Origin of the sequence: Actinopolymorpha cephalotaxi, assembly GCF_013408535.1 — a bacterium.
GTDB lineage: Bacteria > Actinomycetota > Actinomycetes > Propionibacteriales > Actinopolymorphaceae > Actinopolymorpha > Actinopolymorpha cephalotaxi.
This window is the reverse complement of the sequence record NZ_JACBZA010000001.1, coordinates 6,640,531-6,858,585: the sequence shown is the minus strand read 5'-3', so window position 1 is coordinate 6,858,585 and position 218,055 is coordinate 6,640,531. Positions and strand designations below refer to the sequence as shown.

Annotated in this window: 205 protein-coding genes, 2 tRNA genes and 5 pseudogenes (1 of these 212 only partly in view); 90 read left to right on the top strand and 122 right to left on the bottom strand. The window is 71.3% G+C overall.

Translation table 11 applies throughout. The features are described from left to right. The 4 genes from FHR37_RS30765 to FHR37_RS30750 form a co-directional block, all read left to right on the top strand. Window positions 1-830, top strand: an 830-nt coding sequence (locus FHR37_RS30765; RefSeq protein WP_179771038.1) for a GNAT family N-acetyltransferase, incomplete at its 5' end; no start/stop codon positions are given. Beyond that, on the top strand, window positions 827-1,969 hold the full coding sequence (locus FHR37_RS30760) for a DNA glycosylase AlkZ-like family protein (protein ID WP_092880031.1): 1,143 nt from the start codon (window positions 827-829) through the stop codon (window positions 1,967-1,969). The genes FHR37_RS30765 and FHR37_RS30760, both read left to right, overlap by 4 nt. Window positions 1,970-1,979: 10 nt before the next feature. Further along, on the top strand, window positions 1,980-3,341 hold the full coding sequence (locus tag FHR37_RS30755) for a cytochrome ubiquinol oxidase subunit I (RefSeq protein WP_237768521.1): 1,362 nt from the start codon (window positions 1,980-1,982) through the stop codon (window positions 3,339-3,341). Window positions 3,342-3,350: 9 nt separating this feature from the next. Next, window positions 3,351-4,379, top strand: coding sequence for a cytochrome d ubiquinol oxidase subunit II (locus tag FHR37_RS30750; RefSeq protein ID WP_092880029.1), 1,029 nt, complete (start codon window positions 3,351-3,353; stop codon window positions 4,377-4,379). Here FHR37_RS30750 and FHR37_RS30745 read toward each other — a convergent pair. Then, window positions 4,364-4,855: a GNAT family N-acetyltransferase gene (locus FHR37_RS30745; protein ID WP_175542299.1), complete on the bottom strand. Its 492-nt coding sequence runs from the start codon at window positions 4,853-4,855 to the stop codon at window positions 4,364-4,366. The genes FHR37_RS30750 and FHR37_RS30745 overlap by 16 nt on opposite strands. An 80-nt stretch (window positions 4,856-4,935) precedes the next feature. On the opposite strand from FHR37_RS30745, the gene FHR37_RS30740 reads away from it, so the two are divergent. The 6 genes from FHR37_RS30740 (at window position 4,936) to FHR37_RS30715 (ending at window position 10,391) form a co-directional block, all read left to right on the top strand. Further along, a complete protein-coding gene (locus FHR37_RS30740; protein WP_092880023.1) occupies window positions 4,936-5,658 on the top strand; it encodes a class I SAM-dependent methyltransferase in 723 nt (240 codons plus the stop codon). 96 nt (window positions 5,659-5,754) lie between these two features. After that, window positions 5,755-6,894, top strand: coding sequence for a glycosyl hydrolase family 28-related protein (locus FHR37_RS30735; protein WP_092880020.1), 1,140 nt, complete (start codon window positions 5,755-5,757; stop codon window positions 6,892-6,894). Window positions 6,895-6,934: 40 nt separating this feature from the next. Further along, the gene (locus FHR37_RS30730) at window positions 6,935-7,633 is read left to right on the top strand and encodes a class I SAM-dependent methyltransferase (RefSeq protein WP_092880017.1); all 699 of its coding nucleotides are present in this window, start codon (window positions 6,935-6,937) and stop codon (window positions 7,631-7,633) included. Then, on the top strand, window positions 7,630-8,508 hold the full coding sequence (locus FHR37_RS30725) for a hypothetical protein (RefSeq protein WP_202817861.1): 879 nt from the start codon (window positions 7,630-7,632) through the stop codon (window positions 8,506-8,508). The genes FHR37_RS30730 and FHR37_RS30725 overlap by 4 nt, the downstream gene beginning before the upstream one ends. A gap of 78 nt (window positions 8,509-8,586) precedes the next feature. Next, window positions 8,587-9,114 carry a SigE family RNA polymerase sigma factor gene (locus tag FHR37_RS30720; RefSeq protein WP_092880014.1) on the top strand — a complete coding sequence of 176 codons (528 nt, stop codon included), beginning with the start codon at window positions 8,587-8,589 and terminating at the stop codon, window positions 9,112-9,114. Next, window positions 9,111-10,391 (top strand): hypothetical protein, encoded by a 1,281-nt coding sequence (locus tag FHR37_RS30715; RefSeq protein ID WP_092880011.1) that lies wholly within the window; start codon window positions 9,111-9,113, stop codon window positions 10,389-10,391. Before FHR37_RS30720 ends, FHR37_RS30715 begins: the two co-directional genes overlap by 4 nt. A gap of 19 nt (window positions 10,392-10,410) precedes the next feature. Here the strand turns inward: FHR37_RS30715 and FHR37_RS30710 are convergent, their stop codons facing one another. Next, on the bottom strand, window positions 10,411-10,938 hold the full coding sequence (locus FHR37_RS30710; RefSeq protein WP_139238770.1) for a GNAT family N-acetyltransferase: 528 nt from the start codon (window positions 10,936-10,938) through the stop codon (window positions 10,411-10,413). A gap of 384 nt (window positions 10,939-11,322) precedes the next feature. On the opposite strand from FHR37_RS30710, the gene FHR37_RS30705 reads away from it, so the two are divergent. Beyond that, a complete protein-coding gene (locus tag FHR37_RS30705) occupies window positions 11,323-12,363 on the top strand; it encodes a zinc-dependent alcohol dehydrogenase family protein (protein WP_092880005.1) in 1,041 nt (346 codons plus the stop codon). A 70-nt stretch (window positions 12,364-12,433) separates the two neighbouring features. On the opposite strand, the gene FHR37_RS30700 is transcribed toward FHR37_RS30705, so the two are convergent. Together FHR37_RS30700 and FHR37_RS30695 are read right to left on the bottom strand one after the other, a co-directional pair. Then, window positions 12,434-12,883: a hypothetical protein gene (locus FHR37_RS30700; RefSeq protein WP_092880002.1), complete on the bottom strand. Its 450-nt coding sequence runs from the start codon at window positions 12,881-12,883 to the stop codon at window positions 12,434-12,436. Next, on the bottom strand, window positions 12,880-13,704 hold the full coding sequence (locus tag FHR37_RS30695) for a hypothetical protein (protein ID WP_175542298.1): 825 nt from the start codon (window positions 13,702-13,704) through the stop codon (window positions 12,880-12,882). The genes FHR37_RS30700 and FHR37_RS30695 overlap by 4 nt, the downstream gene beginning before the upstream one ends. Window positions 13,705-14,107: 403 nt before the next feature. Here FHR37_RS30695 and FHR37_RS30690 point away from each other — a divergent pair, with 403 nt between their 5' ends. Together FHR37_RS30690 and FHR37_RS30685 are read left to right on the top strand one after the other, a co-directional pair. Beyond that, window positions 14,108-15,004, top strand: a complete 897-nt coding sequence (locus tag FHR37_RS30690; RefSeq protein WP_175542297.1) for a serine hydrolase domain-containing protein — start codon at window positions 14,108-14,110, stop codon at window positions 15,002-15,004. 4 nt (window positions 15,005-15,008) lie between these two features. Beyond that, on the top strand, window positions 15,009-15,779 hold the full coding sequence (locus FHR37_RS30685; protein ID WP_092879993.1) for a class I SAM-dependent methyltransferase: 771 nt from the start codon (window positions 15,009-15,011) through the stop codon (window positions 15,777-15,779). A 66-nt stretch (window positions 15,780-15,845) separates the two neighbouring features. On the opposite strand, the gene FHR37_RS30680 is transcribed toward FHR37_RS30685, so the two are convergent. Then, window positions 15,846-16,298 carry a PepSY domain-containing protein gene (locus FHR37_RS30680; RefSeq protein ID WP_139238767.1) on the bottom strand — a complete coding sequence of 151 codons (453 nt, stop codon included), beginning with the start codon at window positions 16,296-16,298 and terminating at the stop codon, window positions 15,846-15,848. 137 nt (window positions 16,299-16,435) lie between these two features. After that, complete coding sequence (locus FHR37_RS30675) at window positions 16,436-16,939, bottom strand: GNAT family N-acetyltransferase (protein ID WP_092879987.1); 504 nt, start codon at window positions 16,937-16,939, stop codon at window positions 16,436-16,438. Window positions 16,940-17,031: 92 nt separating this feature from the next. Between FHR37_RS30675 and FHR37_RS30670 the strand changes: the two genes are divergently transcribed. Further along, on the top strand, window positions 17,032-17,757 hold the full coding sequence (locus FHR37_RS30670) for a PIG-L deacetylase family protein (protein ID WP_092879984.1): 726 nt from the start codon (window positions 17,032-17,034) through the stop codon (window positions 17,755-17,757). Window positions 17,758-17,911: 154 nt separating this feature from the next. Continuing rightward, entirely contained in the window at window positions 17,912-19,153 is a 1,242-nt protein-coding gene (locus FHR37_RS30665; protein WP_237768520.1) for a hypothetical protein, read from the top strand. A 230-nt stretch (window positions 19,154-19,383) separates the two neighbouring features. Here the strand turns inward: FHR37_RS30665 and FHR37_RS30660 are convergent, their stop codons facing one another. From FHR37_RS30660 to FHR37_RS30645, 4 genes and pseudogenes are all read right to left on the bottom strand, one after another. Continuing rightward, window positions 19,384-19,614: a hypothetical protein gene (locus FHR37_RS30660; RefSeq protein ID WP_092879977.1), complete on the bottom strand. Its 231-nt coding sequence runs from the start codon at window positions 19,612-19,614 to the stop codon at window positions 19,384-19,386. 59 nt (window positions 19,615-19,673) lie between these two features. Continuing rightward, on the bottom strand, window positions 19,674-20,219 hold the full coding sequence (locus FHR37_RS30655; RefSeq protein ID WP_092879974.1) for a hypothetical protein: 546 nt from the start codon (window positions 20,217-20,219) through the stop codon (window positions 19,674-19,676). A 415-nt stretch (window positions 20,220-20,634) separates the two neighbouring features. Further along, window positions 20,635-21,849, bottom strand: coding sequence for an IS256 family transposase (locus FHR37_RS30650; protein WP_179771057.1), 1,215 nt, complete (start codon window positions 21,847-21,849; stop codon window positions 20,635-20,637). Continuing rightward, window positions 21,819-22,725 (bottom strand): annotated as a pseudogene (locus FHR37_RS30645) (IS5 family transposase). The gene FHR37_RS30650 and the pseudogene FHR37_RS30645 overlap by 31 nt, the downstream one beginning before the upstream one ends. A 702-nt stretch (window positions 22,726-23,427) precedes the next feature. On the opposite strand from FHR37_RS30645, the gene FHR37_RS30640 reads away from it, so the two are divergent. Then, window positions 23,428-23,895 carry a toll/interleukin-1 receptor domain-containing protein gene (locus tag FHR37_RS30640; protein ID WP_175542879.1) on the top strand — a complete coding sequence of 156 codons (468 nt, stop codon included), beginning with the start codon at window positions 23,428-23,430 and terminating at the stop codon, window positions 23,893-23,895. Here FHR37_RS30640 and FHR37_RS30635 read toward each other — a convergent pair. Continuing rightward, window positions 23,876-24,738 (bottom strand): annotated as a pseudogene (locus FHR37_RS30635) (IS5 family transposase). The gene FHR37_RS30640 and the pseudogene FHR37_RS30635 overlap by 20 nt on opposite strands. A gap of 169 nt (window positions 24,739-24,907) precedes the next feature. On the opposite strand from FHR37_RS30635, the gene FHR37_RS30630 reads away from it, so the two are divergent. Next, window positions 24,908-25,852 (top strand): hypothetical protein, encoded by a 945-nt coding sequence (locus tag FHR37_RS30630; protein WP_139239096.1) that lies wholly within the window; start codon window positions 24,908-24,910, stop codon window positions 25,850-25,852. 67 nt (window positions 25,853-25,919) lie between these two features. Continuing rightward, window positions 25,920-26,415 (top strand): annotated as a pseudogene (locus FHR37_RS30625) (transposase); the annotation flags it as partial. Between the two features lie 42 nt (window positions 26,416-26,457). Here the strand turns inward: FHR37_RS30625 and FHR37_RS30620 are convergent. Together FHR37_RS30620 and FHR37_RS33580 are read right to left on the bottom strand one after the other, a co-directional pair. Next, window positions 26,458-29,361 carry an NACHT domain-containing protein gene (locus FHR37_RS30620; RefSeq protein WP_175542678.1) on the bottom strand — a complete coding sequence of 968 codons (2,904 nt, stop codon included), beginning with the start codon at window positions 29,359-29,361 and terminating at the stop codon, window positions 26,458-26,460. Window positions 29,362-29,550: 189 nt separating this feature from the next. Beyond that, complete coding sequence (locus FHR37_RS33580) at window positions 29,551-30,093, bottom strand: aldehyde dehydrogenase family protein (protein WP_237768975.1); 543 nt, start codon at window positions 30,091-30,093, stop codon at window positions 29,551-29,553. A gap of 52 nt (window positions 30,094-30,145) precedes the next feature. Here FHR37_RS33580 and purH point away from each other — a divergent pair. After that, window positions 30,146-30,385: pseudogene (gene purH, locus FHR37_RS30610) on the top strand (bifunctional phosphoribosylaminoimidazolecarboxamide formyltransferase/IMP cyclohydrolase); the annotation flags it as partial. A gap of 198 nt (window positions 30,386-30,583) precedes the next feature. Next, entirely contained in the window at window positions 30,584-31,021 is a 438-nt protein-coding gene (locus FHR37_RS30605) for a hypothetical protein (RefSeq protein ID WP_092886281.1), read from the top strand. 43 nt (window positions 31,022-31,064) lie between these two features. On the opposite strand, the gene FHR37_RS30600 is transcribed toward FHR37_RS30605, so the two are convergent. Next, the gene (locus tag FHR37_RS30600; RefSeq protein WP_092886279.1) at window positions 31,065-31,451 is read right to left on the bottom strand and encodes a hypothetical protein; all 387 of its coding nucleotides are present in this window, start codon (window positions 31,449-31,451) and stop codon (window positions 31,065-31,067) included. Window positions 31,452-31,601: 150 nt separating this feature from the next. Between FHR37_RS30600 and FHR37_RS30595 the strand changes: the two genes are divergently transcribed. After that, window positions 31,602-32,498: a DUF4231 domain-containing protein gene (locus FHR37_RS30595; protein WP_092886277.1), complete on the top strand. Its 897-nt coding sequence runs from the start codon at window positions 31,602-31,604 to the stop codon at window positions 32,496-32,498. Window positions 32,499-32,551: 53 nt separating this feature from the next. On the opposite strand, the gene FHR37_RS30590 is transcribed toward FHR37_RS30595, so the two are convergent. From FHR37_RS30590 to FHR37_RS30575, 4 genes are all read right to left on the bottom strand, one after another. Then, window positions 32,552-34,924: a P-loop ATPase, Sll1717 family gene (locus tag FHR37_RS30590; protein WP_139239093.1), complete on the bottom strand. Its 2,373-nt coding sequence runs from the start codon at window positions 34,922-34,924 to the stop codon at window positions 32,552-32,554. A gap of 41 nt (window positions 34,925-34,965) precedes the next feature. Then, the gene (locus FHR37_RS30585; RefSeq protein ID WP_237768969.1) at window positions 34,966-36,234 is read right to left on the bottom strand and encodes a tyrosine-type recombinase/integrase; all 1,269 of its coding nucleotides are present in this window, start codon (window positions 36,232-36,234) and stop codon (window positions 34,966-34,968) included. A gap of 97 nt (window positions 36,235-36,331) precedes the next feature. Then, window positions 36,332-36,407: transfer RNA gene (locus tag FHR37_RS30580), tRNA-Thr, on the bottom strand. An 82-nt stretch (window positions 36,408-36,489) separates the two neighbouring features. Beyond that, entirely contained in the window at window positions 36,490-37,524 is a 1,035-nt protein-coding gene (locus FHR37_RS30575) for a LacI family DNA-binding transcriptional regulator (protein ID WP_092886270.1), read from the bottom strand. 390 nt (window positions 37,525-37,914) lie between these two features. Here FHR37_RS30575 and FHR37_RS30570 point away from each other — a divergent pair, with 390 nt between their 5' ends. Then, on the top strand, window positions 37,915-39,003 hold the full coding sequence (locus FHR37_RS30570) for an ABC transporter ATP-binding protein (protein ID WP_092886342.1): 1,089 nt from the start codon (window positions 37,915-37,917) through the stop codon (window positions 39,001-39,003). Between the two features lie 143 nt (window positions 39,004-39,146). Further along, window positions 39,147-40,457: a DUF4032 domain-containing protein gene (locus FHR37_RS30565; protein ID WP_237768968.1), complete on the top strand. Its 1,311-nt coding sequence runs from the start codon at window positions 39,147-39,149 to the stop codon at window positions 40,455-40,457. A 101-nt stretch (window positions 40,458-40,558) separates the two neighbouring features. On the opposite strand, the gene FHR37_RS30560 is transcribed toward FHR37_RS30565, so the two are convergent. The 11 genes from FHR37_RS30560 to FHR37_RS30510 form a co-directional block, all read right to left on the bottom strand. Next, a complete protein-coding gene (locus FHR37_RS30560) occupies window positions 40,559-41,362 on the bottom strand; it encodes a hypothetical protein (protein ID WP_092886268.1) in 804 nt (267 codons plus the stop codon). A gap of 87 nt (window positions 41,363-41,449) precedes the next feature. After that, a complete protein-coding gene (locus FHR37_RS30555; RefSeq protein ID WP_092886266.1) occupies window positions 41,450-42,181 on the bottom strand; it encodes a hypothetical protein in 732 nt (243 codons plus the stop codon). Between the two features lie 294 nt (window positions 42,182-42,475). Then, window positions 42,476-43,651 (bottom strand): acyl-CoA dehydrogenase family protein, encoded by a 1,176-nt coding sequence (locus FHR37_RS30550; protein WP_092886264.1) that lies wholly within the window; start codon window positions 43,649-43,651, stop codon window positions 42,476-42,478. 76 nt (window positions 43,652-43,727) lie between these two features. Beyond that, window positions 43,728-44,798: a sialidase family protein gene (locus tag FHR37_RS30545; protein WP_202818264.1), complete on the bottom strand. Its 1,071-nt coding sequence runs from the start codon at window positions 44,796-44,798 to the stop codon at window positions 43,728-43,730. Between the two features lie 7 nt (window positions 44,799-44,805). Beyond that, window positions 44,806-45,804, bottom strand: coding sequence for a 23S rRNA (guanosine(2251)-2'-O)-methyltransferase RlmB (gene rlmB, locus FHR37_RS30540; RefSeq protein WP_092886262.1), 999 nt, complete (start codon window positions 45,802-45,804; stop codon window positions 44,806-44,808). Window positions 45,805-45,837: 33 nt separating this feature from the next. Further along, window positions 45,838-47,271, bottom strand: coding sequence for a cysteine--tRNA ligase (cysS, locus tag FHR37_RS30535; RefSeq protein WP_092886260.1), 1,434 nt, complete (start codon window positions 47,269-47,271; stop codon window positions 45,838-45,840). A gap of 100 nt (window positions 47,272-47,371) precedes the next feature. Continuing rightward, complete coding sequence (locus FHR37_RS30530; RefSeq protein ID WP_092886258.1) at window positions 47,372-49,012, bottom strand: FAD-binding oxidoreductase; 1,641 nt, start codon at window positions 49,010-49,012, stop codon at window positions 47,372-47,374. A gap of 166 nt (window positions 49,013-49,178) precedes the next feature. Continuing rightward, entirely contained in the window at window positions 49,179-49,682 is a 504-nt protein-coding gene (gene ispF / locus FHR37_RS30525; protein WP_269086096.1) for a 2-C-methyl-D-erythritol 2,4-cyclodiphosphate synthase, read from the bottom strand. Next, window positions 49,672-50,397, bottom strand: coding sequence for a 2-C-methyl-D-erythritol 4-phosphate cytidylyltransferase (ispD, locus tag FHR37_RS30520; protein ID WP_092886256.1), 726 nt, complete (start codon window positions 50,395-50,397; stop codon window positions 49,672-49,674). Before ispD ends, ispF begins: the two co-directional genes overlap by 11 nt. Before the next feature lie 107 nt (window positions 50,398-50,504). Then, complete coding sequence (locus FHR37_RS30515; protein ID WP_092886254.1) at window positions 50,505-50,990, bottom strand: CarD family transcriptional regulator; 486 nt, start codon at window positions 50,988-50,990, stop codon at window positions 50,505-50,507. A gap of 145 nt (window positions 50,991-51,135) precedes the next feature. After that, window positions 51,136-51,921: a phytanoyl-CoA dioxygenase family protein gene (locus tag FHR37_RS30510; protein ID WP_092886336.1), complete on the bottom strand. Its 786-nt coding sequence runs from the start codon at window positions 51,919-51,921 to the stop codon at window positions 51,136-51,138. 138 nt (window positions 51,922-52,059) lie between these two features. Between FHR37_RS30510 and FHR37_RS30505 the strand changes: the two genes are divergently transcribed. Together FHR37_RS30505 and FHR37_RS30500 are read left to right on the top strand one after the other, a co-directional pair. Beyond that, entirely contained in the window at window positions 52,060-52,944 is an 885-nt protein-coding gene (locus FHR37_RS30505; protein WP_092886252.1) for a helix-turn-helix transcriptional regulator, read from the top strand. 88 nt (window positions 52,945-53,032) lie between these two features. Beyond that, on the top strand, window positions 53,033-53,560 hold the full coding sequence (locus FHR37_RS30500) for a hypothetical protein (protein WP_092886250.1): 528 nt from the start codon (window positions 53,033-53,035) through the stop codon (window positions 53,558-53,560). 4 nt (window positions 53,561-53,564) lie between these two features. Here the strand turns inward: FHR37_RS30500 and FHR37_RS30495 are convergent, their stop codons facing one another. Together FHR37_RS30495 and FHR37_RS30490 are read right to left on the bottom strand one after the other, a co-directional pair. Further along, window positions 53,565-54,248, bottom strand: coding sequence for a response regulator transcription factor (locus FHR37_RS30495; protein ID WP_092886248.1), 684 nt, complete (start codon window positions 54,246-54,248; stop codon window positions 53,565-53,567). Further along, window positions 54,245-55,570 (bottom strand): sensor histidine kinase, encoded by a 1,326-nt coding sequence (locus FHR37_RS30490; protein ID WP_092886246.1) that lies wholly within the window; start codon window positions 55,568-55,570, stop codon window positions 54,245-54,247. Before FHR37_RS30490 ends, FHR37_RS30495 begins: the two co-directional genes overlap by 4 nt. Window positions 55,571-55,704: 134 nt before the next feature. Here FHR37_RS30490 and phoU point away from each other — a divergent pair, with 134 nt between their 5' ends. Further along, window positions 55,705-56,358 (top strand): phosphate signaling complex protein PhoU, encoded by a 654-nt coding sequence (gene phoU / locus FHR37_RS30485; protein ID WP_092886244.1) that lies wholly within the window; start codon window positions 55,705-55,707, stop codon window positions 56,356-56,358. Between the two features lie 113 nt (window positions 56,359-56,471). On the opposite strand, the gene FHR37_RS30480 is transcribed toward phoU, so the two are convergent. Further along, complete coding sequence (locus FHR37_RS30480; RefSeq protein WP_092886242.1) at window positions 56,472-60,266, bottom strand: ABC transporter ATP-binding protein; 3,795 nt, start codon at window positions 60,264-60,266, stop codon at window positions 56,472-56,474. A gap of 696 nt (window positions 60,267-60,962) precedes the next feature. Here FHR37_RS30480 and FHR37_RS30475 point away from each other — a divergent pair. After that, window positions 60,963-61,151, top strand: a complete 189-nt coding sequence (locus tag FHR37_RS30475) for a hypothetical protein (RefSeq protein ID WP_139239092.1) — start codon at window positions 60,963-60,965, stop codon at window positions 61,149-61,151. Here FHR37_RS30475 and FHR37_RS30470 read toward each other — a convergent pair. Then, complete coding sequence (locus FHR37_RS30470; protein WP_092886240.1) at window positions 61,129-61,887, bottom strand: phosphoglyceromutase; 759 nt, start codon at window positions 61,885-61,887, stop codon at window positions 61,129-61,131. The genes FHR37_RS30475 and FHR37_RS30470 overlap by 23 nt on opposite strands. Window positions 61,888-61,949: 62 nt before the next feature. Here FHR37_RS30470 and FHR37_RS30465 point away from each other — a divergent pair, with 62 nt between their 5' ends. Next, complete coding sequence (locus tag FHR37_RS30465) at window positions 61,950-62,411, top strand: PaaI family thioesterase (RefSeq protein ID WP_092886238.1); 462 nt, start codon at window positions 61,950-61,952, stop codon at window positions 62,409-62,411. A gap of 20 nt (window positions 62,412-62,431) precedes the next feature. Here the strand turns inward: FHR37_RS30465 and FHR37_RS30460 are convergent, their stop codons facing one another. The 11 genes from FHR37_RS30460 to FHR37_RS30410 all read right to left on the bottom strand — a co-directional run bounded on the left by FHR37_RS30460 (window position 62,432) and on the right by FHR37_RS30410 (window position 70,960). Then, window positions 62,432-62,935 (bottom strand): type III secretion system chaperone family protein, encoded by a 504-nt coding sequence (locus tag FHR37_RS30460; RefSeq protein ID WP_092886236.1) that lies wholly within the window; start codon window positions 62,933-62,935, stop codon window positions 62,432-62,434. A 37-nt stretch (window positions 62,936-62,972) separates the two neighbouring features. Beyond that, on the bottom strand, window positions 62,973-64,250 hold the full coding sequence (mshA, locus tag FHR37_RS30455) for a D-inositol-3-phosphate glycosyltransferase (RefSeq protein ID WP_456237024.1): 1,278 nt from the start codon (window positions 64,248-64,250) through the stop codon (window positions 62,973-62,975). Between the two features lie 92 nt (window positions 64,251-64,342). Continuing rightward, window positions 64,343-64,888, bottom strand: coding sequence for an O-acetyl-ADP-ribose deacetylase (locus FHR37_RS30450; protein WP_092886232.1), 546 nt, complete (start codon window positions 64,886-64,888; stop codon window positions 64,343-64,345). Next, a complete protein-coding gene (locus tag FHR37_RS30445) occupies window positions 64,885-65,349 on the bottom strand; it encodes a DUF6069 family protein (RefSeq protein ID WP_092886230.1) in 465 nt (154 codons plus the stop codon). Before FHR37_RS30445 ends, FHR37_RS30450 begins: the two co-directional genes overlap by 4 nt. Window positions 65,350-65,499: 150 nt before the next feature. After that, window positions 65,500-66,255 carry an alanyl-tRNA editing protein gene (locus FHR37_RS30440; RefSeq protein WP_092886334.1) on the bottom strand — a complete coding sequence of 252 codons (756 nt, stop codon included), beginning with the start codon at window positions 66,253-66,255 and terminating at the stop codon, window positions 65,500-65,502. A 9-nt stretch (window positions 66,256-66,264) separates the two neighbouring features. After that, entirely contained in the window at window positions 66,265-67,101 is an 837-nt protein-coding gene (locus FHR37_RS30435) for an alpha/beta fold hydrolase (protein WP_175542677.1), read from the bottom strand. Beyond that, complete coding sequence (locus FHR37_RS33390; protein ID WP_202818263.1) at window positions 67,098-67,427, bottom strand: DUF2516 family protein; 330 nt, start codon at window positions 67,425-67,427, stop codon at window positions 67,098-67,100. The genes FHR37_RS30435 and FHR37_RS33390 overlap by 4 nt, the downstream gene beginning before the upstream one ends. Before the next feature lie 303 nt (window positions 67,428-67,730). Further along, on the bottom strand, window positions 67,731-68,492 hold the full coding sequence (locus tag FHR37_RS30425) for a hypothetical protein (protein WP_092886228.1): 762 nt from the start codon (window positions 68,490-68,492) through the stop codon (window positions 67,731-67,733). Between the two features lies 1 nt (window position 68,493). Next, on the bottom strand, window positions 68,494-68,922 hold the full coding sequence (locus FHR37_RS30420) for a helix-turn-helix domain-containing protein (RefSeq protein WP_092886226.1): 429 nt from the start codon (window positions 68,920-68,922) through the stop codon (window positions 68,494-68,496). Between the two features lie 168 nt (window positions 68,923-69,090). After that, the gene (locus FHR37_RS30415) at window positions 69,091-70,059 is read right to left on the bottom strand and encodes an asparaginase (RefSeq protein ID WP_092886223.1); all 969 of its coding nucleotides are present in this window, start codon (window positions 70,057-70,059) and stop codon (window positions 69,091-69,093) included. Between the two features lie 76 nt (window positions 70,060-70,135). Continuing rightward, window positions 70,136-70,960 carry a BKACE family enzyme gene (locus FHR37_RS30410; RefSeq protein ID WP_092886221.1) on the bottom strand — a complete coding sequence of 275 codons (825 nt, stop codon included), beginning with the start codon at window positions 70,958-70,960 and terminating at the stop codon, window positions 70,136-70,138. Between the two features lie 36 nt (window positions 70,961-70,996). On the opposite strand from FHR37_RS30410, the gene dtd reads away from it, so the two are divergent. Next, window positions 70,997-71,422 (top strand): D-aminoacyl-tRNA deacylase, encoded by a 426-nt coding sequence (gene dtd, locus FHR37_RS30405; RefSeq protein WP_092886219.1) that lies wholly within the window; start codon window positions 70,997-70,999, stop codon window positions 71,420-71,422. A 7-nt stretch (window positions 71,423-71,429) separates the two neighbouring features. Beyond that, window positions 71,430-72,743 (top strand): adenylyl-sulfate kinase, encoded by a 1,314-nt coding sequence (gene cysC / locus FHR37_RS30400; RefSeq protein ID WP_092886217.1) that lies wholly within the window; start codon window positions 71,430-71,432, stop codon window positions 72,741-72,743. On the opposite strand, the gene FHR37_RS30395 is transcribed toward cysC, so the two are convergent. Then, window positions 72,718-74,055 (bottom strand): Bcr/CflA family multidrug efflux MFS transporter, encoded by a 1,338-nt coding sequence (locus FHR37_RS30395; RefSeq protein WP_092886215.1) that lies wholly within the window; start codon window positions 74,053-74,055, stop codon window positions 72,718-72,720. The two genes, cysC and FHR37_RS30395, sit on opposite strands and share 26 nt — an antisense overlap. A gap of 79 nt (window positions 74,056-74,134) precedes the next feature. Next, window positions 74,135-75,475 carry a dipeptidase gene (locus FHR37_RS30390; protein ID WP_202818262.1) on the bottom strand — a complete coding sequence of 447 codons (1,341 nt, stop codon included), beginning with the start codon at window positions 75,473-75,475 and terminating at the stop codon, window positions 74,135-74,137. A gap of 134 nt (window positions 75,476-75,609) precedes the next feature. On the opposite strand from FHR37_RS30390, the gene FHR37_RS30385 reads away from it, so the two are divergent. After that, a complete protein-coding gene (locus FHR37_RS30385; protein WP_092886213.1) occupies window positions 75,610-76,521 on the top strand; it encodes a sulfite exporter TauE/SafE family protein in 912 nt (303 codons plus the stop codon). Window positions 76,522-76,644: 123 nt separating this feature from the next. Here the strand turns inward: FHR37_RS30385 and FHR37_RS30380 are convergent, their stop codons facing one another. The 7 genes from FHR37_RS30380 to lon all read right to left on the bottom strand — a co-directional run bounded on the left by FHR37_RS30380 (window position 76,645) and on the right by lon (window position 84,903). Next, entirely contained in the window at window positions 76,645-78,756 is a 2,112-nt protein-coding gene (locus tag FHR37_RS30380; protein ID WP_092886329.1) for a RecQ family ATP-dependent DNA helicase, read from the bottom strand. 513 nt (window positions 78,757-79,269) lie between these two features. Beyond that, window positions 79,270-79,674, bottom strand: coding sequence for a sterol carrier family protein (locus tag FHR37_RS30375; protein WP_092886211.1), 405 nt, complete (start codon window positions 79,672-79,674; stop codon window positions 79,270-79,272). A gap of 66 nt (window positions 79,675-79,740) precedes the next feature. Next, window positions 79,741-80,517 carry a phosphatase PAP2 family protein gene (locus tag FHR37_RS30370; RefSeq protein WP_237768967.1) on the bottom strand — a complete coding sequence of 259 codons (777 nt, stop codon included), beginning with the start codon at window positions 80,515-80,517 and terminating at the stop codon, window positions 79,741-79,743. A 354-nt stretch (window positions 80,518-80,871) separates the two neighbouring features. Continuing rightward, window positions 80,872-81,261 (bottom strand): VOC family protein, encoded by a 390-nt coding sequence (locus FHR37_RS30365; RefSeq protein WP_092886209.1) that lies wholly within the window; start codon window positions 81,259-81,261, stop codon window positions 80,872-80,874. Then, complete coding sequence (locus FHR37_RS30360; RefSeq protein ID WP_092886207.1) at window positions 81,261-81,785, bottom strand: SRPBCC domain-containing protein; 525 nt, start codon at window positions 81,783-81,785, stop codon at window positions 81,261-81,263. Before FHR37_RS30360 ends, FHR37_RS30365 begins: the two co-directional genes overlap by 1 nt. Beyond that, window positions 81,782-82,099 (bottom strand): ArsR/SmtB family transcription factor, encoded by a 318-nt coding sequence (locus tag FHR37_RS30355; protein WP_092886205.1) that lies wholly within the window; start codon window positions 82,097-82,099, stop codon window positions 81,782-81,784. Before FHR37_RS30355 ends, FHR37_RS30360 begins: the two co-directional genes overlap by 4 nt. A 407-nt stretch (window positions 82,100-82,506) precedes the next feature. Further along, window positions 82,507-84,903: an endopeptidase La gene (gene lon / locus FHR37_RS30350; RefSeq protein WP_092886203.1), complete on the bottom strand. Its 2,397-nt coding sequence runs from the start codon at window positions 84,901-84,903 to the stop codon at window positions 82,507-82,509. A gap of 488 nt (window positions 84,904-85,391) precedes the next feature. On the opposite strand from lon, the gene FHR37_RS30345 reads away from it, so the two are divergent. Together FHR37_RS30345 and FHR37_RS30340 are read left to right on the top strand one after the other, a co-directional pair. Then, window positions 85,392-85,814 carry a hypothetical protein gene (locus FHR37_RS30345; RefSeq protein WP_092886201.1) on the top strand — a complete coding sequence of 141 codons (423 nt, stop codon included), beginning with the start codon at window positions 85,392-85,394 and terminating at the stop codon, window positions 85,812-85,814. Between the two features lie 131 nt (window positions 85,815-85,945). Continuing rightward, on the top strand, window positions 85,946-86,338 hold the full coding sequence (locus tag FHR37_RS30340) for a hypothetical protein (protein WP_092886199.1): 393 nt from the start codon (window positions 85,946-85,948) through the stop codon (window positions 86,336-86,338). A 49-nt stretch (window positions 86,339-86,387) separates the two neighbouring features. On the opposite strand, the gene purL is transcribed toward FHR37_RS30340, so the two are convergent. Further along, window positions 86,388-88,679 (bottom strand): phosphoribosylformylglycinamidine synthase subunit PurL, encoded by a 2,292-nt coding sequence (gene purL, locus FHR37_RS30335; protein ID WP_092886197.1) that lies wholly within the window; start codon window positions 88,677-88,679, stop codon window positions 86,388-86,390. 288 nt (window positions 88,680-88,967) lie between these two features. On the opposite strand from purL, the gene FHR37_RS32215 reads away from it, so the two are divergent. Then, the gene (locus FHR37_RS32215; protein ID WP_092886195.1) at window positions 88,968-90,248 is read left to right on the top strand and encodes a sensor histidine kinase; all 1,281 of its coding nucleotides are present in this window, start codon (window positions 88,968-88,970) and stop codon (window positions 90,246-90,248) included. Further along, on the top strand, window positions 90,236-90,874 hold the full coding sequence (locus FHR37_RS30325) for a response regulator transcription factor (RefSeq protein ID WP_092886193.1): 639 nt from the start codon (window positions 90,236-90,238) through the stop codon (window positions 90,872-90,874). Before FHR37_RS32215 ends, FHR37_RS30325 begins: the two co-directional genes overlap by 13 nt. A 49-nt stretch (window positions 90,875-90,923) precedes the next feature. Here the strand turns inward: FHR37_RS30325 and purQ are convergent, their stop codons facing one another. Both purQ and purS read right to left on the bottom strand, forming a co-directional pair. After that, window positions 90,924-91,598 (bottom strand): phosphoribosylformylglycinamidine synthase subunit PurQ, encoded by a 675-nt coding sequence (purQ, locus tag FHR37_RS30320; RefSeq protein ID WP_092886191.1) that lies wholly within the window; start codon window positions 91,596-91,598, stop codon window positions 90,924-90,926. A gap of 1 nt (window position 91,599) precedes the next feature. After that, window positions 91,600-91,860, bottom strand: a complete 261-nt coding sequence (gene purS / locus FHR37_RS30315; protein ID WP_092886189.1) for a phosphoribosylformylglycinamidine synthase subunit PurS — start codon at window positions 91,858-91,860, stop codon at window positions 91,600-91,602. 231 nt (window positions 91,861-92,091) lie between these two features. On the opposite strand from purS, the gene FHR37_RS30310 reads away from it, so the two are divergent. After that, window positions 92,092-93,747 (top strand): hypothetical protein, encoded by a 1,656-nt coding sequence (locus tag FHR37_RS30310; protein ID WP_092886187.1) that lies wholly within the window; start codon window positions 92,092-92,094, stop codon window positions 93,745-93,747. 13 nt (window positions 93,748-93,760) lie between these two features. Here FHR37_RS30310 and FHR37_RS30305 read toward each other — a convergent pair whose 3' ends face one another. The 3 genes from FHR37_RS30305 to FHR37_RS30295 are packed head-to-tail and all read right to left on the bottom strand — an operon-like array spanning window position 93,761 to window position 96,856. Next, on the bottom strand, window positions 93,761-94,621 hold the full coding sequence (locus FHR37_RS30305) for a phosphoribosylaminoimidazolesuccinocarboxamide synthase (protein WP_092886185.1): 861 nt from the start codon (window positions 94,619-94,621) through the stop codon (window positions 93,761-93,763). A gap of 42 nt (window positions 94,622-94,663) precedes the next feature. Then, window positions 94,664-95,422, bottom strand: a complete 759-nt coding sequence (locus FHR37_RS30300) for a metallophosphoesterase family protein (protein ID WP_092886183.1) — start codon at window positions 95,420-95,422, stop codon at window positions 94,664-94,666. Window positions 95,423-95,425: 3 nt separating this feature from the next. Continuing rightward, complete coding sequence (locus FHR37_RS30295) at window positions 95,426-96,856, bottom strand: sulfatase family protein (RefSeq protein WP_237768966.1); 1,431 nt, start codon at window positions 96,854-96,856, stop codon at window positions 95,426-95,428. Between the two features lie 63 nt (window positions 96,857-96,919). Between FHR37_RS30295 and FHR37_RS30290 the strand changes: the two genes are divergently transcribed. Next, window positions 96,920-97,345 (top strand): VOC family protein, encoded by a 426-nt coding sequence (locus FHR37_RS30290; protein ID WP_092886179.1) that lies wholly within the window; start codon window positions 96,920-96,922, stop codon window positions 97,343-97,345. 105 nt (window positions 97,346-97,450) lie between these two features. Further along, the gene (locus FHR37_RS30285) at window positions 97,451-98,503 is read left to right on the top strand and encodes an FAD-dependent monooxygenase (RefSeq protein ID WP_092886177.1); all 1,053 of its coding nucleotides are present in this window, start codon (window positions 97,451-97,453) and stop codon (window positions 98,501-98,503) included. A gap of 283 nt (window positions 98,504-98,786) precedes the next feature. On the opposite strand, the gene FHR37_RS30280 is transcribed toward FHR37_RS30285, so the two are convergent. The 3 genes from FHR37_RS30280 to purB form a co-directional block, all read right to left on the bottom strand. Then, window positions 98,787-99,668, bottom strand: a complete 882-nt coding sequence (locus tag FHR37_RS30280; protein ID WP_092886175.1) for an NAD(P)-dependent oxidoreductase — start codon at window positions 99,666-99,668, stop codon at window positions 98,787-98,789. A 104-nt stretch (window positions 99,669-99,772) separates the two neighbouring features. Further along, window positions 99,773-100,438, bottom strand: a complete 666-nt coding sequence (locus tag FHR37_RS30275; protein ID WP_092886173.1) for a hypothetical protein — start codon at window positions 100,436-100,438, stop codon at window positions 99,773-99,775. A gap of 81 nt (window positions 100,439-100,519) precedes the next feature. Continuing rightward, window positions 100,520-101,959: an adenylosuccinate lyase gene (purB, locus tag FHR37_RS30270; protein ID WP_092886171.1), complete on the bottom strand. Its 1,440-nt coding sequence runs from the start codon at window positions 101,957-101,959 to the stop codon at window positions 100,520-100,522. 173 nt (window positions 101,960-102,132) lie between these two features. Between purB and FHR37_RS30265 the strand changes: the two genes are divergently transcribed. Together FHR37_RS30265 and FHR37_RS30260 are read left to right on the top strand one after the other, a co-directional pair. Further along, a complete protein-coding gene (locus FHR37_RS30265; protein WP_092886169.1) occupies window positions 102,133-102,924 on the top strand; it encodes an LLM class F420-dependent oxidoreductase in 792 nt (263 codons plus the stop codon). A 242-nt stretch (window positions 102,925-103,166) separates the two neighbouring features. After that, window positions 103,167-103,451 carry a DUF1540 domain-containing protein gene (locus FHR37_RS30260; RefSeq protein ID WP_092886167.1) on the top strand — a complete coding sequence of 95 codons (285 nt, stop codon included), beginning with the start codon at window positions 103,167-103,169 and terminating at the stop codon, window positions 103,449-103,451. A gap of 33 nt (window positions 103,452-103,484) precedes the next feature. Here FHR37_RS30260 and purD read toward each other — a convergent pair whose 3' ends face one another. The 3 genes from purD to FHR37_RS30245 are packed head-to-tail and all read right to left on the bottom strand — an operon-like array spanning window position 103,485 to window position 106,520. Continuing rightward, window positions 103,485-104,753, bottom strand: a complete 1,269-nt coding sequence (gene purD / locus FHR37_RS30255; RefSeq protein ID WP_092886165.1) for a phosphoribosylamine--glycine ligase — start codon at window positions 104,751-104,753, stop codon at window positions 103,485-103,487. Window positions 104,754-104,792: 39 nt separating this feature from the next. Further along, entirely contained in the window at window positions 104,793-105,197 is a 405-nt protein-coding gene (locus FHR37_RS30250) for a PIN domain-containing protein (RefSeq protein WP_092886163.1), read from the bottom strand. A 39-nt stretch (window positions 105,198-105,236) separates the two neighbouring features. Next, the gene (locus FHR37_RS30245; protein ID WP_092886325.1) at window positions 105,237-106,520 is read right to left on the bottom strand and encodes an adenylosuccinate synthase; all 1,284 of its coding nucleotides are present in this window, start codon (window positions 106,518-106,520) and stop codon (window positions 105,237-105,239) included. A 252-nt stretch (window positions 106,521-106,772) separates the two neighbouring features. Here FHR37_RS30245 and FHR37_RS30240 point away from each other — a divergent pair, with 252 nt between their 5' ends. Both FHR37_RS30240 and FHR37_RS30235 read left to right on the top strand, forming a co-directional pair. After that, window positions 106,773-107,777, top strand: a complete 1,005-nt coding sequence (locus FHR37_RS30240) for a diacylglycerol/lipid kinase family protein (protein ID WP_175542676.1) — start codon at window positions 106,773-106,775, stop codon at window positions 107,775-107,777. Between the two features lie 55 nt (window positions 107,778-107,832). After that, window positions 107,833-108,705 carry an aldo/keto reductase gene (locus FHR37_RS30235; protein ID WP_092886159.1) on the top strand — a complete coding sequence of 291 codons (873 nt, stop codon included), beginning with the start codon at window positions 107,833-107,835 and terminating at the stop codon, window positions 108,703-108,705. Between the two features lie 9 nt (window positions 108,706-108,714). Here FHR37_RS30235 and FHR37_RS30230 read toward each other — a convergent pair whose 3' ends face one another. The 3 genes from FHR37_RS30230 to FHR37_RS30220 all read right to left on the bottom strand — a co-directional run bounded on the left by FHR37_RS30230 (window position 108,715) and on the right by FHR37_RS30220 (window position 111,689). After that, complete coding sequence (locus FHR37_RS30230) at window positions 108,715-109,131, bottom strand: DUF3151 domain-containing protein (RefSeq protein ID WP_092886157.1); 417 nt, start codon at window positions 109,129-109,131, stop codon at window positions 108,715-108,717. Between the two features lie 638 nt (window positions 109,132-109,769). Continuing rightward, window positions 109,770-110,795: a class II fructose-bisphosphate aldolase gene (fbaA, locus tag FHR37_RS30225; protein ID WP_092886155.1), complete on the bottom strand. Its 1,026-nt coding sequence runs from the start codon at window positions 110,793-110,795 to the stop codon at window positions 109,770-109,772. A 126-nt stretch (window positions 110,796-110,921) separates the two neighbouring features. After that, window positions 110,922-111,689, bottom strand: coding sequence for a GntR family transcriptional regulator (locus FHR37_RS30220; RefSeq protein WP_092886323.1), 768 nt, complete (start codon window positions 111,687-111,689; stop codon window positions 110,922-110,924). 148 nt (window positions 111,690-111,837) lie between these two features. Between FHR37_RS30220 and FHR37_RS30215 the strand changes: the two genes are divergently transcribed. Together FHR37_RS30215 and FHR37_RS30210 are read left to right on the top strand one after the other, a co-directional pair. Then, complete coding sequence (locus FHR37_RS30215) at window positions 111,838-112,881, top strand: SIS domain-containing protein (protein WP_175542674.1); 1,044 nt, start codon at window positions 111,838-111,840, stop codon at window positions 112,879-112,881. Window positions 112,882-113,259: 378 nt separating this feature from the next. Then, window positions 113,260-114,108 carry an rRNA adenine N-6-methyltransferase family protein gene (locus tag FHR37_RS30210; RefSeq protein WP_092886153.1) on the top strand — a complete coding sequence of 283 codons (849 nt, stop codon included), beginning with the start codon at window positions 113,260-113,262 and terminating at the stop codon, window positions 114,106-114,108. 22 nt (window positions 114,109-114,130) lie between these two features. On the opposite strand, the gene FHR37_RS30205 is transcribed toward FHR37_RS30210, so the two are convergent. Then, entirely contained in the window at window positions 114,131-114,946 is an 816-nt protein-coding gene (locus FHR37_RS30205) for a GAF and ANTAR domain-containing protein (protein WP_092886151.1), read from the bottom strand. 587 nt (window positions 114,947-115,533) lie between these two features. Here FHR37_RS30205 and FHR37_RS30200 point away from each other — a divergent pair. Next, window positions 115,534-116,706: a hypothetical protein gene (locus FHR37_RS30200; protein WP_139239091.1), complete on the top strand. Its 1,173-nt coding sequence runs from the start codon at window positions 115,534-115,536 to the stop codon at window positions 116,704-116,706. Between the two features lie 151 nt (window positions 116,707-116,857). After that, on the top strand, window positions 116,858-117,598 hold the full coding sequence (locus FHR37_RS30195) for an HAD-IIA family hydrolase (RefSeq protein ID WP_175542683.1): 741 nt from the start codon (window positions 116,858-116,860) through the stop codon (window positions 117,596-117,598). Here FHR37_RS30195 and FHR37_RS30190 read toward each other — a convergent pair. Then, a complete protein-coding gene (locus FHR37_RS30190) occupies window positions 117,544-118,218 on the bottom strand; it encodes a TrmH family RNA methyltransferase (protein WP_202818269.1) in 675 nt (224 codons plus the stop codon). The two genes, FHR37_RS30195 and FHR37_RS30190, sit on opposite strands and share 55 nt — an antisense overlap. A 312-nt stretch (window positions 118,219-118,530) precedes the next feature. Here FHR37_RS30190 and FHR37_RS30185 point away from each other — a divergent pair, with 312 nt between their 5' ends. Continuing rightward, complete coding sequence (locus FHR37_RS30185) at window positions 118,531-119,250, top strand: DedA family protein (RefSeq protein WP_092886145.1); 720 nt, start codon at window positions 118,531-118,533, stop codon at window positions 119,248-119,250. Window positions 119,251-119,289: 39 nt separating this feature from the next. Here FHR37_RS30185 and FHR37_RS30180 read toward each other — a convergent pair whose 3' ends face one another. The 4 genes from FHR37_RS30180 to FHR37_RS30165 all read right to left on the bottom strand — a co-directional run bounded on the left by FHR37_RS30180 (window position 119,290) and on the right by FHR37_RS30165 (window position 121,862). Next, on the bottom strand, window positions 119,290-119,889 hold the full coding sequence (locus tag FHR37_RS30180) for a LemA family protein (protein WP_092886143.1): 600 nt from the start codon (window positions 119,887-119,889) through the stop codon (window positions 119,290-119,292). 10 nt (window positions 119,890-119,899) lie between these two features. After that, the gene (gene pyrE / locus FHR37_RS30175) at window positions 119,900-120,445 is read right to left on the bottom strand and encodes an orotate phosphoribosyltransferase (RefSeq protein ID WP_092886141.1); all 546 of its coding nucleotides are present in this window, start codon (window positions 120,443-120,445) and stop codon (window positions 119,900-119,902) included. 63 nt (window positions 120,446-120,508) lie between these two features. Then, a complete protein-coding gene (locus tag FHR37_RS30170; RefSeq protein ID WP_092886139.1) occupies window positions 120,509-121,282 on the bottom strand; it encodes an SDR family NAD(P)-dependent oxidoreductase in 774 nt (257 codons plus the stop codon). Window positions 121,283-121,292: 10 nt separating this feature from the next. Beyond that, the gene (locus tag FHR37_RS30165; protein ID WP_139239090.1) at window positions 121,293-121,862 is read right to left on the bottom strand and encodes a hypothetical protein; all 570 of its coding nucleotides are present in this window, start codon (window positions 121,860-121,862) and stop codon (window positions 121,293-121,295) included. Between the two features lie 205 nt (window positions 121,863-122,067). On the opposite strand from FHR37_RS30165, the gene FHR37_RS30160 reads away from it, so the two are divergent. After that, window positions 122,068-123,231 carry a pyridoxal phosphate-dependent aminotransferase gene (locus FHR37_RS30160; protein ID WP_092886317.1) on the top strand — a complete coding sequence of 388 codons (1,164 nt, stop codon included), beginning with the start codon at window positions 122,068-122,070 and terminating at the stop codon, window positions 123,229-123,231. A gap of 64 nt (window positions 123,232-123,295) precedes the next feature. Here the strand turns inward: FHR37_RS30160 and FHR37_RS30155 are convergent, their stop codons facing one another. Continuing rightward, window positions 123,296-124,288, bottom strand: coding sequence for a helix-turn-helix transcriptional regulator (locus tag FHR37_RS30155; protein WP_092886135.1), 993 nt, complete (start codon window positions 124,286-124,288; stop codon window positions 123,296-123,298). Between the two features lie 138 nt (window positions 124,289-124,426). On the opposite strand from FHR37_RS30155, the gene FHR37_RS30150 reads away from it, so the two are divergent. The 6 genes from FHR37_RS30150 to FHR37_RS30125 all read left to right on the top strand — a co-directional run bounded on the left by FHR37_RS30150 (window position 124,427) and on the right by FHR37_RS30125 (window position 129,435). Further along, on the top strand, window positions 124,427-124,945 hold the full coding sequence (locus FHR37_RS30150) for a DUF3224 domain-containing protein (protein ID WP_092886133.1): 519 nt from the start codon (window positions 124,427-124,429) through the stop codon (window positions 124,943-124,945). A gap of 78 nt (window positions 124,946-125,023) precedes the next feature. Next, window positions 125,024-125,749, top strand: coding sequence for a maleylpyruvate isomerase family mycothiol-dependent enzyme (locus FHR37_RS30145; protein ID WP_092886131.1), 726 nt, complete (start codon window positions 125,024-125,026; stop codon window positions 125,747-125,749). A 78-nt stretch (window positions 125,750-125,827) separates the two neighbouring features. Further along, window positions 125,828-126,955: a winged helix DNA-binding domain-containing protein gene (locus FHR37_RS30140; RefSeq protein WP_202818261.1), complete on the top strand. Its 1,128-nt coding sequence runs from the start codon at window positions 125,828-125,830 to the stop codon at window positions 126,953-126,955. A gap of 106 nt (window positions 126,956-127,061) precedes the next feature. Further along, window positions 127,062-128,216 (top strand): LLM class flavin-dependent oxidoreductase, encoded by a 1,155-nt coding sequence (locus FHR37_RS30135; protein WP_202818260.1) that lies wholly within the window; start codon window positions 127,062-127,064, stop codon window positions 128,214-128,216. Window positions 128,217-128,221: 5 nt separating this feature from the next. Beyond that, the gene (locus FHR37_RS30130; RefSeq protein WP_092886129.1) at window positions 128,222-128,989 is read left to right on the top strand and encodes an FMN reductase; all 768 of its coding nucleotides are present in this window, start codon (window positions 128,222-128,224) and stop codon (window positions 128,987-128,989) included. Next, entirely contained in the window at window positions 128,986-129,435 is a 450-nt protein-coding gene (locus FHR37_RS30125) for a tetratricopeptide repeat protein (protein WP_092886127.1), read from the top strand. The genes FHR37_RS30130 and FHR37_RS30125 overlap by 4 nt, the downstream gene beginning before the upstream one ends. Before the next feature lie 38 nt (window positions 129,436-129,473). Here FHR37_RS30125 and FHR37_RS30120 read toward each other — a convergent pair whose 3' ends face one another. The 10 genes from FHR37_RS30120 to FHR37_RS30075 all read right to left on the bottom strand — a co-directional run bounded on the left by FHR37_RS30120 (window position 129,474) and on the right by FHR37_RS30075 (window position 140,453). After that, window positions 129,474-129,989: a DinB family protein gene (locus FHR37_RS30120; RefSeq protein ID WP_237768965.1), complete on the bottom strand. Its 516-nt coding sequence runs from the start codon at window positions 129,987-129,989 to the stop codon at window positions 129,474-129,476. Window positions 129,990-130,121: 132 nt separating this feature from the next. After that, entirely contained in the window at window positions 130,122-130,373 is a 252-nt protein-coding gene (locus tag FHR37_RS30115) for a S1 RNA-binding domain-containing protein (protein ID WP_092886123.1), read from the bottom strand. A gap of 173 nt (window positions 130,374-130,546) precedes the next feature. Next, entirely contained in the window at window positions 130,547-131,581 is a 1,035-nt protein-coding gene (locus tag FHR37_RS30110; RefSeq protein ID WP_092886121.1) for a Gfo/Idh/MocA family protein, read from the bottom strand. Further along, window positions 131,578-132,648: a DegT/DnrJ/EryC1/StrS family aminotransferase gene (locus tag FHR37_RS30105; protein WP_092886313.1), complete on the bottom strand. Its 1,071-nt coding sequence runs from the start codon at window positions 132,646-132,648 to the stop codon at window positions 131,578-131,580. Before FHR37_RS30105 ends, FHR37_RS30110 begins: the two co-directional genes overlap by 4 nt. A 70-nt stretch (window positions 132,649-132,718) precedes the next feature. Then, the gene (locus FHR37_RS30100; RefSeq protein WP_092886119.1) at window positions 132,719-133,357 is read right to left on the bottom strand and encodes an acyltransferase; all 639 of its coding nucleotides are present in this window, start codon (window positions 133,355-133,357) and stop codon (window positions 132,719-132,721) included. 25 nt (window positions 133,358-133,382) lie between these two features. After that, window positions 133,383-134,624, bottom strand: a complete 1,242-nt coding sequence (locus FHR37_RS30095; protein WP_092886117.1) for a DegT/DnrJ/EryC1/StrS family aminotransferase — start codon at window positions 134,622-134,624, stop codon at window positions 133,383-133,385. A 304-nt stretch (window positions 134,625-134,928) separates the two neighbouring features. After that, entirely contained in the window at window positions 134,929-136,191 is a 1,263-nt protein-coding gene (locus FHR37_RS30090; protein WP_092886311.1) for a glycosyltransferase family 4 protein, read from the bottom strand. 8 nt (window positions 136,192-136,199) lie between these two features. Then, entirely contained in the window at window positions 136,200-137,792 is a 1,593-nt protein-coding gene (locus FHR37_RS30085; protein WP_139239089.1) for a hypothetical protein, read from the bottom strand. After that, window positions 137,785-139,104, bottom strand: coding sequence for a lipopolysaccharide biosynthesis protein (locus FHR37_RS30080; protein ID WP_092886113.1), 1,320 nt, complete (start codon window positions 139,102-139,104; stop codon window positions 137,785-137,787). Before FHR37_RS30080 ends, FHR37_RS30085 begins: the two co-directional genes overlap by 8 nt. Further along, window positions 139,101-140,453, bottom strand: coding sequence for a glycosyltransferase (locus tag FHR37_RS30075; protein ID WP_175542673.1), 1,353 nt, complete (start codon window positions 140,451-140,453; stop codon window positions 139,101-139,103). Before FHR37_RS30075 ends, FHR37_RS30080 begins: the two co-directional genes overlap by 4 nt. A 284-nt stretch (window positions 140,454-140,737) precedes the next feature. Here FHR37_RS30075 and FHR37_RS30070 point away from each other — a divergent pair, with 284 nt between their 5' ends. Next, window positions 140,738-142,171, top strand: a complete 1,434-nt coding sequence (locus FHR37_RS30070) for a polysaccharide biosynthesis tyrosine autokinase (RefSeq protein WP_092886109.1) — start codon at window positions 140,738-140,740, stop codon at window positions 142,169-142,171. Here FHR37_RS30070 and FHR37_RS30065 read toward each other — a convergent pair. Further along, complete coding sequence (locus FHR37_RS30065) at window positions 142,168-143,316, bottom strand: WD40/YVTN/BNR-like repeat-containing protein (protein WP_139239088.1); 1,149 nt, start codon at window positions 143,314-143,316, stop codon at window positions 142,168-142,170. The genes FHR37_RS30070 and FHR37_RS30065 overlap by 4 nt on opposite strands. Between FHR37_RS30065 and wecB the strand changes: the two genes are divergently transcribed. After that, window positions 143,303-144,457, top strand: a complete 1,155-nt coding sequence (gene wecB / locus FHR37_RS30060; protein ID WP_092886105.1) for a non-hydrolyzing UDP-N-acetylglucosamine 2-epimerase — start codon at window positions 143,303-143,305, stop codon at window positions 144,455-144,457. The two genes, FHR37_RS30065 and wecB, sit on opposite strands and share 14 nt — an antisense overlap. Window positions 144,458-144,460: 3 nt before the next feature. On the opposite strand, the gene wecC is transcribed toward wecB, so the two are convergent. The 5 genes from wecC to FHR37_RS30035 form a co-directional block, all read right to left on the bottom strand. Next, entirely contained in the window at window positions 144,461-145,729 is a 1,269-nt protein-coding gene (gene wecC, locus FHR37_RS30055) for a UDP-N-acetyl-D-mannosamine dehydrogenase (RefSeq protein ID WP_237768963.1), read from the bottom strand. Between the two features lie 123 nt (window positions 145,730-145,852). Next, window positions 145,853-146,827, bottom strand: a complete 975-nt coding sequence (gene ygfZ / locus FHR37_RS30050; protein WP_092886307.1) for a CAF17-like 4Fe-4S cluster assembly/insertion protein YgfZ — start codon at window positions 146,825-146,827, stop codon at window positions 145,853-145,855. Between the two features lie 162 nt (window positions 146,828-146,989). Beyond that, entirely contained in the window at window positions 146,990-147,460 is a 471-nt protein-coding gene (locus FHR37_RS30045) for a Fur family transcriptional regulator (RefSeq protein WP_092886103.1), read from the bottom strand. 61 nt (window positions 147,461-147,521) lie between these two features. Next, the gene (locus FHR37_RS30040) at window positions 147,522-148,088 is read right to left on the bottom strand and encodes an FABP family protein (protein ID WP_092886101.1); all 567 of its coding nucleotides are present in this window, start codon (window positions 148,086-148,088) and stop codon (window positions 147,522-147,524) included. 6 nt (window positions 148,089-148,094) lie between these two features. Further along, the gene (locus tag FHR37_RS30035; RefSeq protein WP_175542672.1) at window positions 148,095-148,232 is read right to left on the bottom strand and encodes a hypothetical protein; all 138 of its coding nucleotides are present in this window, start codon (window positions 148,230-148,232) and stop codon (window positions 148,095-148,097) included. Window positions 148,233-148,681: 449 nt separating this feature from the next. On the opposite strand from FHR37_RS30035, the gene FHR37_RS30030 reads away from it, so the two are divergent. Continuing rightward, window positions 148,682-149,818, top strand: a complete 1,137-nt coding sequence (locus tag FHR37_RS30030) for an LCP family protein (protein ID WP_175542671.1) — start codon at window positions 148,682-148,684, stop codon at window positions 149,816-149,818. A gap of 184 nt (window positions 149,819-150,002) precedes the next feature. Here FHR37_RS30030 and FHR37_RS30025 read toward each other — a convergent pair whose 3' ends face one another. Further along, window positions 150,003-151,529, bottom strand: a complete 1,527-nt coding sequence (locus FHR37_RS30025; protein WP_092886097.1) for a sugar transferase — start codon at window positions 151,527-151,529, stop codon at window positions 150,003-150,005. A gap of 189 nt (window positions 151,530-151,718) precedes the next feature. Here FHR37_RS30025 and FHR37_RS30020 point away from each other — a divergent pair, with 189 nt between their 5' ends. Then, a complete protein-coding gene (locus FHR37_RS30020) occupies window positions 151,719-152,678 on the top strand; it encodes a UDP-glucuronic acid decarboxylase family protein (RefSeq protein WP_092886095.1) in 960 nt (319 codons plus the stop codon). A gap of 132 nt (window positions 152,679-152,810) precedes the next feature. On the opposite strand, the gene FHR37_RS30015 is transcribed toward FHR37_RS30020, so the two are convergent. The 8 genes from FHR37_RS30015 to FHR37_RS29985 form a co-directional block, all read right to left on the bottom strand. After that, window positions 152,811-153,131 (bottom strand): DUF1416 domain-containing protein, encoded by a 321-nt coding sequence (locus FHR37_RS30015; protein ID WP_092886093.1) that lies wholly within the window; start codon window positions 153,129-153,131, stop codon window positions 152,811-152,813. Next, complete coding sequence (locus tag FHR37_RS30010) at window positions 153,128-153,979, bottom strand: sulfurtransferase (RefSeq protein WP_092886090.1); 852 nt, start codon at window positions 153,977-153,979, stop codon at window positions 153,128-153,130. Before FHR37_RS30010 ends, FHR37_RS30015 begins: the two co-directional genes overlap by 4 nt. Before the next feature lie 175 nt (window positions 153,980-154,154). Then, window positions 154,155-154,241: a putative leader peptide gene (locus FHR37_RS33575; RefSeq protein ID WP_354938856.1), complete on the bottom strand. Its 87-nt coding sequence runs from the start codon at window positions 154,239-154,241 to the stop codon at window positions 154,155-154,157. A 117-nt stretch (window positions 154,242-154,358) separates the two neighbouring features. Further along, window positions 154,359-155,765: a glycosyltransferase gene (locus FHR37_RS30005; RefSeq protein ID WP_175542670.1), complete on the bottom strand. Its 1,407-nt coding sequence runs from the start codon at window positions 155,763-155,765 to the stop codon at window positions 154,359-154,361. Between the two features lie 169 nt (window positions 155,766-155,934). After that, window positions 155,935-156,264 (bottom strand): thioredoxin family protein, encoded by a 330-nt coding sequence (locus FHR37_RS30000; protein WP_237768962.1) that lies wholly within the window; start codon window positions 156,262-156,264, stop codon window positions 155,935-155,937. A 26-nt stretch (window positions 156,265-156,290) separates the two neighbouring features. Beyond that, complete coding sequence (locus FHR37_RS29995) at window positions 156,291-157,100, bottom strand: zf-HC2 domain-containing protein (protein WP_092886086.1); 810 nt, start codon at window positions 157,098-157,100, stop codon at window positions 156,291-156,293. Then, entirely contained in the window at window positions 157,097-157,684 is a 588-nt protein-coding gene (locus tag FHR37_RS29990; RefSeq protein WP_275936399.1) for a sigma-70 family RNA polymerase sigma factor, read from the bottom strand. Before FHR37_RS29990 ends, FHR37_RS29995 begins: the two co-directional genes overlap by 4 nt. A 38-nt stretch (window positions 157,685-157,722) precedes the next feature. Further along, window positions 157,723-157,992, bottom strand: coding sequence for a MoaD/ThiS family protein (locus FHR37_RS29985; RefSeq protein ID WP_237768961.1), 270 nt, complete (start codon window positions 157,990-157,992; stop codon window positions 157,723-157,725). An 85-nt stretch (window positions 157,993-158,077) separates the two neighbouring features. On the opposite strand from FHR37_RS29985, the gene FHR37_RS29980 reads away from it, so the two are divergent. Next, window positions 158,078-158,842 carry a winged helix-turn-helix transcriptional regulator gene (locus tag FHR37_RS29980; protein ID WP_092886080.1) on the top strand — a complete coding sequence of 255 codons (765 nt, stop codon included), beginning with the start codon at window positions 158,078-158,080 and terminating at the stop codon, window positions 158,840-158,842. A gap of 79 nt (window positions 158,843-158,921) precedes the next feature. Here FHR37_RS29980 and FHR37_RS29975 read toward each other — a convergent pair whose 3' ends face one another. Further along, window positions 158,922-160,004 carry an LLM class flavin-dependent oxidoreductase gene (locus FHR37_RS29975; RefSeq protein WP_092886078.1) on the bottom strand — a complete coding sequence of 361 codons (1,083 nt, stop codon included), beginning with the start codon at window positions 160,002-160,004 and terminating at the stop codon, window positions 158,922-158,924. Between the two features lie 112 nt (window positions 160,005-160,116). Continuing rightward, window positions 160,117-162,006 carry a bifunctional metallophosphatase/5'-nucleotidase gene (locus tag FHR37_RS29970; protein WP_202818257.1) on the bottom strand — a complete coding sequence of 630 codons (1,890 nt, stop codon included), beginning with the start codon at window positions 162,004-162,006 and terminating at the stop codon, window positions 160,117-160,119. 42 nt (window positions 162,007-162,048) lie between these two features. Here FHR37_RS29970 and mshD point away from each other — a divergent pair, with 42 nt between their 5' ends. From mshD to FHR37_RS33385, 3 genes are read left to right on the top strand one after another with little or no spacing between them, the layout of a single operon-like run. Continuing rightward, the gene (mshD, locus tag FHR37_RS29965; RefSeq protein ID WP_092886076.1) at window positions 162,049-163,038 is read left to right on the top strand and encodes a mycothiol synthase; all 990 of its coding nucleotides are present in this window, start codon (window positions 162,049-162,051) and stop codon (window positions 163,036-163,038) included. Between the two features lie 45 nt (window positions 163,039-163,083). Beyond that, complete coding sequence (locus FHR37_RS29960) at window positions 163,084-165,240, top strand: RNA degradosome polyphosphate kinase (RefSeq protein WP_092886073.1); 2,157 nt, start codon at window positions 163,084-163,086, stop codon at window positions 165,238-165,240. Window positions 165,241-165,257: 17 nt separating this feature from the next. Continuing rightward, the gene (locus tag FHR37_RS33385) at window positions 165,258-166,154 is read left to right on the top strand and encodes an NUDIX hydrolase (protein ID WP_092886071.1); all 897 of its coding nucleotides are present in this window, start codon (window positions 165,258-165,260) and stop codon (window positions 166,152-166,154) included. 12 nt (window positions 166,155-166,166) lie between these two features. On the opposite strand, the gene FHR37_RS29950 is transcribed toward FHR37_RS33385, so the two are convergent. Next, window positions 166,167-166,583, bottom strand: coding sequence for a VOC family protein (locus tag FHR37_RS29950; protein WP_092886069.1), 417 nt, complete (start codon window positions 166,581-166,583; stop codon window positions 166,167-166,169). A gap of 368 nt (window positions 166,584-166,951) precedes the next feature. On the opposite strand from FHR37_RS29950, the gene pstS reads away from it, so the two are divergent. The 4 genes from pstS to pstB are packed head-to-tail and all read left to right on the top strand — an operon-like array spanning window position 166,952 to window position 170,780. After that, window positions 166,952-168,073, top strand: coding sequence for a phosphate ABC transporter substrate-binding protein PstS (gene pstS, locus FHR37_RS29945; RefSeq protein WP_092886067.1), 1,122 nt, complete (start codon window positions 166,952-166,954; stop codon window positions 168,071-168,073). An 8-nt stretch (window positions 168,074-168,081) separates the two neighbouring features. Continuing rightward, complete coding sequence (pstC, locus tag FHR37_RS29940; protein WP_092886065.1) at window positions 168,082-169,071, top strand: phosphate ABC transporter permease subunit PstC; 990 nt, start codon at window positions 168,082-168,084, stop codon at window positions 169,069-169,071. Next, window positions 169,068-169,982 carry a phosphate ABC transporter permease PstA gene (pstA, locus tag FHR37_RS29935; RefSeq protein WP_092886063.1) on the top strand — a complete coding sequence of 305 codons (915 nt, stop codon included), beginning with the start codon at window positions 169,068-169,070 and terminating at the stop codon, window positions 169,980-169,982. Before pstC ends, pstA begins: the two co-directional genes overlap by 4 nt. Window positions 169,983-170,003: 21 nt before the next feature. Beyond that, window positions 170,004-170,780, top strand: a complete 777-nt coding sequence (pstB, locus tag FHR37_RS29930; protein WP_092886061.1) for a phosphate ABC transporter ATP-binding protein PstB — start codon at window positions 170,004-170,006, stop codon at window positions 170,778-170,780. Window positions 170,781-170,866: 86 nt separating this feature from the next. Here pstB and FHR37_RS29925 read toward each other — a convergent pair whose 3' ends face one another. The 4 genes from FHR37_RS29925 to FHR37_RS29910 all read right to left on the bottom strand — a co-directional run bounded on the left by FHR37_RS29925 (window position 170,867) and on the right by FHR37_RS29910 (window position 173,389). Further along, window positions 170,867-171,862 carry an inorganic phosphate transporter gene (locus tag FHR37_RS29925; RefSeq protein ID WP_092886059.1) on the bottom strand — a complete coding sequence of 332 codons (996 nt, stop codon included), beginning with the start codon at window positions 171,860-171,862 and terminating at the stop codon, window positions 170,867-170,869. 44 nt (window positions 171,863-171,906) lie between these two features. Beyond that, on the bottom strand, window positions 171,907-172,524 hold the full coding sequence (locus FHR37_RS29920; protein WP_092886057.1) for a DUF47 domain-containing protein: 618 nt from the start codon (window positions 172,522-172,524) through the stop codon (window positions 171,907-171,909). A gap of 155 nt (window positions 172,525-172,679) precedes the next feature. Then, window positions 172,680-173,006 carry a DUF202 domain-containing protein gene (locus FHR37_RS29915; protein ID WP_092886055.1) on the bottom strand — a complete coding sequence of 109 codons (327 nt, stop codon included), beginning with the start codon at window positions 173,004-173,006 and terminating at the stop codon, window positions 172,680-172,682. A 44-nt stretch (window positions 173,007-173,050) separates the two neighbouring features. Beyond that, window positions 173,051-173,389, bottom strand: a complete 339-nt coding sequence (locus FHR37_RS29910; RefSeq protein WP_092886301.1) for a YidH family protein — start codon at window positions 173,387-173,389, stop codon at window positions 173,051-173,053. Window positions 173,390-173,491: 102 nt separating this feature from the next. Between FHR37_RS29910 and FHR37_RS29905 the strand changes: the two genes are divergently transcribed. Continuing rightward, window positions 173,492-174,832 (top strand): C1 family peptidase, encoded by a 1,341-nt coding sequence (locus FHR37_RS29905; RefSeq protein WP_092886053.1) that lies wholly within the window; start codon window positions 173,492-173,494, stop codon window positions 174,830-174,832. A 144-nt stretch (window positions 174,833-174,976) separates the two neighbouring features. Here FHR37_RS29905 and FHR37_RS29900 read toward each other — a convergent pair whose 3' ends face one another. Together FHR37_RS29900 and FHR37_RS31085 are read right to left on the bottom strand one after the other, a co-directional pair. After that, a complete protein-coding gene (locus tag FHR37_RS29900; RefSeq protein ID WP_092886051.1) occupies window positions 174,977-175,660 on the bottom strand; it encodes a Type 1 glutamine amidotransferase-like domain-containing protein in 684 nt (227 codons plus the stop codon). A 179-nt stretch (window positions 175,661-175,839) separates the two neighbouring features. Then, window positions 175,840-176,370: a hypothetical protein gene (locus FHR37_RS31085; protein WP_202818256.1), complete on the bottom strand. Its 531-nt coding sequence runs from the start codon at window positions 176,368-176,370 to the stop codon at window positions 175,840-175,842. A 389-nt stretch (window positions 176,371-176,759) separates the two neighbouring features. Between FHR37_RS31085 and fdhA the strand changes: the two genes are divergently transcribed. Together fdhA and FHR37_RS29885 are read left to right on the top strand one after the other, a co-directional pair. Then, complete coding sequence (gene fdhA / locus FHR37_RS29890) at window positions 176,760-178,022, top strand: formaldehyde dehydrogenase, glutathione-independent (protein ID WP_092886050.1); 1,263 nt, start codon at window positions 176,760-176,762, stop codon at window positions 178,020-178,022. Window positions 178,023-178,189: 167 nt separating this feature from the next. Further along, entirely contained in the window at window positions 178,190-179,866 is a 1,677-nt protein-coding gene (locus FHR37_RS29885) for a carboxylesterase/lipase family protein (RefSeq protein WP_092886297.1), read from the top strand. 4 nt (window positions 179,867-179,870) lie between these two features. On the opposite strand, the gene FHR37_RS29880 is transcribed toward FHR37_RS29885, so the two are convergent. After that, window positions 179,871-180,959 carry a phosphotransferase family protein gene (locus FHR37_RS29880; RefSeq protein ID WP_175542669.1) on the bottom strand — a complete coding sequence of 363 codons (1,089 nt, stop codon included), beginning with the start codon at window positions 180,957-180,959 and terminating at the stop codon, window positions 179,871-179,873. A gap of 172 nt (window positions 180,960-181,131) precedes the next feature. Between FHR37_RS29880 and FHR37_RS29875 the strand changes: the two genes are divergently transcribed. The 3 genes from FHR37_RS29875 to FHR37_RS29865 are packed head-to-tail and all read left to right on the top strand — an operon-like array spanning window position 181,132 to window position 183,458. After that, complete coding sequence (locus tag FHR37_RS29875; RefSeq protein WP_092886047.1) at window positions 181,132-182,454, top strand: sensor histidine kinase; 1,323 nt, start codon at window positions 181,132-181,134, stop codon at window positions 182,452-182,454. A 16-nt stretch (window positions 182,455-182,470) separates the two neighbouring features. Next, window positions 182,471-183,109 carry a response regulator gene (locus tag FHR37_RS29870; protein ID WP_092886045.1) on the top strand — a complete coding sequence of 213 codons (639 nt, stop codon included), beginning with the start codon at window positions 182,471-182,473 and terminating at the stop codon, window positions 183,107-183,109. A gap of 19 nt (window positions 183,110-183,128) precedes the next feature. After that, window positions 183,129-183,458, top strand: coding sequence for a hypothetical protein (locus FHR37_RS29865; protein WP_175542668.1), 330 nt, complete (start codon window positions 183,129-183,131; stop codon window positions 183,456-183,458). Between the two features lie 19 nt (window positions 183,459-183,477). Here FHR37_RS29865 and FHR37_RS29860 read toward each other — a convergent pair whose 3' ends face one another. Continuing rightward, window positions 183,478-184,530: a zinc-binding dehydrogenase gene (locus FHR37_RS29860; protein WP_175542667.1), complete on the bottom strand. Its 1,053-nt coding sequence runs from the start codon at window positions 184,528-184,530 to the stop codon at window positions 183,478-183,480. Window positions 184,531-184,642: 112 nt separating this feature from the next. Here FHR37_RS29860 and FHR37_RS33380 point away from each other — a divergent pair, with 112 nt between their 5' ends. Next, on the top strand, window positions 184,643-185,866 hold the full coding sequence (locus FHR37_RS33380) for a GNAT family N-acetyltransferase (RefSeq protein ID WP_175542666.1): 1,224 nt from the start codon (window positions 184,643-184,645) through the stop codon (window positions 185,864-185,866). 46 nt (window positions 185,867-185,912) lie between these two features. On the opposite strand, the gene FHR37_RS29850 is transcribed toward FHR37_RS33380, so the two are convergent. After that, entirely contained in the window at window positions 185,913-186,905 is a 993-nt protein-coding gene (locus FHR37_RS29850) for an alpha/beta fold hydrolase (protein WP_139239085.1), read from the bottom strand. Between the two features lie 225 nt (window positions 186,906-187,130). After that, on the bottom strand, window positions 187,131-188,081 hold the full coding sequence (locus tag FHR37_RS29845; RefSeq protein WP_092886035.1) for a 1,4-dihydroxy-2-naphthoyl-CoA synthase: 951 nt from the start codon (window positions 188,079-188,081) through the stop codon (window positions 187,131-187,133). A gap of 297 nt (window positions 188,082-188,378) precedes the next feature. Between FHR37_RS29845 and FHR37_RS29840 the strand changes: the two genes are divergently transcribed. Then, complete coding sequence (locus FHR37_RS29840) at window positions 188,379-188,978, top strand: hypothetical protein (protein WP_092886033.1); 600 nt, start codon at window positions 188,379-188,381, stop codon at window positions 188,976-188,978. A gap of 84 nt (window positions 188,979-189,062) precedes the next feature. Next, window positions 189,063-191,462 (top strand): protein translocase subunit SecD, encoded by a 2,400-nt coding sequence (gene secD / locus FHR37_RS29835; protein WP_092886031.1) that lies wholly within the window; start codon window positions 189,063-189,065, stop codon window positions 191,460-191,462. Window positions 191,463-191,526: 64 nt separating this feature from the next. Here the strand turns inward: secD and FHR37_RS29830 are convergent, their stop codons facing one another. Further along, the gene (locus FHR37_RS29830) at window positions 191,527-192,828 is read right to left on the bottom strand and encodes an NADPH:quinone reductase (RefSeq protein ID WP_237768960.1); all 1,302 of its coding nucleotides are present in this window, start codon (window positions 192,826-192,828) and stop codon (window positions 191,527-191,529) included. Between the two features lie 69 nt (window positions 192,829-192,897). Beyond that, complete coding sequence (locus FHR37_RS29825) at window positions 192,898-193,710, bottom strand: SDR family oxidoreductase (protein WP_092886025.1); 813 nt, start codon at window positions 193,708-193,710, stop codon at window positions 192,898-192,900. Between the two features lie 225 nt (window positions 193,711-193,935). Here FHR37_RS29825 and FHR37_RS29820 point away from each other — a divergent pair, with 225 nt between their 5' ends. The 3 genes from FHR37_RS29820 to FHR37_RS29810 all read left to right on the top strand — a co-directional run bounded on the left by FHR37_RS29820 (window position 193,936) and on the right by FHR37_RS29810 (window position 197,029). Continuing rightward, window positions 193,936-194,844 carry an aldose 1-epimerase family protein gene (locus FHR37_RS29820; protein WP_092886023.1) on the top strand — a complete coding sequence of 303 codons (909 nt, stop codon included), beginning with the start codon at window positions 193,936-193,938 and terminating at the stop codon, window positions 194,842-194,844. Window positions 194,845-195,001: 157 nt separating this feature from the next. Then, the gene (dnaN, locus tag FHR37_RS29815) at window positions 195,002-196,132 is read left to right on the top strand and encodes a DNA polymerase III subunit beta (RefSeq protein ID WP_092886021.1); all 1,131 of its coding nucleotides are present in this window, start codon (window positions 195,002-195,004) and stop codon (window positions 196,130-196,132) included. An 81-nt stretch (window positions 196,133-196,213) separates the two neighbouring features. Beyond that, window positions 196,214-197,029 (top strand): hypothetical protein, encoded by an 816-nt coding sequence (locus FHR37_RS29810; RefSeq protein ID WP_092886019.1) that lies wholly within the window; start codon window positions 196,214-196,216, stop codon window positions 197,027-197,029. Between the two features lie 51 nt (window positions 197,030-197,080). Here the strand turns inward: FHR37_RS29810 and FHR37_RS29805 are convergent, their stop codons facing one another. Then, window positions 197,081-197,875 carry a TetR/AcrR family transcriptional regulator gene (locus tag FHR37_RS29805; protein ID WP_092886017.1) on the bottom strand — a complete coding sequence of 265 codons (795 nt, stop codon included), beginning with the start codon at window positions 197,873-197,875 and terminating at the stop codon, window positions 197,081-197,083. Window positions 197,876-198,049: 174 nt separating this feature from the next. Here FHR37_RS29805 and FHR37_RS29800 point away from each other — a divergent pair, with 174 nt between their 5' ends. From FHR37_RS29800 to FHR37_RS29790, 3 genes are all read left to right on the top strand, one after another. Continuing rightward, window positions 198,050-199,615 (top strand): MDR family MFS transporter, encoded by a 1,566-nt coding sequence (locus FHR37_RS29800; protein WP_092886015.1) that lies wholly within the window; start codon window positions 198,050-198,052, stop codon window positions 199,613-199,615. 113 nt (window positions 199,616-199,728) lie between these two features. Continuing rightward, window positions 199,729-200,268, top strand: a complete 540-nt coding sequence (locus FHR37_RS29795; RefSeq protein WP_202818255.1) for a type IV toxin-antitoxin system AbiEi family antitoxin domain-containing protein — start codon at window positions 199,729-199,731, stop codon at window positions 200,266-200,268. Then, a complete protein-coding gene (locus tag FHR37_RS29790; protein WP_092886011.1) occupies window positions 200,265-201,131 on the top strand; it encodes a nucleotidyl transferase AbiEii/AbiGii toxin family protein in 867 nt (288 codons plus the stop codon). The genes FHR37_RS29795 and FHR37_RS29790 overlap by 4 nt, the downstream gene beginning before the upstream one ends. A 29-nt stretch (window positions 201,132-201,160) precedes the next feature. On the opposite strand, the gene FHR37_RS29785 is transcribed toward FHR37_RS29790, so the two are convergent. Beyond that, window positions 201,161-202,048 carry a hypothetical protein gene (locus FHR37_RS29785; protein ID WP_202818254.1) on the bottom strand — a complete coding sequence of 296 codons (888 nt, stop codon included), beginning with the start codon at window positions 202,046-202,048 and terminating at the stop codon, window positions 201,161-201,163. 20 nt (window positions 202,049-202,068) lie between these two features. Between FHR37_RS29785 and FHR37_RS33375 the strand changes: the two are divergent. From FHR37_RS33375 to FHR37_RS29775, 3 genes and pseudogenes are all read left to right on the top strand, one after another. After that, a pseudogene (locus tag FHR37_RS33375) lies at window positions 202,069-202,182 on the top strand (hypothetical protein); the annotation flags it as partial. Further along, window positions 202,173-202,397: a hypothetical protein gene (locus FHR37_RS29780; RefSeq protein ID WP_237768959.1), complete on the top strand. Its 225-nt coding sequence runs from the start codon at window positions 202,173-202,175 to the stop codon at window positions 202,395-202,397. The pseudogene FHR37_RS33375 and the gene FHR37_RS29780, both read left to right, overlap by 10 nt. Beyond that, window positions 202,394-203,191 carry a class I SAM-dependent methyltransferase gene (locus FHR37_RS29775; protein ID WP_092886009.1) on the top strand — a complete coding sequence of 266 codons (798 nt, stop codon included), beginning with the start codon at window positions 202,394-202,396 and terminating at the stop codon, window positions 203,189-203,191. Before FHR37_RS29780 ends, FHR37_RS29775 begins: the two co-directional genes overlap by 4 nt. Window positions 203,192-203,240: 49 nt before the next feature. Here FHR37_RS29775 and FHR37_RS29770 read toward each other — a convergent pair whose 3' ends face one another. Then, on the bottom strand, window positions 203,241-203,879 hold the full coding sequence (locus FHR37_RS29770; RefSeq protein WP_092886007.1) for a DUF1707 SHOCT-like domain-containing protein: 639 nt from the start codon (window positions 203,877-203,879) through the stop codon (window positions 203,241-203,243). Window positions 203,880-203,983: 104 nt separating this feature from the next. Here FHR37_RS29770 and FHR37_RS29765 point away from each other — a divergent pair, with 104 nt between their 5' ends. Then, window positions 203,984-205,354, top strand: coding sequence for an FAD-binding oxidoreductase (locus tag FHR37_RS29765; RefSeq protein ID WP_092886293.1), 1,371 nt, complete (start codon window positions 203,984-203,986; stop codon window positions 205,352-205,354). Between the two features lie 305 nt (window positions 205,355-205,659). Here FHR37_RS29765 and FHR37_RS29760 read toward each other — a convergent pair whose 3' ends face one another. The 4 genes from FHR37_RS29760 to FHR37_RS29745 form a co-directional block, all read right to left on the bottom strand. Continuing rightward, a complete protein-coding gene (locus tag FHR37_RS29760; protein ID WP_092886005.1) occupies window positions 205,660-206,262 on the bottom strand; it encodes a hypothetical protein in 603 nt (200 codons plus the stop codon). A gap of 192 nt (window positions 206,263-206,454) precedes the next feature. After that, on the bottom strand, window positions 206,455-208,617 hold the full coding sequence (locus FHR37_RS29755; protein ID WP_092886003.1) for a catalase: 2,163 nt from the start codon (window positions 208,615-208,617) through the stop codon (window positions 206,455-206,457). A 158-nt stretch (window positions 208,618-208,775) separates the two neighbouring features. Then, entirely contained in the window at window positions 208,776-209,825 is a 1,050-nt protein-coding gene (selD, locus tag FHR37_RS29750; RefSeq protein WP_092886001.1) for a selenide, water dikinase SelD, read from the bottom strand. A gap of 58 nt (window positions 209,826-209,883) precedes the next feature. Beyond that, window positions 209,884-210,300, bottom strand: coding sequence for a DUF3224 domain-containing protein (locus FHR37_RS29745; protein ID WP_092885999.1), 417 nt, complete (start codon window positions 210,298-210,300; stop codon window positions 209,884-209,886). 121 nt (window positions 210,301-210,421) lie between these two features. Here FHR37_RS29745 and FHR37_RS29740 point away from each other — a divergent pair. The 5 genes from FHR37_RS29740 to FHR37_RS29720 all read left to right on the top strand — a co-directional run. Beyond that, window positions 210,422-210,516: transfer RNA gene (locus FHR37_RS29740), tRNA-Sec, on the top strand. Window positions 210,517-210,555: 39 nt separating this feature from the next. Further along, on the top strand, window positions 210,556-211,884 hold the full coding sequence (selA, locus tag FHR37_RS29735; protein WP_092885997.1) for an L-seryl-tRNA(Sec) selenium transferase: 1,329 nt from the start codon (window positions 210,556-210,558) through the stop codon (window positions 211,882-211,884). Window positions 211,885-211,897: 13 nt separating this feature from the next. Further along, complete coding sequence (locus FHR37_RS29730; protein ID WP_092885995.1) at window positions 211,898-213,802, top strand: selenocysteine-specific translation elongation factor; 1,905 nt, start codon at window positions 211,898-211,900, stop codon at window positions 213,800-213,802. Between the two features lie 68 nt (window positions 213,803-213,870). Further along, window positions 213,871-217,167 carry a formate dehydrogenase gene (gene fdh, locus FHR37_RS29725; protein ID WP_175542665.1) on the top strand — a complete coding sequence of 1,099 codons (3,297 nt, stop codon included), beginning with the start codon at window positions 213,871-213,873 and terminating at the stop codon, window positions 217,165-217,167. Then, on the top strand, window positions 217,167-218,055 hold the 5' portion of the coding sequence (locus FHR37_RS29720; protein ID WP_175542664.1) for a 4Fe-4S dicluster domain-containing protein. Its footprint extends 62 nt past the window's final position; only the first 889 of its 951 coding nucleotides appear in the window; the start codon lies at window positions 217,167-217,169; its stop codon lies beyond the right edge, outside the window. The genes fdh and FHR37_RS29720 overlap by 1 nt, the downstream gene beginning before the upstream one ends.

The following is a 218,055-nucleotide window of genomic DNA, read 5'->3' as shown; positions in this document are numbered from 1 at the left end:
CCACGTCGACCCCCGCCGAGCTCCTCGCCGCCCACGACGCCCAGGTGAGGGCCACCGTCGCCGCCCGGATGCCGCTCACGTGGACCCCGCACCCGGACGGCCGGGTGCTGCGGGTGACCACGCCGCATCGCGCCTTCGTGTTCTCCGACGGGCTCGCCGGCGTCTCGGACGACGAGGTGGAGGGCTACGTCCGGCGCGCGCGGGACTTCTTCGCCGAGCGGAACGAAGCGGTGGAGTGGAAGTACTACAGCAACGACCACCCGCGGCTGCGCGGCTTCCTGGAGGCGGCCGGGTTCGTGCCCGAGGACGAGGAGTCGGTGGTCGTCGGCCGGGTGACCGACGTCCTGGACGCCGGCCGGGTGCCGGAGGGCGTCACGATCCGCGCCGTCGCCGGCCGGGCCGATCTGGACCGGATCGCCGCGATGGAGTCCGAGGTGTGGTCGCAGGACTGGTCCTGGCTGGCCGACGACCTGGCCGACCGCGTCGCCGGCAGCCCGGACGACATCGCCGTCCTGGTCGCCGAGGCCGACGACGCCGCTCGCCCTGATCACACTGCTCACCCGGCTCGGACAGTGGTGGCCGCGGCCTGGCTGGTGGTGATGCCGGGCACCAGGTTCGGCGGGCTGTGGGGCGGCTCGACGCTGGCGGAGTGGCGCGGCCGGGGCATCTACCGCGCGCTGGTCGCCGAGCGCGCGCGGATCGCGCGGGCCAAGGGACTCGAGTTCCTCCAGGTGGACGCGTCCGAGGACAGCCGGCCGATCCTCGAACGGCTGGGCACGTTCAAGGTCGCCACCACCATTCCGTACGTCTGGACTCCGCGGGCGTCATGACCGTGCATGAGCCGACCCAGCCGCACCGGCTGTCCCGCACGGAGGCTCGCCGCATCGCCGTCCGCGCGCAGCTCCTCCTGAAGCAGCGGCCGACTGATCTGCTCGACCTGGTGCGGCACCTGACCATGTTGCAGCTGGACCCGACGGCGGCGATCGCCCCGAACGCCGACCTGGTGGCGTGGAGCCGGCTCGGTTCGTCGTACGACCCGGGCGACCTGGTCGCCGCCCTGGAGAAACGGCAGCTGATCGAGCTCGCGGCGATGCTCCGGCCGGCCGGGGACCTCGCGCTCTACCGCGCCGACATGGCGGCGTGGCCCGGGTCCGGTGAACTCCGCGACTGGCAGGTGTCGCGTCGGGAATGGGTGCGGGCCAACGACGCCTGCCGGCGGGACATCATCGACCGGCTCGGCGCCTCCGGACCGCTGACGTCGCGGGAGCTGCCGGACACCTGCGCGGTGCCGTGGAGTTCGACCGGGTGGACCAACAACAAGAACGTGATCAAGCTGCTCGACATCATGGTGGCGCGCGGAGAGGTCGCGATCGCCGGGCGCAGGGGCCGGGAGCGGCTGTGGGACCTAGCGTCGCGGGTCTACCCCGGCGACCCGGTGGTCCCGTCGGCGGAGGCCGCACGCATCCGGGACGAACGCCGGCTGCGTTCGCTGGGTGTCGCCCGCGCCAGGACGGCGGAGAGCCCGACCGAGGCGTGGGACGTCGGCGAGGCCGGTGAACCCGCGGTGGTCGAGGGTGTCAACGGCACCTGGCGGGTGGACCCGGTCTACCTCGATGAGCCCCTGTCCAGCCGGGCGTTTCCCGGCCGGGCCGCGCTGTTGTCGCCGTTCGACCGGCTGGTCCACGACCGCCGGCGTACCCTCGAACTCTTCGACTTCGACTACCAGCTGGAGATGTACAAGCCGGCCGCCAAGCGGCGCTGGGGTTACTACGCGCTCCCGATCCTGTACGGCGACCGGCTGGTAGGCAAGCTGGACGCCACCGCGGACCGCAAGACCGGCTTGCTCCGGGTGCACGCCATCCACCAGGACGTGCCGTTCACGAAAACGATCACCGCCGCCGTACGCCGCGAGATCGAGGACCTGGCCCGCTGGCTGCGGATGGATTCCGTACTGCCCCTGTCTGGGTAAACCGTTATTCGTGGTGTTGCTGACCGCGCCCGCGACGTACGCCGACCTGGTGGCGGCCCGGACGCAGATGGCGCTGTCCCTGGGCTGGCACATCGTTCTCGCCTGCCTGGGCGTCGGCATGCCGGCGATCACGTTGATCGCGCAGTGGCGCGGACACCGCACCGGGGATCCGGCCTACCGGATGCTGGCGCGGCGCTGGGCGCGGGCGATGGGCGTGCTCTTCGCGGTCGGCGCGGTGTCCGGCACCATTCTGTCGTTCGAAATGGGCCTGCTGTGGCCGGGCTTGATGGGCGTCTACGGACAGGTCATCGGCCTCCCGTTCGCCATGGAGGGCATCGCGTTCTTCATCGAGGCGATCTTCCTCGGCATCTACTTGTACGCATGGGATCGGCTGCCACCCGTCAAGCACATGTTGACAGGGATACCGGTCCTCGTCGCCGGGGTCGCCAGCGCGTTCTTCGTGGTGACGGCCAACGCCTGGATGCAGCAGCCGACCGGCTTCGACGTCGCACACGGAAAGGTGGTGGCGGTCGATCCGTGGGCGGCGATGTTCAACCCGTCGACACCTCCGCAGACGACGCACATGATCCTCGCGGCGTTCATGGTCGCCGGCTTCGGCATCGCCGGAGTCTACGCGGTCGGGATGCTTCGTGGCCGCACCGATCGCTACCACCGACTGGGTTTCCTGGTGCCGTTCACGGTGGCGGCCGTGGTCACGCCGGCGCAACTCGTCGTCGGCGACTGGGCGGCCCGCTTCGTCGCCGACCACCAGCCGATCAAGCTGGCCGCGATGGAGGGCCTGTTCCGGACCGGACGCGGCGTACCGCTGAGCGTGGGCGGCATCGCTGTCAACGGCGAGTTGCGGGGTGCCATCGAGATTCCGTACGGCCTGTCCCTGCTCGCGCACGGCAAACCGAACGCGGAGGTCATCGGCCTCGACCACGTTCCGCCGAGCGACTGGCCGCCGGTCAACATCGTGCACCCGGCGTTCGACCTGATGGTCGGCATGGGGCTGGCGTTGCTGCTGCTGTCGGTGTGGCTCGGGTGGACGTGGTGGCGGCGGCGGGACCTGCCGCGTTCGCGGTGGTTCCTGCGCGCGGCCTCGCTGGGTGGTGTCGCCGCCGTGGTGGCGCTGGAGACCGGCTGGACGGTCACCGAGGTCGGCCGGCAGCCGTGGGTCGTCTACGGCATTCTGCGTACGGCCGACGCGGTCAACCCCGCGCCCGGGCTGGTGTGGGGATGCGTGCTGGTCTTCGTGGTCTACGTGGTGCTCACCATCGCGACGGTGTACGTTCTGCGCCGGCTGTCCCGGGACTCGCCCGCGCCCGCGGCGCCGCAGGAACACGACGTCGCCGGCTACCCGGTCGCCTGAGGTCTGCCGATGCCACTCGTCGACGTCATCCTCGCGTTCGTCTGGGTCGGACTCACGGCGTACGTGCTGTTCGCCGGAGCGGACTTCGGCGCCGGCGGATGGGACCTGCTCGCCGGTGGGGCCGAACGCGGCCGGGAGCAACGCGGCCTGATCGAGCACTCCATCGGGCCGGTGTGGGAAGCCAACCACGTATGGCTGATCTTCGTCCTGGTGATGCTGTGGACCGGTGTCCCGTCCGTCTTCGCGGCGGTGTTCTCCACCCTCTACATCCCGCTCACCCTTGCGGCGTTGGGGATCATCGCCCGTGGGTCGGCGTTCGCGTTCCGCAAGGTGAGTACGCGGTTGTGGCAGCGGCGGCTGTTCGGCGCGACGTTCGCGTTCTCCTCGGTGGTGACGCCGTTCTTCCTCGGCACCGTCGCCGGAGCGATCGCGTCCGGGCGGGTGCCGGCGGGCATCGCGCGCGGCAACCTGGTCACCAGCTGGCTCAACCCGACCTCCGTCGTGACCGGAGCGCTCGCCGTGGGCGTCGGCGCCTATCTCGCGGCGGTCTACCTCACCCGCGACGCCGAACGCGCCGGGTTGCCTGAGCTGGCCGAGTCGTTTCGCCGTCGCGGGCTGGTGACGGGAGTCGTCGTCGGGTTGGTCGCGGCGGTGGGGCTGGTGGTGCTGCATGCCGACGCGCCACGTCTGTTCACCGAACTCACCTCCGGGCGGGCGCTGCCGTTCCTCATCCTGTCGGTCGCGGCGGGACTGGCCTCACTCGTGTTGCTGTGGTTGCGGGTGTTCCTGGCCGTACGAATCACCGCCGCGGCCGCGGTCGTGGGTCTGTTGTGGGGTTGGGGTGTCGGTCAGTATCCGCGGCTGCTGCCGGGCGTGACGGCACGGCAGGCCGCGGCGACCGACGCCGTACTCGCCGCCACGATCGGCGCGGTCGCCGTCGGCGCGCTCCTGCTCGTCCCTTCGCTGTGGTGGCTCTACGCCACCTTCCAGCGCGGCCAGCAGGAGACGGCAACCGAGACGACTCAGGAGTCGGCGTAGGCGCTGGACTGTTCGCCTACCCGGTGCGGGGGGCACAGTTCCTTCGTGAGCCCGACGAGTTCCTGGTCCGCGTCGACCGTCGCGCCATCGGCCGGGGCGTACCCGAGCCGCCGGTAGAAGGCCAGCACCGCCTCGTTGCGTGGACGTACGAATAGACAGGCGCGGACCGCGGCCGTCTGCTGCTCGGCGGCGCGCATCAGCGCCGTGCCGATCCCCCGTTGCTGATGAGCAGGCGCGACCACGAGCCGGGTGACGTACAGCGTGCCGGCTGTCTCCCGCGTGCGGACCACCCCGGCCAGCTCGGTTCCAGCGATGGCGACGATGCCCGCGCTCGCCCGGATCTCCCGCGCCAACTCCGCCACCGTCTGCGTGAGTGCGGGCAGCGACGGATCGCCGAAGCGCCGCGCCTCCTCAGCGAACGCGACTCGCTGCAGCTCCGCGAGCTCGTCGGCGTCGGACACGAGAAGGGGGCGCAACAGCACAGGAACCTTCCGAAGGTAGTGAGGCGGCTACCCTCGTCGCAGCAGCGCGGGGTTGGCAAGAGGAGGAGGCGCCGGTGGAGCGCAACGTGGCGAGCGAGGAGGACGTGTTCGCGCTGATGGACGCGCTGTTCGAGGCGGACGCGGACCGGTGGACCGCCCGCGGCGCCGGCTGGTGGGACGGCTTCTACGACGACCGCGAGCGCGGCGTCCCGTTCTTCCGCGACGCACCGGACGAGTCGCTGGTCGCCTGGCACTCGGCCGGTCTCCTGCCCCACGAAGGCCGCGCCCTCGACCTCGGCTGCGGACCGGGACGCAACGCCGTCTGGCTCGCCCGCCAGGGTTTCCACGTCGACGCCGTCGACCTCTCCCCGACCGCACTCCGATGGGGCAAGGAGCGGGCGGCGGCAGCGAACGTGGACGTCACCTTCGTCCAGGCCAGCATCTTCGAACTCGGCGACGCGTTCACCGGCTACGACCTGGTGTACGACTCGGGCTGCTTCCACCACCTGCCGCCGCACCGGCGGATCAGCTACCGCCGGCTACTCGAACGCTCCCTCGGCCCCGCCGCCGCGTTCGGCCTGGTGAGCTTCGCCTGGGGCGCGATGGGCTCGGAGGAGCCGGATGCGAACTTCTACCGCGAGGGACGTCTCGCGGGAGGTCTTGCGTACCGCGAGGAGGATCTGCGCCGGATCTTCGGCTGGCTGCGGCCGGTCGAGGTACGCCGGATGCGGGCGCAGGACAGCGACTCACCGACGTTCGGCGAGAGCTTCCTGTGGGCGGGCCTGTTCACGCGGTGACGAGTCCGGTCCAGGTTTCCCGCGAGCCGCGGTGGAGGCACAATTGGGCCGGGGGTGTCCACGCTTCGACGAGCCAGATCGGCGGTTGACTTCCGGATGAGCGACGACCTGGTCGACCGGCTCCTCGACTGGGGGCGCCTGGCGCTGTCCCGGCGAGGGTTCATCGGCCTCGGCGCCGGCGCCACCGCCGCCCTGCTCGACTCGCGAGAGTTCGGCTCCGTCGGCGACGGCCGTAAGGACGAGCACAAAGCCCTGCAGGCCGCGCTCGACCGCGCCGTCGCGGGCCCGCGTCCGCGCCCGCTGCTCATCCCTTCAGGCACCTACCAGCTCAGCAAGCCCCTGCAGGCGAGCGGCCCACTGGAGATCCGCGGCGACGGTCCGGAACGCACCGTGCTCCTCGCCCCGCCCGACTCGCCCGCCATCTCGGTCGGCACGCTGGCCCACGGCCAGCCGAGCGGGCTGGTCCTGCGCGACTTCACCATCCGCTCCTCCTCGACCTCCCTTGCGCCGATGCTCGACATCCGTCAGTACGGCCGGAAGTGGATCGTCGACCGGGTGAACTTCGACGGAGCGTTCGGCGACCGTACGGGCGTCCGGGTCTGGTCGAGCTGGGTCGGGTCGATCAGGGACTGCAGCTTCTACCGGTTCGGCACCGAGGGGGTACGGGCCAGACGCGCCGCCATCGTCATCAAGCCGCAGTCGCTTCCGACCGGCAACGGCCCGATCAACAACGTCGCCATCGCCGACTGCGCGTTCGAACGCGTGCAGGCGGGCATCGACCTACACGACCCCGAGGAGACCGGCAAGAGCACCGTCATCCACGCCGTCGAGATCCGCAACCCGCGCTTCAAGAACTCCAGCGTCAAAGGACCGGTGGCCAACTCCATCGGCATCCGGGCCAACTCCACGTCCACCTTCAACGTCGTGGTCACCGCGCCGTTCTTCGAGGACTTCGCCGTCGGTGTCTCCGTCCGCGGCTGGGGCTGGGCGATCACCTCGCCGTTCGCCCAGTCCGCCGACACCGTGGTCGAGCTGGTGACCGGCGGCGGCCACAGCATCACCGGTCTCGTCCTCGACGGCGCCGCGGCCAACGCCATCGGGACCGGCGTCCGCTGCCGCTCCGGCGTCAGCGGGCGGTGCGAGCTGCACCTGTGGAAGAGCGTGCACGGACGGAAGTACCTCGGTCACCCGTGGGTCGACGACACCAAGGGCAAGCTGGTCGTCATCCCGGCGTAATTCGATTGCACGCCGTCAGCGATCGGCCGACGATCGTCCGGTGCGTACTCAATGGTTCATCGACGAACTCGCCCACGCCGGGCAGGAACACCTCGACGCCGACTTCGTCGCCGGTTTCGACCGCAAGCAGGGCCACCCCGACCCCTCGGAGGACCTGGCCGCGCTGGCGTCCCACGGTGTGGGCGGTGACGCGACCGTGGTGGATCTCGGTGCCGGCACCGGCCAGTTCGCGCTGGCCGCCGCCGGGCGCTTCGGCCGGGTGGTCGCCGTGGACATCTCACCGGCGATGGTGGCCAGCATGCGCGAACGCGCCGAGCAGCGGGGCCTGTCGAACCTGGAGTGCGTACGCGCGGGATTTCTGTCGTACGACCACACCGGCGAACCCGCCGACGCCGTCTACACCCGGCATGCGCTCCACCAGCTCCCGGACTTCTGGAAGACGCAGGCGCTGCTCCGGATCGCTGCCATGCTGCGCCCGGGCGGCGTGCTGCGGGTACGCGACCTGATCTACGACTTCGGCCCGGACCAGGCGGGTGAGATCTTCGACTCGTGGCTGGCCAACGCCGCCGACGACCCCGCGGCCGGCTACACCAGCGACGACTACGTCGAGCACATCCAGACCGAACACAGCACCTACCGCTGGCTGTTCGAGCCGATGCTGGAGGCGTGCGGCTTCGAGATCGTCGAGGTAGCGTACGCCGGTGCGGCCTACGGCGCCTACACGTGTGTCAAGCGGTGACTGACACCGCGACCGTGCAGGTGCTGGGGATCGATGTCAACCGCGCCTTGCTCCGGCGCTGGGCCGGTTGGCTGGCGCCGTCCTGTCAGCCGTTCTTTCTGACCGCGGCCGAGGCGGGCCGGCTCGGACTCACTCCGGACCCCGTCCGCGAGCGGTCGCCGGAGCTCCGCGACACCTACGAGGAGTGGAACGTCGCCGACGAGCTGGCCGTGGTGTGGCTGGACGAGCGCGACTTCCACGCTCTCCCTCGCGACACGCGCGCGGAGCTCGTCCGAGCACAGGTGCGGCACGGGCGAGGCGCCGTGGCCACTGTCGACGTCTGGACGGACCTGCTCGACGCGCGGGTGGTGCGCGAGCAGGGTGACGGGTCGCGTTTCGTCTGGTGGCCGAGCCTGGTGGAGCCCCACCTTGACGACCTACTTCCGCGGTGGGTCAGCGAGAACCAGCTTCCCTGCAAGCGCCGTTCGGTGCCGGAGGAGGTCTGGCGCGCGGCCGCGGTGATTCTCCCCGGCGCCCGCGCACTCAGCGGGACTTTCGCCCGCGGCAGCAGGGGAAGCACCCTCGACTCCGGCGCGACGAACTGCTTCGCCACCGTCATCGCGGCGACCGGCGTTCGCGACGCCGCCGACAAGCCCTTCGAAGCCTGGCTGTGCGCCCGTTGCACGGCGGGAGAGACCGAAGACGTGCCGGGCACCGTGCTGGTCTGGCGAAACACCGAGGGGACCGCCACGCACGCGGCCGTCATCCTCGGCGGCGGCTGGGTGCTGCACAAGCCGGGGCAGGAGTGGTACACCCCTCGCCAGGTGCTCACCGCGACCGACCTCGACGACCTCGCTCCCCCGGGCCTCACCCTGCACCGGCACTCCCTGCTGTAGCCCGCACACCGATGCGGCACACGTGCAACAGTTCGGCGTACTCCGGCGTCTCGGGCGTAGAGAACTGGAGGAGGCACGGTGGATGAGGAGATCGGGAGCTACGAGCTGTTCGTGGCGAACCGCGCCCAGGCGTTGCTCCGCTACGGATACGTGCTCACGGGGAACCCGCACGACGCCGCCGACCTGATGCAGGAGGCGCTCCTACGGCTGCGTACGGCATGGCCACGGGTCCACAACAAACGTGAGCCCGAGTTGTTCGTACGCACGACGATGGCCCGCCTGCACGTCAGCATCTGGCGGCGAATGCGGCGCGAGAAGCTCGTCGCCGCCACGCCCGAACAGGCGTACGTCGACAACTCCCACGAGAAGGCCGAGCTTCGCGACGCCATGTGGGAGGCGCTGAGCGCGCTGCCGCGACGCCAGCGTGCGGTGGTCGTACTGCGTTACTACGAATGCCTCACCGACGAGGAGATCGCGGACGTCCTCAACATCTCCCGCGGAACGGTCCGCAGTCAGGCGGCCCGGGCTCTGGACAAACTGCGGACCCGGGTCACTGGGCCCGCCGATCTGGTCGATGCCGGTACGAAGGAAGGAAAGCTGCGATGACACGGCAGGTGGAGAACCAACTCGTTCGCAGTCTCGAGGCCGCGGCCAGTCGTGCGCCCGCACCGGAGCCGGGCCTGCTCAACCACCTGGAACGCAAGGGGCGGCGCAGGCAGCAGCGTGCACAGGTCGCCCTCGCGGGCGGGGCCGCCCTCGCCGTGATCGCCGGTTCGGCGGTCGCGTTCAACAGCCGCGAGGAGACCGGAAACACCAACCTCGCGCCGGCCGCGCCGCAGGCGGCGGCGACCAAGGACCCGGCCCCCGGCCAGGACCCGGTGTCGAAGGCGCTGGGCGCCAAGCCCATCGACAAGGTGTGGCCCGGCGCCGTACACACCATCCCCAACAGGCTTCCCGACGGACGCAAGTTCAGGCCGCTGACCATGGCCGACTCGCACACGCTGCTGGTTTCGGTCGACGCCGGCTACGAGAACGCCGGCGAACTCCGGCTGTACGACCTCACGAGCAAGGCGACCCGCAAGGTCACCACGCTGAACGCACCCAAGGACACGAAGATCTTCGCGTCGGACTTCACCGTCGGCGAAGGCCACGTGGCGTGGTGGACGTCCCGCGACGACAACGGCCGGAGGAGCATCGAACTCTGGGCGGCCCCGCTGACCGGCGGTGACAGCTATCGCGTCGGCCAGGTGTACTCCGACGATGTCGTGCAGGCGATGACGGTCACCATCGCCGACGGCAAGGTCTACTGGTCCCTGAAGAAGGGCGGCGTCTACCAGGCACCGCTCTCCGGCGGAACTGCCGAGCTCCTCAAGGGAACCGAGAAGTCCGCACTGGTGCGGTGGCCGTGGGTGGGCAGCCCGCTGCCGAAGTCCTGGTCCGGGTCCGGGTCCGGCGACGTACCCGACCAGATCGCCTACCGCACCCTGCGCAACCTGCGGACCGGCGAGGTTCGGACCGCCACCGACAGGAAGGGAGCTTGGCTCTGCCGGGTGCAGTGGTGCGTCGGCGACTCCAAGGACGGCGGCGCCGTGCAGCGCCGCGACGGGACCGGCCTCCGCGCGGTCCCCGGTGCCGGCTCGGGGGTGGCGTCCTTCGGGTTCGCCATCGAGCCCGCACGGGATCGGTTCGTCTTCATCGGCGGATCACCGAGCTTCATCTACGACGTGGAGACCAAGAAGGCCGGACGGATCGCGGCCTCCGACGACGACGGCTTCCGCCTGCTGAACGACGATCGGCTCTACTACGCACAGACCAAGACCGGTTACCAGCTGGTCGACTTCGCGGCAATCGAGGCGTCAGGGGCGTCAGGACAGTCGCGCTGAACCTGCGGCGCCGTCTGGGTCAGGCGCAGGTCGGGTGGCCGGAACGCGCGGGCGTTCGGGCCACCCGTCCGTACGTGAGCCACAGTGGCTCGATCTCGTAGCCCAGTCGCAGGTTGGCCTTCAGCGACGCCTCGTTCACCTCCGCGCCGCCGGTGCCGAAGTGGCGTACGCCCTCCTGCCACAGTGTGCGGATGGCGTACGCCTTCACCGCCGTCGCCAGGCCCCGGCCGCGCTCGGCCCGGTCGGTCACGATGATCTCCGTACCCGCCCTGTCAGGGCCCTGTTGACGCATCACCGTCAACGCGCACAGGCGATCGGCGTTCCAGGCTCCGAAGGCGCGACCTGCTCCGATCAGGCCGGTGAACTCCTCCTCCGTGTACCGGTCGGGCTCGGTGGACGGCGTGGAGGGAAAGTCCGGCCGGTTCGCGGCATAGAGCCGATGTGCCGCGGCGGCATCGCGGGGGCCGAGCTCCCGAACGTCGTATCCCGCCGCGAGCGCCTGATCGGCGAACGCCCGGTACCGTTCGGGATCGGTCGCGTCCGTCAACTCGAGCTTGGCACCCCACGATCGGTGAAGCACTGCGTACCCACGAATCTCCAGCCGATCGCGAACCTCTCGGCAGACCTCCAGTCATCTGCGCGATGGTCGCCCAGGCCACGACCTCACCCTCGATCTCCCCGACGACCACCTGCCCGGTGCGAGCGACGTCGGCCGGGTCGGGGCCCGGTGAGCGGAGTTCTGGGAACGTTTGCCGCCACAGGGTGCGCAGCGTCTCGTAGTCACCGACCTGTGCCGATCTGAGCCGCACGGACCAACTCCGTTCACTGGGGTTCACTGCGGAAGGGACTTGCGACCCTGACCCGTTCGGACCGACGGCTGGCATGGTGGGCGAGGCGACACCAGCGGGGACACCGACGCGAGGAGCCGACGATGAAGGCACTGGTGTACGACGGGCCGGGCCGGCGCGCGTGGCGCGAGGTCCCGAAGCCGGAGCTGGAACAGGACAGCGACGCGATCGTACGGGTGGACACGGTAACCATCTGCGGGACCGACCTGCACATCCTCAACGGGGACGTGCCCGAGGTCGAGCCCGGCCGGGTGTTCGGGCACGAGGCGGTCGGCACGGTCGAGCAGGTCGGCTCAGCGGTGAGGATGATCCGGCCGGGCGACAGGGTGCTGGTGTCGTGCATCAGCGCGTGCGGCCGTTGCCGCTACTGCCGTACGGGGGCGTTCGGCCAGTGTCTTGGCGGGGGCGGCTGGATGCTCGGACATCTCGTCGACGGTACGCAGGCCGAGTACGTGCGGGTGCCGTTCGCCGACACCTCGACCTATGGCGTCCCGAACGGCGCGGCCGACGAGGCCGTACTCATGCTCGCCGACATCCTGCCCACGTCCTACGAGGTCGGCGTACGCAACGGCCGCGTCTCCCCCGGCGACGTCGTGGTCGTCGTGGGCGCGGGGCCGATCGGCCTGGCAGCGCTCACCACCGCCGCCCTCTTCAGCCCGAGCCACCTCGTCGCCGTCGACCTGGCCCCGACGCGACTGGACGCGGCCAAACGGCTCGGCGCCGACGTACTGGTCGGGCCGGGCGAGGACGCCGAGACGATGGTGGCCGAACTCACCGACGGTCTCGGCGCGGACGTCGCGATCGAGGCGGTGGGTGTGCCGGCCACGTTCGAACTGTGCACCCGCCTGGTCCGCCCCGGCGGGCACGTGGCGAACGTCGGCGTGCACGGCAAGCCGGCCACGTTGCACCTGGAAGACCTGTGGAGCCGCAACGTCACCATCACGACCGGCCTGGTGGACACGTACTCCACCCCGACCCTGCTGCGGATGCTGGCCGCGGGCCGGCTCGACGCCGACAAGTTCGTCACTCATCGCTTCGACCTGGACGAGATGGAACAGGCGTACGACGTGTTCTCCCGTCCGCAGGAGACCGGCGCCCTGAAGGTCGCCCTCCACCGCACCTGACCTCCGGATGCCCCGCCGGCCCCGAACCTGACGTGCGTCCGGGGCCGTCTTGGTCGTCAGCGGTCTCGCATCAGTGACGGGAGGAGGGATCCCCGCGACCCGCGTCACTGCTGCGGAGCAGGTAGCTGTCGAGTTGGTAACACGCCAAGGCCCCGAGCGAGGCCCCGAGGGCGACGCTCCCCAAGAAGAAGGCCGGGCTCTGCGAAGCACCGCTGCGGTTGAACACTGCCAGTGCCAGTCCGAGGACGCCGACCGCGACGATCACCAACTTGAGCACGAAGGAGCGCGGTATCGGCGAGGTGCTCCCGTGGAGGCGGATGGCACCTTCTGGAAACGCGGAGGTGAGAGACCGTTGTTCTGGGTGCGCTCGGTCCGCGACTTCGTGCTCGCCAGCACCCTCGATTTCGTCTCGAATGTCGGTAAGTGCCTCGCTGCGTGCCTCCGAGAAGTACGCGGCCGGCTCGTTGAGAATGCGCGAATATTGCTTCTCCAGGTCCTTCGCCAGAAGAATTTCGTTCACTGGACTGCCTCCTCCCCCGACCGATTGGCGGGAATCATCTTGCCAAACTCCCTGAACTTCTTGTCGTCCGCCAGCACAGCGCCGGTGAGCATCGCGAAGAACCGCGTGATGGTCGCGTCGATCAACGTGAGTTCGCCAGGCTTCAACGTATCGACGAACAACATTCCGCAGGGGACTTTTCCGACGATGACGGGTGCGGCGATGTAGGTCTTGTACGGCCCACCGCCATTGGGATCCCAACCCTCCGGCGGACTGATGTCGAAGTTCTCTACGAGGTCGTACCCCTTCGCTTGAGCACCTCGGGCGTACAGCACGTCGAACATGTGCCGCCCCTTGTCGGTGTCCTCGACAAACACCGTTCGAGGGCCCGGGAAGCGACCCACGAACTGCACGGGCTGCAAACTGCGGGGTGAGCCGTTCTCAAGCCTGTAGAAGCTCGCCCGTACCTGAGAGTCGTCGGAGTGCTTGGTGATTTGCGCCACTGCCTCCAGTATCGACTTCACGATGGACGAGTGGTAGCGGTCTCTCTTTCCCTTGTCGGCATTCCACATGACGCCGAGTTCGTAGGCGATGGGACCGAACGCGTTGATCATGGCCGTTCTCATGTCCGCAGCCGCCTTCTCGGCCTTCACCAACTCGCGGCGCCTGTCCTCCTGCACTCGAGCATGCGCCCGATCTCTTTTGACCTGCTCGATGGGCGGCACCGCGACGTTGACACAGCCACCAATGAGCGCGAGCCCTATGAAGAAGCCCTTCCTCCATCCATCGACGTCGCCGACAAAGCTACTTCCGATCGTGACCAGTCCCGCCCCCGCCACCATGACGCAGATTGTTGGAAATCCTCGCCACGGCCTTCTGAATGCCCCCCTCATCCGTTCCCCCTCCGTAACTCGGGGCCCGAACGGGCCCTCCCGAGCCAACTCGACCGGATGTCCGTGTAGTTACGGTAGCGAAGCAATCCGGACTCGGAGTAGCGAAAGGCGGAAACGGTGGGTGAGAGACAGCAGCGGCATCACCGGCTATACCGGGTCGCCGTTCCTGTCTATTGCCAGGCGCCAGTCGCTTTGGTGTGCAAGCTTGCACTATTTAAGTTGCGGTCAGGGCCGACCCTTGCCAACAATGCAGCTCCGCGACCGACCGCGACGAGGAGGTCCATTGGAAAGCCAAGTGGCCTGGACTCAGTGGAGTAGCACTCTCGAAGCAGCGATTCGGGCCGATCCTCGGATGGCCCAGACGGCCGACCTCGTTGTCCTGCAGGGCGGACAGCTCATCCACCGCGCCTCGTACGCTCCAGGACAACTGCGGGACTGCTTCTCGATGACCAAGTCCGTGCTGGCCATGCTGGTGGGCCTCGCCGTCGACAGCGGCGCCGTCACTCTCGAGGAATGCGTCGAGGATGACGCCACGGTCCGGGACTTCCTGACCATGACCCGAGGGGTCGCGAGCGACCCAGAGGACATCGACCGGGTGATGGAACTTCCGTCCGGGTGGGAGCAGGCGATCCGTGGCCGGACGCGCCGTTGGGCACCGGGTACACGGTTCTGTTACGACAACGAAGCCGCACACCTGCTGGCGATCTGGCTGAGCAGGCGCGTCGGCGACCTAGAGAAGTACGCCGCCGAGCATCTCTTCGGTCCCTTGGGTATCGACGAGGCCAAGTGGCTGCGCGACCCCGAGGGCTACTGCTTCGGCGCCGCACACCTGCAACTCTCCGCCGGCTCCCTCGCGACCCTGGGGCAACTTCTTCTTGACGGAGGTACGACGAGCACGCGAAGGGTCCTCAGTTCCTCCTGGGTGCAGGCGATGACGACGGCCTGGACCCCGGGCGGGCCGCCGGAGAACACGGGGTACGGCTACCTCACCTGGGTAGCTGACGACGGCTTCTTCTTCGGTGGCTGGGCCGGTCAGCACACCAGCGTCTTCCCGGCGTACGACCTCGTCGTTGTCACCACCGGTCTGCCGAGTCTCCTGCCCGCCGACTGGACGCCGGCCCGAGCGGCCGTACCCGCCCATCTAGCTTCCGCACCTTCCTGCTCGGCGTACCCCCTCCGGCTCGGCAGGCGGCCTGGGCGCGCCGCCCTGACCTCAGCCGGTCCGTCGACGCCGGACATGGGAGCATAGCCAGGTGTCTCGTTCCGTCTCCGGAGGAAGCGCCCGACCTTTCTATGGGGACTTCGGGTGGGCGTACGACCAGGTTGTCGCCACTCCGGAGGGATCATGGGTCGCGGAAGCTTGCGCAGCCCTTGATTCGGTTGGCATCGGACTGGGCGCGAAACTGCTCGACGCCGGCTGCGGGACGGGCCGCTACGCCGCGGCCTTCCACGCGCGTGGCTACGACGTCGACCTGGTGGATGGCTCACCTGAACTGCTCTCGCAAGCTGTCGAGCGGCTGCCGGGGGCCGATGCTCAGGTCGCAGACCTCCGTGAACTCAACCTGGGAAGACGTTACGACGGCATCGTGTGCCGCGGCGTACTCAATGACCTGATCAGGGACGAGGATCGGCAAGCCGTACTGGACAACTTCGCCGCACACGTGCGAACAGGCGGCGCCGTCGTCCTCGATGTCAGGGACCAGGACGGATCCGAACGTCGCTACAGAGACAACTTCCGCCTGGAGAAGGTGATCGACACTCCGCGCGGGACGCTGACCTTCAGAGCCGACGGAAGGTTCGAGCACGGTCTCCTCTACATTCACGAGCAACACGAACTACGTGCCGCTTCCGGGCCACCACGCCTTGCCGTCTACGACTTCACGATGCGCCCGTGGACTCACGCGGAACTGGATGAACGCGTTCGGTTGGCTGGGTTCCAGGTGCAGAGGATCGCTGACCTGAACGACAGAGGATCGGATGATCGGCTGCTCTGTCTGGCGATCCTGAGTGACGTCCCTGGGTGAGGGCCCGGGACCAACGGCTGCATTCGGCTGGACGGGGGCGGCACGGCGCGCCCCCGTCCGCCGCCCTCACCTGCCGGGTCGGCCGTGGTCGATGACGTCGAACGACTGGTCCAGATGTATCTCCGTCTTCGACCCGTCGGACTTGGTGACCGTGACCTCGTATCCGTTGCCGGACGCGTCGGTGGTCACCGCTCCGGCGGTACCGCTGCCAACGGCCTTGACGGCGACGGCCTTCGCCTTGGTGGCGTTGGAGCCGGTGACCGGCTTCTCCAGTGCCTCGTGGGCTGCCGTGCCGTGTGGGGGAAATCCTGCGCGCTGCTCGCCCTCGTTGGTCGGAGTCGGCGGCGAGTTGCCGTCGGCGACCGCGGTGGTACTGGTGCTATTCACGTTGGCGTTCGTTGCGGCGTTCGCCGACAGCGCGCCGGCGACCAGCCCTCCGCCGACGGCCCCGGCGGCCAACAGGCTCGCTGCGCCTACCCATCGAGCGATCCGGCCGTGGCTCCTGACTCGTTCGTTCATCGTTCCTCCTGAAATGTCACCGCCCAGACGGCGGCTCTACGGAGGAAACGATCCGTCTCGTACCTGTGACGAGTCGTGGAGTTACCTGTGTGGTGGCTTGGTGTTCGCACTCGTTGCTCTTCGCGAACGGCGTCCGCTCACGGCAGTTCGCGGGTGAGCCACACATGTTCGCCGCGGTCGTCGGTCGCGACGTGGCTGCGCTCGAAGCCGAGCTTCTCGAGGACCCGGAAGGACGGTGTGTTCCACGGACCCACAGTCGACCAGAGCCGCTTCCGACCCGTTGCGATCGCGGCGTCGACAACAGCCCTGGCCGCCTCGGTCGCATAGCCTTTCCCGTGCACGCGCTGGAACAACTCGTACGCGATCTCGGGCTCTTCGACGGTGGACCGGCCGACGAGGAGCCCGCAGTATCCGATGAAGTCACCGACGTCGCGGCGCCGGATGGGCAGCAGCGCAAGGCCTGTCCGCTCGACCTCGGCGAGTTGCTTCGCGATGATCTCGCGTACGTCCTCGATCGCCGGCGTACCGCCACCTCGTTCGGCATGGAGCTCACGAAGAGCGGCGGCATGGTCGAGGGTCCACGGGCGCATCGTCAGCCGCTCGGTCTCCAGGTGCAGCGCCATCGGCGGGTACTCGGCCATGGCGCGAGCTTAACGCCGGGCCTCGCCGGAGCCCGTCCACGGCGAGTCACGAGCCGTCGACAACGGACGACCACCGATGCCATGGTGGGCGCGTGGACGACCGAACCGAAGTACGCGATGTCACCCGGGTGCTGGCTGTCGCAGCGCATCCGGATGACCTGGACTTCCTCGCGGGTGGAACGATCGCCGGTTGGACGCGCGCCGGGCTCGAGGTCGCCATCTGCATCGTGACCAACGGGGACGCCGGCCAACTCGGCCAGACTCCCCGGGACCAGGTGGCCGCCGTCCGGCAGGCAGAAGCCCGCGCGGCCGCACGCGAACTCGGAGTCCGCGACGTCACGTTCCTCGGCTACTCCGACAGCCGGGTGGAGGTCACGCTCGCGCTCCGGCGCGACATCGCACGGCAGATCAGGCGGGTCCGGCCCGACCTCGTACTCACCTGGGCACCGGAACGAACCCGGGACTCCATCCGCAGCAACCACCCCGACCACCGCGCGGTCGGCGAAGCCACGCTGTGCGCGATCTATCCCGATGCCGCCAACCGCTTCATCCATCCCGAGCTTCATGACGACGAAGGCTTCCAGCCGTGGCGTGCGTCGCAGGCATGGCTGATGGGCGCCGCCGACCCGAATGCGTACGTCGACATCACCGACAACGTCGACGTCAGGGTGGCGGCGCTTCGCGCGCACGGCAGCCAGACGGGGCATCTCGACGACCTCGCCCAGCGAGTTCACGAGACGGCTGACAAGGCCGCGCTCGGCGCCGGGCTTCCCGCGGGCCGCCTGGCCGAGGTCTTCCAGGTCATCCCCACCACCTGACGAACCGCGAGGCGCGGTGGTCGCCAGGTCGTTGTTCCGGCTGGGCACGGACAGTGGGATGCTGTGCCCGCTCACGCGCCAGTGAAGGGGTTGGGACACGATGGTCCTGCGTCGGTGGATCTCAGGTTTCGTTGCGGCGGGTGCCGCGTCAGTCATGGTGCTGGGGGCAAACCCGGCGTTCGCGGCGTACAGCAGTCCGGTCACGGTCTCGTCGTCGACCTGGAACGCGACGAGCCCGGCGGTCGGCGTCGACCGTGAGGGCGACACGCTGCTGGCATGGACGGAGGTGTCCACCTCCTACCCGTACACGTACCGCCTACTTGTGCGGCAGCGGTCTCGGTCGGGTGTTCTCGGCTCGACGAAGGTGATCTCGCCGAGCGGCCAGGTGCCGAAGTCTCCCCGGGTGGCCCTCGACGACGATGGTGATGCGGTCGTGGTGTGGCAGGCCTACGCCGGTGACACCTACCGCATCTACGCCCGCAGGGTGTCCCGGACCGGCGTACTCGGACCGGTGCTGGCGATGTCGACGGCCACACCCAGGGCGTTCCTGGCCGATGTCGCCACCGACTCCGACGGCGACGCGCTGGTCGTATGGAACGAGCGCCGCTCCGACGGAACCTCCTGGCCGATGGTCCGACGCTTCCGCCGCGACGGCACCACCGGGTCGGTCACCCAGCTGACCCGGACGGCCCGCAATGCCGACGTGCCGGCCGTGGCGATCGATCGCCAGGGTGACGCGCTCATCGGCTGGGCCGACGACAACGCGATCTATGCCAGGACGCTGTCCTCGACCGGCGTCTACAGCCTGGTGCGTACGGCGTCTCCGGCACTCAGCCCGATCGACGGCTACTCCAGCGCCCGCGTTGCGGTCGACCGCTACGGCAACGGCATCGTCGCCTTCCGACGGAGGGACGCGGCTACGGGCCATTCGGCGCTGTGGTCACGTGGGGTGTCGCCGGTCGGCGATCTGGGGGTCTCGCGGACGCTCTCGCCCTCCACCGACGAGGTGTCGAACCACGTGGTCGCCAGTGACCTCGATGGCGATGTTGTCGTCGTCTGGGACCGAACCGACGCGACGGCTCTCCACGCGCGCCGGATCACCCGTACCGGCACGGTGGGGTCGGTCGTCCAACTCGGCATCGGTCGTGAACCCGACCTTGCCGTCGACGACGACGGCGACGGCGTAGTGGTCTGGCAGGGACGCAATTCCGCCAGCACGGTCAACACCATTCAGACGGCCAGAGTCAGTAGCGGCGGAACGTTCGGCAGCGCGGCCACCATCAGTTCCAACGGCGAGGCGCCGCGCCTGGACGCGACACGTACTGGCGGGGTCGTCGTCGCGTGGGAGCGGATGTTCACCGTCACCCGCGGCATCCAGGTGACCAGCGGGCCGTGACGGCGCCACGCCGGGATCCTCGCAGCGGAACCTGGTGTCCTACTGGGAGCCGGCGAGGGGACCTGAAACCCCACCCGCCCGACTTGGGCTCGGAGGGTTGTCTTAGCTTGCGATATCTGACAATCGTCAACGCTGCTTGGCGGATCGTCGGCCTGGCGATATGCGTCGTCTGCCGTCGATCGGTGTCGATGGGCGTCCAAACTGGGAGTTAAGTGGGACGCTCGCCTTGCTCAGCGGATGTCGTCGCGTTGCGACGGCGCCTTCCACTCCATCCTTCCGCTGTGCGTCTGAACCGACTCACCGGGTTCCTCGTCAGGCTCGCGGATCGCGACGAAGAGGGCAAGCAAGAGTGCCAGGACGGCGAGGACCAGCAGGACCACGCCAGCAAGAGGGTTGCCGAGAAACGCGAGTTCGACGATCCCGGCGACTGCCACCGCGGCGATCGCGCCGAGGATCAGCACTGCTAGTGGTGTCCTACTCATCGCTGCGCATCGCCCTTCCGTGGGGTGGCCCGACCCGCTCAGTGCAGCCAGGTCACCTTGGCGAGGTCGGTGGTGAGTTCGACGGACTTCCAGCCGGACAGGTCCTGGCCGCTGGTACTGGCGGCGTAGAAGGTGACGATGGTCCGTCCGTGGCGTCGCTTGATGGCGTGTGGACTGGCGTGGCACGCCGCCTCCGGCTTCGGACCGGCGTACTCGACGCAGAGCTGGACAGCTGGGAGCCCTCCCCGCGCCTGGACGCCTTCGGTAGGCGTGAAGCCCACTTCGCGGGCGTCAGCATGCGCTGGGGTGTCGTCGGGCTCGCCGGGTTCGTCGGGGGCGTTGAGATCGATGTAGCCGTAGTTGCTCGCGGAGTCGTACCCGGATGGGAGGGTTACCGGCAACACCATGGGTACGCCTTCTGCCTGGTCGCGCTGGTCGGCGACGTACTCACGACTCGAACGGTCTGACTCGCGGATGGTGCTCACCACGTCTCCGCCGAGCAACAGGAACCAGCCACTGACGGCGGTGACGACGGCGAGGGCGATCCAGACGGAGTGGGATACGCGCCGGCGGGGCTGGTCCATGGCGTGATCATGACATCGCCCTGGCGCTCCCGGAAGCAGAATCCGCAGCTCGGAGGGCTGGCGGGTTTGGTGGCCTGATACGGGTCTCAGCTGCGCGGCAGTAGCCGGCGAGTGTTGGGGGTTCGGCCTCGTGCGCCTCCACGCGCGTCTTCGCAACCGTGCGGCGAGCGGTTCATCGACAGCAGCCATTGACAACAGGCCGTGCCGAGCAAGATGAAGCCCAGGCCAGAAAAGGCATCTGACCTGGGCTTTCGTGTTGAGCCAGCGAGGGGACTTGAACCCTAACCGCCCGATTACACGAGCGACGCCACGCCGTCCATGGTCAGTTTCACGCTTGCTGACCTGCATCTTTGCCTGTCTGGGGTCAAGTCCATTGGCGTGGTGTAGCGGTCGTGTCGCGTGATCTCTTCGTGGGTTAGGCGCTGAGCGCCTTGAGGTCGGTGTGGGTCACCTCCTCGGAGACGATGTCGTTGCGGGCTTTGGCGAGGAGGTCCAGGCCGAGGTAGCGGCGGCCTTCGATCCATTCGTCGTGTTGTTCGGCGAGGACGGCTCCGACGAGGCGGATGAGGGAGTTGCGGTCGGGGAAGATCCCGACGACGTCGGTGCGGCGGCGGATCTCGCGGTTCAACCGTTCTTGGGGATTGTTGGACCAGATCTGTCGCCACAGCTGCTTGGGAAACGTGGTGAACGCGAGCACGTCGGGCCGTGCGGCCTCGAGGTGGTCGGCGACCTTGGGCAGCTTGTCGCCCAAGGCGTCCAGGACGCGGTTGAACTGGTCGTGCACCGCGGCGGCGTCGGGCTGGTCATAGACCGAGTGCAGCAGGGTCCGCACCCACGGCCAGGACGCCTTCGGGGTCACAGCCATCAGGTTGGCGGCGTAGTGGGTGCGGCACCGCTGCCAGGCCGCGCCGGGCAGGGTCGCCCCGATCGCTGCGACCAGGCCGGCGTGGGCATCAGAGGTCACCAGCCCGACACCGGACAGGCCGCGGGCGACCAGCCCACGCAGGAATCCCAGCCAGCCCGCGCCGTCTTCGGCGGAGGTGACGTCGATGCCGAGGATCTCTCGGTGTCCGTCGGCGTTGACACCGGTCGCGACGAGGGCGTGCACCCCGACGACCCGGCCACCCTCACGGACCTTCAGCACCAGGGCGTCCATCGCGACGAACGTGTAGGGGCCGGCGTCCAAGGGCCGGGTGCGGAACGCCTCCACCTGCTCGTCCAGCTCCGCAGCCATCACGCTGACCTGGGACTTGGACAGGCGGGTGATGCCGAGTTGTTCGACGAGTTTCTCCATCCGCCTCGTCGACACCCCGAGCAGGTAACAGGTCGCCACCACCGACGTCAGGGCCCGTTCGGCCCGGCGGCGCCGTTCCAGCAGCCAGTCCGGGAAGTACGAACCCGAGCGGAGCTTGGGGATCGCCACGTCGATCGTGCCGGTGCGGGTGTCGAAGTCACGGTGACGGTAGCCGTTACGGGAGTTCGTCCGGTCCGGGCTGGCCACCCCGTAGGGTGCGCCGCAGACCGCGTCGGCTTCGGCACCCATCAGCGCGTCGATGAACGTGGACAACAACTCGCGCAGCAGGTCCGGCGACGCAGCAGCTAGGGCGTGTCTCCCAGTTCGCGTAGCCAGGTGATGATCGCGCCGAGTACGACGCCGCCGCGGTAGGTCAGGGCGAGCTTGTCGTACCTGGTGGCCAAGCCTCGCCACTGCTTCAGGACGTTGAAAGAACGCTCGATGACGTTGCGCCCCTTGTACGCCTCGGCGTCGAACGTCGGTGGTCGGCCACCCTTGGAGCCCTTGCGTTTGCGGTTTCCTGTCTGGTCGGACGGTTCGGCGATCACGGCGGTGATGCCACGGGAGCGCAGCAGCGCCCGGTTGCCGCGGGAGGAGTACGCCTTGTCCGCCAGGACCGCGTCGGGTCGGGTCCGCGGGCGCCCTCGACCCTGCCTGGGTACGCGAATCGCCTTGAGCAGGTTCGCGAACATCGGCGAGTCGTTGGCCTGGCCGGGCCCGAGCAGCAGCACGAGCGGGCGGCCCTTGCCGTCGCACAAGTGGTGAATCTTCGTGCTCAGGCCTCCGCGGGAGCGGCCGATGGCGTGGTCAGCCGGCTCGATCCGCAGATTCGTGTGATTCGACAGTTCCCCCTGTGCCAGTGGCGGGCCTGGTCAGGTTGGTGCCGTGCTGGTGCGCGCGGTTGATCGTCGAGTCCACGCTGACCGACCAGTCGATGTCACCGGCCGCGTCGGCGTGCGCGAGCAGCGCGGTGTGGATCCGGTCCCAAGTGCCGTCGCCGCAGAACCGGCGATGCCGCTTCCAGACCGTCTGCCACGGCCCGAACCGCTCCGGCAGGTCACGCCAGGCGATGCCGGTCCGGAACCGGTACACGACACCCTCGACGATCCTGCGGTGGTCCCGAAACCTGTTGCCCCGCTTGCCGTCCGAGGACGGCATCAAGGGCTCGATCAGCTCCCACTGGGCATCGGACAGCACGGCTGAACGCGACATCGGTCAACCATCGCAGCCCGGAAGGCCGACATTCGGGAGACACGCCCTAACTGCTCATGCAGGAACCGGTCAGGGGTCATACTGGGCTTGGCGGTCATCGCGAAGGTCTCCTTGAGCTTGAGCGGGAACTCAGTTCGAAGGATCACGCGATGACCGCCCTACACGTCTACGACACGCCCATCAACAAGGCGCCTGCGGTACACCACTTTGATGGACGCCACTCTGTCTGGACTGCCGTGACCGGAGCGCTGCAGCTCCGTTTCATTGACAGAACCATTGACACGCCCCTACCCAGTTCGGTCATGAGCAAGGCATGGATGGCCTCCCACCGAGTCAGCCGAGCGGAACTGCCACTAATCGACGTGCTGGCCGAGTGGTGTGCCTTGGCGGCCCTAGCGGGGCCACCGAGATCGAGGCGCTCCTGGCGGTCCGGCGGAGGCCTTTCGATCGGCAGCCGCCCCCTGGGCGCAACGCGGTGGTTGGTCGGTGAGTTCTGGCTCGGTGGGGTTGAGGTCAACCCGAGATACCAACCAAACCGTCCCAACGGTTGGGCACCACGCGGTAGCCACCCGTAGCGCCGCCTACGAACGGACCAACTGAGTAGAGCATCGGCACGGCATGCACGTGGCAAATCATGGTCGAAGCGACTGTATATACGCCGGAGGTGTACGGCGCACGGTGCCCGTCATTAGGGTTCTCGTCATGACGATCTCCAATGAGGCGGCCGGCCACGCCTTCATTTCCTACGTCCGCGAGGACGTCGACCGGATGCAGGACATCGTGAGCGCCCTGAAGGCGGCCGACATCCCGGTCTGGACCGACAAGATGAAGCTGTCGCCCGGAGAGGACTGGAAACTCACCATCCGCAAGGCGATCCAGCGCAACGCCCTAGCGTTCCTCGCGGTGTTCTCTAGTAGCAGCCAGGCTCGAGACCAATCCTACCAGCACGAGGAACTTCTCCTCGCGGTGGAGCAGTTCCGGCAGCACCCCCCAGGACGCGTGTGGCTGATCCCCGTGCGCCTGGACGACTGCAAGCTTCCTGACTACGACCTCGGTGCGGGGCGCACGCTCGACTCGCTTCAGCGAGTTGACCTTTTCGGCGAAGACGCCAAGGACGAGACGATCCGCCTAGGGCGTGTCCTGCGGATCTTCATCGCAGGAGCAGGATGAGGCAGGCGATGAGGACTTCGGAGCGGTAGTAGGCGGCTCTTTTGGCGTAGCGGGTGGCCAGGCCGCGGAACTGCTTGAGGCGGTTGAAGCAGCGTTCGACCACGTTGCGGTCCCGGTAGATCTCGGCGTCGAACGCTGGTGGGCGCCCGCCGGCTTGGCCGCGTTGTTTGCGGCGTTGGATCTGGTCGGCCCGCTCGGGGATGGTGACCTTGATTCGCCTGCGCCGTAAGGCTTTGCGGGTAGAGGGATGGGAGTAGGCCTTGTCGGCCAGCACTCGCCCGACCTGCACCCGCACCCCGTCAATCCGCAGGTCGGAGATCTCATCCAGCAGCGGCAGCAGTTGAGGGTTGTCACCCGCCGGACCCGGGGTGAGGATCACGCTGACCGGCAGCCCGGCGCCGTCGACGGCCAGGTGCAGTTTGCTGGTCAGCCCGCCCCGGGACCTGCCCAGGGCTTCTCCGGGTATGGCGAGGTCTTCGATCCAGTTCGCGCAGCCCCCTTTTTCCGGGCCCCAGCAGCATGCTGGTGTGCCCGGATGTAGGTGGAGTCCACGCTGATCACCCACTCGACCTCACCGATCGAGTCGTCCTTGGTGACGACCTCGCTCATCAGCGTGTCCCAGGTGCCGTCCGCGGTCCATTTCCTTAACCGCTCATGGGCTGTCTTCCATGGCCCGTAGCGTTCTGGCAGGTCACGCCACGGCGCCCCGGTACGCAACTTCCACAAGATGGCGTTGACCACCTGCCGATGGTCACGCCACCTGCCACCAGGCGTTCCAGCGTCCGGCAACAACGGCTCAATCCGCGCCCACGCCCGGTCAGTAACCTCACCCCGTCCAACCACCCACACATCGTGACCGAACGATCACCGAAGATCCGCAGGACACGCCCTAGTCACCGCCGTCCTTAGAATTCTGGGTGAGGGAGCAGTCGATAGCGCGTCCATCAAGGCGTCGCTCACCCAGGCCGATCAAGGCTCCCGCGGCTCACTTCTCGCGTCCGCCATCAAATCGATGCTGATGGAGCCGAGCCGGCAGATCGAGCTTCACGATTTGGTGCAGTCCGAGGCTGACCGGGCACGTTTTGAACTCCGCAACCAAGAGCTTTTCCCCGAAAACATCGCCCTGACCTCTGACGTGCCCAGCGCGCGCAGGGTCGTTGATCGCTTCAACGCGTATTGGTTGACCGTAGAGCCGCTAGCGAGCGCCCTCGTGACCGGCTGTGCGTGGGGCAGTGGCGACCATGCCGCCCTCTGGACACAGGCGGTCCGGGCGGTCGCCTCGACGGTGGACGGGCCAAGGTCGGGAAACACCTATCTGCTCGCCATACAGGAGTATCCGGTCCAGGCGCTCGTGTACGCTGCCGCGCTCGGCGCAATGGCACGGAAGAACTACACCTCCCTCAAGGCGGTCACGGTCGATCCGACAGTGCGGTACAACCGCGACCGCAACTCGGTCATCAGCTACATGGCGCCGCACTACGTCGAGTCGTTCAAGATCGCAGCGAACCTCCTTGCGGTCACCACCAACGGGGCGAAGGTCGAGGACAGCGCTGTTGCCGACTGGTTCCAGCGTGGCGGCATGCGGCATACGCCGATCTCAGACCACTTGCACGACCTGCTTGCGCCGCTGTTAAAAGATCTTGTGCCGGACCAGGAAGACTACAGTGACTTGTTCGATGAGACGGAAGTTCTTCTGGGTGCGCTGGCCGTTGATGCATACCTCCAGGCACAAAAGGAGAGCCGGTACGTCGGCCGCCAGTGGTACGGGCGGTTCACCTGGAGGTACCGACACTCGGACCGCCCACTACACCACCGGATCCAAGCAGAGTTCGAGGCGCAAGGTTCGAATTGGCCGCCCCTGAAGGCCGGGCTCTTCGATGGATCAGCGGAGCGCGCCGCAGCCGCGCTTGACGAGTATTGCGACCGAGGCGACAGGGTCGTGGAGTCTCTTTGGTGACGGCACCGGCTTCGACACATAGGATCTTCGATCCCAGGTTTCACGTAGGGTCTGCCGCATAGACCAAATGTCACTTATCCGTGCAGCAGGTCCGTCGGCTGCGTCGCCGGACCTGCTGCACGAGCTGTTGTCCACGTTCATCGACGCGTTGATGGGCGCGGAAGGCGACGCGATCTGCGGCGCCCCCGATGGCCAGCCGAGCCCGAACGGTACGAACTCCCGCAACGGCTACCACCACCGCGACTTCGACACCCGTGCCGGCACGATCGACGTCGCGATTCCCAAGCTGCGGTCCGGCTCCTACTTCCCGGACTGGCTGGTGGAACGCCGGCGCCGGGCCGAACAGGCCCAACGAGCGTGGTAGCGACCTGCTACCTGCTGGGGGTGTCGACCTAGCGGATAGAGAAACTCGTCGAACAATCTGCATACCCCGCCTGTCCAAGTCCCAGGTGTCGGTGATGGCTGCGGAGCTGGACGAGCAGGTCGAGGCGTTCCGCACCCGGACACTCGACGCCGGCCCCTTCACCTTCGTCGCCATGGACGCCCTCATCCTGAAAGTCCGGATCGTCTGCAGCACTTAGCCAGCGCAGCTGCCCATTTGTTACCTAATCGTCTTCGTCGTCGTCTTCAGACTCCACTAGCTGCACAGCCCCCCTTGCCCACCGGACATACCAATGCGGGTAATCGCGCGGCCCAGCGAGCTCCGCTCGACATTCCGTTAGGCTCAGTACTCGGATATTTCCATCTGTCAACTGTTCTGGATCGCCAGCGTGATCTCCTAGGAGATATCCCCGGGTAACACAAAGCGATAGCAATTCGACACCCAGTAAATCGCTGCAAGCCTCATGATATGGCCCGACCGAAGTGGAATACTCGTATGTTACAAATCCCATCCACAGCCCTAGCGAACTTACCGCAGGTTCCATCTCTGTTTCTAGAACCCCCGCGCCCCCGCGATGCGGCCAAGACGTAACCCGATCTCGCAGGACGGAATTGAGTTCACTAGCAAATTCTTCTGTTACTACATCTCCAGCTGCTCCATGTAGGTATTCAGCCACGCCGAGTAAGTGTCGAGCGTCGTATTCGGTCGGTTGATTACCCAATAGGAGTCGTTCGAAAGAACGTAGCGTGGCGCCTGCTACCGGGTGTCCGAACGCTCTAGTAGTCAAAGTCAGAGGACGGTCATCCATCCACGTACATAACCCCGCTTCGACGAGGTAGTGGATTAGTGCCATGTCATCAATTTCTGAGACATAGTCCGCGACAACTTCAGCGATCTCGGCTACGAAAGTGCCCCACTCCTCTTGATAGTTCACGGCGCCTTCACTTAGATACACCCTGGCCCATCGTTGCAGAAACTGCGTTGCCGGTCGGCTCAATATCTCAGAGCCTTCGACGCCCTCCTCTTGGAGCTCTTCGACATCAGACGTCAATAAATTGATGAAGCGCTGCCGAGGATCCCTGTAAAGTTCCAGAATGGCAACAAAAGTTGGCAAGAATAAATCTGGGCCGAATTGTTGCCACTGGTCAAGAGTCCGACGAAAGAGCTTCTCCGTGATCACAGCATTCACGGGTGAGATATTGATTATGCGTAGACATAGAGGCAGGAAGGGGTCGGCGACCTTAGTGGACTTTCGTTCGAGAAGGCCCTCAATAATATCGCGCGCCCCGTGGCTCCGATGAGCTTCGGCTGACTGAACAATCAAGTCAGGCAATACCGAACTCGCATCTTGCCTATAAACCTCGGCCACTCGATCTATTATTTGATCGATGCTCTGAGTTTCTCGCACGAAAGACTCGGCGGCGAAGAACTCCATGAAGGTACGGTGCGTGAAAACAAACAACCTTTGGTTCCGGTCATTGGTACCGGAAACAGCCAATAGCCACGCGCGGCCGGCGCAGAACTCTAGGAAATCCCGCGCACGCTTCTGCGCTTCGGTCGGCAGAACTCCCGCAGTATCGACGAAGAACGTACTGATTACCTTCTCGATCTGCCTCTCTTCTACGCCACTCTGCGCACTTCTGCTTTTATAAAACCATCCAGCAATCTCCTGCATTAACGTCTCGCCATAATGTTCGTGATCATATGGCTGCGCTATATGACGCATAGAATCCCAGCGACGAAATAGGAGGTCGGCACAAGCCGCGTACACCTGCCTCCTGTTCCTAGGGATGTACCCTCGCGCTCTGAAAAGAATACAGAGAAGGGAAAGCATCAATGGATTTGCCCGAAGATCTGGAATTGATTCGAGTTCACTAATGAACTTTGTCAGATCACTTTTGGGCCGTCCAACAAGCTTGAACCATCGCTCCGAGTAGTCTTGAACTTGCTCGTCGGTGAAGGCCTTCAGATGGTAGCGATCAAAAAACTTGTGATCAAACCGAGCCTGACCGTATCCGACGTTACGGCTAGTAGCTAGGACGGTGCACAGTGGGTACTGGCGGGAGAAGCTCTCTATTTCGCGTATAAGATCTCGTCGGAGCCCTAGGTCGAGAACCTCATCGATACCATCTACGACGAAAATTCCCCTCCCCATCACCAAGATGTCTTCGACGCTAGCCGTCGATAGTCGGAGGTTGAAGCGCTTCGAAAGGACTCGGCGCAATTCGTCAATAAGCGGAAGATACCCACTGCTTGCATACTCACGCCCCCTAATTACAAGTGGCGCCACAATGTCAAGTTCGGGTCTCGAACAAATAGTCCGAATTGCATGCTCCGTGAAGGTGCTCTTCCCGACACCTGGGTCGCCTGTGACGATCCACCTCAGCCGCCGCTCCGGCTGTAGCAGTTGGGAGCTGTCCACGTCGCGGCCAGTTCTTTCGGATAACAACGTCCTTTCAATATAGAGATCGGCCATTTCATATCGATGATCTTCTTGCGCGTGCTCCAATCTCATTTGCGAGTAATGATCCCTCAGCTGAAGTCTAATATCTGAGATGTGTTGACTGATCGTGAGAAGTCTAGTCAAGTCGCCTGAGATGTCAGCGACTTCGCGCAGGTATCGGGGAGGGGTCGTTCGAAGCTCGCCGGAGACGTGCGCCCCGTCCACCAGATTCCTAAGGTCGTCAAGATCGTCCTGGCTACCGTCGTCGACGATCTCAGCTACGGGTAGCACCTCGTCCACGAAATTGGTTAGGCGGTCCCATACGTCAGGCGCCATAGAGTGCCACGGATCTGCGTCATCGCTGTGGTGTTTTGCAAGTTGGCAAAACGCTCTGTTTAGGTCCTCTCTGATTTCCGTCACCGGATAGCCGTCTTTTTCAGCCAGTTGGCATAGGAAATAGGAGCGTATTAGCCCTTGAACTTCCGGACTCTTCAGAAATTTTACAAATATCTGCATATGGTTGGAGCCTAAGAGGCCAACTATCTCGCCTGAAGCGTCCCGGACCGCGATGGCAACGTCTTCTACATTCAAATAATCGGGTTTCGGTGTCCGTCCCACCTGGCGTGCCGCAACCATCGCAAGCTCGCCAAGCATTTTCGCGATTACCGCTTCAGTGATAGCCATCTGACCCCCCCGGGTAGCACATGAAGATGAGATGATCTTGGCATGGTTCGGGCAGCTTGGCAGGCTCATCCCACGAATAGCACTTCGATCCACAAGTCGCGCCGTGCTCCGAGCTGCACTACGACTCGAACTCCCCCGCCGTCCCGGCTTGACTTCGGAGCAGAGGTAGGTAGGCGCGCTGCGACTAACTCAAGCGGTGGAGTTCCTCTCCGCCCCCGTTGCCCCGTTGCCCCGTTGCCCCGTTGCCCCGTTGCCCCGTTGCCCCGTTGCCCCGTTGCCCCGTTGCCCCGTTGCCCCGTTGCGACGGCCGACCCTCGCATGGACGGTGCCTTCCCGGTCGTTCTCTCGTCGATCGGGCACCCGCAGGGGAAACGCCGGTTCTGGTCGGATGCAAGGGCTCGTAGAGCGACCGAGCGGAGCGAGGCTTGGCCCTTGCAGCCGGGCAGGTTCGGTGCTTGGCTCCGCTGCCCGATCGATGAGAGAACGACCCCCTCCCAACCACCTACGGAGCCGGTGCCTCGTGGCTCTCGGAGAGAGGGTCGGGGGTGCGGGGGGCGGAGCCCCCCGGATGGCATGCGGGGATATGGGCGATGGTGAAGATGAAGTCGGCGAACGCCGTGACGGCCGTGTGCAGACGTGGCCCTGGTTGAAGAAGATGCCGTTGACGATGCCCTCCACGGCCTGGTCCAGCGGCGCGTCGTCCAACACGACGTTGGCGGCCTTGCCGCCCAGCTCGAGGGTGACCTTCTTCGGGGTGCCGGCGACCGAGCGGGCGATCGCCTTCTATCCGTTCGCGGAGACGGTCGCCTCCGGCGCCGGTCCGGACGAGGTGGTCGAGCAGATCGACATCGGTGGCCCGGCGATGACCCGTGCGGCCGCCAAGAACCACGCCAGTGTCGCGGTGGTCACCTCCCCGCAGCGGTACGCCGACGTGCTGGCCGCGGTCGCCGCCGGCGGTTTCACCCTGGACCAGCGGCAGCGGCTCGCCGTCGAGGCGTTCGTGCACACCGCCACCTACGACGTGCCGGCAGGCCGCACGGGGAAGGGACGTCGGCATGAACGTCTCGCGGGTGCGGCAACGGCTGGACTACACCGCCCGGCCGACCACCGCTCGGCGGCGGCGAACGCCTCGGGGTAGTAGGCCGTTCGCGGCCGCGACGTCGCTGTCGGTGGCTGGAGTGAGACTGTGGTTCTTGGAGCCAGCTTGTGGAGGTGTGCGGCGATGGCGGTCACGGACTTGTATGTGCGGATCCCGGGTACGGCGCGGCCGACTCGGCAGCAGGTACAGGGTGCGTGGGCCGGCGTGGTGCGGCTTCGGCTGGAGTTTGAGTACCCGTCGATTGTTGGTGCTTATGCGGCGGCGGAGTGGGTGTTGGAGCTGACGGACGTGCGCCCGATGCGTCGGCTGGGGTTGACCATGGGGGATGTGGCGCGGCTGGCCGTCCGGGCGGACCGCGCACTGGTACGTACCGCCAATCAGTCTGCTGTCTCCGACGAACTACTCCTGGCGGTGGAGGTGTTGGAGGGCCGTCGGCGCGGGGATGAGAGCTTCACGCTGGGCGTGTACTCCTGGCTCGCGTGGTGGCTTGGCGTTCGGGATCTGCCGGAGCAGTTCGTGCCCGGTTCAGAGCCTTCGAGCAGCTGCTCGCGACCTGAGTAGGCGAGTCCAGGGCTGACGCACCCGTGACTCCCGAGACGTAGGATCAGTCGAGCGGAGTGGACAGGTCGAGGTCTGGGGCTGGCGTAGCTGCGGTAGCCCGCACGTCGGCCTGGTCGTCGACATGCCAGCGGGCGAGCTCGGCGTCGCGGGCGTCCTCGGCGTCGCGGGCGTCCTCGTGGGCTCGCTGCTGGTCGAAGTGCTCGCGTTGACGGATTTCGGTTAGGGCGCGTTGGGCGCGGGCTACGGCGTCGGCGGTCTGGTCAGGGGTGGGCACGGTGGTCCAGTCGTCGCCGGCGTCTTGTTGGTGTGCTTGCTCGTCTGTGGCCCGCGCCCGGATGTCGACCGGTCCCGCCTCGGGATCGGCCTGCGTCTCGTCGGCGCCGCCTACGGAACCTTGCCCGAGTGAATCAGTTCCACGACATGTAAGCATGGCAGTCCCCTCGGTCGACGTCGACGGAGGCCAACCACGGTCCTCAGCGTCGACGACCTCACCAACTGAACAGCAGCAACAACTACGCACTGACTGACCGCAGCGCTACCCTTTGTGATCAGCCGTTGGCCTTAGGGGAGGACCCGGAAGATGGATCGCGTTATCCGAAGGAATAGGTCACTCTCAAACGCTGGAGACCTGCCCAGCCTGTACAGCGCCGGAGACACCACGTCCAACTCGGCGCAAGGCAGCTACCTGACGGCGACTGCTCTTCGTTCAGTGCTAGCAATAGCTGCAGCGGCAGTATCTGTAGTGTTCGCCGATAGCAGCCGTGAGCTCGCGTTCGTCGTAGCGATAATTTTTCTCTTAATATTTGGTGTTGAGGCATGGCTTTGGGCGGTTAGGCCCGAGCGGCGATGGTACGACGGCCGCGCAGTGGCGGAGTCAGTCAAGACTTTAGCCTGGCGCTTCTCGGTTTGCGGCCTCCCGTTCGCACAGGACCACCAGCTGGCAGAGGACATCCTGCTCGATCGCCTCGAAAGGCTACTAAAGGATGCTCCGGCTACCGGCATCCTTCCGTCCAGCGGACCAGTTATCACTGAGGCAATGCTGAGGCTTCGGGAAGAGCCTCTCGATGTACGGCGAACCATATACATAAACGAACGGGTCGACGGACAGTGCGCTTGGTACAGGATTAAGGCAAGGCGACATTCCCGCAGCTCCGCTGTCTGGCGCGGGGTAATGCTTTCCACTGAGCTGGCAGCAATAATCCTAGCTGTAGCAAGGGGCGCTGGCTGGATACATTTAGACCTAGCCAGCGTCGCCGCGTCTGTCGTGACTGGAGCTGCCGCGTGGCTTGCCGTCTGCCAGCATGAGGCGCTCGCACGGGCCTACACCTTCGCTCACGGTGAATTGTCAGTCGCTCGCGAGCGGCTGAACCGAGTGCAAGACGAACCAAGTTGGGGAGCGGAAGTCTCCGATACAGAGGAAGCGATTAGCCGCGAACACACCATGTGGCATGGCTCAAGATCCTTTACGACAATGTAGTCAGTGGACGATGCGCGGACTTCTAGTCCTTTGCGGAATTACCGCCCTGAACTTTAGTCGTCCTTGATCTCGAGGTACGGACGGAATGCGGGGTGTACCGACACTCGAGGCTCACGACGTTTCGTCTTCTCAAGCTTCCTCGCCATCACCAGTGCCCGCTTCTTGGCCTGATCTTCCGCCGGATAATCGTAGCGGTCGACCTCCACTTCAAGGCCCAGGAAGTTCGCACGTAGAAGACGACTGAACATTTCGTCGACGTCCGACCCAGGCGCCGCACTTGAAATTAGTGACTTTGCCTCAGAAACGGGCATGACGGGGTCCGCGCTAGCAAACTCGAGCAGGACATTGTCGAGCTCCTCGGACGTGGAACCTTCTACCATCAACGCATCGAAGGCGAAACGCGAATAGTCGACCTCAGCCGCTAGTATCTCCTCCTCGGAAACGTATGACCGTCGCCTGTTGATAGCGGTCAAGACGCACGAGTTGCATAAGTAGACTAGATCACGAGGCCGTGGCAGGGATCTCCACAACAGGTGTGTGCGAGTGTCCCGTCCTTTGACCTTAGGTGTAAAGAAGACGGACCACAGTTCGTGCGGCTCAGCCTCATCATTGCGCATCGCCACATAACGATCCTCGACTATTCGCGCAAGCAATTCTGGATCGTCCCAGCGCACTTGCAGAGTAGAGATCTTATCAGGCTCGCGCGCGTGCTGACGGACGACATCGAAGATGTCCGCCCGCAGAAATACAGCAAGTGTCACATTTACCTGATCACGCCATGCATCGTCTCGACGAAGTTCACGTTCCAGTCGGCCGACTGCGCCGAGCAGGCCAAGAATTACGCGCGACTGCTGCTCTCTATCTGCGTTTCGCTCCCACGCTTTGTCTAGATTATCGATCAGCACAGCGACGCGCTTTCGCCCCTTGAGCGCGTGTCCCATCTCCCGCCGAAGGTCATTGAGCATGCTCGCATATAGTCGCTTGCCGAGCCATGCCTCGGCGTCGGCAACCCCGGATGGCAAACTTGCAAGCTCGGCCATGAGTTCGTTGACGATGTGCTCTAGGCGGATGGCGAAGTTCGCATCGGTTGCTATGCCAGTGTCGTCCAGATAGGCGCGCAGCGCTTCCATAGGACTGCCGGTGGCAATTCCCGCTGCACGACCTTCGGCTTCTCGCACGGCTGCTACCGCAATCTCCGTCAGGAGCATATAGCGCCAGAGGCCATCTAAGAGATAATCGGCAACATCACGTCGCGGTAAATGTGATAGCACCTCAATCAGGCTCTCGAGTTCATATCCACTCGGCTTAATAACGGTAACTAGGTTGCGTCGATCTTTCCTTAGCTGCGCGGACGCTTGAAGCATGTTCGCGGTTTTACCTGTACCTTTACGCCCTACGAAAATTGCAGTTTGACTCGCTAGGACAGCTCGATACTGGCCGGTCTCCACGAAGTATTCAGCAAGCTCATCTTGTTCATTTTCGGCAACGTATTCGCCGAAACGATGGACGGGCAACTCTGCCGTAAGGCTCATTCGACCGAGCGTCTTAGTTCTAGAGACGATTGGAAGTCCATCTAACCAATTGTCTACCTTTTCGCTCAGCCTTCGCGTGGACGAGTAACGCATTAGAAGATCCTGATAATCGAACGGCGGCTCGAACAGCTCGTCAGCGATGAGCAACGTGGGCACGTTTAGTGCGTGCGCCATTCCAGCCATTAGACTCGCTCTCGCATTATGCACCGTCGCCCTAACTCGTGAAGGAGAACGAAGGTGAACTAACGCGGCACTTGAGCGGTATATGCGCGCCGAGTACCAAGAAAGCGGGGCCAGTCCCTGCTCTTCTTCTGCCACATTGTAGATTGAAAGATCACGGCGAGCCGAGAGTAGTCGATCAACCGTCTTTTCCGCGTCAGAGCGAAGGCCTACCGGAAGATAGAATAGCGATCGTGATTCCCTAGGTCCAACCCCGCCTGCAACTAGTAGTTCCTCCCAGAGGCGGTCCTCACGAAGTTCGGGTCGCTGCTCCAAGTAGACCTTGGCTAGATTCTCACTATTTCCGTCGTGTGCCGTGAAGCCAATACCAGACAAGATGCCAAGTTCCTGCCAGTTGCGCATGCAGCTCTGGTCAGTGGTGTCTAGGCACAGGAGGAGCTGCTTGTTGCTGGCAAGAGCGTATCCGACCTCGAAGAGAACATTGCTGTTCATCGAACCGACGTCAGCTACGATCACGCTGGCAGACGAGATTGCTTCCAGCACCCTGTCGATAACCAAACGCCCATCCACTTCTAGGTCTTGCCACGTTCTTGTGGTCGGACCACCGCGTTGACCAATGAGCTTGGCAGCAGACGTCATCACCTCAGCTGCGAGAGCAGGCTTACCTGGATAGACGAAGAAGACGGACGCGGCATCCGATGACCCTCGAGGCATAGTCCTATTCTGCTACCCGGAGCTGCCACTTCGTGTGCGATCTAGCTGAAAAGCGGCGTCCTGACCAAATCGGACGGGACCGCCGACGCCACGCTGCTAGCTAGGACTTCCGCGGCCCGCTTGTCGGACTCGGCTACCCACGCCGTGTAAACGCGCAGGGTTGTGGTGCCGCCGCCGCCGTGTCCGAGGGGGCCGGCGACCGTGCGGACATCGACGCAGGCGGTGATGTGCTCCGTCGCGGAGTAGTGCCGTAGTGCGTGCAGGTGGCTGTCGATACCCAGGCTCGTGCACATGGTCTTGTAGCGGTGGCTTACGCCGTCCGGGTCGCATGGGCGGCGGTGGTCGGCCTGGTAGGAGAAGACGAAGGCGTCGTCCCGTGGTTCCTCGTCCAAGCCGCAGACCTGCTTCTCGTAGCGCTTCCGATGGGCTCGCAGCAGGTCGCAGGTGCCCTCGTCCAGCGCTATGCGGCGGATCTGGTGGGTCTTGGTGTCCTTCTCGATCCCGTCGACGATGTTGCGGCGGATCTCGAGCATTCCGGTGTCGAGGTGTACGTCGTGCCGCCGAAGAGCGAGAACCTCGCCCCGGCGGGCGCCGGTGACCATGTAGAGCCAGACCAGTGCTCCCCACGACTCGTCCTGCGCCATCGCGGCCTCGACCTGCTGCGCGGCTTGCTTCGGTGTCGGGGGCTTCGGCTGCTTCGGCTTCTTGGTCACCTCGGTCGGATTGCTCTGGAGCCTGCCCCACCGGACCGCGGTCGACAACGCACCACTAATGATGACGTGCGCCTCCCGGATCGTCGCTGCGGCGTAGGGCCGGCATTGGTGTGGCTGACACCGCCGGCGCGTCGTCCGGTCGTCCTCGTCGCAGTCGTGCGGCTCACTCGTCCGGTGTTCGACGTAGGGCCACCCGTCGCACCGGTTCCTGCACCGGCGCAGCTCTGCGTAGAACTGCTCCAGGACGCGCGGTGTGAGCTTGGCGATCGGCACTCGGCTCAGCGCCGGCTTGATGCGGATCTCAGCTGCTCGGCGGTAGCCGGCGAGAGTTGTGGGTTCGGCTTCGTGCACCTCCAGCCAGGAGTCGAGGACGTACGCGGGTGTCGCCTTGGTTGTTGCCTGGCGCTGTTGGTCGACCTGGGCGAGCAACCGGGTCTGTATCTTCTCGACCTGGCGCTCGTTCTTCGTCGAGTCGGTGAGGTAGCTGTCCTTGCCGGTCAGCGGGTAAACACCGGAGTAGACGAGCACCTGGAACGAGTTGCCCCGCCGGCGCAGGTAGCTGCGTTCTCGGCGCCTACCGCGCGTCTTCGCAACCATACGGTGAGCGCGTTCATCGACAGCCGCCATTGACAGACGCCACGCCGAGCAAAGATGAAGCCCAGGCCAGAAAAAGCTTCTGACCTGGGCTTTCATGTGGAGCCAGCGAGGGGACTTGAACCCCTAACCGCCCGATTACAAGTCGGGTGCGCTACCAATTGCGCCACGCTGGCCAGGCCCGCCAAGCCTAGCCGCGCGGGGCGTCCGCCCCACCCGCGGCCCGGCCGACGGCGACGCAAACACAAACCGCAGCCCTCAGCGAGGCCGCGCCGCCCCGGTCGACCCACGCACCACGAGTTCGGGACGGAAGAGGTACTCCGAGTGTGGCGCGCCGTGCCCGTGGATCTCGTCGATCAACGCACGTACGGCGGCCAGCCCCATCGCGTGGACGGGCTGGCGCACGGTGGTCAGCGGCGGGTCGGTGAACGCGATCAGCGGGGAGTCGTCGTACCCGACCACGGACACGTCCCGGGGCACCTCCAGCCCGCGCTGGCGCACCGCCCGGATCGCCCCGAGCGCCATCAGGTCCGAGCCGCACACGATCCCGGTGACACCCTCGGCCAGCAGCCGGGTGGCAGCGGCGTGCCCGCCCTCGACGGAGAACAGCGACTGTTCCACGATCCCGACCACCCCGGACGCCTTCAAGGACGGAGAGCCGACCGAAGCGCTGAACGCCGCCAGCTTCCGCTGCACCGGCACGTAGCGGTCCGGCCCGCACGCGAACCCGATCCGCCGGTGCCCGAGGCTGGCGAGGTGCTGTACGGCGAGTTCGGTCGCCACCGCGTCGTCGGAGGACACGAACGGCGCGTCGACCTGTTCGACGTACCCGTTGACGAACACGACGGGCAGCCCGCGCCCGGTCAGTTTCTGGTAGCGCCCGGGGTCGCTGGACAGGTCGGAGTGCAGGCCGGAGACGAAGATGATCCCGGACACGCCCCGGTCGAGCAGCATCTCGACATACTCGTCCTCGCCGACCCCGCCCGGGGTCTGGGTGCACAGCACCGGGGTGTAGCCGTGGTGGCCGCAGGTCGTCTCGATCACCTGGGCGAACGCCGGAAAGATCGGATTGTCCAGTTCTGGTACGACGAGACCGATGAGGCCGGCGCTGCGCTGCCGCAGCCGGGCCGGGCGCTCGTACCCCAGCACGTCCAGCGCGGTGAGCACGGCCCGCGTCGTCTCCGGGCTCACCCCGGGCCGGCCGTTGAGGACCCTGGACACGGTCGCCTCGCTCACGCCCGCCTGGGCGGCAAGATCGACCAGGCGCGCCCGCTTGCCAGGCCCTCCGTGCATGCGTCCCTCCGTCTGTCGGTCCGGCGAGGATCACCCGCCGGCGGTGTGGCCGGGGCGGGGATCACCCGCCGAACAGCACTCCGGACGGCCCCTCGGCCGTCCGGCCAGCATCAGCATGCACGGATCGGACCGTTCTTGCAGAAAACCTGTGAAAGAAAGGGCAGGTCCCGACGCGCCGCAGCCGTACTCTCACCAAACGTACTGACGATCATGCGCAGGGGCGCCCGCGACCGGCGGCCGGTTTCGGGCTGACCGCCCGCCACCTGGTGACATCCAGGTGAACGTCATGTCACCATGACCCTGCCCGTGGCGTACTGCAAAAAGCACGCCAGCAACCCTTTGCTCGGATCGTCCGGCACGTTCCTGCCGGTGAAGGGATGGAGCTTCTTCATGGCTACCGTCACGTACGACAGCGCATCCAGGATCTACCCCGGCTCCGACAAGCCCGCGGTGGACAAGCTGGACCTCGACATCGCCGACGGCGAGTTCATGGTCCTCGTCGGCCCCTCCGGATGCGGGAAGTCCACCTCCCTGCGCATGCTCGCGGGGCTTGAGGAGATCAACGACGGCGCGGTCCGCATCGGCGACCGGGACGTCACGCACCTCCCGCCGAAGGACCGCGACATCGCGATGGTGTTCCAGAACTACGCGCTCTACCCGCACATGTCGGTCGCGGAGAACATGGGCTTCGCGCTGAAGATGCAGGGCGTGTCCAAGGAGCAGCGGCTGCAGAAGGTCCGCGAGGCCGCGCAGCTGCTGGGCCTGGAGGAGTTCCTCGACCGCAAGCCGAAGGCGCTGTCCGGTGGTCAGCGTCAGCGCGTCGCGATGGGCCGCGCGATCGTCCGGGAGCCGAAGGTCTTCCTCATGGACGAGCCGCTGTCCAACCTGGACGCCAAGCTGCGTGTCTCGACCCGTACCCAGATCGCCGCGCTGCAGCGCCGCCTCGGCATCACCACGGTCTACGTCACCCACGACCAGACCGAGGCGATGACGATGGGCGACCGGGTGGCGGTCCTCAAGGACGGCCTTCTGCAGCAGAACGACACCCCGCTGAACCTCTACGACAAGCCGAACAACGTCTTCGTCGCGGGCTTCATCGGCTCCCCTGCGATGAACCTGCTGGACGGCAAGGTCACCGAGTCCGGCGTGGACGTCGGCAGCTACACCGTCCCGCTCCTGCCGGCCGTGCGCAGCAAGCTCGGCCAGGACGCCGCGGCGACCGTCGGCATCCGCCCGGAGGCCTTCCGCATCGTCTCCAACGAGGAGAACGGCCTGCCCGTCGAGGTGGCGGTGGTCGAGGAGCTCGGCGCGGACGCCTACCTCTACGGCCTGGTCGGCAACGGTGACGAGCAGAAGGAGATCATCGCTCGCATCGACGCCCGCCGCCCGCCGGAGAAGGGCGCCAAGGTGAAGCTCGCGGCCGACACCGAGCGGATCCACGTCTTCTCCGCCTCCACCGGCGACCGTCTCACCGACTGACGCAGCCGCCGCCCGTGCGGGCCAGGTGTCCGCACAGAAGAAACGACATCGGTCGACCATGGTCGGCCACGGGGTCCGCCGGTTTCGTCCGGCGGACCCCGTCGTTTTGTCTCCCGGGCGGCAATGCGGATTAACTGGTCCCCATGCCTCGGTTCGCCTCCATGGCCGCAGACCCCGGTCTGCTCGCCCTTCCGTGGAACACCCCGCTCGCGGAGTGGCCGCAGCACCACCTCGTCGCCCTCCCCCGCGGCATCTCCCGCCACGTGGTGCGGTTCATCCGCAACCGCGGTCAGGTGTACGCGCTGAAGGAGGCCGCCGAGCGGTACGTCGTACGGGAGAACCGTCTGCTCCGCGACCTCGAGCGCCTCGACGTCCCGTCCGTGGACTCCGTGGGCATCGTCCTGGACCGGGTGGACGCCGCGGGCGAGCCGCTCGACCCGATCCTGATCACCCGGCACCTGTCGTTCTCCCTGCCCTACCGTGCGGTCTTCTCCCGTACGCTCCGCCCGGACACGGTCGTACGCCTGGTCGACGCGCTCGCCGCGCTGCTCGTCCGGCTCCACCTGGCCGGCTTCTTCTGGGGCGACTGCTCGCTGTCCAACACGTTGTTCCGGCGGGACGCGGGCGCGTTCGCGGCATACCTCGTCGACGCCGAGACCGGCGACCTGCACGACGAGCTCTCCCCCGGCCAGCGGTCCTACGACCTGGACCTCGCCCACACCAACATCTTCGGTGAGCTGATGGACCTGCAGGCCGGCGGCTACCTGTCGGAGGACCTCGAACTCCTCGAGCTTGCCGACACCGTGGTCGAGCGCTACCAGCGGCTGTGGGCGGAGCTGACCGAACCGGAGGAGTTCGACACCGGCGAGATGTACCGCCTGGAGCAGCGCATCCAGCGGCTGAACGACCTCGGCTTCGACGTCGCCGAGCTCGACATCCACACCGACTTCGACGGCCGGCACATCCGGATCCAGCCGAAGGTCGTCGACGCCGGGCACCACTCCCGCCGGCTGCTGCGGCTCACCGGGCTGGACGTGGAGGAGAACCAGGCGCGCCGGCTGCTCAACGACCTGGACGCGTTCCGGGCCGCGACCGAGCAGCAGTACGAGGACGAGGAGATCGTCGCGCACCAGTGGCTCACCGAGGTGTTCGAACCCGTCGTGCAGGCGGTCCCGGCCGAGCTGCGCGGCAAGCTGGAGCCCGCCGAGGTGTTCCACGAGGTCCTCGAACACCGGTGGTACCGCTCGGAGAACGCCCACCGCGAGCTCCCGCTGCTGGAGTCCGCCCGCTCCTACGTCGACACCGTCCTGCGGATGCGCCCGGACGAACGCGAGGCGCTGCCGCGCGGCGAGGACACCCTGACCGACATGGAAGCGGTACCCGACGACACCCTCACCGACCTGGAACCGGTGCGCGACCTCGATCCCCGACCGGGGCACCGGCCCAGGCCCTGACCCCTGGTCCCTGGTCCCTGGTCCCTGGTCCCGACCGTCGTCAACCCGGGGTTGGCAGGTGGTGTCAACCCAGCCTTGCACGACGATCCGCAGGACGGGCCCTATCTGCTGCTGTCGTTCGCGATCCGGCCACCCGTCGGTGGAAGCTCCGTCCCTGCCCCGCCGGGCGCCGCCGGGCCGCCCTGCCGCCACCAACTGGTCTGCCGCAGCGCGCCCTGCCAGCTGAAGCTGATGTGGATGTGGTCGGTGTGCGGGTTCGGTGTACCCGAGTACGGCTGCCAACCCGAGCTTGCGCGGTAGGAACGCCAGATCTGGTGGTCCCAGATGATGTACATGACGCCGAGCCGGCGGGCCATCGCGTTCTGGTTGCCGTACTGGTCCGGTGCCAGCAGCCAGCGCAGGAAGTCCTCCGCCGCCGCCCGTTCGCGCGGGGACCGGGCGTTGAACGCGATGTCCAGCGCCCGCCCCTCCTTGTGCTCACTCTGCATCCGGCCCGCGCAGGTGCCCGAGATGCCCCACCAGCGCGGCCGGTACACCATCCGGACGAGGTTCAGCACGTCCACCACTCCCGGCTTGGGGGTGGGGTCGCACAGCCACTGGCCGACGTACGGCGCGTACGGGTCGATCCAGGGTCCGAACGCCGCGGACCGGACCGACTCACCCGAGGTGATCGCGCCCAGCGAGGTGGCCGAGCCGAGGGTGCTGATCGGCTCGCCGGAGGCGACCGACCGGCCGGACTCCATCGCGGGCCACGACGTGCCGGCCGGCCAGGAGACGGCCGCACGGGGTGTCGCCGACGCCCCCAGCCCTGCCCGTCCGGCCACCAGGAGCAACCCGAGGATCGCCGCGACGGCGAGTGACCGGCGCAGGATCCGGTGGTCCCGCTGGTCCCGGTCGCGGCTCATCACACCAAGGTGCACCACCCGCGGTGTTCCCGTCCTGGGAAACCGCGGGTAGTGCCCCTCCCGGGCGGACCGGGCTCGTTCGGCATCTCAGCGCGGGCTGTCGGTGATGTCGGTCGGCGCGCGTTCCCGGCTGACCCCGGCCGGCGGCGACGGCATCGGTGTGGCCGCGCCGGTCCTCTGGGTCCACCACGTCGTCTTCCGCAGCGCCCCGTCCCAGCTGAGGCTGATGTGCACGTGGTCGGTGTGCGGGTTGGACCCGCTGTACGGCAGCCAGCCCGCGCTGGGGTTGTAGGACCGCCACATCTTGTGGTTCCAGATCAGGTACATGACGCCGATCCGGCGGGCCATCGCGTTCCGGTTGCCGTACTGGTCGGGCTTGAGCAGCCAGTACAGGAAGTCGTTGGCCCGGGTGCGCTGGACCGGGTCGGCGGCGTTGAACGCGACGTCGATCGCCCGGCCCTCCTTGTGCTCGTTCACCGACGACGTACACGCGCGGTGAATTCCCCACCAGGCGTTGTGATACGTCGCCACGACGAGGTTCTTGATGTCCACCGCCCCCGGCTTGTCGGTGGGGCTGCAGGTGGTGCCGCCCTGGTACTTCTGGTACGCGTCGATGGTCTTCGTGAACGGCGGTGTCGGCGGCATCAGCCGCTGGACCTCGGAAACGCCACCGGCCGGTGCCCCCGCCCTGGGCACCTGCGGTGACCGCGAGATGGCCAGTGCCACGACAACGGCGATCACCGCCACCAGGACTCCGATGGCGACGAGCGCCTTGCGCGAGAAGTGCAGACGATGGTTGCTGGCCGAGCCGGTATCCATGCCTTCATCGTGCGAACGGCGTACCGTCGAACGCCTCCCCCGGACGGCCCGTAAGCCGCCGCGCCCTGCCTCGCCGACGCCGAGGGAGGTCCCGCACCGGACCTGTCCGGTAGGACGGAAACAACGCCGGATCGGTGTGGGCTACCGATGCCGGCAACTGACGGCGCGGACAGTGGTGCCGGTGATTGCCGACACTCCGGTTGCCGACGACGATTCCCAACGTAGGAAGGGATTCCGACGGTTACCAACCGCCGGCGGTCGTCACCACCCGCCGAGATCCCACGCGGAGCCTGGCTACGCCGACAACGAACGCCCGATGACGAGCCGCTGGATCTGGTTGGTGCCCTCGAAGATCTGCAGCACCTTCGCCTCCCGCATGTACCGCTCCACGGGGAAGTCGCGGGTGTAGCCGTAGCCGCCGAGCACCTGCACCGCGTCCGTGGTCACCTTCATCGCCGTGTCGGTGGCGGTGAGCTTGGCGACGGCCGCCTCGGTGGAGTACGCCATGCCTCGGTCGCGCCGCCGGGCCGCGTCCAGGTAGGTCGCGCGGGCACTCTGCACGCCGGCGGCCATGTCGGCGAGCAGGAACGACATTCCCTGGAACCCGATGACCGGCTGCCCGAACTGCGAGCGCTCCTTCGCGTACGCCACCGCGGTGTCAAGTGCCGCTTGCGCCAGCCCGACCGCGCACGCCGCGATGCCGAGCCGGCCGGAATCCAAAGCGGACAAGGCGATCCGCAGGCCCTCGCCCTCCGCGCCGATCAGCCGGTCGGCGTCGACACGTACGTCGTCCCAATGCACCTGGCGGGTCGTGGACGCCGTCATCCCCATCTTGTGCTCGGGCGCGGCGAAGGACAGCCCGGGCGCGGACGCGTCCACCAGGAAACAGCTGATCCCGCGGGTGCGGTCGGGGGAGGTCCGGGCGAACAACGTGTAGAAGTCCGCCTCGCCGCCGTGGGTGATCCAGGCCTTGGTGCCGTTCACGACGTACGGGTGTCGGTCGGCGGGATCCGCGTCGGAGCCCTCTCCGGCGGCACGCACCGCCCGGGTGGTCATCCCCGCCACGTCCGAACCCGCCTGCGGCTCCGACAGGCAGTACGCGCCGAGCAGGTCACCGGACAGCAGCGTCGGGAGCCACCGCTCGCGCTGCGCGCCGGTGCCGAAGGTCGCCAGTGGGTAGCAGGTCAGCGACTGCACCGAGGCGCCGACGCCGACACTCAGCCAGGCGTACGCGAGCTCCTCCAGCACCTGCAGGTAGACCTCGAACGGCTGGCCGCCCCCGCCGTACTCCTCCGGGTAGGACAGCGACAGCAGACCCGCCTGGCCGAGCAGCCGAAACGTGTCCCGCGGGAAGGTGCTCGTCTCCTCCGCCTCCGCGGCCCGGGGCGCGAGTTGCTCCGCGGCGATCTCCCGGGTCAGGTCGAGGAGGTCGTGTGCCTCCGGCGTGGGGAGCAGGCGTTCGACCGGCATGGCGGGTCCTCCTCGACGGTGGGGAAGGCGTCCGTACGGCAGGTCTCCTACTGGTACCGCCGCACGGCGTACTCTGTCACGCGTCTTGCGGAGTGAGACGGGCGGACCTGATCCCGCGGCGCCGCCAGGTCCAGGTCACGGTGATCCCCTCACCGTCGGTCACCGCGGCCGGGTAGGAGAACTCCCGCTCCTCGACGTTCTGCTCGCCCGGATCCCCCGCCGCCCCCGTCGGCCCGGCGTCGTCCAGGGCCGGCGCGTCGTCCAGGGTCGCCCAGTGGTGCCAGGTGTGGCCGTTGTCGGCGGAGATCGCCGCGGTGAGCGGCGTTCGCACTCCCCACGACCTGCCGACCGGGTTGTGCACGCAGACCAGCCGGCCGTCCGGGAGAGGCGCGAGGTCGATCCCGCTGTTGTTGTTCGGCAGCGACGTCGGCGTCACCGGGCTCCAGGTCCGGCCGCCGTCGGCGGAGTCGCTGCGGCACACCCAACCGCTGCTGCTGCGCACCAGCATGTGCACCCGGCCGGGCGCGGACTCCCAGACCGTGGGCTGGATGATCCCCTTGCCGGGGAACGCCGCGTGGTCGACCGGCACGAACTCGCCGCGCTGCCAGCTGCGCCCCCGGTCGTACGACAGGTCGGCGAACGCGTCCCAGGTGTCGCTGCGTTCGATCGACGCCGGCGCGAGCCAGCCCCCGTCGGCGAGCACGATCGGCTTGTTCTTCACCGGGCCGCGCCCGCCCTCGTCGCCCGGCACCAGCTCCCGGGGCGCGGACCAGGTACGCCCGCCGTCACCGGAGACGACCACCCGGGTGCGCCAGGCCGGGATCTGCCGCCCCACCTTGTAGAACAGCCACACCTCGCCGGCCCCACCCCAGGGCGGCGCGAACAGCACCGGGTTCCAGTGCGGCAGGCCGTCCTCGCCGGCCACGCGTTCGGGGCGTGACCACCCCTCGGGCGTACGCCGGGCCAGCCAGATCGCCACGTCGTCCGCACCCTCGCGGCTGCCACCGAACCACGCCACCAGCGGCCCGTCCGGCAGCAGCAGCACCGTGGACGCGTGGCAGGCCGCGAACCGCGGGTCGTCGCGGACCACGAACTCCCGCTCCACCCGCGCCTGCGCCTCCGGGCCGGTCGCCTCGGGTCCGGTCACTCCGCGGTCACTCCGCGGTCGCGGCCCGGGCGCGCTGCTGGGCCACCTCGTACAACGCGATACCCGCCGCGACCCCGGCGTTCAGCGACTCCGTGCCCGAGTGCATCGGGATCCGCGCCAGGTCGTCGCAGGTCTCGCGGACCAGCCGGGACAGGCCCTTGCCCTCCGAGCCCGCGACCAGGACCACCGGCCCGTCCAGGTCGGCCACCTCGGCGAGGTCGCCCTCGCCCTCCGCGGCCAGCCCGACGATGCGCAGCCCGGCCTTCTGGTACGCCTTCAGCGTCCGGTTGAGGTTGACCGCCCGGGCCACCGGCACCCGCACCGCCGCCCCGGCCGAAGTCTTCCACGCGGCCGCCGTCATCCCGGCCGACCGGCGTTCGGGCACCACCACACCGTGCGCGCCGAACGCCGCCGCCGAGCGGACCACCGCGCCCAGGTTGCGCGGGTCGGTGACGCCGTCCAGGGCCACCAGCAGCGCCGGGTGCCCGCTGTCGATGGCGTCCTGGAGCAGCTCGTCGGGGTCGGCGTAGTCGTACGGCGGCACCTGCACCGCCACGCCCTGGTGGACCGCGCCGCTGGTGATCCGGTCCAGCTCCAGCCGGGTGACCTCCAGCAGCGGGGTGCCGGTCTCGGCGGCCAGCCGCAGGATCTCGCGTACCCGGTCGTCGCGGTCGACCCGCTCGGCGATCTGGACGGTCTTCACCGGTACGCCGGAGCGCAGGGTCTCCACGACGGGGTTGCGGCCGACGATCCACTCCGGCTTGTCACCGGCCCGGCCGCCCGTACCCGCCCGGCCGGAGCCACCGCCGCGCCGGGTGTCCGACGTGGCACCGGCCCGCTTCTGCGCCTGCATCCGCTTGTGCGCCTTGTGGTAGGGCCGGTCCTCCGCCCGCGGCGTCGGGCCCTTGCCCTCCAGTCCGCGGCGGACCCGGCCGCCCGATCCCGCCGTCGGGTTGCCCGAGGACCGCTGCCGGATCGCACCACGGCGCTTGCTGTTGCCGGCCACGCCAGCCTCCACCCACTCGATGTCGTACGTCGATCAGCCTCGGTCGGCGACGTCCCACCGGGCGCCGTGCGGGGTGTCGGTGACCTCCACGCCCGCGTCCCTGAGCTGGTCACGCACCGCGTCGGCCGCCGCCCAGTCCCGCCGGGCCCGCGCTTCCTCACGCTGAACCAGCAATGCTCGCACCAGGGTGTCGGCCACCGCGCGGAGGGAGTCGTCCTGGCCGGCCGAACGCCGCCAGCGCGGGTCCATCGGGTCCAGGCCGAGCACGGACAGCATCGACCTGACCTCGAGCAGTCGCGCCCGGACGCTCGCCTTGTCGTCGGCGGCCAGGGCGGTGTTGCCGTCGCGTACGGCCGCGTGCACGACCGCAAGCGCCTGCGGGACGCCCAGGTCGTCGTCCATCGCCGCGACGAACGCGTCCGGCAGGGCGGACGCCCGCCCATCCCCGTCCAGGACGGATTCGCCGTCCCCGTCCCCGGCGAACTCCGTCGCCCGCTCGACGAAGCCCTCCAGCCGCTGGTAGCCGGCGGCCGCCTCGTGCAGCGCCTCCTCGGAGTACTCGATCATCGAGCGGTAGTGCGGCGAGGCGAGGTAGTAGCGCAACTCGACCGGGCGGACGTCGCGGCGGACGACCTCCCGGACCAGCAGGGAGTTGCCGAGCGACTTGCTCATCTTCTCCCCGGACAGCGTGACCCAGGCGTTGTGCAGCCAGTAGCGGGCGAACGGGTCACCGGCCGCGAGCGACTGGGCGCGTTCGTTCTCGTGGTGCGGGAACACCAGGTCGATGCCGCCGCCGTGGATGTCGAACTCGGGCCCGAGGTACTTCGTCGACATCGCCGAGCACTCGATGTGCCAGCCGGGCCGGCCCGGGCCCCACGGCGTGTCCCAGCTCGGCTCGCCCGGCTTGGCCCGCTTCCACAACGCGAAGTCACGAGGGTCGCGCTTGGCCCCGGCGTTCTCGGTGTCGCCCGCCGACTGGACCTCCTCGACCCGCTGGCCGGACAGGGCGCCGTAGTCGGCGAACGAACCGACGTCGAACAGCACGTCACCGCCGCTGGCGTAGGCGTGGCCGGCCTCGATCAGTCGGGCGATCAGCGCGACGATCTCGGGGACGTGCCCGGTCGCCCGCGGCTCCAGCGTCGCCGGGAGGCAGCCGAGCAGGTCGTACGCCGCGGTGAACGCCCGCTCGTTGCGGTAGGCCAGGTCCCACCAGGGCACCTGCTCCGCCTGGGACTTCGCGATCACCTTGTCCTCGACGTCGGTGACGTTGCGGACGTAGACGACCTCGTTGCCCTGCTGCAGCAGCCAGCGGCGGAGCAGGTCGAAGTTGACGGCGAACCGCACGTGCCCGATGTGCGGAGGGCTCTGCACGGTGGCGCCACAGACGTACATCGTGACCTTGCCGGGCTGCAGCGGCTCGAAGTCACGGATCGCACGCGCGCGCGTGTCGTACAGGCGCAAGTTCATTGACTCAGCGTACCGATGACCCAGGCCCCGGTCGCCTCCCGGCGATCGGGGCCGTCAAATCATCCGAATTCCCCGGCATTCACCCGACGGTTCCGCCGGCTCAGCGGGCCGGCTGGATGCCGAGCTCGTGCCCGAACACGCCGCGCGGGTCGTAGTGGGCCTTGATCCGCTGCAGCCGCGGGTAGTTCCCCTTGTAGTACAGCGTGTGCCAGGGCACGCCGGAGGTGTTCCACCCCGGGTCGGCGAGATCGCGGTCGGGATAGTTGATGTACGACCCGTCGTTGGCGGCGTTCGGCGCCGGAACGCCGCCGGTCTCCGCGTACACGTCCCGGTAGATGCGCCGGGCCCAGTCGACCTCCTGCTCGTCGCGCGCCGGGTCGGTCCACGACGACGCGTAGACCACCTTCATGATCGAGCTCCGCTGCGCGGTGGCGGTGGCCGCCGGGTCGACGGTGTTGACCTTGCCGCCGTACGGAACGAACAACGCCAGCGACTCGGGGTTGCGGTAGCCCGGGTCGGTGAGGTGCCGGTGGATCGTGGCCACCTGCGCAGGCGTGTAGCCCCTGCGCAGGTAGGCCGCCTTGTACTTCCCCCGGCCCGGCTGCGGGGTCTCCGCGATGGACCGGGTGAGGGTCATGTTCAGGAACGGGCCCTCCGTCGGCTCACCCACGTAGGGCCGTGGCGAAACACCGTCCACGATCGCCTCGTGGAACGCTGTCAACCTCGCCTTGGCATCGGGCAGCGTCCCGTCGAACTGCGTGGACAGCAGGAACCCGTCGGCAGCGCTGGTCGGAATGAGGAACGGGGCGTAGAGACTGGCGTACGGCGAGTCCGCACCGGCGTGCTTCTCGTACCACGAGAAGTAGTTCGCCATCGTGTGCGCGAACGACTCCGCGGTGACGGCCTTCCAGTCCCAGGCGACGAACGCGCTCAGCAGCGTGGCCGGTGGCCTGGGCAGGGCCCGGGTGGGATCGTTGCCAGCAGCTCCGTGACTGCGCAGGAAGTAGCGGGTGACGACGCCGAAGTTCCCGCCACCTCCGCCGGTGTGCGCCCACCACAGGTCACGGTGCGGGTCGCCCGGCTCCCGGGTCGCCACCACCGGCCGGGCGTGCCCGGACCTGTCCACGACCACCACCTCGACGCCGTACAGGTGGTCGACCACCGAGCCGTGCAGCCGGGACAGCGGGCCGTACCCGCCGCCGCTGAAGTGACCGCCGACACCGACCGACAGGCAGCCGCCGCCCGGCACGGTGACACCCCAGCCGAACAGCAGCGCCTTGTAGACCTGCTCCAACGTCGCGCCCGCCCCGACGGTGAACGCTCCGCGGCGGTGGTCCCAGGTCACCTCCGACAGCGCCGACATGTCCACGACGACCTGCACGTCGGAGTTGTCGACGAAGTTCTCGAAGCAGTGCCCGCCGCCGCGCACCGCGACCCGCCGGCCGGACCGGGCCGCCTTCTCGACCGCACGTGCGACGTCCTCGGTGGAACGCACCACCTCGATGCGTTCGGGCTGCCCGGCGAACCGGCGGTTCTGGCCGCGCAGCATCAGGTCGGCGTAGCGCGGGTCGTCCGGACCGACACCGCCGGCGCCGGGCCCACCGCCGCGGCCCGCAGCCGAGGTCCCGGTGTCCGCCAGTGCCACACCGGCGCCGGCCGCCTGTGTTCCCACCACCCCGGCGCCCGCCACCCCGGCGAGTGCGGCGGTCCCGAGGAAGCCCCGTCTGGTCACGTTCGTCATCGCGAGATCCGTTCCTGGCAAGGCGGTCACGCTGTTCGTGCCACCGGCCCCACGAACGTAACGACGCACCGGCGATCCCCACATCCACCGATCAGTGGATCTGTCCGTCGGCCAGGTGGATACGACATGTTGTCGGTCAGGTGGGTACGACTCAGGCGGGTACGACTCAGGCGGGTACGACCAGGGCGGTGGCGAACGCCGCCAGCCCCTCGCCGCGCCCGGTGAATCCGAGCCCGTCGGTCGTCTTCGCGGCCACGCCCACCGGCGCGCCACACGCCTCGCTCAGCACGCCCTCGGCCTCCACGCGGCGGGCGGCCATCCGGGGCCGGACTCCGACCACCTGCACCGAGACGTTCCCGATCCGCCACCCGGCCGCCCGGACCCGTCCGGCCATCTCGGTCAGCAACGCGACACCGGAGGCGCCGGCCCACACCGGGTCCGACGTACCGATCTGCGCACCGAGGTCGCCCAGCCCCGCGGCGGTAAGGATCGCGTCACAGCAGGCGTGTGCGGCCACGTCTCCGTCGGAGTGCCCGGACAGCCCGACGGTCTCCTGCGGCCAGTGCAGGCCGGCGACCCACATCGGCCGGCCGGGCGCGAACGGATGCACGTCGACCCCGACGCCCACCCGGGGAAGTGCGGTCAGATCGACCGGCGAGTCAGCGGGCACCGGCTGCCCTCCGCCGGGTCAGCAGCGCCTCCGCGGTCAGCAGGTCCAGCGGCCTGGTCACCTTGAACGCCTCCTCCGAGCCGGGAACGGCCACCACCGGCACGCCCTGGCGTTCGACCATGCCGGCGTCGTCGGTGGCAGCTGGGCCCTCCGGAAGTCCGCCGTCGGCCAGAGCCTGCTCGACCGCGGCGTGCGCCGCCGCCAGCACGGCCCGCCGGAACCCCTGCGGAGTCTGCACGGCACGCAGCGAGGACCGGTCCAGGGTGCGGACCACCTGGTCGTCGGCGACCACCTTCACGGTGTCGGCGAGTGGGACGACGGGGACGCAGGCGGCGGCTCCGCGGCGGATCGTCGCGGCCACCGCGTCGACCAGCTCCGGCGGCGCCAGGGGCCGGGCCGCGTCGTGGACCAGGACGACGTCCACGTCCTCGGGCAGGCTGGCCAGTGCGCGGGCCACGGACTGTTGCCGGTCCAGGCCACCGGCGACGACGAGCACCTCACCGACCCACTCGTAGTCGTTCAGCAGGCGTTCGACGGCAGCGGGGTCCTCGGGTGGTGCGGCCACCACCACGAGGTCGACCGAACGGGCGCGGTCCACCGCCCTGACCGCGTGCACGAGCAGCGGTGCGCCGCCCAGCTCACGGAGCGCCTTCGGCAGGCCCGGGCCCAGACGTTCGCCGCGGCCGGCGGCCGGAATGATCGCTGCGGTTCTCATCAGCTCTGTGAGGTCGTACGGAAGGGGTGTGGGTCGTACGGAAGGAGTCCGGGCGCAGGAGAAGCCTCGACCCCGGCGTCAACCGGGGTCGAGGCTCACGCACGTCGTCAGGAAGCGAGTACCTCGTCGAGGAGAGCTTCCGCCTTGTCCTCGTTGGTGTTCTCCGCCAGTGCCAACTCCGAGACGAGTATCTGCCGGGCCTTCGCCAGCATCCGCTTCTCGCCCGCGGAAAGCCCGCGGTCCCGCTCCCGGCGCCACAGGTCGCGGACGACCTCCGCCACCTTGATCACGTCACCGGAGGCAAGCTTCTCGAGGTTGGCCTTGTAGCGCCGCGACCAGTTGGTCGGCTCCTCCGTGTGTGGTGCACGGAGAACCTCGAAGACCTTCTCCAGACCTTCCTGACCCACTACGTCGCGGACGCCGACCAGGTCGACGTTGTCCGCCGGGACCCGGACAACGAGATCGCTTTGTGCCACGATCCGCAGGACGAGGTAGATCTTGTCCACGCCCTTGATCTTGCGTGTCTCGATGTCATCGATGACGGCAGCCCCATGATGGGGGTACACCACTGTCTCGCCGACCTTGAAAGTCATATGTCAGGTACCCCTTCCTCGGTGACAAGGGTAACACGGGGCGATCCTGACACCCTCGACGTTTCCGCAGGTCAGCGCGGGGATGGGGGGTTGACAAGCGACGTCGCGGCATGCTCGGGCAGGTGAAAGGGCCTGCAAGGAGCGGCTACGACCAGGCCTCACAACCCCGGAACGGCAGGTGTTCTCCCTCGACGTACACGGGCTTCGGCTGGTACGGATTGACGCCCGGAGCACCGCGCAGGTGGAACGCGCTCGACCACGGCAACTCGTCGGTGACGATACGGGTCGTGGTCGGAATGTAGCGGATCGTGAGCCCACATCGACGTTGTGGTGAGGTGTTCGCGTTGCTCCCGTGCACGATGTGCGGGTGGTGGACCTCGACGTCGCCGGGCCGCAGCACCATGTCGACGGCCTGGTCCTCGTCCACGTCGACCGCGATCTCCTTGCCCAGAACGTTGTCCACGTCGGTGTTGTCCCGCATCCCCGCGACGTCCCACTTGTGCGATCCCGGCACCAGGCGTACGCATCCGTTCTCCGGAGTCGACGGGTCGACCGCCAGCCACAGCGTGACCACCTTCATCGGCTCCAGCGGCCAGAATGCGCCGTCCTGGTGCCACAGCACCGCCTGGCCCGAGTACGGCGGCTTGCAGATGTAGTGGGAGGCGAACAACGCGACGTCCGGCCCGACGAACGTCTGCGCGATGTCCACCAACCGGTCGTCACTGATCAGGCGGACCCAGAACGGGTCGTCCCGCATCAGAACGTGCCCGAGGTTCTCGGGCCGCAGGTCGGGGTGCTTCGCCTGCAGCCAGTCGACGTGGGCGTTCACTTCCTTGATCAGGTCGGCGTCGATGACGTCGCGGAAGATCACGTAGCCGTCGGCGTCGTAGCGTTCGAGTGCGTCGCGTTCGTCCAGTACCTCTGCGCTCATCGAACTCGTCCCTTTCGTCGGCGGGATCCCGAGGATCCTGATGGTGGTGATGGTCCGGCTCGTGCACTGCACCCATCGTCGGAGCCGGTCCCGGTCGCGGGATAGCACTGCCGATGCGGGAATGTGTACTTTTCTGACATGCCGTCCCGGCAGTCACTGAGGTTCGAGTCCCACGCCGTGGGGCGGGCCTACCACGCCGCCCTGGTCCGGCTCGGCCCCCGCTCGGGCGGGTCCGACCGGCACGGCCACGCGGACTTCTACGAGCTGATGACCGTGGTCGCCGGGTACGCCGACCATCACGTCGGCTCCGGCGTACAGGCACTGGAGCCGGGCGACGTGGTCCTCGTCCGGCCTCGCGACCAGCACGCGATCGCGGGGCGGTCACCGGCCGGGGTGACGTTCGTCAACGTCGCCTTTCCGGCGCCGGCCTGGCGGTCGTTCGTCGACCTCGCCGGCGCCGACCCGGACGGGACCTGGGAGCAGCGCCCGGAACCCCCGCTGCTGGCGCTGCGCGGCGAGCGGGGCGAGGCCGGCCGGGCGGCGTTCGACCGCGCCCTGGCGGCGTTCCACCGCACGCCGACGATGCTCGACCTGATCAGGTTCTGGTCGGAGATCCTCGCCCTCGGCGGCTTCGACGGGCACCTCGAGGCCGAACGCGGCGGCGCCGGTGCGCTCGCCGGGGAGCCCCGCCCGGCGTGGCTGGTCCGCGCCTGTGCCGAGATGCGCACCGAGGACAACCTGCGGGCCGGCGTACCCCGGCTGCGCGAGCTGGCGACCGTGAGCGGGGCGCACCTGGCCCGGTCCATGCGCACGCACTACGCCACCTCGCCGACGCGTTTCGTCACCGAGTTGCGGCTCGAACGCGCCCGGGTCCTGCTGGCCACGACCGACCTCACCGTCACCGCGATCGCCCACCGCACCGGTTTCGCCAGCCAGTCGTACTTCACTCGGTGCTTCCACCGGGCGCACGAACTCTCTCCGCGTGCGTACCGGCGGCGTGCCCGGCGCGCGTTCGTTCCGTAGGGCGCGCCCTCGCCCTTGGCGTCAATGTGTTCAGGCAGGCCCGATACGCTGTGCCACGCGCCGGATGTGACACCGAGGAAGGAACGCCGTGCTGTCATCGAGGTTCGGCCGTGGCCTGGCCGCAGGCCTGGTCGCGATCGCTCTGCCCGTTCTCGCGGGCTGTGGCTCCACTGCTACGCAGACGCCCTACACCCCGAGCGACGGCGTGTGGACCAACCACGACAACCTGCAGCTTCGCAACGTCGTCGCGGTCGCACCGCGCGAGGGCGCGGCCACGCTGGTCGGCACGATCTTCAACACCGGCTCCGGTGCGGACGTCCTGACCGGCGTACGTGTGTCCGGCGGCCAGGCCAAAGTGGGCTCGGGCACCGTGCCGCTGCCGGCCGGTGGCGCGGCGGTGCTCGGCGACACCACCAGCCAGGGCGCGGCGGTGCCCACGACACTGACCGGCGCGGGCGTCAAGCCCGGGCTGGTGATCCCGGTGACGTTCAAGTTCCAGCGGGCCGGCACGGTGCGCCTCGACGTACTCGTCGTCCCCCGCAAGGGCATCTGGGCCACCGTGCCCCCGCCCGGTGGCCCCACGCCGAAGCGCACGCCGAAGCCGATCCCCGGCTGAGCTCTCAGCTCTCGAACTTGTAGCCCAGCCCGCGCACCGTCACCAGGTGACGTGGGTTGCCCGGGTCCGGCTCGATCTTCGCCCGCAGCCGCTTGACGTGCACGTCCAGCGTCTTGGTGTCACCCACGTAGTCCGCTCCCCACACCCGGTCGATCAGCTGACCGCGGGTCAGCACCCGGCCGGTGTTGCGCAGGAACATCTCCAGCAGCTCGAACTCCTTCAGCGGCAGGCGTACGTCGCCACCGCCGACCGACACCACGTGGCGTTCGACGTCCATCCGGACCGGTCCGCCCTCGAGCGTGGCCTGGACGACCTCGCCGGTCGGCTCGATGCCGCGGCGCAGGACCGCACGGATCCGGGCGACGAGCTCACGCGGGCTGTAGGGCTTGGTGACATAGTCGTCGGCGCCCAGCTCCAGCCCCACCACCTTGTCGATCTCGGTGTCCTTCGCGGTCACCATGATGACCGGGACGTTGGAAGTACGGCGGAGCTCGCGGCAGACCTCGGTCCCGGACAGGCCGGGCAGCATCAGGTCGAGCAACACGATGTCGGCGCCGCCGCGTTCGAACTCCTCCAGCGCGACGGTGCCGGTGGCCGCCAGCGCGACCTCGAACCCCTCCTTGCGGAGCACGTACGACAGCGCGTCGCTGTAGCTCTCCTCGTCCTCCACGACGAGCACACGGGTCACCGGCTTGCCTCCTTCGGACGGCGTACGGCACTCGCGTCCGCCGGCGTTGCGGGTCTGGTTGCGGGTCTGGTTGTGGATCTGGTCTGGTCGGGGTGCGGGAGGTCGGCCGGCCCGGGAAGGCGGACCGAGCCGATCTCGCGGATGGGCGCGGAGGACGCGGACGGCTCGGCCGCGGGGTCAGGTCGCAGCGGCAGCAGGAGGGTGAACGTCGACCCCTCCCCTTCCACGCTCCACACATCGACCGCTCCGCCGTGGCTGGCCGCCACGTGCTTGACGATGGACAGGCCGAGGCCGGTGCCGCCGGTCTGCCGGCTGCGGGCCCGGTCCACCCGGTAGAAGCGTTCGAAGACCCGCTCCAGCTCCTTCTCCGGGATGCCGACGCCCTGGTCGGACACCGCGATCTCGGCCATCGGGCCGAATCCCTCGAAGGTGGCCGCCGGCCGCCGGCGTACGTCGACCACCACGCGGGTGTGTTCGGGGCTGTACGTCACGGCGTTCTCGACCAGGTTGCCGAGCGCGATGATCAGCTGCTGGGCGCTTCCGGTCACGGTGAGGCCGGTGTCCCCGGCTCGGACCAGCGCGACCTGCTTGGTCTGCGCGTCCACCCGGGACCGGTCCAGGGCGCCGTCGATCACCTGGTCCAGCTCGATCGACGCGGCCTCCTCCACCGGGTCGTCGGCCTGTACGCGGGAGAGCTCGATGATCTGCTGCACCAGCCGGGTCAGCCGGTCGCTCTCGACCTGCATCCGGCCGGCGAACCGCTGGACGGCCTCGGGGTCGTCGGCGGCGTGCTGGACCGCCTCGGCCAGCAGGACGAGGGCGCCGATCGGGGTCTTCAGCTCGTGGCTGACGTTGGCGACGAAATCGCGCCGAATGGTGTCGATCCGGCGTTCCTTGGTGCGGTCCTCGACCAGCACCAGGATCAGCTCACTGCCGAGCGGGGCGACCCGGGCGGAAACGGACAGCACGTCCTGACCGAAACGGCCGCGGGGCAGCTCGAGGTCGCACTGCCGGATCTCACCGTCCCGGCGTACCTGCCGGACGAGTTCGAGGAGGTCCTCGACCACTATCCGGCTGCCGCGAACCAGCCCGAACGACCGGGCCGGGGCGCTGGCCTGGCGTACCTCGTCGTGGGGGCCGACGACCACGCCGGCCGAGCGCAGCACGGCGAGGACCTTCGCCACGTCGGGGGGTACGGCCGGCTCCGGCTCCTCCGGCGTCCTGGTCTGGGCGCCTTCGCTCAACCGGAAAGCCAGGACCGCGACCGCGCCGATGGCGAGGCCGACCAGGCCGCTGAGGGTCGCGGCGAGCGTCGCTTCCACGCCCCGATGGTAAGCCGACCTTCCCAGCAAAAGCCCACGTCGGGGGCGGTGATCCGCACAGCCGACAGCCAGAGTTCACCCGTTGTTTGGCCGCGTACTCCGCCTCGTCACCTGAATCACCTACGGTGTTCGCTATGCGAGACGCGTTTCACGAGCAGCTTCAGCACCTGACCGACCGAATGGTCGAAATGGCCAATCTGGTGGAGGTCGCCGTCCGGGAAGGGACCGGCGCCCTGCTGGAGGCCGATGCCCGGCGGGCGGAACGGGTGATCGCCGCCGACGCCCAGATCGACCGCCTGCAGTCACTGGTCGAGGAACGCACGTTCGAGCAGCTTGCCCTGCAACAGCCGGTTGCCAGCGACCTGCGTGCCCTGGTGGCCGCGCTGCGGATGGTGGCCGACCTGGAGCGGATGGGCGACCTCGCCGAGCACGTCGCCAAGATCGCCCGGATGCGCTACCCCGAGTGTGCGATCCCGGCCGAGCTGCACGACACGATCGCCGAGATGGGTTCGGTGGCGGAGCGGATGGTGCACAAGGTCGCCGAGACCGTGCGTTCCTCCGACGTCACCCAGGCGGTCGACCTGGTGGCCGAGGACGACCAGATGGACCGGTTGCGGAGGTCGCTGTTCCACATCGTGCTGGACAAGGACTGGTCGCACGGCGTCGAGGCCGCGATCGACATCGCCCTGCTGGGGCGCTACTACGAACGCATCGCCGACCACGCGGTCTCGATGGCCCGCCGGGTGATCTACCTCGTGACCGGAGACGTGCCGGTTCGTTCGTCCTGACCGGTTCAGCCTGGTCCCGAACGATCCTTTCGGGCGGGCTCGAACGTGACCGGGGCCGGTGTCGAACTCTCGACACCGGCCCCGGTTCTTCGTTGCTTCGCCCCTGCCTTCGGCTACTGCGCCGCGGCGACCCGGGCCGCCTGGAACTGCTCGGCGGTCTGGTCGGCGACCACCTGCCCGTCGTGCACGGTGACGATCCGGTCCACCCACCGCAGCGTCTGCGGCCGGTGCGCGATCACGATGGTCGTCCGCCCGGCGGCGACCTTCGCCATCGCCTGCTCGACGCGGCGCTCACTCTGCAGGTCCAGGTGTGAGGTGGCCTCGTCGAGCACCAGGATCCGCGGGTCCAGGACCAGCGCCCTGGCCAGGCACAGCAACTGGCGCTGTCCCGCCGACAGCGACCGGCCGCGTTCCTGCACCTCGTGAAGGTAGCCGCCGTCCAGCCGGGCGATGAAGTCGTGCGCGCCCACCGCGCGGGCGGCCTGCTCCACCATCTCGTCGGTGACGTCCGGGATGCCGTACGCGATGTTGTCCCGGATGGTGCGCGAGAACAGGAACGGCTCCTGCGGGACGTAACCGATCGACTGACGGAACTTCTCCGGGTCGAAGCCGGTCACCGGAGCACCGTCGATCTCGACCTGCCCGTCGGTAGCGTCGTAGAACCTCGTTATCACCTTGGCGATCGTGGACTTCCCGGCGCCGGTCTGCCCGACGAACGCCACCCGTTCGCCTGCGTCGATGCGCAGGTCGGCGCCGCGCAAGGCGGGCTTGCGGGTGCCGTTGTACTGCAACGTGACGTCGCGCAACTCGATGTCGCCGCGCAGCTTGCCGATCTCGGCGGGTTCGGCCGGCGTGGGGACGCTGACCTCCTCCGCCAGCAGGGCAGCGATACGGGTGACACCCGTACGCGCCCGCTGGTAGATGTCGAACACCGTCGCCATCTGCTGAATCGGAGCGAACGCCAGCGCGAGGTAGAGCAGGAACGGCACGAGTTCGGCCACCCGCAGCTGACCGGCCTCGACCAGGTGCCAGCCGACCAGCAGCGTGGTCGCCACGGTGAGCCCGGCGAGCAGCTCGATGAACGCGACGTACATCGCGGTCGCCCGGTTGCTCGTTCGCCGCGCGGCGAACTGCCGGTCGGCGAGGCCACGGAAGTGCGCCTGGTTGGCGTACTCGCGCTGGAACGCCTGGGTGACCGGCAGCACCGCGAGGGTCTCGTGCAGGTAGGTGTTGAGTGCGGAGTTGAGTTCGCGTGCCTCCTCATACGCCGGACCCACCACCCGGCGGTACCAGATCGTGGCCACCGTCGCCGGCGGAACGACCGCCAGCACCACCAGCGCGAGCGTCGGGTTGAGCACCAGCAGCACCGCCGTCATGCCGGTGAACGTGACGATCGCGACCAGGGCGTTGGTGAGCCCGGCCTGGATCAGCTCGGCCACCGCGTTGACGTCGGAGGTGAGCCGGGTCATGATCCGGCCCGCGTGCGTGCGGTCGTAGTAGTCCATGCCGAGCCGCTGCAGATGGGCGAACAGCCTTATCCGCAAGGCGTACAGGATGCGCTCGGTGGTACGTGCGGTGACGAACGTGGTGGCCCAGACGTCACTCCAGTCGATCAGCGCCACCAGTCCGAACACCGCGCAGGTGACCAGCAGCATGCCGAGCGACCTGCTGCCCAGGGCCTGGTCCAGGCCCTTCTGCACCAGCAGCGGACCGGCCAGCACGGCCAGCGCGTCCACCAGCAGCAACGCCAGGCCGAGCAGGATCCCCCAGCGCTGCGGCCGCAGCATCCGGGTGAGCTTGAACCGCTCGTGCCGGTTGGACTCCTGCTCGACGTCGACACCGGCCTCGTCGGCGGCCGGCCGCAGTGCGGCCAGCGCGGCCAGGAGCTCCGGCGACACCGGGTCGCCGACCCTTGCCCGCAACGGGTTCGCCACCGTCTGCGAGGGCTGCCACGCCTCGGTGGTCACCGGCGCTGACTCCGGTGCGCCGTCGCCTTCACCACCCTTGGGGTCGTTGTTGTCGTCGTTGGTGTCGGCCAGCTCCGACATCAGGGCCTGGTACAGCCCGGAGCGGGCCAGCAGCTCCTCGTGGGTGCCCTGGTCGACCACCCGGCCGGCGTCCACGAGCACTACCCGGTCGGCCAGCGCGACGGTGGACTCGCGGTAGGCGACCACGATCACGGTGCGGCCGTCGACCACCTCACGCATCGCGTCCAGGATGCGCCGCTCGACGTGCACGTCCACCGCCGACGTCGCGTCGTCCAGAACGAGTACGTCCGCGTCGGCCACCAGCGCCCGGGCCAGCGCGATCCGCTGCCGCTGCCCGCCGGACAGGCCGAGGCCCTCCTGCCCGACCTCGGTGTCGTACCCCTCGGGCAGGTTGGTCACGAAGTCGTGGATGGCGGCGATCTTCGCCATCGAGACAACCTCGTCGTCGGTGGCGTCCGCGCGGCCGTAGGCGATGTTGTCCCGGATCGAACCCGACAGCAGCATCGCCTCGTCGAAGACCATGCTGACCCGCCGGCGCAGGTCCGGCAGTGGCAGCTGCCGTACGTCCACGCCGTCCAGCAGCACCCGGCCCGCGCTCGCGTCGCGCAGCCGGGACACCAGCTGCAGGGCGGAGGACTTGCCGGAGCCGGTGGGCCCGACGATCGCCACGGTCTCACCGGGCAGGACGTCCAGGCTGAACCCGTCCAGCGCCTCCGGCCCGTCAGGGTAGGAGAACGACACGTCGTCGAACGTCACGAACGCACCGCGCTCGGCGCTGCCGCCGGACCGGTCCGTCGTGGCCCCGTCCGTCGTGGCCTCGTCCATCGTGGCCCCGTCCGTCGTGGTCCGGGCCGCCTCGTCGCGCACCTCGGGCTCGACGGCGAACACCTCGGCGATCCGCTCGGTGCCCGACCGCGCCCGCGGGAGCAGCGTGAGCACCATCGCCAGCAGCCGGGCCGAACCGTTCAGGTCGGCCAGGTAGGCGAGGAAGGCGAAGAACGTGCCGACGGTCAGGTGACCGTTCAGGGCGAGCCAGCCACCGAACAACAACACCAGCACCTGGCCGGCCAGCGGCGAGGCCTGCAGAGTCGCGAGCAGCGGCGAGCGTTCGCGCACCGCACGCACCCGGGAACGGAACAGGACGGTCAGCGACTCCACGAACCGGGCGAGCTCTGACCGCTCCTGGCCGAACCCCTTCACCACTCGTACGCCGGTGATCGCCTCCTCGGCGACCGTGGTCATGTCCGCCTCACGCTGCTGCGCGTCCCAGGACGCGGCGTACACCCGCATGTGCAGCCGGCGGGTGACCGTCACCAGCACCACGAGGACACCGCACAACACCAATGCCAGCAGGGGCGACAACATGGCCATGATGCACAGGGCCAAGGTCACCTGCAGGACGGTGCCGAGCACCGGCGGCAGCAGACCGACGGCCTGTTGGATCAGCACCAGGTCGGAGTTGACCCGGGCGACCAGCTGCCCGCTCTGCATCCGCTCGTGCGCGGCGGCGTCCAGATGCTGCAGGTGTGCGTAGAGGTCGTCGCGGATGTCGTTCTGTACGTGGATGCTCAGCCGCCCGCCGGTCTCGCGCCACAGGCCGCTGGCGCAGGCCCGGAGCGCGACGACGCCCACCAGGGCGAGCACCCAGGGAAGCACCGGCCGGGTCCGCGCCACGATCGCGTCGTCGACCACGAGCCTTTGCAGCAGCGGTGCGCTGACCAGCGCGGCGGTCCACGCGGTCGCGGCCGCCAGCGCCATCACCAGCGCGCGGCGATGACGGCCGAGGTAGGGCGCCAGCCACCGCAACCAGCCCTTGACGGGAGCAGGTTGGGCCGGAATCTCCTTGGCAGGAAGGGATTTCGGCACTGCCACGGGTTGACGGGCCACCGACACCGACGAGGTGGCGGTGGGTGTGGCCATCGGCGTCGAACTGTTCGAACGCGGTGTGGGCAGGACAGGTCTGGTCCGGGCCCCGGCCCGGGACCCAAGAGAGAACACGATTGGTCTTTTCCCGCCGACGGCGGAACGTCGGAAGTCACATCATCAACAGGGCCGGCATGGTCGGGCACCTCGTCCGCCGACGGCGAGGTGATCGCGATCTCGAGCAGGTGTGGGAGAGGAAGTCGCGGACTCCATGGCAGGGCAACAGACCGCACAGGATCCTTCGGGCACATCCCGGACACGCCACGGCACACCATCCGGGTGCACACGGCAGGGCCAGGCGCGACGATCGGCCACCAGCCGCGACGCGGCAGGCGTCAGGTCGTCTCGCGGGTCCGGGTTGTGGAAACGATCCCACTCAGGTGGCTACAGCTCGCCACAGGGTCCGGCGTTCCCTCTCCACACGAATGCTCTCAGGCGCCCGTGCCGAGGGTCCCTGTCACAAGAGAATGGACGGGAAGAAGTACGCGGGAACGTGCGGGTGATAACGCCGCACTGTGGGTCGGTGGGGAAGGGTCCTGCGAAGCGTCCGATGTGACGCTGACATGGCGCGCACGCACCTCAACTGCTGCTGTGGGTTGGCCAGGAAGAGAAGGAAGCAGGCTTCGTCGTCTGCGAATGACAAAAGGCTAACCGGGGCGTGCGAAACTCGCGACCGCTTTCCACATCATGGACGTGAGCGAGCTCACCACCCCTTGGGTCGTACGAAACTGTCAACTCCCCGGTGGCATGCACGGTTACGTCGGACCGGCAGCTTTGTCCGACGATTCTCGCTGCCGGTCCGACGGCGGGCTGGTGATCTGGCTGGTGATCTGCAGGCTGGTGAAGGGCCGGCGGGCGATCAGCGGCGGCCCTGGTTCTTGACCGCCTCGATCGCGGCGGCCGCCGCGGCCGGGTCGAGATACTCCCCGCCCACCTTGGTCGGCCGCATCCGGTCGTCGAGCTCGTACAGCAGCGGGACACCGGTGGGGATGTTCAGCCCCACGACGGCCTCGTCGCTCATCCCGTCCAGGTGCTTGACCAGGGCGCGGATGGAGTTGCCGTGCGCGGCCACCAGGACCGTCGACCCGCGCCGCAGGTCGGGGATGATCGCGTCGTACCAGTACGGCAGCATCCGCTCGACCACGTCGGCCAGGCATTCGGTGCGGGGCAGGATCTCCGGCGGAAGGTCGGCGTAACGGGCGTCGCCTGCCTGGGAGAACTCCGAGGCGTCCTCGATCGGCGGGGGCGGCGTGTTGTACGACCGCCGCCAGATCATGAACTGCTCCTCGCCGAACTCCTCCAGCGTCTGCTTCTTGTCCTTGCCCTGCAGCGCGCCGTAGTGCCGCTCGTTGAGCCGCCAGCTGCGGCGGACCGGCAGCCAGTGCCGGTCGCAGGTGTCCAGCGCGATCTCGGCGGTGCGGATCGCCCGGCGCAGCACCGAGGTGTGCACGACGTCGGGCAGCAGGGCACGCTCGCGCAGCAGTTCCCCGCCGCGGCGTGCCTCCGCCTCGCCGGTCGCGGACAGGTTGACGTCCACCCAGCCGGTGAAGAGGTTCTTGGCGTTCCACTCGCTCTCGCCGTGGCGGAGGAGGACAAGTCGGTACGGCGCTGCGCTCATGGGCCCGACTTTACCGACGCTTCCTGGGCGGGCCGCACCCCGGAACGGTTGACTGGGTCGGTGTGACCGCTCCCTCACTCCCCGACGACCTCCCCGAAGACCCCGAGGCGCTCCTCCGGCTCGGCCGCGAACTGCTCGCCGCCCAGTCGTTCAGCCTGCTGCTCGAGGCCCGGCTGGACACCTTCCGGCCGGGTCTGGCCGAGCTCTCCCTCCCGCTCGGCCCCCGCCTGCTGCAGCAGTACGGCCACGCCCACGGCGGCGTGGTCAGCTATCTCGCCGACAACGCGATGACCTTCGCCGGTGGTTCGGTGCTCGGCCCGGCGGTGACCACCGTCGGGTTCTCGATCAACTACCTCCGGCCCGCGGAGGGTGCGCGGCTGGCGGCGGTGGCGACCGTGGTCAACGGCGGACGCCGGCTCGCGGTGGTGCGCTGCGACGTGTCGGCCCGCGACGACGCCGGTACGCCGACCCTGTGCGCGGTCGCCCAGGGAACGATTGCCACGGTGGATCGGCCCGGAACCTGAGGGCCTGCGGAAGCCAGGGTCTACTCCCCGTCCGGAAGCCGGTCGGGGAGCAGATGGCGGAACGCCGCCAGGTTGGCCGTCGACTCACCCCGCGACGTACGCCATTCCCACTCGCGGCGGATCGCGCCGGCGAAGCCGAGTTCGAGCAACTGGTTGAACGAGGAGTCGGCGGCGTCCAGCACCGTGCCGAGGATCCGGTCGATCTCCTCGGGCGTGACGGCTGTCAACGCCAGCTTGCCGGTGAGGTGGATGTCGCCCAGATGGTCGATCGCGAACGCCACGCCGTACAACCGCAGGTTGCGTTCGAGCAGGTAGCGGTAGACGCCCTCGTGGTTCTCGTCCGGGCGGCGGGCGACGAACGCGTGCACGGTCACCGCCTGCTCGCCCACGTCCAGCACACACGTGGTGCGCAGCTTGCGTTCGCCGGGCAACTGCACCACGAACGAGCCGGGGCGCGGCTCCTCGGCCTCGACGCCCAGGTCGGCGAGGGTCGCCCGGATCACGGCGGCGGGATCGTCACTCACCCGCCCACCGTATCCGCGCGGTGGGGCGGGCCGGCGATCAGCGGAGCATGCTGACCCTGCGTTCGGGTCGGGCGAGTGCCGCGGAGTAGACGTCGAGCATCCGCGCCGCCGTCACCGCCCAGCCGAACCCCTGCGCGTGGCGTACGCCGCCCGCACCCAGCCGGGCGAGCCGGTCGGAGTCGTCGAGCAGACCCTCCAGCACCCGGGCCCACCGGCGCGGGTCGTGGCCGTCGACCAGCGCCCCGGAGACGTCGTCGGCCACCGCGGTCAGCAGGCCCCCGGTGGCGGCCGCCACCACCGGGGTGCCGCAGGCCTGCGCCTCGAGTGCGACCAGCCCGAAGGACTCGTTGTACGACGGAACGGCCACCAGGGTCGCCGCGTGGTACCACCGGGCCAGCTCCGCCTGCCGGACCGGCGGCACGAACCGCACCACGTCGGCCAGGCCGAGGTCGCGGGCCAGCCGGGCGAGCTTGCCCGGCGCGGACGTACCCGATCCGCTCGGGCCGCCCACGACCGCGACCACGAGGCGCCGCCGCAGCTCGGGCCGGGCGCGCAGCAGCTCGGCGGTCGCGCGCACCAGCACGTCCGGCGCCTTCAGCGGCTGGATCCGACCGGCGAACATCAGCACCGCGGCGTCCTCGGGCAGGCCGAGCTCACGCCGGGCGGCCCGGGTGTCGCCGGGGGCGAAGACGTCCAGGTCGACGCCGGGGTTGACGGTGACCACACCCGCCGGGTCCGCGTCGTACAGCTCGATCAGCTGGCGGGCCTCCTCGTCGGTGTTGGCGACCAGCCAGTCCGCCGCCTCCACCACCTGCTCCTCGCCGATCACCCGGGCCCGGGGCTCGGGCCGGTCACCCTTGGCGAGCTGGGCGTTCTTGACCTTGGCCATGGTGTGCATGGAGTGCACCAGCGGGACGCCCCAGCGTTCCTTCGCCAGCGCACCGACCTGCCCGGACAGCCAGTAGTGGGAGTGGATCAGGTCGTACCACCCCAGGTCGTGGGCCGCCTCGGTACGCAGCACACCGCGGGCGAACGCGCACAGCTGCGCGGGCAGCTCGTCCTTGGCCAGGCCCGCGAACGGACCCGCGACCACGTGCCGGACCCGTACGCCCGGCTCGGCCTCCACGATCGGCGGCTGGTCACTGCTGGTCGCCCGGGTGAAGATCTCCACCTCGATGTCCAGCGCCGCCATCCGGCGGGCGAGCTCGACGACATAGACGTTCATACCGCCCGCGTCGCCGGTGCCCGGCTGGTCCAGCGGCGAGGTGTGCACGCTCAGCATCGCCACCCGCCTGGGCACGGATCCGTGGCGCACCCCGACGCACCTCCTCCGCCGGCGACCCGGCTCCCGATCACGGCCGGCGGCACGGCCGGCCTGATCCATTGCAACCCCCGGCCGCCGCCGGGTCATTCCCCGGTGTCCGAACCGGTCGGGTGCCCGCCCGCCGAGGCCGCGCCCAGCGCCTGGGAGAACGCACCGAACACCGCCGTCGTGAACAACACGAACCTCGCCTCCACGACCCGCGTGGGGGTCTCGCGGACCACCTGGAGCGCGGTCCGCGCCGCGTCGTCGAGCGGCCAGCCGAAGATGCCCGCCGAGATCGCCGGGAACGCGACCGTCTCCGCGCCGAGGTCGTCCGCCACACCGAGCGCGTTGCGGTAGCAGGAGGCCAGCAGGCCGCGGTCGCGCTGGCCGGCGTTCCAGTTGGGGCCGACGACGTGCACCACCCAGCGGGCGGGCAGGTTGCCGGCCGTCGTCGCACCGGCGCCGCCCACGGCGAGACCGTCGGGGAACAGCCGCACGCAGTCGGCCAGGATGTCCGGCCCGCCGGCCCGGTGGATCGCCCCGTCGACGCCTCCGCCACCGCGCATCGCGGAGTTGGCGGCGTTCACCACCACATCGACCGACTGGGCGGTGATGTCACCTTCGAGGAGTACGACACGGGGACTCACGGGCGCCTCACAGCACTAAGCCCGACGCCGTTCAGCAGCGACAGGATGGCGATACCGACCACCAGGTTGATGGCGGCTGTGACGAGTTGACTGTTGCGGGTCGCGGCGGCCAGGAACGGCGTGACCACCGCGACGACGGTGGTGAGCGCCACGATCCAGGAGAAGAACAGCAGCGGGCGCGGAGTGGCCACCAGGAGCACGTGCAGCAGCCCGGTGGCGGCGATCGCGGCCAGGGCCGCCAGCAGGGCGTACGCGAGAGTCACCATGTCGCCCAGGTGCGTGGCACCCAGGGGTGGTACGACCGGAATGGTGACGAACGCCTGGATGACGAACGCGGCGACGATCACGATCAGCGCCGCCACCAGCGCGGTGGCCAGGCCACCGGCCCACAGCCGTCCCGCGTCCACCTCCGGGAGGTGGCGCTCCTCCGTCGGCACCGGAGGCCTCGGATGCTCGGTCATGGCGTTCCCCCGTGGCCCATTATTGCCCGGCCGTGGGGGGACGCCGGTCTCGGCGATCACCAAGCCACCATCACCACGCCGCGATCTCCACGCCTCGATCTCCTCTGCCTCGGTCTCCTCAGGCCTCGGTCTCCTCAGGCCTCGGTCTCCTCAGGCCTGGTCGGGGCGCAGCCGCAGCCGCACCCGGCGGAAGCCGCGGCCCTTGTTCTCCACCTTCGCGATCTCGATCTCGCCGATGCTCCGCGTCGACGCCACGTGGGTGCCGGCGTCGGCCTGGACGTCCAGACCGGTGATGTCGACCAACCGGACCACCTCCACGTCGGCGGGAACGAGGTTGGTGGCGGTGCGGATGATGTCGGGCAACGCGAACGCCTCCGCCCGCGGCAGCACGCGCACCTCGATCGCCCGGTCGGCGGCCACCTCGGTGTTGGCCGCCTCGGTGATCCGGTCGCGGAACCCCTCGGGCAAGGTGTCCAGGTTGAAGTCCAGCCGCCCCTCGAGGGGGTTCATGTTGGACCCGGTGATCAGGGCTCCGAAGTCGCGGAACACCACGCCGCCGAGCAGGTGGAGTGCTGAGTGGGTGCGCATCAACGAGGTGCGGCGTACGTCTTCCAGCGCACCGCGCACGGACGTGCCGACCGGCGGGATCGGGTCGTCCTCGTGCGGGAGCAGGGCGAGGTCGTCGCCCTTGCGCACACCGACGATCCGGGTGCGCACGCCGCCCCACAGCAGCACGCCCTCATCGGGTGGCTGGCCGCCGCCACCGGGATAGAACGCCGACCGGTCGAGCACGATGCCGTCCTCGGCGCCGGCGGCGAGAACGGTGGCGTCCCACTCCCGGACGCTCTGGTCGGTGAGCTCGAGCCGGTGCGTGCGCCCGTGGCGGTCGAAGTCGGCTGTGGTCATGCGCACACGCTACGGGAGGTCACCGACAACGCCGGGCCCGTCGACGTCCACCTCGGCATCCACCTCGGCATCCACCTCGGCTGTGCCGTTGAGGAACCCGCTGATCCGCGCACGGGTCCGCGCCCGGTACTCCCAGAGCAGGCCGCCGGGCGGGAACACCACGAGTTCCGCGTTCGGAAGTGCCGCCGCCGTCTCCCGCGCGACGGGTGCCGGATGGGCGTCGTCGCCTTCCTGGCCGACCACCAGGACCGGTGCCGTGCAGTGGGCGAGTACGCCGCGGTCGGCGAGCGGCCGCTGGTCGGCGAACGCCCGCAGCACCCGCGCGAACGCCGGGCCCGCCAGCACCTGTGCGCGGTCCCGGGACCAGGCCACGACGTCGGGACGGTCACGGACTGCAGCGGGCTGGAGGTCCCGCAGCGCCGCGGCCACGGCTTCGACGTCACCACGGTCGGCCTTCTCGGCCGCGGCCCGCATCCGAGCGGCCACCAGTGCGGGGCGAGGGCGGTCCAGGGCGGCCGGCAGCACCAGGACGGCGCATTCGAACCGGTCCGGTGTCGCGGCCAGCAGCTGCAGGATCGCGCCCGCTCCGAGGGAGACGCCGACCGCGCGGGTCGCCCCGGTGCCGTCGGCGACCCCGCGCACGTCGGCGGCCAGGTCGGCGTAGGTGAGGCTCTGCGCAGCGTCGTCCTCGTCGTGGTCGAGGAACGCCCGGGTGCCCCGCACCCCGCTGCCGAACGGCCGGGTCTGCTCGACGGAGCCGCCGAGCCCGGGGGCGAAGACGGTGGTGGGACGGCCCGCGCCGGTCAGGACGTACGGCAGGCGGGCATCGTCGTCCGGGGCGGTCACCAGCCGCCGGAGGATCCGCCGCCCCGGCCACCCCTGCCGCCGCCCACCTCGCGGACGGCAGGCCGGACACCGACGAGGTAGACGGCCGCTGCGACCGTGCCGGCGATGTTCAGCAGGCCGATCGGCGACCCGAACTGCGGGATGAGGTGGATCAGCAGGGCGAGGCCGGTGAGGATCAGCCAGAGCGGCTTGGTCTGCTTGTCGACGGCCGGGAACGCCTGCGCCGGCCGCATCACGGCGTCACCCAGAGCGAACGCCTTCATGACCAACAGGATGAGCCAGAGCGCGATCGTGAGGTAGCCGACGATCGTGGTGGGTGCGTACACACCCCCGAGGGTAACCGCCGGACGCCCCCGGTGGCGGCTGCCGGACCGGGCGCGTCCGACCGAAGGAACGGCACCCCGATCGCGTGACGAGGGGACGCGAGGAGGGCGAAAGGGCCTCGAAGCCCTGGACACCTCAGATGCCCCGGATGCCACAGATGGCCCGGATGCCGCGGATCCCGCTCTGAGCAGGACTCGACCGCGCACGGTCGGCAGGGGCGTGGGCGTACTGAGCACGCGGGTGGTGTCCGCCCCGAGACACCACCCGCGTCCGCCCGCCGGACGGGAGGTTCAGCCGCTACGTGCTCAGCTGCTGGTGGTGCTGTTGGGAGTGGTCGACGACGTGCTGGCCGTGGTCGTCCCCGTCGAGGTGTTGCTGCTCGCCGGGCGGGCCGCACCGGCAGGCGCGGACTTCGACGCGCTGGTCGTGGACTTGCGGCTGTTGGCCGAGCCCGAGGAGTTGGCGCGGCCCTTGCTCGCCGCCGCCCGCTTCCGGGTGGTCGACTTACTCGCGGCGCGCGTCGACTTGGACGCGGACTGCGTGGTCGTACGGCTGGCCGACTTCTTCGCCGACTTCTTGGCCGACTTCTTCGCGGTCGCCGAGGTGCCGGTGGCCTTGGTGGCCGAACGGCTCGCCTTCTTGGCCGCGGTGGTCCGGCCGCCACGCGCGCCGGCGGCGGTGCGCTGGATCGTCCGGCCGTTCTGGCCGCGCAGGTGGCTCACGACGCCCTCACCGCGTTCGATCAGGTCGTCGTAGGCGTCGCCGGCCGACATCCACATCGCCTGCATGGCCGACTGCGCGCGGCCGGAGATGCCCTTGGCCTGCTCGCGAATGTCGCTGGTGGCGCTGCGCAGCACCACGCCCAGGGTGTCGGCGCCCTCTTCGATCCGCACCTGCATGCGGTCGGACACCTCGGCCGGGTCGGTGGTCTCCAGGGAGGAGATCCTGCTGGAGGCCAGCTTGGAGATCTCCCGGATCTTCTCCACCGCCAGGTCGCCGGCACCGGCCAGGACGTAGAGCGGGGTGATGGTCTCGTTCATGTTCTTGTTGCGAGTGGTGCGGGGCATGTCAGTCCTCCTGACGGGCGTGACGTACAGCCCGGTTCTGGGTAGTGCTCTCGCGTTCCGGCTCACTGGTCTCTTCCTCGTCGGCCTCACGGCGAAACGACGAGTAGATGTCGAGCAGGACCCGCTTCTGGCGTACCGAGAGAATTGGGTCGGCGTGAATGGCCATCTCGACCGAAATGTCCTGCTCGCCGTCACCCTCTGTGGGGTCGAGCAGTCCGGCCCGGACGTAGAGAACCTCCGCGGACACCCGCAGCGCCTTGGCAAGCTGCTGGAGCACTTCGGCGGAGGGTTTGCGCACACCGCGCTCGATCTGGCTGAGGTAGGGATTGGACACCCCGGCGAGGTCGGCGAGCTGCCGCAGGGATAGCTCGGCGTTGCGTCGCTGCTCCCGCAGGTAGTCGCCGAGGGGGCCGATGGACCGGACCTTCATGGCTCCCAGTGTGCTTGCAAAAGCTAGCAAGCGCAAACTCACAGCAAATCCGGGTCGCGGACTCCGCGAATCACCGAACGAGCAGCCCTCCGCGGGCGGTCGGCCCGTCAGAAATCCAGTGGTCAGAAACCCGGCTGCTCAGAGCCCGAGCTGCTCAGAACGCGCCGCTCAGAAACCCACGGCGCGGACCTCACCGACCGGGACCCCGCCGCCGGTCTGCACGGCGTACGCCTGCTCCTCCACGACGGCGTTGGTGACGCCCAGCCGGCGCAGCGCCGCGGCCATCACCACCGGGCGTGCCCGCTGACCGCCGTCCTCGATCTTCAGCGCGACCGTACGGCCGTCCGGCAGGGCGACCGCGTAGCAGGCCTCGGCCCCGCTCTTGGCGAACAGTCCCGGCGTCGCACCGATCAGTGCCGCCTCGTCCCGGGTGCTGCCGCTGACGTACGCCGGGTGGGCACGGACCGCGGCCACCAGCCGCCCCTCGGGCGAGTCCTCCGGCGCCAGCGCCATCGCCTGGAACCCCCGGGCCAGCCCGGTGAGGCTGAGCGCGAACAGCGGGGCGCCGCAGCCGTCCACCCCGGTGTGCGCGACCTTCTCCGCCGCCAGGCGTTCCACCGACTCCCGGATCGCCTTCTGCAACGGGTGACCCGGGTCGAGGTAGGTCTGTGTGGGCCAGCCGGCCGCGACACAGGTCGCGAGCATCGCGGCGTGCTTGCCGGAGCAGTTCATGGTCACCCGGGCGGGTTCACCGCCGGCCCGCACGAGCGCGTCCCGGGCGGCCTCGCCGGCCGGCCAGTCGGGCGGGCAGCGCAGGTCGTCCTCGGTGAGCCCGGCGCCGGCCAGGATCCGGCGTACGCCGGCGACGTGGAACTCCTCGCCCGAGTGGCTCGCGGTGGCCAGTGCCAGCAACTCGCCCTCGAGGTCCAGGCCGCTGTGCAGCATGCCGGCCGCCTGCATCGGCTTGTTGGCCGAGCGGGGGTAGATCGGCGACTCCACGTCACCGACGGCGAGCGCGGTCGAACCGTCCGCGTCCAGCACCACCACCGAGCCGTGGTGGCGGCACTCCACGAAGCCGGAGCGGACGACCTCGGCGACCACGGGCAGGTGGGCAGGCTGCGGGGGCTGAGACGACATCAGGGACGACACGAGGCCGCACCCTACCCCCGGCCGGTGAGGACGGGTCCCGCCGCGGCCACCACGGCTGTCGCGTCTACCGCGGCTTGACGTTGAGCAGGTCGCGCGCCTCGCCCGGCGACATCGGCGGCCGCTGGGCCAGCCCGGCGAGCCGGGCCGCCCGGGCGACCAGCTCGTCGTTGTGGCGTACCGGCCGGCCCCGGGCGAAGTTCAGCGTGTCCTCCATGCCGACCCGAAGGTGACCGCCGCAGCTGAGCGCGGCCAGCGCGACCGCGAGCGTCGTCCGGCCGATACCCGTCGCCGACCACGACGTCACCGCCTCCGGCAGCGCCTGGACCGCCGCCACCAGGGTGGCCGCGTCCCCGGGCATCCCGCCGGGGACGCCCATCACCAGGTCCGCGTGCACCCGGCCGCCGTACGGCAGGCCGTAGGTGTCCAGCAGCCGGTGCAGCGCCGCGACGTGGCCGAGGTCGAACAGCTCGAACTCCGGTACGACCTCCCGCTCCTGGGTGAGCTCGTACAGCCGGGTGACGAACGGCCACGGGTTGGTGAACACGTCGTCACCGAAGTTGACCGTGCCCATCGTCAGCGAGCACGAGTCGGGTTCGGCGTCCAGCACCCGCAGCCGGTCCTCGAACGGGTCGGTCACCGCGCCGCCGGTGGACAGCTGGACCACCAGGTCGGTCTCGGCGCGTACGGCCGCGACCGCCGCCCGCAGCCGGCCGACGTCGAGCGTGGGCCGGTGCTCGGCGTCGCGGATGTGCAGGTGGATCATCGCCGCCCCGGCGTCCTGGCAGCGCCGGGCGGTCTCGACCAGCTCCGGCAGCGTGGTCGGCAGGGTCGGACACGCCTCCTTCGTGGTCTCCGCCCCGGTCGGGGCGACCGTGATGAGGGTCGGCATGCACCGCATCCTGGCAGAGCCGGAACAATGGGGGCCATGCGTGCGGTCGTCCAGCGTGTCAGCGAGGCCCGGGTGGTCGTCGACGGCGAGCCCGTGGGCGCGATCGACAAGCCGGGGCTGCTGGTCCTGCTCGGCGCGACCCACACCGACACCCCGGCGCTGGCGGAGAAGCTCGCCGGCAAGATCTGGGGGCTGCGGATCCTGCCCGAGGAGCGGTCCTGCTCCGAGGTCGGCGCCCCGTTGCTGGTGGTCAGCCAGTTCACGCTGTACGCCGACACCCGCAAGGGCCGGCGGCCGTCGTGGTCCCAGGCCGCGCCCGGCGAGGTCGCCGAACCCCTGGTCGAGCACTTCTGCACGGCCCTTCGCGGCCTGGGGGCACACGTGGAGACCGGCCGGTTCGGCGCGCACATGGACGTTTCGCTGGTCAACGACGGGCCGGTCACGCTGGTCATGGAGGTGTGAGCAGTCGATGAGCGAGCCTGATCGCGCCGCTGCCGGTTCCGGAGCCGGTGCCGGCCTGCCGCGATGGGCGCCGTCGCCGCGGGAGTACGACGACCTGGCGCTGGCCCTGGACGGCATCCTCGCCGAGGTCACCGTGGCCGTGCCGGCCGGCGTCGTCCCGGACGGGAACGTCACCGCCGAGCTCACCGCCGCCGAGCTCACCGACCTCGAGGGCACCCCGGTGGCCCGGCTGGACGTCACCGTCGCGGCGGAGACCGCGCCGGGCGCCTGGTCGCTGACCGGGACCGTCGCGCCGCTGCGCCCGCGCGAGGACGGCGTGTTCCGTCACCTGCACCGCAGTCCGGCGCAGGTACGCGAGCTGCTCGGCTCCGTGGACCGGTCCGGTGGGCGAGCCGCGGCGGTCGTCCTCGACGCTCCGCTGGACCAGGCGGCGCTGGACCGGCTGGCCGACGCGGTCGCCGGGTACGACGAGACCGTGCTGCTTCCGCTGGTCGGCGCCGGCTCACCGCGCGGCGTCTCGGCGCACACGCTGGTCCGGGCCACCCTCGCCGCCGCCGACCTGCTGCCCGGGCAGCCGCTGGTCGTTCCCGTACCCCTCGCGGCGCGCACCGACGCGGCGGCCGACGTCGCGCTCCGCGACCTGGTGGCCCGGGCGTACGGCGATCCGGTCCGGCTCGCCGTCGAGCCCACCTCGGGCGGCGGAGACGGCGGATACCCGGCACCGATCGCCGCGGCGCTGGGGTCCTCGTCCCGGGGTACGCCCCAGCGCGGGCTGGTCGTGTTCTTCACCGGCCTGTCCGGCTCGGGCAAGTCGACACTCGCCCGCCGCCTGCACGACCTGGTGCTGGAACGCGGCGACCGTAGGGTCACCCAGCTCGACGGCGACGTCGTACGCCGGATGCTGTCCGCGGGGCTCGGCTTCTCCCGCGCCGACCGCGAGGCGAACATCGCCCGGATCGGGTTCGTGGCCGCCGAGGTGGCCCGGCACGGCGGACTCGCCATCTGCGCACCGATCGCGCCGTACGCCGCGACCCGTGCGGAGGTACGCCGGATGGTGGAGGCCGCCGACGGCACGTTCGTGCTGATCCACGTGTCGACCCCGCTGGCCGAGTGTGAACGCCGGGACCGCAAGGGCCTCTACGCCAAGGCCCGGGCCGGGCTCATCCCCGAGTTCACCGGCATTTCCGACCCCTACGAGCCGCCGGACGACGCCGACCTGGCGATCGACACCAGTGACGTGACCATCGACGACGCCGCGGCGAAGGTCCTCGGCCTCCTCGACGAACGCGGCCTGCTCAGCTCTCCTCCGCCGACGCCGTAGCCGGGCGGGCCGGTCCGGACCGCTCCTCCGGCGCCCGCTCGGACTCCTCGGGCCTGGTGAGGATCACCCGGGCCAGGATCCCGAGCACCACACACCCGGCGACCACCGTCGCCATCGGCAGGGCCGAGCGCACCTGGACCGCGGTGACCAGCGGACCGGCCAGCGCGCCCACCACGAACTGCAGCGTGCCGATCAGCGCCGACGCCGTACCCGCCATCTCCGGGTGCTGGGACAGGCCGAGCGCCATCGCGTTCGGGCCGACCATGCCGAGGCTCGCCACCGCCACGAACAGCGGCAGCAGAACGCCCACCACCCCGCCGAACGACGTCGCGGCGGCGAGGACCAGCAGGACCGCGCCGGCCAGCGACGTGAACTGGCCGATCACCAGCAGCCGGCGCGGGTCGACCCGGCGGACCAGCCTGCCGTTGGCCTGGGAGAAGGCCATCAGCCCGAGGCCGTTCAGGCCGAACAGGACGCCGTAGAACTGCGGGCTGATCCCGAAGACCTCCTGGTAGACGAACGGCGACCCGGAGATGTAGGCGAACATCCCGGCGAACCCGAGCCCGCCGGCCAGCGCGTAGCCGAGGAAGGACCGGTCACGGGCGAGGCGGAGGTAGCTGTGGGCCGCGTCCCGGGCCCCGCCCTGACGGCGGCGCTCGGCCGGGAGGGTCTCCCGCAGCCCGAACACCACACCGAGGAGCAGCACCACCCCGAACGCCGTCAGCACCCCGAACAGCATCCGCCACGAGCCCAGCCGCAGCAGCTGGCCACCCACCACCGGCGCGAGGATGGGCGCCAGGCCGGTGACCAGCAACAGCAGCGAGAACAGCCGGGCGATCTCCCGGCCGGACACCAGGTCACGCACGATCGCCCGGGCGATCACGATCCCCGCGGCTCCGCCGAGCGCCTGCACCACCCGGCCGGCGACCAGCACCTCGATCGTCGGGGCGACGGCACACACCACCGAGGCGACGGCGTAGGTGCCGAGCCCCACCAGCAGCGGCCGCCGCCGGCCCACCGCGTCGGACAGCGGGCCGACCACGGCCTGACCGGCCGCGAGGCCCACCAGGGCGGCGGTCAGCGTGAGCTGCAGCAACGTCTGGCTGGTGTGCAGCTCCCGGGTCATGTGTGGCAGCGCCGGGAGGTAGAGGTCGATGGTCATCGGCCCCAGGGCGGTGAGCCCACCGAGCAGGATGATCAGCGTCGGCGCGATCCGGCGCCGGGTCGCCTCGGGCGGGCGGGCGACCGGCTCACCGGCCGGTCGAGCGGCCGGCCGGCCGGGTGGCTGGGTCGAAGAAGGTGCGGAGGACATTGTCAGGGCAGCATCCGCGGCCGCGCGGTTCTTCCGGATTCCGTAGCAAAGCTCAGTATGCGGACGGCCGCGGCGGTGTTCACGCCCGTACGAGCTTCGTCAGCAGCAGCGCCTCGGCCGCGCACGCCCGGGCGAAGTCGCCGAGGTGCAGGCTCTCGTCCACCCCGTGCGCCCGGCAGTGCGGGTCGGCCGCGCCGGTGACCAGGATGGCGGCCTCGGGGAAGGTTTCGGCGAACTCCGCCACGAACGGGATCGAGCCCCCGATCCCGATGTCCACCGGCTCGCGGTTCCACACCTGCGCGAACGCCGACCTGGCCGCGTCGTAGGCCGGGCCAGACGCCTGCGCGGCGTAGGGCTGGCCCGCGTCGCCCGCAGTCACGTCGACCTCCACACCCCACGGAGCGTGGGTACGAAGGTGCTCGGTCAGCGCCTTCATCGCCCGCGTCGCGTCGTCACCGGGCGCGAGTCGGACGCTGACCTTGGCCCGGGCGACCGGCACCAGGGTGTTGGACGCGTCGGCGACGCGGGGCGCGTCGATGGCCAGCACGGAGGCGGTCGGCCGGGCCCAGATGCGTTCGGCGATGGTTCCCTCGCCGAGCAGGCGTACGCCGGGACGCATCGCGGCCTCGGTCCGGAACCTCTCCTCGGGGTAGTCCACCGCCGGGGCCGGAGCCGTCCCCAGGCCCTCGATGGCGACGTTCCCCTCCTCGTCGTGCAGGGTGGCGAGCAGCCGGCACAGGGCGGTGAGCGCGTCCGGCGCGGCACCGCCGTAGATCCCGGAGTGCACACCGTGGTCGAGGGCGCGCACCTCGACCACGCAGTCGGCGAGGCCGCGCAGGGTGGTGGTGAGCGCGGGGACGCCGACGTCGAAGTTGGCCGAGTCGGCGAGCACGATGACGTCGGCGGCGAGCCGGTCGCGGTACTTCGCGAGGAACGCTCCGAGCGCCGGGGAGCCGATCTCCTCCTCGCCCTCCACGAACACCGTCACCCCGACGGGCGGACGGCCTCCGAAGGCCCGGACGGCGGCGAGGTGCAGGGCGATCCCGGCCTTGTCGTCCGCCGCGCCGCGGCCGTAGAGGCGGCCCTCGCGTTCGGTCGGCTCGAACGGCGGGCTGGTCCACTGCGCCACCTCGCCGGTGGGCTGGACGTCGTGGTGGGCGTACAGCAGCACGGTCGGCTGGCCGGCGGGCGCCGGGAAGCGCGCCACCACCGCGGGCTGGCCGCCCTCGACCTCGAGGATCTCCACGTCCTGGGCGCCCTCGGCGCGGAACAGCTCGGCGGTGAGTTCGGCGGTGCGGCGTACGTCGGAGCGGGCGGCGGGGTCGGCGCTCACGGACGGAATCCGGATCAGCCGCTCCAGGTCGTCCCGGACTGCGGGAAGCACGGCACTAACAGCCTCGGCGGGGTCGATGTTGGTCACGGTGCGCCAGCGTACGCCGCCGCGCCGACGTCCGACGTCTTCCCATCTGGACGAAAGGTGCACGCGCCTACCCCGTTTCCTCTACCGTAGTCCTACCGGGTAGATAGGGAATATGTGAAAGGTGGGCCGCGCGCGTGCGCAAGCTCGTTCTTCTCGCGATCGTCGGGCTGGCCGCCCAGCTCGTCGACGGCAGCCTGGGTATGGCCTACGGCGTCACGTCGACCACGCTCCTGCTCGCCACCGGGGTGGCGCCGGCCGCAGCGTCGGCGACCGTGCACCTCGCCGAGATCGGCACCACGCTGGCCTCGGGCGCCTCGCACTGGAGGTTCGGCAACGTCGACTGGAAGGTCGTCGGCCGGATCGCGATCCCCGGAGCGATCGGCTCCTTCGCGGGCGCGACCTTCCTCAGCTCGCTGTCCACCGACTCCGCCGCGCCGGTCATGTCCGGCATCCTGCTGGCGCTCGGCATCTACATCCTGATCCGGTTCACCGCCTGGGGCACCCCGCGCGGGCAGCTCGGCAAGCCGGTGCGAAAGAGGTTCCTGGCGCCGCTCGGCATCTTCGCCGGCTTCGTCGACTCCACCGGTGGCGGTGGATGGGGACCGGTCGCCACCCCCGCCCTCCTCGCCAGTGGCCGGATGGAGCCGCGCCGGGTGGTCGGCTCGGTCGACACCAGCGAGTTCGTGGTCTCCGTGGCGGCGAGCCTGGGCTTCCTCCTCGCACTCGGCTCCGCGGGCATCCCGTTCGGCGCGGTCGCCGCGCTGCTGGTCGGCGGCCTGGTCGCGGCACCGATCGCCGCCTGGCTGGTCCGGCACCTGCCCGGCCGTATCCTCGGCTCGCTGGTCGGCGGCGTCATCGTGCTGACCAACGTCCGCACCATCCTGAAGTCGGACCTGGTGGACGCGGCCGCCGGCACGCGCACCGTGGCCTACGTGATCATCGCGGTGCTGTGGGCGGGTGCCGTCGCGTGGTCGCTCCGGGCCCACCGAGCCGAGAAGGCCGAGCTCGACGCGGAGGCCGAGGAGTCGGCGCCGGTCGCGGCCTGAGCGCCGAGGAGCCCGCGCTCGTCGGCGGCTGAGCACGTACCTGTGGGTGAGCCCCGGTCCTTCCTGGACCGGGGCTTCACTCTTGGCGCGGGCGGTCTCGTCGGCGCCGAGTCCCGACGCCGGTCAGCCGGCGACGGCGAGCGCGAACGGCAGCACCTCCCCCGCTCCGGCGCGCCGCAGCGCCCGGGCCGCCACCGTCATCGTCCACCGCGAGTCCACCAGGTCGTCCACGAGCAGCACCGGCGGCGGCTCGCCGATGTCCCGGGTCATCGCCGCCAGTCGCTCGCGTACTTCCGTACCGGCGTCGAGGCGGTCCCACACCCCGGCCAGCCGGAACGCGCTGTTGCCACCCGGCTCGCCGATCGGCCCGCCGTGGACCGGCTCCATCGCACCCAGCAGCGGCAGCCGGCCGATCCGGGCGAGCCCCTCCGCGACCGAACCGACCAGGCGCGGCCGCGCACGCGAGGTCAGCGCCACCACCGCCACCGGCCTCCGCTCCCAGCCCCAGGTGCGGAGCACGTCGACGCAGGCGTTCAGCACGGCCTCCGGTGCCGGCGCGTCCTCCGCGCCGGGTGCCAGCAGCGTTCGTAGCCGCTGCCCCCAGCCGAGGTCGGTGAGCCTGGCCACCGCGCGGCCGGTCTCCGCGCGCTCGGCCGCGGCGATCCGTCCGCGCACCGGAACGCCGAGCCGGACCATCCCGCTCGGCCACATCGCACGCGGCTCGATCGGGACGCCCACCTGGGCCAGCCGGCCCGCGGCCGCCTCCTGGGCGGGAGCCGGCACGTCCGAGGAGTACCACTCACCGGCGCACCGGTCGCAGCGACCGCAGTCGGTGGCACTGGGGTCGTCCAGCGCGCGCTGGAGGTAGGCCATCCGGCAGCCGTCGTGCTTCTCGAACTCGAGCATCGCCCTGGCCTCGGCGTCCCGGACACCGGCCACCCGGGAGTATCGCTCGGCGTCGTAGACCCACGGCCGGCCGGTCGCCTCCCACCCACCGGACACGCGACGGACCGCGCCCTCGACGTCGAGCACCTTCAACAGCAGCTCCAGCCGGGTGCGGCGGACGTCGACGACGACCTCCAGCGCGGCGGTGGACAGCGCCTTGCCGGCCTCGGCGAGTGCGGCGAGCACGGCGTCGGCCTGGTCCTGGCGCGGCATCGACGCGGTGGCGAAGTAACGCCAGATGTCGACGTCCTCGACCCCCGGGAGCAGCAGGACGTCGGCACGTTCGGTGGCCCGGCCGGCACGGCCGATCTGCTGGTAGTAGGCGATCGGGGACGACGGGGCGCCGACGTGCACGATGAAACCGAGGTCGGGCTTGTCGAACCCCATCCCCAGCGCAGAGGTCGCGACCAGCGCCTTGACCTCGTTGCCGCGCAGCGCCTCCTCGGCCGACCGGCGTTCGGCGTCGTCGGTGCGGCCGGTGTAGGCGAGCACGGCATGGCCCGCGTCCCGCAGCAACGCGGCGATGTCGTCGGCCGCCGCGACGGTGAGGGTGTAGATGATGCCGCTGCCCGGCAGCTCCTCGAGGTGGGCGAGCAGCCAGGCGAGACGCTGCTGCGCGGTGGGCAGGCGGAGTACGCCGAGCCGCAGACTGTCGCGCGCGAGCGGGCCCCGCAGGGTGAGCACGTCGCCCCCGCCGAGTTGTTCGGCCACGTCGGCGACCACCCTGGCGTTGGCGGTCGCGGTGGTGCCGAGGACCGGGGTGTCGGCGGGCAGCTGAGCCAGCAGGTCTCGGATGCGGCGGTAGTCGGGGCGGAAGTCGTGGCCCCAGTCGGAGACGCAGTGGGCCTCGTCGACGACCAGCAGACCGGTGCGCTCGGCGAGCTCGGGCAGCTGCTCGACGCGGAACCGGGGGTTGTTGAGCCGCTCCGGGCTGACCAGCAGGACGTCGACCTCGTCCTCGCCCAGCGCCTTCACCACGTCGGACCACTCGTCGGCGTTGGCGGAGTTGATCGTCACCGCCCGGATCCCCGCCCGCTCGGCCGCGGCCACCTGGTCGCGCATCAGGGCGAGCAGCGGCGACACGATGAGCGTGGGACCCGCGCCCTGGGCACGCCGCAGCGCGGTGGCCACGAAGTAGACGGCCGACTTGCCCCAGCCGGTGCGCTGGACGACGAGTGCCCGCCGGCGCCGGGCGACCAGCGCCTCGATCGCCTCCCACTGGCCCTCGCGGAACGCGGCGTCGTCCCGCCCGACCAGCCGTCGCAGGTGGGCGTCGGCCTCCGCCCGCAGGTCGGCCGGCGGGGAGACGGCCCGCTCGGCCCGCTCGGCCGGGTCGGGCCGGGCGGCCGGTCGAGTGCCCGGCGGGCGGGCCTGGGCCGCGGCCTGGTCCCAGTCGTCGGGAGGAGCCGAATCGCCCGGGTCCCAGTCGTCGGGCGGAGGCTCGCGCAGGGCCCAGTCCGGCGGCGGGTCACTCCGCGCGGCCGACGGGTCGTTGGGCTGGTGGGCTGTCACCTGGCCGACGCTAGTGGACCGCGCCGACAGCCGGCACCGCGCGCTCGGCCGGGGACCGGAGACACGAGTTCGGGCATGCGCCAAGGCATGCGCCAAGGCCAAAGGTGAGGCGCTGAACCCCGCCCGAATCCGGGCATGAAGAAGCCCCCGCGTCGGGGGGTATCGCGAGGGCTTCTTCAGATGGCTTCGGACCACCGGCGATCAGACGGGATGGATCCCGGTTCGGTTCCATCCGGTCGCAAATTTCCACGACTTTTTCTCCCCAGCTGGCACGTGCCGTACAACCGCAGGTCAGCGGGCTCCATCACCCGGCGGGAGGAGTGGGAGGAGCGGGAGGTAGGCGGACAGGTCGGTGCGCTCCCCGCTCGCGGCCAGCGTTCCCGACTCCCGAGCCGTCGTCCAGGTCATCCGGTCGGCGGCGAGGAGTACCCAGGTCAGTGGGTCGGTCTCCACGACACCGGGGGGCGTGCCGCGAGTGTGGCGGGGGCCGGGGACGCACTGGATCGCGGCGTACGGCGGAACGCGTACCTCCACCGAACGCCCCGGCGCCCGCGCCAGCAGCAGCGCGAGGGAGTGCCGCACCAGCAGTCGCAGGTCTTCGGCCGGTGGGGGTTCCCCCGCCTCGTGGGCCCGCAGGACGCGGGCGAGCGCGGCGGCCACGTCGGTCGGGTCGGCGGGACGCAGTCGTGCGGGCACCGGGTGAGCTTAGGGTGTGGCGCGCCGCCTCGCGAGGTCCACCCGCGTCACCTCGCGCCAACCCGGTCAGCCGCGGCCACGCGAGCGGCTGCCGTCCGTACGGTCGGAGCCGGTGGACGTCCGGGACACCGGCCGGGCCGGACCCCGCACGACCTGCGCCCGCGGCCCGACGGCTTTCGGCGTACCCCCGACCGCCGCGCCGCCCGCGACCAGCAACACGCCGACCAGGGGAAGAACCCGCATGCGCCGTACCACCGGCACCAGCGGGCCGGCGAGCACCAGACCGAGAAGCAGTGCCACGCCGCCGCCGAGCACCAGGCCCGCGGCCACGTCGTGCGGGTAGTGCACGCCGAGGTAGACCCGGGTGGCCCCGAGCTGGAGCGCGAGCGGAACGACCAGCCACGCCAGCCGGCGCCAGGCCAGCACGAGCGCGACGGCGGCCGCGGCCGCGATCGTCGCGTGGTTGCTCGGGAACGACCAGTCGCCGGTCGCCGGGCAGGGCGCCAGCGTGACGACTCCGGCGACCGCGCGGCAGGGGCGTTCCTCACGCAGGAAGGACTTGACGACCTCGCTGACGGCGTACGCCACGACCGTGACGACCGGCGCCAGCACGGCGAGGGCGACACCGCGGGGGTCACCGCGCCGGGACCGCCACCACGCGAACACGAACAGCAGCACGAACGCCGCCAGCCCGGCGTCGGTGGCGGCCTCGGCGACCCGGGACAGCCAGCCCGGCGCGGTCGCGGCGAACTCCGTCACCTGGCGGTACCACCCGGCGTCCACCCCCGGCGTCATTACCGGGCTGTCCGCGACCACCGCCACCTGCGCACCCACGAGGCTCATGTGTTCCCCACTCCTCCGCGGGTTCGTCCCGGGTTGGTCCGGGGTCGTCCGGGGTCGTCCGAAGGCATGCCCGCTCCCCCTCGGCGACGCTGCTCAGGCACACCCGTCACGTACCCGGCACCGCCGGCCGGGATCCGCCCGGAATAAGGGGCGGACCGGCCGGGATGGGAGCAACCGGACCAGATGCCCGTCACTCACGACGGGTCGACGCGGCACCCTCGAACGAGAGTCGCGGGGGTACGCCCGCGCCGGTTCCGACCGTAGGCCGCCGACACCGGACCGGGCGTCGTCCGTGGGTCTCGCCCGGCCCCTACCTCGGGGTGGGACGTCGCGCCCGAGCACCCACCGATCGGACTACCCGAACCTCTCGGCCAGCTCCCGGCCGTCCCAGGTGGACAGGCAGAACGGGTGCCCGGCCGGATCGGCGTACACGAAGCAGTGATCGGAGTTGGGCTGGAACTCCAGCAGCGTGGCCCCGGCGGCGAGAACCCGCGCTCCGGTCGCCTCGAGGTCGTCGACGAGGAAGTCGAGATGCATCTGCATCGGTACGTCGTTCCCCGGCCACACCGGCGGCCGGAAGTCCTCGACCTGCTGGAAGGCGACGAATCCGTTCGGGCCGGTGACCGCCGCCCAGTGCGAGTCGCCTCTGGCGACGCCGTCGGTGATCTCGGCGTAGAACCGCGCGAGGGCGAGCGCGTCCGGCGCGTTCACCGTGGTCCCGCCCAGCCTGATGCGGTCCGGCATCAGCCCACCGCGAGGTGTTCGTAGGCGGGAGTGAGTTCGGTCCAGCGCGCGCGCCAGGCCGGGGCCGGCGCCTGCTCCGACCATCCGCCGGGGTGTGCGGTGGCGTCACCGGCGAGCGAGCGGCCGAGGTCCTCCAGGTGGACCTGCCAGCCGGCTCCGTAGAAGTGCAGCGAGCCGACCGGCAGTCCGCGCTCCTCGACCACCAACCGGGTGGCGGGCCCCTCGGCGGTGAGCCAGGCCTCGAGCTGAGCCTCCTCGTCGGTCCCGGGCAGCGAGGTCAGCAGCAGGTGGTACGGAGCGTCGCAGACCTCGATCCGCATCGGGCCGCTCCACGTGCTGGTCATGACGGCCTGCACGGTCCCGCCCTCGCGCAGATCACCGGAGACCTCGGCGATCCACCGGGCCAGCCGTTCGGGCGTGGTGCACGCCTTCCACAGATCGTCGATGTCGGTGTCGTACACGTCCTCGACGCGCACCGCTCCACGGGTCTCGTCGAGTGCCCGCATCGTCCCGGTGGTCTTCACTTCCGCGCCCTCTTTCCTCGTGCGATCTCCGTGTGCAGCGCGTCGAGCCGATTCCGCCACAGCGCGCGGTATCCCTCCAGCCAGTCGTCCACCTCGACGAGGGCCTCCGGCCGCAGGCTGTAGATGCGCCGCTGCGCCTCCTGGCGGACGTCGACCAGCCCGGCCTCGCGCAGAACCCGCAGGTGCCGGGACACGCCCGGACGTGCGATGGGCAACGCCTCGGCGAGTTCGCCGGCCGTCGCCGGGTGATCCCTGAGGATTTCGAGGACCGTACGTCGGCTCTGGTCGGCCAACGCCTGCAGCACCGCGTCCATGACCGAGAACGTAACCGATCGGGTACGTAACCGCAAGGGTACGTACCCCATCGGCCGAGGGAAGGGCGGTGCCGGCACCTGCGGACCCGACACTCAGGCAGGCACTGAGTGCCGGAGCGGCGAAGCTTGAGTACGCACACTGATCCACTTCGCCCGGCGGGGCGATCATTCTCGAACCAGCGCCGCGAACGCAGCAGACGCACCCGCGGCACCACCAGGACACCCCTGGGACCGTCCCGAACCGCCGGTCCCCGCCGACGCCGTTGCTTGGTCGCCCCCCGGCGCGCGGGCTCACCGGTGGCCGGTCCGGGGCGAGCCCGATCCTTCGACCACCTCGTGGCCCGCCCCGGACAACGGCTCTCCGCTTCCCCTACGCCTTCACCTACGCGGTCCCTTCGCGCCGAAGATCAGGCAGCGCGGACCGACGCGCCGTCGGCCTCACGCCCGGCGGCGTCACTGTCCGCCAGCGCCCACCGCACCACCTCCGACACGTCGTCGGCAAGCCGGATCCGCAGGTCCGCGAGCACCGCCTCCGGCACGTCGTCGAGGTCGGGCTCGTTGCGCCGCGGCAGGATCACCTCGGTCAGCCCGGCCCGGTGCGCGGCCAGCAGCTTCTGCTTGACGCCACCGATCGGCAGCACCCGGCCGGTCAGGGAGACCTCGCCGGTCATCCCCACCTCGGGCCGGACCGGCCGCCCGGACAGCAGCGACGCCAGCGCGGTGGTCATGGTGACCCCGGCCGAAGGCCCGTCCTTGGGCACCGCACCCGCAGGCACGTGCACGTGCACCCGGCCACTGGTCAGCGCCTCGACAGGGACGCCGAGCTCGCTGCCGTGTGCCCGGAGGTACGACACCGCGATCTGCGCGGACTCCTTCATCACCTCGCCGAGCTGCCCGGTGAGGTTGAGCCCGGGCTCGCCGGCCATGGTCGCGGCCTCGACGTACAGCACGTCTCCGCCCGCACCGGTGACCGCCAGCCCGGTCGCCACGCCCGGCGTCGAGCCGTCGCGCGCGGACTCCGGCTGGAACCTCGCCCGGCCGAGGTAGGTGCGCACGTCGGAGGCGTCCACGTCCACCGGCGCGGTGGCCTTCCCGGTGGCGAGTGCGGTGGCGACCTTGCGCAGCACCTTCGCCAGCGCGCGGTCGAGGGTACGAACGCCCGCCTCGCGCGTGTAGTCGGCCGCGATCGTCCGGATCGCGTCCTCGCTCACCCGCACGTCGCCGGCCGACAGCGCCGCCCGGTCCAGTGCCTGCGGCAGCAGGTGGTCGCGGGCGATGGCGACCTTCTCGTCCTCGGTGTAACCGTCGAGCGCCACCAGCTCCATCCGGTCCAGCAGCGCCGGCGGGATGGTGTCGGCGACGTTGGCGGTGGCCAGGAAGAGCACGTCGGACAGGTCGAGCTCCACCTCGAGGTAGTGGTCGCGGAACGTGTGGTTCTGGGCCGGGTCGAGCACCTCGAGCAGAGCCGCCGCAGGGTCACCGCGGAAGTCCGAACCCACCTTGTCCACCTCGTCGAGGAGGACCACGGGGTTCATCGAGCCGGCCTCCTTGACGGCCCGGACGATCCGGCCGGCCATCGCGCCGACGTACGTACGCCGGTGGCCGCGGATCTCGGCCTCGTCGCGGACACCGCCGAGCGCGACCCGGACGAACTTCCGGTCCAGCGCCCGGGCCACGGACTCGCCCAGGGACGTCTTGCCGACGCCGGGCGGCCCGACGAGCGCGAGCACCGCGCCCGAACCCCGGCCGCCGACGGCCTGCAGGCCCCGGCCGGCGCGCCGGCCACGGACCGCGAGGTACTCCACGATCCGGTCCTTCACGTCCTCGAGGCCGGCGTGGTCGGCGTCGAGCACCGCGCGGGCGGCGTCGATGTCGGTGGCGTCGGTCGTACGGACGTTCCAGGGCAGGTCGAGGACCGTGTCCAGCCAGGTGCGGATCCAGCCGATCTCCGGCGACTGGTCGGAGGTGCGTTCGAGCTTGTCGACCTCGCGCAGCGCGGCCTCGCGCACCTTCTCCGGCAGGTCGGCGCGTTCGACCCGGGAGCGGTAGTCGTCGGCTCCCTCGGCGTCGTCGCCGAGCTCCTTGTGGATGGCGGCGAGCTGCTGGCGCAGGAGGTACTCGCGCTGGGTCTTGTCCATCGTGTCGCGGACGTCCTCGCGGATCTTCTCCGCGACCTCCAGCTCGGCCAGGTGCGCCCGGGCCCACTCCAGCAGCAGAGTCAGCCGCCGGGCGGTGTCCGCGGTCTCCAGCAGCGCGACCTTGCGGTCACCCTCCAGCCAGGACGCGTAGCCGGCCGCGTCGGCCAGCTCGCTCGGGTCGTTCATCCGCTGCACGGTGTCGACGACCTGCCAGCTGCCGCGCTCGGTGAGGATGGAGACGAGGACGGACTTGTACTCCCGGGCCAGCTCGCGGGTGCGCTCGTCGGCCGGGGGCACGAGCATCGGCTCGGCCTCGACCCACAGGGCCGCGCCGGGGCCGTTGACGCCGACGCCGACCTGGGCGCGCGACACGGCACGGAGTACGACAGCCGGCTCACCGCTGGGGAGCCGGCCGATCTGGGCGATCTCGGCGACCGCGCCGACGGCGCCGTACCTGCCTTCGATGCGGGGTACGACGAGAACCCGCGGGGCCGGGTCGCTCTGGATGCCGGTGTCGTCTTGGGCACCGGATGTGCCGTTCTGGGCGGCCAGCCGGGCCGCGTCGACGGCGCTGCGGCGTTCACCGTCGAGCTCGACCGGCACGACCATGCCGGGCAGCAGGACCGTGTCGTCGAGGAACAGCAACGGAAGCGTGAACGTGGTCATGCCCACTCAACTGATTACACGCTTACAGGCATTCCCAGCTGCGGAAGATTCTTCGGGTGAAGCTCGCCCTCGCCGGCCGCAACGCCACCCGGCAGGGCCGGCATTCCAGCAGTTCCGGATTCCGGTTGGGCATTCCAGATTTGCATTCCGGGCGGGAATTCCGGATGTACGGGGAAAACTTGTCCACAGACTTGCCCGGACCGGGTCCGGGCAGGCAGCCGAGCGACTAACGTCGTACATATCGGTTACCGGGTGAATCACCTGGGTGACCGGAGCGCGGAGGCCGTATCCCTCCCGTCCCCCCGACGGCCCGCGCAAACCCGCTGCGGCGGCCAGGGCCCCCACCCGATCGGCCGCACAGCAAACCCCGCGGGAGGGGCCCCGTCCCGGCCCCTCCCGCCGCGGGGGATCTCCCCGCCTCACTCGCAGACTCCCGTCGGCCCAAGTGGTTCCGGACGGTCGCGGAATCCGCCGGATACTCACGGCGGATGAGTATCCGCGCGGATGCTCCGGACGCGCTCGGCGCGGAAGCTGACCACGTGAAGACCGAACGCCGACCCGCCGCCAGCCGCGGCCTGCAGTGGTGCACGGCGTTCGTGCTCGGCCCCTACCTCGTGGCGATCCTGGCCCTGCTGGCCTGGAGCTGGCCACACAACTCCCTGCCCACCGGGCAGTGCGAGGGGATCGGGTTCGGCTGCACCCTCACCCGCCGGGAGGGTGCGGTCCTGCTCACCTTCATCTCCGCGCCGTTCGCCGCGCTGGCCACCGGCGTCGCCTGGCTGGTGGTCCTGCTGCTGCGCCGGGGGCCGACCAGGAGCTGGTCCGGCTCCGCGCAGGGTGCGCTGGGCGCCGCGCTGGTGTTGTTCCTCGTCGCCCTGGTCGCGCTCTACCGCGCGTACCCCCTGGTCTGAATCTCCGGCCGTCCGCGCGACCCGCTCGGTCCGCGGCGTGCAACCTCGGTACAACGCCGTCCGTCGACGGGATGCACGTCGGGGAGTGGCCGCGGCTACCATCGACACAGACCTTCGAGGGGGAAGAACCGATGACGCACCACGATTCCAGGCTGAGCAGCGGGCACTCGACGCTGCGCCCGCTCGGGCCGCCGCTGCCCGCGAGCAAGAAGGGCTACCACTGGGCCGCCGTGCTGGTCGGGATCGTGCTGCTGGCGGCGATGGGACTGATCGCCTTCGGCTTCTTCTCCGTGCCGGGCGTCGACCTGGTGCGCGCGGGCGGGTGGACCTTCGCCATCTCGCTGCTGATCGTGATCCCGGCCGCCGTGGTCGTGCTCCTGCTCAGCTGGGCCGTGGTGTGGGGGATCCGCCGGCTGGGTGCGCGCAGGTGGCCCGGGCTGGTGCAGGCCCTGCCCGCGGTGCTGCTGATCCTGTTCCTGCTCTACCTGCTGTCCAGCTGGCTGTTCGCGCCGCCGCCGGAGTGACCCCGCCGGAGTGACCCCCGGCGGGCGGCGTCCCCTCGCTCCGCTCGGCTCAGGACTCCTCGTACAACCCGGGCAGGGTCGCCGTCCAGGTGGCCCGCAGCTCCGCCAGCGGCACCTCGAACTCCCCCTCGACCACCAGCGCCGCGTCCGCACCGCCGGTGCCGACCGTGCCGATCCGGGAGGCGGGTACGCCGGCCCGCTCGCACAGCCGCCCGAACTCCGCCTCGTCGTCCGCCTCCACGCTCACCACGGCCCGCGCACCGGACTCGCCGAACAGCGCGACGAACGGCTCGACGTCGCCCGGCAGGCTCACCCGCGTACCGAACCCGGCCCGCAGGCTGCCCTCGACCAGCGCCTGGGCGAGCCCACCGTCGGACAGGTCGTGCGCGGCCAGCACCAGGCCCGCGTCGCCGGCCTCGGCGAGCACCTGCGCCAGCCGGCGCTCGGCGGCCAGGTCGACCCGCGGTGGCAGTCCGCCGAGGTGCCCGTGCACCACGTGCGCCCACTCGGAGCCGCCGAACTCCGCGGCGGAGGTGCCGAGGAGGTAGAGCGCCGCACCCGGAGTACGCCAGCCCTGCGGGATCGCGCGGGTCACGTCGTCGGTGACGCCGAGCACGCCGACCACCGGGGTGGGCAGGATCGGCTGCGTGCCGGTCTGGTTGTAGAAGCTCACGTTGCCGCCGGTCACGGGCAGGCCGAGCTCGCGGCAGCCGTCGGCCAGGCCGTGGGTGGCCTGCTCGAACTGCCACATCACCCCCGGGTCCTCCGGCGAGCCGAAGTTGAGGCAGTTGGTCACCGCGAGCGGGCGGGCGCCGGACACGGCGACGTTGCGGTAGGCCTCGGCCAGCGCGAGCTGGGTCCCTGCGTACGGGTCGAGCTGGACGAACCGTCCGTTGCAGTCGGTCGCGGCGGCCACGCCGAGGGTGGAGTCGTCGGCCACCCGGATCATGCCGGCGTCGTCGGGCTGGGACTGCACGGTGTTGCCGAGCACGTAGCGGTCGTACTGGTCGGTGACCCAGGACCGGTCGGCGAGGTTGGCCGAGCCGGCCAGGGCGAGCAGCGTCTCCCGCAGCTGCACGCCGGACGAGGGCCGGGGCAGGTGGTCGGGGAGGTCGGCCTGCAGCGCGTCCTGCCGTTCCGGCCGGGCGTACGGGCGCTCGTAGACGGGGCCCTCGTGGGCGACCGTACGAGGGGGAACGTCGACCACCGTCTGGCCGTGCCAGTCCACGGTGAGCCGACCGGAGTCGTCGACCTCACCGACCACCGTCGCCGGGACGTCCCACTTCGCGCAGATCTCCAGGAACCGCTCGACGTCGGCGGGCGCCACCACCGCCATCATGCGTTCCTGCGACTCGCTCATCAGGATCTCCTCCGGCGCCAGGGAGGAGTCGCGCAGCGGCACCCGGTCCAGCCAGACGTGCATGCCGCCCTCGCCGGCCGAGGCCAGCTCCGACGTCGCGCAGGACAGGCCCGCGCCGCCGAGGTCCTGGATGCCGACCACGATGCCCGCCGCGAACAGCTCCAGCGTGCACTCGATCAGCAGCTTCTCCATGAACGGGTCGCCGACCTGGACCGCGGGCCGCTTCGCGGGTCCGCCGCCACCTTCGCCGGTGGACGCGTCGAAGGTCTCACTGGCGAGTACGGACACCCCGCCGATGCCATCGCCGCCGGTCTTGGCGCCGTACAGGATCACCTGGTTGCCGACGCCCGCGGCCTTGGCCAGGTGCAGGTCCTCGTGCCGGAGGACACCCACGCACAGCGCGTTGACCAGCGGGTTTCCGGCGTACGACGGATCGAAGACGACCTCGCCGCCGACGTTGGGCAGGCCCAGGCAGTTGCCGTAGCCGCCCACACCGGCCACCACGCCGGGCAGCACCCGGTGGGTGTCCGGCGCGTCGGCCGGGCCGAACCGCAGCGAGTCCATCACCGCGACCGGGCGGGCGCCCATCGCCAGGATGTCCCGGACGATCCCGCCGACACCGGTCGCCGCGCCCTGGTACGGCTCGACGTAGCTCGGGTGGTTGTGGGACTCGATCTTGAACGTGACGGCGTACCCCTCGCCGACGTCGACCACCCCGGCCTGCTCGCCGATGCCGGCGAGCAGTTTGCCCCGGTGTGTCTCCGCCGGCAGGTCACCGAACTTGCGCAGGTGCACCTTGGAGGACTTGTAGGAGCAGTGCTCGCTCCACATCACGGAGTACATCGCCAGCTCGCAGCTGGTGGGCCGGCGGCCGAGGATGTCCCGGATCCGGGCGTACTCGTCGTCCTTCAGGCCGAGTTCGGCGTAGGGCTGGGGGGCGTCCGGGTTGTCCCCGGCCTGCTTCACGGTGTCGACGCTCACCGGGGCGCTCTCCTGTCCGCTTTCGTCCTCGGCCCGGATCCTCACGCGCGCCCGGCGGCTGGGCACCGGCGGCGAGGTGGGCACGACAGGCCCAACCGTACCGAGCGCGGCCACCCGGACGGTCCGGCAGCCCCTGGCAGCCCCGGCCTGTCGCCCGGTGGGTGGCCTCCCCACCCGTCCCTAAGGTGTAGCTCGCACCACTGTGCCGGGCCGGCCGAGAAAGAAGACTTGGGGACAGCCGGCCCACCGGGGCCGGGCGCGACGGTGTTCACGACGAAGGAGCGACCGATGAGTGGGATCAGGGACCGGACGACGCGGGGGGCTCGCGCCGGGACGTACCTCCTCGTCTCCCTGGTGACCGGCATGGCGGCGATGGTCGGCCTCGGGCTGGTGGCGGTGAGCGCGGTGACGGTCGCGGTCGGCGGGCTCGGCCTGGTGCTGTTCCCGTCGGCGCTGAACGCCGTACGCCGGTGGGCGGACTGGGAGAGCCGGCGCGCGGCGGCGTTGCTCGGTGTGGAACTGCCGACGCTGCACGGACTCGATCCGGACGGCTCCGGCGTCGGCGAGCCCGCCACCGGAACGCTCGTCCGCTTCCGGCGATCCGTCGCCGACCCCGCCACCCGGCGGGCTCTGCAGGGGCTGTGCGTGCACGCGCTCGCCGGCACGGCGTACGGCCTCGCCGGACTGGTCGCCATACTTACCGTCCCCGGCCTCCTGGTGCAGATGGTCGGCGGGTGGGCGATCCCGCTCCCCGGGGCACTCTTTGTGAGCTCCGTGCCGCGCTTGTGGGTAGCCGTCCCGGGCGCCACCGTCCAGGTCGCCCTGACCGTCGCCATGTTCTGGTGGGCCGTGCCCGCGCTCGCCCGCTGGGACGCGCGGCTCACGCTGCGCGGGCTCGGTCTCTCACCTGCCGACCTCGAGGCGGCTCGGCTGGCGAAGCGCGTCGACGTCCTCACCCAGACCCGGGCCGGCGCCCTGGACGCCCACGACGCCGAGCTCCGCCGGATCGAGCGCGACCTGCACGACGGCACCCAGGCCCGGCTGGTGTCGATCGCCATGCGACTCGGGGTGGCCGAACAGCTCGGCGCCGACCAGCCGGAGCTGACCGCGAAGCTGATCCGCGAGGCGCGCGGCGGCGCCGAGGACGCGATGCAGGAGCTTCGGGACGTGATCCGCACGATGTACCCGCCGATCCTGGCCGACCGGGGCCTGGACGGCGCGCTGGCCGCGCTCGGCGCCCGCTGCCCGGTTCCCACCACGATGGACGTCGGCGACCTCGGCCGGGTGCCCGCGCCGGTGGAGGCGGCGGCGTACTTCGTGGTCGCCGAGGCGCTCACCAACGTCGCGAAGCACAGCGCGGCCACCCTGGCGGACGTCCGGGTCGCCCGGGACGCCGACCGGCTGGTCGTGGAGGTGACCGACGACGGGCTCGGCGGCATCGACGAGACGCTGGGCACCGGGGTCGCCGGGATCCGTCGCCGGGTGGACGCCCTGGACGGTGAGGTGCGGGTGGACAGTCCCGTCGGCGGGCCGTCCAGCGTGCTGGTGGAGTTGCCGTGCGGGTCGTGATCGCCGAGGACAACGTGCTGCTGGCCGAGGGCCTCACGCTGGTGCTCGCCAGCGCGGGGTTCGAGGTCACGGCCCGGGCCGGCGACGCGCCGGGGTTCCTCGCCGCGGTCGCCGAGCACGCACCGGACGTGTGTGTCGTCGACGTACGCCTGCCGCCGGCGTACCGGGACGAGGGCATCCACGCCGCCCTGCGCGCCCGCAAGGATCGTCCCGGCCTTCCCGTGCTGGTGTTCTCGCAGTACGTCGAGGAGACCTACGCCGGCGAGCTCCTCTCCGACGGGCGTGGCGGCGTCGGCTACCTGCTGAAGGACCGGGTGGCCCGGGTGGAGGAGTTCCTCGACAGCCTGCGCCGGGTGGCCGCCGGCGGCACCGCGATGGACCCCGAGGTCGTACGCCAGTTGCTGACCCGCCGGCACGACCCGCTCGAGGCGCTCACCCCGCGCGAACGCGAGGTGCTCGCCCTGATGGCGGAGGGGCACGGCAACGCGGCCATCGCGCGACGCCTCGTGGTGACCGAACGCGCGGTGCACAAGCACGTCGGGAACATCTTCGTCAAGCTCGACCTGCACCCGGACGAGGCAGGGCATCGCAGGGTGCAGGCCGTGCTGGCGTACCTGCGCCGCTGAACCCTCCGGAGCCCGGTGCCAGGCGCCGAGTTGCCGGCCGGACCCGGCGTCAGCGGGCGGCGGCCAACCGGCCCAGGACCGAGGCGAAGAAGCCGAGCCCGTCGCTGGTCGGCCCGCACAGCGTCTCCACCGCGTGCTCGGGGTGCGGCATCAGGCCGACGACGTTGCCGGCCGCGTTGGTGATGCCGGCGATGTCGCGGTAGGAGCCGTTCGGGTTGCCGCCGAGGTAGCGGACGACGACCCGGCCCTCGCCCTCCAGCCGGTCGAGGGTGTCCTCGTCGGCGACGTACCCGCCCTCGCCGTTCTTCAGCGGAACGACGATCTCCTGTCCGGCGGAGTAGGCGGAGGTCCAGGCGGTGCTGTCGCTTTCCACCCGCAGCCGCTGGTCGCGGCAGACGAACTTGCGCCGGTCGTTGCGGACCAGCGCGCCCGGCAGGAGGTGCGACTCGCACAGGATCTGGAAGCCGTTGCAGATGCCGAGCACCGGCAGGCCCTTCTCGGCCGCCTCGATGATCGGTCCCATGATCGGCGCGAACCGCGCGATCGCTCCACACCGCAGATAGTCGCCGTAGGAGAAACCGCCGGGCAGCACCACCGCGTCAACGCCGGCCAGGTCGGCGTCGCCGTGCCACAGAGCGACGGCCTCGCCGCCTGCGATCCGCACCGCGCGGGCGGCGTCCCGGTCGTCCAGCGAGCCGGGGAAGGTCACCACTCCGATGCGCATGTCAGGCCTGCGTGGTGACGTGCTCGACCCGGACGGTGAAGTCCTCGATCACGGTGTTGGCGAGCAGCGTCTCCGCGGCCCGGCGCAGCTCCGCGAGGCGCTCCTCGGTCAGCTCACCGTCGATCTCGAGCTCGAACCGCTTGCCCTGGCGGACGTCCGCGACGCCACCGAACCCCAGCCGCTCCAGCGCCCCCGCGACCGCTCGGCCCTGCGGGTCCAGAATCGCCCGTTTCGGCATCACATCGACGACGACCCTGGCCACGGTGCTCCCTCTGCTCGAGCGACAACTGCGGCCAAGCCTAGCGAGGGGCGGCGCCCGGGCCGCTTCCGCCTCGTGGCGAGTGTGCCGATCACGCACTAGGGTCGGCGCGACAGATGATCAGTACGAGGGGACGCGTACATGGGGGCAGGCCCGAATGATCCGCACGATCAGCACGATCCGAGATCAGCCGAGCCGGTCCCACAGCACCCTCTGACCGCGCAGAGCCATCCGTTGCTTCCCGGCCGCTGGGAGGCACAGCCACACCCGGCCGGGCGGCACGTCGGCCACGACCGGCTGCGCACCCTGCTGGCGCAGCTCCCGTCGAATCCGGGCAGCCCGCGCCCGGACGCCGTCCTGCTCACGGCCACGCGTTCCGGGGACGCCGACGCCTACGCCGAACTCCTCCGGAGGCACGAACCCGCCGGCCGGCTCCTTCTCGCCTCACTCCCCGACGGCTCCCCGGGCCGCGACTCCCGGGTCCGCGACGCCGCCGCGCCGACAGCCGAGGACCGGCTGCGGGCGGCCGGCGACCAGGTGCTCGGCACCGTCCACGCCGGCACCGGGCCGCGGGTGGCGTTCCGGCCGTTCTTCCTGCGGGCGGTCCTGCGCGTCTCCACGTCCACGCCGCTGGATGCCGGCAACGGCCTGCGCCGCTCCGAGCAGGACCCGGCTGAGCCTGCCGACCCTGCTGACACCGCGCTCGCGCACCTGCCGGAGTCGGTGCTCACCGCCCTGTGGCACATCGCCGTCGAGCGCGACTCCCCCGACCGTCTCGCCGTCGTGCTGGGCACCGAAGCCGCGGACGCGGCCGTCGCGGGCTACCGGGCGGAGGCGGCGTACCGGCGGGTCTACGTACGCCACCTGCTCGACGAGCGCGCGGACACCCCGGCGCGGTGCCGGGAGATCCTCGAGGCGCTGGGCCGGCACACCTTCGACGGCCTGTACGACAACGAGGCCGAGGTGGTCACCGACCACCTGCGGACCTGCGAGACCTGCGCCGACCTGCATCAGCGGCTGGTCGCGGCCGGGGCCGCCCTGCGGGAGCGGCTGGCCGGACTCGTCCTCGGGCCGTACGCGCCCGGCTATCTCGCCGCCCTGCGACGGTCGGGCCCGCCCGCCTTCGCGCTCGTCGACCCGGCCGCCCGTCCGCTGGGCCCGCAGCCGGTGACCCCCTCCTGGACCGAACGCATCGCCTCGTCCGGACGGCAGCTCTGGGCCGGTGCGTGGGCCACCGGCGCCACCTCCGCCGGCTCCTTGGCCGGTTCGGCCGCCCTCCGCGGCCGGAGCGCGGGCCTCGCCGCCGTCGGCACACTGGCCGCCGGGTCGGTGGCCGCGCTGGCCTGGGGGACGGTGGCGATGCTCGGCGGCACCACTCCCGTCTCCGACGCCGACCGGGTCCGGGTGCCCGGCAACGCGGCCGGCAACGCGGCCGAAGCCGACGGGCCACCGCGGGACGACTGGATGGGCTTCGTACAGGACTCACCGGCCGCGCCGGGGACGGGTCCCGTACGTCCGACGACTCCGCCGACGGCCGCGGTGACCCCCGAGGTGGTCGAGGCCGCCCGGCCGGCGGCGCGGTCCGACGTCACCGTCGACCGCCGGCCGACCCCGCGCACGAAACCGACCGTGACGGACGGCCCGTTGGCCACGGCCCCCGCGCCCACGCCGAGCCGTACGGCGACGTCGGCTCCGGTGCCCGGCCCGGACACCGGCCGGAGCCGGACGAGCACGCCCCCACCTCCGCCGCCCAGCCACCCGGCGCCGGAGCCGACGCCGACCTCGACTTCGGAGCCGTCACCCCCGCCGACCAGCGATCCGTCCCCGCCGCCGACCAGCGAGCCGGTCCCGACGACCCCGGCGACACCGCCGCCGGACGCGCCGGCCTGATGCGCGGCCGGGCTCAGGACCAGGTGTTGCCGGTCAGGCGTTCGTACGCCTCGACGTAGCGCTGCCGGGTCACGGCCACGACGTCCGCGGGCACCTCGGGAGCCGGGGGCTGCTTGTTCCAGCCGGTGGAGGTCGACCAGTCGCGGACGAACTGCTTGTCGTAGGCGAACTGCGGGTGGCCCGGCTCCCAGGAGTCGGCCGGCCAGAACCTCGACGAGTCCGGCGTCAGCAGTTCGTCCCCGATCGTCAGCGTGCCGTCCGGCGCGAAGCCGAACTCGACCTTCGTGTCGGCGATGACGATGCCCTGCTCGGCGGCGATCCGCGCGCCCCGACGGTAGATGTCGACGGTGAGGTCGCGCAGGTCGCTCGCGGTGTCCGCACCGACCTTGCCCTCCACCTCGGCGTACGTCATCGGCTGGTCGTGCGCGCCCACCGCCTCCTTGGTGGTGGGGGTGAAGATCGGCTCGGGCAGCCTGGACCCGTCGACGAGTCCGGGCGGGAGCGGTACGCCGCACACGGTGCCCCGGTCGGCGTACTCCACCAGGCCGGAACCCGCGAGGTAGCCGCGGGCGATGCACTCCACCGGCACCATCGACAGCCGCCGGCACCGGATCGCCCGGCCGGCGAACTCCGCCGGGACGTCGGTGCTGGACAGCACGTGGTTGGGGGCGAGGTCGGCCAGCCGTTCGAACCACCACAGCGACAGGGCGGTGAGGATCCGTCCCTTGTCCGGGATCGGCGTGGGCAGCACGACGTCGTAGACCGAGATCCGGTCCGAGGCGACCAGGATCAGGTCGTCGCCGTCGGTGTAGATGTCACGGACCTTGCCCGAGTAGACGTGGGTGAGGCCGGGCGGCGGTACGGGCTCGCTCATGACCCGATCCTTCCAGAGCCCGCCTGGGCGTACGTCACGAGATCAGGGGCGGCGGCCGTCGCGCGGTGCCATCACCTCGAGCGCGTCCGCGTCGGAGGCCCGGGAACGCAGGTAGTAGTCGGCCCACTCGGCCGCGTCGGGGTAGCCGGACTCGCGGGCCACCCGCTCGCTCGCGGCGTCCACGTCGAACTCCGTCCTCCGCAGGCTCACCCCCGGACCGAGCAGCGCCCAGTGCGCACCCGCCCCGCCGTAGGGCATCCCGACGCTGCCGGGGTTGACGACCAGCCGGCGGTGCGCGAGCCGGGCGTACGGCATGTGGGTGTGGCCGCAGACCACCGTGCGTACGCCGGGGTCGAGGCCGGCCAGCACCTCGGTCCACCGGTCCAGCCGGGAGTCGACCACGACGACCTCCTCGTCGTCGCGCGGGGTGGCGTGGCAGAACACCACCGGCCCGAGACCGTCGATCTCCAGCAGCACCGACGTGGGCAGCTCCGCGAGCCGTGTCAACTGGTCCTTGCGCAACTGCCCGGCGGCCCACCGGGCCACCGGGTCGTCGGTGGCCATCGTGCCGGTGGCGGCGTACTCCACCAGCTCGCGGTCGGCGTTGCCGCGTACCCACAGCGCACGGTCGCCGAGGGCTGCCAGCGCGTCGAGGGTCTCCACCGGCTGCGGGCCGGCGGCGAGGTCACCGGTGAGCACGATCCGGTCGGCCGCGCCGACGTCCGGCTCGGCCAGCACCGCCTCCAGCGCGGGCAGCACACCGTGGATGTCGGACAGGACGGCGACGGTTCGCGGCGACATGCGCTACCCGATACCCATCTCGACCTGCCAGGCCCGGTGCCGCGCGGTGAGCTCGGCGACGACTTCGGGGTGCTCGGCGGCGAGGTCGCGTTCCTCGCCCACGTCCTCGCCGAGGTGGGTGAGCCGGTCACCGACCCCGACCTCGGCGTGCTCGGTCCGCAGCAGCGCCTGCGCGTGCGGTCCGTCGTCGGCGTGCCGGAGCTTCCAGTCGCCGTGGCGGACCGCCCACTGGAAACCGCAGTCCCAGTGCAGCGCGTCGTGCCCGGGCGCGGCCGGCTCACCCCGCAGCGCGGGCAGCTGGTCGACGCCGTCGCCGTGCTCCCACGCGGACGGGTCGGCACCCGCGGCGGACAACAAGGTGGGATACAGGTCCAGCGTGCTCACCAGCCGGTCGTTCCGTCGCTCGCCCGGCGTACCCCCGACCTCTCCGGCCGGCCAGCGGACCAGGAACGGCACCCGGATCCCGCCCTCCCACAACGTGTACTTCGTTCCGCGCAAGGGTGCGTTGACACCGAAGTTGCAGGTGGATCCGCCGTTGTCGGTGGTGTAGACGACGATCGTGTCCTCGGCCAGGCCGCGGCTTTCCAGCTCGTCCAGCAGCCGGCCGATCTGGGCGTCCATGAGCTCGAGCTGGGCGAGGTAGTACGCCCGACCGTCGGGCAGACCGGGCCAGATCGCGCCGTCGTACCAGTCGACGTACTCCGACACCCTGGGATCCCAGTCGTCGACCTTCGTCAACCCGCGCTTGACAAGCTCCTCCTCCGGCAGCTGGAAGCAGAAGTTGTGCACCGCGTTGAAGGCCATCATCAAGAAGAACGGCTCATCCTCGTGCCGGGCCACGAAGTCACGCGCCCGGGCGCCGATCTCGTCGGTCAGGAAGCCGTCCAGCTCCGACTCCTCGTCGCCGTCGAGCATCGGCTGCACGGCCATCCGCCACGACGCCTCCGGCCCGTACCGCTCCACCGCCTCCCGGGAGTGGTGGAGGTAGTTCAGCCGGCCCATCTGCTGACCGGCCAGGCCGTACCAGCTCTCGGCGAAACCGTGGTGCGGCGGGCAGGCACGGTCCCCGCGTCCCTCCTTGCCGTAGTGCACCTTGCCCAGGTAGCCGGTGGCGTAGCCGATGCCGGCGAAGCGTTCGGCCAGCGAGGGCAGGTGGTCGGGGAACGCGCTGGTGTCGAACCACCGGGCGCCCCACCGCTGCTGGTACTGCCCGCCGATCAGCCCGGCGCGGGACGGGCTGCAGATCGGCGCGGTGACGTACGCCTGGCCGCAGGTGACACCGGTGGCCGCCAGCCGGTCCAGGGCGGGAGTTCGCACCCGCGGGTCGATGCCGAGTGCGCCGCGGTCGGCATACCCGTGGTCGTCGGACACGATGAGCACGACGTTCGGCCGCCGGGACGTCGGAGCCGGCGCGGGTCCAGAAGCTGAGGCCATGGCCGCCATCCTCCCGCCGACGTCGTGCGATCACCCAACGGGAACGGCGATAACGTCGGCCGGGTGACCGCACCTGGACAGCCCGACCGGACCGAGCAGCCCGGGCAGCTGCACCACGTCGAACTCTGGGTCGCCGACCTGGCCGCCACCAAGGAGAGCCTGGGCTGGCTGCTGGGTGAGCTCGGCTGGACCGTCTTCCAGGACTGGGCTGCCGGGATCAGCTGGCGGCTCGGCCCGACCTACCTCGTCGCCGAGCAGTCGCCCGCCCTGCGCCCCGGTCCGCACGACCGGCGGCTCCCGGGCCTGAACCACCTGGCGTTCCACGTCGCCGACCGCGGCCAGGTCGACCGGCTGGTCGCGGCCGCGCCGGCGCACGGGTGGACGCTGATGTTCGCCGACCGGCATCCGCATGCGGGTGGCCCCGAGCACTACGCGGCGTACCTCGAGGACGGCCAGGGATTCGAGGTGGAACTCGTCGCCGCCGGGTGACCGGCCCGCTGCTGGTGTGCGACGCTCGCCAGAACGCCAGACAGAACGTACGACCGCACGCCCGGCAGGGAACTCGACAGGAACTCGACAGGGGGAGTCGAACTCATGACGAAGGTTCTCGTCGCCGGCGGAGGCGTCGCCGGCTGCGCCACCGCGCTCGCGCTCCACCAGGCAGGCATCCCGGCGGTGGTGTACGAGGCGCACCCGTCCGGCGGCGACGACGCCGGTGCCTTCCTGACCGTGATGGCCAACGGCATGGCCGCCCTGGAAGCGATCGGCGCCGGCCGTCGCGTGGTCGACGCCTCCTACCCCGCCGGCGCGGTGGAACTCTTCGACGCCGAGGGACGGCACCTGCGGCACCGGGCGATCGAGGGACCGGCCCGCACGCTCCGCCGGGCCACGCTGTATCGCGTACTGCAGGACCTCGCGGCGGCCCGCGGCATCCGGGTCGCGCACGGAAAACGCATGACGGACGCCCGGCCGGCCGACGGCGGTAGCGGTGTCGAGGTGTGGTTCGCGGACGGCGACCACGCCGAGGGCGACATCCTGGTCGGGGCCGACGGCATCCATTCCCGTACCCGGCACCTCATCGATCGGCAGGCACCGACTCCGCGCTACACCGGCCAGCACGTCGTCTACGGGTACGCCGACGGCAACCCGGTCGGCAGTGCGCCCGACGCGTACCACATGGTGTTCGGCACCCGCGCGTTCTTCGGGTTCACCGCACCCGGCGACGGGCGTACGTGGTGGTTCGCCCGCGTCACCGGCGAGCGCGGCCCCGGCGATACCACCGCCGAGCAGTCGCGCGACCTCGCCCTCGCGGCGGTACGCGACGACGCCACCCCCGCCGCGGCGATCATCGAGGCGACCGGCCTCGGGGAGGTCGTGGGCGGTGACTCGTACGACATCCGGACCACGCCGCACTGGCACGACGACCGGATGGTGCTGGTCGGCGACGCCGCGCACGCCGCGTCACCGGCAGCTGCCCAGGGGGCGTCGATGGCGCTGGAGGACGCGGTCGCGCTGGCCGCGGCGCTGCGCGAGCACCCCGACCCCGCGGCCGCCTTCTCCGCGTACACCGCACTCCGCCGGCGCCAGACCGAGGAGACGGTGGCCGCCAGCGCACAGCTGGCCCGGGAGCACGGTTCGAGCACCTGACTCGCCCGAGGAGTGCGGGACCGCCGCGCGCAGCGGCAGTCCCGGCCCGGAATTCTTCCGCGGAAGAATCGCCGCGGAAGATCGCCCAGCACATGGCCGAGCTGCCGGAGCCGATGCGGGCGGCCGGGGGGGTGGCGAAGTGTGAAGAGGCCGGGTGGCGATACCCACCGTGAACCTTCACGCTTACGGCTCGGGCCGGCTGCTCCCCCGAAAGCGTGAAGACCCCGGGTGGGCATACGCCCCGCAAGTCTTCACACTTCGCCGCGAGACGCCCCGACCCGGCTCACATCAGGCCGGCCATCACCACCGCGAGTGCCCGGGCGTCGTCGGCGGAGTGCCCCGCGCCCATCGCCCGCTGGCAGGCTTCGCGCGCCGCACCGGTCAGGGCGAGGTCGTCGGCCTCGGCCAGGCACAGGTCGAGGTCCTTGCGCAGCAGACCGAGTTCGAAGTTCGCCGGCTGGGCCTCGCCGCTTTGCATGATGGCCCGGATCGGCGGGAACGCCGTACCGAGCGGGCTGGCCTCGATCAGGGAGTCGACCAGCGACTGTTCGAGGTCCAGCTGCCGGCCCAGGCGCAGCGCCTCCCCGATGGCGGCGATCGAGGTGCCCAGGGTGAGGTTGACGACCAGCTTCGCGGCGCTGCCGGTGCCGACCGGGCCGACCAGCTCCACCCGGTCCGGGTCGCCCCACAGGCCGAGCAGCGGACGGGCCCGTTCGAAGTCCGCGGGATCCCCGCCGGCGAAGACCCGCAGCGTCCCCTCGGTGGCCGGGGCGACCGAACCGTAGACCGGCGCGTCGACGTAACGCAGGTCGTGCTCGGCCAGCCGGGCCGCGACCTCGCGGGCCGCGGTGGGTCCGATGGTGCTCGAGTCGATCACCAGGGTGCCGGGCTCGGCGGTGGTCACCACACCGTCGTCGGGGTCGAACAGCACCTCGCGTACGGCATCGGGGGTGGCCAGCATCAGGACGACCACCTGCCGGCCGGCCGCCGCGTGCGCCGGGGTGTCGGCAACCCGCGCGCCGTCGCGCCCGAACGGCTCGGCCTTGTCGCGGGTGCGGTTCCACACCGCCAGGTCGTGCCCGGAGGCCAGCAGGTGCCGGGCCATCGGCGCGCCCATCCGGCCCAGTCCGAGGAAGGCCACCTTCGGGAGGTTCGTGTCGGGCATCGCTGCTCCAAGCTGTCGGGGTCGCCGTTCCGGTAGGTCCTACCCGGAGGCGGCCGCGCCGACCGTGGATCAGCGGGTGAGCGGGGTCACCATCACCGACTGGGTTAGCGCCTCGGCCCGTACACGCGGTAGCACCACTCCTCGTTCCAGACGTGCGGATACACGCCGTACTGGAAGTACGCCGCGACCGAGCGGATCGGGTACCTCGCGTGGTCGTGCCAGAGCCACCAGAGCGGCAGCACCGTCGCCGCCGCGTAGTTGACGAGCACCGACGGCACGTACGCCGGACCGAACAGCCGGGCCTGCAGGACGTGGCCGCGTTCGTGGGCGAGCAGCGCACGGGCGGCCGGAGTCGCGGCGGGGGCGGCGATGCCGGCGACCACCGTGCCGACCGTGGTGACGTACCTGACGCCGTTCATCGCCGGCAGCGTTCTCCCGGCCAGGTGCACGGTGCCGCCGTGCCGGCTCAGCTCCGCGACCACGCGGTTTCCGGCGAGCAGGTTGCCGGTGAGCAGGACCGCCCCCAGCCAGGTGTTCGGCAGGCTCCAGGTGAGGTCGGCGACGTACCGCGTGATCCCACGGACGGAGGTGAGGTCGTACGGCTCGAACGCCGCGACCGCCCACCCGAACGCGGCGCCGGGCACGCCACCGGCCGCCAGTCCCGCGACCAGTCCGGAGCGTCCGCCCGCCAGGGCGCCGAGCGCGCCGCCGACACCGGCCGGCACCGCGGCCGCGACCACGCCCGCGCAGACCTTGGTCCACCGCCTCATCGCCGGCGCCTCCCTCCCGCCTCCCCGCAGAGGTTCCGCTCCAGGATCGGCCCGGGCGCGGCGGGAATCCAGAGAAGCGCCCTAGAGGATCGCCTCGGGTGCGTACGCCGCCGCCTCCGGATAGCGCTCGGCCACCTCCTGCGCCCGGCGGACGACCTCGGCCACCTGCGCCGACGCCGCGCCGGTGAAGGAGAGCGGGTCGTCGACCAGGGCGTCCAGCTCGCCCCGGGACAGGCCGAGCCGGCCGTCGTCGGCGAGCCGGTCGAACAGGTCGTTGCGGTCGACACCCTTCTCCCGCATCTCCAGCGCGACCCCGACCGCGTGCTCCTTGATCACCTCGTGCGCGGTCTCCCGGCCGACACCTCGGCGTACCGCCGCCATCAGGATCTTGGTGGTGGCGAGGAACGGCAGGTAGCGGTCGAGCTCGCGCTGCACGACGGCGGGGAACGCACCGAAGTCGGCGATCACGGTGAGGAACGTCTGGAACAACCCGTCCGCGGCGAAGAACGCGTCCGGCAGGGCGACCCGGCGGACCACCGAACAGGACACGTCACCCTCGTTCCACTGGTCGCCGGCGAGTTCGCCGACCATCGACAGGTAGCCGCGCAGTACCACGGCCAGGCCGTTCACGCGTTCACACGAGCGGGTGTTCATCTTGTGCGGCATCGCCGACGAGCCCACCTGGCCGGGCCGGAAGCCCTCGGTGACCAGCTCGTTCCCGGCCATCAGCCGGACGGTGGTGGCGAAGCTGGACGGCGCGGCGGAGGCCTGGACGAGCGCGGACAGCACGTCGAAGTCCAGCGACCTCGGATAGACCTGGCCCACGCTGGTGAGCACGCGCTCGAAGCCGAGGTGTTCGCTGACCCGGCGCTCGAGTTCGGCCAACCGCGAGGCGTCCCCGTCGAGCAGGTCCAGCTGGTCCTGCGCGGTGCCGACCGGCCCCTTGATGCCCCGCAGCGGGTAGCGGCCGAGCAGATCCTCCAGGCGTTCCAGCGCGACCAGCAGCTCGTCGGCCGCGGAGGCGAACCGCTTGCCGAGCGTGGTGGCCTGCGCCGCGACGTTGTGGCTGCGCCCGGCCATCACCAGCGTGGAGTACTCCGCGGCCCGGTCGGCGAGGCGTACGACGGTGGCGACCACGCGGTCGCGGACCAGCTCCAGCGACGCGCGCACCTGCAGCTGCTCGACGTTCTCGGTGAGGTCGCGGCTGGTCATGCCCTTGTGGATGTGCTCCTGGCCGGCCAGGGCGCAGAACTCCTCGATCCGGGCCTTCACGTCGTGGCGGGTCACCTTCTCCCGCTCCCGGATGGAGTCCAGGTCCACCTGGTCGACGACGCGTTCGTACGCCTCGACGACTCCGTCGGGCACCTCGACACCCAGCTCCTGCTGGGCCCGGAGCACGGCCAGCCAGAGCCGGCGTTCGAGCACGATCTTGTGCGCCGGCGACCACAGGTGGGCCAGCGGGGCGGAGGCGTAGCGGGCGGCGAGGACGTCGGGGATCACAGGCTGCGGCACGCCACCCATTGTCTACCGGGTCGGCTGCCGGCGATCTGCCGGTGCCGCGGAACCCCAGCGAACCCGAGCGAACCTCCGCGAACCGGTGCGAACCGGGCCCGAACCCGGCGCCTACGGGCCGGCCGCCGCACCCGGAGGACGCCGTCCGGTGAGTACCAGCCGGGCGGCATACGCTGGCCGCCATGACCACACCCGCACGTGTCGCCGTTCAGATCCAACCGCAGCACGCCGACTACGCCCAGATCCGGCGGGCGGTCGCGGCCGCCGAGGAGGCCGGGGTCGACGTCGTTTACAACTGGGACCACTTCTTCCCGCTGTCCGGTGAGCCGGACGGCCTGCACTTCGAGTGCTGGACCATGCTCGGCGCGTGGGCCGAGGCGACCTCCCGGGTCGAGATCGGCGCGCTCGTCACCTGCAACAGCTACCGCAACCCCGAGTTGCTCGCCGACATGGCCCGCACGGTGGACCACATCAGCGACGGCCGGCTGATCCTCGGCATCGGCGCCGGCTGGTTCGAGCGTGACTACAACGAGTACGGCTACGAGTTCGGCACCGCCGGCAGCCGGCTGAACGAGCTGTCCGAGGCGCTCCCCCGGATCACCGCGCGGTGGGCGAAGCTCAACCCGAAGCCGACCCGCGACATCCCGATCCTGATCGGTGGCGGCGGGGAGAAGAAGACCCTGCGCTACACCGCCGAGTACGCCTCGATCTGGCACGGCTTCGGTGACGCCGAGACGCTCAGCCACAAGCGCGAGGTGCTGGACCGCTGGTGCGGCGAGGTCGGCCGTGACCCGGCCGCGATCGAGCGCTCCGCCGGCGTCAGCGGCTCCCCCGACGAGGTGGCCGAGGGCATGGTGGCCGCGGGGATCACGCAGTTCACGGTCGGGGTGTCCGGCCCGGACTACGACCTCGCCGAGGTCCGCGACTGGATCGCCTGGCGCGACGACCACAACAAGCAGCTCACCGCGAGCTGAGCACGGCACGGTTCGACGAGGACAGACACAACCCACAGCGGTCCCGGCGCCCAGCAGGCGCCGGGACCGCGGTGCGTCCAGCCTCTTGTGTGATGGGCAATTCCGCGAACACGCCAATCCCGGTTCCGGTGGGTGGTGCATCCGTAGCGTGGGGCGGGTACGCCGGAAGCGAACGGTGAACGACGCGGACCTGCCGCGCCGGCCGGACGACAACCCGAAGACGACCGGAACCGGGGGCCACCATGGACATGCCCGTCGTGCACAACTGCGCGGCCGACTCCTGCGCCTACAACCGTGACCAGGCCTGCCACGCGCTGGCCATCACCATCGGCGACTCGCAGATGGCCGCCTGCGACACCTTCTTCGGCATTCCCCGCAAGGGCGGGGTGCCGATGCCGGCCGGCCAGGTCGGCGCCTGCAAGATGGACGACTGCCAGCACAACGTCGACCTGGAGTGCCAGGCGCCGGGCATCAGCGTCGGCCGTCTGCACGACTCCGCGGAGTGCATGACGTACCAGCGCGCGTAGCGCCCGCACGACACGTCTCGTCCGGCGCCGCCGTTACGCCGTGGGTACGGCGATCTCGCCCAGCGCCGCCCTGGCGGCGATGTCACTGCGGTGGTGACCGCCCTCGACCGAGATCCGGGCGACCGCGTCGTAGACCCGGTCCCGCGCCAGTCGCAGGTCCGACCCGTACGCCGTCACCGCGAGCACCCGCCCGCCGGCGGTGACCAGCCGGCCGTGGTCGTTTCGCGCCGTACCCGCGTGGATGACGTCCACGCCCTCCAACCGGTCGGCCTCCTCCGCGCCCTCGATCGGGTCGCCGCGCCGGGCGGTCTCGGGGTATCCGGCGGAGGAGATCACCACGGTGACCGCGGCGCCGTCCCGCCAGCGCGGCGGCTCCGCGTCGGCGAGCCCGCCGGTCGCCGCGGCGTACAGCAGCCGGCCGAGCGGTGACCTGAGCAGCGACAGCACGACCTGGGTCTCCGGGTCGCCGAACCGGCAGTTGAACTCGATCACCCGGATGCCGCGCGCGGTGAGCACGAGCCCGGCGTAGAGAACACCGACGAACGGCGTGCCCCGGTGCCGCAGCTCGTCGACGGTGGGCTGCAAAACGCGGGCCACCACGTCGTCGACGAACCCGGGCGGCGTCCAGTCCAGCGGTGCGTACGCGCCCATCCCGCCGGTGTTGGGCCCGGCGTCGCCCTCGCCGGCGCGCTTGAAGTCCTGCGCGGGTACCAGGGGTACGACCGTGGTGCCGTCACAGATGCCGAACAGCGACACCTCCGGACCGGCGAGGTACTCCTCGACCACCACGCGGTCGCACCCGGCCGCGTGCGCGAGCGCCGCGTCCCGGTCCTCGGTGACCACGACACCCTTGCCGGCCGCGAGCCCGTCGTCCTTCACGACGTACGGCGGACCGAACGCGTCCAGCGCGGCGGCCACCTCCTCGGGCTTCTCGCACACGTGCGCCATCGCGGTCGGCACACCGGCGGCGGCCATCACCTCCTTGGCGAATGCCTTCGACCCCTCGATCCTCGCGGCCGCGGCGGACGGGCCGAAGCAGGGAATCCCGCGCTCGCGTACGGCGTCGGCGGCGCCGGCGACCAGCGGCGCCTCCGGCCCGATCACCACCAGGTCGACCCCCAGCCGCGCCGCGAGGTCGGCGATCGCGGCGTTGTCGGCGAGGTCCAGCGGATGGATTCCGGCGAACGGCTCCATGCCGACGTTGCCCGGCGCCACGTGCAGGCCCGACACCTCCGGATCGCGCGACAGAGCGAGAGCGAGCGCGTGCTCACGGCCACCGGACCCGACGAGGAGTACGTCCATGGCCACGACCCTAGGGCATGGCTCGAGGCGGGCTTCCGGTCAGTCGTGGCCGGGCGGCGGGTAGACCGAGCGCGGCCCGGTCACCTCGGCGCCGAGTGCGCGGACGCGGGCGCGCAACTCGCGGTCGGCGGTCACCACCACGACGCGTCTCGTGCCGGGTTCGGCCGAACGCACCAGGTCCACGATCGCGTCGTCGCCGGAGCCGCGCGCCGCAACGACCCGGACCGCCGGCGTACCCGGCACGTCCCGCGCGGCGCCCTCGGTGACCAGCACCACCTCCGCGGGCGGGTCGACCACACCCGGCAGCCCGGCCGCGGCGACGCCGGACAGCGCGTCCCGGACCCGGCCGGCCGCACCGGAGCGATCCCGCCACCAGCCGTCCGGCACCGAGCCCATCACGTTGGCGGCGTCCACCACCACCAGCGCGGGCAGGTCGCCGCCCATCAGCTGAGTCCCCCTTGGGCTAGGACAGGCCCTGCGTGCTCAGACCAGCGGGCGGAGCGAGATGACCTCGTCCCGGCCCGGTCCGACACCGATGCCGGCGACCGGGGCGCCGATCAGCTCCTCCAGCCGGTGGACGTACGCCTGCGCCGCCTTCGGCAGGTCGTCGAACGTCCGGCAGCCGGAGATGTCCTCCCACCAGCCGTCGAGGTACTCGAAGATCGGCCGGGCGTGGTGGAAGTCGGTCTGCGTCATCGGCATCTCGTCGTGGCGTACCCCGTCGACCTCGTACCCCACACACACCGGCACCCGCTCGAAGCCGGACAGCACGTCCAGCTTGGTGACGAAGTAGTCGGTGAAGCCGTTGATCCGGGTGGAGTAGCGCGCGATCACCGCGTCGAACCAGCCACAGCGGCGAGCGCGTCCGGTGGTGACGCCGTACTCCCCGCCGACCTTGCGCAGGTGCTCGCCGTCGGCGTCGTGCAGCTCGGTCGGGAACGGCCCCGCACCCACCCGCGTCGTGTAGGCCTTGAGCACGCCGACCACCCGGTCGATCCGGGTCGGGCCGACACCGGCGCCGATGCACGCACCGCCCGCCGTCGGGTTGGACGAGGTGACGAACGGATAGGTGCCGTGGTCGACGTCCAGCATCGTGGCCTGCGCACCCTCCAGCAGCACGACCTTGCCGTCGTCGAGCGCCCTGTTGAGCACCGCCGAGGTGTCGGTCACCTTGGGCCGCAGCTCGTCGGCGTACCGCAGGAAGCCCTCCACGATCTCGTCCACCGTGATGGCGCGGCGGTTGTAGACCTTCACCAGCAGGTGGTTCTTCTGCTCCAGCGCACCCTCGACCTTCTGGCGGAGGATGTGCGGGTCGAAGAGGTCCTGCACGCGGACGCCGACCCGGTTGACCTTGTCGGCGTACGTCGGGCCGATGCCCCGGCCGGTGGTGCCGATCTGGTTCTTGCCGAGGAAGCGTTCGGTCACCTTGTCGACCGTCGCGTGGTAGGGCGCGATGAGGTGGGCGTTGGCCGAGATCAGCAGCCGGTCACAGCTCACGCCGCGCGACTCCAGCATGGCGATCTCGTCCAGCAGCACGGCCGGGTCGACGACGACGCCGTTGCCGATCATCGGCACGCAGTCGGGCGTGATCACACCGGAGGGCAGCAGGTGGACGGCGTAGGACTCGCCGTCGACGACCACGGTGTGGCCGGCGTTGTTGCCGCCCTGGTAGCGCACGCAGTAGTCGACCGATCCGCCGAGCAGATCGGTGACCTTTCCCTTGCCCTCGTCACCCCACTGGGCGCCGACTAGCACGATCGCGGGCATCAGGTGGTCCTTCCGGTGGCGGTACTCGGGCTGCGGGCACCGCGGGGGTTGTACGCAGGTCTTGAACATCGCGGTGCGGGCACGCACAATCGCAGATCACGGCCCTTGCGCGGGCAAGGGTAGTCGACGCTCGGACGAGGCCCCGGCAGTAGGGCCGCCGGGCGCCACCGGTGGCCCGGGCGGCATCTCGCGGATCCGGGCCATGATCCGCAAGGCCAGCCTCTTCGAGGCAGTGACGGTAGGGTGCCGGACGTGGAGTCCCTGCTCGTGGTGACCAACCCGGACGGTGATGGTTCGGGCGGACAGGGGATCCCGGACGCGATCATGGAGGCCATCGGCGTCCTGCGCAGACAGGCAGACGTCCATGTCTGCAAGGTATCCATGCCGGGCGACCTGGACGGCGCCCTGCACCGCCGCGGCGGCCGCAAGATCGTGGTGGCCGGCGGCGACAGCGACCTGCACACCGTGGTCGGCGCCCTGCACAAGCGCAACGAACTCGACGCCGCGGTCCTCGCGATCCTCCCGGACGGTCCGGAATCGGACTTCGCGCGGTCGGCGGGCATTCCCGGCGACCCGGCACGAGCCGCCGACGTCGTGCTCCACGGTGTGGAACGCCGGTTCGACCTGCTGGAGGACTGCCGCGGCGACATCGTGGTGAGCACCGTCCACCTCGGCGTCAGCGGACGGTCCCACCGGCCGCGGATCTGGCCGATGCGGTCCGCGAGCGGGGAGGCCGCCACCGACGGCCCGGGCGGCGCCAACGGGGCGGGCCTGGCCGGGATTCCCGTGCTGTCCGCGCTGCACGCCCTGCACGACGCGGACCACCCGCGGGCCCGGCCGTTCCACGTCCGGATCGAGGCCGACGACCGGGTGGTCACCGACTTCGACCGGCCCGTACTCCAGGTCGCCGTCACCAACTACACGTCGGCGGACGGAGCGGCCGAGGGCGCTGCCGGCCCGGGCGGCGGGCCGGACCCGGACCGGTCGGCTACGGATGCCGAGCGCGCCGACGGGTACGTCGACGTGGTGGTCAACTTCGCGGTCGATCCGATCGCCCGGGCCCGCAGGGCACTGAAGCTCGGCCACGACAACACCGGCGACAACAACGACACGGTGACGGTGCGGGCGCGCCGGGTGAGCGTGGCGGGCCAGCGCTTCCGGCTCAACTCCGACGGCCAGGACAGCGGCTCCGAACGCCGGTGCACCTGGAACGTCGTACCCCAGCGCCTGCGGGTGATCGTCCCCGCCAGCAGCTGACGGCGCGCCCCTCTCACCGGCCACACCCCCACCCGAAGACAGCGGAAGGTCACACATGCAACTGCGTCAACTCGGCGACGTCCAGGTCAGCGCCATCGGGCTCGGCGGAATGCCGATGTCCATCGAGGGCCGCCCCGACGAGGCTCGCGGCATCGCCACCATCCACGCGGCCCTGGACGCGGGCGTCACGCTGATCGACACCGCCGACGCCTACCACCAGCACGCCGACGAGGTGGGTCACAACGAGTCGCTCATCGCGAAGGCCCTGAAGTCGTACGGCGGCAACGCCTCCGACGTCCTGGTGGCCACCAAGGGCGGCGCCCTGCGCCCCGGCGACGGCTCCTGGACGCTGGACGGTTCACCCGAACACCTTCGCGAGGCCTGCGAGGCGTCGCTGCGCCGGCTGGGCGTGGACGCGATCGGGCTGTACCAGTTCCACCGGCCGGACCCCAAGGTGCCGTACGCGGAGTCCGTCGGCGCGCTCCGCGACCTGCTGGACGCCGGCAAGATCGCGATGGCCGGGATCTCCAACGCCGACCCGGACCAGATCCGGCAGGCCCAGGAGATCCTCGGCGGGCGGCTGGCCTCGGTGCAGAACCAGTACTCCCCCGCGTTCGTCAGCAGCCGGCCCGAGCTGGACCTGTGCGACGAGATCGGCATCGCGTTCCTGCCGTGGAGCCCGCTCGGCGGCATCAGCGGCGCTGCCGACCTCGGCGACAAGTTCGCGGCGTTCGAGGAAGTGGCCGGGGCGCACGACGTCAGCCCGCAGCGCGTCTGCCTGGCGTGGATGCTGGCCACCTCGCCGGTGGTGTTCCCGATCCCGGGTTCCAGCCGCCCGGAGACCGCCCGCGACTCCGCGGCAGCGGCCGATCTGGTGCTCACCGCGGACGAGCAGGCCGCGCTCGACGAGGCCGTCGGCGTTTCCTGACCTGACGGGTCAGCCGGCCAGGCCGAGTTCCTTGGCGGCGGTGGCGCTGGACTCGGCCAGGAAGGTCGAGCAGCGTTCGGCCTCGTCCCTCTCGCCGATCGAACCCGCCGCCTTGGCCAGCGCGCCGAGCGCGCGGAGGAAGCCGCGGTTGGGCACGTGCTCCCACGGCACCGGACCGTGGCCGCGCCACCCGCTGCGCCGCAGCGAGTCCAGGCCGCGGTGGTAGCCGACCCGGGCGTACGCGTAGGCGTCCAGGTCGCGCCCCTCGGCGAGCGCACGCTCGGCGAGGATCGCCCAGGCAAGGGAGTACGTCGGGTGGGCGCGGGCGACGTCGGCGGCTTCCGTGCCCTCGTCCAGGGCGGCGCGCGCGGCGGTGTCCTCCGGGAGTTCGGTGGCGGGCGGCTCGCCCAGCAGGTTCATGCTCATGGGCCCATCCTGCCGTCTGCGTGGGTGCCTGCCCGCGCCGCCCGGTCCGCCTGCCCGGTCCGAGCGCCCTACCCGGGTAGCCAGGGACCGGTGCCGCACGACACCAGGATCATTCGCGCCGGTCCCGGAAAGCGTGAATCTTCCGGGTGGCCCTGACCACCGCCGGGCTTCACACTTCCCCCCGCGCGCACCCCTCCCACGCGAAGCGTGAAAGGACCGGGTGGCCCTGACCACCGCGGGTCTTCACGCTCCGGCAACGAAGACGACGTGGACATAGTCGCGGCGACGCCCCTCGTAGGCCCGGGATTACCGGGTCGTCCGAAGCGTCGCCGCTGTCCATTAAGTTTCGCGGACCTGACGAAACGCGCGCAATACTCCAAGCGGGGAGAGTTCCCGGTAATCGTGGCCGGATGCGGCCGTCGTACCACGCTGCCGGTAAACGTTGATCAAACGGCACGGTAAACGTTGCATCCCACGGCGACAAGAAGGTGACACGGCGCGGCGAAGGTGGCCTCCCGGCCACCGCCCCAGCCCGCGCCACACCGGCCCGGAACGCGAAGGAGCCAGGACGGTGGACACCCTCCCGGCTCCTTCACACACCTACTCGGCCGGCCCGGCGAAGGGCCGGCCCGGCGGCGTCACTTCCCGAGCGTCGTACCGGTCGAGCGGAGGTTCTCGCAGGCCTCGGAGACCCGCTTGGCCATCGTCGCCTCGGCGGCCTTGCCGTACGCACGCGGGTCGTACGCCTTCTTGTCGCCGACCTCGCCGTCGATCTTCAGCACGCCCTCGTAGTTGCGGAACATGTGGTCGACCACGCCGCGGGTGTAGGCGTACTGCGTGTCGGTGTCGATGTTCATCTTCACCACGCCGAAGTCGAGCGCGGAGCGGATCTCCTCCAGCAGCGAGCCTGAGCCGCCGTGGAAGACCAGGTCGAACGGCTTGTCCTTGCCGTACTTCGCGCCGACCGCCTCCTGGATCTCCTTCAGGATCTCCGGGCGCAGCTTGACGTTGCCCGGCTTGTAGACGCCGTGCACGTTGCCGAACGTCAGCGCGGTGATGTAGCGGCCGTGCTCGCCCAGGCCGAGCTCCTCGGCCGTGCGCATGCCGTCGCCGACCGTGGTGTAGAGCTTGTCGTCGATCGCGCCGACGATGCCGTCCTCCTCACCACCGACCACTCCGACCTCGATCTCGAGGATGATCCGGGCCGCGGCGGCCTTGGCCAGCAGGTCCTTGGCGATCTGGAGGTTCTCCTCCAGCGGCACGGCCGAGCCGTCCCACATGTGCGACTGGAACAGCGGCTCCTCGCCGCGCTTCACCCGCTCCGCCGACAGCTCGAGCAACGGCCGGACGAACTTGTCCAGCTTGTCCTTCGGGCAGTGGTCGGTGTGCAGGGCGATGTTGACGGGGTAGCCCTTGGCGACCTCACGGGCGTACGCCGCGAACGCGGCCGCGCCGGTGACCATGTTCTTCACCGTGGAACCGGACAGGAACTCCGCGCCGCCGGTGGAGACCTGGACGATGCCGTCGCTCTCCGCCTCGGCGAACCCTCGGAGCGCTGCGTTCAGCGTCTGCGACGAGGTGACGTTGATGGCCGGGTATGCGAACGCGCCCTCCTTGGCGCGGTCGAGCATCTCGGCGTAGGCCTCAGGCGTGGCAACAGGCATGGGCGCTCCTCGAACTGGTCTGTCGGTCCTGCTCACGCCAAGTATCGCCGAGCCGACCGTGCCCGGGCAGGCCACCCTCCGGCTCAGCGCGTCGCGGCGCGTGCCGGGACGCCTCCCGGGCGCGGATCAGCGGGCCGGCTGCCAGGGCACCCGGCCGGCGTCACTGGCCCGGGCGAGGTCGATGTGCACCTGGTAGCGGTCGCCGCGGTACCACGAGGTGATCTGTTCGACCGGACGGCCGCCGGCGGTGGAGGTGCGGTCCAGCGCCAGCAGCGGGGCGCCGACGGTGACGCCGAGAATCCGGGCGGTCTGCGCGTCGGCCACCTCCGAGCGCAGGGTCTGCTTGGCCGCGTCGATCACCACGCCGTAGGACCGGGAGAGTACGGCGTACAGCGACTGGGACAGGTCACGGTCGAGCAGGCCGGGCGCCCGGTCGGCGGCGTACCACCCGTCCTCCAGCGCCATCGGCACGCCGTCGGCGATCCGCAGGCGTTCGACGCGGTAGGCCGTCTGGGCCGCGGTCAGCCCCAGCGCGCGGCGGACCGGGGCCGGCGGAACGGCCTCGATCGAGCGCAGCACCACGGTCGCCGGCTCGTGGCCACGCCGGCGCATGTCCTCGGTGAACGACGTGAGCTCCAGCATCGAGTCGACCCGGGGTGCCGCGACGAAGGTGCCCTTGCCCCGGACTCGGTAGAGACGGCCCTCGGTGACCAGCTGGCCAATCGCCTCCCGCACCGTCATCCGGGACACCCGGTGCAGGGCCATCAGGTCGCGTTCGGACGGGATCGGCGCGTCCGGGGCGAGCTCGGCCTCGATCAGCGACTCCAGGATCCGCCGCAGCTGCGCGTGTTTGGGCACCGGACCGTCGGTGACCACCCGGTGACGTTCGTCCACCGTCGGCACCTCCCGTCCGGGCCGCCCACGAGGCGTTCTAGGGTCGCTCCGACACCGTGAGCAGCATCGTCGCGAGCATCGTGCCACGACGGCGCCATCACGGGGTACGCCCACACACGAGCCTCGCTGATGATTTCGGAGCCGCCGCATGACCACCCAGATGGCCCGGGAGATCGCTGAGCAGCCGGAGGCGGTTGCCCGGACCCTGGACGGTCTCCGTCCGCTGCGCGGCGAGCTGCACCGCCTCGCTGAGGGCACCCGCCACATCCTGTTCGTCGCCCGCGGGTCCTCCGACAACGCCTGCGTCTACGGCCGCTACCTGGTGGAGACCCACGCCCACCGGATGGCGGGACTGGCCGCGCCGAGCATCGCCACCCACTACCACGCCGAGGTCGACCTCACCGACGCGCTGGTCGTGTGCGTCTCGCAGTCCGGTGAGACCCGCGAGATCGTGGAGACCCAGGAGTGGGCGGCCGGGCGCGGCGCCCGGACGGTCGCGGTGACCAACGACGGCGAGAGCTCGCTGGCCCGGGGTGCCGACCTGACCCTGGCCACCGACGCCGGCCGCGAGCTCGCCGTACCCGCCACCAAGACCTACACCACCCAGCTCACCGCGATGGCCGTCCTGGCCACCGCCCTGGCGCCGGACCCGACCTCCCTGGACGCCGACCTGGCCCGGGTGCCCGCGCAGATGTCCGCGCTGGTCGAGCGGCGGGAGGGCGTGGACGCGGCGGCGGCCCAGCTCGCGAAGTCGGCGGAGACGCTGGTGTCCGGGCGCGGGCTGCTGTTCGGCACCGCGCTGGAGGTGGCGCTGAAGCTGGAGGAGACCTGCCTGCGGCCGGTCCGCGGTCTGTCGTACGCCGATCTGCGGCACGGCCCGATCGCGGTCGTCGACGCCGACGTGGCCGCGATCGTGGTCGCGGCGAAGGACGGCCCGGTGGTGGGCGGCCTCACCGAGGTCGCCACCGACCTCGCCCGCCGGGGCGCCACCACGATCGGGATCGGCGGCGACGCGGCGTTCGGCGCCGCGTGCGCGCTGTCGGTCCCGGGCCCCGACCTGCCGGAGATGGTGGCGCCGCTGGCCACGGTCGTGCCCGGGCAGCTGATGGTGGAGAGCCTCGCCCGCCGGCTCGGCCTGGACCCCGACGCACCGCGCGGGCTGTCCAAGGTCACCCAGACCGACGCGGGCTGAGGTCTCGTCCCTCTCGTACACCTTGAACGCCTGGTACCCCTGGAGCGCCGGCGGATCGCCTTGGCCCTCGACCGGATATTCGGTCGCGGGCCGTCGCGTACCCGCACTAGGGTCGCGCCCATGTGTGCGTTCAACGCGCTGTTCGTCCGCCTGCGGTTCACCGCCCCGCCGACCTCTCGGTGACGGTCTGACCCAGGCGTCCGCACGCTGACCTGGGCGTTTTTCCGGGCCGGCGTCTTCGGCCCGACCCTGCCATCTGGCCATCCGGCCTTCTGGCCTTCTGGTCTCAGGCCGACCAGGTGTTTTCCGACCTCCCGAGAGCTCTCGGTGGGGCCTCTTCCCAAGGCTCCCATCCGCAGCGCACATCTCGAGGACGTCATGCCTGCCCGCACGCCCCGCTCGTCCACCCCTGCCCGTCGTACCGACCGTCGTACCGACCGCCGTCCGTCCACCGCCAACCACCACGGGATCCACCTGCTGCGGTCCGGTACGGCGGTGCGCGGCCTGGTCGAGTCCGCCGCCCTCGGGCCGGACTCCCTCGTCCTGGACCTCGGCGCCGGCCCGGGCACGCTCACCGCCCCACTCGCGCGCACCGGCGCCCGGGTCCTCGCCATCGAACGCGACCCCGGATTCCTCGCCCGGCTGGAGCGCAGGTTCGGCGACCATCCGAACGTCCGGGTGGTGGCCGGCGACCTGACGAGAGTGCCGCTGCCAGGGCGGCCGTTCCAGGTGGTCGCGTCCATTCCGTACGACCTGTCCACCCTGCTGTTGCGCCGGCTGCTGACGGACGCGAACGGCGGCGGGAGCAGCCTGGCCGCCGCCGACCTGGTGATCGAGTGGGGCTTCGCCCAGCGCGTCAGCCGTGCGGCGCCCCGCGACCTGGAGACCGCCTGGTGGGGGGCCGCGTACGAACTGCGGGTCGTACGCCGGGTCCGGGCTGCGGCGTTCACGCCCGCGCCGTCGGTGGACTCCGCGCATCTGCGGGTGCGGCCCCGCCCCGGGCTCACAGGGCGGCGCGTTCGGCGGCTGCTGTACGCCATGCTGGCCGAGGCGTTCCGGTGCCCGGACCAACCGGCGCGCACCGTGGTCGCCGAGGTGGCGGGCAGGTCGGCGGCCGGCCGGATCCTCGGTGAGTCGGGCCTGGACCGGGGAGTTCGCGCGGGTGCGGTCCCGGCCGACCGCTGGGCCGGCGTCGCGCGTTCGGCGCTCGGCCTGTCCCGGCGGTGAAGCGGTGGCGGTGAGCGGTCGCCTACTTCCGCCCGCGCACCGCCGTCGCCGGGCGTCCCAGCACCGGGCGGGTGTCGACCGTGCCGTCGACGATCCCGTCGGCGAGGTCTGCCAGCCGGATGCGGTTGCGCCGGGCGTACCCACGCAGCTGGGTGAACGCCGCGTCCACCCCGAACCCGCCGCGCTCGGCGAGGATGCCCTTGGCCTGCTCGATCACCACCCTGCTGTCCAGCGCCGACCGCAGCTGCTGGGCCAGCACGCCGGAGTGCCGCAGTGCCCGCTCGCGTACGACAGTGGCGGCGGCGACGTCGGCCAGCCCCTGGGCGAGCGTCAGCGCGTCGTCGCCGGGCCAGGTCGCGGTCGCAGAACCGGTCGCGAGCTCGGTCGCGGATGCGGTGCGGTGGAGGGTGACGGCGCCGATCACCGCGCCCGGCACCCGCAACGGCACGGCGTACGTACCGGTGTATCCGGCGCCGAGCGCCAGCGCCGCGAACCGCGGCCACCGGTCCAGAGCCGAGCCCAGGTCGGGGGTGCCGACCGCGGCGAACGTGCGGTAGCAGTCCACGCCCGGACCGTCCGGCCCGGCCAGCGCGGCGGCCTCGACCTGGGCGACCACGTCGTCGGAGGAGGCGGCGACGCCCAGCGTCCCGTCGTCGTCGGCGAGCAGGACCCCGGCCGCGCCGACGTCCAGCAGCGACGTGGCACCGCGGACGAGCGACCCGAGGTGGCCGTCGGCGTCCCGGTCGTCGGTCCCCCGGTCGGCGGCGCCCTGGTCGTCCGGCGACCCCGCGAGCGCCACGAACGCCGCTATGAGTTCCCGCTCGGTCACTGTCCGCATTGCGCACACGTTAGACCTGATCGTCCGGCCTGTCGCCACCGGACCGGCCACGCGGCGAGGGAGGACTGCCGGGAGGCGAAAGGTGACGTTCCGAAACGAGAAGGTCACTTTTTGTCCGACAATCCGGTAACCCCGGGTTCCGGCACCGCTACCGGACCGCTATGGTCATCTCGCGATGGCCGAAGGTGGCCATCGCGGCAGCCGCCCGGGCCCCTGGCAGCGGCCACTGCCGGTTCGAAACGACGGCCCGCGCCGAACTGACATTTCGCCGAGCACCATGCCGTACGCCCGACGAGCCACGCGATCGCTGGAGGGGGCGACCGCAGGCCCCGGAGTGTCGTGCTGGTGCTGCCGGCCGGTGGTGCGGGGGACCTCCGCCGGCCCGGCGCCGGAGCGGATTTCGGAGGCGGATCCGCTCCGGCGCATACCGATCTCCCCGGGACCGGCCATCGGTCCACCACGCCGGCCGGTCCGGGGAGATCGCGCCCGCCGCTACGACCTTCGGCTGATGCCGGGCCACCTGCGGGCCCACTCGGTCGGCCGTTCGGCAGAGGTGCCGGGCCGTCCGCGCGACGAGGCTGGACGGCATGAGCAGACGACCGCCCGCACCGGCGTTCACACCCGCACCCGGCCCGGCTTCGGGCGCACCCGCCCCTGCAGCAGCACCTGGCTCGACGTCGGCCTCGGGCGGCATGCCCGTGGCCTGGCCGGTCCGGCTGGGGTACGCCGCCACCGCCTGGTCCGCCCTCTACGCCGTACTCGGTCTGTTCTGGACCGCCGGCGGACCCGGCTTCCCGTTCGGGCCCGGCCACGACCCCGTGCCGTACGAGTCGGCCCTCGGTTCGGTGCCGGCCGGCGTCGCCGCGCCCGCCCTGGCCGCCTTCGGGATCCTCGGCGCGGTGCTCGGCCTGGTGGCCACCCGGTTCCTGGCGGCCGATCGCACCCTCGGCCGGGCCGCGCCGGCGTTCGTCGCGTACGCCGCGGTCACCGCGCTGGCCCTGCTGGTGGTCGTCCCCGACCGGCGGGTGCTGATGCTGGTGGCGTACGCGCCGATCCTCACCGGGGTCGGCCTCTACGTCCTGGTCACCGGCTCCTCGATGCCGCACCTGGGCGACCCGGGGCTGTGGACCGTCACCCAGCAGGCGGTGTTCGTGCTCGGCGGCCTGGCCTGGGCCGGGCTGGCGTTGGCCACCGCCCGCCGGTACCGCGCCGCCTGCCTGGCCTGTGGGCGTACGGCCGGGCGGGTCTCCCGCTGGACCACGCCCGCGACCGCCGCGAGGTGGGGGCGCTGGGCGGTCGGGCTGGCCGTGGTCGTTCCCCTCGTCTACGCCGGCACCCGGTGGGCGTGGGCGCTCGGCCTGCCGCTCGGCATCGACCAGGAGTTCTACCGCCAGGGCAAGGAGGACGGCCTGTGGATGGCGGGCGCTGCGCTCGGCTCGCTCGGCATCCTCGGCGCGGCCCTCACCCTGGGGCTCGTCCAGCGCTGGGGCGAGATCTACCCGCGCTGGCTGTGGTTCCGGGCCGGACGGACCGTGCCGCCGAAGGTCGCGATCGTCCCCGCGACGCTGGTGTCGGTGATCGTCACCGCGGCCGGGCTGGCGTACTGGCGGCTGATCTGGCGTCCGGAGTTTTCCCAGCAGTGGTGGGCCACCCTGGGCCCCGAACTGCTGTGGCCGCTGTGGGGCGCCGGGCTCGCCGCCGCCACGCTGGCGTACCACCTGCGCCGGCGCGGCACCTGCCGGACCTGCGGGCAGAGCTGATCGGGAGCTGAGCCGTACGGGGCCGGTCGTGATCGGAGGACCTCGGCGCGCCCCGGGCCGGTCCGCTCCGGCTACGGTAGGCGCGCGGGGTCCCCGATCCGGAGGTGGCGAGGTGTCCGAACGCAGGCCGGTCGAGTGCTGGCTCGCCGACATGGACGGCGTGCTCGTCCACGAGGGCCATCCCGTCCCCGGCGCACCGGAGTTCATCTCCCGGCTGCGCGAGTCGGGCAAACGGTTCCTCGTCCTCACCAACAACTCGATCTACACCGCGCGCGACCTGAGCGCCCGGCTGCAGGCGGTGGGGCTGGACGTCAGCGAGGACCTGATCTGGACGTCCGCGCTGGCGACCGCCGCGTTCCTCGCCGACCAGGCGCCCGGGGGCAGCGCGTTCGTGATCGGCGAGGCGGGGCTGATCACCGCCCTGCACGGCATGGGGTACGTCCTCACCGACCGCAACCCCGACTACGTCGTACTCGGCGAGACCCGCACGTACAGCTTCTCCACCATCACCACCGCCATCCGGCTGGTCGAGCGCGGCGCGCGGTTCCTGGCCACCAACCCCGACACGGTCGGCCCCTCGCCGGAGGGCCCGCTGCCGGCGACCGGCGCGGTGGCCGCGCTGATCACCAAGGCGACCGGCGTCGAGCCCTACTTCGTCGGCAAGCCCAACCCGCTGATGATGCGCAGCGCGCTCAACCGCATCGAGGCGCACTCGGAGACCACCGCGATGGTGGGCGACCGGATGGACACCGACGTCATCTCCGGCATCGAGGCCGGGCTGCGTACCGTGCTGGTGCTGTCCGGGGTCACCCGGCGCGAGGACATCGGGCGCTACCCCTACCGCCCGTCGCTGGTGGTCGACTCCGTCGCCGACCTGGTGGACGAGGTCTGAGGCGAGGTCTGCTGGCCGTACCGGTGCCGGCGTACCCACGCGTGCATCGCCACCGCCGCGGCCGCGCCCGCGTTGACCGAGCGGGTCGAGCCGTACTGCGCGATGGAAAGTACGTCGGTGCACGCCCGCCGCGCCGGCTCGGACAGGCCCGGGCCCTCCTGCCCGAACAGCAGCACGCACGCCCGAGGCAGTTCGTACGTCTCCAGTTCGACGGCACCGGGCAGGTTGTCCACGCCGAGCAACGGCAGGTCGCGCTCCGCGGCCCACGCCGCCAGCGCGTCGACGTCGGGATGATGGCGTACGTGCTGGTACCGGTCGGTCACCATCGCGCCGCGGCGGTTCCAGCGCCGCCGGCCTACCACGTGGACCTCCCGGGCGAGGAACGCGTTCGCGGTACGCACGACCGAGCCGATGTTCAGGTCGTGCTGCCAGTTCTCCACCGCGACGTGGAAGTCGTGCCGGTGCGTGTCCAGGTCGGCGACCACCGCCTCCCGGCGCCAGTAGCGGTAGCGGTCGACGACGTTTCGCCGGTCGCCCTGCTCCAGCAGCTCGGGGTCGTAGCGCGGGTCGTCGGGCCAGGGCCCCTCCCACGGGCCCACGCCGACCGGCGCGTCGGACAGGCCGGGCTCGTCTGTCCCGTCCGGCCTGTCGGCCCCGTCGGGCTCGTCGCGGTGGCCGGGCAGCCCGGAGTCGTCACGAAGTCGCACCGCACCATCTTCGACGGGACGTCGCGACTCCGGCCCGCGGCCCCCGTCCCGGGCACCGTGTCGGGCACCGCCCGCGCCATGCCGTCCCACCCACATCCGGGCCGACCTCGCGTACCCGGGCGGGACGGGCATTCGATCCCATTCCGGCGCGGGCCGGCCGAACCACCGCCGGCACGAGGTCGTACGGCCGGAGAAGTTCCGGGGTTGGCCAGCTACGCTCTCTGAGTGCCACCCACGACGACACTCGCCACCACACTCGCGCTGCTTCCCTCCTGGCTCGACGCCCAGAAGATCCTGGACACGCTCGGCCCCTACGCGCTGGTCGGGGTGTTGCTCATCATCTTCGCCGAGTGCGGGCTGCTCGTCGGCTTCTTCCTCCCGGGCGACTCACTGCTGTTCACCGCCGGTCTGCTGGTGGCGACGGGCTCCATCGGCACGCCGCTGTGGCTGGTGTGCGTTCTCGTCGCCGTCGCCGCGACCGTGGGAAACCTGGTCGGCTACGGCATCGGCTTCCGCGCCGGGCCACGGGTGTTCGGGCGGGAGGACTCACGGCTTTTCAAACGGGAGTACGTCGACAAGACGCAGGACTTCTTCGGCAAGTACGGCGCCCGCGCCATCGTGCTGGCCCGCTTCGTACCCATCGTGCGGACGTTCATCACCGTGACCGCGGGCGTGGCGAAGATGGACTTCCGCCGCTACGCCACCTACACCTCGATTGGTGCGGTCGTCTGGGGCGCCGGGGTCACCGTCCTCGGCTTCTTCCTGGGCCGGATCGAGGTGGTCCGGACCAACATCGAGCTGATGCTGGTCGCGGTCGTCCTGGTGTCGGTGGTCCCGATCGGCCTGGAGTACCTCCGCATGCGGGCGACCCATCGCAACCAGCAGCCGGCCACGCCGACGCCGGAGGCGGAGACCGAGACGCCCCAGGCCGACCGGCGCAGCTGACCCGTGCACCTCGAGGTGCACGGCTGACCGCTGCTCCCGCTACTGGTCGCCGGGCGGGATCTGGGACGGCGTTCCCAGCGCACCGAAGTCGATCGCCGGCGCCGCGCGCACCTGCGCCTCCTCGACCTCGAAGTACTCCGCCTTCTCGAAGCCGCAGCGGGCGGCCAGCAGGCTGGAGGGCAAGGCCTCGACGCGGGTGTTGTACGCCCGTACGTTCGCGTTGTAGAAGCGCCGGCCGGCCGCGATCCGGTCCTCGGTCTCGGCCACCTGCCGCTGGAGGTTCAGGAACTCCTCGTCCCCGGCGAGCGCCGGGTGCCGGTCGGCCAGCGCGAACAGCCGCCGCAGCCCCTCCGCGAGCGCCGCCTCCCGGCCGGCCCGGACGGACAGGTCGCCGCCGCCTCGCGCCGCCACCTCGGCCCGCCGGGCGACCTCGGCGAACACCGGCCCCTCACCGTGCTCGTGGGTGCGGACCGATTCGAGCAGGCCGGGCACCAGGTCGTACCGGCGGTGGAGTTCGACGTCCACCTGCCGCCAGGAGTCCTGGACGAGGTTGCGCTGGCTGACGAACCGGTTGTACGACACCACCCCGCCCGCGACGACCAGCACGACGAGGACGACGGCGGCGGCAATCCAGATCACGCGGACCCCACTACCCCAGGCCGAGGTCGGTGAGTCCGTAGACGTACCGGTAGGGCAGCCCGGCCGCCTCGACCTTCGCCTGCGCACCGGTGCTCCGGTCGGCGAGGACCGCCACCGCGACCACGTTGGCGCCCGCCTCGCGCAGCGCCTCCACCGCGGTGAGGACCGACGAGCCGGTGGTCGAGGTGTCCTCCACCGCGAGCACCCGCCGGCCGGCCACGTCGGGCCCCTCGATCCGGCGCTGCAGGCCGTGCCGCTTCTCCTCCTTGCGGACGACGAACGCGTCCAGCCGCTGCCCCTGCGCCGCCGCGGCATGCAGCATCGCGGTCGCCAGCGGGTCGGCCCCGAGCGTCAGGCCGCCCACGGCGTCGAAGTCGAGGTCGCCGGTGAGCTCCAGCATCTGCCGTCCCACCAGCGGCGCGGCCGCACCGTCGAGGGTGATCCGGCGCAGATCGATGTAGTAGTCGGCGGTCTTTCCCGACGACAACGTGACGGTCTCGCGGACGATCGCCTTGGACGTGATCTGGTCGAGGAGTTGCGAACGCTCACTGGGCACGGCGGCAAGCTTAGGACACGCCCCGGGCCCGCCCGTGTGGAGACAGGCTCAGCACGGACGGGTTCAGCGGCGGCGCATCCGCACACCGCGGGCGGCAGCCCGCACCAACGGCCGCGGCGCGTACCTCGCGGCACCCGCGACCACCTGGTAGCGGGTCGTCGGCACCACCACCGGGCCGGCCCGGCCGGAGTCCAGGTGGCGCAGGGTGGCGTCCACCACGTCCGGAGGCGTCAGCCACATGAAGTCCGGCAGACCCCGCACCCTCAGACCGGACCGCTGGTGGAACTCCGTGCGCACGTAGCCCGGGCACACCGCGAACGCGCGGACACCGGTGCCCACCAGGTCGTTCGCGACGCCCTCGGTGAAGGTCGTTACCCACGCCTTCGCCGCGCCGTAGGTGCCATAGGGCGCGAACCCGGCAACGCTGGAGACGTTGACCACCGCGCCGGTACGACGGGCCAGCATGCCGGGCAGGGCGGCCTTGGTGAGCCGCAGCACCGCGACGACGAGCACGTCGAGGAGGCGTTCCTCGTCGTCGGAAGTGCTGTCGAGGAAGCCCTCGCCCATGCCGTAGCCCGCGTTGTTGATCAGCAGGTCGACCGGTTGCTCGCCGGCCCGCAGGCGTTCCTCGACCGTACGAAGGTCCGCCTTGTCGGCGAGGTCGGCCGGCAGGACCTCGCAGTTCACCCCGAACCGGCCGGAGAGTTCGGTGGCGAGGGACCTCAGCCTGGCCCGGTCGCGGGCGACGAGCACGAGGTCGAAGCCGCGAGCGGCGAGCGCCTCGGCGTAGGCGCGACCGAGGCCGGCGGTGGGTCCGGTGACGAGAGCGGTAGGCATGATCTCCGAATCAGACGCGCAGGCGCCGGGTGGTGGCGAACCAGGGACGGGCGGCCGGCAGCCACAGGAGTACGGCGGCGACCGTGCCGGTGGCGAGGAGGGCGAGCCCCACGATGGACATCCCGGTCGCGACGAAGTTGAAGACGTTCGCGACCGCGAGGACCGTCGCGACCGTGCGGGCCCAGGGCTTCCCCTTGCCGTTCATCACCGCCATCAGGATCCACAACGCCACCGCCAGCGCGCCGAACACGACGAACAGCGTCAGGCTGGTGTTGACAGTGGCGTCGATCTTGTCGGGGGTGAGCGGCTGCTTCTGCCCGCGGAGCATCTCGCGGGCGTCGTTGGCGAGCCGGTCGCGCGAACCGAACACCGCGACCGCCGAGACCGCCGACAGCGCCGCACCGAGGTACATGAGGTAGACCGCGATCTGGACCACGCGGGGACGTTCGGTCGGCCGCGCGGACGCGTCCTCCTCACCGCGAGGCCAGTGGGGCATCGGCGGCATCCCGGACATGCCCGAGGTCCCGGACGTGCCGGAGGTCCCGGACGTCCCGGGCCTGGGTGGGTTCGTCTCGCTCATGCGGACCTCCTGGTCGTGTGTCCCCATCCTCGCCGACACGGGTTCGCGTACCGACTGCCACCTTGCCATCGGCCGCGGTCGCGGCGCGCGACCGACCCCGGACGCCTCCCCGCCCATGCCCACCGGAACGGACTGCCGGGAAGCGCCACCGGCGGTCTCCGGAAAGGCTCCGGCAGTAAGGTCGGTGACCGTGACGCACCCACGGATGGCTGCCCGCCTGCAGGGTCTCGGGACGACGATCTTCGCAGAGATGTCGGCGCTCGCACTGCGAACCTCCTCGATCAACCTCGGCCAGGGTTTCCCCGACACCGACGGCCCGACGCCGATGCTGGACGCCGCGGTCGACGCGATCCGGTCCGGTGAGCACAACCAGTACCCACCGGGCATCGGCATCGCCGCCCTGCGCGAGGCGGTGTCCGCGCACCAGCGCCGCTTCTACGACCTGGAGTACGACCCGGACACCGAGGTGCTCGTCACCGCGGGCGCGACCGAGGCGATCGCGGCCGCGCTGCTGGCCCTGGTCGAGCCGGGCGACGAGGTGGTCGCGCTGGAGCCGTACTACGACTCCTACGCGGCCGGGATCGCGATGGCCGGCGGGCGGCGCGTGCCGGTCACCCTGCGGGCGCCGGACTTCCGGCTGGACGTCGACGCGCTCCGCGCCGCGGTCACCTCGCGCACCAAGCTGCTGCTCGTCAACTCACCGCACAACCCGACCGGCACCGTGCTCACCGCGGACGAGCTGGCGGCGATCGCCGAGCTCGCCGTCGAGCGTGACCTGCTGGTGGTGACCGACGAGGTGTACGAACACCTGTCCTACGACGGTGCGCCGCACATCCCACTCGCGACGTACCCCGGGATGCGCGAGCGCACCGTGACCATCTCCAGCGCCGGGAAGACGTTCGCCGTCACCGGCTGGAAGATCGGCTGGGTCTGCGCCACTCCGCCGCTGGTGGCCGCGGTGCGCACCGCCAAGCAGTTCCTCACCTACGTCTCCGGCGGGCCGTTCCAGCCGGCGGTCGCGAAGGCGCTGGCGTTCGGCGACGACTACTACGCCGGTCTGCGGTCGTCCCTGCAGGGCAAGCGTGACCTGCTCAGCGCGGGCCTGTCCTCGCTGGGGCTGGACGTGTTCGTGCCCGGTGGGACGTACTTCGTCACCACCGACGTACGCCCGCTCGGGTACGACGACGGCGTGGAGTTCTGCCGGATGCTGCCCGAGCGCTGCGGCGTGGTCGCCATCCCGCACGAGGTGTTCTACGACGACAAGCAGGCCGGGCGGCCGCTGGTGCGCTGGGCGTTCTGCAAGCGGGACGAGGTGCTGTCGGAGGCGGTGGACCGGCTGCGGACCGGCCTGGCCGGCGGGCCGCGCTAGGCCGTATTCGACCTCGGAGCTCACGCTCGAGTGGTGCAGATTCTTCCGCGGAAGAATTTCCGCCTCACCCGGACGACTCGCCGGGGCCGTCGGCGTAGAGCCGGGTGACCTCGGCGGCGCTGCGCACCATCAGCTCGCGCAGCTCCGCGGGCTCCAGCACCTCCAGATCCGGGCCGAACCGGAAGAACTCCATCCGCGCGTGCGTCGGCGTCTCGATCGGCAGCGTCGCCCGCACCCACCCGTGCTCGTCCGGCGGCCCGGCCGTCTCGCGCAACGCCCGGGCCGCGTGCGGGCCGAGGTAGTACGGCACGAGGTCGCGGGCCAGCGGCGACAGCCGCACCACGGCCTCGGAGTGGAACAGCCGGGCACGGTAGTTCTCGGCCCAGGACGCCCAGTAGCCGGCGAGGTCGAAGTCCGCGGCGCGTTCGAAGTGGTCCGGGTGCCGGGTGAGCGAGCGGATCCGCCCGACGCGGTAGCTGCGGAAGTCGCCGTCGACGCGGGCCGCGACGTACCAGACCCCGGTCTTGAGAACCAGGCCGTACGGCTCGAGCACGCGGGTGACCTCCTCCCGGCCCCACGGCTCGTAGCGCACCTCCACCACCTGCTGGTTCCAGACCGCCTCGGCCAGCGCGGCCAGGTGCTCGGAGCTCTCCACCTCGCGGAACCAGCTCGGCGCGTCCAGGTGGAACCGCTCCCGGATCCGGCCGGCGCGCGAGCGCAGCTCCGGTGGCAGCGCGGCCAGCAGCTTCACCTGCGCGGCCGCGAGCACCGAGCCGAGGCCGAGCTCGGCCGCCGCGTCGCCCGGGATGCCGGCGAACAGCGACTCCGCCTCGTCCCCGGTGAGGCCGGTGAGCTTGGTCCGGAACCCACCGAGCAGCTGGTAGCCGCCGGCCGGGCCGCGGTCGGCGTAGACGGGAACGCCCGCCGCGGACAGCGACTCGACGTCGCGGTAGACGGTGCGGACCGACACCTCCAGCTCCGCGGCAAGCTCGGGTGCGGTCATCCGGCCGCGGGCCTGGAGCAGGAGCAGCAGGGACAGCAGCCTGCCGGCGCGCATGTCCGCTCCCTTCCTCGGGCCGTTCGTTGGAATCTTCTCGTACGTACCTGACAGTACGTGGCAGGTATCCCGGCAAGGGTTAGCCGCGTGCCCGGCCGTGGGCATGAGCATCCGCGACGAACCAGGGAGAACCACCTCATGCCGAACGCCTCGACACCCAGCACCCCGGGCGCGACCACCGCCGACGCGGCCACCGCCGACGCGAGCCCGGCCGGCGACCGGCTCGGATCCACCGGACCGGACGGCACCTTCTCCTACACGACGTGGGAGGAGGCCCAGCCGGAGCCGGGCGAGGAGTGCCCCCGGGTGGCGCACGCGTACACCACCAACACCTTCACCGGTGCGATCGACGGCACCGGCGAGGCCCACCACGTGATGTTCTACGGACCGGGCGAGGGCCAGTGGGGCGCCGGCCACTTCCACGGCTACGAGAAGGTGACCGGCACCGTCGGCGGACGTACCGGCAGCTTCGTCCTCGCCCACGACGGCGGCTTCTCCGGTACGACGGTCCGCGCGGACTGGAGCGTCGTTCCCGGGTCGGCCACCGGGGAGCTCGCCGGTCTGCGCGGCCGGGGAAACTTCGTCGCCGAGCACGGTGTCGGTGCCGTGGAGTACACATTCGGCTACGCCTTCGACGACCAGCAGCAGCAGCGCTGACCCAGGATTCGGATCCACCGAGCCACCGGTCCACCCCGGAGCAAACCCGCAGCAAGCCTGGAGCAAAGGAGCCCCACGATGAGCGACACCGTCCGGCCCGAATCGGCCGCGCAGTCCCAGTCCGCCGGCCAGTCCGACCAGTCCGCCACCGAGTTGTACGACGCCGCCATGGCCCGGACCGCCGCCCTCCTGCGCGACGCCGACCCGGGCACGCCCGTCGACGCCTGCCCCGGGTGGACCGTCGAGGCGCTGGCCGCGCACCTGGCGGGCGCGCTGGCCGACTTCGCGGCCCAGCGGTTCGACCTGGCCTCCGGCGACGACTTCGGGGAGCGGACCGTGCGCGAACGCGACGGGCAGTCGGTGGCCGACTCGCTCGTGGAGTGGGAGCGCCACCGCGCCGACGCCGAGCCGCTGCTGACCTCGCCGATGGGCACGGTGCTGGTGACCGAGGTCGTCTCCCACGAGCAGGACCTGCGCACCGCGCTGGACAAACCGGGTGCGCGCACCGACCCCGCGGTGCGGGTCGGGCTCACCCGGCCCCTGGAGCAGATCGACCAGCGGCTGCGGGAGTCCGGCGGCCCGGCGGTCCGGCTGGTGATCGACGACGAGGAGCCGCGGACCATCGGAGCGGGGGAGCCGGTGGCCACACTGCGGGTGGCGGCGTACGACCTGCTCCGCACCGTCGGCGGCCGGCGCACCCGTGACCAGGTGCGCGCCCTGAGCTGGGACGGCGACCCCGAACCCGCGCTGGACTCCTTGCCGCTGTTCGGGACCTACCGCGACACTCCGTTGCGAGGCGAGTAGGCACGCCCCCGGCCGGCCGAGCGACGGTCCGGGACACCGCAGAACGCTCCGGGGACACGGCTGAACGAGAGGAGTCCGATGATGCTCGACGTCGACCGGGATCAGGTGCTGGCGTACCGCGCCGCCGCGCAGGGTCTCGACCGGTCCACCGACGACCCGGCCAAGCTGGGCGTGCTCGACCTCGGCGTGCAGCACAGCGCCGCGCACACCGCCCGGCTGGCGCTCTCCGCCCGGTTGCCCCGGCTGCCAGACGGCGACGCCGACCCGTTCGCCGACGAGGGCGCGTTCGCGGTGTTGTGGTCCGTACGCGGGGCGCCTCACCTGCACCGGCGCGCCGACCTCGCTCACCTGGCCCGGGCGCTGTGGCCCCGCGGCGAGGCCGACGCGCACTCCCGGCTGGCCGCCGAGCGCAAGCCGCTCAAGGAGTCCGGCATCGGTGCGCTGGAGGCGTTCGCCGCGGCGGCGAAGGCGCTGCGGTCGGTGGTGACCAGGCCGATGCCGAAGGGTGAGGTGAGCGCGGCGGTCACCGCGAAGCTGCCGGACGCGTACTCCTACGACTGCCGAAGCTGCAAGGCCCGCCACGTCTACGGCGGGCTGCTGCAGCAGGTCGGCCTGCCCGCCGGCGTACGCCAGGAGTTCGACACCTCCCCGCCGGTGCTGGCGCCGCTGGAGAAGCGGCCCGCGGTGCCCACCAGGCCGGCCGGCACCGCCGACGTCGTCCGTGCGTACCTCCGCCTGCACGGCCCGGCGACGGCAGCCGACGCGGCGGGCTACTTCGGCACCTCGCAGACCGAGCTCCGGCACAGCTGGCCGGACGGGCTGGTCGAGGTACGCGCGGATGGCCGGAAGTGCTGGCTGCCGGAGGAGGACCTCGCCGCGCTGCGCGGGGCGACCGCGCCGGAGCACGTGCGGCTGCTGCCGCCGCTGGACCCGTTCCTGCAGTCACGCGACCGCGATCTGCTCGTCCCCGACCCGGCGCGGCAGAAGGAGGTCTGGAAGATCCTCGGCAACCCGGGTGCGGTCCTGGTCCGCGGCGACGTCGCCGGGGTGTGGCGGGCGAAGACGGCGGCCAGGAAACGGCTGGCGGTGACGGTGCGGGGATTCGGCCGGATCGGCAAGGCCGACCGAGCGCTCGTCGCGGAGGAGGCCGATCGCATGGCCGGTGTCCGCGGACTGGCGGAGGCTGCCGTGACGTACGAAACCTGACAAATCCTCTGGCCGGCCGGGCTGCCGGCGGACCGGGAATAGACCCACGGTGCTGAACGCTGAAGCAGATCAGTTGAAAGTTGAACGATCTAGGGAGGCGGCAGCCGTGCAGTTCGGCATCTTCACCGTCGGCGACGTGACCGTGGACCCCACCACCGGCCGGGCACCGACCGAGCACGAGCGGATCAAGGCGATGACCGCGATCGCGCTCAAGGCCGAGGAGGTCGGGCTCGACGTCTTCGCCACCGGCGAGCACCACAACCCGCCGTTCGTGCCGTCCTCCCCCACCACGATGCTGGGCTGGATCGCCGCCCGGACGCGGAAGCTGATCCTGTCCACGTCGACCACGCTGATCACCACGAACGACCCGGTGAAGATCGCCGAGGACTTCGCGATGCTGCAGCACCTGGCCGACGGGCGGGTGGACCTCATGCTCGGCCGCGGCAACACCGGCCCGGTCTACCCGTGGTTCGGGCAGGACATCCGGCAGGGCATCCCGCTGGCGGTGGAGAACTACGCGTTGCTGCACCGGCTGTGGCGGGAGGACGTCGTCGACTGGGAGGGGCGGTTCCGTACGCCACTGCAGGGATTCACCTCCACGCCGCGTCCGCTGGACGGCGTACCGCCGTTCGTCTGGCACGGGTCGATCCGCAGCCCGGAGATCGCCGAGCAGGCCGCCTACTACGGAGACGGCTTCTTCGCCAACAACATCTTCTGGCCGAAGGACCACTTCCGCCGGCTGATCAACCTCTACCGCACGCGCTACGCCCACTACGGGCACGGCACGCCGGAGCAGGCGATCGTCGGGCTCGGCGGGCAGGTGTTCATGCGGGCCAACTCCCAGGACGCGGTACGGGAGTTCCGTCCGTACTTCGACAACGCGCCCGTCTACGGGAACGGCCCCTCGCTGGAGGAGTTCACCCGGGAGACCCCGCTGACCGTCGGCAGCCCGCAGCAGGTCATCGAGAAGACGCTGACCTTCCGCGAGACGTTCGGCGACTACCAGCGGCAGATGTTCCTGATGGACCACGCCGGCCTTCCGCTGAAGACCGTCCTGGAACAACTCGACCTGCTCGGCGAACAGGTCGTGCCGGTGCTGCGGGAGGAGTTCGCCAAGGGGCGTCCGGCCGGCGTGCCGGAGGCTCCCTCCCACGCAGCCCTGCTGGCTCGCCGCACCGAGTCGGCCGCGCCGGCCGAGCCCACCGAGCCCACCGACGAGACCAGTCATTCCACCGAGAACGCCGAGATCGTGAGGAGCTGAATCCCATGGCCACACGTACGCCTCTTCGGCTCACGGTCGTCTCGGCCGGGCTGAGCGTCCCGTCGTCCACCCGGCTGCTGGCCGACCGGCTCACCGACGCGACCCGGCGGGCGCTGGCCGCCCGGGGCCGGGAGGTCGAGGTCACGGTGGTCGAACTCCGCGACCTGGCCACCGACGTCGCCAACAACCTGGTGACCGGCTTCCCGTCGCGGCGGCTGTCCGACGCCCTCGCCTCTGTGTCGGAAGCGGACGGCCTGATCGCCGTCACCCCGGTGTTCTCCGCCTCCTACAGCGGGCTGTTCAAGTCGTTCTTCGATGTCGTCGACAACGACGCGTTGACAGGTACGCCGGTGCTCGCCGCGGCGACCGGCGGGACGGCGCGGCACTCACTCGCCCTGGAGCACGCGCTCCGGCCGCTGTTCACGTTCCTGCGCGCGGTCGTCGTACCCACCGCGGTGTACGCCGCCGCCGAGGACTGGGGTGGGCGCGGCGACTCCATGACCGAGGGGCTGCCCACCCGGATCGAACGCGCTGCCGGCGAGCTGGCCGACCTGCTGGCCGGCCGAGTGCACGGCGACGCACGTGCCGCCGTCGACGTACGGGCGGATGGCGTACGGACGAATGGCGCACGGGTGGACGGCGACGCCCGTGTCGTCGATGGCCGACCCGCCGAGGAGACGTTCGTGCCGTTCGAGCAGTACCTCGCCGCCCTGAGGCCCGATCAGCCACCAGACCTGATAGCCACCGACGAGCCCTCCGGAGGATTGCGATGACCGACAGGTTCAACACCGTTCGCCCCGACGGCGAGGCCACCGCCGACCGCTGGGCCGGGGCGCTGCACCTCTTCGACCAGGCCGACGAGAACGCCGGGACCGGCGGGGGCAGCGTGGCCTCCCCGGCCGAGGAGGCGCCCGCGGACCGGTGGGAGCGCGCCGGCCTGATGTTCGCCGAACGCCGGTACATCGCGTCCGCGCGACTGCTGGCCGGTCTGGTGGAGGAGTTCCCGCGCCACACCGCGGCCCGGCTGCTGCTCGCCCGGGCGTACTACCACTCGGCCCAGCTGAACCGGGCCGAGGAGCAACTGCGGGCCGTGATCGACCAGGACCCGGTCGAGCCGTACGCACATCTGTTGCTGGGCAGGGTTCTGGAACGTCGGAGCCGTCCTGACGAGGCCGCGACCTGGCTGCGCAGGGCGGACGCCTTCACCGCCGACGCATAGCCGCGTACTCGACAGGTGACGCGACACCGCCGACGGCGTCACTCCCCTGTGGCGCCGTCGGCAAGCTCGCGGGCGACGTCGAGGTGACCGGCGTGCCGGGCGTACTCCTGTAGCACGTGGAAGAGGATCCAGCCCAACGACGGCTGGGCGTCCACGTCCGCCGGAAACCTGCCCCCGAGCGCGGACAGGTCCGAGAGCGCGCCGCCGGCCACGATCTCCCTGGAACGCGCCACCTGCGCGTGGAACGCCGCCAGCAGATCGTCCACGGACTCCTCCGGACGGACCCGCCAGCGCCCGTCTGGGCCGTCGTCTGCCCACGGGTCCTCGACCTGCTCGGCCAGAAAGCCCCACACCAGCCACCGGCGTTCCACGTGCGTGAGGTGCTTGAGCAGCTGGAGCGGCGTCCAGCCCGACGGGAGCCGGCTGGATCGCAACTCCTCCTCGGACAGGCCGTCCAGCTTGCGGAGCACCACGTCGCGGTAGTAGTCGAGGAAGCCGGCCAACAGGTCCTGGGGATCGGTCAGCGCGTAGTCGGGCTCGGAGGGTTCGCTCACGGGCGAGACCCTAGAACACCGGAGCCCGACCGCCGGGGTTCCGATGGCGGTGTCTTCTGCGAACCCCGGCGGCCGTTGGCACGCTCACCCCGGCTCGCGGCCACGACTCACGTCACGAGCCGGTACCAGACATCACGCCGGGCTCAGCGCGAACCGGTGGTTGTCCGCGTCGATCGCCTCGATCCGCGCGGGCACCCGGGCACCGACCTCGGGCAGCGTCGGCCACGTCGCCTTCGGGGCCAGTCCGTCGACCGCGTCGATCCGGACAAAGGCGCCGAACGCGACGACGCTCACGACGTCACCCTCGACCACGTCGCCGACGGAGTACCGGTCCACGAACCGAGCCCAGACGGCCTCGTCGTTGGAATGTTCAGGGCGGGACATGCAATCACCTCCTCTCCGCGCAGGTTCCGCCTCGCGCCGGAGGGGAGGGGCGGACCTCGGGCCCGCGCGATGATCAGGAGATGGCCGGGTGCCTCACTCGCTCATGGCTGGATACAGCCGACCCGGCAGTCACGACCACGAGGCTACACGTCAACCCCGCCTTGCAGGGAGGTTCAGCCGAGGCCGACCGTACGGCCCTGCGCGGCCGAACGCAGGATCGCCTCGGCGACCTCGACGATCGCCAGCCCCTCCCGCATCCCCACCACGTCGCCGCCGCCCGCGTCCGGATCCGTGCCCACGGCCGCACCGGTTCCGTCCCGGTTGCGCAGGATCGCGTCCCGGAAGGCGGTGAGCTCGGTGCGCAACGGTTCCGGTTTGGGGATGGCGTACCGGATCATGTCGCCCTCGGTCACCCCGCGAAACGACGCCATCGTCTCCCACTCCAGGAGGCGGACGCCGTTGGCGTGGAACGTCAGGTCGGCCGCGATCGTGTCCGCGACGAACGCGCCCCGTTCGCCGGTGACCACCGTGACGCGTTCCTTCATCGGGGACAGCCAGTTGACCAGGTGGTTGACCACCGTGCCGTCGTCGAGCTGGCCGACGACCGCCACCAGGTCCTCGTACTTCCGGCCGCTCTTGTGCGCGGTCCGCGCCGACACCGACCGGTAACGCCCGCGGGTGACCCACGCGGTGGAGTCGATGTCGTGGGTGGCGAGGTCCTTGATCACGCCGACGTCGGCGATGCGGTTGGGGAACGGCCCCTGCCGGCGGGTGATCACCTGGTAGATCTCGCCGAGCTCGCCGTGGTCGAGGCGGGCCCGGAGGTTCTGCAGCGCCGGGTTGTAGCGCTCGATGTGCCCGACACAGCCGACCAGCCCCTGCGCCTCGAACGCCGCGGCCAGCTTCTCCGCGCCCTCCACCGTGCTGGCCAGCGGCTTCTCCACCAGCGCGTGCACACCGGCGGCGGCGAGCACCAGGCCCACCTCCTCGTGGAACGCGGTGGGTACGGCGACCACACACAGGTCGATGCCGGCGGTGATCAGCTTCTCCGCGTCCGGCAGCACGTCCAGGCCGCCGGCCACACCGTGCGGGTCACCGCCGGGGTCGGCGACCGCGACCAGCTCCACGCCCTCCAGCGACCGCAGCACCCGGGCGTGGTGGCGGCCCATCATGCCCAGGCCCAGCAGCCCGGCCCGTAGCGCGCTCATCGCGACACCGCCCTGGTCACCTCGGCCGCGACCTGGGCGAGCTCACGGTCGGACAGGCCCGGGTGCACCGGCAGCGAGATCGCCTCCCGGCAGGCCCGCTCGGTCTCCGGCAGGTCGACGCCACGTCCGGAGCCTTCGGCGTACGACGGAAGCCGGTGGTTCGGGATCGGGTAGTAGACACCGGTGCCCACCCCCGCCTGGGCGAGGCGCGCCTGCACGCCGTCCCGGTCGGGCACCCGCACGGTGTACTGGTGGTAGACGTGCTCGGCGTCCCCCGCGACCGGCGGAGTGACGAGCCCGGCGACCCCGGCCAGGTGGGCGTCGAGGTAGCCGGCGTTGGACCGGCGCTGCTTGGTCCAGCCCTCGACCCGGGCCAGCTGGACCCGCCCGATCGCGGCCGCCACGTCGGTCATCCGGGCGTTGAAGCCGACGAGCTCGTTCTCGTACCTGCGTTCCATGCCCTGGTTGCGCAGCAGGCGGACCGTGCGGGCGAGGTTCTCGTCCGCGCACACCACCATGCCGCCCTCACCGGTGGTCATGTTCTTGGTGGGGTAGAAGCTGAACGCGCCGAAGGTGCCGAAGGCGCCGACCGGACGCCCGCCCCAGCGCGCAAGGTGGGCTTGACAGGCGTCCTCGAAGATTCCCAGCCCGTAGCGGTCGGCGACCTGCGTCAACGCGGTCAGGTTCGCCGGGTGGCCGTAGAGGTGCACCGGCATGATCCCGACCGTGCGCGCGGTCACCGCGGCCTCGACCGCCGCGGGATCCAGGCAGAAGTGGTCGGGCTCGATGTCGGCGAACACCGGCGTAGCCCCGGTCAGCGCCACGGAGTTGGCGGTGGCGGCGAACGTGAACGACGGCACGATCACCTCGTCCCCCGGGCCGACACCGGCCGCCAGCAGGCCGAGGTGCAGGGCGCTCGTGCCCGCGTTGACCGCCACGCACGGCCGGTCGTCGACCAGGGCCGCGAACTCCTGCTCGAACGCCGCGACCTCCCGGCCCTGCACCAGCATGCCGCTGGCGAGCACCCGGTCGACCGCGGCGCGTTCGTCCGCACCGATCATCGGCATCGCGGCCGGGATCGGGTCGGGGAGCACGTCGCCCGGCGCCCCTTCGCGGACCGCTTCGTTGTTGCTCACGTCATCGACCCCCGTGGTCGTGGTCTCTCTCGTGGCTGTCGTGGGTGCCGTCCTCGCGCAGGAGACCCCCGCGCTCGGTGTAGGTGGCGCCCGTACGCGGGCACAGCCAGCGTCCGGAGCCCTTGTCCTCCAGTCGTACCCCCGCACGACCGACCCATCCGACCCTGCGCGCGGGCACTCCGGCCACCAGCGCGAAGTCGGGTACGTCGCGGACGACGACCGCGCCCGCGGCCACCATCGCCCACCGGCCGACCGTCACCGGCGCGACGCACACCGAGCGAGCACCGAGCGAGGCGCCCTCGCGGACCGTCACCTCGACGGCCTCCCAGTCGGCGGCGCGTTTGAGCGTGCCGTCCGGGTCGACCGAGCGGGGGTACTGGTCGTTGGTCAGCACCACCGCGGGCCCGACGAAGACCCCGTCCTCCAGCACGGCCGGCTCGTACACCAGCGCGTGGTTCTGCACCTTGACCCGGTCACCGATCCGGACGCCGGCGCCGACGTAGGCGCCGCGGCCGATGATGCAGTCGGTGCCCAGCACGGCGTTCTCCCGGATCTGTGCCAGGTGCCACACCGCGGTCCCGTCGCCGACCCGCGCCGTCTCGTGCACGTCGGCGGTATCGGCGACTGAAAGTGTTGCCATGAACCCGAAGCGTAACCATCCCGCGTCATTCCGGGGCGGCGACGCGCATCACCTTCCGGATCGCCTCGACGGTGTCGTCGATCTCCCGCTTGGTCAGGGTGGGATGCACCATCCACATCAGCGACGTCCCGCCGAGTTCGTGCGCCACCGGCAGCGGATGCTCGGGCCTGCCCACGCCGTCGAACGCCTTCTCGCGGTAGATCTCCGCGCAGGCACCCTGCAGGCACGGCACACCCTCCGCCTCGATCGCGGTCATCACCGCGTCCCGGTCCCATCCCGGCGCGAGGCGTTCGGGCCGGACGAACGCGTAGTACTTGTAGTACGCGTGCCGTACGTCCGGCGGCGGGACCGGCACCCGCAGTCCCGGCACGTCGGCCAGGCCCTCGTCCAGCACGGCCGCGTGCGCGCGCCGGCGTTCGGACCACTTCGGCAGCCGGGCCAGGGCGCGCCGGCCCTGCGCGGCCTGCACCTCGGTCATCCGCGCGTTGGTGCCGAACGACTCGTGCAGCCACCGGAACCCCGGCGCGTGCGACCGCTCGTACACCGCGGCGAAGCTCTTGCCATGGTCCTTGCGTTCCCACACCGAGCGCCAGATCTCCTCGTCGCCGGTGGTCACCGCGCCGCCCTCGCCCGCGGTGGTGAGGATCTTGTCCTGGCAGAACGACCACGCGGCCACGTGCCCCAGCGTTCCGACCGACCGGCCCGCCAGCCGCGCGCCGTGCGCCTGGGCACAGTCCTCGATCACCACCAGGTCGTGCCGGGCGGCCAGGGACATCAGCTCCGCCATCGGCGCCGGCCAGCCGCCCAGGTGCACCGGGATCACCGCCCGGGTCCGTGGCGTGCGGACCGCCTCCACGGTGGCCGCGGTGAGCGCCTGGCTCACCGGGTCGATGTCGGCGACCACCGGCCGGGCGCCGACCGCCACCACCGCGCTCGCGGTGGCCACGAACGTCCGCGCGGGTACGACCACCTCGTCGCCCGGGCCGATCCCGACCGCGTGCAGGGCGAGTTCGAGCGCGACGGTTCCGTTGGACAGCGCCACGGCGTACGGCGCGCCGACCGCGGTCGCGAACTCGTGCTCGAACGCCCGTCCCTCCACGCCCGTCCAGTAGTTGACCCGGCCCGACCGCAGCACCCGCACCACGGCCTCGATCTCGTCCTCGGAGAACACCGGCCACGGAGGGAAGGCCGCCGTGCGGACGGGGGTCCCACCCGCGACCGCGAGAGCATCCCCGGACGTGGCGGACGTGCCAGACGTGGCGAACATGCGCGTTCAGCCTCCCGGGGTGGGATCGGGTCGGACAGGATCGCCGAGCCGGCCGAGCGGTTGCGGACGGCGACGCCTCCCGTGGACGAGCCGGGGCCGTTCGGGCCGGTCGTGAACGTCCACTCCTCTGGTCCCCGTATCCGGGCGTTGGTACGCACCGCCCCCAGGGTCAAGTAGTTTTCCCTTCCCCCGCGTCCGGGTGAAGGATCCTGTTTCCGCTTTCTGGCGACGAAAACCGGCGCACGGCCGCGTCGTCGCTCAGCGGCTGGTCACGTCGCCGCTCGGCGGCTGGTCACGTCGCCGCTCAGCGGCTGGTCACCTCGTCCAGCAGTGCTTCCAGGCGCGCCGCCATCGCCGTACGCGAGGCGTTGCGTTCCACGTAGTCGCGGCCGCGCGCACCCATCCGCGCCCGCTCGGCCGCACCCCGCTCCCCCAGCTCGCGAAGCGCGGCGACCAGCGCGGCCGACGAGGACTCGCCCGGCGCCGCCGAGCCGCGCACCGCGCAGCCGGCCTCGACCAGCCGGCGTTCCAGGTCGCCGCCGACGTTGGTGACGACCGGGAGGCCCGCCGCGAGGTAGTCGTACAGCTTGTTCGGGCTCAGCGCCTCCTTGAACAACTCCGCCTGGGCGAGCGTGTGCAGCCCCACGTCGGCGGCGACGAACACGTTCGCCAGCTGGTCCTTCGGCACCGCGGGCAGGAACCGCACGTTGGCGATCGCCTCCTCAGCCGCCCGGGTGACCAGCCGCGCCTTGTTCAGGCCGTCACCGACGAGGACGAACGTGCAGCCGGGCAGTACGCCGGCCACGTCCAGGATCAGGTCCAGGCCGTTGGCCGGGCCGTGGGCTCCGGCGTAGACCGCGACGAATCCGTCCGCGCCGAGTTCGGCGCGCGCCTTGTCCCGCGGCACGGTGGGTACGAAGTCGGCGGGCTCGGCGCCGTTGCTCACGAGCACGACCTTCTCCGGTGGTACGCCGAACGCCGCGAAGTGGTCCTGCCAGCCGTCGGCGACGGCCACGATCGCGTCCGCGGACCGGTAGACGAACCGCTCCAGGGCGACCAGCGCCCGGTGCGTGCGGGAGCCGTCGGCGAGGTAGCCGAGCTCCACCATCGACCGCGGCCACAGGTCCCGGATCTCCACGACGAGCGGGACCCGCCGAAGCCGCGCCAGCAGCCAGCCGGCCAGCGGGGTCAGCAGGGGTGGCGACGAGGCGTACACCACGTCGTACCGTCCCCACCGGACACCGGCGGCCACCGCTCCCACGGCGTACGCCAGCCAGTTCAGCACCCGGCCGGAGCCGTTGGACTCGTAGTTCGGGACGGGAACGGTCACGAACGCCGGCGACCTGCTGGAGAAGCGCTCCCGGGTGGTGTAGTTGCGGTTGCCGGCCACGATGCGGTGCGTCCATCGCCTGAGCCGCCCGAACAGCTCCACGTGGCGGGTGCCCCCGCCCTGCGACCGGGGCAGGGCGGACTGGTTGAGGACCAGCACCCGCCGCGGCCGGCCGGCGTTCCGTGCGGCCTGCGGGGACTGCGGCGGCCGCGAAGGCCGCGGACTCGGCGAACGCATGTCCGGGTTCATGAGGGTGCTCGGCTTCCCGAGAGGCGTGGTCGCGGCCGGCCCACCCCGGGCGGCCGGCGGCGGGTGCGGCCCGTCCGCGGTGGCCCACGGCGGATCCGCCGCAGGCCCGGCCGGCGGGGCTTTCGCCGGGTGGCGTCGTCGCCTGCCGGCATGAGGTAGACGACCGCCACCGCCAGCAACATGCCGTGCGTGAGGAAGACCGTCAACATCGCGGTGTTGGACACGCTGAACGCCGACTGGGCGAGCGCGGCCAGCGCCAGGCCGCCCGGCAGGCCACGCGCGGCGCTGTCGGCGAAGTGCAGCACCACGGCGAGGATGCCGGTGAACACGAAGACCCCGACCAGCCCGAAGTTGGCGTAGGCGTCCGCCCAGAGGTTGGCGTTGGCGCTCATCTCCGGATTGCCGTAGAACACCTGGCCGATCAGGAACGGCGGCTTCAGGTCGTACGGATAGGCCACCCAGTGCGACAGCACCCCGTAGCCCAGATGTCCCTTGGGGTTCTGCAGGAAGAACTCGAAGTGGTACTCCGTGTTGACCGCGCTGGTGAGCACCAGCCGGCGGACCAGGATCGACGACAGGCCCCAGCCGCCGCGGGCGAAGTCGATCACAGTGACGGCGAACACCCCGCAGGCGGCGAGGACACCGACCCGCCGGCCGATCCGGGCCAGGTCGGTCGTCCGCGCCAGCACCACCACTCCGGCGGCCAGCAGCGAGGAGAACAGCAACTGCTTGAACCCGGTGATCGACACGAGGTACAGCTCGGTGAGCACGCCCAGCGCGGCCCAGCTCCAGCGCCTGGTCATCAGGCCGCGGGCGATGGCGACCGGCGCGATCACGTTGCCGAGCCACGGGACGACGTACGTCGCGACCTTGGGCACCTCGCCGAAGGAGTTCCGGTAGGTGTCGCGGACCGCGTAGATCTCCGACAGGCTCACCAGCCGCAGGTGCAGGCCGTAGTAGCCGACGACGACACCGGTCATCACCAGCCAGAGCAGGGCGTACGCCGGCCAGTAGACCCGCGCCGGGATCGCCGGCGGGCGGAACGTCCACAGCGGGACGGAGTAGATCCCGCCCAGCAGCCAGAACGCCGCGGCCACCCCGCCGACCATCAGCCACACCGCCGTGGACCGGTCGGTGATGAACATCGGCAGGACGTGCACCGGCGCCACCACCACCAGGAACAGCATCCAGTACACGATCGCGGAGGGGCGTTCCCAGGACAGCGGAAGCCGCCGGGCGCACAGCAGGTAGGTCGGCGCCACCACGATCGCGACCAGCGGGTTGGGTGGCACCTTCTCGAACCCGAGGTAGGCGAAGGCCGGCGCGATCACCAGGTAGTGACACGCCGCGAGGCCGAGCGCGTAGACCGCGAGCCAGGCCACCGTACGGCCGCCGACCCGGGCCACGCCGCGCCGCGGGAGGGGCCGGTCGGCCGGCCCGCGGCGCCGGGGGACGCGCGCCCGCCTGGTACGCGGGCCGGGGAAGTTCCGGCCGCCCGCGTCCCGGCCGGGCACGTGCCGGCCGGACGTGCGCGGGCCGGGGGTGTTCCGCTCCGGCGTCCGCGGCCCGGTCACCGCTCGGCTAGCCATGGCGCAGCACCCACCGGACCAGCACGAGAACCCCGCCGTAGGAGAGCACCAGGACCCCCGCGTAGGCGGCGACGCCGGCCAGGTCCGAACCCCCGAGCGCCCACACCAGCCAGGGCACCCCGACCACCAGCACCAACCGGACGGCCTCCCAGCCCAGAGCGAGTCCCTGGCGTTCCACCAGGTTCAGGACGTTGGAGACCGGGCTGGCCACGAACTGCGCGAGGAACGCCACCGCCAGCAGTTGGGCGTACGACCCGGCGCGTTCCCACTGTGCGCCGAACACCCAGCCGAACACCCACGGACCGGCCAGCGACAAGGCGATCGCCGGTCCGGCGCCGACCAGCGCGAGCCGGCGCACGGCCAGCCAGGTCAGCCGCGGGAGGTCGCCGGTCGCGTCCCGCCGCGCGCTCGCGCCCCGGCCGAGGAACACCTGGGCCACCGCCTGGCCGACCACCGTGGCCGGCAGCGCGAGCAGCCGGCTGGTGAACGCCAGCCAGCCGGTGGGGTTCTGGCCGTACGTCAACGAGAACAGGAGGTACGGCGCGTACTGTCCGGTGTTGTTCAGCAGCGCCGTCCACGTGGTCACCAGGGGGAACCTGCGGAATCGGCGGACCGCGGCGTACACCTGCCCGGCCGTCACCGGCTCCCGCCGGCCGGCGGCCGGCGGCGGGAACAACCCGCCGCGGGCGATCGACGCGAGTCCGGCGGCGCGGCCGACGCCCATGCCGAGCAGCAACCCCAGCGGGGCCAGTCCGGCGAACCCGAGGCCGAGCTGAGCGCCGGCCGTGCCCACACCCTGCAGGGCGTTGCGCCCGGCGAGGTCGCGGTACCGCTCGGCGCGGACGAGCACCGCGCTCAGCAGCTGGAACACCGCGATCACCGCCACCGTCGGCGGCACCAGCCACCACGCCGCCCGAAGGTCGGCCAGGGTGGCGTTGACCGCCCACAGCCCGGCGCCGGCCAGGCCCAGCAGCCAGATCGCGACCGCCACCACGACCGTGCCGGCCAGCCCGGCCCGCACCACCGCGCGGGCCTCGGTGACGTCGCGCGCCAACGGAACGGCGAGGTCCATCCGCAGGCCGGCCAGCACGGCGCCGACGGAGACGACACCGGTGAAGATCTGCAGCAGGGCGAAGTCGGCGGGGCTGTAGAGGCGGGCGAGGACGGGAGCGGCCGCGATCAGCAGCCCCTGGCCGAGGACCGTGCCCAGCACGATCTCCGCCACCCCGCGCCGGGCGCCGGGCCGCCGGGGTGCCGTGCGCGGCGCGGCCGGAAGCACGTCGGTCGTCGTCGCGGGGTCGGCGCCGCTCATCGGGCTCTGGCGGCGCGCAGGTCGCCGGGCAGCAGGCTGTCGTACAACGCGAGCAGCTTCGCCGCCTCCGGCCCGAACGAGTACCTCTCGTACACCGCCTTGCGTCCGCGCCGGCCCATCGCCGCCGCCTCCACCGGGTCCGACAGCAGCCGCGACACCGCCTCCGCGGCCGCCCGGCCGTCCTCGGGGTCGACGGTGACACCGGCCTCGGCCTCGTCGAGGATCTGCTTCCACAGCGGGAAGTGGGACGCCACCACCGGCATCCCCTCGGCCATGTACTCGAACATCTTGGTCGGGAGGTTCCGCTTGTACGCCTCCGGCCCGACCTGCAGGATCAGGCCGACGCGGGACTCACCCAGCAGCTCGCGGACCCGCTTCGGCGGCTGCGCGCCGACGTACTCGATCAGCCCGGCGAGTTCCGGCTCGGCCAGCCGCGCCTCCAGCTCCGCCGGCATGAACGTCCCGATCAGCGTCAGCCGCTCGCCGTGCCGGGTGCCGGCGATCCGGGCCACGTCGAGCATCGCCGACAGCCCCCGCAGGTCCGACAGCCCGCCGACGTAGACGATCCCGCGCGGCCGCCGGTCGTACGGGATCTCCGGCGGGCGTTCGGCGTCCTCCTCCCGGCCGGCCTGGCCGACCCGGCCGACCTCCGGCCGGGCGGTCGGGTCGTCGCCGGGCAGGATCGGGAAGTTGTTCACCACCACCATCCGGCGCGCGCCGGCGTAGACGCTCTCGACCAGCGGCGACGCGGCCACCACCGCGGTCACCCCCCGGCCGGCGAGGCGAACCAGCAGCCTGGTGGCCATCGCCACCGCGGGCCGTAACCGCGGCGGGATCCAGGGCTTCGCCAGGATCTGCGCGGGCAGCGGCTCGTGCGCGTCGAAGACGACGGTGCGCCCACACAGCCGCAGCGCCACCGCCAGCGGGAGGAGTTCGGGGTCGTGGAAGTGGTAGACGTCCGCGTCGTGGGCCAGCAGCGGGCGGAAGAGCCTCCACACCCCGACCGTCATCCGGGCGGCCCGGCCGGGCGACGGCGGCACCGGCACCACACGGACGCCGTCCTGCTCGTAGGGCCTGCCGGGGCCCTGGAGATGGTCGGTGCGCGCGTGCAGCACGACGTCGTAGCCGGCCGCGGCGAGCGTACGGCACTGCTTGTGGAAGATCCGGATGTCGGTGGCGGCATGGACCGTGGACACGTGCACGGCTCGGGGCCGCCGGACCGCGGGGGTGTGCGCGCCGGCGGCACGCGCCTCGGACGCGGAGTTCGCGGTCATCGCCTCGTCCAGGTGGTGGTGGTCAACGGTCCGCTCCGTCCGCTGGTCCCGGGTCGGCCCCGGGGAGGTCCGCACCCCCTGCACTTCTCCCCCGGCCGGGCGTACGCGTAAACGACACCCACTCCGCGTACAGTACGTGTCTACTCCGGTACGCCGCGTCATACACCGGCCGCTTCGGGCGAGCCCGCCACCACGGGCGGCACGAGCTTCCGGTGTGCGGAGAAACTTCCGGCGGCCCGGCCCGTTTCGGACCCCAGGCCACGGGACAGGAGTCTCATGCTCCTCGCCCGAGGTCGGTCCCATCTCGCTCCGGCTTCACCGCCGGATACCGACGAGGACAGCTCAGGAAGGTTGCGCCGGTGGAGCTGCGGGAGTACTTCCGACTGATCCGCACGCAGTGGAAGCTGTTGCTGTTGTGCGTGGTGGTCGCGGTGGCCGTCGCCGCGGTCGTGGTGCTGCGGACGACGCCGACGTACCAGTCCACCGCGACCCTGTTCGTCGGTGTCACGCCGGCGGACGACTCCACGACCAGCGCCTACCAGGGCAGCCTGTTGTCGCAGCAGCGGGCGCGTTCCTACGCCGATCTCGTCCGCGGCGAGGCGGTCACCACCGCGGTGGTGAAGCAGCTGCGGCTGCCCATGACGCCCGCCGAACTGAGCGCCCGCGTCTCCGCCCGGATCCTCCCGGACACCACCCTGCTCGAGATCACCACCACCGACACCGCTCCCGCCCGCGCCCAGCGGATCAACCAGGCCGTGTCCCGCCAGTTCGTGGCGTTCGCCAAGGACCTCGAACGCCCGGACGCCCGCTCGCCGTCTCCGCTGCGGGCGACCGTCGTCGACTCACCCAGCCGGCCCGACTCGCCGGTGGCGCCGCGGCCGGTGCGCACTCTCGCGCTCGGCCTGATCGCGGGTCTGGTGCTCGGCACCGGCCTCGCCCTCCTGCGGGAACTGCTGGACCGCACCATCAAGAACACCGAGGCGCTCAACGCCTGGACCGGTGCGCCGAACCTCGGTGTCATCGCCCACGACCCGCAGGCCCAGGCGAAGCCGCTGGTGGTCCATCTGGAGCCGCGTTCTCCCCGGTCGGAGTCGTTCCGGCAACTGCGTACCAACCTGCAGTTCGTCGACGTCGACCGGCGGCCCAAACGCATCGTCGTCACGAGTTCGGTGCCCGCGGAGGGCAAGACCACGACGACCTGCAACCTCGCCATCACCCTCGCCCAGGCCGGCCGGCGGGTGGTGCTGGTCGAGGGTGACATCCGCCGCCCCCGGCTGGCGGAGTACCTCGGCATCGAGGGTGCGGTCGGGCTGACCAGCGTGCTGATCGGGCGGATCGCGGCCGAGGACGCGCTGCAGCCCTGGGGCGACATCCCGCTGGAGGTGCTGGCCAGCGGCCCGCTGCCGCCGAACCCGAGCGAGCTGCTGCAGTCCCGGGCCATGGAGCTGTTGCTCGGCGACCTCGACCGCCGCGCGGACGTGGTCCTCGTCGACGCGCCGCCGCTGCTTCCGGTGACCGACGCCTCGATCCTGGCCCGGATGGCCGACGGTACCGTCCTGGTCGTCCGGCACGGCAGCACCACCGCCGACCAGGTGGACGCGGCGGTCGGCAACCTCGCCAAGGTCGACGCACGGCTGCTCGGCACCGTGCTCAACATGGCGCCCGCCAGGGGGCCGGACGCGCGCACGTACGGCTACGGCTACGACTACGGCCGCGATGGCGGACGCGACGCGGTGGTCGAGGGGGTCGTCGAGGACGGCGTGGTGGGCGTACGTTCGCGGACCACCGGTTAGGGCGCGTCCTGCGACTGGCCCTGTGGCGACTGCCGGCCCCAGGATGTCCGGGTCCAGTGCCGGCCGGCGTCGGCGGTGACCCAGACGGCCTCTCCCCGGGCGAGGTAGGCGCGGTCGCCGTCGGCGGAGAGGTCCGGTCGGGCCCCGCTTCGCGCCGCGTCACCGGACACGCAGGCGGTCCGCTTCCAGTGCCACCCGCTGTCGGTGGTGCGGACGACCTCGATTCCGTCGCAGCCGGGGACGCCGGTTCGGGCGGCCAGGCCGGTTCGTTCGTTCACGAAGTCCAGGTCGGCGGCCGCCTTCACGTTTCCTCGCGAGCTCCAGTGCGCGCCGCCGTCGACGGTCGTCCGCACCTCGCCGCCGCCGCAGAGGACGAACGCGCGCCGCGCCGACAGTGTGCTGAACCCGGCCACGTCGACGCCCTTCCCACAGGGAACGACGACTTTGCCGGTGGGTACGTGCAGCCGGGGCGCGGGCCTGGGGTCGAGGTACCAGTTGCCGCGGGTGCCGGCCAGCCTGGTCCAGGTCCCGCCGGCGTCCTCGCTGACGTACGTCGCGAGCTTGCGGCAGTCGGCGTCCGCCCCGATCAGGGACGTGGTCCGGTCGTCCTTCGTGATCACCCGGACGATGACCTCGGCCGAACGCACCTCGGCGACGTCGAAGGTCCGGCCCCGGTCGGTGGACAGCTGCAGGGTCGCGCCACCCCGCCCGCAGATACCGGTGGTCGCGCGGGCGACGGCGCCGCCCGCGCCGATGTCGACCAGCGAGCGGGATCCGTCGGGCTCGCGGGTCGGTGAGGTTCTCGGCGAGGAACCTCCCCTGGACGACGAGAGGTTGCCCGTTGCCGTCCCGAAGGCCGTCTCACCGGCCGAGTGCCGGACCGCCATCACGACGAGCAGCGCGTCCGCCACCACGAGGCCGGCCAACCCGGCCACCGCCACCACACCCTTCAATCCCATGTGCTGGTGCATGCCCGCATTACGAAAACCCGACACCTGGGCCGGAACGACCGGCTCACCCGCTACCCTGACCGCCGTCCGGCGGTCACCCTCGTCCGCGTCGGCGTACGCCGTCCATCCCGTACGACCGGGTGTCCGCGACCCCACCTCGACGAAGGGGAGTTCCGCGACCGTGGCCCGCGTCATGCTCGTCTACGGCACCCGGCCGGAGGCCATCAAGATGGCTCCCGTCGTCCGGGCACTCGGTGAGTCCGCCGACATCGAACCGGTCGTCGCCGTGACCGGCCAGCACCGCGAGATGCTGGACCAGGTGCACGAGCTCTTCGGCATCCGTCCCGACCACGACCTGGCGATCCTCGCCGCGCGGCAGACCCTGGGGCAGGTGACCACCCGTGCCCTGACCGGGCTCGAACCCCTCGTCGCCGAGGTCGCACCGGACGCGGTGGTGGTCCAGGGCGACACCACGACGACCTTCGCGGGCGCGCTCGCCGCGTTCTACGCGCAGGTCCCCGTGGTCCACCTCGAGGCGGGCCTGCGCACCGACAACCGCTACTCGCCGTTCCCGGAGGAGATCAACCGCCGGCTCACCACCGAGCTCGCGACCCTCCATCTGGCGCCCACGCCGGTCAACCGTGCCCACCTGGAGGCGGGCGGGGTGGCACCGGAGGCGATCACCGTCACCGGCAACACCGTCATCGACGCGTTGTTCGAGGTCGCCGGGCGCCGGCCCGCCTACACCGACCCCGACCTCGCCCGTACGGTTGACGCGGCGGCGGCCGGCGGCCGGCGGCTGGTCGTGGTCACCGCCCACCGCCGGGAGTCGTGGGGCGAGCCGATGCGGGGATCCTTCCGCGCCGTCGCCGAGGTGGCCCGGGCGCACCCGGACACCGACTTCGTGTTCCCGGTGCATCGCAACCCGGTGGTCCGGGAGGTGGCGGCGGCCGAGCTGTCCGCCGAGCCCAACGTGCTGCGCACCGAACCACTGTCGTACGCGGAGTTCGCGCACCTGCTCGGCAGCGCCCACCTGGTGGTCACCGACTCCGGTGGCGTCCAGGAGGAGGCACCCAGCCTGGGCAAGCCGGTGCTGGTCCTGCGGGACACCACCGAACGCCCCGAGGCCGTGACCGCGGGCACCGTGCGGCTGGTCGGCACCGACCGGGCGACCGTTCGCGACGCGCTCACCGAACTCCTCGACGACGACAAGGCGTACGCCGCGATGGCGGGCGCGGTCAACCCGTACGGCGACGGCAAGGCGGCCGTCCGCAGTGTCGCGGCGATCGAGGAGCTGCTCGGGCTGGGCGTACGGCTGCCCGACTTCACCGGCTGAGCGTCACCGGCCGGGGCCCCGCCAGACACCACGGGTGTCCACCACCTCGGCACCGGCGAGGTGGTCGGGCCCGATCCCGGCGAACTCGTCGTGGTCGACCAGCAGGGCGATCACCCCGGCCCGCTCGAGCGCGGCCGCCGCGCCGACCAGCCGTACCTGGTCGTACGCCGCCAGCCCGGCGGGCAGCTTGCGTACGTGTGGCTCCACCACCAGCACCGGCACGTCCGGCAGGGCGGCGGCCAGCCCGGTCACCACCTCCACGGCCGGGCTCTCCCGCAGGTCGTCGACGTCGGCCTTGAACGCCAGCCCGAAGCAGGCCACCGGCTCACCCGGCCGGGCCCGCGCCGCCTCGACGATCCAGCGTACCACCTGGCCGGGCCGGGCGTCGTTGACCTCCCGCGCGGTCCGCATCAACCGGGTGTCGCCGGGTGCGGCCGACACCAGGAACCACGGGTCGACCGCCACGCAGTGCCCACCCACCCCCGGACCGGGCCGCAGGATCTGCACCCGGGGATGCCGGTTGGCCAGCTCGATGACGTCCCAGACCTCCACGCCCAGCCGCTCGGCCACCAGCGCCAGCTCGTTGGCGAAGGCGATGTTGACGTCGCGGTAGGCGTTCTCGGCGAGCTTGGTGAGCTCGGCGGTCCCGGCGTCGGTGAGGTGCAGCTCGCCCTGGGCGAAGGTGCGGTAGATCTCCGCGGCCCGCTGCGCGCAGGCCGGGGTGATGCCGCCGATCACCCGGTCGTTGGTGACGATCTCGATCATGATCCGCCCCGGGAGCACCCGCTCGGGGCAGTACGCCACGTGCACGTCGACCGGCCCGGCGGCTCCCTGGTGCGCCAGCACCAGGTCCGGGCGCAGCTCCGCGAGCCACTCGCTCACCCGCAGGGTGGTGCCCGGCGGGGAGGTCGACTCCAGGATGACCAGCGCTCCGGGGCGCAGCCGCGGAGCGATCTCCTCGGCCGCCGCGCGGACGTGGGACAGGTCCGGCTGCCGGTCCTGCTTGAACGGCGTGGGCACCGCGATGATGTACGCCGCGGCCTCCGGCATCCGGGTCGACGCGCGCAGCCGGTCCATCGACACCGCGCCACTGACCGCCACCGCGAGGTCCGGCTCGGCGAACGGCACCTCACCGCGGTTGACCGCCCGGACGGTGTCGGTGTTGACGTCGACGCCGCGGACCTCCACACCCTGGGTGGCCAGCGCGGCCGCGGTCGGCAGACCGATGTAGCCGAGGCCGACGACGGCCACCTTCCCCACTGCTCGCGTCACGCCACGGCCCCCGGTTCGACAGGCTGGGCAGCCCACGGACAGCCCACTGGATCGGCGGCGAGCCTATCCCCAGGCCGGGTCGCGGCGGTGGAGGTCTCCGGGGTGCGTCGTGGTCAGCCCTGGTCAGCGGCGTGCGCGTACGTGCAGCCCGGCCTCGGGGTCGACCACGACCTCCTGCGCCGCGGCCACGCCGTCGGCCAGCAGCCCGGCCCCGACCGGGACGTTGCGGCGGACCAGGGCCAGCGCCACCGGCCCCAGGTCGTGGTGGCGGGCGCTGCTGGTGACGAAGCCGACCTCGCGGTCGTCGAGGGCGACCGGCGCACCGTGCCCGGGCAGCCGGTCGACCGAGCCGTCCAGGTGCAGGAAGACCAGCCGGCGCGGCGGGCGGCCGAGGTTGTGCACCCGGGCCACCGTCTCCTGGCCGCGGTAGCAGCCCTTGTCCAGGTGGACCGCCGAGTCCAGCCAGCCCACCTCGTTCGGGATGGTCCGGTGGTCGGTCTCGAAGCCGAGCCGGGGCTGGTGGGCGGCGATCCGCAGTGCTTCGTACGCCCACAGCCCGGCGGGCGGCCCGGCGGTCTCGGCGTACGCGGCCAGCTCGCCCCGCGGCACGAACAGTTCGCGCCCACCCAACGGGTCCCCGCCCCGCCGGACGAGGTGCCCGCCGGCGTCACCGTCCGTGCCCGGCTCCCACACCACGGCGTACTCCGCGGTCACGTCGGCGACCTCGACCCGGAGCATGAACCGCATCGAGTCCAGGAAACCCGCCGCCGCGGCAGCCGTGCCGGGCTCGACGTGCATCCAGAACGCGGTGCCGTCGTCGACGCCGTACAGCGCGTGCTCGACGTGGCCGTGCGGCGACAGGATCAGCGTGGTGGTGCCCTCACCGGGTCCGAGCCGATCCAGCGCCTGGGTGCTCAGCGAGTGCAGCCAGCTCAGCCGGTCCGGTCCGCTGACCCGCACGACCCCGCGGTGGGACAGGTCGACGAAGCCGGCCCGGTCGCGTTCCAGGCGGCGCTGCTCGATCAGCGGCTCGCCGTAGTGCGCGGCGACGCCCGCGTCCGGCGGCTCGCCGGCCACCGCGCCGGGCAACCCGAGCAACGGGCTCGGCGGCTGCTGGTCCGCGGCGGCTGCCGGCGGCTGGTCGCTCCGGCCGGAGGGCGGCGCGGGCTGGTCGGGGGTGCTGAAAGAGCTGGTCACGCGTTCGAGGTTACGACCCGGCTGCCAACCCGGCCGAACGGTCGGGGTGTTCCCGGCTCCCACCTACCCGCGCGGTGACGGGCAGTCGGAGCCTTCGCGACATTCGGCACACTGCCCGAAGACCGTCAGGTGGCGTACGTCGGTATCGAAGGCGTACTGCTCGCGCAGGCGTTCGGCCAGCGGCCCGACCGCGTCCGGTGGCACCTCGATCACCCGGCCGCAGCCGCGGCACACCAGGTGGGCGTGGTCGGCGGAGGTGGCGGCGTGGTAGGTCGGGGCACCGTGGCCGAGGTGGGCGTGCGAGACCAGGTCCAGCTCCTCGAGCAGCTCGAGGGTGCGGTAGATCGTCGACATGTTGACCCCGCGCGCCTTGCGCCGGACGGTGTTGAGGATCTCCTCGGGCGTGGCGTGCCCGAGATCCTCGACCGCCTCCAGCACCAGCTGACGTTGCGGGGTCAGGCGGTACCCGCGAGCGCGCAGTTCCTCGTGCAGCGCACCGGCGGCAACGGTGTCGTGGTCGTGCTCGTCGCCCATCGGGTCGAGTCTAGGCTCGGCGGGATCGGGCAGCAGCCCTCGCGGCGCGACCCGTCCGGGGTCAGTCACCTTCCGGAGCCGGGGGCGCCACCTCGGGCGCGGCGGCCTCGGATCCCGGAGCCCCGGCGCGTTCGAGCTTGCCCCACAGGTGCGGCTGCAGGCTCTCCCCGCCCGCCGCCATGTCGAAGGTCCACATCAGCGCGCCCTTCACCAGGCCGTACAACCGCTGGCCGCCGGAGTAGTCCTTCGCGGTGGTCGTACGCGCCACCAGGTCGGTGGCGAGCTCGATCTTGGCGCCGTCGATCCGGCCGTACCACACCTCGGCGTACCCGGTCGGGTGCGCGAGCACCACCTCCAGGCCGTGGTCGGGCTGCGGCCGCCAGAAGCCGGTCTCCATCGCCAGCGGCCGGACCGCGGTGCCCTCCTCGTCCAGCAGCCAGGTGCGGCTCGTGTAGTAGAGGAACGCCTTGCCGTTGTGGCTGAAGACGACCTCCTGACCGAACGTGAACGGCTCGATCGTGGGGTAGTCACCGTGCCCCTTGCCCTCCCAGCGGCCCAGCAGGAAGGCCAACTGGACGCAGTCGGGGTGCAGATCGCCGGGGATCTGGAACGGCGCCGGCGTCGACAAGACGGATCAACTCCCGTTTCGCTGGTGAGTGTTCTGGGTGCCACGCCGGGGACGGCGGAGCAGGTTGCGGAGGACGTACGCCCCGAGCACGCCGACGGCGGCCACGAGCACGAGCAGCACCGCCACGAACGCCGCCTCCCACATTCGCCCGAGTCTAGGGTGCCCCGGGTTCTGTCCCGCCGAAGCACCTGGTCCGCGGTCCGACCGAGCCGGTGAGCGGGGACCGGGACGAGTCGGGGCCGAGCCAGGGCCGAGCCGGAGAAGCGCCGGAGATGCACCGCAACATGACCCGGGGGTCGACAGACCCCGGACAGGCCGGACAAAATGGACTCCGTACGAAACCGGGGCAACCTACGCCTGCCGGTCGTACGAAGTGGGCCGACCACACCCGCCCCGTACGATTGCTCGGCCGGCAGGTGCGACTTCGCCCGCGAAGCGGGTATCCGTTCCAAGACAACCGGGGCGGCCGTTCGCGCGTCAGTGCTGTCGGGGGTTTCCGGTTTTCGGAACACCGTTCGCAGACGCTGCGCGCGTCGAGTTCAGCCGGGGCGGAAGTCCGCCACTCACGGGGTACGAGGACATCAGGGACGCTAATGAGTGACTACCGCACCGACGAGGGGTTGCGTTCGATCCGCCTGCACGAGGAGGAGGACGGTCCCCGTGATCGCCGCTCCGCCGGGCACCGCCGGAAGTCGAGCCGCACCAAGACCACGCTGCTGATCCTGCTGTCCCTGGTCCTGATCCTGGGCGGCGGCGTCGCGCTGACCGGCTACCTGCTGTCGGAGAAGTTCGGTAACCAGGTCTCACGGGTGCCGGCGTTCTCCCAACTGCCGGAGGCCCTCCGGCCGAAGAAGCCCGCGAAGGGCGCGCCGGGCGCGGACGCGATGAACATCCTGCTCGCCGGGAGCGACGCCCGCACCGACGACGCCAGCGGTGGCACCACCGGCGCCGGCAAGGGCAACGCCTGGGAGCGCCGCGGTCAGCGCAGCGACACCATCATGATCCTTCACATCACCGGCGACCGTAAGTCCGCCTACCTCGTCTCGATCCCCCGCGACTCGTGGGTGGAGATCCCCGGCCACCGACCCAACAAGATCAACGCCGCCTACTCCTTCGGCGGCCCGCCGCTCTACATCCAGACCATCGAGAAGCTCACCGGCCTGCGGATCGACCACCTCGCGGTGATCGACTGGACCGGCTTCAAGGCACTGACGGACGCGCTCGGCGGCGTGCAGATGACGTTCCAGCAGGAGACCCGCTTCACCAGCGGGAAGATGTACACCCCCGGCACGCACACGCTGTCCGGTGAGGAGGCGCTCGACTACGTGCGCGAGCGCCACCACCTGGCCAACGGCGACTTCGGCCGGATGCAGCGCCAGCAGAACTTCCTGCGCGCGCTGATGCGGCAGACCCTCTCCAACGGCACGCTGACCAACCCGCTGAAGCTCGGCCGGGCGATGGACGCGATCACCAACAACCTCTCCGTCGACGAGGAGTTCAGCACCGGGGAGATGCGGTCGCTGGCCCTGGAGATGAAGGACCTGCGGCAGCACAACGTGACGTTCATGACCGCGCCGAACAAGGGCACCGGCATGGAGGGCAGCCAGTCGGTGGTCTACCTCGACAAGGCCAAGGACGCCGCCCTGTGGAAGGCGATCCGCGACGACAAGGTCGGCGAGTGGCTGAAGACCGCCGGCCGTGACGACGTGCTCGGCGAGAAGGTCCGCTGACGCGGGTCGGTCGTACGGAAGCCGGTCGTACGGAAGTCGGAGCGAGGGCTTTCCCGGTGCGCGAGCCGCGCGGGGAAGCCCTCGCTTGCTGCATGCCCGCCGGGCGCGGCGCCCGGCTGCACGGAAAGCAGCCGCGCAGAAGCGGCCGCACAGAAGGGCGGCCGGCCGAGATGATGCCGTTCGGTCAGTACGCGCCGTTGCGGCTGAGCACCGCGCCGACCGTCTTCGCGAGGATCACCAGGTCCGCCGACAGCGACCAGTTCTCGACGTAGTAGAGGTCGAGCCGCACCGAGTCGTCCCAGGACAGGTTGGACCGGCCGGAGACCTGCCACAGGCCGGTGATGCCGGGCCGGACGAGCAGCCGACGGCGTACGTCCTCGGCGTAGGCCTCGACCTCCGCCGGCAGCGGCGGCCGCGGGCCGACCAGACTCATCTCGCCGCGCAGCACGTTGAACAGCTGCGGAACCTCGTCCAGGGACAGCTTCCGGATCACCCGGCCCACCCGGGTGATCCGCGGGTCGTCGCGGATCTTGAACAGCACCCCGTCGTGTTCGTTGGCCGCCTGCAGCTCCGCCAGCCGCTTCTCGGCGTCGACCACCATCGACCGGAACTTGAAGCAGGTGAACTCGTTGCCGTGGACGCCGACCCGGGTCTGGCGAAGGATCACCGGGCCGCCGTCGTCGCACTTGATCGCCAGCGCGATCGCCAGCATCACCGGCGTGGCCAGGATGGTGACGACGCCGGCGCCCACCCGGTCGAAGATGTTCTTCACGATGCGGCGCGCGCCGGTGAACTCCGGCTCCTCCACGTGCAGCAGCGGCAGGCCGGCCACCGGCCGGTGGTGGATGCGCGGGCCGGCGACGTCGGTGAGGCTGGGCACGACCACCAGGTCGACGCCGAGGCCCTCCAGCGACCACGACAGCCGGCGCAGCAGGCGCGAGGAGCGGCCGGGCAGGGCACTGACCACCACCGTGTCGGCGCCGGAGCGTTCGACGGCGGAGCGGACGTCGTCGAGGTAGCCGTAGATCGGCAGCTCCTCGTCGGCCACCTCGTCGCCCGGGTCCTTGGACAACCGCGGCAGGCAGGCGCCGACGACGGAGAACCCCATCTTGGGCTCGCGGCGCATCACCTCGAGCAGTTCGGCCACCCCGGCCGGCATGCCGACCAGCAGGACACGGTGGACGAGCCGGTCACCGGCGCGCATCCGGTGCAGGACCTTGCGGGCACTGAAGCGTCCGGCCACCAGGAGCACGGCGCCGATCGGGAACGCGAACCCCAGGAAGCCGCGGGACAGCTCGATCTTGGCGAGGTAGCAGAGGATCGCGATCAGCCCGGCGGTCAGGACGCTGGCGCTCAGCACGAGCTTGTACTCGTCCGCACCGGACCCGAACGTGCGACCGGAGTAGCCTCCGCGGACCGCGAGAACGGCGATCCACACGACGGCGACCATCACCACGACGGCGGAGTAGGGCACTCCGCTGAGGTTGGAGCCGCGCCATCCCCCGGCGATGTAGGTGGTCGGCTCGCCGAACCGTGACACGGCGGCGAGCAGCCCGGCAACCAGGATCAGCACCGTGTCCAGCACCATCACCACCGTGGCGAACCACGCCATGCCGCGGGCCGTGGCCCGGCGGTCCGGCAGTGGCGCCGTTGTGCCGGGCACGGCCCGCCCGGTGATCGTTTCGTCGTCGAGTTGCTTCAGCGTCACCATGTGTGTGTTGTCCGTCCCCCGAACGTCTTCTGCGTATTACGTACCACGGGGCTCATAGGTTGCGGCGGGATCGGTGCAACGGCCAGCACCTCGTTACAGGCCACTCATATCGTCCGACCCGGACGCCGGGACTCAACCTAGCCCCTCAGGCAATACCATTCGACATCAGATCGGGTGAGGGGGAACGTAGTGGGACATCCCGGTACGAAGCGCAGGGCCGTGGTCACCGGCGGTGCCGGATTCCTCGGCAGCCACCTGTGCGAACGGCTGCTGGCCGACGGCTACGACGTCGTCTGCCTGGACAACTTCCTCACCGGACGGCCGGAGAACGTCGCACATCTCCTTCCCCACCAGGCGTTCCGGCTCCTGCGGTGCGACGTCACCGACTACATCCACGTCGGCGGCCCGGTCGACCTGGTGCTGCACTTCGCCTCCCCCGCCTCACCGATCGACTACCTCCAGCTCCCGATCCAGACGCTGAAGGTCGGCTCGATCGGCACGCTGCACGCGCTCGGGCTGGCCAGGGACAAGGGCGCGCGTTTCGTCCTCGCCTCCACCTCCGAGGTGTACGGCGACCCGCTGGTCCACCCGCAGGACGAGGAGTACTGGGGGAACGTCAACCCCGTCGGGCCGCGCGGGGTCTACGACGAGGCGAAGCGGTTCGCCGAGGCGCTCACCATGGCCTACCGCTCCACCCACGGGCTGGACGCCGCGGTCGTACGCCTGTTCAACACCTTCGGGCCCCGGCTGCGGCCCGGCGACGGCCGGGCCATCCCGACGTTCGTCCGCCAGGCGCTGAAGGGGCAGCCGCTCACCATCGCCGGGGACGGCTCCCAGACCCGCTCGATCTGCTACGTCGACGACACGGTGGAGGGCATCCTCGCGATGGCCCACGCCGATCACCCGGGTCCGGTCAACCTGGGCAACCCGCACGAACTGTCCGTGCTCGACCTCGCCCGGTGGATCCGCGACCTCACCGGGTCGGCCTCCGAGCTCGCGTTCGTCCCCCGGCCGCAGGACGATCCCCGCGTACGCCAGCCGGACATCTCCCGCGCCCGCGACATCCTCGGCTGGGAGCCGAAGATCGCGGTCGAGGACGGCCTGCGCAGGACCATCGAGTGGTTCCGGGCCCACCCCGAGCTGGTCTGATCTCTTCACACGCGACGCGGGGCGTCCCGGAACCCGGGTGGGCGAACCCACCGGGAAGGGACGCCCCGCGAGGCGTGTGGCGTACTGCGTTCTGTACTGCTTTCGTTCTGTTCGGCGGTGCCGCCGTACGGCTCAGGCCGGGGTGAGCGCCAGCTCTACCTCGGCGATCTTGCCGAGCTCGGCCTGCACCGAACCCTCCGCCGTGGCACCGCGGGGCGCGAGCGCCCGCACCGTCCAGGTGCCCGGGCCGGCGAAGAAGCGGAACACGCCGTCCGCGTCGGTCGGGACCTCGGCGGTGAACTCACCGGACCCGTCCAGCAGGCGCACGTAGGCGCCCGACACCGGGGTGGCGTCCGCGCGGACGACGCCCTGGATCACTGCTTCCTTGGCCAGGTTGACCCCGGCCAGAGCGGCGCCGCCGGTGGGCGCGCCGCAGCTGTCGTTGGCACTCATGAGGCATCTCCAGGCTGGTCACCGAGGGAAACGGGAACACCCACGAGGGAGCCGTACTCGGTCCAGCTCCCGTCGTAGTTCTTGACGTTCGGCTGCTCCAGAAGCTCGTGCAGCACGAACCACGTGTGCGAGCTGCGCTCGCCGATCCGGCAGTAGGCGATGGTGTCCTTGCCGAAGTCGACGCCGGCCTTGCCGTAGATCTCGCGCAGGTCGTCGTCGGACTTGAAGGTGCCGTCCTCGTTGGCCGCCTTGCTCCACGGCACGTTGACCGCGGTGGGCACGTGGCCGGCCCGCTGGGCGACCTCCTGCGGAAGGTGCGCCGGGGCGAGGAGCTTGCCGGAGTACTCGTCGGGCGAGCGGACGTCGACCAGGTTGAGCTGGCCGATGGCGTCCACGACCTCGTCGCGGAACGCGCGGATGGACAGGTCGGGGTCGGAGGCGACGTACTTCGTGGGGGCGTACGAGGGCACGTCCTCCACCAGCCCGCGGCTGTCCAGCTCCCACTTCTTGCGGCCACCGTCGAGCAGCTTGACGTCCTGGTGGCCGTAGAGGCGGAAGTACCAGTAGGCGTAGGCCGCGAACCAGTTGTTGTTGCCGCCGTAGAGGATCACGGTCTGGTCGTTGCCGACGCCGCGGGACGACAGCAGCTTCTCGAACTGCTGCTTGTCCACGAAGTCGCGCCGGACCTTGTCCTGCAGGTCCTCACGCCAGTCCAGCTTGATGGCCCCCTTGATGTGGCCCTTGTCGTAGGCGCTGGTGTCCTCGTCGACCTCGACCAGAACGATGTTGGGGTCGTCCAGATGCTCGTCCACCCATTCGGCGGAGACGAGGACGGAGTCACGGCTCATGCGGAAACCTCCATGGGAGCGGTTGTGGGGCATTTGCCGCAGAGCGCGGCGGGCGAGCATTCGGGGGCGTGGCGGCCCCGGATCGTTCAGGGGCGCTACGGACGGCGTGAGGTCCAAACCCTCTGGTGCGTGGTCGGCGCGGAGCGCGGGCGACGGAGGAGCGGACGGCCGTCGTTCAGGAGGCCGGACACAAACAGGTCGAGGTGCGGCAGTTGTCCACCGCACGGCGCTTGGTCAGCAGGGTCCTCCGCAGCACGAGCATCAGCGTACGGACCCGGCCCGACCCTGTCACGGTCGTCTCACATGATGGGAATGCCGGTCAATTAGTGAGACGTCCCTCGGCGTGGCGCGGACCCGTCGCGGGACGGGCCCGGCGGCGTCAGGCGATCAGCCGGCGCGACCGGAACGGGCCGCGCCGCTCGCCCCGCGACAGCCGGGTCGCCGAGCCCGCCCGGCGAACCGCCTGGCCGTAGATCGCCGCCATCCGCTGGGCGTACTCCGACGGCGGGTTCCGCCTGGCCCGGCGGCGCGCCTCCTCGCCCACGTGCGCCCGGCGCACCGGACTGGTCAGGAGGTCCTCCAGCGCCTCGGCGTACCGCATCGGGTCCGGGCCGGCGAGCACACCGGCGCCCGCCAGCGGGCCGCTGGAGTAAAGCGCCTCGTCGGCGAGCACCGCCGGCAGCCCGGCCAGCGCGGCCTCCTGGATCACCAGCCCCTGCGTGTCGGTCAGGGAGGGGAACGCGAACACGTCGCTCGCGGCATACGCGGCGGCCACCTCCGGTGGCGGCAGCTGGCCGGTGAGCACCACACGGTCGGCGATGCCGGCCTGCTCCAGCAGCCGCTGCACCCAGCGGGAGTCGTAGACCGCGCCGACCAGCACCAGCCGGGCCGCGGGGACCAGGCCGCGCAGCCGGCCGAACGCCTCGGTCAGCAGGTCGATGCCCTTCTCGCGGTTGACCCGCCCGACGAACAGCACGACCGGGTCGTCCGGCCCGATGCCGTACCGCCGGCGAAAGTCAGGGCCCGCGCCGGCCGGGACGTCCTGCAGGGAGACACCCGTGGGTGCGACGTAGATCCGGTCGTCGTCGATCGGCAGCTTGCAGCGGGTGAGGATCGCGGAGGTCGGTACGAGAACGGCGTCGGCGTCGGCCAGCAGCAGGCCGGTGCCCGCGTCGACCAGGGCGTCCCGGCGCGCGGTGCGGTTGCCGCCGTGCGGCAGCGCCAGCTTGGGGGAGCCCAGCCGGCGGGCGTAGCAGCGCAGCACCCCCTCGATCACCGAGGTCGGCAGGCGGTACGCGTCGGCGTACGCCCGAAGATCGGTGTGGTACGTCTGCACCAGCGGCAACCCGAGCCGGCGCGCGGCGAAGATGCCCAGCAGGCCGACCGGTCCGGGCGTGTGCACGTGCACCACGTGCGGGAGCCAGTGCGCGACCCGCTCCACGTGCCGGCTGCGCGGCCAGGCGGCCAGCCGGAACTGCGCCACACCGCACGGCAGCGACCGCAGCCGCAGCAGTTCCTCGTCGGCGGGCTGGTCGGGGTGCCGCGGCACCACCAGCAGGCTCGAGTGGCCGAGCTCGGACATCGCGGCGGTGAGGGACTGCAGCGAGGTCACCACGCCGTCCCGGCGCGGGAGGTAGGTGTCGGTGAAGTGCGCGACCCGCAGCGTCGGCCTGGCCGTACGGGCCGCGGCCGCCGGGTCGAGCGCGATCACCGAGGCGAGGTCGCCCCGCGTCGACGGATGGCCGCGGCGGATGCGCCGCGCCCCGATCAGTGGGCGGAGGTCCATGGACCGGCTCCTTGTGTCGGCCTGAGTGACCCGGACGATTCGGGACATCATGACCCAGACCCCACGCGTGTTCCCATCCGGGATCGCCCGGATCCGTCCGGCACCCGCTGTTCCACACGCGCGTTCCTACCCGGATGGAACGCCCGTAGGCGTGGCCTTTCGGCCCGAATCAGGCCGATCGCGCGCAGGCCGCCCGGTCCACGGCGGCCACCACCTGGGACCGGCGCGGCACCCCGCTCGCCCTGGTGACCTCCCGGCCGTCGGCGGCCAGCACCAGCACGGTGGGCGTGCTCCGGACGTCCAGCCGGCGGACCAGCTCCAGGTGGGACTCCGCGTCCAGCTCGACGTGCGCCACGCCCAGCTCGGTATCCGCGACGGCCCGCAGCACCTGCCGGGTCGCCCGGCAGGGAGCGCAGAACGCCGTCGAGAACTGCACGAGCGTCGCCCGGGCGCCGAGCGGCACGCCCAGGACGCCCGCGTCCAGCCGGTCGTCGTCCACCAGTGCAGGGTACGAGGTCCGCACGCTCAGCCGTCGATGGTGAGCAGCGGCCGCTCGCCGGTGGCCCTGATCTCGATCCTGACCACCTCGTTCGCGGGTACGGCGATGCCGCCGCTCCACCGCACGCCGTCGCGGTAGGCCACCCGCCAGCTTCCGCCGTCCCAGCGCCGCCCGGACCGGTCGTACACCGTCAGCGAGCACACCTGCCCCTGCCGCACGCCGTGCAGCACGATGTCGACCCTCGTGCCCCACGGAACGCCGTTCATGGTGGCGGTTCCGTCGACGGCGAGCGTGGCGTTCGACGCCGACCAGCGCACCGGCGGCGCGGTCACGTGCGCCGTGGGGGTGGGAGCGGGCGTGGGGGTGGGAGTCGAGGTGGGCCCGGCGACCGGCGTACGGGACGGCGCGAGGGCCTGCCCGACGGCCCACCCGCCGCCACCGGCGACCGCCACGGTCACCGCGGCGGCCGCGAGCGCCCCGGCCAGCCGGCGGCGGCGTTCGCGAGCGCGTTCCGCCCGGACCCGCGCCAGCAGGCGCCGCATGCCCAGGTCGCCGACGGGATCCACGGCGTCCCTGTCGTCCACAGAGCCCACGGGATCCGCCGGGTCACCGGCGCCACCGGACTCCTCGTGCACACCGACGGCCGCCGCCTCCTCCGCACGGACCAGTCCGAGCAGCGCGGGCAGCCCGGCCAGTTCGTCGTACGCCGCACGGCACCGCGCGCAGTCGGCCAGGTGGGCGTCGACGGCGGCGGCCTCCTCGGCGTCCAGTGCCCCGAGCACGTGCGCACCGATCGCGGCGCGTACCTCGGCGCAGGTGCGGGCGCTTTCGCTCACAGCGCCACCTCCGAGGTCAGGCCGCGCTCCTCCAGGAGCAGCTTCAGCTGGCGCAGGGCGTAGTAGGTGCGGCTCTTCACCGTCCCCGGCGGTACGCCGAGCCGGCGGGCCGCCTCGGCGACGGAGTGGCCGCGGTAGTAGACCTCCACCAGAACCTGCCGGTGGTGCGGCGGGAGCTCGGCCAGCACCTCCATGACCTCCCATGCCACCATCGCCCGGTCGAGGTCCTCCTCGCCGGTGGGTACGACGTCCAGCGCCTCCTCGCCCACCTCGGGCGGTCGCGCCCGGCGGGCCCGGTCCCCGTCGAAGACCAGGTTGCGGGCCACCGTCACCAGCCACGCCCGCGCCGGGCCGCGGGCCGGGTCGAGCGCCTCCGGATGCCGCCAGGCTCGCACCAATGTCTCCTGTACGACGTCCTCGGCCCGCTGCCGGTCGCCGCGGACCAGCCGCAGGACGTAGCCGAACAGAGCTCGCCCGTGCTCGGCGTACAGCCGGCGGACCAGCTCCTCGTCAGCGGTCGCGCCCTTCGGCGCCGCCGCACCCATGCCCTCGACACGGCGCGCGGGGCGAGGTGGTTCATTCATCGAGCGGACCAGTCGTCGGGCATCGCGGCAAACCGTCCTCAGCCGCCCGCGAACGGCGGAAGCAGCTCGATCCGGGCACCCTCGGCCAGGCGTACGGTCGCCGGATCGCGGCCGCCCACGGGGTCGCCGTCGATCAGCACCGAGCACAGGCCGAGCACCTGCGCGAACCGCGGCCGGTCGCCGTGCCGTGACCGGGCTGCCGCGAGGGCGTCGGCGAGCGTGCCCGCCTCCACCTGCTCCTCGGCCAGCCCGGCGGCCTCCTTCGCGGCCGCCCAGTAGCGAACCGTCACCGTCATCGGGGAAGACACGTGGGATATCCTGCCTCCAACCGGCGGACCTGGGCGACAGCGCCGTCCCGAGTGCCAGGTCCCCACTGATCAGGGGAGACGTCCGGTGAGCACAATCATCCTGCTCACGAACGCCCTTCAGCCGTCGGCGGAGATCGTTCCGGCACTCGGTCTGCTCGCGCACCACGTGCGTGTGGCACCCGCCGAGGCCAGCGCCCTCCTGGACGTGGGCCCGGCTGACGCGGTACTCGTGGACGCACGAAGCGACCTGGTGCAGGCCCGCAGCCTGACCAGGGTCATCCGGACCACCGGTGTCAGCGTTCCGCTGCTGGTGGTCGTCACCGAAGGCGGCCTGGCCGCCGTCAACGCAGACTGGGGCCTGGACGACGTCCTGGTCCACAACGCCGGCCCGGCCGAGGTGGACGCCCGGCTGCGGGTCGCGATCGGCAAGCTCGCCCTGCACACCGTCGAGGACGAGCACCCCAACGTCATCCGGCGCGGTGAGCTCGTCATCGACGAGGACACCTATACCTCCCGGCTCGCCGGGCGCACCCTCGACCTCACGTTCAAGGAGTTCGAGCTGGTGAAGTTCCTCGCCCAGCACCCCGGCCGGGTGTTCACCCGCCAGCAGCTGCTGCAGGAGGTGTGGGGGTACGACTACTTCGGCGGCACCCGCACCGTCGACGTGCACGTACGCCGGCTGCGGGCCAAGCTCGGCTCGGAGTACGAAGCCCTGATCGGCACCGTCCGCAACGTCGGCTACCGCTTCGTCGCGCCGCCGGTCACCCCCGTGCCCGAGGACGACGACGACTCGTCCGGCTCGCCGCGGGTGCCCGACGACGCACGGTCCCTCACCGGCGAGGCTTCGTAGGCTTCGACGAAGTAGACCTCGACGAACGAACCGGCGGCCCGGGCGGATCCTCTCGCCCGGGCCGCCGTCGTTCGCACCTCTAGTCGCGCAGCAGGGGCAGCAGCTGGTCTCCCTGCCGCCTGATCTCCGGCAGGTAGGGCGTGTCGGAGAGGACGAAGTGGGAGATGCCCAGGCTCTCGTACTTCCGCAGTGACTTCGCCACGTCCTCGGCCGAGCCGACCAGCCAGGTGGTGCCGGCGCCACCGCCGCCGTACCGGCCGGGTGTGGTGTAGAGGTTGTCGTCCAGCACCTCGCCTCGCGCGTGCAGGTCGAGCAGCCGCTGCTGACCGACGGCGCCGCGCCAGTTGGGGTGCCGCGAGCCAGGCACGCTGCCCTTCGCCATCTCCGCGACCTTCGCCATCTCCGCGACCTTGGCCTCGGCGTCGGCCCAGGCCTGCGCGGTGGTGTCCCGGACGAGGGTGGTGATCCGCAGCCCGAACTCCAGCGGCGCGTGCTCGCGCCCCAGCTTTCCGGCGAGGCCCTTCAGCCGCTCGATGCGTTCCCGCACGCCGTCCAACGGCTCGCCCCAGAAGAGCTGGACGTCGGCCTCGGTGGCGGCGACCTTCTCGGCGGCCTCGGAGGCGCCGCCGAAGTAGAGCCGGGGGTGCCGGCGGTCGCCGCGGACGACCGGCCGGGACGCCAGCGTGGAGTCGGTGACGTCGAAGTGTTCACCGTGGTGGGTGACGTTCTCCTCCGTCCACAGCCGGCGGACGATCCGGAGGAACTCCTTCGTACGCGCATAGCGGTTGGCCTGGTCGCCCTCGCTGTCGCCGTAGGCCGCCAGGTCGTCCTGACCGGACACGACGTTGACCAGCACCCGCCCGTCGCTGAGGTGGTCCAGGGTGGCCGCGGCGGAGGCGAAGTTCGCCGGCCGCCAGTAGCCGGGCCGGATCGCGATCAGCGGCTGGAACGTCGTCGTCCGCGCGGCCAGGGCGGTGGCGACCGTGAAGGTGTCCGGCCGGCCCCAGCCGGTGCCGAGGAGCGCGCCGTGCCAGCCGTGGTCCTCGAGCGCACGGGCGTGGCCGGTGAGCGTGTCCAGGCTGTTGTGATCCTCGGCCACCGCGTCACCACGGTGACCGGGCCGGACCTGGTTCGGGATGTACCAGAGGAACTCGGGGCTCATGCGCTAAACCATACCTACTAAGTAGTCATTGTAGGGATTGGCGCGGGAGGGCGTACGAGACCGGCGGGCCGGGCGGTGGTCCCGCCCGGCCCGCACGGACACGAGCAGTACGTCAGTTGGTGGCGGTGATCCGGCCCTCGCCGCCGACCGGGTAGTCGGCCGCCCGGACCTTCCCCGACAGCCCCTCCTCGAGGTAGCCGCGCAGCGCGCCCTGGTAGGTCGTGCCGACCGGGGTGAAGTCCAGGCCCTTCAGCGGGTAGGCGTCCCCGCCACGGGCGGAGAAGTCGTTCGTCGCCACCGGCACCGGCGCGCCGTCGACCACCTGACCGTCGCGGACCAGCACCGTCCCGTCGTCGAGGACGACGTCGCGGACCCGCTCGCCCGGGGTGAGGATCTCCCCGGTCGACTCGTTCACCACCTGCGCCTTCCTGCTGACGTCGTAGGTGAACGCCAGCCCGGACACCTGGATGAACGCGCCCGCCGCCGACGGCGCCGCGGCGACCCCGCGCTCGAGGAGCCGGCGCAGCGTGTCCCGGGGCACCTCGGGCACGACCGCGACGAAGTTGGCGAACGGCGCGACGTCGTAGGTGTCCAGCGCGGTGACCGGACCGGCCGGGATCACCGCGTCGTTGCGCAGGCCGCCGCCGTTCTGGATGCCGACCACCGGCGCGGGCACGCCGTACTCCGCGGCCTTCCGCGCGCCCGCCCACACCAGCGCGTCGGCCACCAGGTCACCGAGGTTGGTCTCCTTGCTGCGGACGTCGGACCGTACGCCGTTCAGCGGCACCTCGCTGTCGGCGACGACCGTCTCCCGCAGGGAGGCCAGGTGGCTCTCCACCGGAGCCTCCACGTGGGTGCGGGTCCAGGCGTCCTTCACCACCGCGTCCGTCCCGGCTCCGGCCACCCGGACCGGGCGGCTCTGTTCGTCGTCGGCGCCGAGCAGCCGGCCGGCGCGGTCGAAGCGCAGGACGAGCTGGCCGACGTACTTGTAGTTGCCGGTCGTGGTGGCCACCGGCACCCGCCGGCCGTCGGCGTCCGTCGCCCACAGCGGGTAGCCGCGTTCGGCCCTGTCGCCGGGGATCAGCCGGTCACCGGAGTCGGCCAGGATCTCGCCACCGCCGGCGCCGAGCACGACGTCGACGCCGCGCAGCTGCGGCACCAGCGCGAGCTCGTTGTCGATGTCCTGCAGGTGGCTGACCAGGATGATCTTGTCCACACCCTGGCGGGTGAGGGCGCTCGCCTCGTCGTTGGCGATCCGGGCCAGCTCGGTGCGTACCCGCACGTTGCGCGGGCTGGAGATGGTGGGCAGCTCCGGCGTGGTCAGGCCGATCACGCCGATGCGTTCGCCGCGCTCGCGGACCACCGTGGTGGCGCGGATGACGCCCTGGTCGGCGTACTTCGCCAGCGCGGGTTCGCCGCTCACGTCCAGGTTGGCCGAGACGAACGGGAACGAGCCGCCGCCGGTGCTCCGCACACTGGCCACGAAGTCGGCGAAGACGTCCGGCCCGAAGTCGAACTCGTGGTTGCCGATGGCGGACGCGTCCAGGCCGAGCCGGCTCAGGGCGAGCGCGTCGTAGAACGGCACACCGTGCTCGATGCTGGCCGAGAACTCCGGCCCTGCCAGGTAGTTGTCGCCGCCGGAGATCGACACCACGGCGCGCTTGCCGCCCTGGGCCGGGCGCCCGGTCTCGGCCTGCCGGCGCAGCTGCTGCCACAGCGTGGTGTAGCGGGCGGCGCCGCCGTAGGCGCGGGTCTCGTCCGGCTCGATCGTGCCGTCGCCGTCGGTGTCGCCGTCGACGCCGACGAGCTGGGACTCGTCGTCGTTGGTGTGCAGGACGGTGAGGGTGAGGTCGGTACGCGGACCGCTGTCGGCCGCCGCGGGGCCCGCGCCGACCGTGCCCACCAGCCCGGCGGCGACGGCGCCGAGTCCCAGCACGCCGGCCGCGCCCAGCGCGATGGTGCGACGGAACGCCGACCCGCGCGATGGCATGTCCTGTGTCATGCGCACTCCTTGTTCTCGGTGGGTGACCCGTACGGTAGCGGGGTGGGTAACTCGCCGGGTGAAATCAAGATCACCGGTCGCCTCTCGGCGGCCGAACGCGCGACTGTCGACGCTCTGGTGGAGGCCGCCGCGGCCGAGGACGGCGTCCGCGCTCTCGACGAACGCGCGACCCTGCTCCTCGGCGTGCCCGACGCCACCCGCCACCTGCTGGCCCGGTCCGGCGGGGATGCCGGCGACATCGTTGGCTACGCCCACCTGGACCTGCCGGCGGTCACGACGGAGGACCCCACCGGCGAAACCGCCGACGGCGCTCCGGCGCAGGCGGCCACCGCGGACCTGGTGGTCCACCCCGGCCACCGCGGCCGCGGCGTCGGCCGGGCACTGGCCGACGCGCTCGTCGCCGAGGCGGGGCCGGTGCCGGTGCAGGTGTGGGCGCACGGTCCGCACCCGGGTGCCGCCCGGCTGGCCGCGGCCACCGGGTTCACGGCCGACCGGGCGCTGGCCTGGATGCGCCGCCCGCTGCACGGACCGGGCGCCCGGCCGCTTCCGGACATCGCGCCGCCCGCCGGGGTCACGATCCGCGCCTTCGAACCCGGCCGCGACGAGCAGGCCTGGCTGGCGGTCAACGCGGCCGCGTTCGCCGCCCACCCCGAGCAGGGCCGCTGGACCCGCGCCGACCTGGACGCCCGGACCGGCGCGGCGTGGTTCGACCCCGCGGGCTTCTTCGTCGCCGAGCGCGACGGCGAGCTGGTCGGCTTCCACTGGACGAAGGTGCACACCGGGCGGATACGCGGCGGCGAGCCCGGCCCGGCGGGCGAGATCTACGTGCTCGGGGTGGCCCCGCACGCCCAGGGCGGCGGGCTGGCCAAGGCGCTGGCCGTGGCCGGTCTGGCGTACCTCCGCGACCGTGGCCTGGCGACCGTGATGTTGTACGTCGAGGCGGACAACCGCGCCGCGGTCGGGCTCTACGAGAGGCTCGGTTTCACCCGGGCCGCCACAGACGTGATGTACCACCACGAACCGGCCGGTTGAGATCGTCGCTACCGCTTGTTCACGCCGCGGTGAAACGATGACGGGGTGAGCACCCAGATCGCGCGACCCGAGATCACCGAGTACGACGTCGAACCCCCGTACGACGTGACCGAGGGAGACCTGCCCGACGACCGGTTCCTCGACCGGGAGCTGTCCTGGCTGCACTTCAACACCCGGGTGCTCGAACTCGCCGAGGACCCGCAGATCCCGCTGCTGGAACGCGTCCGGTTCCTCGCGATCTTCGCCAACAACCTGGACGAGTTCTTCATGGTCCGGGTCGCCGGCCTCAAGCGCCGGATGGCCGCGGGCGTCGCCGTGCGGGCCGCCTCCGGGATGCTGCCGCGCGAGGTGCTGGAGAGCATCTGGGCGCGCACCCGGGAGCTGATGGTGCGGCACGCGAACGTGTGCCACGACCAGGTGCTGCCGGAGCTGGTGTCCCAGGGCATCGAGGTGCAGCGCTGGGACGACCTCGACGAGGACGCCAGGAAGCGCATGCACGAGCTGTTCGGCGCCCGGGTGTTCCCGGTGCTCACCCCGCTCGCGGTCGACCCGGCGCACCCGTTCCCGTACATCTCCGGGCTGTCCCTCAACCTCGCGGTGGTGGTGCGCAACCCGCAGACCGGCGGCGAGCACTTCGCCCGGGTGAAGGTGCCGCAGATCCTGCCGCGGTTCGTCCCCGTGGACAAGCAGCGTTACGTCCCGCTGGAGGACGTCATCGCCGCGCACCTGGACCAGCTGTTCCCCGGCATGGAGATCCTCCAGCACCACTCGTTCCGGGTGACCCGCAACGAGGACCTGGAGGTGGAGGAGGACGACGCGGAGAACCTCCTGCAGGCGCTGGAGCGGGAGCTGCTGCGCCGCCGGTTCGGGCCGCCGGTGCGGCTGGAGGTGGAGGCATCCATCGACCCGCACGTGCTGGAGCTGCTGGTGTCCGAGCTCGGCGTCAGCGACGAGGAGGTGTGCCGGCTGACGGGGCCGCTGGACCTGTCCGGCCTGTCCGCGATCGCCGACGTGGACCGGGCGGAGCTGAAGTTCCCCGCGTTCGTGCCGGTCACCCACCGCGACCTCGCCGAGGTGGAGAGTTCGCACCCGCCGGACGTGTTCTCCGCCGTACGCCAGCGGGAGGTGCTGCTGCACCACCCGTACGACTCGTTCTCCACCAGCGTGCAGCGGTTCATCGAGCAGGCCGCGGCCGACCCGCACGTGCTGGCGATCAAGCAGACCCTCTACCGGACGAACGACGAGTCGCCGATCGTCGACGCGCTGATCGACGCCGCCGAGGCCGGCAAGCAGGTGCTGGTGGTGGTGGAGATCAAGGCCAGGTTCGACGAGGAGGCCAACATCCGCTGGGCCCGGCAGCTGGAACAGTCCGGCTGCCACGTCGTCTACGGCCTGATCGGGCTGAAGACCCACTGCAAGCTGGCGCTGGTGGTCCGCGAGGAGCCCGACGGGCTGCGCCGCTACGCCCACATCGGCACCGGCAACTACAACCCCAAGACCGCCCGGCTGTACGAGGACCTCGGGCTGCTCAGCAGCGATCCCGTGCTGGCCGCGGACCTCAGCGCGTTGTTCAACACGCTGTCGGGGTACGCCCGGACGACGGAGTACGACCGGCTGCTGGTCGCGCCGCGCTCGGTGCGTACGTCCCTGATCGAACGCATCCACCGGGAGGTGGCCCACCACCGGGCCGGCCGGCCCGCCCACATCCGGTGGAAGGTCAACGCGCTGGTCGACGAGGCGGTGATCGACGCGTTGTACGAGGCGTCCCGGGCCGGTGTCCCGGTCGACCTGTGGATCCGCGGGATCTGCGCGTTGCGGCCCGGAATGCCCGGCCTGTCCGAGACGATCCGGGTCCGCAGCGTGCTCGGGCGGTTCCTGGAGCACTCGCGGATCTTCTGGTTCGCCAACGGTGGTGACACCGACGTGTGGATCGGGTCGGCGGACATGATGCACCGCAACCTCGACCGCCGGGTGGAGGCGCTCGCCCGGGTCACCCAGGACGACCACGTGACCGAGCTGACCAAGCTGCTCGAGCTGTCCTTCGACGACCGCACGTCGGCGTGGCACCTCGAGGGCGACGGGGACTGGATCCGCCACCACCTCGACGCCGACGGCGCGCCGCTGCGCGACCTGCAGCAGCACCTCATCTCCGTCAAGCTGCGGCACCGGCTGAAGGTGGCCGGCACGCCGGGGGCGGCATGAGCCGGGGGCGCTGAGCCGTGGTCAGAGGGAGGACCGAATCCGCGGACCGGGTGGTCGAGGCCGCCGGCGCGGTGGTGTGGCGGCCGTCGGCGTACGAACGCGCCGAGGTGCTGCTGGTGCACCGGCCGAAGTACGACGACTGGTCCTTCCCCAAGGGCAAGCTCGAGCCGGGCGAACGCGCGCCGGCCGCGGCGGTCCGCGAGGTCGCCGAGGAGACCAGGATCCGGGTGGCCCTGGGACCGCCGATGCCTCCCGTGCGCTACCCGCTGGCCGGCGGGGCGGTCAAGGTGGTGCGCTACTGGCAGGCGGTGCCCCTCGACGACGGGGCCGACTTCACACCCGGACCCGAGGTCGACCGGCGGGCCTGGCTGCGGATCGGCGAGGCCGCCCGCCAGCTCACCCACCCCCGGGACCGCTCGCTGCTCACCACCCTGACGACGCGGACGACCCGGCCGCTGGTGCTCGTCCGGCACGGCTCGGCGCTGTCCCGGCGCGGGTGGACCGGCGGCGACCTGGAGCGCCCCCTCGGCGACGAGGGCCACACCCAGGCCGCCGAACTCGTCGGCGCGCTCGCGGCGTACGGCATCACCCGGGTGGTCAGCTCACCCGCCCGCCGCTGCGTGGAGACCGTGCTGCCGTACGCCACCGCCGCCGGGGTGCGGATCGAGACCGAGCCCGCGTTCGCCGAGGGGACCGACCCGGAGCTGGTCGGCGAGCAGGCGCTGCGCCTGCTGGACGCGCCGGAGCCGACCGCCGTGTGCACCCACCGGCCGACGCTGCCGGACCTGTGGACGGGCCTGGGGGTGACCCCGATGCCTCTGCAGCCCGGGGAGGCGGTCGTCCTCCACCTCGCCGGCCGCACCCCCGTGGCCTTCGAACGCCACCCGCCCGCCGAACCCCTCTCCGGCCGCTGACACCGGGCATCGTCAGGCGCGCTCGACGACGTATAAGTGGTTGCCGTCGGGGTCGCGCAGGCCGAACATCGGCGGCACGCCGGGCCAGCGCAGCACCTCGGGGTCGACGTCCACGCCACGCTCACGCAGGTACGCGTGGTCCGCGGCGGCATCCTCCGTGGCCAGCCGGATGCCGGTGTCCACCCCGGCGGGCGCCCCCTCGCCGGCGCTGACCAGGGCGATCGTCGTGCCCCCTGACGGAAGGGCCACCTCGACCCAGCGCTGCCCGGGGCCGAACGACCCGTCCATGGTCACCTCGAATCCACACGTACCCACGTAGAACGCCAGCGCGCGGTCGTGGTCGGTCACCGGCACCGCCACCGTCGCCACCCCGGTCACTCGGATCCCGGCGCCCTGCTCCCCCGCTCGTTCGTTCACCCGTTCGGTCATCTGGACCTCCTGCCGTCCACGCTGTCGGATACTCGTGATGTCGGAACCAGGACCGCCCGGCCCGGCCGAACTCATCGGTGCGAGGAACCCCGACCCACGAGACGAGCCCCACGATCCGGGCTCCCGGCCCACGGAATGCCCGCGAACCGGACCCCCGGGCATGACCACGGCAAACCGTCCGCAACCCGGCGAGAAGTGACACAGCGTGCGTGTTCACGTGACGTCCGCCACAGCGTCGAGCGGTCTTCGTGTCACGGCTCGGCGACGTTCACTTCCCGTTCATGTAGGCCCGTCCAGCGCGTCACCTGGCCTCCCTACCGTCCTGGGAGACAAGGGATTTCCGTGAGATCGAAGGGCTGGGAAACGACGTGAAGCACACCCGATTCGCCGCGCTCGCATTCGCGGCGCTCGGCGGCGCTGTGGCGCTGGCCGGCTGCGGGAGCGACCCGACGCCGGCGGCAGGAAGCAACGGCGCCGAGCCGTCCAAGAGCGGGTCGTGCCCCTCCGGCACTCTCAACGCGGAGGGCTCCTCGGCGCAGAAGAACGCGATCGAGCAGGCCATCGCCGACTACCAGACGAAGTGCGCCGACGTCACGATCAACTACAACCCGACGGGCTCCGGCGCGGGCATCAAGCAGTTCAACGCCGGCCAGGTCGACTTCGCGGGCTCGGACTCCGCGCTGAAGACGGAGCCGAAGGACGGCGTGGTCGAGGCCGACGCGGCCAAGAAGCGCTGCGCGAACAACCCCGCCTGGAACCTCCCGATGGCGGTCGGCCCGATCGCCATCTCCTACAACCTGCAGGGTGTCGGCAACCTGGTGCTCGACGGGCCCACGGCGGCGAAGATCTTCAACGGCACCATCAAGACCTGGAACGACCCGGCGATCGCCAAGCTCAACAAGGGCGTCAAGCTGCCGAGCGCGAAGATCGTGGTCTTCTACCGTTCGGACGAGTCGGGTACGACGGAGAACTTCACGAAGTACCTCCAGGCCAGCTCCGGCGGGGCGTGGAAGACCGAGCCCGCCAAGAGCTGGGAGGGCACCGGCTCGGGCAAGAACAAGTCCGCCGGCGTGGCCTCGGGTGTGAAGGCCACCCCCAACTCGATCACCTACGTCGAGTGGTCCTACGCGCGGGACAACAAGCTCGCCATGGCGAGCATCGACACCGGCTCCGGCGCCGGCCCGGTGAAGCTGACCGGTGAGTCGGCGGGCAAGGCCGTCGCCGCGGCGAAGCCGGACGGCCAGGGCAACGACCTGCGGCTGAAGCTGGACTACGCCACCAAGGCCAAGGGCGCCTACCCGATCGTCCTGGTCACCTACGAGATCGTCTGCTCCAAGGGCCTGGACGCGTCGAAGGCCGGCCTGGTGAAGGGCTTCCTCACCGACTACTCCAGCGAGCAGACCCAGACCGGGCTCGCCGACCTCGGCTACGCGCCGCTGCCCGCGCAGGTGCGCACCAAGGTCGAGGCCGCCGTCAAGGCGATCCGCTGACGGCTTCGATGAGCTCGAACAGTTCCCACCAGGAACTCCTCGACAGTCGGCCCCAGGGCTTGGACCTGGGGCCGACCGGCCGTGGTGGCGACCGGCTCTTCTCCGGGCTGGCCCGGGGTTCCGGCGTCGCCGTCATCGCGCTGGTCGTCTTCGTCGCCGCGTTCCTGCTCTGGCTCGCCGTACCCGCCCTGAAGGACAACCAGGCCAGCTTCCTGTTCTCCCGGATCTGGCAGCCGGGCCTGACCCCGCCGAAGTTCGGCATCGTGGACCTGCTGTGGACCACGGTGCTCGCCTCGGCGTTCGCGCTGCTGCTGGCGGTGCCCGTCGCGCTCGGGGTGGCGTTGTTCCTCACCCACTACGCACCGGCGCGGCTGGCCCGGCCGATCACCTACGTGGTCGACCTGCTGGCCGCCGTACCCTCGATCATCTTCGGGCTGTGGGGGATCACCGAGCTGGCGCCCAAGCTCGCGCCGGTCGGGAACTTCCTGTCCCGCCACAACCTCGGCATACCGTTCCTGAAGCCGGGCATCCCCGACACCGGGACCGTGTTCGTCGCCGGTGTCGTGCTGGCGATCATGATCCTGCCGATCATCGCCGCGTTCACCCGGGAGGTCTTCGCCCAGACCCCCGCGGAGAACCGGGAGGCGGCGCTCGCCCTGGGCGCGACGAAGTGGGAGATGATCCGGCTGACCGTCCTGCCGTACGGCAGGTCCGGGATGGTCAGCGCCGCCATGCTCGGCCTGGGCCGGGCGCTCGGCGAGACCATCGCGATCATGATCATCCTGTCCACGCCGAGCCCGGGCGCGCCGTTCAGCGCGAGCCTGTTCGCCGGCGGTGAGACGTTCGCCAGCAAGATCGCCAACAACGCGGCGGAGTTCGACTCCCCCAGCAAGACCGGCGCCTACATCGCCGCCGGCCTGGTGCTGTTCGTCCTCACGTTCGCGGTCAACGCGCTGGCCCGACTCGTCCTGCTCCACACCGGAAGGAAGCACTCGTGAGTGTGCTCAGCTCGGCCCGTCCGGCCGGGTCCCACCTCGACCTGACCGGCAACCGGTCCAGGGGCCGCGCCGCCCGCAACGTGGTGGCGACCGTGCTGGTCGCGGCCTGCTTCGCGCTGGCGCTGGTGCCGCTGGTGTGGATCCTGTGGACCGTCGCGAGCAAGGGTTTCCACCTCCTGCTGGACCCGAACTGGTGGGGCCAGTCCCAGCGCGGGATCACCTCGCGGACGGCCGGCGGCGGCGCCTACCACGCCATCGTGGGCTCGCTGATCACCGCGGCCATGTGCGCCCTGGTCTCGGTGCCGATCGGCGTCTTCGGCGCGATCTACCTGGTGGAGTACGGCCGGGGCGGCCCGCTCGCCCGCGCCGTGAGCTTCATGGTGGACATCCTCACCGGCATCCCGTCCATCGTCGCGGCGCTGTTCGTCTACGCGCTGTGGGTGACGCTGTTCGGCTTCGGCCGGGTCGGGTTCGCGGTCAGCCTGTCGCTCGTCCTGCTGATGGTGCCGACCGTGCTGCGGCTCACCGAGGAGGTGCTGCGGCTGGTGCCGAACGAGCTGCGCGAGGCCTCCGCCGCGCTCGGCGTACCCCGGTGGAAGACGATCCTGAAGGTCGTCGTACCCACCGCGTTCAGCGGCATCGTCACCGGCGTGATGCTCGGCCTGGCCCGGATCATGGGCGAGACCGCGCCGCTGCTGATCCTCGGCCCCTACACCAGCGGGATCAACTTCAACCCGTTCGCGGGGAACATGGCCGCCCTGCCCACGATGATCAACCAGGACCGTACGGAGTCACTCCAGCCGGCCGTGGACCGCACCTGGGCCGCGGCCCTGACGCTGGTCCTGCTGGTACTGGTCCTCAACCTTCTCGCGCGAGCCGTCGCCCGGTTCAGCGCCGTACGCAAGCGTTAGAAAGCAGAGGAAGAAGACACCATGGCGAAACGAATCGATGTCTCCGGCCTCGACATCTACTACGGCGCGTTCAAGGCGGTCGAGGGCGTCAACATGACGGTCGAGCCGCGCAACGTCACCGCGTTCATCGGGCCGTCCGGGTGCGGCAAGTCGACGATGCTGCGCACCCTCAACCGGATGCACGAGGTGGTGCCCGGCGCCCGGGTCGAGGGCAAGGTCATGCTGGACGACCAGGACCTCTACGGATCCGACGTCGACCCGGTGGCCGTGCGCCGCGTGGTCGGCATGGTCTTCCAGCGGCCCAACCCGTTCCCGACCATGTCGATCTACGACAACGTGGCGGCCGGGCTGAAGCTGAACGGCGTACGCCAGAAGAGCGTGCTGGACGACGCGGTGGAGCGCTCCCTGCAGGGCGCGAACCTGTGGAAGGAAGTGCACGACCGGCTGAACCGGCCCGGCGGCTCACTGTCGGGTGGTCAGCAGCAGCGGCTGTGCATCGCCCGGGCGATCGCCGTGGAGCCGCAGGTGCTGCTCATGGACGAACCGTGCTCGGCGCTGGACCCGATCTCCACGCTGGCGATCGAGGACCTGATCTCCCAGCTGAAGGAACGCTTCACGATCGTCATCGTGACGCACAACATGCAGCAGGCGGCCCGGGTGTCCGACGCCACGGCGTTCTTCAACCTGTCCGGTCAGGGCAAGCCGGGGCACCTGATCGAGATGGACAGTACGCAGAAGATCTTCTCCAACCCGTCGGAGAAGGCCACCGAGGCCTACATCACCGGCCGGTTCGGCTGACCGGCCGGTCCGCTGACCGGCCGCTTCGGCCGACCGGCGGACCGCCGACGCAGAGTCGGTCGGCCGGCCGGTCAGCCGGTAGCCGGTCAGGGCAGGACGAGCCGGGCGGCGTAGTAGACGACCGCGGCGACCGCGGCCGCCGCCGGGATGGTGAGCACCCAGGCGGTGACGATGTTGCCCGCCACGCCCCAGCGCACCGCCGACAGCCGCTGCGTCGACCCGACGCCCATGATCGCCGCGCTCACCGTGTGGGTGGTCGAGACCGGGGCGTGGAAGCCGATCGCCATCACGTAGAGCACCACGGAGGCCGTGCTGTCCGCCGCGATGCCGCGGGCCGGGTCGAGCTTGATCACCCGGCGCCCGAGGGTGCGCATGATCCGCCAGCCGCCGGAGTACGTACCGAGGGCGATCGCGGTGGCCGCGGCCAGCTTCACCCACAGCGGGACGTCGGTCCCGGTGTGCAGACCGGCCGTGACCAGGGCGAGCACGATGACACCCATCGTCTTCTGGGCGTCCTGCAGTCCGTGCCCGAACGCCATCGCCGCCGCCGACACCGACTGCCCGGCGCGGAAGCCGCGGTAGGCCCGGCTCGGGTTCGCCTTCCGGAAGATCCACAGCAGGCTGAGCATCACGACGTACGCGAGAACGAACCCGATCAGCGGCGACAGCACCATCGGGAGCAGGACCTTCTTGCCGATCGTCGCCCAGTGCACCGAGGCCGACGCGGCCAGGCCGGCGCCGATCAGCCCGCCGATCAGGGCGTGCGAGGAGGACGACGGCAGGCCGAGCCACCAGGTCAGGAGGTTCCAGCTGATCGCGCCGATCAGGCCGGACAGGACGACCGTCATGCCGTGCGCGTCGGTCTCCGGAGTGATGATGCCGCTGCCGATCGTCTCGGCCACGCCTTCGGAGATCAGCGCGCCGGCGAGGTTCATCACCGCGGCCAGCGCGAGGGCGGTGCGCGGGGTGAGCGCGCGGGTGGACACCGACGACGCGATCGCGTTCGCCGCGTCGTGGAAACCGTTGGTGTAGTCGAACGCCAGGGCGATCAGGACGACCGCGGCGACGAGGGCGAGCTCCATCTATCCTCCAGACCCCGGGCGGGAGCCCGCGCGTACCGGCGTACTCACGACTCCTTGACCGCGATCTGCTCGACCGTGTTGGCGACCTTCTCGAACGCGTCGACGGCGAGCTCGACGAGCTCGATCACGTCCTTGAGCTTCAGCACGGTCAACGCGTCGTAGGCGCCACTGAACAACTTGGCGAGCATCTGCCGGTGGATCTGGTCACCGAGGTTCTCCAGCCGGTTGACCTCGATCCAGTACTCCTCCAGGTCGCGCATCGTCCGCAGCCGCGGCATCGCCTCGGCGGTGAGCGCGGCGGCCCGCTGGAGCACCTCGACCTGCTGCTCGAGTCCCTCCGGCAGCTGGTCGAGCTCGTAGAGGACGATCGAGTCGACCGCCGCCTCCATGTAGTCCATGACGTCGTCCAGGCCGGCGGCGAGGCGGTAGATGTCCTCGCGGTCGAACGGCGTGACGAAGGTGCTGTTGACCCGGCGGATGATCTCGTGGGTCGCCTCGTCGGCCCGGTGCTCGGCGTCCTTCATCAGCCGGGCACTGGCCTGTCGGTCGGCGTCGTGGGCGAGCAGCTCGGCGAACAGCCGGGCGCCGTCGACCAGGATGCTGGCGGACTTGGCGAAGAGGTCGTAGAACGTCGTGTCCACCGGAGTGAATCGGAAGCGCACGGCGAAACTCCTGTCGAACGGTCCCCGTCGGCGAGCAGGCCAGGGCCATGCTAGGGCTTGTGGTCTGGTTTCGGCTCGTCGGCGGGGCGGGAGTGGGTCAACGGGCAGGTCGGCGACCTGGCACGGAGCGGTCGGACGGTGGGGCAAACTGTCGCTCAGCGATGGGTGAGCACCGCCAGCAGGTCGAGGATCCCCACGCCCACGAACACCACGACGGCTACGACAGTGAACATGCCGCGGGTGAGCAGGGCCTCAGTGGGTCCGGCCCACTGACGCCGGTATGCACGATTCGTGACGGCCCACGCGGCAAGAGTGACAGAAAGTACGCACAATCCGGCTACTTCGGCCCACGTGCCACAGGCGGGCGCACTGCGCACCAGCAGCGCGCCGTTGACCGCCAGGACCAGGACGGTGCGGTTCCAGGCCAGCGCCGTGCGTTCGAGCTGGCCCTCCCGGGAGGGAAGCCGCGCGGGCCCGCTCATCACGTACCTCCGTCCCGTCGGTCGCCGTCGGCTACCGCTGTGGTCTACCGCTGGCCGAACGCGATCAGGTAGATCGCCAGGCCGGTCACCACGAACACCGTGAACGCCAGCCCGAGCGGCATCAGCGTGGCCGGAAGCGGCGCGCCCCGGCGCATCGCGGCACCCGTGCGCCGCCACCGGACGTAGGCGCCGAGGGTGGTGGCGACGCCCCCGACCGCGAGCACGAGGCCGAACAGCCGCCGCAGCCAGGCCGGCTCCACCGAGGTCAGGAACTGGACCGCCGCCACTCCGGCCGCACCCAGCGCGAGGCCGGTCCGCAGATAGGCGAGGAAGGTGCGCTCGTTGGCCAGGCTGAAGCGGTAGTCGGGTTCGGTACCGCCCATGATCACGCTCCGTCGATCTTGCCGTTGGGCTGCCGACAACGCGGCGGCACGAGTCTAGGGTCTGTGCTACCGCCACCGACCAGCCTGGAGGGTTCCCCCGTCATGGATGCGTCACTCACCGCCGATGACGTCGCGCTCCTGCGCAAGAGCTTCACCCGCAACCCGGCCTACCGCCTCGTCCAGAACGCGCTGACCCAGACCACCCTCGACGACCTCACCCTGGACCGCGAGATCGTCGTACGCACCGACCATTCCGTCTCCCACCTGCTCGACGACTGGTCCGCCACCAACCAGAAGAACAGCGGCCGCTGCTGGATGTTCGCCGGCCTGAACCTGCTGCGGGTCGGGGCCATGCGGCGGATGAACCTCAAGTCGTTCGAGTTCTCCCAGAACCACGTGATGTTCTGGGACAAGCTCGAACGCGCGAACTACTTCCTCGAGGCGATCATCGACACCGCCGACCGGGACCTCGACGACCGGACGGTCGCGTTCCTGCTCACCGACGTCGCCGGTGACGGCGGCCAGTGGAACATGTTCGCGGCGCTGGTCCGCAAGCACGGGCTGGTCCCCAAGTCCGCGATGCCGGAGACGCAGAGCTCGTCCTCGACCGGCCGGATGAACTCCGTCCTGCGCCAGCTGCTCCGCCAGGGCGCCCGCGACCTGCGGGCGCTGGCAGCCGGCGACGGCGGGGCCGACGCGGCCCGGTCCCACAAGCGGCAGCTGCTGGACGTCGTGCACCGGGCGCTGTGCATGCACCTCGGCACGCCGCCGGAGACGTTCACCTGGCAGTGGACGGACAAGGACCGGGTGTTCCACCGCGACGGCGACCTCACCCCGCTGGAGTTCGCCCAGCGCTACGTCGGGATCCCGGTCGACGACTACGTGTGCCTCGTGCACGACCCGCGGGAGACCAGCCCGCGCGGCCGGACGTTCACCGTCGACCAGCTGGGCAACGTCGTCGGCGGCGGAGCGGTCGTCTACCTCAACGTCGACATGGCGGTGATGAAGCGGCTCGCCCGGGAGTCCATCGTGAACGGCCAGCCGGTGTGGTTCGGCTGCGACGTCGGGAAGATGATGCGGCGCGACATCGGCATCTGGGACGCCGACCTGTACGACACCGGCTCGGTCTACGACACGACGTTCGACCTGGACAAGGCCGAGCGGCTGCTCTACCACGAGACCGCGATGACGCACGCCATGCTGTTCACCGGCGTCGACGTCGACGGCGAGCAGACCCGCCGCTGGCGGGTGGAGAACAGCTGGGGCGACAAGGACGCCGACAAGGGCTTCTACACGATGAACGACTCGTGGTTCGACGAGTACGTCTTCGAGATCGCCGTCCACCGGGACGCGCTGCCCGAGGAACTACGGGAGGCGCTGTCGGAGGAGCCGATCGTCCTGCCGGCCTGGGACCCGATGGGTGCGCTCGCCCGCGCGCGATAGGCGGCGGCAGGCGCCGGCGGCGGCGACACGGGACGACGGTCCCGGTGACGTGGGAGAGGGTGGGGAAGGAGATCGACGGTCTCCTCCCCACCCTCTGTGTGCGTCCTGGGTGCGGCCTCCTGGATCGGGCCTCCTGGATCCGGCCTACTGTGCGGCCAGGGCGGGAAGGTGTTTCCACTGCCCTTCCGACACGACCTCGACGGTGCCGTCGACCACCGTGACGGCCGTCTCGTCGTCCATGACGTACGCCGGACCAGAGATGCCGGCCGCCCATGCCTCCGCCTCGGCCATGGAGTTGCCCGGCATGCCGTCGGGAGCCAGGTGCGGGCAGATCGAGAAGTCGACGAGGCCCAACGTGGATTCGTCACCGTTCGGTGGCCGCCACTGGATGAAGTCCTCCCCGACCTCGGGGGTCATCACCATGCTCCCGGCGCTCAGGCCGACCCAGACCGTGTCGGTCAGCGACGGGAGCAGGTCCGCCAGCCCGGACTGCCGCATCCAGTGGCACAGGTAAAGGACGTCACCGCCGGCCACCAGCAGGACGTCGGTCTCGCGGACCAGCGGCACCCAGCGCTCCTCGTCGAGGCTGGGCAGCGCGGTGAGCTCCAGCACGCCGACGGACTTCCAGCCCAGGTCGACCATGGGGTTCGTGGAGTTCCCGCTGATGAACTGCCACGCCCTGGTCCCAGGGCCGACCGAGGGGTGCCCGTACATCGCAGTGGGGATGCACAGGGCGGTCGACTCGGCGATCGGCTTGCCCAGTAGATCGACGAGCGCCTCACGGATGGTGCTGTTCGTGACGCCACCGGAGGTGAGAAGAAGCTTCAAGACGCCTCCCGATTCGAGTGCGACGGTGCGGTTCCGACGTAGGTGGTCCCGACGTGAGACGCGGGTCCACGGCCGAAACGTACCGTTGCCGAACGGAGGACACCACCGTGACGTGAGCGAGGGTGGGGGAGATCGGTGGCCTCCCCCACCCTCGTCCAGGTCCCATGCTCTCGGCAGGGCTACGCGTTGTTCCGGATCCAGATCTGCGGGCTGCAGTAGCCGGTGTTGACGGGGCAGGACTGCAGCCGAAGGCCGCTTCCGTACCCGCCGAGGATGTTCTTCGAGCTGTCCTCGTAGAAGTCCTTGTTGCAGTAGCCCCAGCCGATGTGGGTGTTCGTGCACTCCCCGGAACGCCACTTGTGCCAGCCGGTGCTGTTCCTGAGCCAGTTCTCCCAGCGGGCGTCCCCCGCGGTGCTCTGCACCCAGATCACGTCACCGTGCCGCTTGAAGCACACCTTGGACCCACGTCCGGTCACGCACTCGCCGCTCGCGAACGAGGGAGGGGTGCCGGCCTTCGCCTGGTCGAGCTCGTACGCCGCCGGGTGCACGAGGCTCGCCGGCGTACTCGCCTGGCTGGTGGTGGCCTGACTGGTGGTGGCGCCGGGAGCGCCGGTGGAAAGGCTGGTGGCGTGGGCCGCCGGCGCTGCGGCCAGGGCTCCGAACGCCGCGACCGCCGCGACCGCGGCGACCGCCAGTGTGAAGGTCTTCATCGGACTGTTCCCCTCGTGAATGTACGGCTTGTGGATGTACGGTTCTTCGCATTCCGCGCGCACACTGAGGACGCCGCCGACGCACCCGATGTGACGCCCGGACTGACGGTGGCGGCGATTCGGGGAGGAAGGGACCAGCGGACTCCGAGCGGCGTACGGCCTGCCGCCGCGGGAGTACCGCCGGCTGACCCTGGCCGCCACAGCGCGCCCGGAGGGTCCTTCGGGGTCCCCCGAAAGACCCGCGCCGGAGCGACCGTGGTCCGCGGTCTCCTCTCACGGGGGTTGACCCGCGCCTCCGGGGCCCGACCCGGACTACAGTCGAAAGTCCGGAGAGCCGTCCCACCGCCGGTGGTCTGCTGGGTGCCGCCACCTGACCTGGGGAGGCAGCCATGCCGGGCAACGGCAACGTCGGTACCGCGGAAACCGCGCAGAACAAGGCAGTCGAGTACATCGGACCGGGCAAGGTCGAGGTCCGCACCATCGACTTTCCGGCACTGGAGTTGCGCCCCGGTCCGGGCGTACCACCGCGAAACGCCGGGCGGCTGTGCCCGCACGGTGTGATCCTCAAGGTCGTCGCGACCAACATCTGCGGCTCCGACCAGCACATGGTGCGCGGGCGGACCACGGCACCGGCCGGACTGGTCCTCGGCCACGAGATCACCGGGCAGGTGGTGGAGAAGGGCCGGGACGTGGAGTACGTCGACGTCGGCGACCTGGTGTCGGTGCCGTTCAACATCGCCTGCGGCCGGTGCCGCATGTGCAAGGAGGGCAACACCCACGTCTGCCTGAACGTCAACCCCGAACGCCCTGGCGGTGCGTACGGCTATGTCGACATGGGCGGCTGGGTAGGCGGGCAGGCCGACTACGTCATGTCGCCGTACGCCGACTGGAACCTGCTGAGGTTCCCCGACCGCGACCAGGCGATGGACAAGATCCTCGACCTTGCGATGCTGGCCGACATCTTCCCGACCGGCTACCACGGCTGCCACACGGCCGGGGTGACGTCGGGGTCGACGGTCTACATCGCCGGTGCCGGGCCGGTGGGGCTCGCCGCCGCGGCCTCGGCGTACCTGCTCGGCGCGGCCGTCGTCATCGTCGGCGACATGAACACGCGCAGGCTGGAACAGGCACGCAGCTTCGGCTGCGAGACGGTCGACCTCACCGAGGACGCCACCCTCGCCGACCAGATCGAGCAGATCCTCGGTGTGCCCGAGGTGGACGCCGCGGTCGACTGCGTGGGCTTCGAGGCCAAGGGGTCGGGTGAGGAGGGCCCGACCGAGCAACCGGCGACGGTACTGAACTCGATCATGGAGGTCACCCGCGCGGCAGGCAAACTCGGCATCCCCGGTCTCTACGTCACCGACGACCCCGGCGCGAGCGAGGAGGCCGCCAGGCACGGCAGCCTGTCCATCCGGATCGGCCAGGGCTGGGCGAAGGCGCACCAGTTCAGCACCGGGCAGTGCCCGGTGATGCGCTACAACCGAGGGCTGATGGAGGCGATCCTGCACGACCGGGTCCAGATCGCGAAGGCGGTGAACGCGACGGTCCTCCCGTTGGAGGAGGCGCCGAACGGCTACGAGGACTTCGACCGGGGGGAGGCGAAGAAGTTCGTCCTCGACCCGCACGGGATGCTCGCCGGCAAGACGCCGTGAGCCTCCCGGACCGCCGTCCGGCGTACCGGCGACGCACTTTCGTAGGGCTCACCCGCACCCATCGCCGCTGGTGAGGGTGCCGGCTCGCTCGCTGTAATCACTGTGGGCCCGTTCCCCGACGGGGGACGGGCCGGAGCCCACATCCCTTACAGCGAAGCGAGATGAGCATGCGCAAGCGAATCGGTGCGTCGGCGGCGGTCGCCGTCGCCGCCCTCACGGTGAGCCTGGCGAGCCTGCTGGGAGGTCCGGCCCTCGCCGCCGGTCCACCCGCTGATTCGGGTGGCACGACCGGCCCACCGAGCACGCCCGCCGGCCCGGTCGTACGGACCGACCGCGGCCTCGTCGCGGGCACCGCGACCGCGGACTACCGCCGCTTCCAGGGCATCCCGTACGCCGCACCGCCGACCGGCAGGCTGCGGTGGACGAACCCGCGCCCGGCCGCCCACTGGAAGGGCGTCCGGCCCGCCACCGAGCCGGGCAGCCCGTGCCCGCAGACCGCCGGCGAGGTGCCCGGCGGCAGCACCACCGAGGACTGCCTCTACCTCAACGTCACCAGCCCCACCTCCGCCCGCCCGGCGACCAACAGAAGGCGTCCGGTCGTGGTGTGGGTGCACGGCGGCGGGTTCACCTCCGGCGCGGGCAGCAGCTACGACGCCCGCCGGATGGCGGTCCGCGGCGACGTCGTGGTGGTCACCGTCAACTACCGGCTGGGCGTCTTCGGATACTTCGCCCTGCCCGGGCTGCGCGGCGGCGGCGACTTCGGCCTGCAGGACCAGCTCGCCGCGCTGCGCTGGGTACGCCGCAACATCGCGTCCTTCGGCGGGGACCCGCACAACGTCACGCTGGCCGGTGAGTCCGCCGGCGGGATGAGCACGTGTGCGTTCCTGACCGCTCCGGCGGCCGCGGGCCTGTTCCAGAAGGGGATCATGCAGAGCGGCTCGTGCCTGCTGGAGTGGCCGGAGAACACCTGGTACCCCGGCATGCCCGCGTTCGCGCCGTACGCACCGCTGACGGAGGTCGAGGAGTTCGGCCACGAGACCGCCGCCGACCTGCACTGCTCCGACCCGCACTCCGCGCTCGCGCTGGCCTGTCTGCGCAGGGTCGAGCCGGAGAGGCTGCTCGGGGTCGACCAGCCCTACAACATGCCGGCGTACGGCACCCCGCTCCTCCCCCGCGACCCCGCCGAGGCCCTGCGCACCGGGCACTTCCGCAGGCTGCCGGTCATCTCCGGCGGCAACCGCGACGAGGGCGCCGGCAACGCGGCCGTGCTGCAGACCAACCAGCCGCTGACCGAAAAGGCGTACCTCGACCTGCTCACCGGCACGTTCGGCGCGGACGCCGGACCGAAGGTCGCCGCGCACTATCCGGTCGCGGCGTTCGGCACCCCGGCACAGGCGTGGGCGGCGGTCAGCTCCGACCGGCCGTGGGCCTGCCCGACGCTGCGGGGCAACCAGCTGCTGGCGAGGAGGACCACGACGTACGCCTACGAGTTCGCCGACCGGACCGCCCCGGACCTGGGTGCTCCGCCGCCGCCGAACTTCCGGCTGGGCGCCGCGCACGCCTTCGACCTGCCGTACGTCTTCGACTTCAGCGGGTACGGCCTGCGGCTCGACCCGGCGCAGCAGCGACTGTCGGACCGGATGGTCGGCTACTGGACGAACTTCGCCACCACGGGGAACCCGAACGGGCCCGGGCTGCCGGCCTGGCGGGCGTTCGGGCCGGAGGACACGGTGGCGCCCGCGCTGGCCACGCAGTCCGACGGCGGTGTGCGGCCGGTCGACCTCGCCGCCCGGCACCAGTGCGGCTTCTGGTCGGGATTGGCCGTACATCCCAGCGCTGGTTGACCGATCACGTCCTGCCCGCGTCCTCACCGACGGGAGTACGCGGGAACAGGTCCGCGACGCCGCCGAGTCCGCCCACCACGGCCCGCGCGCCGAGGGCGGACACGGCGGCGGCCTCCTCGCCGGTGAGGTACGCGGCGGGCGACTTGCCGTGCACCCGGGCGAGCAGCAGCGCGCCGGTGTGCCGGACCACCGCCTCCTCGTCCACGGCCAGGCCGCCGGCCGCCGCGTAGGCCGTACGGAACGCCTCCGCGCAGCGCGCCAGCCGCGCCGTGATGTCCAGGCCGTCGGCCAGGTCGGCAAGGTGGACGCCCTTCATCACCAGGTGGTGCAGCATGAACGCGACGTCGAACACCGGGTTGCCGGCGTGCGCCACCTCGTGGTCGAGCACCCACAGGCCGCCGGCCGCACCTGCCGGGTCGACCAGCACGTTCTTCGGGGAGAAGTCGCCGTGCACCAGGCAGCGCGGCCGGGTGAGGAGCTCGTCCAGGCAGCCGAGCACGGCGGCGGCGAGGTCGGGTCGGCGGGCCGCGACCGTGCGGTGGTAGGGGTTGCCGCGCAGTTCCACGAACATCGTCAGGTCGCCGTACGCCGCGAGCCGTTCGCCCACGACCGGCTCGGCGGTGGCGGCGTGCCAGGCGCCCAGCACCCGCCCGAGCGTCGCCCCGGCGGCGACGTCGACCACCCCGGCCAGCAGCGCCTTCCGCCACTCGGTCCACCCGGGCGGCGCAGCGGTCATGGTGAGGACGAAGCCGTCCGGGTCGTAGTCGACCAGCCGGGGCAGGTGGGCCGGGGTCAGCTCGCCGTACCAGCGCAGCGCCGCCGCCTCCACCCCGGCGCGTTCGACCCGGGCGGGCCACTCGTCGGCCACCGCCAGGAAGGGCAACGGCTGCTTGACGACGTACGTCCGTACGCCGGTCGGTCCGGTCCCACCGTCCGCACCCTCCGCGCCGTCTGCCCGGTCCGGGTCCGCGATCACCAGGAACGTCGCCCCGCTCACCCCGCCGGACAGCACCGAGGCCGTCGCCGGGACCTTCGGGGCGAGCACTCCCCGGTCACGCAGGTAGGCCACCACGGTGTCCTCGCTCAGCCGCACGCCGAACCGCCTCCAACGGGTACAGGAACCACAAGGATCCTCGAAGATCCGCGGAGGCCCGCGGAGGGGCCGCAGGGGTCCACGAAGATCCAGAGGGTGGGGACATCCCCACCAGCGAACCAGGAGTCCGCCGGATGGAGAAGCCCGTGCACCGGCCCGTACTGTCCCTGACATGACCAGCGCAACCCCCGACCTGGCCCGCACCGGGCAGGCCGAGACCGGCCGCCGTGGCTACTGGCACCGGCTCGGCAGCCGTTCGATCTACGTCCTGTTGGGTTTTCCGCTGGCGATCGTGCGGTTCGTGGTGCTGATCGTGTTGTTCCTGCTCGGTGTCGGAACGGCCGTCACCTTCCTCGGGCTGCCGGTACTGGCCGGGACGATGAAGGTCGCCCGCGGCTTCGCGTCCGTCGACCGGGCCCGGCTGTCGCGGGTGCAGGGCTGGCCGGCCCGGCGTCCGGCGTACGTCGGCGGGCATCCCCACACCCGGGTCGGCCGGATGCTCGCGCCGCTGCGGCAGGCGCAGTCCTGGGCGGACTGGGGGCACGGCCTCCTCGGCCTCTTCCCGGCCGTTCTGGGGTTCGCGTTCACGCTGACCTGGTGGGTGGCGACGGTGACCGGCGTCACCGCGTTCGGCTACGTCTGGATCCTGGCCCGGATCCCCGGCTACCAGGGGCTCGGCAGCCAACTCGGCATCAGCGACAGGTGGCAGTTCGACGCCACGCTGATCACCGTGGCCGGGTTGATCTTCCTGTTCACCCTCCCGGCGGTGGTCCGGGGATGTGCCGAACTCGAGGCCGCACTGGCCCGCGCCATGCTGACCAGCGATCGGGTGGCCGACCTGCACGGCCAGGTGTCCGACCTGACCCAGAGCCGAGACGCCGCGGTCTCCGCCGAGGCCCAGGCGCTGCGCCGGCTGGAACGCGACATCCACGACGGGCCGCAGCAGCGGCTGGTCCGGCTGGCGATGGACCTGTCCTCCGCGCAACGCCGGCTGGCCAAGGACCCCTCGACCGTGCAGCCGATGCTGGCCGAGGCGATCACCGCGACCCGGGAGACGCTGGAGGAGCTACGCGCGCTGTCGCGCGGGATCGCCCCGCCGATCCTCGCCGACCGCGGGCTGCGGGCCGCACTGGCCGCGGTCGCCGGGCGGTCCACGGTGCCGGTCGACCTCGCCGTCGACGTACCCGACGGCGAGCACCTGCCGCTGATGGTGGAGAACACCGCGTACTTCGTGGTCGCAGAGGCGCTCGCCAACGTGGCCAAGCACAGTGCCGCCACCCGGTGCACGGTCGAGGTGCGGCGTACCGGCACCAACGTCCAGGTCATCGTCGGCGACAACGGCGTCGGTGGCGCGCACACCGCCAAGGGGCACGGCCTGGCCGGACTCACCGAACGTGTGCGCGGCGTGGGAGGCTTGCTCGCGGTGACCAGCCCGGTCGGCGGGCCGACCGTTCTCACCGCCGAACTCCCGTGGAACAGCTCGCAGAACGCCTGAGGCGAAGGGACCTGTCGTGCGTGTGGTGATCGCGGAGGACTCCGTACTCCTGCGGGAAGGACTCGTCCGGCTGCTCGAGGAGGCCGACCACACGGTGGTCGCCGCCGTGGGCGACGGGCCTGCCCTGGTGGACGCCGTGGTCGCGCACGAGCCGGACGTGTCCGTGGTCGACGTCCGCATGCCGCCCACGCACACCGACGAGGGGCTGCGGGCGGCGATCGAGGTGCGCCGGAGGCTGCCGGGTGCGCCGGTGCTGGTGCTGTCGCAGTACGTCGAGGAGTCCTACGCCGCCGACCTGGTGGCCGACCGGGTGGGCGCGGTGGGCTACCTCCTCAAGGACCGCGTGGTCGACGTGGACGAGTTCCTGGACGGCCTGGCCCGGGTCGCGGCCGGCGGCACCGTCCTGGACCCGGACGTGGTGGCCCAGCTGCTGGTCGCCCGGCGCGACCCGCTGGCCTCGCTGACACCGCGCGAACGCGAGGTGCTCGCGCTGATGGCCGAGGGCCGGACGAACACCGCGATCTGTCAACGGCTCGTTGTCAGCGAAGGCGCGGTGGAGAAGCACATCGGCAACATCTTCGCCAAGCTCGGCCTGGCGCCGTCGCTGTCCGACCACCGCCGGGTGATGGCCGTCCTCGCCTACCTCCGCCCCTGACCGCACCGCTGGACCATCCGTGATCGAGTTCGTTGAGGTCCGTGGCCGGGCCGGGCGGCTGATTCCGGTGCCGTCGCGGCTACCCCGGCTGCCGGCGGCGAAGACGCTCGCCCGAATCACGCTGCCGCTGCACCTGAACTGGTCCGAGCCGGGTCTGACGTACGACCTCGCGGACAGGGGCCAACGTGCCCGGGTCTACGAGATCGTGCTGCGCGAAGGCTCCGCGGAGGACATCCTCGCCTACGTCGATGGTGCACTACTCCTCGACCTGTGGCCCGAGCTGGTACTGCCACCCGACGTCGCCGGGGCATGGGCACCACTGATCGAACGCTCCGCGCCTTCGACCTGAAGGCCTTTGTCCGGGTAGGTCAGGCAGGTTGGCCGTTCGGGAGGACGATGACCTTCAGGTGCGCGGCGGGCTCGTGGTGCAGCGCCTCGAACCCGTGCGTCACCACCTGGTCCAGGCCTATCCGGTCGGTGATGAGCGGGCGTACGTCGACCTTGCGGGACTCCAGCAGCCCGATCGCCTCGGGGAAGTCGACGTCGTAGGTGTGCGACAGCGAGGCGATGAGTTCCTTCTCGCCGAGCAGGAACGAGATGAGGTTCAGGTCGAGGGTGTCGCCGCTGACGCCGACCAGGACCGTCCGGCCGCCCTTGCGGGTCCACTTCACGGCACTGCGTACGGCCGCGAGCTTGCCGCCCGCCTCGTACACCACGTCCGGACCGACGCCGTCGGTCAGCTCCTTCAGCGCGTCCTCGGCGTCGTCGGGGGCGACCGCCCGGTCCGCACCGAGGCGTTCGGCGAGCGCGCGGCGTTCGGCCACCGGCTCCACCACGACGACACGTTCGGCACCGCGCAGCCGGGCAACCTGGGCGACCAGCAGCCCGATCGTGCCGCCGCCGACGACGGCGACCGTCGAGCCGGGTTCGAGCCGTGAACGCCGCACCGCGCGCACGGCCACCGAGGTGGGTTCGGTGGCCGCGGCCTCCTCGGGGGTGATCGCGTCGGAGTACGGCAGGCAGATGCGCGCGGGTGCCAGCATCTCCTCGGCCAGTCCCCCGTCGGCGCCCTGGCCGGTCGACCGCAGGCTCACGCACAGGGCGTAGTCGCCGCGCCGGCACCAGAAGCACTCACCGCAGAACAGGTGGCCCTCGACCGCCACCCTCTGGCCCACCGGCAGGTCCACGCCGGGTCCGGCCTCGACGACCACTCCGGCGGACTCGTGGCCCATGGTCAGCGGCTCCCGCTCGGCCAGCGGCGGCTCCTCGGACCGGCGGGCGTTCAGGTAGACCTCGAGGTCGGTGCCGCAGATCCCGGCCGCCTCGACCTTCAGCCGCACCCAGCCGGGCGGAGGGCTGCCGAGCGCGGGAACGTCCTCGATCCGCAGGTCCTGCCGGCCGTACATCCTCGCGGCGCGCATCGGTCTCCTTCGCGGGTGGTGATCCTCGTCCCGCATCGTATCCAGCGGAATTTTCGTGGTCGCAACACTGACCGGCCCCGGCCCGAAACATTCGACCAGCACTCTGGCAGCGGTGGCAGTGCGTACAGGCGTACCGAGGGGGACGATCGTGACGTTGTGGCAGGTGCGGACCCGGGTCCGCGACATTCCCGGCAAGCTGGCCCAGCTCGCCACGGCACTGGGTGCCGTGCGCGGCAACGTCGTCGGCATCGACGTCCACGGCTGCGATCTCGAGCACGTGCACGACGACCTGTTCGTGGACGTCCCCGAGACGATCGGCGCGGACCGCCTCGCCCAGGTGCTCGCGGGTGCCGACGGTACGGACGTTATGGACGGCCAAGGCGGCCCGGACAGTGCCGAGCCGGTACGTCTTCGCCGCGCACGGGCGCAGGAACTCGTCGACGGCCCCAGCCAGGCGCTCACCCTGGCGGCCCGGCTGGTCGAGGATCCCGCCGCCCTGCCCGGACTGCTGTGCCGCCTCGTCGGTGCCGACAGCGCCGAGGACGCGGAACTGTGCGGGCAGCCGCTGCCGGACTCCCCGCACCACCTGGTGGTCGGCCGGCCCGGCCGGCGCGGCCACGTGATCGTCCACCGGGAGTGGGCGCCCTTCACCTGGATCGAACGCGCCCGCGTCGACCGGCTGGTCGACGTCGCCGCCGCCATGGCCCGCCGGCAGGCGGACGCCGTCGACCGGATGGTGCTGCCGGACGGCTCCCGGCTGCGGATCCGGCTCGGTGGACCCGAGGACGCCGGTCACGTCGCCGACCTGCTGGCCCGGTGCAGCCGGTCGGCGCGCGAGGCGAGGTTCGTGGCCGACGACGGTGAGCGGCTGCCCGCACGCTGGCTGGACCGCCTCGCGGCGCCCCCGGAGGGCTTCTCGCTGCTGGCGTTCGCGGAGTCCGGTGAGTTGGTCGGCATGGCCCAGTGCCTGCCGCAGGACCAGACACTGGGCCGGGCCCGGGTGCACGAGGTCGGACTGCTGGTCGAGGACGGCTGGCAACGACGTGGCATCGGGACGCTGCTCGTGCGCGGCCTGGCCCGCCGCGCGCTCGCCGACGGCGTGACCGAACTCGTCGCCGTCGGCACGGCCGCGCAGACGGGCCGGGCGGGCACGGAGCGGTTGTTCGCGCGGGCCGGGCTGCCGGTCCTGACGCGGTACGCCGACGGCGTGTGGGAGGCACGCGCCCGGCTGCGGAGCAACGACCGGGACGAACCCGTCTCCGCAGGCGACCTGCACAGCGCGGTCCTGCGCGGTGAGGCCGCGGTGCGCGCGTGGGCACGGTCGACGGCCCGGTGAGTCCTGGCAGGTCCTGGCAGCAAGTCCTGGGCCGCGCTCTCGGCGCTCAGCCGGCCCGGTGCCCTCGCCGCCGGGTCCGTGGCACCGGATGCCGGGCGGTCAGGAACTCCAGCAGCACCCGGTTGAACGCCCGCGGGTTGTCCAGGTTGGCGAGGTAGCCGGCCCTGTCCAGCACCTCGTACTCCGCCCGCGGGTCCCGGTCGAGCCACCGTTTCGCCTGCCGGCCGAGCCGGCTCGTCCGGTCGAACTCACCTCGTACGAGCAGCAGCGGCTGGTCGATGCGGTAGTCGGGCTCGGGGTGCGCAGAGGTCACTCCCGCCCGCCACACCTGTGTCAACCGCGACTTGTCAAGGTGCTCCATCGCCGTGTAGGCGTGGGTCTGCGTCGCCGCGTCGACCCCGGCCGCGCGGGCGGCCTCGTGCCGGATACGGGCGTCCGACCGCGACGCGAAGGCGAGCGACGCGAGCTTCGCCCACCGGTGCGCCGGCACGGTCCGGAACATCGCCCCCAAACGCGGCGGCAGGGTGAGGCAACCGGCGGCGACGACGACCAGCCCGGCCACCCGTTCCGGGCGCAGGAACGCGGCCTCCTGGGCCACCTGGCCGCCGAGGGAGTGGCCGACAAGAGCGAGTTGACGGTGCGCGCGGAGTCGATCCGCCAACTCCAGCAGGGCTTCGGCCAGTCCGCGTACCGTCAGGTTCTCCCTGACGACAGGGGTGGGATACGTCCGCACGTGGTCGATCGGCACGGACTCGACCGGGACGGACACGTCGGGTACGGCATCGGGCGACGGCGCAGATTCCTTACGTGCAAGGAGTTTCCGCCAGCGGGCATGGCGATCACCCGGCCGCGGCGACGGCAACTCCCACGTCAGCGTGCGGTATCCGGCGGCCCACAGCTCCGGCAGCTGCGGATCCCACATCCGGTGGTCCAGCCACCGGCCCGCGCCCAGAACGACGACAGGGCCGTCCCCCGGGCCCGCCATCCGGTAACGAAGAGCAGAGCCCGCGCGTTCGAAGACGCCTGCGGCTTCCTGCACAGGGCAGCGCCTCCCCCGGACGGCTCGAGCCCACGCAGCGACCACTCCGCAACGGATCCAGGGTGACCACGTTGTCCGCCCCGGATCCTTGTGAACCACGCTAGGCCGACCGGGGGATCGGCACGCCAAAAACACCGCTGCCACGGGTCCTGCGAACGCAGAGGCCAACGACACAACGCGGCGGAGCTGACGGACGTCCGGAAAGGACTCAGTAATAGAAGGGGCTCAGTAATAGAAAGGAAAATCGGACCAGTCGGGCGAACGCTTCTCCAGGAACGCGTCCCGGCCCTCCTGCGCCTCTTCGGTCATGTAGGCCAATCTGGTCGCCTCACCGGCGAACAGCTGCTGGCCCACCAGTCCGTCGTCGACGGCGTTGAAGGCGTACTTCAGCATTCGCAGCGCGGTGGGGCTCTTGCCGTTGATCTCCCGCGCCCAGGTGAGGGCCTCGCGTTCGAGGTCGGCGTGCGGGACGACGGCGTTCACCATGCCCATCCGGTGCGCCTCCTCCGCGTCGTAGGCCCGGCCGGTGAAGAAGATCTCCCGGGCGAACTTCTGCCCGACCTGGCGGGCGAGGTAGGCCGAGCCGAACCCGCCGTCGAAGCTGGCCACGTCGGCGTCGGTCTGCTTGAACCTCGCGTGCTCGCGGCTGGCCAGGGTGAGGTCGGCGACGACGTGCAGGCTGTGCCCGCCGCCCGCGGCCCAGCCGGGTACGACGCAGACCACGATCTTGGGCATGAACCTGATCAGCCGCTGCACCTCGAGGATGTGCAGCCGGCCCAGCCGCGCCCGGTCGGCCGTCCCCCCGGCGGCGTCGCCGGTCCCGTCCGCGTACTGGTAGCCCGAGCGGCCCCGGATCCGCTGGTCACCGCCGGAGCAGAACGCCCAGCCGCCGTCCTTGGGCGAGGGGCCGTTGCCGGTCAGCAGCACGCACCCCACGTCCGGGGTGGTGCGGGCATGGTCGAGCGCGCGGTAGAGCTCGTCGACGGTGTGCGGCCGGAACGCGTTGCGGACCTCCGGCCGATGGAACGCGATCCGGACCGTCCCCTGGTCCAGCGCCCGGTGGTAGGTCACGTCGGTGAGGTCGTCGAACCCGTCGACCGGCTTCCACGCCGCCGGGTCGAACAGCTCCGACACCCGGTCACCTCCGGCAACCGATCCCGCAGACCCCACCGCCATGCCTACCGCCTCTCGCTCCGCGTCCCTTGCGTCGATCGTGCCACCGCCCCGACGCGGCACGGACGTCGCCCGCCGGACGAGCGTCGCCGGGCCGCACGGGAGAGCGTGCCCTTCCCACCCATGCCTAGACTGGCCACTTCCCGGGGACGCTGGTCCGCAGCCGGTGCCGAAAGCCGCGGGCCGGCCGAACCACCACGCATCACCCCGTACCACCACCCTCACCACAACCCGAACCGCCGACCGACCGCACCGCCGACACCCGTACCGCCGACCGACCCCGACCGGAGGGACCCTGCCGTGGCGCGCACGTCGACCGCCGTGTCGCGTACGGGGCCGCCCGCCGGCCGGACGCCACCCGCCGGGCTCCGGCGGACCTGCGCCGTCCTGGTGGGGCTGCTCCTGTCCGGTGCCGTCTGTGCCGGCCTGCTCGCCGGTGGCGCACCCGCCGCGGCGAACCTCCACCGCGCGGTCAGCACCGCGAGCGGCCAGGCGAGCGGGTCGCCGGCGACCGAACAGCGCCAGCGCACCCCCTCCCGCCGTACACAGCAGTCGCAGTCGCAGTCGGCCACCCGAGCCGACCGCACCGCCCAGGCACGCCGCGCGGTCCCCCCAGCCCGCGCCGCGCGGCACACCCAGCCGGTGGCTCAGGTCACCCGCACCCCGCACGGCATCACCGCCAAGTCGGTCGGCGGCGACCGGGCCCCGCCCACCGCCGGTCGCGGGAGCGCGCACGCCCCGGGTGCGGCTCACCCGGCGACCTGGGCCGTCACCGCCGAACGCCCCGACCCGTACGTCCGGGCGGGCCACACCTCCACCGACGGTGACCGCACCGGTCACGCGCCGGCCGCCCTCGGCGGCACCGGCGTCCGGGCTCCACCGGGACCGCACGCAGCCTGATCCGCGACCACCGCACCGACCAGCCGGTGCGGCCTCGCGCGCAGGCGTCCGCGTCCTGTCCCGTCACCTCGTCTCGGAGCCATCGTGTCCGGAGATTCCACGCCCGAACGCCCATCCGCGTCCGCACGCTCGTCGGCGCGCGCCCGCTCGTCCACCTCCAGGAACAGACCCGCGTCCAAACCGTCGAGGTCCCGCGCTCCACTCGTCCGCGCCCTGCTGACGTTCGGCGTCCTCGCCCTCGCGTTGTACTTCGCCATCAGCACGCCGGCCCGGCTCGGCCTGGACCTGCGCGGCGGTACCCAGATCGTCCTGGAGACCCGGGACAGCCCCACCGCCAAGGCCAACGCCGAGTCCACCGACCGTGCCCTGCAGGTCCTCAACCGCCGGGTGGACGCGCTCGGCGTCTCCGAGCCCAACCTGACCCGGTCCGGTGAGCGCCGGATCATCGTCGAACTGCCCGGCGTCCAGGACCCGCGCGAGGCCGAGCAGGTCATCGGCCGTACGGCACAACTGACGTTCCACCCGGTGATCGGCGTCGCACAGCCGGGGGAGAAGCCCAAGACCGGCGAACGGATCCTCGGCGACGAGAGCGGCCAGCGGCTGCGCCTCGGCCCGTCGGCGCTGACCGGTGAGGGCGTGAAGGACGCCGCCGGCGCGACCGACCCGCAGCAGGGAACGGGCTGGTTCGTCACGATCGACTTCAACGGCAAGGGCGGCGGCGCCTGGAAGGACGTCACCGGCAAGGCCGCCTGCGCCCAGCCGGGCGACCCGACCCGGCGGGTCGCGATCGTGCTGGACAACAAGGTGATCTCCTCACCGCAGGTCGACCCGAGCGTCGGCTGCAACGTCGGCATCGGCGGGGGAAGCACCCAGATCACCGGCGACTTCGACCAGGCCTCGGCCCAGGAACTCGCCGTGCTGATCAAGGGCGGCGCCCTCCCGGTGCCGGTCGAGATCATCGAGCAGCGCACCGTCGGCCCGACGCTCGGCGCGGAGGCGATCGAGGCGAGCGCGAAGGCCGCGGCGATCGGCCTGGCCCTCACCGGCCTGTTCATCATCCTCGTCTACCGGCTGATGGGCGCGCTGGCCACGTTCGCGCTGGCCTGCTACGCGCTGATCTCGTACGCCATCCTGGTCGCGCTCGGCGCCACCCTGACCCTGCCCGGCCTGGCCGGGTTCGTCCTCGCCATCGGCATGGCGATCGACGCGAACGTGCTGGTGTTCGAACGCGCCCGGGAGGAGTACGCCGCCAACCAGCAGAAGGGCCTGTCCACCGCCCTGTCCCGCGGCTACAAGGGCGCGTGGTCGGCGATCATCGACTCCAACGTCACCACGTTGCTGGCGGCCGGCCTGCTGTTCTTCCTGGCCTCCGGGCCGGTACGCGGCTTCGGTGTCACGTTGTCGATCGGTGTCCTCGCCTCGATGGTGTCGGCGCTGATCGTGGCGCGGCTGTTCACCGACTGGGCGGTCAAGCGCACGTTCGTGCGCAACCGCCCGGCCATCACCGGGCTCGCCTCGATCGGGCGGGTCCGCACCTGGCTGATCGAGCGCAACCCCGACCTGATGAAGCGGGGCCGGCTGTGGCTCGCGCTCAGCGCCCTGGTGGTCATCGTGGCCGGTGCCGGGATCGTGGTCCGCGGCCTGGACTACGGCGTGGAGTTCACCGGCGGACGGCTGGTGGAGTACTCCACCAGCAAGCCGGTCGACGTCGACGCCGCCCGGCAGGCCGTCACCGACGCGGGCTTCCCGCGCGCGGTGGTGCAGGAGTCCAGCGGGGACAACATCACCGTCCGTACCGCCAAACTCAGCACCGACCAGGCACTGGAGATCCAGCAGGCCCTCGGCGAGCTGGGCGGCAAGGTCAGCAAGGAACGCGACGAGCTGATCGGTCCGAGCCTCGGCAACGAGCTGCGGCTGAAGGCGCTGATCGCGCTCGGGGTGGCGCTGCTGGCGCAGATGGCCTATCTCGCGATCCGGTTCCGCTGGACGTTCGGCGTCGCCGCGATGCTCGCGATGTTCCACGACATCGTGATCGTGACCGGGTTGTTCGCCTGGCTGGGCAAACCGATCGACGGGGTGTTCCTCGCCGCGGCGCTCACCATCGTCGGCCTGTCGGTGAACGACACCGTGGTGGTGTTCGACCGTATCCGCGAGCTGTGGGCCGGCAACCCGAAGACGCCGTTCGCTCGCAGCGCCAACCTCGCGGTGCTGCAGACGGTGCCGCGGACGGTGAACACCGGGCTGGGTGCGATGTTCATCCTGGCCGCGCTGGCCATCCTGGGCGGGGAGTCGCTCACCGACTTCGCGGTCGCGTTGCTGGTGGGGCTGTTCGTCGGCACGTACTCCTCCACCTTCGCCGCGACGCCGCTGGCGGTGGAGCTGCAGGCGAGGAGCGGGACCGGACCGCCGCGGGCCCGTACGAAGTCGCCGGAGACGGCGGCGCGCAAGCGTGCGCAGCGGTCGGGTACGGGCGCCGTCGTGTAGGCGGCCCGGCTTCCCTTTGCTGGTGAGGGGATCCTGGTGCCGGGCCTGACCGTGCAGCAGCTGGTCAGGTCCGCGGCACCAGGATCACCCGGCCGCGCACGCGGTGCTCGACGAGCTGGTGTGCCCGGGCGGCCTGGTCCAGCGGGAGCACCTCGCCGATCCGTACGTCGAGGCGCCCCTCGGCGAGGTGGGCGCCGACCACCCGGGCCGCGTCGGCCAGCTCGGCGGCCGGCGCGGTGGTGATCACGAATCCCAGCAGGCGCTGCGACTTCAGGTAGAACGGCTGGACCGGCAGCGCCGAAGGCTCGGGCCGCCCGGCGACCAGCACCGCCGCGCCCCGGTCGGCAAGCACCTCCACCGCGAGCTCCAGGTCGATTCGCCCGGAGGTGTCGAACCACACCGTCGCACCACCGGGCGCCTCCGCGGCCAGCCGGTCGTGCAGGTCCTCCACGCGGTAGTCGACAACGGCGGCCGCGCCGTGGTTGCGGCACCAGGTCGCGTCCTCGGTCCGGGCCAGGGCGACCACCCGGGCACCGGCGAACGCGGCGAGTTGGCTGACGCAGCTTCCGACGTTCCCGGCGGCTCCGCCGACCACCACCGTGTCGCCGGGGCCGACGCCGCCGACGTGCCGGAACAGCCCGAGGTACGCGGTGACCGCCGGGTGGAACACCGCCACCGACCGGACCGGGTCCAGCCCGTCCGGCAGCGGGTAGAGCCGGTCGACCGGGACGACGGCGTACTCGGCCGCCGCGCCCTGCCGTCCGGCGTACCCCAGTCCGTTCGTCCACACCCGCTGCCCCGGGGCGAACGCGTCCGCCGCGACGCCGCACGCCTCGACCACGCCCACCAGGTCGCGGCCGACCACGAACGGGAACCCCGGCAGCGGGGTCCGGTAGCGACCGGAACGAATGTAGGTGTCCACCGGGTTGACCGCCACCGCCTCCACCCGGACCAGCACCTCGTCCGGCGCCGGGGCGGGTACGACGAGTTCGCCCACCCGGATGTCCTCGGCCGGGCCGAGCCGGTCGACGTACGCCGCGCGCATCGTGACCGGTACGCCGTTCGGGTGCCCGCCGCGTCGGGCGTCGAGGTGGCCGGGTGGGTCGGGTGGATCGTCACCAGGCGGGTCGTCACCAGGCGGGTCGAGCAGGTCGCCACCGGGCGGGTCTTCACCAGGTGCGTCGTTGCCGGGCGGGTCGGGAGGATCGGGCGGATCGTCGCCGGACGGGTCCGGTGGATCGTCACCGGGTGGGTCGGGCGGGTAGGGCTCCTGCCGATACTCACCGCGCGGGTCGGGGCGCACCGGACCGCTCGCGGCGGGCCCGCCGTCCTCCCCGCCCGGACCCAGCAGGCTGCGCCCCGTCACCGGGTCCGCCTCCCCGGGCGCGGACCCGGCGGCGTGCCCACGTGCGTACGTCCCATCAGCGCGGCCACCTCAGGGCAGGCCGCCGGTGGCGCGGATGTTCTGCCCGGTCAGCCAGCCGGACTCCGAACGCGCCAGGAAACCGACGACGTTCGCGATGTCGTCCGGGGTGCCGAGGCGGCCGAGCGCCGTCATCTTCGGGATCGCGGCGAGCGCCTCCGGCGGGTTCGACGCGTGCAGCAGGTCGGTGTCCGTGGCACCCGGCGAGACGATGTTGGCGGTGATCCCGCGACCGCCGAGCTCCTTGGACGCGGTGATCGTGAGGAGCTCGACGGCGCCCTTGGCGGCCTGGTAGAGCCCGTTGCCGGCGACCGGAACCTGGGTGTTGAGGCTGGAGATCGTGATGATCCGGCCACCGTCACGCACCCGCCGGGAAGCCTCCTGGAGTACGACGAACGCGCCGCGGATGTTCGCGGTGACCATCACGTCGAAGTCGTCGTCGCGGGTCCGCGCCAGCGTCGCGCGTTCGCTGACCTGCACCGCGACCGCGTTGTGCACCACTATGTCGAGCCGGGTGAGCAGCCGCTCCGCCTCCGCGAACAGCGCCCGGACCTGGTCCGGGTCGACGAGGTCCATGCGTACCGCGTGCGCCACCCCGCCCGCCGCCGCCACCTTGGCGACCACCTCGGTGGCGGCCGCCTCGTCGCTCCGGTAGCTGAACACCACCTCGGCGCCGTCGAGGGCCAGGCGCTCGACGATCGCCCGGCCGATGCCGCGCGAGCCGCCGGTGACGACCGCGCCCTTCCCGGTCAGCTCGGCACCGGCCAGCACCGCGCCGATCAGCTCGGCGTCTTCCGGCTCCACCTCCGTGGGCTCGGCTCCCATGGGCACCGCACCCGCGGGGTCTGGTCCCGTTGATTCCGCACCGGTGAATTCCGCACCTGTGGGCCCTGCTTCCTCGGCCCCGGTTCCTGTCGGGTTGGCCATGCGTTTCAACCTACCCAACTCACCCGCACGCCACCCGGGGCCGAACCCGGTGAAGATCGGGGTGGGGCAGGATGGTTCCGTCCGGCGGACGACGGACGGACGACGCGGAGGAAGGACCATCACGTGCAGGCGAGCGGCGAGCAACACTCCATCAGCGCGGCGGGCTACACCGCGACCGTCACCGAGGTCGGCGCGACCCTGCGGGAGCTGAAGCACGACGGGCGCGAGCTGGTGGCCGGGTTCGCCGCCGACGAGGTACGCCCGGTCTTCCGCGGCGCCGTCCTCGCGCCGTGGCCCAACCGCGTCATCGACGGCACGTACGACTTCGGCGGGCAGAGCCACCAGCTCGCGCTGACCGAGCCCGACCGGCACAACGCGCTGCACGGGCTGGTCGCCTGGTCGAGCTGGCAGGTCGTGCACCACTCCCCGCAGCGGGTCGAGCTCGCACTCCGGTTGTTCCCGCAGACCGGCTACCCCTTCCTGCTCGACCTGCGGGCGGCGTACGAGCTCTCCGAGGCGGGGCTGGCCTGCACGGTCGCCGCGGTCAACGCCGGCGACGCCGACGCGCCGTTCGGCTGCGCGCCGCACCCCTACCTCGTGGCCGGGCCGGGCCGGGTCGACGACTGGTCGCTGGAGCTGCCCGCCGGGAAGTACCTCGAGGTCACCGAGGACCGGCTGGTCCCGCGGGGGCTGGCCGAGGTGGACGGCACCGACTACGACTTCCGTACGCCCAGGACCATCGGGACGACGTTCCTCGACCACGCCTACACCGGGCTCGCCGCCGGTGCCGACGGCGTGGTCCGCGCGCGGGTACGCACCGCCGACGGATCCGGGGTGGAGCTTCGCTGGGATGGCGCCTGCCCGTGGGTGCAGGTGCACACCGCCGACCGGCCCGAGCCCGAGCTCGACCGGTCCGGGCTCGCGGTGGAGCCGATGACCTGCCCGCCGGACGCCTTCAACTCCGGCACCGACCTGGTGGTCCTCGCGCCCGGGCAGCGGCACGAGGCCGGCTGGACGATCGCCGCGATCTGACCCGGCGCCGGCGCTCCGTCCGTACCGCTGCGTGACTCCGGTCGTTCCGCCCCGGCCTGTCGGTGGGTGGCTCTAGGGTCTGACAACACCCTGGACCCACGGCAATCCAGACCGGCTCGGGCGGGCAGCGCCATCACGGCACACCACGGAGGACGCGATGCGATTCGTCAGCGACAGCACCCCGCTCGGCCGGGCCGCCACCTTCGCCGCCCGGCACTCGGCGGGCACCGCCGCGCCGATCCCGGCGCTGAGCGGTCTGCGGGTGTCCGCAGGCGAGGACTCCGTACGCCTCACCGGCTACGACTACGAGGCCAGCTCCACCGTGCTGTTCCCGGCCGAGGTCGACGAGCCGGGTGAGTTGCTGCTCCCCGGCCGGGTCTTCGCCGAGATCGTGCACGCGCTCCCCCAGGGCCGGGTGCGGGTGCACACCCGCGAGGGGGTGGTGGAGATCAGCGCGGGCGCGAGCGAGTTCACCCTGCCGACGCTGCCGCTGGCCGACTATCCCGAGCTGCCGACGCCGCCCGCACCGGTGGGTGCGCTCGACGCCGCGCCGTTCGCCCGGGCCGTCGCCCAGATGTCGCGCATCGCGATCCGCGGGGACGCCGTACCCGTGCTGTCCGGCACGCTGCTGGAGTTCGACGGCGAGTCGGTCACGCTCACCTCCTCCGACCGGTTCCGGGTGGCGATTCACCAGGTGCCGTGGAAGGCGACCGGATCCGACCTGCCCGCCCGGGCCGTCGTCCCCGCGCGGATGCTCGCCGACGCGACGAAGAGCCTCGGCGCCGGCACCGACCTGCTCACCGTGGGCCTCGGCGGTGAGGGCGAGGCCGTGCTCAGCCTGGGAGTCGGCGAGCGCCTCACCACCCTGCGATTGCTCGACGACACCTATCCCGCGCTGCGGACGAAGGTCCCCACCGACTTCGTGGGCACCGTCGTCCTGGCCGTGGAGGAGCTGCGGGCGGCGCTGCGACGGGTGTGCATCGTCGCCGACCGGTACGCCGCGGTCGTCCTCACGATCGGCGCGGACGAGGTGGTCGTAGGCGCCGCCGGGGACGTCGACACCCGCGGCCGCGAGCGCCTCGCGGGACGGCTCGACGGTGACGCCGGCACGGTCGCCTTCAACGCGGGCTACCTGCTCGACGGCCTGGAGGGTTTCGACACCGAGTACGTCCGGCTGGGCTTCCAGGAGGGCATCCGCCCCGCGCTGCTCACCGGCTGCGCGGCACCCGACGCCGAGTCCGAACCGGACGTGACCTACGTCGCCATGCCGCGCCGGCTGCCCGCCTGACCCGGCACCCACCCGCGGTCCGGTCTGACCTCACACCCATCCGTACCCGATCCGGCTCCGAATGGCCGGTCGGAGGTGGGCATGGCGTTCGAACTCGAGACCTACAAGCGTGCGGTGCAGCCCGTGAAGATCGACGACATCGACTTCGACGGATTCCGGGAGCGGCCGCTGTCCGCGCAGGCGCTGCGCTCGCTGCACTACATGGCCGACGTCGAGACGCACACGGTCTGCTACCTGCGCGACCTGCTGGTCACGCCGTCGCACCAGAACCCGCGCATCACGACGTTCCTCACCATGTGGAACTACGAGGAGTACTGGCACGGGGAGGTCATCGACCGGATCCTCGGCGTGCACGGCGAGGACCACGGTCCCGGCCGTGCTCGGACCGTCCGCCGGACGCAGGGCATCGCGAACGTCGTCAGCCCGATCACCCAGTGCCTCACGGCGGCGGCGATCGGCGAGGACTTCATCGCCACCCACATGAGCTGGGGCGCGATCAACGAGTGGTCCACCCATGCGGCGTACGCCCGGCTGATCGAACGCGAGAACCATCCCGTACTCACCACCGTGCTGCGCCGGATCATGCGCCAGGAGACCCGGCACGTCGCGTTCTACACCTCCGAGGCGCGCGCCCGGCTGGCCCGCAGCGCGCGTGCCCGGCGGTTCACCAGGTGGGCGCTGCGCACGCGGTGGCGCCCGGTCGGCTCGACCGTGATGCCCAGGTCGGAGACGACGTTCCTGCTCGGCTACCTCTTCGGCGACGAGAACGGACGCGGCGTCGTCGGCGACCTCGACCACAAGATCGACCGGCTTCCCGGGCTGGGCGGACTCGGCCTGGTGTCCCGCGCGGTCGGACGGTTCGGTCCCCGGCCGGGCGACCTCCCGGACGCCGCCTGACCCGACCTGACCCGACCCGATCCGGCCTGATCCGGCCTGACCCGACGCCGGTCAGGCGGGTTCGGACTCGTCGCCGTCCTCGGCCTTCGCGGTGCTCTCGGCGCTCGCCGTGCCTTGGGCGCTCGCGGTGCCTTCGGCGCCGGCGGTGTCCTCGGCGTCGACCAGGCTGAACGCGACGTCGAGGGCGGCCCGGTTCGCCTCCTCGGAACTCAGCCCCAGGCCCGCGCCGATCGGCATGCCGGAGTCCTCGCTGAGCGCGGCGGCCATGTGCATGCCGACGATCGCGAGCAGCGCCCGGATCCGGTTCTGCGGCGGCCCGCCGTCATAGAGCACCCCGTGCAGCGCGCCCATGCGTTGCTGGAACCGCTCGCCCAGCCCCGACCTGTGCATGCCGGCCGGGTTCTGCTGGAAGAACCTCATCGAGGGGAACCGGACCCGCACGATGTCGGCGTAGCGGCGCAGCACCTCGTGCCTGGTGTCGGTCGTCCGCGGCCGTTCCTCCGCCCAGGCGACCAGCGCGTCGATGTCGGCGAGGAACTCCTCCACCGTGGCGACGACGATCTCCTCCTTGGACCGGAAGTGGTAGTACAGCGCCGCCTTGGTCACCCCGAGCCGGTCGGCGATCTCCCGCAGCGAGGTGGAGTCGTAGCCCTGCTCCGCGAACAGTTCCAGCGCCACCTCCTGGATCCGGGCCCGGGTGTCCGGCCCACCCGCCTGCCGCCGGCCCGTCCGGGTCTCGGCGCGCTCGCACTCCGGCCGGCGGTCGGCCCGGGAACCCGCCCGTCCACCGCCGGTGGACCGGCCGCGCCCGGGCTGATCGGACGGCTCGTTCGGGCGTTGCGGCATGTGTCCTCCGTGGCCGGGCGGGGATACCTGTACTTGACGGGCTATTTACTTGACGGCCGGTAAGTTCGCAACTTACCGTACGGCAAGTAAGCCTACTAGCCGGCCGGTAAGTAGACCACCGCGAGACGCGCACGCCCGCGGCGCAGCCGGCCAGTCTCACCCAGCGGAGATCCAGTGACCACCACCGTGACCCCACCGGCCCGACGGGAAGTACTCGTCGTCCTGCCGGGACTGCTCCTCGCGATGTTGCTCGCCATGCTCGACCAGATGATCGTCGGCACCGCGATGCCACGGATCGTCGGCGAGCTCGGCGGCCTGGACCACCTGTCCTGGGTGGTCACCGCCTACGTCCTGATGTCCACCGTGTCCACGCCGCTCTACGGCAAGCTCGGCGACCTGTACGGCCGCAAGCGCCTCTTCCTCGGCGCGATCGCGATCTTCCTGGTCGGCTCCGCGCTGTCCGGAATGGCGCAGAGCATGGTCCAGCTGATCGGGTTCCGCGCCCTGCAGGGCCTCGGCGCCGGCGGCCTGATCGTCGGCGTGATGGCGATCATCGGCGACCTCATCCCGCCCCGGGAACGCGGGCGCTACCAGGGTTACATGTCCGCGACGATGGCGGCGGCCACGATCTGCGGCCCGCTGCTCGGCGGCTTCCTCACCGACCACTTCTCCTGGCGTTGGGCGTTCTACGTGAACATCCCGGTCGGCATCCTCGCGCTTGCCCTCGTGGCCACCACCCTGCAGCTGCCGCGGCACCGGATCAGCCACCGCATCGACTACCTGGGCGCCGCACTGTTGACGGTCGCGGCCACGTCCCTGGTGCTGGTGACGACCTGGGGCGGGACGCAGTACGACTGGGGATCGGTGCAGATCCTCGGCCTGGCCGTGCTCGGCGTCGCGTCCGTCGTCGGCTTCGTGATCGCCGAACGCCGGGCGGTCGAGCCCGTCCTGCCGCTGCGGCTGTTCAGGGACCGCAACTTCACCGCGGCTACCTTGATGGGTTTCCTGGTGGGCTTCGCGATGTTCGGCGCGGTGACGTTCCTGCCGTTGTTCCAGCAGACGGTGCAGGGCGCCTCGGCCACGAACTCCGGCCTGCTCCTGCTGCCGATGATGGCGGCGTCGCTGGTGGTGTCCCTCGTCGTCGGCACCGTGATCACCCGGACCGGCCACTACCGGGCGTTCCCGATCGCCGGCGGCGCGATGCTCACCCTGGGCGTCTTCGCGCTGTCGCTGATGGACACCGGCACCAGCAAGTTCACCCTGTCGGTCTACATGGTGATCCTCGGCATCGGGATGGGCCTGCTGATGCAGGTCACCCTCCTCATCGTGCAGAACAGCGTCGAGGCCAAGGACATGGGCGTGGCCAGCAGCACCTCGACGTTCGCCCGCTCGATCGGCGGCTCCTTCGGGGTGTCGCTGTTCGGGGCGATCTTCGCCAGCCGGCTGACCGACTCTCTCGCCGGCATGCCGGGTGCGGGCAAGCTGGCCGGCGGCGGCGGGGCGCACATCGACCCGGCCACCCTGACGCAGCTCCCGGCCGCCGCGCGCGAGACCGTGCTCACCGCGATCGCCGACGGGATGCACAGCGTCTTCTTGTGGGCGGCGCCGTTCGCCCTTGCGGCGTTCGTGATCGGCTGGGCGATCAAGGCGGTGCCGCTGCGCGGCGGGCCCGGGCAGGTGGGTCCGGCCGGTCCGGCGGGCCCGGAGGGTGAGCCGATCCCGGCCGACTCACCCAGCTGAGCCGCGTCGCCGCCGAAACGACGGCCTCCGCGTGGAAGAGGTGTGAACCGTACCGCTTTGGGTACGGTTCGCGCATGCGCCCACATCCCCACTCCAGAGGTAGCTACCGTGCCGTGCTCCATGAGATCGCCCTCGGTGAGTACGGCTTGGTTTCCACCCGCGATGCGGCAGATGAAGGGATCCCGGTAGTCGAGCTGCGAAAGCTCGCGGCCCGCGGAGGGCTTGAGCGGGTTGCCTACGGACTTTACCGAGACCCGGCCGTACCGCCGAGCGAGCTCGATCAGTATGCGCTCGCCGTCCGACTCGTCGGAGACGACGCCTACCTCATGGGCGAGTCGGTCCTGACTCGTCACAACCTCGCGCTCGTAAACCCATCTCGTATCACGGTCGGGACCCCTCATCGAACGTCCAAGGCCCTGCCGCCGGTCGTCCACGCAGTCCGCCGGAACCTGCCGGACGAGCTGCTCACGGTGGAGGACGGCATTGCGCAGACGACCGTCGCCCAAGCCGTCATCGACTGTATGGACACGGTCATGAGTGACCGGCTCCGAGATGCCATCAGCGCCGCTGGAAGGCTCGGACTGCTTTCACGGCTCGAGCAGGATGCGCTGCGCGCGCGCTTGGCTCGCCGGCACGGCGGGAGGCACGGATGAGTGACTACGCCCCACCGTCGTCCGGGCAGACGAGGCTGACTGGGCCGCCCAGGAACCTGACCTCATTGAAGGCGAGGTTCCGGAACCTCGCCTTGGGCGAGTTGGCGGTGATCCGTTTGGAGCGCGCCGTCGCGAACGTCGTGCTCGCGCAGATGCTGCCCGCTGGAGTGGTGAAGGGAGGGACTGCTCTGAAGCTTCGCCTCGGACACTCCGGATCGCGGTTCACCCCCGACTTGGATGTGGCGCGCCGAGCGACCATGGACCAGTTCTTGGCCGAGTACGGGGCCGCCCTTGCCATGGGCTGGTCCGGATTCACCAGCAAGATCGTGCCGATGAGGCCGGCGAAGCCACTTGGGGTGCCGCCGGAGTACGTCATGCAGCCGTACGACCTGAAGGTTGCCTACCAGGGTCGGTCGTGGATGACGGTTCGGCTTGAGGTTGGGCACGACGAGATTGGGGACACGGACAACCCGGACCTGCGCCTCGCACCGGACTTGGCCAACGTTTTCGCTGAGATCGGGCTGCCCGAACCTGCTCCGATCCCGGTGTTGTCGGTGGACCACCAGATCGCGCAGAAGCTGCATGCCTGCACCATGCCGGGCAGTGAACGAGCCCACGACCTTGTCGACCTCCAACTCCTGATGATCAGCGAGAAGGTGGACTTGCCAGGCGTGCGCTCCGCGTGCGAAAGACTGTTCGCGTCTCGTGGTGCGCATGCGTGGCCGCCCGTTGTCACGCCCGGGCCGACCTGGACGACGATCTACACCAGCGCTTCTGACGGGATCGCCTGCGCCCCCACTGTGGAGGAGGCAGTCGAGTGGGCCAACAGCCTGATCCAGCGAATCGCGGCCTCCGGCGAATGATCGACCACCGCTGTTGGCCGGGGTGACCGCTAACCGCCAGGCGTGTGGGCGGCAGGTTCGAGCAACGCCACGGAGGCGTCGTCGTGGACCTTGCCGCGCCCTCGCCGCCGCGCCGGTTCCGCGGCGGCGTCGGCGCGCTCGGCCTCCCGGGTCCGGGCGATCCAGGCGTCCGGGCCGTCGGCTTCGAGGGCGTCCAGCATCCCCCGCCAGTTATGGGTTCCGAACGTGTCCACCAGCCGGGTCGCGCCGTCGGTGGCCACCGCCAGCCGGCGCAGGCCGGTCACGTCGATGGTCCCGGCGAGCGCTTCGTACGCCGACTCGGGTCGCTCCGCCGCCACCCAGTACCCGCCCGGCTGGTTGCGGTGGGACCGCACCCTGGGGGCGGAGGGTGCCTCACCCCGGGCGCGCAGGCGCCGGCCCACGTCGCCGGCCCGGTGGTCGGTGATCACCACGATGCCGTCGTCGACGGGAAGGGCGCCGGGACGCTCGTCGCCGAGGTCGAGCAGGACGGCCGAGTCGGCGAGTACGAGGTAGTCGAGGACGTCGAGCCCGCCGCCGCGAAGCCGGGCCGCGGCCACCGTCGCCGCGGGACTGTCCGGGTGGGCGAGGTCGCAGGTCCCGGAGTGCGCGTCCCGGGTGGCCACGATCGCCTCGGCCAGGCAGTCGGCCAGCGGCACGATGTCCTGGCCGGTGTCCCCGCCCCCGTTTCGGCCCGCCAGCCGGACGAAGTGGCCGCCCAGCGTTCGCGCGTACCACGCAACGCCGTGCCGGCAACCGGTGTCGGTGCGGTCCATCGGGGTCACGCCGTCGAGCACCACCGCGAGCCGCGGCCCGGCGGACAGGAAGTCCTCGTTGTCGAGGTCGGGGCTGCCGGGTTCACTCGCGTACGTCACCCGCACGGTGCGTTTGGCCGTCACACCGGTGCAGACTATCCGGCATGTCGCAGGCACCGGAGGGACGTTCGTACCGCCATCTGGTCTCGGTCAAGGGAGTGTGCTTCCAAGGCGACCGCGTCCTGTTGCTGCGCAACGAGCGCGACGAGTGGGAGCTGCCCGGCGGGAAGCTGGAGTACGCCGAGGACCCGGCCGGCTGCGTGGCCCGGGAGGTTGCTGCCACGTCCTCGATTCCACGGCACCGGTACGCAGCGACGAGCATGTGGACATCGGGCTGTTCACCGTCGAGGAGGCGGCCCGGCTGCCCATGCCCGCGGGCTACCTGCGCTCGGTCCGCGCCTGGCGAAAACCTGACCACGGAGGTACGCGATGAAGGGCAACACAGCACGCGGCGGACGGCTGAACTTCGACCGGGTGGTGGACGCCTACGACGCGGGCCGGCCGAGCATCCCCGCCGAGGTGGTCGACCGAGCCGTCGAGCGCATCGGCCTGCGGTCCGGCGACACCGTACTGGAGATCGGCGCCGCCACCGGGCAGCTGACGAAGGCGCTACGGGCGCGCGACCTGTCGGTGGTGGCTCTCGAACCCGGTCCGGCGCTGCGGACCCGGCTGGTCCGGCACCTCGACGAGGACACCGGGTTCGTCGCGCGCGGTGAGTTCTTCGAGGAGTACGCCGGGGAGGAGGGGCCGTTCGCGGCGATCTGGTCGGCGAACGCGTTCCACTGGGTCGATCCGGCCGTGTCGTACGAGAAGTCGGCGCGGTTGCTCGCACCCGGCGGCCACCTGGTGCTGATCTGGACCTACCCGATCCTGCGCGACGACCTGCAGGAAGCGATGAACGCGAGCGCGTTCGCCGAGGAGCCGGACTTCGCCTACGACCCGGGGCAGTTCGCCGATTATCTCGACCGGGTGGGTGCGGAGGGCCGGGAGGAGCTCGCCGCGTCCGGGGTGTTCGAGCAGCCGGAGTACGAGCTGAGGACGCACGCCTACACGCAGGACGTGGACACCTATCTGGCGTACCTCATGTCGTACGGCCACGTCGCCGGCCGCGAGCAGGACGAACGCGACGCGCTGGCGACGAAGGTGCGCACCACGCTCGGCACCCTCGGCGTGGACCGGGTCGAGCTCACCCTGCACGCCTACACGTGCGTGGCGCGGCGCCGCTGAGCCCGGGCCCGGCCGGTAGCCGTCAGCCAGTGGCCTTCAGCCGTGGCCGTCAGCCGAACCACTTTCGCTTCTTGGGGTGGAAGTCGGCCCCGCCGAAGATCGCCACGCCCTTGATCACCACGACCGGGGCGTCCGGCGACGGGGGCGCGTCGCCGGTCTTCACCGAGATGCCGCCCATGATGCCGCTGGCCTCGTTGCGGATCACCACACCCTCGGGGAGGGAGACGTCGACGCCGCCGAACAACGCGAACAGCTCGATCACCACCTCCGGTGCGTCGAACGTGGCCTCGCTGAGGTCGAGGTCGACCCCACCGAAGACGGCCACCGCCCGGCTGCGCCGGCGCAGCCGCCAGCGGCCCTTGCGTTCGACGCCCCCGAAGATCGCGATCATCTGGTCGACGCTCTCCGAAGCGCCGGCCGGGTCGACCACCGGGGTGTTCGCGGACCGGTCGGCCGGCCGCGGCTGCGGATGACCCGGCGTCGCGGCGAGGTCGTAGGTGATCGGCTCGAGCTCGCCCATCGTCTTGGCCTCGTAGACAGCGTCGAGACGCTCGGAGTGCTCGTTGACGTCCAACCGCCCGTCGGCCAGCGCTTCCCCCAGCACCTTGACGATCCGCTCCCGATCGGCATCGGAGGCGCGCAGGTGAGACGCCCCGGAGGGACGCACTGGTTCAGGCAGGTTTGTCATGGCGGAAGGATAAGCCCTCCCCGGCCGACGTAGCGTGTGAGGAAGGGGGCCTCCCCCGTTGCCCTCCAACCGCCCGGTGACCGTGCCCGAGAGTGGAGGACAACATGGACAAACCCACTGTCGACGACCTGCGCGACCGGGTGCACGGCCGCGTGGTCACCGCGGGGGACGTGGAGTACGACCCGGCCCGGCGGGTCTACAACGCGATGATCGACCGCAGGCCGCGGGTGGTCGTCCAGGCGAGGAACGCCGGCGACGTCCGCGCGACCGTGGACTTCGCCCGGGACAGCGAACTGGACCTCGCCGTGCGCGGCGGCGGGCACAGCGTGCCGGGGTACGGCACCTGCGACGACGGGGTCGTGCTCGACCTGTCCGGTATGCGTGGCGTGCGGGTCGACCCGCAGGCAGCCACCGCGCGCGCCGAGGGCGGGGCCACCTGGGGCGACTTCGACACCGCCACCCACGCGTTCGGGCTGGCGGCGCCGGGCGGGATCATCTCCACCACCGGCATCGGCGGGCTCACCCTCGGCGGCGGCATCGGCCACCTGGACCGGTCGCTCGGCCTGTCCTGTGACAACCTGCGCAGCGCCGACGTGGTGACCGCCGACGGGAGGTTCCTCCTCGCGAGCCCGGACGACAACGCCGACCTGTTCTGGGCGCTGCGCGGTGGCGGCGGCAACTTCGGCGTGGTGACCTCGATGGAGTTCGGGCTGCACCCGGTGTGCGACGTCTACGCCGGGCCGGTCTTCTTCGAACTCGAACACGCCGCCGACGTTCTCCGCTTCTACCGCGACTTCATCCAGACCGCGGACGAACGGCTGTCGGTGTTCCCGGCGTTCCAGATCGCCCCGCCGCTGCCGTTCATCCCGGTCGAACGCCACGGCGACCCGCTCGTCGGGCTGGTGGCCTGCTGGGCCGGGCCGATGGAGGAGGCGGAGCGGGCCGTGGCGCCGATCCGCGAGATCGCGCCGCCGGTCGCCGAGCACCTCGGCCCGATGCCCTACCCGGCGCTCAACGGGATGTTCGACGCGCTGGTGCCGCCCGGGATGCAGCACTACTGGAAGGCGGCGTTCGCCCGCGAGCTCACCGACGAGGTGATCGCGGCCCACTGCGACTTCGGCCCGCGGCTGCCGGCCCTCAACTCCACCATGCACATCTACCCGATCAACGGGGCGGCGCATCGCGTCGACGGCGGCGCCACCGCGTTCGCCAACCGGGACATGACGTTCGCCACCGTCATCGCCGGCGTCTGGCCCGACCCGGCCGACAACGAGGCCAACATCGCGTGGGTACGCGACTACTACCAGGCCGTCGCGCCCTATTCGGCGGACGCGGGATACGTCAACTTCATGTCCGAGGACGACCAGTCGAAGACCCCTACGAACTACCGGGACAACTACGACCGGCTGGTCGCGCTGAAGCAGGCGTACGACCCGGGAAACCTCTTCCACCTCAACCAGAACATCGTTCCCTGAACGATGTTCTCCCGCTCCGGCACGCCTGGACGCCCGGACGAGCTCTCGGGTCCGCGGGCAGGGAAGTGTGAAGACGCGCGGGGGTCAGGGGCCCCGCGGGTCTTCACACTTCACCTGATCGGGCCGGACCGAACCGGAAGCGTGAATGCCGGCGGGGGGCCTGACCACCCGGGCTCTTCACGCTTCACCCAGCTCGCTGCCACGGTGGGAGTCATCGATTCTTCCGCGGAAGAATCGGCGCCCGGCCCGCAGGACAGTCGAGTTCGGAGTTCGGAGTTGGGAGTTCGGTCCGAATTGGGTACGTCCTAGTCGATCCGGCGCAGGTAGCGGTGCCGGGCACGCACCTCGTCGAGGAGTTCGTCCGCGCTCAGCGCGAGGTGGTCGAACCTCGGGTCCACCTCGTGCACCCGGGTGGCGTCGACGAGCTCGGCCTCCGGCGGCAACTGGTCCCGTACCGCGCTCGCCGCCTCGGCCATCGTTGAGGACTCGAGGCCCAGGCTCTCGACGTGCTTGGACGGGTCGTTCTTCCGGGCCGCACGCAGGGCGCTGGTCTCGCTGAGAACGACCTCGACCTTCGCCAGGGTCTCCCGCGCGTCGGCGAGGACGGCGTAGGCGCCCTCGATCCTGGCCTGCATCTCCTGCCGCTCGAGGACGGCGTGGTTCATCTCGGTCTTGGCGTCGGAGATCCTTCCCTGGTTGAGGGAGTACCCCAGCACCGCGCCCAGGGTCGCCGCGACCACGGCGGCCACACCGGCGTACAGGCTGACGAAGTGGTCCCACGAACGCGCCTGCCCGGACAGGTAGGCCACGAAGCCGCCGAACCCGACGATCACCAACAGGCAGAAGAACGCCCGCGGGTCACTCCACGTGAAACCGCCGCGCTCTCGCCTGGCGTTGTCCCTGCTCATGTTTCCCCCCGCGGACATCGAATCTGTCGGACCCGTCGCACCCGGCCCGGGACTTCCGTTACCGACTCATCATCCTAGGCACGGCCGTCACCGGCCCGCTGTCAATCCGGGGTGGACACAAACAAAGAGGTGGTGCGGAGATCCCTTACAGGCAAGGGATTTCCGCACCACCTTTGAGTAGGCCGGCGTACGTCAGGCGGGAACGGCGTCGGTCTCGCGGTCCCAGTGCCGGTGCCCGCTCATCGCCTCGGCGAACACCCGGCAGAAGTCCTCCAGCCGGTTCTTGTCCGGGCCGCGGCCCTGGGTGATCACGCCGCGGTCGTCGACCGGCCGGTCGGAGTTCGTGGCCACCATGACCTCACCGATCGGCGCCCGGGTGAGGACGTCGATTCCCTCCGCCACCGCGCCGACGGTCTTGGCGTGCTTGAACGCCTCGGCGAGGAAGTGCAGCGCCTCGCCGTCGCGGGACAGCGCCTGCGCGGCCTCGGCACCGCCGGGCACGACCACCGCGTCGTACAGCACCGACGCCACGGTGTTCAGCCGGCGGTCGGCCTCGACCATCGAACCGTTCGTGGTGGTCAGCTTCCCGTCCCGCAGGCCGAGCACCTCCGGCAGCAGACCAAAGCCGGCGAGGTTCTCCACCAAGGCGTTCACGTGCACCTCGTCCACGCCGTCGGCGGCGAGCACCGCGACCATCCGGGTGTCGATCGGCCCGCCCGGACGCACCTGGCTCAGCGCCGGGGAGGACTTGCCGTGGTTGGGGCGATCCGCCTTCGCCGGCGGCTCCACCCCGACCCCGGTGGCCACGGCGAACGCGAGCTCGTGGTCGATCCGGTTGAGGTGTTCGACGACGCGTTCGCGGATGTACTTGCGCTCCACCTTGCCCAGCTCGAACTGGAACGCCGCGACGATGTGCTCCTTCTCCGGCGCGGACATGCTGTTCCAGAACAACGTGGCCTGGTTGTAGTACTCCTTGAAGCTCTCGCTCCGGTTGCGGATCGTGTGACCCTCGACGCGCTGCTGGTAGTGGCGGAAGACCTCGCCGTCGCCGCCCACCGCGGGGCAGCCGCCGCCGATGGTGTTCGGGGAGTAGCTGGACTGCGTGCGGTAGATCTGGTGCTGGTGGTAGCCGTCCCGGTGGTTGTTGGCGACCGGGGCGACCGGCCGGTTGACCGGGATCTGGGCGAAGTTCGGTCCGCCCAGCCGGATCAGCTGCGTGTCGAGGTAGGAGAAGTTGCGCGCCTGCAGCAGCGGGTCGTTGGTGAAGTCGATGCCGGGCACGATGTTCGCGGTGTGGAACGCCACCTGCTCGGTCTCGGCGAAGAAGTTGTCCGGGTTGCGGTCGAGCACCAGCTTGCCGATCCGGCGGACCGGCACCTGCTCCTCCGGAATGAGCTTCGTCGCGTCCAGCAGGTCGAAGTCGAACTTGAACTCGTCCTCCTCCGGCACCAGCTGCACACCGAGCTCCCACTCGGGATACTGGCCGGACTCGATCGACTTCCACAGGTCCCGGCGGTTGAAGTCGGGGTCCTTGCCGGAGGTCTTCTGCGCCTCGTCCCACACCAGCGAGTGGACGCCGAGCAGCGGCTTCCAGTGGAACTTCACGAACGTGCCGCGTCCCTCGGCGTCGACGAACCGGAACGTGTGGACGCCGAAGCCCTCCATCATCCGGTAGCTGCGTGGCAGTGCGCGGTCCGACATCAGCCACATCACCATGTGCAGCGACTCCGGCTGCAGCCCGATGAAGTCCCAGAACGTGTCGTGGGCGGACGCGGCCTGCGGAATCTCGTTGTGGGGTTCGGGTTTGACAGCGTGCACGAAGTCGGGGAACTTGATGCCGTCCTGGATGAAGAACACGGGCATGTTGTTGCCCACCAGGTCGTAGTTTCCCTGCCTGGTGTAGAACTTCGTCGCGAACCCGCGTACGTCGCGCACGGTGTCGGCCGACCCGCGCGAGCCACCGACGGTGGAGAACCGCACGAACACGGGAGTACGCCGGCCCGGCTCGGCCAGGAAGTCGGCGACGGTGACGTCGGCCATCGACTCGTACGCCTCGAAGTAGCCGTACGCACCCGCACCGCGCGCGTGCACCACCCGCTCGGGGATCCGCTCGTGGTCGAAGTGGGTCATCTTCTCCCGGAGGTGGAAGTCCTCCAGCAGCGTCGGACCACGCTCACCCGCCGCGAGGGAGTCGTCGGTGCTGTCGACACGGACACCCTGGTCGGTGGTCAGGTGCGTGCCCTCGATGTCCACCCGGTACGCCTCGAGCTGCTGGTCCTTGCTGTCGGCACCGTCAGCACCGTTGGCACCGTCACCGGATGCCGTGGTCGGGTTGTTCGTGGTCGGGTCGTCCATGCCCAAGCCCCCTGAGGGTAGATGCGTTTGTCGTGTGCCCCTACCCGGGGGACGAGCCGGTACTCGCACGTGGCCGCGAACGGATGAACGGATGGCCGGATGGATGGCTGGGATGGATGGCCGGATGGATGGTCAGAACGTGCGCGCGCCGCCGCCGCTCATCGGACCACGAGGACGTGCTCACCGCGCGGCACCAGCTCACCGATCACGGGCGCGCCCGGCACCTCGCCGGCGACCAGCAGGCCGCCGGAGGTCTGCGCGTCGGCGAGCAGCAGTGCCTCGTCGGCGGACACCGCGGACAGGTCCGCGTGCGGGGCCACCCAGTCCAGGTTGCGGCGGGTGCCGCCGCTGACGTAACCGTCCCGCAGCGCCTCCCGGGCGCCGGGGAGGTACGGCACCGCGGCGGCGTCCACGACCGCGGTCACCCCGCTGGCCCGCGCCAGCTTGTACAGGTGCCCCAGCAGGCCGAACCCGGTGACGTCGGTCGCGCACCGCACCCCCGCCGCCACCGCGGCCCGCGCGGCTTCTGCGTTGAGCGCGGTCATCGAGGCGACCGCCTCCGCGAACACCTCGCCGGTCGCCTTGTGCCGGGAGTTCAGGACGCCCACACCGAGCGGCTTGGTGAGGCTGAGCGGCACGCCGGCCCGGCCCGCGTCGTTGCGCATCACCTGGCCCGGGTCGACCAGACCGGTCACCGCCATGCCGTACTTCGGCTCCGGGTCGTCCACGCTGTGCCCGCCGGCGAGGTGGCAGCCGGCCTGCCGGGCCACATCGAGTCCGCCGCGCAGCACCTCGGTGGCCAGCTCGAACGGCAGCACGTCGCGGGGCCAGGCCAGCAGGTTGACCGCGACGACCGGCGTACCGCCCATCGCATAGACGTCGGACAGCGCGTTGGCGGCGGCGATCCGGCCCCAGTCGTACGGGTCGTCGACCACCGGCGTGAAGAAGTCGGTGGTGAGGACGAGCGCCAGGCCGTCGCGTACGCCGACGACGGCCGCGTCGTCGCCCGCGTCCAGCCCGACCAGCAGCTCACCCGGCGGCGTGGGCGCGCCCTCGTCAGCACCCCCGCCGCCGGCGAGGCCCGCGACGATCTGCTCCAGCTCGCCCGGCGGGATCTTGCAGGCGCACCCGCCGCCGTGGGCGTACTGCGTCAGCCGGATCGCGCCGGACTCCGCGGTGGCGTCGGAGGGCGTTCGGGTCTGCGTCATGCCCCCATGCTGCCCCGCCGCCCGGCCCACTCACCAGGTCGGGGAACTTCCCGGCCGCTCAGGGCCGGGTGAAGTCGTACTCGATCGCGTAGGTGTGGCCGCCGTCCTCGTGCACGGTGATCGTGACCTCGCCGCGGATCCCGGTGAGCTCGCCGGTCCCGGTGTCCGGGACGACGGTCACCGTCATGGTGCTGTACGGGCCCGCGTCGTCGGTCTCCATCGTCGCCGCGTGCTGGACGACGAAGGTGCCGGTGCGCCCGTCCAGGGTGCCGGTCATCCGCTCGATCGCGACGTACGCCGCCGACGTCGGCACCCGCCCGGCGACCGTGAGCAGCCGGGCCGTGCTCGTCCCCGTCAGGCCGCCGCGGAACTCCTTGCCGACGAGGACGCTCGCGATCGTCACGCCGCCGTCCTCCTCCTCGGTGGTGGCGTCCCAGCGGGTGATCTCGAAGCTTCCGGTCGCACGGTGTCCCATCGCGGTTCCTCCCTGTCCCGGCCCGTGCCTGTCCGCCGGGCTTCGGGGACGAGCGTTCCAGCCGTACCTGTCAACCTCTGTCAGCAACAGGTGGGGATGCCATGATGTGGCGGTGGTCCGTGGAGGCGTCTCCGGCCTGGTGGCCGGCACGGTCTTCAACACCGATGAGCGGCAGGAGCTGTCGCTGGCGGGTTCGATTCCCGTCCGCCTCCGCCACGGACGTACGCCCGTCCTCCCCACCGGAGTGAGCCCGCGATGACCGACGCCCGCCGCCGCGTACCCCGTACGGACGCCGTCCTCGCCGACCCACGGCTGGCCGAGCCGGCGCGGCACCTCGGCCGGGCCGCGGTGAAGGCGGCCGTCGTCGCCGCGCAGCAACGCGTCCGCGAGGGCCGGGTCGAGCCCGGGGCCCTCGTCGACGCCGTACTCGCCGGCCTGCCCGCCTCGGCCACCAGCCTGCGCCGGGTGGTGAACGCGACCGGCGTGATCGTGCACACCAACCTCGGCCGCGCCCCGCTGTCGGCCGCGGCCCGGGAGGCGCTGGACGTCGCCGCCGGGACCACCGACGTGGAGTACGACCTGGCCACCGGCGCCCGGGCTCGGCGCGGGCGGGGCGCCCTGGACGCGCTCGCCTCGGCCGTGCCCGACGCGGGCGGGGTGCACGTCGTCAACAACAACGCCGCCGCGCTGCTGCTGGTCGCGCTGACCCTGGCGCAGGGCCGGGAGATCGTGCTCAGCCGGGGCGAGTTCGTCGAGATCGGCGACGGCTTCCGGATCCCGGACCTGCTGGCGGCGAGCGGCGCCCGGCTGCGTGAGGTGGGTACGACGAACCGGACCACGCTCGCGGACTACGAGCAGGCGATCGGCCCGGACACGGGGTTCGTGCTGAAGATCCACCCGTCCAACTTCGTCGTGTCCGGCTTCACCGCCGGGGTGGACGTCGCCGGCCTGGCCGGGCTCGGCGAGCGCCTCGGCGTACCCGTCGTGGCCGACATCGGGTCCGGCCTGCTCGCCCCGCACCCGCTGCTGCCGGACGAGCCGGACGCCGCGAGCACCCTGCGCGCGGGCGCGACGCTGGTCACCGCGAGCGGCGACAAGCTGCTCGGCGGACCGCAGACCGGCCTGCTGTTCGGCGTACGCGAGGTGGTGGAGCGGGTCCGCCGGCACCCGGCCGCGCGGGCGATGCGGGTGGACAAGCTCACCCTCGCGGCGCTGGAGGCGACGCTGCGCGGGCCGGTTCCGCCGGTGCGCGCCGCGCTGGACGCCGAGCCGGCGGAGTTGCGGGTACGCGCGGACAAGCTCGCCGCCGCGCTCGCCGGAGCCGGGATCGACGCCACCGTGGTCGCCTGCCGGTCGGCGGTCGGCGGAGGCGGGGCACCCGAGGTGGAGCTGGCGAGCTGGGGCGTCGGCGTGCCCGCGGGATGGGCGGTGCCGTTGCGTACCGGCGACCCGCCGGTGGCCGGCCGGGTGCACGAGGGCCGCTGCGTACTCGACCTGCGCACCGTCGCGCCCGAGGACGACACCGTGGTCGCGGACGCGGTCGCCCGCGTCGCCGCGGGTCCGGCGCCCGGCGCGGGAACCTGAGGGCGGGCACGGGATGTACGTCGTCGCCACCGCCGGCCACGTCGACCACGGCAAGTCGACGCTGGTCCGCCGCCTCACCGGCATGGAGCCGGACCGCTGGGCCGAGGAACGCCGCCGCGGGCTGACCATCGACCTGGGCTTCGCCTGGACCCGGCTGCCCGACGGCCAGCCGCTGGCCTTCGTCGACGTGCCCGGCCACGAGCGGTTCGTCCCCAACATGCTCGCCGGCGCGGGGCCGGTGGCGGCCGCGATGTTCGTGGTGGCCGCCGACGAGGGGTGGCGGGCGCAGTCGGCCGAGCACCTCGCCGCGCTGGACGCGCTCGGCGTACGTCACGGGCTGCTCGTCGTCACCCGCGCCGATCTTGCCGACCCCGAACCCGCACGGGCGCAGGCGCTGGAACACCTCGCGGCCAGCACGCTCGGCTCGCGCGGCCCCGGCGGCACCGTCCCGTCGGTCGCGGTGAGCGGCCGCACCGGCGCCGGGCTGGACGACCTGCTGACCGAACTGGTCGCGCTGACCCGCCGGCTGCCCACGCCGGACCCGGACGCCGACGTACGGCTGTGGGTGGACCGCTCGTTCAGCGTGCGCGGCGCCGGCACGGTGGTGACCGGCACACTCACCGCGGGCACCATCACGGTCGGCGACACTCTTTCCGCCGCCGGTTCCGCCGCCGGTTCCGCCGCCGGCCGGCTGGTGCGGGTCCGCGGCCTGCAGGCGCTCGGCGAGGACGTACGAAACGTGTCCGGGACCGCCCGGATCGCTGCGAACCTGCGCGGTGTGGACCGTACGGACCTCGGCCGCGGCGACGCGCTGGTCACCCCCGGCGCCTGGCGGGAGACCGAGGTCGCCGACGTCGCGCTCCGGTCCACCGGGGATTCCGGGGATGCCGGAGCTGGCGGCGATGGAGCGGGCGAGCTGCCCGGGACGCTGGTGCTGCACGTCGGCGCGGCCGCGGTACCGGTGCGGGTCCGCCCGCTCGGACCGGACGCGGCCAGGCTCACCCTCGACCGGCCGCTGCCGCTGCGCACCGGCGACCGCGGCCTGCTGCGCGACCCCGGCCGGCACCAGGTCGCCGCGGGGGTGGTGGTGCTGGACGCCGCACCACCGGGACTGCGCCGCCGGGGTGCGGCCCGGGCCAGGGCGGCGACCCTCGAGCCGGTCCTACGGGAGGCGAGCGCCACCGACGAACCGACCGCCCCGGCCAACCTCGCCGCGTACGTCGCCGGTCTGCACCTGCGCGAGCACGGCCTGGTGCGCCGAGAGGAGCTCCGCGCGCTGGGGCTGCCCGAGCTGCCGCCGGACGGTCTCGACGTCGGCGCCGACTGGTGCGCGAACGCCGGCCGCTGGGCGGAGCTGATCAGCAGGGCACCGGAGGAGCTGGCCGGCTGGGAACGCGAGCAGCCGCTGGCCGCCGGCATGCCGTCCGACGTACTCCGGCAGCGTCTCGGTGTGCCCGCCGCCCTGCTCCCGGCCGTGGCCGGCGCCGCGCACCTGGTGCTGCGGGACGGTCAGGTACGCCGGCCCGGCACCGAGGCGACGCTGCCCCCGGCGGTGGAGAAGGCGGTGCGCGCGGTCGAGGACGACCTGGCCGCCGAGCCGTTCGCGGCACCCGAGGCTGCCCGGCTGGCCGAACTCGGCCTCGACACCCGCGAGCTCGCCGCGGCGGTGCGGGCCGGCCGGCTGCTCCGCGTCACCGACACGGTGGTGCTGCTGCCCGGCGCCCCGGACCAGGCCCGGCGTACTCTCGCGGCCCTCGACCAGCCGTTCACCCTCAGCCAGGCACGGATCGCGCTGGGCACGACCCGCAGGGTGGCGGTTCCCCTGCTGGAGCTGCTCGACGAGCGCGGCGTCACCGAGCGGCTGCCCGACAGCAGCCGCCGGCTCGCCCCGCGCGCCACTGTCAGCGAAGGGCGCTAGGGTCGAAAGCCACGCAGCACGACAACAGCAACAGCAGCACCCCTCGCGCGAAACCGCTGGAGGCGATCGTGGCCGTACGACAGTGGATCGAGGGCTGGCCGGTCTATCGCCAGCTCACCGGTCAGGATCCCCTCGGCCGCGGCGCCGCGGTCACTTCCGAGCACACCCGCCACCTGCGGGCGCGCACCGAGCAGGCCGACAAGGTGGTCCGGTCGATCTGCCCGTACTGCGCGGTCGGCTGTGGCCAGAAGGTCTACGTCAAGGACGGCCGGGTCACCCAGATCGAGGGCGACCCCGACTCCCCCATCTCCCGCGGCCGGCTGTGCCCCAAGGGCTCGGCCAGCAAGCAGCTCGTCACCAGCCCGAGCCGGGTCACCACCGTGCTCTACCGGCGGCCGCACGGCACCGACTGGGAACGCATCCCCCTCGACCGGGCGATGGAGATGGTCGCCGACCGGGTGCTCGCGACCCGGCGCGAGACCTGGCAGGACGAGGAGGACGGCAAGGTCACCCGTCGCACCATGGGCATCGCGAGCCTGGGCGGGGCGACGCTGGACAACGAAGAGAACTACCTGATGAAGAAGCTCTACACCGCGATGGGGGCGGTGCAGATCGAGAACCAGGCCCGGATTTGACACTCCGCAACCGTTCCCGGTCTGGGAGCCAGTTTCGGTCGCGGCGGCGCCACGACGTTCCAGCAGGACCTGAGCAACGCTGACTGCATCCTCATCGAGGGCTCGAACATGGCCGAGTGCCATCCGGTCGGGTTCCAGTGGGTGATGGAGGCGAAGGCCAAGGGCGCGCGGGTGATTCACGTCGACCCGCGGTTCACCCGTACGAGCGCGGTCGCCGACACCCACGTCGCGCTGCGGGCCGGTTCCGACATCGCGTTCCTCGGCGGGCTGGTCAACTACGTGCTGAGCAACGGCCTGGAGTTCCGGGAGTACGTCGCCGCCTACACCAACGCGGGCGCGATCCTGCGCGAGGACTTCCGCGACACCGAGGACCTCGACGGGCTGTTCTCCGGCTTCGACCCCGAGAAGGTCGCCTACGACACCGAGTCCTGGATGTACGAGGGGACCGAGACCGCACCGGCGGCCGGACAACGCGACCAGCCGGACGAGGACTCCGGTGGCGAGGGCGACGCCGGCACCGAACACGGCGGCCAACGGCACCGCGAGGCGGCTCGCGGTGAGTCGTACGGCAGCGGCGGTGCGGCCCTGCGCGCCAAGCCGCGGATCGACCCCACCCTCCAGCACGAGCGCTGCGTCTTCCAGGTGCTCAAGCGGCACTTCGCCCGCTACACCCCCGAGGTCGTGGAGGAGACCTGCGGCATCCAGGCCGAGCAGTTCCTCGACGTCGCCCGGGCGGTGACGGAGAACTCCGGCCGCGAACGCACCACCGCGATCGTCTACTCCGTCGGGTGGACCCAGCACACGGTCGGTGTGCAGTACATCCGTACCGCCTCGATCCTGCAGACCCTGCTGGGCAACATGGGCCGGCCCGGCGGCGGCATCATGGCGCTGCGCGGCCACGCCAGCATCCAGGGGTCCACCGACATCCCGACGCTGTTCAACCTGCTGCCGGGCTACCTCCCGATGCCGCACGCGCACCAGCACCGGGACCTCGACTCCTACGTCGCGACCGACGCGGGCCAGACCGGGTTCTGGGGCAACATGCGCAGCTACGCCGTCAGCCTGCTGAAGGCCTGGTGGGGTGACGCGGCCCAGCCGGACAACGACTTCTGCTTCGGCTACATGCCGCGGATCACCGGCGAGCACGGCACCTACAAGACGGTGATGGAACAGATCGCCGGCACCTGCAAGGGCTACTTCCTGGCCGGGGAGAACCCCGCGGTCGGCTCGGCCAACGCCAAGCTGCAGCGGCTCGGCCTGGCCAACCTCGACTGGCTGGTGGTCCGCGACCTGCAGCTGATCGAGAGCGCGACGTTCTGGAAGGACGGCCCGGAGATCGAGACCGGCGAGCTCGCGACGGAGGAGACCGGCACCGAGATCTTCTTCTTCCCGGCCGCCGCGCACACCGAGAAGGACGGCACCTTCACCAACACCCAGCGGCTGCTGCAGTGGCACCACAAGGCGGTCGAGCCACCCGAGGACGCGCGCAGCGACCTGTGGTTCTACTACCACCTCGGCCGGCTGATGCGGGAGAAGCTGGCCGGCTCCACCGACGAGCGCGACCGCCCGCTGCTGGACCTGACCTGGGACTACCCCACCGAGGGCCCGACCGCGGACCCCTCGGCGGAGGCCGTCCTGCGCGAGATCAACGGCGTCGGCCCGGACGGCGCGCTGTCGTCGTACACCGAACTCGCCGACGACGGCTCCACCGCCTGCGGGTGCTGGATCTACTCCGGTGTCTACGCCGGCGAGCACAACCACGCCGCGGACCGCAAGCCGGGCCAGGAGCAGAGCCTGGTCGCGCCGCAGTGGGCGTGGGCGTGGCCGGCGAACCGCCGGATCCTCTACAACCGCGCCTCCGCCGACCCCGAGGGCCGGCCGTGGAGCGAGCGCAAGAAGTACGTCTGGTGGGACGAGGAGCAGGGCCGCTGGACCGGTGAGGACGTGCCCGACTTCGAGCCCACGAAGCGACCCGACTACGTCCCGCCGGAGGGTGCCCGCGCCCAGGACGCGCTGGCCGGCGACGACCCGTTCGTCATGCAGGCCGACGGCAAGGCGTGGCTGTTCGCGCCGGCGGGCCTCACCGACGGCCCGCTGCCCGCGCACTACGAGCCGGAGGAGTCACCGGTCGCCAACCCGTTGTACGGCCAGCAGGGCAACCCGGTCCGGCAGCGTTACCCGCGCCGGCACAACCGCTACAACCCGAGCGGCACCGAGCCCGGCTCGGCGGTGTTCCCGTACGTCTTCACGACGTACCGGCTCACCGAGCACCACACCGCCGGCGGGATGAGCCGCACTCTGCCCTACCTGTCCGAGCTGCAGCCGGAGTTCTTCTGCGAGGTGTCGCCGGAGCTGGCGCGGGAGCGTGGCCTCACCCACCTCGGCTGGGCGACCATCGTCTCCGCGCGGACGGCGATCGAGGCGCGGGTGCTGGTCACCGCGCGGATGAAGCCGATCCGGATGCGCCGCCGGACCATCCACCAGGTCGGCCTGCCCTACCACTGGGGGCCGAACGGGCTCAGTGTCGGCGACGCGGCCAACGAACTGCTGTCGGTGGTGCTCGACCCCAACGTCCACATCCAGGAGGCCAAGGCCGCGACCTGCGACATCCGGCCCGGGCGGCGACCACGCGGGCGTGATCTGCTGGCCATGATGGACCGCTACCAGCTGCGGGCGGGTCTGCCGGCCGACACCCCGGCCCTCGACGCCCCGACAGGAGAGGCGACCTGATGAACAACCGCCTGGCGGGACCTCTCGCCGACCCGGCCGGGGACGCGGGCCACCCCGACGACCATCCGCAGCGGGTGGGGTTCTTCACCGACACCTCGGTGTGCATCGGCTGCAAGGCGTGCGAGGTCGCCTGCAAGGAGTGGAACGCGCTGCCCGAGGACGGCCTTGACCTCCTCGGCCAGTCCTACGACAACACCGGCGCGCTCGGGGCGAGCACCTGGCGGCACGTGGCGTTCGTCGAGCAGCAGACGCCGTCCACGCGGCCGGCGGTCGATCTCGGAATGCCCGGAGTCGGTACGCCGGCCCAGCTCGACCCGGCCACCGCGCGCACCGTCGGCGAGGACGGCGGGATCGGCGACGGCGCCGCCGGCGAGGACGCCGGAGCCCTGCGCTGGCTGATGTCCAGCGACGTCTGCAAGCACTGCACGCACGCGGCCTGCCTGGACGTCTGCCCGACGGGCGCGCTGTTCCGGACCGAGTTCGGCACCGTGGTCGTGCAGGACGACGTGTGCAACGGCTGCGGCTACTGCGTCTCGGCCTGCCCGTACGGCGTCATCGACATCCGCCCCGACAACGGCGGGGCGTTCAAGTGCACGATGTGCTACGACCGGCTCGGCGACGGGCTGGAGCCCGCGTGTGCGAAGGCGTGCCCCACCAAGTCGATCCAGTTCGGCCCGCTGGACGAGCTGCGGGAGACGGCCCGCGAGCGGGTGGCGGCGCTGCAGGAGGCCGGGGTGGACACCGCCCGGCTGTACGGCGCGGACCCCGACGACGGCGTGGGCGGCGACGGCGCGTTCTTCCTGCTGCTGGACGAGCCGGAGGTGTACGGCCTGCCGCCGGACCCGGTGGTGACCACCCGCGACCTGCCGGCGATGTGGCGGCAGGCGG

Coding starts and splice junctions, on each gene's coding strand:
- FHR37_RS30760 (WP_092880031.1), top strand. CDS start 827: ATGACCGTGCATGAGCCGACCCAGCCGCACCGGCTGTCCCGCACGGAG.
- FHR37_RS30750 (WP_092880029.1), top strand. CDS start 3,351: ATGCCACTCGTCGACGTCATCCTCGCGTTCGTCTGGGTCGGACTCACG.
- FHR37_RS30735 (WP_092880020.1), top strand. CDS start 5,755: ATGAGCGACGACCTGGTCGACCGGCTCCTCGACTGGGGGCGCCTGGCG.
- FHR37_RS30715 (WP_092880011.1), top strand. CDS start 9,111: ATGACACGGCAGGTGGAGAACCAACTCGTTCGCAGTCTCGAGGCCGCG.
- FHR37_RS30705 (WP_092880005.1), top strand. CDS start 11,323: ATGAAGGCACTGGTGTACGACGGGCCGGGCCGGCGCGCGTGGCGCGAG.
- FHR37_RS30695 (WP_175542298.1), bottom strand. CDS start 13,704: ATGGTGGCGGGGGCGGGACTGGTCACGATCGGAAGTAGCTTTGTCGGC.
- FHR37_RS30690 (WP_175542297.1), top strand. CDS start 14,108: ATGGCCCAGACGGCCGACCTCGTTGTCCTGCAGGGCGGACAGCTCATC.
- FHR37_RS30680 (WP_139238767.1), bottom strand. CDS start 16,298: ATGAACGAACGAGTCAGGAGCCACGGCCGGATCGCTCGATGGGTAGGC.
- FHR37_RS30675 (WP_092879987.1), bottom strand. CDS start 16,939: ATGGCCGAGTACCCGCCGATGGCGCTGCACCTGGAGACCGAGCGGCTG.
- FHR37_RS30665 (WP_237768520.1), top strand. CDS start 17,912: ATGGTGCTGGGGGCAAACCCGGCGTTCGCGGCGTACAGCAGTCCGGTC.
- FHR37_RS30655 (WP_092879974.1), bottom strand. CDS start 20,219: ATGGACCAGCCCCGCCGGCGCGTATCCCACTCCGTCTGGATCGCCCTC.
- FHR37_RS30640 (WP_175542879.1), top strand. CDS start 23,428: ATGACGATCTCCAATGAGGCGGCCGGCCACGCCTTCATTTCCTACGTC.
- FHR37_RS30630 (WP_139239096.1), top strand. CDS start 24,908: ATGCTGATGGAGCCGAGCCGGCAGATCGAGCTTCACGATTTGGTGCAG.
- FHR37_RS30620 (WP_175542678.1), bottom strand. CDS start 29,361: ATGGCTATCACTGAAGCGGTAATCGCGAAAATGCTTGGCGAGCTTGCG.
- FHR37_RS30605 (WP_092886281.1), top strand. CDS start 30,584: ATGGCGGTCACGGACTTGTATGTGCGGATCCCGGGTACGGCGCGGCCG.
- FHR37_RS30600 (WP_092886279.1), bottom strand. CDS start 31,451: ATGCTTACATGTCGTGGAACTGATTCACTCGGGCAAGGTTCCGTAGGC.
- FHR37_RS30595 (WP_092886277.1), top strand. CDS start 31,602: ATGGATCGCGTTATCCGAAGGAATAGGTCACTCTCAAACGCTGGAGAC.
- FHR37_RS30590 (WP_139239093.1), bottom strand. CDS start 34,924: ATGCCTCGAGGGTCATCGGATGCCGCGTCCGTCTTCTTCGTCTATCCA.
- FHR37_RS30585 (WP_237768969.1), bottom strand. CDS start 36,234: ATGGTTGCGAAGACGCGCGGTAGGCGCCGAGAACGCAGCTACCTGCGC.
- FHR37_RS30575 (WP_092886270.1), bottom strand. CDS start 37,524: ATGCACGGAGGGCCTGGCAAGCGGGCGCGCCTGGTCGATCTTGCCGCC.
- FHR37_RS30570 (WP_092886342.1), top strand. CDS start 37,915: ATGGCTACCGTCACGTACGACAGCGCATCCAGGATCTACCCCGGCTCC.
- FHR37_RS30565 (WP_237768968.1), top strand. CDS start 39,147: ATGCCTCGGTTCGCCTCCATGGCCGCAGACCCCGGTCTGCTCGCCCTT.
- FHR37_RS30560 (WP_092886268.1), bottom strand. CDS start 41,362: ATGAGCCGCGACCGGGACCAGCGGGACCACCGGATCCTGCGCCGGTCA.
- FHR37_RS30555 (WP_092886266.1), bottom strand. CDS start 42,181: ATGGATACCGGCTCGGCCAGCAACCATCGTCTGCACTTCTCGCGCAAG.
- FHR37_RS30550 (WP_092886264.1), bottom strand. CDS start 43,651: ATGCCGGTCGAACGCCTGCTCCCCACGCCGGAGGCACACGACCTCCTC.
- cysS (WP_092886260.1), bottom strand. CDS start 47,271: ATGAACTTGCGCCTGTACGACACGCGCGCGCGTGCGATCCGTGACTTC.
- FHR37_RS30530 (WP_092886258.1), bottom strand. CDS start 49,012: ATGACGAACGTGACCAGACGGGGCTTCCTCGGGACCGCCGCACTCGCC.
- ispD (WP_092886256.1), bottom strand. CDS start 50,397: ATGAGAACCGCAGCGATCATTCCGGCCGCCGGCCGCGGCGAACGTCTG.
- FHR37_RS30515 (WP_092886254.1), bottom strand. CDS start 50,990: ATGACTTTCAAGGTCGGCGAGACAGTGGTGTACCCCCATCATGGGGCT.
- FHR37_RS30510 (WP_092886336.1), bottom strand. CDS start 51,921: ATGAGCGCAGAGGTACTGGACGAACGCGACGCACTCGAACGCTACGAC.
- FHR37_RS30505 (WP_092886252.1), top strand. CDS start 52,060: ATGCCGTCCCGGCAGTCACTGAGGTTCGAGTCCCACGCCGTGGGGCGG.
- phoU (WP_092886244.1), top strand. CDS start 55,705: ATGCGAGACGCGTTTCACGAGCAGCTTCAGCACCTGACCGACCGAATG.
- FHR37_RS30480 (WP_092886242.1), bottom strand. CDS start 60,266: ATGGCCACACCCACCGCCACCTCGTCGGTGTCGGTGGCCCGTCAACCC.
- FHR37_RS30470 (WP_092886240.1), bottom strand. CDS start 61,887: ATGAGCGCAGCGCCGTACCGACTTGTCCTCCTCCGCCACGGCGAGAGC.
- FHR37_RS30445 (WP_092886230.1), bottom strand. CDS start 65,349: ATGACCGAGCATCCGAGGCCTCCGGTGCCGACGGAGGAGCGCCACCTC.
- FHR37_RS30440 (WP_092886334.1), bottom strand. CDS start 66,255: ATGACCACAGCCGACTTCGACCGCCACGGGCGCACGCACCGGCTCGAG.
- FHR37_RS30425 (WP_092886228.1), bottom strand. CDS start 68,492: ATGCCCCGCACCACTCGCAACAAGAACATGAACGAGACCATCACCCCG.
- FHR37_RS30420 (WP_092886226.1), bottom strand. CDS start 68,922: ATGAAGGTCCGGTCCATCGGCCCCCTCGGCGACTACCTGCGGGAGCAG.
- FHR37_RS30415 (WP_092886223.1), bottom strand. CDS start 70,059: ATGTCGTCTCAGCCCCCGCAGCCTGCCCACCTGCCCGTGGTCGCCGAG.
- FHR37_RS30410 (WP_092886221.1), bottom strand. CDS start 70,960: ATGCCGACCCTCATCACGGTCGCCCCGACCGGGGCGGAGACCACGAAG.
- dtd (WP_092886219.1), top strand. CDS start 70,997: ATGCGTGCGGTCGTCCAGCGTGTCAGCGAGGCCCGGGTGGTCGTCGAC.
- cysC (WP_092886217.1), top strand. CDS start 71,430: ATGAGCGAGCCTGATCGCGCCGCTGCCGGTTCCGGAGCCGGTGCCGGC.
- FHR37_RS30395 (WP_092886215.1), bottom strand. CDS start 74,055: ATGTCCTCCGCACCTTCTTCGACCCAGCCACCCGGCCGGCCGGCCGCT.
- FHR37_RS30370 (WP_237768967.1), bottom strand. CDS start 80,517: ATGAGCCTCGTGGGTGCGCAGGTGGCGGTGGTCGCGGACAGCCCGGTA.
- FHR37_RS30365 (WP_092886209.1), bottom strand. CDS start 81,261: ATGCCGGACCGCATCAGGCTGGGCGGGACCACGGTGAACGCGCCGGAC.
- FHR37_RS30355 (WP_092886205.1), bottom strand. CDS start 82,099: ATGGACGCGGTGCTGCAGGCGTTGGCCGACCAGAGCCGACGTACGGTC.
- lon (WP_092886203.1), bottom strand. CDS start 84,903: ATGACCACGTTCACGCTTCCGTTGCTGTTCCTCGACGACACGGTCCTG.
- FHR37_RS30345 (WP_092886201.1), top strand. CDS start 85,392: ATGAGTATCCGCGCGGATGCTCCGGACGCGCTCGGCGCGGAAGCTGAC.
- FHR37_RS30340 (WP_092886199.1), top strand. CDS start 85,946: ATGACGCACCACGATTCCAGGCTGAGCAGCGGGCACTCGACGCTGCGC.
- FHR37_RS32215 (WP_092886195.1), top strand. CDS start 88,968: ATGAGTGGGATCAGGGACCGGACGACGCGGGGGGCTCGCGCCGGGACG.
- purQ (WP_092886191.1), bottom strand. CDS start 91,598: ATGCGCATCGGAGTGGTGACCTTCCCCGGCTCGCTGGACGACCGGGAC.
- FHR37_RS30305 (WP_092886185.1), bottom strand. CDS start 94,621: ATGAGCGAGCCCGTACCGCCGCCCGGCCTCACCCACGTCTACTCGGGC.
- FHR37_RS30300 (WP_092886183.1), bottom strand. CDS start 95,422: ATGTCGCCGCGAACCGTCGCCGTCCTGTCCGACATCCACGGTGTGCTG.
- FHR37_RS30295 (WP_237768966.1), bottom strand. CDS start 96,856: ATGGCCTCAGCTTCTGGACCCGCGCCGGCTCCGACGTCCCGGCGGCCG.
- FHR37_RS30285 (WP_092886177.1), top strand. CDS start 97,451: ATGACGAAGGTTCTCGTCGCCGGCGGAGGCGTCGCCGGCTGCGCCACC.
- FHR37_RS30280 (WP_092886175.1), bottom strand. CDS start 99,668: ATGCCCGACACGAACCTCCCGAAGGTGGCCTTCCTCGGACTGGGCCGG.
- FHR37_RS30275 (WP_092886173.1), bottom strand. CDS start 100,438: ATGAGGCGGTGGACCAAGGTCTGCGCGGGCGTGGTCGCGGCCGCGGTG.
- purB (WP_092886171.1), bottom strand. CDS start 101,959: ATGGGTGGCGTGCCGCAGCCTGTGATCCCCGACGTCCTCGCCGCCCGC.
- FHR37_RS30265 (WP_092886169.1), top strand. CDS start 102,133: ATGACCACACCCGCACGTGTCGCCGTTCAGATCCAACCGCAGCACGCC.
- FHR37_RS30260 (WP_092886167.1), top strand. CDS start 103,167: ATGGACATGCCCGTCGTGCACAACTGCGCGGCCGACTCCTGCGCCTAC.
- purD (WP_092886165.1), bottom strand. CDS start 104,753: ATGGACGTACTCCTCGTCGGGTCCGGTGGCCGTGAGCACGCGCTCGCT.
- FHR37_RS30250 (WP_092886163.1), bottom strand. CDS start 105,197: ATGGGCGGCGACCTGCCCGCGCTGGTGGTGGTGGACGCCGCCAACGTG.
- FHR37_RS30245 (WP_092886325.1), bottom strand. CDS start 106,520: ATGCCCGCGATCGTGCTAGTCGGCGCCCAGTGGGGTGACGAGGGCAAG.
- FHR37_RS30235 (WP_092886159.1), top strand. CDS start 107,833: ATGCAACTGCGTCAACTCGGCGACGTCCAGGTCAGCGCCATCGGGCTC.
- FHR37_RS30230 (WP_092886157.1), bottom strand. CDS start 109,131: ATGAGCATGAACCTGCTGGGCGAGCCGCCCGCCACCGAACTCCCGGAG.
- fbaA (WP_092886155.1), bottom strand. CDS start 110,795: ATGCCTGTTGCCACGCCTGAGGCCTACGCCGAGATGCTCGACCGCGCC.
- FHR37_RS30215 (WP_175542674.1), top strand. CDS start 111,838: ATGACCACCCAGATGGCCCGGGAGATCGCTGAGCAGCCGGAGGCGGTT.
- FHR37_RS30210 (WP_092886153.1), top strand. CDS start 113,260: ATGCCTGCCCGCACGCCCCGCTCGTCCACCCCTGCCCGTCGTACCGAC.
- FHR37_RS30205 (WP_092886151.1), bottom strand. CDS start 114,946: ATGCGGACAGTGACCGAGCGGGAACTCATAGCGGCGTTCGTGGCGCTC.
- FHR37_RS30200 (WP_139239091.1), top strand. CDS start 115,534: ATGAGCAGACGACCGCCCGCACCGGCGTTCACACCCGCACCCGGCCCG.
- FHR37_RS30195 (WP_175542683.1), top strand. CDS start 116,858: ATGGACGGCGTGCTCGTCCACGAGGGCCATCCCGTCCCCGGCGCACCG.
- FHR37_RS30170 (WP_092886139.1), bottom strand. CDS start 121,282: ATGCCTACCGCTCTCGTCACCGGACCCACCGCCGGCCTCGGTCGCGCC.
- FHR37_RS30165 (WP_139239090.1), bottom strand. CDS start 121,862: ATGAGCGAGACGAACCCACCCAGGCCCGGGACGTCCGGGACCTCCGGC.
- FHR37_RS30160 (WP_092886317.1), top strand. CDS start 122,068: ATGGCTGCCCGCCTGCAGGGTCTCGGGACGACGATCTTCGCAGAGATG.
- FHR37_RS30155 (WP_092886135.1), bottom strand. CDS start 124,288: ATGCGCGCCGGCAGGCTGCTGTCCCTGCTGCTCCTGCTCCAGGCCCGC.
- FHR37_RS30150 (WP_092886133.1), top strand. CDS start 124,427: ATGCCGAACGCCTCGACACCCAGCACCCCGGGCGCGACCACCGCCGAC.
- FHR37_RS30145 (WP_092886131.1), top strand. CDS start 125,024: ATGAGCGACACCGTCCGGCCCGAATCGGCCGCGCAGTCCCAGTCCGCC.
- FHR37_RS30140 (WP_202818261.1), top strand. CDS start 125,828: ATGATGCTCGACGTCGACCGGGATCAGGTGCTGGCGTACCGCGCCGCC.
- FHR37_RS30130 (WP_092886129.1), top strand. CDS start 128,222: ATGGCCACACGTACGCCTCTTCGGCTCACGGTCGTCTCGGCCGGGCTG.
- FHR37_RS30125 (WP_092886127.1), top strand. CDS start 128,986: ATGACCGACAGGTTCAACACCGTTCGCCCCGACGGCGAGGCCACCGCC.
- FHR37_RS30115 (WP_092886123.1), bottom strand. CDS start 130,373: ATGTCCCGCCCTGAACATTCCAACGACGAGGCCGTCTGGGCTCGGTTC.
- FHR37_RS30110 (WP_092886121.1), bottom strand. CDS start 131,581: ATGAGCGCGCTACGGGCCGGGCTGCTGGGCCTGGGCATGATGGGCCGC.
- FHR37_RS30105 (WP_092886313.1), bottom strand. CDS start 132,648: ATGCCGATGATCGGTGCGGACGAACGCGCCGCGGTCGACCGGGTGCTC.
- FHR37_RS30100 (WP_092886119.1), bottom strand. CDS start 133,357: ATGGCAACACTTTCAGTCGCCGATACCGCCGACGTGCACGAGACGGCG.
- FHR37_RS30095 (WP_092886117.1), bottom strand. CDS start 134,624: ATGTTCGCCACGTCTGGCACGTCCGCCACGTCCGGGGATGCTCTCGCG.
- FHR37_RS30090 (WP_092886311.1), bottom strand. CDS start 136,191: ATGCGTTCGCCGAGTCCGCGGCCTTCGCGGCCGCCGCAGTCCCCGCAG.
- FHR37_RS30085 (WP_139239089.1), bottom strand. CDS start 137,792: ATGGCTAGCCGAGCGGTGACCGGGCCGCGGACGCCGGAGCGGAACACC.
- FHR37_RS30080 (WP_092886113.1), bottom strand. CDS start 139,104: ATGAGCGGCGCCGACCCCGCGACGACGACCGACGTGCTTCCGGCCGCG.
- FHR37_RS30065 (WP_139239088.1), bottom strand. CDS start 143,316: ATGACGCGGGCCACGGTCGCGGAACTCCCCTTCGTCGAGGTGGGGTCG.
- FHR37_RS30045 (WP_092886103.1), bottom strand. CDS start 147,460: ATGGGCGACGAGCACGACCACGACACCGTTGCCGCCGGTGCGCTGCAC.
- FHR37_RS30035 (WP_175542672.1), bottom strand. CDS start 148,232: ATGTGGGAGGCGGCGTTCGTGGCGGTGCTGCTCGTGCTCGTGGCCGCC.
- FHR37_RS30030 (WP_175542671.1), top strand. CDS start 148,682: ATGAGTGACTACCGCACCGACGAGGGGTTGCGTTCGATCCGCCTGCAC.
- FHR37_RS30025 (WP_092886097.1), bottom strand. CDS start 151,529: ATGGTGACGCTGAAGCAACTCGACGACGAAACGATCACCGGGCGGGCC.
- FHR37_RS30015 (WP_092886093.1), bottom strand. CDS start 153,131: ATGAGTGCCAACGACAGCTGCGGCGCGCCCACCGGCGGCGCCGCTCTG.
- FHR37_RS30010 (WP_092886090.1), bottom strand. CDS start 153,979: ATGAGCCGTGACTCCGTCCTCGTCTCCGCCGAATGGGTGGACGAGCAT.
- FHR37_RS33575 (WP_354938856.1), bottom strand. CDS start 154,241: ATGCTCGTGCTGCGGAGGACCCTGCTGACCAAGCGCCGTGCGGTGGAC.
- FHR37_RS30005 (WP_175542670.1), bottom strand. CDS start 155,765: ATGGACCTCCGCCCACTGATCGGGGCGCGGCGCATCCGCCGCGGCCAT.
- FHR37_RS29990 (WP_275936399.1), bottom strand. CDS start 157,684: ATGAATGAACCACCTCGCCCCGCGCGCCGTGTCGAGGGCATGGGTGCG.
- FHR37_RS29975 (WP_092886078.1), bottom strand. CDS start 160,004: ATGAGCCCCGAGTTCCTCTGGTACATCCCGAACCAGGTCCGGCCCGGT.
- FHR37_RS29970 (WP_202818257.1), bottom strand. CDS start 162,006: ATGACACAGGACATGCCATCGCGCGGGTCGGCGTTCCGTCGCACCATC.
- FHR37_RS29950 (WP_092886069.1), bottom strand. CDS start 166,583: ATGACCGAACGGGTGAACGAACGAGCGGGGGAGCAGGGCGCCGGGATC.
- pstC (WP_092886065.1), top strand. CDS start 168,082: ATGAGCTCGAACAGTTCCCACCAGGAACTCCTCGACAGTCGGCCCCAG.
- pstB (WP_092886061.1), top strand. CDS start 170,004: ATGGCGAAACGAATCGATGTCTCCGGCCTCGACATCTACTACGGCGCG.
- FHR37_RS29925 (WP_092886059.1), bottom strand. CDS start 171,862: ATGGAGCTCGCCCTCGTCGCCGCGGTCGTCCTGATCGCCCTGGCGTTC.
- FHR37_RS29915 (WP_092886055.1), bottom strand. CDS start 173,006: ATGAGCGGGCCCGCGCGGCTTCCCTCCCGGGAGGGCCAGCTCGAACGC.
- FHR37_RS29910 (WP_092886301.1), bottom strand. CDS start 173,389: ATGGGCGGTACCGAACCCGACTACCGCTTCAGCCTGGCCAACGAGCGC.
- FHR37_RS29905 (WP_092886053.1), top strand. CDS start 173,492: ATGGATGCGTCACTCACCGCCGATGACGTCGCGCTCCTGCGCAAGAGC.
- FHR37_RS31085 (WP_202818256.1), bottom strand. CDS start 176,370: ATGAAGACCTTCACACTGGCGGTCGCCGCGGTCGCGGCGGTCGCGGCG.
- fdhA (WP_092886050.1), top strand. CDS start 176,760: ATGCCGGGCAACGGCAACGTCGGTACCGCGGAAACCGCGCAGAACAAG.
- FHR37_RS29885 (WP_092886297.1), top strand. CDS start 178,190: ATGCGCAAGCGAATCGGTGCGTCGGCGGCGGTCGCCGTCGCCGCCCTC.
- FHR37_RS29875 (WP_092886047.1), top strand. CDS start 181,132: ATGACCAGCGCAACCCCCGACCTGGCCCGCACCGGGCAGGCCGAGACC.
- FHR37_RS29860 (WP_175542667.1), bottom strand. CDS start 184,530: ATGCGCGCCGCGAGGATGTACGGCCGGCAGGACCTGCGGATCGAGGAC.
- FHR37_RS29845 (WP_092886035.1), bottom strand. CDS start 188,081: ATGGCGGTGGGGTCTGCGGGATCGGTTGCCGGAGGTGACCGGGTGTCG.
- FHR37_RS29825 (WP_092886025.1), bottom strand. CDS start 193,710: ATGGGAGCCGAGCCCACGGAGGTGGAGCCGGAAGACGCCGAGCTGATC.
- dnaN (WP_092886021.1), top strand. CDS start 195,002: ATGCGATTCGTCAGCGACAGCACCCCGCTCGGCCGGGCCGCCACCTTC.
- FHR37_RS29810 (WP_092886019.1), top strand. CDS start 196,214: ATGGCGTTCGAACTCGAGACCTACAAGCGTGCGGTGCAGCCCGTGAAG.
- FHR37_RS29805 (WP_092886017.1), bottom strand. CDS start 197,875: ATGCCGCAACGCCCGAACGAGCCGTCCGATCAGCCCGGGCGCGGCCGG.
- FHR37_RS29790 (WP_092886011.1), top strand. CDS start 200,265: ATGAGTGACTACGCCCCACCGTCGTCCGGGCAGACGAGGCTGACTGGG.
- FHR37_RS29775 (WP_092886009.1), top strand. CDS start 202,394: ATGAAGGGCAACACAGCACGCGGCGGACGGCTGAACTTCGACCGGGTG.
- FHR37_RS29770 (WP_092886007.1), bottom strand. CDS start 203,879: ATGACAAACCTGCCTGAACCAGTGCGTCCCTCCGGGGCGTCTCACCTG.
- FHR37_RS29765 (WP_092886293.1), top strand. CDS start 203,984: ATGGACAAACCCACTGTCGACGACCTGCGCGACCGGGTGCACGGCCGC.
- FHR37_RS29760 (WP_092886005.1), bottom strand. CDS start 206,262: ATGAGCAGGGACAACGCCAGGCGAGAGCGCGGCGGTTTCACGTGGAGT.
- FHR37_RS29755 (WP_092886003.1), bottom strand. CDS start 208,617: ATGGACGACCCGACCACGAACAACCCGACCACGGCATCCGGTGACGGT.
- selD (WP_092886001.1), bottom strand. CDS start 209,825: ATGACGCAGACCCGAACGCCCTCCGACGCCACCGCGGAGTCCGGCGCG.
- FHR37_RS29745 (WP_092885999.1), bottom strand. CDS start 210,300: ATGGGACACCGTGCGACCGGAAGCTTCGAGATCACCCGCTGGGACGCC.
- selA (WP_092885997.1), top strand. CDS start 210,556: ATGACCGACGCCCGCCGCCGCGTACCCCGTACGGACGCCGTCCTCGCC.
- FHR37_RS29730 (WP_092885995.1), top strand. CDS start 211,898: ATGTACGTCGTCGCCACCGCCGGCCACGTCGACCACGGCAAGTCGACG.